Here is a 230,686-nt window from a genome sequence, read left to right as displayed (position 1 = left end):
TAATATTTTTCAAACTTATCTGCCAGTAACTGGGTAGGAGACTTTTTTTCCTGGGCTTCCTGTACCATAGTAATAAGCCTGCTTAAGGTAGAGTCCCGTGATTCTTTAATCACTTTAACCTCAATACCGGTATCTCCATTGATTGTTCCAGCATATACCCTGTTTTTCTCAGGAATTTCCTTATCGGAATCATAGTGTCTGTCAGGGTCATTTACCGGTTCCTTATCTACAGGTATACTTTCTCCCGTTATGGGCGCCTGGTTGATGCTTGACTTACCATGAAGTATAACCCCGTCCGCACTTACAGTACTATTGGGTTTGATCCTTATAACATCTCCCAGCTTCAATTCTTCAATATTTACTTCCACATAGTCTTCTCCTTCTTTCCTTAAGGCTATCTTGGGTGAGAGTTTGGTAAGTGATTCGATAGATTTTCTCGCCTTATCCATAGCCATATGCTCAAGCGCATGGCCCAGGCTAAAAAGGAATAAAAGCAAAGCACCTTCAGCCCATTTATCCAGAAAGGCTGCTCCTATTGCCGCGACCAGCATCAGAAAATCTATCTGAAACCGACCCTGGAAGGTCTCTTTTACAGCTTCCAGCAGGGTATAATAGCCACCAAAAAAATATGAGATAAGATAAGGAATGAGTATGTAGAGAGCCGGCAGCTCTCCAAAACTATCCATTAAAAATCCAATTAGGAGAAACAAACCGCTAAGAATGGCGAAGATCAGTTCGGTCTTTTCACCAAAGACCCCATCGTTATGAGGTTTACAGCATCCGTGGTTATGAGCGGCCATAGGTTTTATTTTTATGGTTATCAAGTATAGCTTTCAGGTCTGCCTCTATGGGCATAGATCGCAAGGGGGGTACATTTGCTCCTCCGGTATTTCCAACAGGGATGGTGCCCACAAAAGACTTCACTCCTCCAACCAGCAGGCGCGGTATCTGTCCCAGCACCTCCCGCAGACTCTTAATTCTGAAACCAAAGTTAAGCATTAACCAGTGAGAATAGGTATGCTCTACCGTAAAAGCCTGACCCAGCACATGGCTACGTTCAAGGGCGCGCCATGCACTCCGGTGATCATTATTTTCCAGATTACGGTAATAATTAGCAAGTTCTTCACGATAATGAACCTTCAGGGTTCGGGGCATTCTATAAGGCATCTTAATTTCATTTACTAATTAAGACAAAGTTAAGTGGAAAAAAATGCAACTTAAGTGCATTATTTGCGGCTGCATTTATCGCAGGTACCCTTAAGCACCAGGTTCACATCCTGAGTCACGAAACCTTCGGGAAGACTAATATGAGGGATCGTATGATCGGTAAGACATACCGTCTCATTACAGCTGGTACAATGAAAATGCAGATGGAGATTCTGTGTATTTCCCGCCCGGGCTGTTTGGGGTTCGTCCAGCGCGTATTTAGCGACACCGGTCCCGTCATCTATCTGGTGCACCAGGCCGTTCTTTTCAAAGGTCTTTATAGTACGGTATAAAGTGGTTCTGTCAGATTTATCGAAACCCGACTCTATATCATTAAGAGTGACAGCGACCTTTCTTTCCTGCAGAAATTTATACATAAGGAGACGAATCGCGGTTGGTCGTACCCTGTGCTGCCTGAGAACTTTTTCTATTTCATCCATACTTACAGGAAAGTTAAGCAAAGTTAGGAGGAAATAATGAATAAAATGAATGGATCGGGAACTGAAAACCTCTCAAAGAAGATTCAGGTAATTTATCGAAAGGCGCTTATTGAGTACAGCATTTGCAAAGTTTTATTCTGGAGATTTGAAATCTTTCCTTAGCCGAGGCCATGGCAAGATTTCCATTGGCGAATATGCCAATATAAATCCTTTCTAAAACTTCCGGCAGAGATTTGCAATTATCTGCATGAACCAGAATAACACCTTGGGAATTAGGGTTCTTACCAGAATAATAAAATTTCATGCCGCAATGTAAGCCCATCCACGCAGATCCGAATAATACATTTCATGATATTATTACTGTTTTTAATTATGAGATGTTAAAATCTGCCCCGGCTGAAAAAACAAGGATAAGATCTGACTGAAAACCACTTTAAGAGGTTTATGAACTATACTTAAGCACAAGATATACTGCAAGAAGAATACTACAAAGCAGCCAGATAAACTGAAATATTTTGGAATAACTTTTTACCATTTGGCCCAAACATTTACTAAATCTGTAAATTATCAAAGTCCAAATATATAACTATGTTATGCGACAAAAAACTAGGGTTAACCTGTATAAACAATTGTTAAAAAAAATCCCGGCTTAAAGACCGGGATTTTCAGATGATAAATGTATCAGGAAGAATTGATCTGTTAGCCACCCGCCCGGTTCAATTCTTCCAGACTGCCTGGACGGGATTTTTTGTGTGGCTGTTTGAAACCTACACTTATGACTGGAGACTGGCGGGGCTCACTTATGCATTTTTAAAAAAAATCCCGGCATTCACCGGGATTTGGCATCGCTTATTCAAATTTAAAAATTACTGTCCGCCGGCTCTGTTAAGTTCTTCAAGATCTGATGTTCGTGCCTTCGGCTGATTCTTCTCACCTATAAGGTTATACCTAATGTTAAGGTTTATACTACGGTTCCCCATATAATTGGCGATATACGTGGTATTCCCATTAAAATAAGAGTCACCGGTAACATCCATGGATTTAAAGATATCTGTAGCGTTTAAGGTCACATCAAGTCTTTCGTTCATAAAACTCTTCTTTACACCCAGGTCCATCCCAAACCGGTCATCTATACGGTAAAGCCCATACGCCACAGGCCCCTGGTACTGCGCATTAAGTTCCAGGCTTAGATCTGCCGGCAGGCTGATTCTGTGGGTAGACTGGGCCATAAAGTACAACTGGTCATTTTCAGCCTCCACGCCGTTAATATTAATATCGTACCTGTTATCTGCAAGCAGAACCGTGTTGGTGGTGTTCCATTCCGGAAGGATCTGGAAGGGAGCCACAAGGAGAGCACTAAAACTGGTATAATTCTCTATATTCCTTATTGCGAATGCTGTCTCACTGGTTTCGGGATCCTGGATAGGGATCTCACCAATAAAATCGTTCACCACATCATAACCCAGGATAAGGTTATATTTTCCAAAGAAGGTCTGGGTAAGCTTAAATGAATTTGTGAACTGTGGCTTAAGATCGGGATTACCTTCAATATAAGTATAAGGATCTATGTAGAAGATAAACGGATTAAGCCTGTCATAATCGGGACGCAGGATCCTTCGGTTATATGAATAGTTCAGTTTATAGTTCCTGCTAATCGTTTGTTCAAGGCTTATGCTTGGAAATAGTTCCAGATAATCCCTTTCATCTGTCTGATCCATAGTGGCCGAAATTCCCTTAGCTTTGGTCTGCTCCAGCCTAAGGCCGGCATTAAGGCTGAATTTATCGCTTAGTTTAGTATTAAAGCTTGCATAAGCCGCATAGATATTCTCTTCGTACCTGAACTCATTACTCCTTGTAGGATCGGGATTCAGGGCACCATCTTCCTCTATAAGGAAATCCAGGTTACTTTTGGAAACCACATCACTGGCCTTCAGCCCCAGTTCCAGTCCAGATCTTTCAGATAGCGATGTACTGAAATCGATCCTGGCTGAAAAGATCTCGTAATCTGAAATACTGTTACTGAATAATTGTTCACTCTGTTCGGTATTTGATTGATTGAATATATAGGTATTATTGAAACTGGATTGCGAATCTTTATTCAGGCTCACATAATCGAAATTGGCAGAAAGACTGGTTCCCGTAGTATCCAGTTTGGCATCGTAATGTACATTGAACCTCTGGTTGGTGAAATCTTCCTGGATATTATTAAGAGCGATGATATCGGTGGTTTTGTTCGTGATAAGATCATTAAGGACTCCATCAGAATTCCAGTTGTTCTCCATCTCTCTGTAAGTAAGATCGGCCATCACTCCCACCGTATGATTTTCATTGATACTATAATCTGTTCCCAATCTGATGTTAGGAGTAAGAAATGTTTTATTGTCCAGTGCATCCTGTGCCAGGAAGGCTGTTTGCTCGCCTTCGGCTTCGAATCCTCTTTCAAAATACTGGTCCCTTATCCTTCCAGATCTTCTCAGATCCAGATTCAGAAAAGAATTCCATTTACCTTTTTTATAATTGAGGTTCGCGCCTACATTGTAACCGTGGATCTCATTATACTTATAACCTCCGTAAATGCTTCCGTTAAGTCCGCTTAATGTATTCTTCTTCAATTTGATGTTCAATATCCCTGAGCTGCCTTCAGCATCGTATTTAGCTGACGGATTGGTGATCACTTCTATGCTTTCAATATTCTCTGCAGACATACCTTCCAGGAGAGCTTTAAGTTCCTGCTGAGATAGATAGGTTTCTCTTCCGTCTATAAGAACCGTCACCCCACTTTTCCCGTTAAGCTGAAAATTCCCATCCTGGTCTACCACCACCCCGGGAGCCCTTGATAAGACTTCAAACGCAGTGCTTCCCGCAGCAAGGGCAGTACCTTCCACTCTTACATTCAGGTTCCCGCCTTCCATCGTTATCTTGGGCCTCCAGGTTTCAATCATCACTTCATTGAGCATGGTGGACTCTTCTTTCATAAGAATAGCCCCAAAATCCCGGCTATAACCGGCATCCTCGACCTGAAACCTACTACTAAAAGTTGAGGAATAACCAATTGCGCTAAATCTAAGGAAGTAATCGCCGGGTTTGGGGGCTTTAAATTCAAAATTTCCATCTATATCGGTAGTAGAACCGGTAACTATAGTGGAATCTGGTGCTTTCATAACGGCTACGGTAGCAAAAGGAATCGTCACCTCTTCCTGATCTATAAGGCTTCCGCTAAGAGTGCCCTGCGAATAAGCCGAAAAGCTCATAAACACAAGGCATATCATTAATATTTTCTGATACATTTTCATCATTTTAAGATTTTAAGGTTAATAATTTTTTGGTTGCTAACAGGGCAAATATGGGCCACACGGAGGCCTGCGGAAAGGCAAAAAAGATGAAGTGGGATCTGAGCTGGTTCAAACGGGATATAGGCTAAATGAATTGGAAAGGGATTCCATGAAAAATCACAAAATTGCCTTCTATTAAGTTGCAACACATGAAGAGACCAGGAGTAGATAAAAAACATTTTATTTTTTACTTTTACCCGGTAAGAAAAATCCACACTATAAAAGAAAAGCTTTCAGATAAGGATTCTCCGGAAGGAAAAAAGTTAAGATCCAATTTCCGCACGATACTGGAAAAAGTTGGGATAGCGGCTATCACTACTTTTATCGTATATTTTTCGGTAGTTTACAATAATTTAGGCAGGCTTATATTTCCAAGCTGGTTAGAATGGATGGAGCTTGGATTAGAGTTTATTTTTCTCCTGATCCTTTTCTGGCTGCACCGGCAGTTCTCCAAACTAATCAATTCCCCTCGCCTGTCCCATCTAAATCATTTTCTAAAAATAGCGATAGAGATGATAATTGTGATCGTGAGCGCGATAATCTTACATTTCCTTATCAATATTTTACCACTCAGCTTCCTTTTTTCGTGGGATGAGTTTAATCCCGTACGTTTAAGAACTTCTTTTCTTGTACAGATAATTGTGGCGCTGTTCTTCTATTTTTTTGTGGAAAGGGAAAGAAGCAGAAGAAAGCTGGAGGCTGAAAAACTGAATTCGGCCCGTTTACAGAAAGAAAATTTTCAGGCCCAGCTGGAAAGCCTCAAACAACAGGTAAATCCTCACTTCCTCTTTAATAGTCTGAACGTTCTGGGATCACTGGTTTACAGTGACCAGGATAAAGCGGTTGATTTTATAAGAAAACTTTCAGACCTCTACCGGTCTTACCTGGACCATGGAGCAGAGATGCTTATAAGTCTTAAAAAGGAAATGGAAGTGTGCGGGGCTTACACCTATCTGCTGGAAACCCGTTTTGGAAAGGCGGTAAACTTCAGTTTTAATGTACCAGAAGATAAACTGAAGCTTCAAATCCCGCCGGGTTGTGTACAGATGCTTATTGAAAATGCGGTAAAACACAATGGTTCCACCCCTTCCAGACCTTTAAGAGTTGAAATTCTGGTTAAAGATGATAAGTTACTGGTGCGGAATGACCTGAATCCGAGAAAGGAAAGTATTACCTCCACCAAAACAGGCCTGCAGAACATCATTAACCGGTACCATTATTTAACCGATGAAGAGGTGAAAATTGAAAAATCTGAAAGCGAATTCGTAGTAAAACTTCCACTCCTAAAAGTTGAGGATTATGAGAATAGTGATCATTGAAGATGAGATCTTTGCGGCAGAAGCCCTGCAGAAAATCATTTTAGAGTTACGGCCTGAGACCAGGATAATGGCAAAACTCCCTTCCATAGAGGAGGCGGTAGACTGGTTTGGCAGTAATGAAATGCCCGAGCTTATATTTTGTGACATTCACCTATCAGACGGCAGCAGTTTTGAGATCTTCAAGCAAGTAGAAATTAAATGCCCGGTGATCTTTACTACTGCTTATAATGAATACGCCATAGAAGCCTTTAAAGTAAACAGTGTGGATTATTTGCTGAAACCTCTTAAAAAGGAAGAGATCCTGAAGGCAATAGAGAAATATGAAGAACTAAGGCAGGATACATTTAGCGAAGAACTCCAGAACCTGCAAAACCTTCTGCAAGCCCAAATGGGTGGCAACCTGAACAATACAAAGTCCCGTTTTATGGTAAAAAGCGGGCAAAGCATCAAAACCATCCCGAGCAAAGAGGTGGCCTATTTTCTGGCGGAAGATGGAATAGTGTTACTTGTAAATTTTAAAGGCAACAGGTTTGCAGTGAATTATACGCTGGACGAACTGGACCGGCAGCTGGATGATAAAATATTTTTCAGGGCTAACCGTCAGTTGATCGTAAATATAAGGGCTGTGAAAGAAGTGCATCCTTATTTTAAAGGAAGACTTCAGCTAAGACTGGAGCCTGCTTCAGAAAATGATCATATAATAAGCAACAACAAAGCTTCAGATTTTAAGCAATGGCTGGATCTTTAGAATAGGTATAAAAATCTAAAACTGTAGGAACCAATAACCCATTAAGAACAGGCAGGATAAGACCAGCCCTCCAAGCACAACCATTAAGCCCCTGTTCTCCGATCTAATTTCGGCCACTTCGCGGGTAAGAAGCTCCTTCTCAAGATCGTCCAGGCTCAGGTAATTAGAAAGGCCCATCCTCATGGCTATTTTTCCCTTCGTGGTGAGCCTTATGGTTCCCCTGCTTGTTATAAGTATAAGTTGATTCTCTCTGAGTTCATTTATGAACTTCACTGATGATCTTCTCCTTACCTCGGCTACCGGCACCCCATCCATGCAAGTCTGATAGATCTTATCTTCCACATTCATCATTAACATAATTTTAACTACCTAACAGGCTGGCAATTAACAAAATTTTAACCTATTGCCAAAATTTGTTTTTGATTTATTATGTTAAAAATTTTCGGGCTGAATAGGCTGTGGTTCCTGCGGCTATTCAGGCAGTATATTTAGCGTTATTTTAATCGCTTAAAGACATATCTGGTAATAAAAATTCCCCCGTCATCATCTTCTCCGCTGTAACTTTCCACCCCGCTGTTCACAAAGGCGAGTTCCCAGCCTTCCCCGGCCAGAGCATTGAGCTTAGAGGTCACTACCGCATCGTTGGCGGCGATGTTCTGAAAGCGGATCCCTCCCATATTGAAAAAGTTAAGCAGTTTGGTCTCCTCAAAATTCTTTAGTCTGATCTCCCCTCGATCAGACTTATTTCTCTGGTCGCTGTCTTCACTTCTCTCTGTAGTGAATTCTTTATAATCCCGGTTTTCTTCAGAACTTATCATTCTGGAACGGCCAAGCCCGTTTGGAACGATAGATTCCACTACGGTGATGGTCTTGTACTCAAATGACTGAGCATAAGAAAGGCTACCGGCAAATAGTATAAAACCGGCAATTAGAAGTGCTTTTTTCATTGGTTTTTATGGTTTAGAAAAACGCATCTAAATAAGCTAAAAATTAAATTCCCCGATTTTAATTGTGATGAAATTAACTAAAGAAACAGCCTCTTAAAAAGCTGTTTTCACATTTAACTTCTGTCTCATCTCAAATAATACCGATTTCCAGTTAACAGAAGGAGCGTTAAAGCTTATATTTTTTCCATCTTCTGTTCTTTGTTTCAGTACTTCCAGGCATAATCTGTTCCTGGAAAAATCTTCTATTACCAGTTTACACAACTCGCTGAATGCCGCAGTCTGCTCATTGATCTCATAAATGGTTTTGGCAGAATCGTTCTTCCATTTAGAAGAAGCATAATCTTCTATGGATTTATATACTTCAGGTTGATCTTTTTTCAGTTTCTCAGAATCCTCTGAAAGTTTCTGGCCAGTCAGGCTAAAAGACATTAACAAACACAACCCTAACAATACAGTTTTCATACTTACATTTTTTGGTTAGTCTTTTTAATATACTAATAAACAGTACGTTATAAAATAAATAAGGCTGATAAGGGGAAAAATCCCTGTATTTTTCCAGGGCCCAAATACTATACAAATCATCATTATGTAACCTAAGATGGAATCTCTATTATCTATGGTCCCAGCCATCGATTTCCAAAAATTGATTAAATTAAAGAGAGAACCAGGAAAAATTAAGGTCATGGCTGCGGTAATCTCATTACTCATCATCATTTCAATTTCCATGCTTATAACCAGAATTGGTACTATCGCCTTCGTACATACCGGGCTTTCCAAGGAAGTAGCCAAATTCCAGGCCCGTTCGGCCTATCTGGGAGTAGGCTTTACCACCAGGGAATCTGAACTCATGGTAAAGGACCCGGTTCGCAGAAAGATTCTCACCTTTCTCATCTTTACCGGAAATGCGGGGGTGATCACAACAATCTCCTCTGTAATCTTTAGCTTCCTTTCATTGCAGGAGACGGGTTTCATATCGGTTGAGATGCTGGTCCTGGCGGCAGGGATAGGACTTCTTATATTTCTTGCTTACAGCGATTTTGTAGACCGCAGGCTTTCAAGGTTAATAGAAAAACTGCTTAAGAGATACACCTACCTGGACGTAAAAGATTATTACAGCTTATTAAACCTGGAAGGGGATTACAGAGTTTCAGAATTGAAGGTAGAAGAAGGAGACTGGGTGAATCAAAAATCATTGAAAGAGCTTCAGCTGGATAAGGAAGGAGTGCTGGTATTGGGAATAAAAAGGGCCAACGGAGAGTATATAGGAGCTCCTTATGGAAAAACGAATATAAAGGTGGATGATATATTAATATTGTATGGTGAAAGTTCAGGTTTAAAAAACCTTGAAGATCGCAAAAAAGGAGCCAGTGGTGATGAACAGCATGACGATGCCGTTAGCGAACAAAATAAAAAGAAGGAAGACCAGGAAGACTAACAGAATGCAGAAATACTTTCAGATCTTCCCGGATTAGCCCTAATAACTATCAATTTTCAGGAGGCATCTGGGAAGCTATGGTCTGATATTTTATCTTTCCATCCTCAATCACAAATGTATCCACGGCAAAAGGCGTAACCTCTTTCCCTGTAGTCCCATCGCTTACTTTGTACACGAGAAAAACAATTCCCTCTTCGATCACTTCCTGTAACTTATGCATTTCGATATTTTCCGGGAAGAACTCTGCGAAGGCATAATCAAAAGTCTTACTGATCTCTTCCAAACCTTTATTAACCTTGCCGTCTGGAGTTACTATGATCGAATTCTCATCATAATCCTTCATAATTTCCGCCTTATTCTTATTGAGAAGTGCTTCTTCATGATGCCTGTATACCTCTAAAGTGGATCGGTTCTGTGCGAATACATTTAAACTTAAAAAAAACAGCAGTGAACAAACGATTAATTTCATATTTAAAGATTGTTGGTTATACAATTTAAATATCTAACTTTCAGATGATTAAAGCAACTAATATTTTAATAGCCAGAGCCTCCACTTTCCACTTACTTATATGGAATATCATGATAAACATCATTTTTTAACAGCAGTCCTCCCCTTAATTTTGCGCTGAAGCTGAAGGTCAATGCAGGGTTTTAATTCTTTTAAGCTATTTGATCATGAAAAACATCCTTATCGCCACCGATTTTTCAAAAGAGGCTTATTGCGCTCTTTATTACGCCACACAACTCTTCAAAGAGGATGATGCTCAATTCTATATCTGTAATTTCTACGGGGACGAGATACATACTTCGGTATACAGTATCGTTAATGAAGAGGAGTTTAAAAAGGCGCCCCGGCTGGGGGTTAGCTCCCGTGCGGGCTGTACGGAAACCTTTCACAGCATCATACGTGATTCTGAGTTACCCAAAGAGAGATTCGAGATCATCAGTTCTGACCAAAAGCTTATAAAAGGCATTGAGAACCTTATCCTTGAAAAGAATATAGACCTGGTGGTGATGGGCACCAGAAAACATAAGGGTACTTTTGAAAGTATCTACGGCACCCATACCACAAAACTTATAGAAAGAGCCATCTCCAAACCTATACTGGTGATCCCCAGGGAACTGGATTATAAAACTCCTCTTCATATCGCTTTCGCCAGTGATCTTAACCGGGAGTTCAAAAAAGGAAGTTTCAGGTTCCTTAAAGAACTGGCCCAAAGCCTGGGCTCAAGTATTACCGTGGTATATGATGGTGAAGAAGGAAGCCTTTCCAAAGAGCAATGGAAGAATTATAACGAATTTAAATCGATCTTTGAAGAAGTGCCGGTGCATCTGGTTTATTCTTTCACCCATATAGAAATATCAAAGACGCTGGCAGAATATGTAAAGAACAATGATATGGATATGCTGAGCATGATCTACTATAAACATGGTTTTACTGAAAGTATTTTCCGTGAACCTGTTGTGGAGAATATAGACAGGCATCTCTCATTTCCTTTCCTTATACTTCCGGAAAAATCCTGATAGGCCAAAAAACCGGAAGCAACAGATCATCCCGAAAACATATTTCGGGATGATTTTTTTTTGACCTGATGAATTGGAAGCCCCTGAAAACCCACACTCCAATAAAGGCCAAAAAAAACTGCCGGGAATTCCCGGCAGTTTTTTATCAGGTAATACTTATCACCTGTTTACTCATCTTTATTAAAAACATGAGTGGCATAATTCAATCCGAGTTCATCATAGGTGGCCCTTAAGGCTGAAAGTCGGTTCTTAAAGCCTTCCCAGTCCTTTTCGGTATTCTTGGTCCAGCCCACCTCGGCTAGGGCGGCAAGACGTGGCAAGAGCATATATTCCAGTTTTTCCATATCCGGGATATACTCGGTCCACAGATTTGCCTGTGTACCCAGGATATATTCATGCTGCTCTGAGGTTAATTCTTCGGGCAGGGGCTCATAGGAATAGACCTTTTCCACCGGCAGATATCCGCCAATGGCAAGCGGTTCCTCTTCCTTATCCTGAGCCTGGTAATAATCAAAATAACAATAATCTGTAGGGGTCATGATCACATCGTGCCCCTGCTTCGCTGCCTCGATACCGCCTTCTTCACCTCTCCACGACATCACGGTGGCGTTTGGTGCAAGACCACCTTCCAGGATCTCGTCCCAGCCAATGATCTTTTTACCTTTACTGTTGATGTATTTTTCCATTCGCTGAATAAAGTAGCTCTGCAGCTCATGTTCATCCTTCAATCCTTCCTGCGCCATTCGCTGCTGACATTCGGGGCAGCGTTCCCAGTTAGCTTTAGGACATTCATCGCCTCCAATGTGCACATATTCTGAAGGGAAAAGAGGAATCACCTCATCCAGCACATTCTGAAGAAAAGTAAAGGTAGAATCCTTTCCTGCACAGTACACATCGTCAAAGATTCCCCAGGTTTCCTGGACTATTTTGTTGCGTCCCTCAGCCTGCTGCTCTTTACTGGTCTCAGACATCATATCGTTTGGCACCTCGGTCTTCTCTTCCGGGAAACAGCTTAAATAAGGATAGGCCGCTATGGCTGCACTGCTGTGCCCCGGCAGTTCAATTTCAGGGATCACCGTAATATGCCTTTCCCCGGCATAGGCAACGATATCTTTTACCTGTTCCTGAGTATAGAATCCACCGGTACGCTCATTATCATTGGAAGTTCCGGGTTTATGTCCCACGATGGTTCCATTGCGATAAGCCCCAATCTCGGTAAGCTTAGGATATTGTTTGATCTCGATTCTCCAGCCCTGGTCTTCGGTTAGGTGCCAGTGAAAGGTATTTATCTTATGCAGGGCAAGGATATCAAGGTAACTCTTTACCTCATCCACCTCAAAGAAATGTCTCGCCACATCCAGATGGGTACCACGGTATGCAAAGCGGGGAGTATCTGATATCTCCACAGCAGGGACGATTAGGTCTCCGTCTTCCACAAGCATAAGCTGGCGAAGGCTTTGTACCGCGTAAAAGATGCCTTTGGCCGATCCACCTTCGATGTTTATTTCTTCCGGAGTCACTTTCAACTCATAAGCCTCTTCTCCAAGAGACGAATTCAGGGCGAAGCTGATCGCTTTTCCGTCTTCGAAATCCTTAATGTCCTTTTGAAAATCTGATTTGGCATAGTCTCTTAAGAAAGCGGCTTCTTTCTGGAAATCACCCGCCTGTATGGCAACATCATCCGAAAGAAGGAAGGCACCCGTACCGGGATTAAGCCTGGCAGGCTGCGGTACCACATAATAATCTTCATCCTTATTATCCCTGTCCGGATACTTAGGACTCGAACACGAGCTAAATACCAATCCCAGAAACAGGATAGGCCAGGCGATGTTCAGCAATTTAAATTTTAGAAAGCTTTTCATGTTTAATCGTTTGTTTTTTAATAAACTGGAGATCCGTAAATTACAATTTTTTTATAATTAATACGCACTTCTACAAAATTTTAGTAAATCTTCTGTATTAATTAAATATTTTATAAAAAGACTTTGCAGAGCGTAGGGCGAGAATTTGTCTGTAAAATCCGCAGCTATACAGCATAGCTTACCCAGGCTGCTTTAGACTTTCATACTCCGTTGAGTTGAGTGGGGTTTAAGTTCCTATCTAAGTGCAGATTTTTAGCCGGCTATCATTTCAACTAGGCCATTAAGGATGGGTTCGGGACTGCCTAACACTATGGCTATCAGGATACTCATCAGGATTACGATCATACCAAGGAGAATATTCTTTTGTTTTTTAAGGCTGGGAGCTGATCTGGCAAGTTCGGCTTCAAATTTTTCGGCCTGTATATATTTTTTAACACCGATCTTTAGGGCCTCCTCCCCTTTCCTGGTAACCACCCAGTCTCCTTTTGAATTCACTCTCACAAGATAATACCGCTGCAATTCACGCAACATTCTTTTATCATTATCAGATTGCAGTTCGGGAAAAAGGCTGTTCGCCCTGAACTGCATAAGCATTTGGGTAAGCTTGTGATCGTTCATGATCAAATTATTGGTTTGAAGTCCAAATATAATATTTTAAGAATTATTTAAGAAAACAGATTTTTTAAAGACTTAATCAAAACGATAGATTTTGCTGTTTATTCTTCTATTATTATTGTCCCATAGGCGTGAGTGCAGCGCCACCATCGGCGATATTTTCCATTTCTGAAACTGTCGCGTCCAGCTGTTCCTATTAAAGTCAAAGCAAATATCCGGATGAAGTTTTTATCTTAAATTTGGCGCTACTAAATACAGTATGAAAAGAACTTTAGTAAGATATAGAAATACTGCTTTTGGAAGGTTTGTTTATCGCAATCAGAAGTACGCTCCCATTCTTTTTTTTATGGGTGGTTTTATATTTGATACCCTGACCTTAGGGCGAATAGATCGTGTTTATGATACGGTGGTACTTTGCTCCCATATGACCTTATTATCTATAACGCTTTTTTTGTATAATACAGTGGATGAGGACAAGTGGGAGGGTACTTTTATAAGGCGTTATTCCGAATATTTTCCGCTAGCCATACAGTTCTTCTTTGGCGCACTTTCAAGTGCTTTTGTCATCTACTTTTTCAGAAGTGTATCCATGTCTAAAACTTTGTTTTTTTTCATACTGCTGGTTCTGCTCTTATTTGCAAACGAGTTTCTTAAAAGGAAAATATCCAATAAATACCTTCAGTTCAGTATTTATTTTTTTATAAGTTTTACCTTTTTTGCCTTTATGATTCCCACGCTGATCAAGGAAATGAATACCTTTATTTTTATCATTTCGGGGCTTATAAGTTTGGGGTGTACGCTGGCACTCATCACGTTTATTTTCAGATCAAGCCCAGGCACAAGAGCTGAGATAAGTCTGAAAAAACTGATCAGTCTTATCCTTTCTATCTATATAACGATCAATGTTTTTTACTATTTCAATCTTATTCCACCAGTGCCGCTGGCTATGGATGCCGGGTTGGTGGCTCATGATGTGCGAAAAATAAATAACGAATACATCGTTACTTACGAGAGGAATCCATGGTATATATTCTGGCGTAAACATCACGTCACTTTTCATCGTCAGGCAGGTCAAAGAGTTTATGTGTTCACTTCTGTTTTTGCACCTACAGATTTAAAAAAGTCCATTTTTCACAGGTGGAAACGCTACAATCCTGAAACCGGGAAATGGGAAGTTACTGATGACATTGATTTTGAAGTTGCCGGTGGGCGTGATCGTGGTTTCCGTGGATATACCTATAAAAATAACCTCAGGGAAGGCCAATGGAAAGTTGAAGTGATTACAGAAGAGGAACTAATACTTGGTATTGTGGATTTTGAGATTAAAAACACTTCTCAACCTCATAAAGGAGGAATGGTAAAGAGATCATTTTAACAACTGTCACCTCGATTTATCAGGGTTTTTACAGCGTTGAGTTAAAATACAGATCATTTCAATTCTATCTTATCCAGTAGCAGTTTGAAATTCTGTTCTTTTTTGTTGCCGATAAGAAATGTGATCTGGGTCATGGATTTTCCATCAAATTTTGGTTTGTCCAGGTTTCTGCCGCGGTAGGTGGGATACATATCCTCAAAATCGATCTCGACCTCTTCCCATTCTCCGGAGGTATCAAATTCGGCTGCATAAGAGTAATACTCATAAACATCGGCCTTTAACCTGAACTGGTATTTCTTACCATCTCCTTTAAGCCTTATCACCACTTTGGAATAATCGGAAGTCTGTATCTTCCTGAAGTTATAATCTACAGAGGAAAAGCCTCCGTTATTTGCCAGGGAAACCTCGCCTTCAAATACTGCATGTCCTTCCTCGTTTAAACTGAAATGCCCTGAGGAGCGGCCTCCCATCACCACATCGTCTACCACCCTCCAGTTGCTAAGATCTGAGTTCTTATCGAAGTCGAAGAGCATTAGGGATGAGCTGGCAGAAAACAACATGATCATGATTAAAAGATATTTCATTGTTTTATTTTTTTGAAAGCAGTCCTTATAAGTTAAGCAAATTAATCCCTGATCTAAATTAATCAAGGCTTAATTAATTATTAAGCGACATATTTTGTCGCATTCTCTTTTTTTATTTGCCTTGAACATTTAAATTAACAGGATGAATATTTTATATCTCCACGGACTGAATAGCAAACTTAGTCCTGAAAAAAGAAAAGTGCTGGAAAAATATGGTGAGGTTTATGCCCCGGATATCGATTATCAATCAGAGCATATCCAACCTGTTGAAATTTTAAAACAATATCCGGATACCCATTTTAATGTTATTATAGGAAGTAGTATGGGAGGTTTAAATGCCTTTATTATTTCAGAAAATATAGGTCGCCCGGCTTTGCTCTTTAACCCTCCTCTGGTAAACCATATGCCTCTAAAATTCCAGAATATCTATACAAAGGGTTTAGCTCAAAAAGCAATAATTCTGGGAAGACAGGATAAAATAGTTAATCCATCAGATACCCTTAAATTCCTGGGGAGATATTCAAAAGAAGCTGAAGTCTTAATCAAGTTATTTCCACATTTGGAACACCGTATCCCCCTGGAATTATTCAAGGATGAAGTAAAAGAATTCTTTAGTAAACTTTGTTATTAAGCCAAAATTATGTCTGTACGCCAAACCATAAAACGTCATTTTAAGATCATTTCCCTGCTTCAGAAAAAGCCTATGGGTTTTGAAGAGATTCAGGATGAGATCGCAATAGATCCGGATTCTGTAGAAGAAAAATTATTGACTTCCCAACGGACTTTTCAAAGGGATATTCTCGATATCGCTTCTATTTATGGAATTGAGATCGCCTCGGATAAAAGCAGGAATCTTTACTATATAAAAGATGATGTGGAAGATGAAAGCACTCAGAGATTACGTGAAAATTACGATCTGCTGAATGCTATTAGGCTTTCTAAGGGAATGGGGAACAGCCTTTTCTTTGAACAGAGAAAAGCCCTGGGGACAAAACATATGGCGGGTTTACTTTATGCCGTTCAGAATTTATGGGTAGTGGAATTTGAATACAAGAAGTTCTGGGATGGTTCCGTCAGTCAGAGACGGGTATATCCTATCTCACTTAAAGAGGCACGTAACAGGTGGTATCTTATCGCCAAGGATGAAAAAGATGACATTATTAAGAACTTTTCCCTGGACCGGATCGAGAATTTGAATTTGACTAAGGATCATTTTAAATCGATCGACTTCGATGTGGAAACGGAATTTGAAAATAGTTTCGGAATCATCAATGGCACAGAAGAAGAACCAGTGGAAGTGATCTTATCATTTTCTCCCAGGGAAGGCCGCTATGTTGGTTCTTTACCCTTACATAAGAGCCAGGAATTGATCGAACAAAATGATAAAGAGATTAGGTACCGATATTTTATCAGACCTACTTATGATTTCAAAATGGAGATCCTATCTTACGGAGACCAGGTGAAGGTGCTGGCTCCCAAAATTCTTCAGCAAAAGATCAAAGAACAATTAAAAAGATCTATCGCGCGATATTAAGCGACATCTTTCGGCGCTTTACCCGATTAGATTTGAAACCATATCAAAACCGCTGAGGGATATTAAGCTATTCTGATGTAGGGTAAGAATGCTATATCCAAAAACTCAGCTGTTTTCAATCCATTAAATATTTTAAATATGAAAAATTTAAAACCTGAACTCTCACTCCTGGATGAAGGTTATATTCTTTCAAGTCCTTTGCAAATTTATACCAGCTATTTTAAACAAATACCAAGTGAAATTGAATACGAAAATCTAGAAATAAAAAAATTAATAGTTGAGTTTCCGCTAGTTTTTAAAAAGCAAATTCTTAAATACCATTTCGCAATAAATAAATCTGATTCAAAGGAAGTTGGGAGGCATATATTCATTTTACAAAATGAAATTCTGGTTGAGATAGTTCCCCGGGCTTTACACATTTATTTTAATGAAGAATCAGCTCACACTCGCAAGATTGAAAAATTTATTACCAATTATAAAAAATCCAATCCAGAGTTGGCCCAAATCAATTTGATCACCATGCAACAGGGTGATTTCCAGAACAGGAAGATCGATTTCGAAAAACCAAAAATTGAATTAGATCAGTTATATAATAATGACTTCACTCCTTGTCACCACAAAATGCTGAATACCTTAAATGAGAAGAACACAAGCGGACTTCATTTACTTTATGGGATACCTGGAACAGGAAAGAGTACTTATATTCGTTACTTATGCAGCATCCTTAAAAAGAAAGTGATCTTTCTCCCAGGGCAACTGGCCCAGAATCTGGACAATGTATATATGACCCGCTACCTCATTTCAAATTCCAATTCTATTTTAGTCATTGAGGATGCCGAAGAACTCATTGTTTCTCGGGATCATAAGCGAAATTCCAACCTGGCTATGATCCTGAATATGACCGATGGAATTTTAGGAGAGTCTTTAGGAATTCAGATCATCGCCACCTTTAATACCGATTTTAGAAATATCGATCCGGCATTAAAGCGTAAAGGTCGTTTAAAGAGCAGCTACGAATTTAAAGCTTTAGAAGTGGAAAAAGCGAACCACCTACTGCAAAAAGAGGGCTTAGAAGAGACAACAGCCACTCCCCTAACCCTTGCCGAGATCTATAATTTTAAAGAAGAGCAGGAAATGAAAGACCCGGCAAGGAAAGCGGTAGGATTCAGATAAGTTTGATAAATCAAAAATTTAGCAAGACCAAGCGTTATGTTTAATTGAGCATTTTCTATACTTATGAACGTGCTTACTTCCTTACTAAAAAGAGGATTCTCATAATTAACCTAAACTAATCGATAAATTATTGAAACTTCAATATTTAACATAAGTCTTGAAAAAATTTATCTCTTCTTTAGTTTAATACCCCCAATCAATATGGGCAATTGGCAAACTATTTAATTCTTCTCTGTGAGATCTCCATTTGGGCATATATTCATCCATATAAGCCACAAATATGTCGTTGTGATTACGCTCTAATAGATGAACTAATTCATGGACGATAATATATTCGAGGCAAATCTTAGGCTTTTTAGCTAGTTCAAGGTTTAGCCAGATCCGCTTTGCTTCAATATTACAGGCTCCCCATTTGGTCTTCATTTGCTTAACTCGCCATTCTGATGATTTTACACCTATCTTCTTTTCCCAGTTACTCACCAACCTCGGTATAAGCTCTTTCAACTGATCCCGATACCATTCCTTAAGCAATTCCGCCCTCTTGGATTTAGCAGCATCAGGTTTGCAGTGAATTTCAATCTTTTTGGTTCCTTTAAGCTGAACAAATTGCTTCCCTTTAGATTCTATAACCTCAAGTAAATATCTTTTACCCTGAAAGTAATGACTTTCTCCCGAAACAAATTCTCTGGGAGTTTCTCTGGCCTGCTTTTCAAAACTCTTAACCTGCTTTTTGATCCAACCCAGTTTTGATATTGCAAACAATCGTAATACCTCTTTCTCTGTCCTGTCTGGAGCGGACAATCTAATTCTGCCATTTGGGGGGTAAACCGCCAAATGCATATTTTTTATATCCTTCCTCACAACATCTATTTTGATGTTCCCAATTTCTATAGTCTCCAATTAATATTCCTTTTGAGCTTTAATAATTTCCATCAATTCTTCAGTCTTATCTTCATCCTTAATCAGCTCATTGACCGCTAATTTCAGTTTACGTTCTCTGATACCTCCGTCCCTCCAAGCATCCAGCTTACTCGTTTTAATTACATTATCGAGTGCCAAGGCCAGGGTCTCGTTTTCATCCAGATTATCGTAAAGCGCCCTCTTTGCTGGAGAGGTCATTGTTCTTGGATAATTTTCTTTATTTGCAGATCCGGTTAGTTCATCTGCCAGCTTCTTTATTTGTTCCAAATAATCCTTATAGGATAATGTCTCATCCTTCCGCTGCTGAATAAGTTCATCGAGCAGTAAAGACATTTTATTATAGTATTTCGGATTGGTTTGAGATTCTTCAATTATTACCTTTCGAACATTATTTTCTATAGTTTCAGCAACTGCCTCCTTTTTTTTAGTTTGGTATTTTCCTTCTGGGTCACTCAACTTTACAATCAGTTCCACCAGTGATCTGTTTTCGAAATCTGACAGCTTTTTACTGCTATGGGCATCCAGGTACATATCCATTAGCTGGCGCATTCCTGGTTCAAATTTTTTAAAATCTACCTGCTCACCACTAGCCAGTTTGATGGTGTCCCGAACATCGGTATAATACTTTACTTCTTCTCTGATTTTCTTTGCGTCATCATCTGAATAACCTGCTTTATGCATTTCATTTGCCAGGTTTGCATATGCTCTGATCAAACTTACAGTAGCTTTGTAAAGACTTAATCGCTTCTGCTCTGTTTCTTTTAGATCATTCTTATTTTCAGGATTACCACAGAAGTAACGAATAAAGGAAGGCTCGTCCTTAGGATGGACCGGTTCACAAATAGCTCGTACTTTCTCTAGAGCAGTATCCAGCCTGTCCTTGCCTTCCTCATATCTATCCTTTAATAAGCCTTTTACATCCTCCTTATCATATTGATCAAAGGCACCTGAAGTATAATCTGAAATCGAATCCTGAAGGCTTTCAAAAAGATCTTTATAATCTATGATATATCCATATTCCTTATCCTCTGTATCCACTCTGTTAACCCTACAGATAGCCTGGAATAATCCGTGGTCCTGCATTTTCTTATCGATATAAAGGTAGGTAGCCGATGGAGCATCAAAACCTGTCAAAAGTTTATCAACTACAATAAGAAGTTTCATTTTAGCCGGTTCGTTCTTGAACTTAGTGGTTACTTCATCTTCAAAATCTTCTGTAGATTTTCCATTAAGCATTTTGGTGTAAACCTCATATTTTTCAAGGTTATCTGTCATTCCTTCACCGGTCTCTTCGCCTTTAATGTCGCTGTGATGTGGTTCATAGGAAGTTATGATCGCACACTCTTTAAATCCGGCCTGTTGGAACAATTCATAATATTTACAGGCTTGGTAAATACTTCCTGAAACCAGTATGGCATTTCCTTCACCACTGGATAAGCGGGGTTTAACTTTGAAATCCTTAATGATGTCAAATACGATTTTCTGGAGTCTGGACTTTGAGCCTAGGACTTTTTGCATGGTTCCCCAACGCTGTTTTAGCTGAGTTTTAGCTACATCGGTTAGGCCTTTGGTTTCTGCCTCAAACCAATCATCTATACTTCGTTGATCGGTAATGAATTGTTCTACATCACGGGCTTCATACAAAAGGTCCAATACTACACCATCTTCTACCGCCTCATCAAATTTATATGGATCTCCAATATAGGGTCCAAAAACTTCAATACTTTTTTGTTTATCCTTTTTCAATAGAGGTGTTCCCGTAAAACCAAAGAACAACGCGTCCGGAAGGATGGTTTTCATCGCCTCATGAAGTTTCCCGGACTGTGTTCTGTGACATTCATCTACAAAAACGTAGATATCACCCTTCGGACTAAAATCACTGCTGAGATTCTTTCTAACTTCTTCGATGTAGGAATCATAATCACCTTCTTCAGAATTTCTTCCAAATTTATGTACCAGGCTACAAACCAGCCATGGTGAATAGCTATTCAAGGTTGAAATAAGATCCTTTCCACTTTGGGTGCGATAGATATTCTCATCAACTCCGAAGAATAATTTTTCGATCTGGTCGTCCAGTTCCTCACGGTCTGTGATAATAAGTACACGGCTGTTCTCAATATTTTCCCTGATCCATTTGGTTAACCAGACCATGGTTAAACTTTTACCACTTCCCTGAGTATGCCAGAAAATTCCGCCTTCCCTTTTTGCGATTTTCTCCTGTCCAGCTTTAATACCAAAGAACTGATTAGGACGGCATAACTTTTTAACCCCTTTATCAAAGACTACAAAATCGTGAATGATTTCCAGAAAACGATCTTTTTGGAATAGCAGAAAAAGATCTCTGTCAATAGAATAATCAAATTCTCTCTCGCACTCTTCCTTCCATTTTAAATAATACTTCTCTGAAGTTTCAATGGTGCCATACCGAAGTCCCTGGGTGTCATTGCCCGCTAATACGAGCTGCATAGCCGTAAAAAATTTCGGGATAAATTCATTCTTTTGATTATCCAGGTTTTGTCTTATGCCAAATTCCAGACCTTTACGGCTACTTTTTAACTCCATCACGCCCAGAGCAATTCCATTCACGTAGATAACCACATCTGGTCGTTTATCATATTTACCTAATACGGCAACTTCCTCGGCAACCCCAAAGTCATTTTCTCCCGGTCTTTTCCAGTCTATTAACCAAACTGTTTCTTTAGGCTTCCCTAGTTCTTCACGAACCGGGACACCATAGCGAAGCAGTTTATAGACTTCTTTGTTCGCATCATATAATCCATGAGAAATATTTGAAGCTGCTATATGTAATTTAGAAATTGCTTTAGTAGCCAGATTTTCTGAATATCCCTTACTAATCAGGTAATTATGAAGAAGGCCTTCTTCTATTGGAAGGATTCTTTCTTCCTCCTGCCAGTTACCTAAATACTGATATTTGAGCTCATTTTGAAAAAGCTGGATGATACGGTTTTGGGATTCACGTTCAGGTTTTCCTATGGAGTTCATAATATCTAGATTAAATTGCAAATTTCTTTTTGAAAAGCTTGATTATTTGCTGAAAATAGTGACTGAAAAGTTTTGAAATTTTTCTCTTCTGGAACGATTACAAAAAAAACATAGAAGTCGATATTTTTATTCCCTATTGATAATTCTTCGTGATAATATGGTTTACCCTCTTTGAAATATCCTTCGTTACAATATCTATTATATTTATTCTGAGAAATAGGATAGACAAATCCAGTGCTCACAACCTTACCAGCATTCAGATACTGTCCAGCATATGTATGTATCTGAAATAGATCTTCCCTTTTTACACCATGGTAAAAATCAAAATTTTTATATTTTACATCAAAAATGGCGAACTTTCTTCCCTCTTCTATAACTATATCTGGTTGTAGTTCATGTTTTTTACCAAACCCCTTAGGAATTTTATGAGTATTTGAAGTCTTATCTAAAACATTTAATCCTGATCTCATAAATAATCGCTTTACGAAATACTCAAAGAGCATTGATACATCAAACAAGAATGCACTACTATTTTCTTTGTTTCCGAATTCAAGACTTTTCCGATTTAAAATGAGCTTGGAAAGTGAAAGTACATCATTATATGGCTGGTAATAAGGATTAGAAAATGGCTTAACCTTATTTACTTGTTGGGAGGAAATAAATTTTCCTTCGGAAGCTATATAAAATGCAGCTCTTAAATTTATTTCATTTTGCAAAAAAGTATTTTTCTCATTTTGTTTAAATACACTGGCAATTAAACTAGTCGCAGCATTTTCCGAACTCAAGCTCCTAAATTCACAAGTCAATTTTCCAGATTCAGGATTTTGATAATAATCTATTAAATCTGCATTACCTCTTAGATAATTCAATTTTTCACTCTTTTTCACATATGATTTAGGAACACCTAAACGAAAGGCTTTTCTTAATTTGGTGAGCCAGAGGTGATAAATCAGCCATTCATAAGATGACTTTTGATGAACACCTCCAGAGTCTTCAATTTCTAAAAATCCTTCAGAATCTGCTATTATATATCGCAAAAAATTATTCCCAAAACGGGAACTTATCTTTAGTTTATACCCATTAATTTTTATCTCACCAATTAAATTACCCGTGTCTAGTTTAAAGTTGTTACGGTCAAGACCAGTTAATTTAATCAAGGGATCATCAGTATTATGCTCATAGTTCTTTCTTCCAAAAAGAAATATATCTCCTTTACTTTCTTTTATTTTATTGTTGATACTACCAATATCGCTAATAAGAAAATCAAAAACTTTACGGTAAAATCCCGCGTTTTTTACTCCATATGGTTCTTTTAATTGGATCTCCCCCAAACGAAAATTGAACAGTTTACCTTTATTTGCATAATATTCTTGATTATCTAATATATCCCCAGATTCTAATATGTCAGTTAAATATTTAGACATTAAAGGATGACTTAAATTGAGATGAATCTGAACCAGTACCTCTTAGATATTCATCCAATAGGGGTGCGATTCTAGATTGCCAAACTTGCCTTTTTAATTCGGGTTTCGAAATATCATTTCGAAATGGAAGATTCATTAAATAAGCATGACCTATTTGATGGTCTTCACTTAATAAATCATGATCTTTTATTCTCTTATTTAATTCCTGAAGGTTATCAACCATTTCTTCCCAACCGTGTAGGCCCAATTGATGGTAGTGATATCTCAAAACCATATAATCAGGATTCCTGCGTTCCCAGTAAAATCTTCTTCTAAGAGCAAAGTCAAAACTTTCAACACTTCTATCAATAGTGTTCATAGTGCCGATTACATAAACATTAACAGGAACGAAAAACAAATGATTGTTTCCTGATTTAATTAAGGAATCTGAATCTTGATTTAAATGCGAATACTGTGTTTTTATAGCTCCTTTTACCCCTCGGTTTTCCAAACTAAACATCAGTTCTCCCAATACTCTAGAAAGCTCAGCTCTATTGATCTCATCAATTATAAAAAAATATGGAGGTAGTGCATTTGCCAGCAATTTTTTAGATGGTTCTATAATTTCAGTTAAAAACTTCCAATCTTCCTTCAATTCAATAGATTGGTCTTCTAGATCCTTAAGAAAATCTTCAATAGTATAGATTCTCCATTCGAAATCCTTTCCGTTCAGCATTTTTACTACATCGGCTTCCCATTTCGAAGCCTTTCTACAAAACTCCTTAAAAACACCATTAACCAATTTCAATTCAGTTCCATTGTCGGTTGGAACAGGTCTAAGTCCCTCTATGAAATCCTCATAACCAAAAGAAGGATGAAATTGGACTGTTTCTATATGGTCCTCTTTATTTCCAGCGTATTTAGGATTAAACTCAGCCTGCCAGATATCAAACTGTAGCCTAGAATCTTGACGGGCAGTATACGTTTTTCCCGTTCCTGGAGCACCGTAACGGATCACCTGTTTTTGTAAGACAAATGGTTTTGACAAGTAAACATATAATTCCCATACAAATATGCTTAGCCATACATCATCATCTTTTTTTGAGATTCCATCTTTATAATGAGATAATCCATTTTTTAATTCCTTTATGACATGAATATTTTTCTCATACCAATCAGTCTCATCACCGGATTTTGAAATTAATCCATTTTCTTTTAGATATTTATAAACCACGTCAAATTTATCTTCATTGACAGTAGAAGAAACGTCTAATGTACTAGCTGCAACTATTCTATTAATCAGAAGATGATTCATTTTTACATTATCACCTTTATCTTTTTGCTCCTTCCAAGCTGAAATTAAATTATGAAAGGCATCGTAATTTGGATTTTTTATTACTTCTTCCACAGCCGAAACAAAAATTGGATCATTTAAAAAAAGTCCTGCCTCATTTGTAAAATTATGTTTACTAACGATAGATTGACCATTTGAAGAAATACCATTACTGTCTTCAGTAATCAATTTACTCATGAAATTTTCAAATGCTTGTTCATCATTTTCCCAAGACGTATTTCTGAAGATTTCGTGGTGATGACTATTATCTGCAAATGATTTTCCTTGATTTAGGTTTTGGCGAATTACTTCAATCTGAGATGTAAGCCATTTATATTCAAAATGCCAATCATATCTTTCATGCTTACGATTAGTAATTATATAAGTATATAAGTTATCTAAACGATTTGGGGAAGTTTGACTTTCCTTAATCTCCTTAGATTTTTTAATGGTTTCGGTTATCATATTTAAGCTTGGTTAATTTTTATTTTATTAAATTATTTAAAATCCTTAAATCCCGATCTCTATTTCGCACAATCCTTCTTCTACCATCATACTCAAACTGTGTATATTCAATCTCGATTAGTTTGATGCCATATTCAGGTAGTAAATCTCTCCTTCGCTGATCATAGATCTTTCGTTGTTCTCCTCTATGCACTCCGCTTACCGTCATCTTATACGGTTTGTCAAAATGAGAAACGGCTTCGGAGTGGTGGCGCTCTCGGTACTCTATAACAAGATTTAATTTTTCGTAGAAGGCATCCACCGGCAGTCTTCTACCGGAATCACCTCTAAGAAAATCAAACTTGTGTTGGCGGGAAGATTTCTGATCAAGTATCTCATCACAGAGATCAATCACATAAGTTTCATCACTGTCTCGTCTGCTATTTGATCTGCAAATTTTTTTTACAGTTTTCTCAGGCTTAAAATACACCTGACTAATTAAACCTTTTCCTAAAGGAACAAAATACCAGTTAGTATTAGCGCTTTTTCTTTCAGGATAGGCAAATGGAATTGATTCAAGCTGATTCGCTTTATCCAGTTTCCTTAAGAGATTTCTTATAGGTAAACCGTTACGATGATCTTTTGGAAAAATCTGTTGTTTTATAAATTCCGGCATTAGGTCTTTGGCAGGAATCTTTTTGACCTCGGGGTTTGTTGTAAAATATTCCTGTAGTAGTTTATTTATTTCAAAAACCATTTGATCCAGTTTCATTATTCTGCTTTGAAAAGTTTATCCTCAGGACCCATATAGAAGGCAGTTTTCCCATATTTCTCGACTTCATCTTCCCAGGCTTCTCTTATAACATCAAAGGTATACCAGCTATCCATGCCTTTTTTCCAACTCGTCCAGATCCTTGGATTTATTCTACCTTTATTATACCAGTAAAACTCCTCTGCACATAAGTTGAAGTAATCATTAAGTTTATACCTTATCAAATCACTTTTTTCATGTTCCTGCAACTGCTTGAGATTTTCGAATTGAACAACCATTTCAAGCCACTCATTTAGCTTATCATAACGTTTGTTGAATTCAGTGAAAAGCTCTTTTTCCAATCTGTCATTCGAAAGACTTGTTTGTGTTTTATTATATTTTCTAGTGGAATACCACACAAGTAAACCCAGAGCTACAGGTGCAAGTATTTTAGAAACATCTATCCACAAACTTAGATTTTGATACCACATAATTAAACCAGCCTCGTTTTCCCGGTTAATAATTCCTGCATCATCCCCTGCTTGACCTGCTCATATTTTGTCTTTTTAGCCTCTAAGGCTTCAATTTCTATGTCCATATCATTTAAAATTCGGGAAATTGCTTCCTGCTCTTTTAAATCATTGACTACCCATACGGGCAAATTCATCAACGCGGATTTATTGAGTTTGGCTCTTGTACCTCCCGTTATATAATCCATAATATTTTTATGAACTAATTGATAAAATAAGAAGTTTTGACAATTCTCGGAATTTGCCTTTATAATATGAGCATGATTATTAACCCAGCATTTGCCGTTCATTCTATAAGCAATAGGACGAGTTTTATATTCATCAAAATAACCTCCATCTTCAGCCATTAATATTATATCGTCATCTACTGTATAATCATTTACATAATCAACTATGCCATTAGCTCCGCAGTATGGAATTGTTCCAGACATATCATTCCGTTGGGATTGATTTAATGGAATTCGGAGATTATCAAGACATATTGCAATTTCGCTTAATCTTTTCTCTTCCCACTCCTCACTAAACCCGGGCAAACGTTTTCCTCCTTTGGAAGGCGGAGTCAATAACCGCTGCATCGCACCTTGTTTGATAGCTTTCTTTTTGGCGATGAGCTTTTCCAGGCCGGCGATCAAATCATCGGTATTGCTTAACGTGGTGGCGATTGCATTCTGTTCTTCGAGAGTTGGCGGAAGAGGAATTTGCATATCAGAAATCATTTCTCTCCTGACTGAATCCACTGATGACTTGGCAGTCATTGACATTACTCTGTCGTAAAAATGATTTGAAAAATAGTAGTAGAAAAATTTACCACTGACATCATTCCTGAAATTATGAATATTGTAGACCCGTTGGTGATAGTCAAATTTTCCATTCAAATAATGAAAAATTTTTCCCACTCCAACACCATCTCCAGAGGTTAATACAGCTTCTCCTTCAAATGAAAATGAATTAATCCTCTCAACTTTCTGGGACCGAACATAAAATGGATACGAACCTTCCTCTAATCTATCTTGTGTGTCCTTATCACCCGTTTTTATTTTTGCAAATTCATCTATTCGCTCCAGTTTCCAATCCTTAGGAATTTCACCAATTTCTGTCCTTTTAAAAGCTGTTCTTTCTTGATCAATTAATTCCATATCAATCCCATTTTTTGAAGATGAGCGGAAACTTTCACTTCAAATTCCTCCACTTCGGAATCAAGTTCTCCTAAGGTATTTTCATAGCGATCGGCCAGTTCCTTAATCCTGCCCGTAAGGCTTTGAGAGATGGCGTCGATTTCGGTTTGTATGGTCTGTTGTAGACTAGCCAGCCATTTTTTATTCAGTACCAGGTCTAGCACCTCGGCTTCAGTCAATTTTGGATACTGCTTTAAAGCAAGCTCATCTAAAAGCTGGTCCTGGGCTTTTACTTCTTTTTTCAGGTGTTTAATGGCTTCTTCATTCTGCAGATAAGTCAGGATGATCTTTACTTCTGCTATATGCTCTTTCTCAGAATCATCAACTACTAGTTCTTCCACGGCTTCCTGGATTTCGACAGACTGCTTTTTAAGCTTTTTATTTGCTGCAGTAAGTGATTTATAGACCTCCTGCCACTGGCTTAGCAAACTATATTCGTTTCCATATTCAGGGAGTTGCTTCAATCGTTTGGAAACAGCAGTTTTGGTTATATTCCCTCTTGAATTCGCAAGGCTTTCCAGCTCTGCTTTCTCTTCCAGACCAATTTTTTCTTCGGTATATTTTTCGACTTCTTTTTCAGCTTCCTTTAAAGATTGGTAGGAATTCGGAAAATGAGCTTCTGCAGCCAGATTCAGGTATTCCTCCAAGGCTGTTTCGGCATCCTTTTTAGAACTCACCTCGTTTAAGGCAGCCTCTTCACCCGCATGTTCTTCTTCCAATGAAGCCTGTTCAGCTTCCACAGCTTCTAGTTGGCCTTCCAGCTCCTGCAGTTTCGCTTTTTCAGAAGCGAGATAATTTTCAACTATATACTGTTTTGGCAACAGGTCACAGATCCAGCCTTTATCTACTTCCTTTCCTTTTTTATTCGTTTCAATAATCCGCTTAACACGTGCCTGCCAGCCTTCCTCAATAATGATATACACATCATCCTTCATAGTTTCTTTCCAGTAATCCATCAAATGCTGGTAGATATCATAGGGGTCTATCAATGCCTTATCATAATAGGCATCGAGCAGTTTCTCAGAAATATGATGAATGAACTGCTTAGGCGCGGTTTCCTTATTGATATTCGTAAGCTCAGGATATACTTCCTCTTTCCAGCCCGTGAATACCTTATCTATTTTTTCTGAATAAGACCTGAATTCTTCATGTTCGAAAATACGGTCCTTTACTTCTGAAGCTTTCGGCTTCAGCTTTTGATATCCCTTCCGAAGTGGTTCAAATAGATCTTTCTGAAGACTGGGATATACCTCCCAGTATTTCTGAAGTCCGGCTATATCCCGGTTTGGAATTCCGCCATTCAAGTGCGCGTCTAGGTCCTGGATATCCTCTTCTTCCTGTGTATCTATATAACGCGGAATGTTAAGGTTGTATTCATTGCTTTCGATCTCATCCCACTTGACGAGCCTGGAAAACTTATCGAATGGCTTTTGGTGATTGAAAAAATCTACAATTTTATGAAGATCCTGTTCCCTGAGTCGGTTCTTGTTTCCGTCCTTGATAAAACCTTTACTAGCATCTATCATAAAGATGCCTTTTCGATCTTCGGTATTTTCCTTATCGATAACGATGATACAGGCAGGGATCCCGGTACCATAGAAAAGGTTGGCCGGCAGACCGATAATACCTTTAATGATCTTTCTCTCAATAAGGTTCTGCCTAATTTCTGCCTCGGCATTTCCACGGAAAAGGACGCCATGAGGAAGGATCACTGCTGCTTTTCCGTCACTTTTCAGCGAGGCGATAATATGAAGCAGGAATGCGTAATCCCCATTTTTATCAGGCGGGATTCCATATCCCAGGAATCTTCTGTAAGTATCATCAGAAGGAGAGATACCGTTACTCCAGTTCTTTATGGAAAAAGGCGGATTGGCCACCACCCGGTCGAATCTTTTCAAAGAACTCTCATCTCCTTTTTCCTTGAATTGAGGATCTGAGATCGTATTCTTCCCTTTTATCAAAGCATCGGGATAGGCATGCAGCCACATATTCATGATTGCCAGACCTTTGGTGGCGATGTCTTTTTCTTGTCCGTATAACGAAATATGCACCGGAGCCTCATCTGCTACTTTCAGCAATAAGGAACCCGAACCACAGGTCGGGTCGTAAGCTGTAAAAGAGGAGGAAGTGGCCTTATCAACCTGGATGATCTTTGCTAGGATCCTAGAAACTTCAGCCGGAGTATAGAACTGGCCTTTGCTTTTCCCTGATTCCGTAGCGAAATGTCGCATTAGGTATTCATAGGCATCTCCAAGAATATCATCATCTTCAGCCCGGTTATTCTTAAAGTTCAGGGATTCATTCTGAAAGATCTCGATAAGATTGGAAAGACGGTCCACCATTTCCTTACCGCTACCCAGCTTGTCCTCATCGTTAAAATCAACAAGTTCCATCGAACCTTCCAGTCCGTTAGCTGAAAACAATGGCTTAAGGATTTTCTTATTGATCTGGTCACCTATATCCGGTTTCCCTTTCAGTGCGACCATGTCTTCGAAAGTAGCCCCTTCGGGCACCTCGATGAGACTGTTTTTTTTGTGTCCGTATTTATCCGAAACATACTTAACGAAAAGCAAGGTGAGTACGTAATCCTTATATTGGGAAGCGTCCATCCCGCCTCGTAATTCATTACAACTCTTCCAAAGCGAGCTGTATAATTCAGATTTCTTTATTGCCATTTATAGCGTGTAATTTTAAATCAAGGATATATCCGCGAAGTAGGGTAAATGCGGAATGCTCGTAAATCTAAAGATTTTCTTAAAGAAGAAAAAGCGGAAAGCCGTTATAAAGTGAACTATTCTTCAAAATTATCTAATTCCTCCTGGGTGATATTATTAATATTAGCAAAATTGCTCATAGTATCTTCCAGCTGGTCATGAAGTTCCAATAGCAAATTCAGATTCTGGTCATTGGTTCCACGAAACATTTCTTTTTCAAACTGAAAAATATCGTTTTTCTCAAATACCTTATTTACATCTTCCATTTCTCCCGTCATCCCTACATTTATGATGCGAGTAAGTAACTCTTCGTGAAACGCGAGGAGTTCTTTATAAGTCATGATCAGCTTTTCTCTATATACCTCCATAATCTAAATTTTTAAGAATTTCCATTCTACTTCTCCCAGGTCTATGGTATTCATCATTTTCATTTCCAGAGTGGCCGGGAATACATCTGGACTAGCCACACGTAAACACAGTTCGAAGCCCCCAAAAGTCTCTTCTTCCAGATTGATTCTATTGCCGTAGTTACGCTCTGCAATGATATGTTTGAATTGTTCTTCGGTAAGGGTGATCTCGAGTTTTCTCATGTTGAAATTTCATTCAGTACAAGAATAAAGCAAGATTACGACAAGACATGTCGCAAATAAAAACAACCAGAAGTTAAACCATCCCCGTTCTACAATTCCAAAACGATCTCCCCATAAATCGGCTTGATAAAATGGCCATTTAAAAAGTCAGCGGTTTCGATCTCGCTTTGAAGGATCACCCCTTTGGCGGAGCTTTCGAGTAACAGCATGGCAGACTGCAGCAAGGGAGCCGCGGTGGTGGTTTGAATGGTGCGCAGCCTGTGATTACCTATCTTTTGTGGCAGGATCTTCTTGGACACCTCTAATTTGCGCCTGGCGCCTTTATCATCCTTCCCCTCTACCGAGGCATACAATATGATCTGGTCTTCTTCTATATGAGGGATCACATCCTCCATCTTTTGCTGTAGCTCATCTACTATATGCAGGCTGTGCCCTATGAGTGTAAGCTGTTCATCCACCCAGGCATAGTGCCCGGGAAACCTCAGCGTCTTATAGTCAAGCTTCCTCACTTTATGGCTCAGGCTCTGTGGCAGGTCGGCCGCGCCACCAGAGGTAAGGTCTTCTTCATAGGTCTTTCCGTCTATGATAATGCGATTTCTTTCAGAAAGCGAAGGCAAAGTCCGCTCCTTATAGTCACGGATCACCACAGCGTCTTTAAGATATTCGGTGGCTACCCCAACCGGGCTCCAGGTGAATCCGTAATAATACGGGGCCACGGCATGCCGGGTAAGCGCTCCTACTTTTAGCGCGATGGAATCTGCTTTCTCCACATTGAATCTTTTACAGAAGGTCTGGAAAAGGTGATTCCCCAGCACATCTATATAACCGGGCGCAAGGCCGGTCTGTAATAAGAAACCCGTACCGGTATCGGCAGCCAGGTTCTTTATAGTTTCGGTTTCGGAGACATACTCGGTGAGATTGGCATAATGCAAATTAAAGTCCTTTGCCAGCTGGGCCATCCCGGGAGCCTGACTTCCGGGAAGACAGTCAAGCAAAATATCTGCACTCTCCAGGGCCTCCCTAACTCTAACCGGGATCTCATCTTCGGGCAGCTCAAAACACTCCACCTGGATTCCCCGTGAAGATCCTTTTTGGAGCCAGTGGGCCATTTTTTGAGCATTTTCCAGGCTTCGGTTAAGGATAAAAAGATTGGGCACCACGCCGCTTAATTCCGCGAGCATGAGTCCGGCGGCCCGGGCGATCCCCCCGGCACCGGCGATGATAATAGTATACTGGCTGTTCATACTTAAAGTTAAGGAAATTTTGAGTTTCTCTTTAATGTTTGCTGGTCATTTCGACCGGAGGGAGAAATCTAGATTAAAATTACTACCAGAAAAGAAGGACCATGGAAATAGATCTCTCACATTCGTTCGAGATGACTTTCAAACAGCAATTCATTTTTAACAGATTTATAGCCTGTGGGTCCCGAAGTCGAAACTGAGGACTTTTATTTTACAACAATGTTGGTGAGCTCACCTTTCTAAAACTGAATAAAAGAAAATTCAATTTCCTTCTTAAAAACCCCGGCATACCGAAAATTTAAACCAGAATTTAAAGTGAAAGCAGCGTAAAATTTTAGGCTGTTTGAGTCCGCCCAAAGCGGACGAGTTCCTAAAATTTAGCTGCTGAGCGAAAAATTCATTTAAATTTTCGTAAGCCTAGACCTTTTTGTTTCTTTTTCCGGCGATGGGAAAAAGAAAAGGAATAGAACAGAGGAAGATCCCTCACATTCGTTCAAGATGACTATTAAAAAGCAATAAATATTTACTGTAGTTTTCGGTCATTTCGACCGAAGGGGAGAAATCTAGATTAAAATTATTGCCAGAAAAGAAGGACGATGGAAATAGATCTCTCACATTCGTTCGAGATGACTTTCAAACAGCAATTCATTTTTAACAGATTTATAGCCTGTGGGTCCCGAAGTCGAACCTGAGGACTTTTATTTTACAACAATGTTGGTAAGCTCACCTTTCTAAAACTGAATAATAGAAAATTCAATTTCCTTCTTAAAAACCGGCATACCGAAAATTTAAAGCAGAATTTAAAGTGAAAGCAGCGTAAAATTTTAGGCTGTTTGAGTCCGCCCAAAGCGGACGAGTTCCTAAAATTTAGCTGCTGAGCGAAAAATTCATTTAAATTTTCGTAAGGCTAGACCTTTTTGTTTCTTTTTCCGGCGATGGGAAAAAGAAAAGGAATGGAACAGAGATATACTCACCAGGTTTTGAATACACTCTATGGAGATAAAGAGGTTTTAGGATAGTTCATTTTTTTGCCTGTCCAAAAAAACGAACCAAAAAAAGGACACTTTTTTGTAGGTGTTTCCAATTTTGCCACCGCAAAATTAGAACCGTACTTCCCCGGCTAAATTTTTTCCAGGGCTTCAAAAATTCTTAACGCCGGAGAAGCACTACACTTGCAAAAAAGATAGGTTGATTAACCAGGTTTTGAAGTAAAATGACTTTTGAGCTGATCTTAATGGAACTGAAAAAATCAGAGCTTCACTTTCCTTTAAAATAGGGCATACCGAAAATTTAAACCAGAATTTAAAGTGAAAACAGCGTAAAATTTTAGGCTGTTTGAGTCCGCCCAAAGCGGACGAGTTCCTAAAATTTAGCTGCTGAGCGAAAAATTCATTTAAATTTTCGTAAGCCTAGACCTTTTTGTTTCTTTTTCCGGCGATGGGAAAAAGAAAAGGAATGGAACCCAGGAAGATCTCTCACATTCGTTCAAGATGACTATTAAAAAGCCATAAATATTTACTGTAGTTTCCGGTCATTTCGACCGAAGGGGAGAAATCTAGATTAAAATTATTGCCAGAAAAGAAGGACTATGGAAATAGATCTCTCACATTCGTTCGAGATGACTTTCAAACAGCAATTCATTTTTAACGGATTTTTCGCCAATGGGTCCCGAAGTCGAAACTGAGCACATTTTTTTCGGCTAAAAACCTATAAGCCGGGAAAAGACCTCAACACCTCTAAATAAAAGCCTAAAGTAGCTTCCCTCACCAAAATCTTAGTTTTTCTATAACACAAAAACCATATGAAAATACTTAGCTTGCTTTATAACGAGATCCCGCCGAAAATGAAGAAGTCGGGATCATATAAATCTAAAAATAAAAGCTATGAAAGTATTATTTGTACTTACGTCCCATGACAAACTGGGAGATACAGGAAACAAAACAGGATTCTGGGTAGAAGAATTCGCCAGTCCCTATTATAAATTACTGGATAAAGGTGTGGATATCACGGTGGCGAGTCCCAAGGGAGGGAAAGCTCCCATAGATCCCAACTCTGATACCGAAGATGCCCAGACCGAGGATACCAGGCGATTTCACAAGGATGAGGCGGCGCAAAAAGTGATCAACAACACTAAGGTATTGTCTGATATGAAGGCTGAAGATTTTGACGCTGTCTTCTATCCCGGTGGTCACGGTCCGCTTTGGGATCTTTCGCAGGACAGAGATTCCATCAGCCTGATTGAAAGTTTTAATGCTGCGAATAAACCTATTGGTTTTGTTTGCCATGCTCCGGCTGCCTTAAAGAATGTTAAGCGCAAAGATGGCGAACCCCTGGTAAAAGGCAAGAAAGTAACCGGCTTTACCAATAGCGAAGAAGAAGCTGTACAGTTAACCGACGTGGTGCCTTTCCTAGTTGAGGATATGCTAAAGGAAAACGGAGGTATCTACTCCAAAGCCGGTGACTGGGAAGAATATGTACTGGTAGACGGGAACCTGGTAACGGGACAGAACCCGGCATCTTCAGGCCCGGCAGCAGAAAAACTCTTAGGAATGCTTAATTAAAATGTTTTATCTCTTTCTTTTTCCGGCGATGGGAAAAAGAAAAGGAATGGAACCGAGGAAGATCTCTCACCTTAGTTCGAGATGACTTTTCAGAGAACAATTAAATATGAATTTAATTTTATAGTTTCTGGTCATTTCGACTCCGAGGATTCGGGGGAGAAATCTGGATGAGGATTATTCGTAGAAGGTTATAAAACAAAAAGATTTTATTCCTTTCTTTTTCCATTGATGAAAAAGAAACAAAAAATCTAGTCTTCAGTTTCTTGTTCACCCAATACGGCTCGAATCCTAAAAGAATTGAACTCGCCCGCTTTGGGGCGGGCTCAAACAGCAATTCTTTTTTAACGGATTTTTCGCCTGTGGGTCCCGAAGTCGAAACTGAGGACTTTTATTTTACAACAATCCTGGTGAGCTCACCATTTTAAAACTGAAAAATAGAAAATTCAATTTCCTTCTTAAAAACCCCGGCATACCGAAAATTTAAACCAGAATTTAAAGTGAAAGCAGCGTAAAATTTTAGGCTGTTTGAGTCTGCCCAAGGCAGACGAGTTCCTAAAATTTAGCTGCTGAACGAAAAATTCAGTTAGATTTTCGTAAGCCTAGACCTCTTTGTTTCTTTTTCCGGCGATGGGAAAAAGAAAAGGAATGGAACCGGGGAAGATCTCTCACATTCGTTCAAGATGACTATCAAAAAGCCATAAATATTTACTGTATTTTCCGGTCATTTCGACCGCAGGGAGAAATCTAGATTAAAATTATTGCCAGAAAAGAAGGACACTGAAAATAGATCTCTCACATTCGTTCGAGATGACTTTCAAACAGCTATTCATTTTTAAAAGATTTATAGCCTGTGGGTCCCGAAGTCGAAACTGAGGACTTTTATTTTACAACAATCTTGGTGAGCTCACCTTTCTAAAACTGAAAAATAGAAAATTCAATTTCCTTCTTAAAAACCCCGGCATACCGAAAATTTAAACCAGAATTTAAAGTGAAAGCAGCGTAAAATTTTAGGCTGTTTGAGTCCGCCCAAAGCGGACGAGTTCCTAAAATTTAGCTGCTGAGCGAAAAATTCATTTAAATTTTCGTAAGCCTAGACCTTTTTGTTTCTTTTTCCGGCGATGGGAAAAAGAAAAGGAATGGAACCGGGGAAGATCTCTCACATTCGTTCAAGATGACTATTAAAAAGCCATAAATATTTACTGTATTTTCCGGTCATTTCGACCGCAGGGAGAAATCTGATTTGAAGTCATTATCCCTAAGTTACAAAACAAAAAACCCTCAAAATCTAAAGATCAAGAGGGTCTTTGGTACTCAAAGCTGAATTGGAAAAAGAATCTATAGAAGATTTACTGAGAGGAATCCGAGGTTGAGTTATTTCATCCGGTCTACAAATTAATTTAAAAAGATGCTGGTCTCCTATGGTAATGAGTTAGAAATAATTGAGCAGAAAACCTAAAAAAAATAAAGACACAGCAGGATAAAGCCTTAAAAAACTACTAATAATTTAGAAGAAGTGTCGCGCTTTGGCATTGTCCCTTAACATCTGCGGAAAATCTGTCCCGGCTGAAACTCCTCCGGAATGTAGTTTAATAGTCAAAACACCGCATTGATTATTTATAAAAACAACCTCAACAAAACACTCCAACAATTGATTTGGTTAACCAGTGTCTTTTATATAGAACTTAATGAAGATCCAAGCCTGAAATAACTACAAATACTCAGAATATTGGTGCTCCTTCACATAAAAGAAATTTTCATTCCTTAAGAAACCATGCCCGGTAAAGATTAAATTCCTACATTAGTTCAGCAAAACTTTTTATGGAGCTCAACGCCCTCGTTTCAAAATTTCAGCAAAAAGACGGAAAGGCTTTCGAATCCCTGTACGATATGTACAGTGAAAGTATGCATGGCGTAATTTATAATATCGTCCGGGATCATGATATTGCCCAGGAAGTAATGCAGGATGTTTTCCTGAAGGCATGGCATAATGCAGATTCTTATTCTTCCAAAAAAGGCCGATTTTTTACCTGGTTGCTGAATATTGCAAGAAACGCGGCCATAGACAAGACCCGCTCCAAGGACTTTAAGAATGCTCGAAAAAACCTTGACAGCGAATTTTTCGTAGATATATTGGAGACCGAGGAGAATTATAGTAGAGCTACAGATGGAATTGGAATAAAATCTTTTGTAAATAAACTTGCTGCAAAATGCACTGAGATCATCGATCTACTTTATTTTAAAGGATTTACCCAAAAAGAAGCTTCCAAAACTCTCAAAATACCTATCGGGACGATCAAAACCAGGAACAGAAATTGTATAAATGAATTGCGACAAATGCTTGGAGTATAATCAATGGATATAAATGAGTACATAGCATCAGGAATTCTCGAACTCTACGTGGCAGGGGCCCTTTCTGAAAAGGAAAATGAAGAGGTGCACAATATGATGCTGCAATATCCTGAGGTACACGAAGAGGTATTGAAGATAGAATCTTCCATTGTCTCTTTGACTGCAGCCGCTTCGCCTTCAGATTCAAAACAATTCTTTCCTTCCATAAAATCTAAACTTCATTTACAGGACGAAACTTCTAAGGTGATTCCTATTAAGAGAAGTCGTTCTTCCTGGATAACCTACTCCGGCTGGGCAGCGGCCCTTATAGCAGGAATCGCTTTGATTTATACGGTGAATGAACTGGATAATCTGAAAGAGGAGATACAGGTGGTGGAAACCAACAATGATATACTGGAAGAGCAAATTGAAAAAGCTAATTCCGATCTTGCTGAAGTAAAAAACCTGGTTGCTATTCTTAGGGATAAAAATATTATCACTGTTCCCCTGCAAGGGCAGCAGATCAACCCAGAAGCCTATGCCAAGGTATACTGGAATAGAAAGGACGACAATATTTATCTGGATGCCCAGGGGTTGCCCGAACCTCCCCGAGGCAAGGTATATCAAGTCTGGTCACTAAAAATGTCTCCTTTAACTCCAACCAGTTTGGGAACCCTTGATGACTTCTCTACAGATGATAATAAGATCTTCCGTATTGCAAATCCAAACGATTCAGAAGCTTTCGGGATCACCCTGGAACCGGCTGGTGGAAGTGAAACGCCTACAATGGAGCAACTTTTCACAATTGGAGTGGTAGCAGCTGCATCCTAATTATCCATTACTCCTTTCAGTTTAAAAATAAGCGCCTGCCAAAGAATTGACAGACGCCTACCTAACCAACCAAAAAATATGATAACTAAAACCTGTAGCTTATTGCAGAACTTATCAAGAAATCTGCTTCATGTGCAAAAGTTACGGTCTCAATAACTGGTGAAGCTCTTTCCAGCGATCCTTCAATTGCAAAGCTGGGGCTGTTGGAATTGAGCAGGTTCTCTATAGACCAGCTTATGTTGAAGGGGCCTAATTTGTGATTTAATTGGAGATCGAAATATGCTACTTCAGAAAACACAGTATATCCCGCCTCACTACTCAATTCATCTTCCATTCTGAAGTTAACAGAAATATCAAAATTGTTCATTTCACCGGAAAGAACGCCTACCTGAAATAGATCTTCTGATGCTTCAAAGAATCGGAAGGATTTCTCATTTTCTGCATAGTACTCTACGACAACATGAACATTTTTTATTCGCTGCTGAGAAAAGCAAGTACTAATAGAGATAACAAAAAAGAAATATGTGAGATAACGCAATTTCATACATTCACTTTTTAATTATATCTGTCTTATCTCCCGCTCTGCAACGGGCCCCAGTTCGTATAAACTTTCCTGTAGTTCCTTTTTCAGTTTCTGTGCTTCTTCCATTTTCCCTGCGGCCTTATAGATCATAGCAAGATGGTAAAGGGCTTCAGGTTCAAAAGTTCTGTTTACAACATGTTCTTCTGCAATTTCCAGAGCTTTTTTATAGTCGCTCTGCTTATAATAGATCCATGCCAACAAGTCGTAGGATTGAGGAGTAGATCTCTGTTCGACTTCCAATTGCGCAAGGCTCATAGCCTTCGCAGTTTCTTCGAACTCTTCAGCATAAAGTATGGCACTGCTGGTGTTGTACATCACACCGTAGTTCTCATTTGACAACGTTGCAAAATAATCCTCCAGGTTTCGCTTTTTTAAAGATCCTTTATTCATGAATTCTGCTATCTCTGCTTTTAGGAGGTGGTAGTCCGGAGACTTGTATTGCGTGGTTATTGAGTTTAAAATGCGTAAAGCTTCCTGAGGATTGCGCTCATGGGAGTACACGATCCATGCAATCCCCTTTTTTGCATACGCGTCATTAGGATCCAATTCGAGTGCTTTTAAATAATGCTCATAGGATCTTTGAATTTCTCCATTGTGGCCATAGAAGTCCGCAAGATTGGTATAAGACCACTGCCTCAAACCTTTAAGGTTCATCAGCTCTGCTTTTTCGGTCGCTTTTTCCATATAGGTTATGGCTGTGCTTAGGTCACCTTTGTGATCACTCCATTTTGCGTAGCGCAAAAGGAAATCAAAATCACTCCTGTCTTCTATTCTTTTAAGATAAGTTTCTGCAGTTTCATAATTTCCGAGTTCCATGTGTACATCAAAAAGCATTTTGTAGGTCCCATTGATCTTTTCGCCAAGGGCTTCAGCCGACTTGAGTAGAGACAAAGCTTCACTGAAGCGGTGCTGCGCAATGTAATTCCTGGCCAGGCTTTTTAAATAGGAGACATTTCTATAGCCCGTCTTTTGGTTTGCGGCTGCCAGATTTCTTTCGGCCTGGATGAGATATTCTATCTCACCGGTCGCTCCGAATAAGTTGGTCTGCGCTGATGCCAGTTGCACCAAATAGGGAAACTGCGTGGAGTCTTTCATTAGCTTTTCTTCCCAAAAAGCATGATCTCTTTTGATCTTTTCGACCGTCATTGCAGTATCTTCCCGAAGATATTTATCATAATCCTCTTTTTGAGAAACCTGGTCTGGCACCTTATCACAGCTTACGAACACAAGTACCAAAAAGGAAAGACTTAAGTAATATTTATTGAACATAATGATAGTTTTTAAGTTTGATGGTTAAAAAGTATTAGAGCACACCAAAGGCAGCATGCCCTAATATAAGAGGGTCTAATGCGGTGATGCCAGGTAGGGGAAGGAAGATAAAAATTCCTTATCGTTGGAATCAACATGGTCATCAGAAAAATCCGGATTTTCAGAGAAATCGGGCCCTCCAAAGATCAGTAACAGCTCTACCGTGATCACGTCATCTGTGAGAGCACGTCCGGTTAAGACATTTGTGCCGTCATAGAAGGTAGTGGTTCCGTCAAGAGAAACATTTAACACATCGGTAGCCAGAGCACTGGTAAAGGTTGAAGCGTCCATACCTAAAGCATTGGTAGTATAACCCGGATTAAGAGCCAGTAAAGTGGACTCAAACATAGGCTGAAACGACTCGTTTTGCTCAGAAGGGATGGTTACATTAAATTCATCCTTACTACCCGAGGAAACGAAGACGGTATTCACTGCCGGTCTTCCCATTTGATCTTCCTGCACATAGGTGCCTGCTAAATTCGGGTTGTTATCTACTCCCATTCCTTCACCTGAAAGGTTTTCTGTTTCGCAGCTCATTAGAAGGCCAGCTACTAAGGTTAGTCCTAAAATCTTATTTGAAATCTTCATAATAGTCTTTGTTTTTGATGTGGATTATTGTTTTCTTTTTGATTCTACCCAGGTATTGATGGTTCCTGAACCACCGATCATGGATTTAGGTACTTCTATTACAACAGACATAACATTTGTACCGGCAAAAGTGTCGGTTCCCGGATTGTTAAATCCTGATGCTTCCCCTGCTATGATCGCGCTATACTGTGCGAAGTCCATAAAAAAAGGATCATCACGTGGCCCTGCAAAAGCAGATATCCCCTTATTAGATGAAACCTGTGCTTCTTCTCCATATGCCGTAATATTTACAGAGTTGACATCTTTTGCACTTTCAACAGTCAGCATACTGGAAAGGCCTGTTTGGACGGGTGCTACGGGTCCAAGGATATACATTTTCCCATTTCTTGGTACTGCCTGGATTACCAGATCTTCCACAAAATCCCCATTGTTGTCAATGTTGAACTCAATCATTACACTTTCATCAAAAGAGGCTTCTGCTGTTGCTGCCGGGCTTAACAGTCCCTGTACATTAGCAACAAACACCATATTATCTGTGTTTTCCCCCTGGAAGGCATAGAAATCTGTGATATCACTTGATCCACCCTGTACGGCCGGTGCATCAATGTGATCTGCGGAGATTAGAAACAAACTGGCTGCGAATAAGGCGCCAATCCCTAAAATGTGTTTAGCTTTTTTCATAATTCAAAAGTTTTAATTAATAAAGTTTGATTTCACTAATACTTACGAAGTAAACTTGGAGAGGGTTTTACTAAAATTTTGTTAAAGGAAAAAGTTAATGTCAAAAGCCAATCTGAAGAGGAGAGATGTTATTGAGGACAGACAGCGATGAAGGAGATCATATTTTAATAATTTCTCAAAGACTGAATTCTGTGAAGTACTTAAAAACCAGGCCAGAGAAACTATTACGGATGCTTACCTAGAATGCCATCTCTAAAATTGATAAAAGCACTGCCACGACGGTATTTTTTTTATTGCTCATCCTGAATTGAATGTGATCCATATCCCTTCCTTGCCCTGGAAAATCCCTCCACCCGACCTACACAGTTCTATAGCTTCATGTAGGAAGAATTGGATATTAATAGTTATTTTAGTCGTAACCGATGTGAAAGCCCACGTAAGGGCACATCAGTTTGCAATAGCTATCTGAAAACTCAGCCTCGATGAACCAAAAACTACTTTATATTCTTGTCTTTATTCTGTTCCTAACCGCCTTTCCATTAACTGCTCAGGAAGATCTCATCATTAACACACATAACAGGGATCATATTTCCCTAAATGGAGACTGGCATTATATCATAGACCCCTATGAGAACGGGTTTTACAATTACCGGTACAAAGAACGCAACGAAGCCGATCCCGAAGCCTACTGGAACCGGCCGGTAATAAAAGAGCCTTCAGATCGTATTGAACATGCATATAGCGACAATTACAGCCTTAAGGTTCCCGGCGACTGGAATTCACAGGATCCGGTTTTTAAATATTATGAAGGCAGTGTATGGTATCAAAGGGAATTCGATCTGACTGAAGCTCAGACCTCGGGAACAGCCTATATGTATTTTGGCGCTGCGAATTACGAGGCACATGTATACCTCAACGGCAAAAAACTAGGGATGCATAAGGGAGGCTTTACCCCTTTCAATTTTAAAATCCCCCCTGGCCTGCTGAAAGCCAAGGGAAATTTCCTGGTGGTAAAAGTGGATAATAAAAGAAGTCCCGAAGAGATCCCCACCGTAAATACTGACTGGTGGAATTTTGGAGGCATCACCCGGGATGTTAAGCTCCTCCTATTACCCGATAATTTTATTCAGCAATACTCCCTTCAGCTGGATCCGGAAAATTTTTCGGCAGACAGGAAGAACCAGATTCTTAAAGGACATTTTAAACTGAATAAACCCGCAGAGAATTCGGAAATCACCATTTTCATTCCGGAATTAAAGCTGAAAGAAAAACTAAGCATCAACGGGCAACATCTCGAATATAAATTACCCTTTAAAAAACCCGAACTCTGGTCCCCGGAAAACCCTAAATTATATGAGGTGGAATTCATATACGGGAAAGATACTTTAAGGGATAAAATAGGTTTCAGAGACATCAGGGTAGCGGGAAAGGACGTGATCTTAAACGGAAAAAAGATCTTTTTAAGAGGGATAAGTATTCATGAGGAGATCCCTCAGGAAGTTAGGCGCGCTCGCAATAAAAAAGACGCACAACAATTATTGGACTGGGCAAAAGAGCTGAACGCCAATATGGTGAGGCTTGCACATTATCCTCATAACGAATATATGACCCATACCGCTGATTCTCTGGGGATGCTGGTATGGTCTGAGATCCCGGTTTACTGGACCATAAATTTCAGAAGTGAGGAAGTGCTGGAAAAAGCAAAAAAACAGTTGGGAGAAATGATCATCCGTGACCGGAATAAGGCTTCGGTGATCATCTGGTCTGTAGGAAACGAAACACCGGTGAGCCCACACAGGACGGCATTTATGAAATCACTGGTTCAAACTGCCAGAGCTATGGATAACAGCAGACTGATCTCTGCCGCCCTTGAGGTTCATCGTGAAAATGGCAGGAATATTATAAACGATCCCCTGGGGGAAAGTATAGATATAGTTTCGGTCAATGAATACCTGGGCTGGTATGGCGGCTTACCCTCGGCCAAAGAGAATTCCACCTGGGAGGTAACCTATAACAAACCTTTATTTTTCAGTGAAACAGGGGCAGGAGCGAAAGCGGGCTATCATGGGGATAGGAACCAGCGTTGGACGGAAGAATTTCAGGCATGGTATTTTAAGGAAACCATTAAAATGATGAAAAGAATGCCTGAAAATTTTACGGGTATGTCTCCCTGGATCCTTACGGACTTCAGATCTCCCCGCAGGAATCATCCCAGATTTCAGGAGGGATGGAATCGCAAGGGGCTTATAGATAATAACGGAAATAAGAAAAAAGCATTTTACATACTCCAGGAATACTATAAAGAAATTGAGAATAGGAGCTAGCTGGGATATTTTTTGCCCTATCCTAACTATTATTTCTTTCGAATTTTAAGAAGTACGGCGCAACTCTATAACAAAAACCCTCAAAATCTAAAGATTAAGAGGGTCTTTGGTACTCGGAACGGGTCCCGACAGCTATCGGGATGAACCCGCAAATGCATTAAACAAAAAAAGCCCTGTTATTCAGGGCTTTTTTATGTACTCGGAGCGGGACTTGAACCCGCACGACCGTTGCTGGTCATTGGATTTTAAGTCCAACGTGTCTACCAATTCCACCATCCGAGCGAAAAACAAAACCCCGACAAACCGGGGTTCATTTTTAATATTTCAAGAGCGAAAAACGGGATTCGAACCCGCGACCTCCACCTTGGCAAGGTGGCGCTCTACCAACTGAGCTATTTTCGCATTATTTATAAGAACGTAGCTTTGTATGGCAGCGACCTCTATCCGCCTGAGGCGGATGGCGCTCTACCAACTGAGCTATTTTCGCGTTTTTTAAGAACTTCCGCTATGCTTATATAGCGATTATTGCGGACTTGCCTGCAGGCTACGCCTTACGGTAAGCAGGGGCAAATTTAATACAAATCTCATAATAGCAAAGAATTTTTTGGAGAAAAAATTGGCTTTTAGCCAATAGTTTTAAGCGCTAAGCGATAGGCTAAAGCTTTCTGTCTTGGAATGAAGATAATAGCTATAAGTATTAAGCTGTAAGCTGAAAGCTTTACGCTTATTTCTTCAGGCTTCCATGCTCAATAGAATATCTGCATATGTTCATTTTTTCCTTGATGAAAAAACGAACCAAAAAAATCAAGGCTTCCGAAATTTGCCCTGAATTTTTCGCTTGTCTTCTGAATTTCAGGAACTCGCCTTTCCGGCTTAAACAGCCTGAAATTTTTACGAAGCCTTCGCTTCAAATTCTGCGTTCAAATTTCGAGAGGCCGGTTCGTATTATCAGTAGAATCATAAACAATGTACGTTTATTGATTGGTAAAGGCTTATAGCTAGAAGTAGATATCCTTTTCTGTCCTAAAGACTACCATAAACTAAAAACTACTAACTACAGACTACCAACTAACAACAGACTGCTTCACTTCGTTCGCAGTGACTCTTAGAAAGAAAAGCTTAAAGCTTTACACTTAATGCTTAGAGCTTAGAAAAACCGCTAATTGCCTACTGCTTGCCGTTTCCCAGCATCCTCTTGATCTCATTCAGCTTCATTAAAGCTTCTACCGGTGTAAGCGTATCTATATCTATCCCAATAAGTTCCTGCTTCAGGTCTTCCAGCAATGGGTCGTCAAGATTAAAGAAGCTCAGCTGCATCTCGTCTTCGGCCGACTTTTTAAGGATCTCACCTGAGTCTTCCATGGAATGTGAGGCCTCCAGTTTCTGAAGTATCTTATTGGCGCGGTGTAATACCATTTGCGGCATTCCAGCCATCTTCGCCACATGTATCCCGAAACTATGCTCGCTGCCTCCCGGCACCAGCTTACGAAGGAAAAGGACATTATCCTTTAATTCTTTTACCGAAACATTGAAATTCTTGATTCGATCAAAAGTATCACACATCTCGTTGAGCTCGTGGTAATGTGTCGCGAAAAGAGTCTTTGGCCTCGCGGGATGTTCATGCAGGTATTCGCTAATGGCCCAGGCAATGGAGATCCCGTCATAAGTACTGGTACCCCGGCCTATCTCATCGAGCAGCACGAGACTGCGGTCTGAAATATTGTTAAGGATACTGGCCGTTTCGTTCATCTCTACCATAAAAGTAGATTCACCCATAGAGATATTATCGCTGGCTCCTACCCTGGTAAAGATCTTATCTACCAGTCCGATCTCGGCCGAATTTGCCGGAACAAAACTTCCCATCTGGGCCATAAGAACTATAAGCGCGGTTTGTCTCAAAATAGCTGACTTACCACTCATATTAGGCCCGGTGATCATAATGATCTGCTGTTCTTCCCTGTCCAGGTGAAGATTATTGGTCACATAGACCTCACCGGGAGGAAGTTGTTTTTCGATCACTGGGTGCCTGCCCTCTTCGATATCCAGGGCATGGGTATCTGTGATCTGAGGTCGGCAGTAATTTTCAGCCTGTGCCTGTTGCGCAAAGGAACACAGGCAATCAAGTCTTGCAATAAGTCTGGCGTTCTGCTGAACAGGATCTATATAATCTCCCATCCATGCGATAAGCTTTCCGAAGAGTTCCTGCTCCAGCTGAAGTATCTTCTCCTCTGCCCCCAGGATCTTGGATTCATATTCCTTAAGCTCTTCAGTGATATATCTTTCGGCATTTACCAGAGTCTGCTTACGCGTCCAGGCCTCCGGAACTTTATCTTTATGCGCATTCCTTACTTCAATATAATAACCATAAACATTGTTATTTCCGATCTTAAGCGAAGATATGCCTGTCGCTTCGGTCTCACGCTTTATCATCTCATCGAGATAATCCTTGCCTGAAAAAGCAATATCCCTGAGATCGTCCAGTTCCTTTGAAAAGCCCTTCGCGATCACATTTCCCTTCTGCACATTCACCGGGGCATCCTCACTGATGCTTTCCTCGATCTTTTTACGAAGCAGCTCACAGGAATGCAGGTTATCACCTATCACCTTCAATGCTTCGTTATCGCAATTTGAAGCGAGTTCCTTTACCGGGATAATTGCATTCAGCGAGTTCTTTAGCTGGTTCACTTCACGCGGACTTATTCTCTGGGTAGCGACCTTTGAAATAAGCCTCTCCAGGTCACTTATCTCCCTGATCTGATCCTGAATATCGCCATGGGTTTCGGGGTGTTTTATCAGGTAATCCACCACCTCAAGCCTTTTTTCTATAAGTTCAGCATTCTTGAGCGGCAGGGCCAGCCAGCGTTTTAACAAACGGCCTCCCATGGGAGAGATGGTCTTATCTATTACATCAAGCAGGGTCACCGCATTGGCAGCCGTTGAATGATAAAGTTCAAGGTTGCGGATGGTAAACCTGTCCATCCACACATATTCCTCTTCGGCTATACGGTTGATGGAAGTGATATGCTGAAGCCGATGATGACGGGTTTCCGCGAGATAGTAAAGCACGGCCCCGGAAGCGATGATCCCGTCTTCCAGGTGATCTATCCCGAAGCCCTTCAGAGATTTGGTCTGAAAATGACCGTTAAGCGTCTCTTCAGCATAATCACTTTTAAATACCCAATCGTCCAGGTAAAAGCAGTGAAGATCTTTCCCGAACTTTTCCGAAAAATCCTTTTTGTATTTCTTCTGAACCAGGATCTCGCTGGGACTGAAATTCTGAAGCAGCTTATCTATATATTCCCGGTTTCCCTGGGCGCATAAAAATTCACCCGTAGAAACATCGAGAAAGGAAACCCCGAGGTTCTTTTTTCCGAAATGCACCGAACAGAGAAAATTGTTGGATTTGCTGTGCAGTATATCATCGTTCATCGCCACTCCGGGAGTAACCAGCTCGGTCACACCACGTTTTACGATGGTCTTGGTCATTTTTGGATCTTCCAGCTGATCACAGATCGCCACTCTCTCCCCTGCTTTAACCAGCTTAGGAAGATAAGTATTCAAAGAGTGATGCGGGAATCCCGCCAGCTCGGTACGCTCGCTTCCATTATTCCTGTTGGTAAGCACGATATTCAGGATACGGGCAGCCTTCACCGCGTCTTCTCCAAAGGTCTCATAAAAGTCCCCAACCCTGAACAATAATAAGGCATCAGGATACTTCAGCTTGATGCTGTTATACTGCTTCATTAAGGGGGTTACCTTCGGTGATTTTTTCGCTGCCAATTTCCGGGAATTTTATTGATCGCTAAAGTAAGTAATCTCCCCTTTTTCCTGAAAAAGAATTGGCCGGAGTTTTAAAAGCTTTTTGAACAAGACTTTATATCAATACTCGAAAAATTTAAATTTCAGAATAAACCGTATTTATCGACCGGCTCACGGGTTTCACTTTTACATATTTCAGAATTAAAAATACTATAACAAGGGAGACCATCGCCAGGCCTATTCCGAATTCACCAATAAAATATCCGGTATAACCGGTATCTGAGGTAAGCCTGTCAAAGAAGGCTTGTATCACCCCGTTATGAGTAGCATGGAATACCACCGCCGGCCACAGGCTGCCAGACTGGATACGCAACCAGGCAAGCATGACCGACCCGGAAACCACCATAAGTATAAAACAGAAAACCTGATACCATAGGGGTGTCCCCTGTGCGGCATAATCTCCGGAAAGGATTCCCGGTAAATGCCAGCAGCTCCAGATGATCCCACTTACAATGACTGTATTGAGGAATGTAGTGGTTTTAATTAGTTGGGGTACCAGGAATCCTCTCCAGCCAAGTTCCTCACCCAGGGAGAGCAACATATTAGGAAGAAGATTGACCAGGCTGATAAAGAAGAATGCTGAAATGATGATCAAAAGATCATTTTCAGAAGACATGCCCATAGTGAACCTGGCCCTTTCCAGGAATGTTTCTTTAGGCACACCGCCAAGCCCGGTTAGCCAGATGATCCCGTAAGTGATTGCTCCATACGAAACCGGCAGCAGCCAGCCGATTGCCATCCATTTAAAGTTAAATCGCCACCCCACAGATCTTAGAGGTAATGCTGTGAACAGCATAGTTAAAAGAGCTGCCAGGCCGGGAATCCACATGACAAGAAACATGTTCCAGTTTCCTGGTAAAGAAATGATGCGCGATAGTAAAGTTAGTCCTGCAAGGATTCCCACAAAGATCGCAATACGAAGTTTTGATGATTTTTTCATGATGAATGAATGTTCGATTACTTCTAATTGACGAACACCCGGTTGACCAGGTTACAGAAAAGCCCCTGATTTTTTACTCCATAAAAAAGACTGGCTAAAAAACCTGAAAAACGTCATCCTGAACTTGTTTCAGCTTGACGAAATAAGGACTTTTTAGACAGCCTCTTTAGATTAACGAGTTTTTTAAGCTATTCAGGGTCCCTGCTCAGTTCTGTATTTAGTCTGTACATATAAGACCAGATCTGATCTACAGATTCACGGAACCTGTTACGCGTAGATTCTGTTTTGGCTTGCCCGTGTTTTTTCTCGTAAGCATCCCATGGCCCGTCCCGGGTCTCATCCATATCTGCAAATTTATTTAAAGGTACTGCCACCATGTAATGAGGGGCATCTGGTCCTCCTCCAACAAAATCATACCAGAAGCCACCAGCATCTGCTCTGGATGCCTGGTAAGTAGAGCTTACATCCTTTATCACAGATGTAAATTCGGGAGAATTGTTGACCTTAAAGTAAACTACATTTACAAGATTGGCCCTTCCTTCCAGCTGGCTACGACTTAACTGGGGCATGGTGGTCGCGATATGATGCTCCACTTTCTCCACATAGGGAAAAACATCTGTCTGGAATATGGAGCTACAGGCCTGCCCTGCCTCATCACTGTCTTCATCCATCTCTGCCCATTTATCCATATAGAGTGTTACAGCAACCACATTGCCTGTACCCTGAACACGATTCCATACGTTCCAGGAATCAACCCCTTCATTCTCCAGATAACAGTCTTTCCACTTTTTCATACCTTCCTGGAACTTCTGCCCCTGGTTGGCTTTGATCGTTAGTTCCCACATATGCAGGATACGGCTTTCCTCTTCCTGAGAGAATCCCAGGAATGGCATTATCAGTAATAAAATGATTAGTCTTTTCATAATTAGTTGGTTTTAGTTAATAATCAAATCATTAGTATTCACAATTGGTCGCCCGGGGCCGGCTGGAAATAGCAAAAGAGATTCATTAAGCAAAACCTTCTGACGGCTAGAGCTTATAATTCAAAAAGAGATTGGGAACTTCTGATGGGGACAGGTATCAGAAAGGTTTAATTTATTGAAAATGTAGGTCTTATGAAAATATTCAGGATAAACTACCTGAAAATCTGTTATAAAGAACACGGCCCTTTCTGCAAATACTTTAAGCTTTTTCTGCCTGGAGTGAAATCGAAATTCCAATTATAACCAGAAATCTCTAATCTTAGTTATAAAACAAGGACCTTTGCAACCTGTTTTCTCGAAGCAACCGCCGGTGAATTTTTCTGAAAAATTTGAACAGTATTATCTTATTCAGATATCTAAAGCAAAACCAATAGCCTTAAATAAAAATACGTTATATACTGAAAATCACTAACTTAGTGAAAATAACTATTATCCAACCAAATAATTAAAACTATGTTTAAGATCAAGAGACTGCCAATTTACTTTACGCTGCTTGCAATACTGTTTGCAGCTTCCTGTAAAGATTCTGAAAAGGAGAACAAAGAAGTAGAAGCCGAAACCGATTATGCGGCTAATGAATTACCAGTGAATACCGATTCTGAGGAGGCCTTAGAGGCCTTTGAAGAAGGAGTGGAATATATGGACAATGGTAATTCCAGAAAAGCCCGTGCAAAGTTTGAAGAGGCACTGCAACATGATCCCGATTTTGTTTCGGCTCAAATGTACAGAAGTTTTACCGCCAATTCGGCCAAAGACTGGGCAACCAATCGCGATAAGTTCATGGAGATGCGCGATAAGGCAAATGAGGCTGAAGTGATGATGATAGACATTACTGAAGCCGGCATGAAGAGTGATCTGGACCGGGAATTAGAGATCAGCAAGAAAATGGTGGAGAAATATCCAAAATCTGCCCGGGCCATGGATAACCTTGCTATTTATTATGATAATAACGAGCAGGAGGAAAAAGCCAGGGAACACTGGAAGAAAGCCCTTGAATTAAATCCCGAATATGTACCGGCTATGGCGAGTTTAGGAACTTCTTATTTATTCGATTCTCCGGAGGATAAGGGGCAGGCTAAAAAATATTTTGATATGCTCGTAAAAAAGGCTCCCAACAGTCCGCGTTCTCACATTTTAATGGGAGATTATTATCGCGATCAGGATCAACTGGACCAGGCCCTGGCAAGCTATGAAAAAGCCGCGTCTCTGGATTCGGAAAATGAAGCAGCTCTGGCCAAATCAGGGCATGCTAATTCAATTTTAGGTAATTACGAGGAAGCCCGTCAGAATTTTAAAGATGCAAGGGAAGTAAGTGAATTTGGAACAAACCTCAGTGCTGAAGCCAATACATATGTGTATGAAGGTAAATCGGGCGAAGCCCTGAAATTTCTCGATGAGGGAACAAAATCTTTAGACACATTAGATGTTCCCGAAAGCAATAGAAATATTGGAAAATTTCAGGCTGCTATTACCGCTGCTCATATAGCCATGCATGATGGAGACGCTAAACGCCTGGAGCAGATCATAAATAATTTGAAGCCAATTTCAAAGAAATTAACCAGTGATGCCAATAGTCCTACTGTAACAGCCAATCAAAATGCGTTTATGAACTATTGGGATACCATGTTATTAGTGACCAAGAAAAACTACAAGGAGGCCATGAATAAGGCCGAAACGATCAAAAAAGCTGTTGATTCCCTTAATAATCCTGATAAATTAAATCCTTATCACAGGGCCCTCGCGATTATCCATTATAATATGGGTAATACAGAAAAGGCAGTGGAACATATTGACCAAACCGATGAAGATTATATTCACGATAAATACTGGAAAGCCAAAATTTATGAGAAGGCTGGAAATACCGAGGAGGCTATGGCCTTATATGAAGAAATCGCAGAAGAAAGATTTAACTCTATTGAATTTGCTTTAATACGAGATGAAGTAAACCAGAAATTAGATAAAAATAAGGCCAGTTAAGACTGGAAATAAGCTTTAATTAATAAGCCTTCAACTCTCGTTGAAGGCTTTATTTTTTATGCTTTTTTATTCCAACTTAAATTTTGTCTATGGTATAAAAGATATACCTGGTGAATTTATTTTCACGAAGCAATCTTCGGCGGATATTTCTAAAGAGCTTTATCATTATTGTTTTCGATTAGTAGTCAATAAGAATATAGAGATTACTACGGACGTAGGTTTTCAATTCTCAACTAAATACTCCTCTATATTACTCATTAGTTTTTGGGCATTTATTGCATTTTTTTTCAAAGCATTATTGTGCTCAATAGTTTTATTTTTCATTACGAACAAATGTGAAAGTACATAAGGGTCTTTATAGACCGTAATTTCCTTAGCCGATCTTACATCAAAATCGAGTTTTGTCACAAACTTCATCATTTCTAAATTTATCATTTTTGGGGCTACATCGCGAAGAAAGTCCTGAGTTGTGATCTTTATTTGATCCTGAATACCATTGAAAGCTTCGCTGGAATAATAGTGACTTATTGTTTTACGCAATTCATCTGAAGACAAGAGATTAATATTGCCTGAAGAAACCATGTTGTCAAAAGCTACGTTAGTAGGAGTGAACATATCATAATTAGTAATTATGGGCAATAAATTTGAAAAATTCTTCCCATTTTCTATGGACAAATAATAAAATGCAGAATCTATTGTCTTAAGCTTTATAGCATTCCTGCTCTGGATGTTTTCAATAGTTTGCCTGTCTTCGTTAAGATTTTCCTTAATTTCAAGTAAAAATGCTCGTTCTTTCTTCTCATTTAACCTGGCCTCATTCCAGCCGTTAATCTGCAAGGCAATCAGTATCCCAAGCACCACCAGGATGATCTCTCCAATAGCATATATTAGATATCTCGAGATTCTGTTTTCACGCAACAGACGGTGACGGATATTTCTAAAGAATTTGATCATGAATAATGTGTCTCGTTATTTGTTCATAGGCAGGAATCCATTTTCTGGTTTCTATCATTCCAATTCGTGATTTGGCCATTCCTTTGCTAAATCATTCCAGCCCTGGTTTTCTTCTTCAATTAGGTTTATTTTCCAATGGCGTTACCATTTTTTCATATTTTTCTCTCTTTTGATAGCATCATTTACATTTTGAAATGTCTCGAGGTAGACCAGTCCATTAAGGCCATATCTTTTGGTAAAGCCTTCATTAACCTGATTTTCATGCTCGAACATCCTCCTTTCCAAATCATTGGTTATGCCCATATACAGAGTGCCATGATATTTATTGGAAAGTATATACAGGTAATATTGATGAACATTTTTATATAGCATATCGATTTTTTGTGGATTCCTGCCTTCGCAGGAATGACTAAACATCGTGTGGGAAAAGTCATAGGGCCGCACCTAACATATCAATCTATAAAGATTGACTCCTACTATTCAGCCTTTTCCCTGGTTGCCTGCCAGTTTACTACTTTCCATTCTCCATTTCGTTTAATAAAAGTACCACTGTTAAGATAGCTATTCTTCTCTCCCGAATCCATATCACCCACAAGCCTGAAAGCGACTACGGCCATATCTCCGTAAACCTTTACCCGGACATCTTCGGAAGACCAGGTAATGTCGGGCCCGGAATCATCTTCCGAATTGCTTAGACCATCCATCAACTCTTTTTTCCCGAATCTTTCTCCGGAAGAACTGGTATAGATCAAGTCTTCTGCCCAGAAGCGGTCATGCATCTCTGCATCGTTCTTTCCTGCACCTTCCAGGAAATCATTTAGCAATTGAGTCAGTTCTTTCTTAGCACTCTCATCCTGGGAGTGAGAAAACTGGGGCATTGCTACTAATAGCAGGATTACAATTATTCTTTTCATAGTTCCTAGTTATTACCTCTTATTGGATAAGGTGGTGTTTCCACCTCCTTAGGCGGATTTTCTTTAAGCTGCTCCATCACTACTTCTATCGCTTTTTGCAATTGCGGGTCGTTCCCTTTGATCACTTCTTTTGGAAGCTGTTCAACTTCAATATCCGGCGGTACGCCTTCATTTTCCACTCTGAAGCCTTCTTCGGTATAGAAAGCCACATTAGGTGCGGTAACAATTCCACCATCGATAAATTCAGGGTAACCAAGTACGCCTACGAGTCCGCCCCAGGTTCTTTTTCCTATGATAGTTCCCAGGTTGAATTTCCTGAACATCCATGGCAGATAATCTCCACCTGAGCCAGCGGTCTCATCTATAAGCATCACCTTAGGCCCCTGGATGGACGCACTTGGCGACTTAAGATCCTTTCCATACCTGAAATTCCAGTATGCCTGCTGTGGTTTCTTCAGCATATCTATATAGTAGTCTGCCAGCTGTCCGCCACCATTGAATCGTTCATCAATAATCACAGCTTTTTTATCGGCCTGCGGGAAGAAATACCTCTTGAAATATTCATGACCTGCATTAGCGGTATTCGGAACATACACATAGGCTACCTGACCGTCAGTAGCTTCATTTACCTTTTTGATATTTCCTTCTATCCAGTCACGGTTCCTGAGATCCCTTTCCGATTCTACTGGAATTACTTTTTCTTTTCTGGAATTGTTCATATTAGGGCTTGAGCTCACCGTAATGGTCACGATCTTATTCGCCGTATTCTCAAAGAACTTATAAAGATTGTCGCTTGCGGTAACTTCCTTCCCGTCTACCGCCAGGATATAATCCCCTTCACTCACATTCACCCCGGGTTCGGTAAGCGGTGAACGCATTTCAGGATTCCAGTTAAGCCCGCCGTATATTTTTTTAATTCTGTAGCGACCGTTATCTACTTCATAATCGGCGCCCAGCAGGCCTCCTTTAATACTTTCGGAAGTTTCAAACTCATCTCCCCTACTGTTAAAACGATGATGTCCCACTCCCAGCTCACTGAACATCCATTCCATCACCTCGTAGAGATCGCTGCGGGTGGTCACATGGGGTAAGAACTGACTGTATTTCTCTTTCATCTGGTCCCAGTCGGCTCCATGCATCCCCGGATCATAGAAATAATCCCTGTTCACCCGCCAGGCTTCGTTAAAGATATTCTTCCATTCGGCTTTTGGATCTATCTTAATTTCAACACTTCCCAGATTCAGGGCAGGTTTATCGGGCTTTTGTCCAAGAGTGGCAATTCCTGTTTTACCCTGAACTTCATATAATACCTTTTCACCGTTAGCCGATATTTCATAACCTGAAGCCGGCATAATAAGGGTATCCTTCTTTTCCTTAAGATCATATTTTCTTAGTTCGCCGGGCTCGTTCGCATGATGTGAAAATTTCAGATAATACAACTGACCTTCCTTAGGTGCTTCCAGCCCGCGATATACTCCTGCAGAAACCGGAATATCAACTATCCTGTACTCAAGATCCTCAAAATCTATTTTCAAAGGTGGTGTGTCGGGTTCTTTATCCTCTTCTTCGGCTTTCTTCTTCTTTTTTTCCTCCTCTTCCTCTTTCTGAATAACTTCCACATCGTTCTCTTTAAAGAATGGCGAAACAACATCTTTCTGAAGTGTCACCAGGTAAAGGGAACTGCTCATTTCCATATCCTGGTTAGACTGGTCGAACCAGTTAACCACAGGACCTGCATCTGTCGAAGCGAGCATATAAAGATATTTTCCGCTGGGATCAAATTCAGGATCCATCACGTTGGAATAGCCATCTGAAACCGGGTAGGATTTATTCTGATCCAATGAATAGACAAAGGCCTGCTCAAAATTGGTCCCCGTGATTATGGTATAAGTGATCCATTTGGAATCATGCGACCAGTCACCGAATAATTCCCTGAAGACTCCGGGTGTGTACAGCACATCTGAAGCCACCTTTGTGGTGTTATTCTTATTCAAGTCATAGATATAAAGGCTTCGGCTGTTATCTACAAATGCGATCTTCTTACTATCCGGCGACCAGTGAGGATGGGCATAAAAACCAGCCCCATCAAGTTCCACTTTCTTAACCGGTTTACTCTCATTCTGGTCATATAAATGAAGGGCATACTCTCCCGATTCATCAGAAAAATAAGCTATGGTCTTGCCATCCGGTGACCAGGCAGGATATTTTTCATGCACACCCGGAGTAGCTGTGATATTTTTGGGATCGCCTTTTTCTGCAGGAAAAGTGACAATATCACCCCTGTAATCCATTACCACCCTGGCAGCGGTGGGAGACAACCCATTATCTCTTACATACTGATCTCCTTTTACAAAGCGTGGCCTTAATTCCAGAAGATCGGTAGCTATGCCCACCTTAATCTTACTGGTATTTCCATTACCAGGATCGAGCGTATGCAGGTATCCGGACTGTGAAAAGATGATCCGGCCATCTCCTGTTGAAAGGTCGGTCACCGGGAAATCTTCAAAATCTGTATGTTTTGTCACCTGTTTGGAGTCAGGGTCATAGCTGTAGATATTAAACTCGCCGTCCCTATCACTTCTGAAGTAGACCTTTCCATTCAGCCACTGAGGTTTGGAATCGTTACTTCCTCCTTCGGGTTTGGGTATTTCATTGACCTCATAGGTGTCGGTATCATAGATCCAGATCCTGGTGGCCGTTCCACCCCGGTAATTTTTCCACTGGTTGAACCTGTCTCCCAGTGGTGTGTAGGCAATATAACTTCCATCATTGTTATAGGACGCCCAGTTGGCATGTGGAATCTCTAACGGCTCCACATTACCCTTCTCGATATCTACATTATAAAGTTTTGCATAGCGATTGGTAAAAACATCTCTTTGGGAAAGAAAAAGCACCTTCTTACCGTCTGGTGTAAAATCCCGAACAATATCGGGATATGGATGCCAGGTAAGACGTTTTGGGATACCTCCTTCTGCGGGAACCACAAAGACATCAGTATTTCCGTCATATTCCGCGCTAAACGCAATGGTTTTCCCATCAGGTGAAAATACAGGATCCCGTTCCACACCCTCATCTACGGTAAGCCTTTTAGGATTTGAACCATCCCGGTTGGCCACCCAGAGGTCTTCTGCATAAATAAAAGCGATTTTTGAATCGCTTATGGCAGGCTGGAAAAGTAATCTGGTATCTTCTTTATTGATTCCCTGGTCCTGGGCAAGAGTTGAAAAAAAGCATAAAAAAGTTGTTAATCCGAGGAGTGATAGTTTTTTCATTGGTTGAAATGTTAGTTTAGCTAATCCAGGTTTAATTTACTGTTTTTTAGTAAAATTCCGAATAGACAATCGTCCGGAAAATTTTGTCTTCTTCCGATTATAACAATAACGAACCTCTGAAACCTGTAAAATCAATAGATGATATTATCCAGTATTTTATCAAGGTTGCGTTCCATCATACTAAATTGTTTATCTGAAAAGAATATGCGGTGCATTTCTTTTTTAAAGTTTTCCAACTCCTTATGCGAAAAATCGTTCACCGCGATGGCATCCTGAATTTTTTCAAGTCTTTGCTCCTCGGTATCCCTGGTAAATTCGTTATAGATCCTGTCAAAACTTTGCTCATCTACTTTTGTACTGATGAGCCTGAGCTCTTCTGGAGTCTCTTTAGAATCGACATTGGCACAAAGAAGCAGAATATAAATTTCCAGTTCTGTTCTGCTCCAGCGTTCTTTTTGTGTTTTCATTATTATGAAATTGTTTATTAGACATTTTTAAAAGGCCTGGATATTTGTCCCGGCATTTATCAAAACAGGCCAGTATGGATGGTATTCTGACCATAAAGGTCCCCACTTCTTCCAGCCTTAGCATTGCATATAAGTATTTTAATTAGAATGGATTTACTGTATTGAAGAAAAACAAGCCGGCTATCTGCCGGCTCTTAATCAGCATTTCTAAATTAATCCTGCATTACTTCAGCAATCTGCTTGGTATCTGTGTACTGCTGAAAACCTGTGATCTTTCCATTCTTCAAAGTCCAGAGATGGAGCATTTGTGAGTTCAGCGGTTTGCCGTTCTTTTTATAGGTCGCGCTGTATCTGCCTGTCACAACCACCCTGTCTGAAGCAACCGGCTGAAAATCCAGATCATTCAGCGACCAGTTATCCCATTCACCACCTAACCTGGCGAATACACCCTGGACTATAGCATCACTACCTTTATACGGATTCCCATCAGCGTAAGGAAAGTTCTCAGCTTCATTCCACACAATTTCTTCATCCATAGCCGAAGTTACACCTTCGATATTTCCGACAGAAAAATCCTTGTAAACCTGTTTGATCACACTTAGATTATCAGGATTTGAACTTGCTTCATAAGCTTCATAATATGGAGTGAGATCATAGAATCCGTACTCTTCCGCGATCTTATCATTCTGGAATTGCAATGCAAGATGTACAGGAATCCTGACGGTACTGTTATTTCCCTTTAGAGTGCCCTGCCACATTCCCCAGAAATACACCCAGGTTTTACCTTCATCATCAATGATCTGCTCATAATAAACAGGCTCATCCAGGAACTCATAACTGGAAAGCGTTGAGAGCACCTCTTTTTGACCCTCTATAAAACTCTGTGTCGTGCCGGGATTATCCCAGTTATTATGATACATCTTTGTATCTGCAGAATACTTGGATTTCCAGGTATCCCAGTCCTGATTCTCATAAGCCTCAATGAGCTTCTTGGTGGTTTCAATCAAAGGAGACTCGGTAGTAAAGCGTTCTTTAGTCTCCTGGCTCCAGGTGTTGCCTCCCAGCATAGCGAGAAGGAACAAAACAAATAAGTTTTTCATAATCGGTTTTTAATTTGATTCCCTTTTTAACTTCACTCCTTCCGGGCTAATGAATTATTCCAGGCTTCTACATAGTTAAAGAATTCGTTCATCTTAGCCATTGCTTTGTCCTGACCTCCGGCCAGCTTTGCCATTTCGTTCATCCATTTCGCGTCATTGGGAGTCATTTCGTAGTTCAGGGTTTCTATACCTTCTTCCATTTCCCAAACTACGAGCATATCATAATCTCCAGTAACAAAATGATAAACCGTTGGTGCCTCTATCCCGGCATTTTTATCGGCCTGAGCAAAATACTCCTGTATGATACCCATTGCAGGATCCTTTTTCATTGGTTTGAATTTGATATAAACCATTTGCACCCAGTTTGGATTATCATATTTTTTGGCGGTCATTTCCTGCGCATTCATAAGATGCATTCCGGAAACAACAAAGATCAGAGCTAATAATGATTTTAAACTTCTCATAATTTTAAGGTATTAGTGGTTATTAATAATCTTGTGTAATACATTAAATAGCCTAAGCCTTTTTCCGAAAGGAAAGAAATAAGTCTTCTGGGAGTCGGGGGAAATTTACGAAGCTCTAATTTAACAAAATTAAAATTAATACGCTGATGTACAGTTGATTAAAATGATCTCCCAGAACTTCATATTTTTCTATTTTTGTGCCATGAACAGGAGGAAACTTAAAAACAGTGAACTCGACCGCAAAAGTGTGGAAGAATTCAAAGAGGCAGAAAAGAGTCCTATAATTGTTATTCTTGATAATGTGCGAAGCCTGAACAATATTGGCTCGGTGTTCCGGACGGCCGACGCTTTTCTGATCAAAAAGATCTACCTCTGCGGAATTACTGCTAAACCGCCACATAAAGACATTCAAAAAACCGCGCTTGGGGCTACAGAAACGGTTAACTGGGAGTATGTTGAAAATACCCTTGAACTTATTGAGAAATTAAAAAGTGAAGGAATAAAGGTGTATTCCATTGAGCAGGCTGAAGGAGCCATAATGCTTAACGATTTTTATCCCGAACCCGATGAAGTCTGTGCCGTGATCTTTGGGAATGAGGTCAAGGGTGTACAACAGAAAGTGGTCTCGGCCAGTGACGGAGTCATAGAAATACCTCAACTGGGAAGTAAACATTCACTGAATATTTCTGTAAGTACGGGAGTGGTACTCTGGGATCTTTTCTCCAAGATAACCGCAATTTCTAAAAGCTCCTGATTTTAAGAAACTAAGTATTCCTTCCGGATTCTTAAACTGAAGAGAAAATGGAATAGATATAACTTAAACTCCCCGCCATAAGCATGACCAGGCCAAGGCCTAAAAATCGAAGCGACCTGTTCACACTCCTGAATTTATAACCTGAGATCTTGGAAATAACGAATATTTGCTGCCCTAACTGGTCAAACAATTCTTCCTCATTCAAACTTATTTCATAAAAGGTGCGCGAAAACTCTTTTATCGTACCGAATTTAGAAACCACATCTCCGAAGAAAAATATGTTCTTATCATATTTTTCCTCGATCCTTGGCATAAAACATCGAATACTGAAATAGATTGAAATCACAGTACAAACTAACCATGAGGCCGCGAAGAAATTAAAAATAAGGCTATGGGAAGTTTCCGCAAGAACCGAATCAATATGCTGAAAAATAAAATTCAGGAGTATCCCGTAAAAGGATAAAATGAGTCCTGCTTTAAGTTCTGAGGCTTTGATAAGACTGAAAACATAATTTATACTTCCCCAATAATGATCAACAAAATCTTCGGTATGTGCGGCTTTGATATGTTCAGGTCTGGATTTAAAGGATTTTTCCATATTTCAAAATTTAAGTGGTTTCAAAATCTGTTTGAGAATATCCAGCCGAGTTATCACTTCTTATCCATGGCTACAACACCTTTCCAGTCATCTTCTATCTCCTGAGTGATAAGTTGAGCCGCCCTGTTAAGGAATAGTTTGGCGGTATAATCTTCTTTATGCTGCTTTAGAACCTCCTGAAAGGTGACAGCTGCCATGGCGAATTCCTTCTTAAAGAAAAGATCCATTCCGCGCTCAAAAACATTCATGCTAACGAGCTTATGCTCCAGCAGACTTTTCTCATCCCCATCTATACATTCATACAGATCTATGGTATGTTCCTTTCCCTTCACCTTTACCGGGCCCAAGTACCTGAAATTAAACTCGGAAGCATCTGTAAGATCATCGAGGCAGTTTTTGGTAAGCAGGATGGAAGTCCCGTAAAATTTCGAAAGACCTTCTATACGAGCGGCTGTATTAACGGTATCAGATATAATGGCAGCATCCATTCGCAATACATCACCGGTAATCCCCATAATAAGCTTCCCATTCTGCATTCCCACTCCCATCTTTACGGGAGTCCGGTTCTTCGATATCCTTTCACAATTATATTCTTTCAATGCTTCCTGCATCTGCACCGAAGCCCTGAGCGCATATTGGGCTCCTTTCGGAAACAGTGCCATGAATCCGTCTCCCAGATATTGCATAATCAACCCCTCGTTAGCACGAACAATGGGACCCATTCGCTTGTTAAAAGAATTGATAAAAAAGAAATTCTCTTTTGGAGCCATGCTTTCTGATAGCGTGGTGAATTCTCTGATATCAACAAACATGACCGTGACCTCCCGTTCTACCTGGTCACCCAATTCCACTTCAGTGATTCTTTCCTTACCCAGGGATTTTATGAATTCATGCGGAACGAATTTCTGACTGGCTTCATGGATGATCCTTATGGCTTCTTCCCTTTCCCTGGCTTCACGCAGTCCTTTTTGATACAGCTGGGCACTCTCTATAGCTCCTGCAGACTGGATGGCTATGGTAGTTAATAATTTTAGCTCGGCCGCCGTAAATTCCTTTTCATTTTCATGACCCAGGATCACCAGGCCCAGGCTTCGGTGTTTTACCTTTAAAGGAGCGAACATAACCGATTTAAGATGATTGAGTGCGGGATTAAGGGCCACCAGTTTGGAGGGCACTATGGCTGCTGTACCTCTTGAAATTAATCCTTTAAGAATATTCTGCTGTCCGGGTACAGACTGCTTGTTAGGATTCTCACCGAAAGAAGCAAGTTCTATCACCTCATCCTCTTCAGTATCCAAAAGAAAAAAGCTCCCGTGAGTAGTATCAATTATCTGGGAAGCTTCTTTAAGCGCAGTTTCGGCAATGGAGATATCATCAATTTTTTCTGATATCATCGCGCTGAAATTATAGATCATATTGATCTCACGATATAATCCTAAAACTTCAGATCCTATACGTTTTTTTTCAAATTCCTTTTTTACAAGACTTTTTATGAGATCTGCAACGATCTTTCCTTCTGAAGAATCACAAATGATCTTACCATACTCACAGGCATCCTCTTCCAGAATGAACTCAAAGTCACCATCTAATTCTTCCCCACAGATCAGCGATCCATTCGCACGAACCGAAAAACGGATATTAAGACCAGCAGTTATTGTTTCCAGCAAGTGTATGCTTGCTGAATCCCGGGTCACAAGACTTTTTAAAATCCTGGAAAGTATTAACTGATCTCCGTTCCTGGTCATTTCACTCCTATAAGAATTTCGGTCGCGACATCCAGCATTTCATCGGGATCAAAAGGTTTTGTCATATACCGGTCGGCTCCCATATCAAGACCATTCTGCCGGTCCACCTCCTGCCCTTTGGCAGTGAGGAGAATGATATACACCTCATGCAGCCCAAGCTCTTTTTTAACTTTCTGGCAGACTTCCATGCCATTTAGTTTAGGCATCATAACATCCAGAAATACAAGGTCTGGTTTCTCATTTTTGATCAGTTCCAGGGCATCCTGCCCGTTCTCCGCAAAGAACATCTCCACACCTTCATCTTCCAGCTCTTCCAGCGTTTGCTCAATTAGCATCCGGATGTGAGCCTCATCATCTACGATCAATAATTTTTTGTTCATGTTGGTCATTCTGTTATGGTTTTTATTCATAAATGAAAAACATCACGTTCTCCATGCCTTTTTGAAGTTTTATATCTTTTATGATCTTCTGGTCCCCATTGTACACTGAATTCAGCATAATAATATCGGGTTGGGCTTCAGTCGCCGATTCATATAAATTATCTCCATTGCTGTTCATCACCTTGTAGCCCCGGGCGGTGAGCACTTCAGATAATGAATTCACGGCCGAAGCATCTTCGTCCACCACCAGCACCTTCTTTTTAGAAACCCCCTGCTCCAGCAATACATCCACTTCGTGGAAAAGCTCTTCGGTATTTATCGGTTTTGTAAGATATCTGTCTACGCCGATCTTTAATCCTCTTTCCTTATCCTGAACTATAGACAGAATGATGATTGGGATATCCATGGTCGCAGGATCATTTTTAAGAACCGCGGCAACATCAAAGCCATTGATCTCTGGCATCATAACATCCAGGATTATCAGGTCTGGCTTGGAATTCCGCACCATATCAAGCGCTAATTTTCCATCAGCTGCTTCCTGGACCTGATATCCGGCCTCAGAGAGTTCCTGGCGTAACAGAGAGCGTATGGGAGTTGCGTCGTCTACTACAAGAATGGTCGGGGCTTTTTTGGGATCGCCATTCTGTGAGTGAGTGATCTGCTTTTTAAGACTGGTTATGATCCTATCCAGTTGTACGGGTTGGTTTTCAGCATTCTTACTGAGAACAGGAATGGAAAAATAGAATGTACTTCCCACACCAGGCTCACTGGTCATCCAGATTATCCCTCCATGGTGTTCAATGATCTCACGGCATATAGGAAGTCCCAGGCCTGTACCTTTTGGTTTATCGGTAAGCGTATCGCCTGCCTGCCTGAACTTTTCAAACACCTTATAATGATCTTCTTCAGCTATCCCAATCCCGGTATCCTGAACCTCCACGATGATCTGGTCTTTCTCCTGATAGGCTTTTATCTCCACTTTGCCATTATCGGTGAATTTTACCGCATTCGAGATCAAATTTATCACCACCTGGATAAGTTTATCCTCGTCGGCATTGACAAGTGGCAGGTTTGACGGGATCTTCTTTTTAAGTTTTAGGCCTTTCTGATCGAATAATGACTGAGTGCTCGCAATGGCTCTGCTTATGGCATCCTGGAGGAATATAGGTTTCATATTCCATTCCATTTTCCCGGATTCAATCTTGGCCAGGTCCAGCACATCGTTGATAAGCGTGGTTAAACGTTCTCCCTCTGAAACCACTACATTCAGGTTCTCACTTACCTGTTTCATCACGCGTTTGATCTTCTGATCTTCAATATTTACAGCAGGGAATATTTTATCTTCCAGGCGCTTTCTAATTATCTTGGCAAAGCCAAGCACCGAAGTAAGCGGGGTTCTCAATTCATGACTAACGGTAGAAAGAAAAGCGCTTTTCGCTTCATTGGCTTCCTCTGCTTTTAACTTGGCCAGTCTTGCCTCTTCATACAATTCGGCGTTATGCAGCGCTATTCCCACATTAATGGCAATGGTATTGAGTAAACGTTTGTCCTCCTCATTAAACCTGCTTTCCATTTCTGTGCTCTGCACACTTAGCACTCCTATTATCTTATCTTCGGAAGGGATTGGAACCCCCAGATAGGAGATCGCAGGCTTGCCGGATTGCTGCACACCCATTTTTTCGTATTCCGCATCAATGTCCTTGTCTTTATTAATCAATAAGGGTTCTCCGGTAGTGATGATCTTGGAAGTAAGTCCGTGTCCAAACTTCTGCGGGGATATGGTATCTCCATCCTGATAAGGGAAGTTGATGATATTATTCTCTTTGTCAACTAATGCCAGGTAGGTAATATCTGAATTGAAGAGCTTTTTCATTTCATCACCCACCCGCTGGATGAGTTCATTGAGTTTCAGCTTTTCGGTAAGGGCCTGGCTTACATGGTTAACAGTTGCCAGCTCATTCATTCTTTTTTGAACTTCTATGGTTCTCTCTTCTACGTTTTTTTCGAGGATCTTCTGGCGCTCTCTTAATATGCCTGTTCTTGTCCTTACTATCATATAAACCAGGGCAACAGCCAATAGAATATAGATGAGATAGGCCCACCAGCTAAGGTACCACGGGGTAAGTACCTGGAACGATGCTTCAGCTACTTCTGACTCCTGCCCTGTAATGCTTTTTGATTTTACTTTAAATGTATAATCACCCGGAGCAAGGTTCACATATTCCCTGCTGGTTTGTTTGGTCCAGTTCGACCATTTCTGATCATCCAGCCCTTCCAGTAAAGTGCTGTATTCAACATTCTCCTGACCATCAAAAACAGGAGCTGCATAATTAAAAGTAATGGTATTATTAGATGGTTCCAGCTTTAATTTTCCAGGCAGATTACCGGCACCTCCGTACAAGAGTGAATCTCCCGCGATACTTATTTTTCTAATTTGAGTACTAAACTCAGGAATTTCCGGATTTTTCATTTCTCCTTCATACCTAACCAAACCATCAAAACCTCCAAACCAAACTACCAGACTTCCATCTGGTTTCTTTTTTTCTATTATGGCACTGGTTAAGAGAGTACGATTAATCTCTTTAAAAATATCAGGATTGATTTTAGGCTTTCCGTTTTCTTCTTCCTCTAATACTATTGTGCCTTTTCCAAAATTAGCAATCCTAAGATTTTCTACCTCTACTGAAAAACTATAATCCTCCAACCTCTGAGGCTGGATCCAGTCTGTCCAAAACGTATTGGTTTCTACAAAACGCTCATTTCCCTCATCAAAAGCAAAAGATCTATTCTCTGTTAAAAAGAATACCGAATTTTCCTCATTGAATATCCAGATCCGATCATTAGGAAGGCCATGGGATGTGTTATAGGTTTTTATCTCCGAAGTCTTTAAATCTAGCCTTCCATCTATATAATTAGGAAATATTCTTTGAACCACCCCCAGTTCGAGACTTTCCATCCATATAAAATCTTTAAAGCTTTCCAGGCTTATAATATTATCAACAGGAATTAAAGATTCCTCCCTTAACTGGTCCTTTTCCTCATCAAAATAGAATGAGTAAAGCTCATTAGACATAGTTAAGGCAAACAGCCTATTAGGATCTGTAGTGTCAGTATAAATATTAAATACCCTAAAATTATAATTACGATTCTTTCTAATGTAATCGAAGCTTTCACCTTTTAACTCGATTATACCCATATCATTACTACTTGCATATAACCTACCCTTTATCTCAAGAAACTTAAAAACCTGCCCAGTAGTACCTTCCATGACATGGAATGTGCCAGATTTCAGATTTGAATAGACGATGCCCGCATTGGTTCCGAGATAAAGTATCCCATCCTTTTTTGCCATAGACAGTATCCCTGCTGTATTTATTTGGCTTACTGAATCAAAATAGGTATAGGGAGAAGAGAGGTCAACACTGGCAATACCACTATTTGTTGCCATCCATAAAAGATTTCTGGAATCCACATATACATATCGTATTGATTCGTTGAGAATACCATTATCACGGTTATAAACCTGGACTAAATTCCCTTTTTTATCAAGTAAGTATGCTCCTTGTGCCTGGGTATTGATCACAAATTTGTTTCCGGACACTACAGCTCCTGGCAGGTATAAGGAATTCTTTGCAAGCTCGTCGATTTCAGTTTTAAATGGTTCAAAAGTCTTCCCGTCATACAGATAAAAGCCTTCCTCCAGAACACCCAAAAGCAAGGTTTCATCATCATAAGGTAGTATTTGGTAAATACGCGTATTGGCAAAACGTTCCCCACCGGGCACCAGTTCAAATCTACCATCATTAAGAACACACAGACCCCGGCCCCAGATACGGCAATAGAATTTATCATTTACTATCGCGGTAACATGCATTTCCTCTTCTGTAGAGACCACCTCCATATCTGAGCCATCCCAGATAAATATTTCATGATCTGAAGTAAAGTAAATATTATTGTCTAACTGATATACCTCCCAGATCTCACGAAATTCTCTGTATTCTTCAGGAATTTCATTTTTCAGGGATTTTTTTTTATAATTACCTATAGGATCAGGTATCAGAACTCCCAAATCACCTCCTCCTCCCCAATAAATATTTCCGTTATAAACCTCTACAGTCCTGGGGGTTAAACCATTGTCAATTATTAAATTCCGCCAGTTTACACCATCGAATTCCAGGATTCCCGATTCATTAGCAAAATACATCAGGCCATTATCTCCCTCTGTAATCCACCAACTAGCCGGGTTGCCATTAAATTCCTGGTAGGTATAGTTAGTAATCCTTGGGCTGCCAGAATTTTCCTGGGAATAGTAAGGGCTAAGCAAGGGGAAAAACAACAGGAAGACAATAAGTAAAGAGTGCTTCCCGCAATTAGCCGGATAGTTGCGTACCATAGGAGATAAATTGAATTTATATTAACAGGCGAACCTGCATACTATTTAATTCTATACATTCAATCCATTGAAATCCCGGGGCTCAAAATTCAATGTTATTATTCTAAAAAAGTGTAACCAAAACTCTTTCACGGCTCATACCTAAGACATTGAAAGACTTCAATGCAAAAAGCATCTCAAAACACAAAAAGTTGAAAGAGTTCTGTAATTAGGTAGGGTTCAATCAATTACAATCTAAATGTAGGAAAATATTTTTAAACACAAAGTTTTTTAAGAAAATCACTTCAATACCATTAACTAAAAGGTTAAATAGCTGAAAGGAACACTTATCAATTTAGAATTGAATGGAGATTACAATAATTGAGGATGAACTAATCCTGTGTGGCCTTATCTATTTCTTCCAGAAGATAGAGATAATCCTTCCTGTTCGATACAAAGTCAAGTCCGGAAATATCTATCACCTGAACCTTCATATTGCTTTGTGATTTAATGAAGTTAAGATAGCTCTTATTGATCTCCACAAGATAGTCCGGCTGAATGTTCTGCTCGTATTCACGGCCTCTCTTCTTTATATTCTCGAGCAATCTCTCGGTATTCTGATACAGATAGATATATAATTCGGGTTTCACCAGTTCCTTGTACATCAGATGAAAAAGTTTATGGTAAAGTGAATATTCATCTTCATGAAGAGTGATGCGTGCAAAGATGAGCGACTTGAACACGTCATAATCTGAGATCACAAAATCTTTGAAAAGATCATACTGCGCCAGATCATCGGATAACTGCTGGTACCGATCGGCAAGGAAAGACATCTCGAGCGGAAAGGCGTAGCGATCCTTATTTTCATAGAATTTAGGAAGAAACGGATTATCCTTGAATCGTTCCAATACCAGTTTCGCATTGAAGTCTTGCGAGATCATCGTGGAGAAACTGGTCTTCCCGGCCCCGATATTACCTTCTACGGCAATGTAGTTGCACGCAGGAAACTGGTAGCTCTTTTGCGGTTTTTCCAGTTTAACTCCGGCTACCGAAATAGAAGTATCATCCGTCGTTTCCCTAAGTAACTGGGCAATTTTTTTATTAAGTACGGGATGTTTCTCTGAAGAAGCTATATCGTTCAAGGGTTTTAAAACAAACATCCTTTCAGGAATTCCGGGATGAGGGATCTTTAATCGGGAAGTTTCAATTACGCCATCTTCCAATAAAAGAATATCCAGATCTATGGTCCTGTCCTGATAACTTTTAGTATCAGATCGCTGTCTGCCCAGTTCAGTTTCTATCTGTAAGAGATGATCAAGTATCGCTTCGGGCTTAAGCCTGGTAGAGACCGAAACACAGGCATTCAAAAAGGCATTCCCATCAAATCCCCACGCAGGCGTTTCATAAACTTTTGAAATATCCTGGATCCAGCCTATATTTTCATGGATTTTCTCCAGGGCTTTTTGCATATATCCGGGACGGTCACCAAGGTTACTTCCCAGCGCTAATATTACTGTTCTAGGGGATTTCAAAGCGAATTAAGAAAATTTTAATAGGTAGATCCAAATAATTTCACAGCAAATTAAGCAAAACAAAAGCACATACCCTTAATTTTGTTAATAGACTTTAATAAAAAAATTTGGCCGAATTTTACCTGAAAGACAAACTAAGGGCTCAGAAAATTTACATGATCCTTGGTGCCTTATTTATCGCTTCCCTGGTTGCATCGAACCTGATCTTTCAAAAGTTTTTTTACTGGGATTTTTTCGGATTACACACTTTTGAGATTTCAGTGGGAATCTTACCATATCCGGTAACCTTCCTTATCACCGATATAATCAGCGAAGTGTACGGGAAGAAAAAAGCGAACCTGGTGGTAACCTCCGGCATCTTCGCATCGTTCTTTTCCTTACTGATTGTATATCTGGCTGATGCTGTTCCGGCAACGTCATGGTCGCCCATAGATAATTCCTTGTTCGAAAAGGTCTTTGGGGCTACGGCCATCGCGGTACTCGCCTCCATGATAGCCTATCTGCTGGCACAATATGTAGATATACAGCTCTTTCATTTCTGGAAGAGACTAACAAAGGGCAGGCATCTGTGGCTTAGGAATAACTTTTCTACCTTCCTGTCACAGTTCGTGGATACCTTTTCGGTCCTGTTTTTGCTTTGTTCTTTTGGAAAGATAGACTGGGAGCTGTTTGGCGGACTGCTTTTTAGCGGATTTTTGTTCAAAGTTCTGATCGCCGCAATGGATACCCCCTTTCTATATGCAGCGGTGTACGGATTAAGAAGACTATTTGATCTTAAACCTGCAGAAGAATTAACTTTTGAAAAAGTGTGAATGTAGCCTCGAGGCTATTATAAAATATTTGGCCGTATGTAAGCCAATCACATTTAAAGGATAAAGAATCAATCTTTTAAGCATTATGAAAAAAGCTTTAAAAATTATCGGATTTATATTGCTCACTATCGTCATCTTACTTTTAGTGACACCTTTTGTGTTTGAATCTCAGCTAAAAGACCTGGTCAAAAAGACCATGAATGACAACCTGAATGCGCAGGTAGATTTTGAAGATATAGACCTAAGCATGTTCCGGAGTTTTCCAAAGGCAACTTTGGTGATAGAGGATCTTAGCATTATAAACAATGAACCATTTAAGGGAGATACCCTGGCTGTGGCCGAAGAGGTAAGCCTTGAAATGTCTGTCTGGGAACTTTTTAAAAGCAGTGAAGAGCCGAAGCGTGTAGATGAACTGAAGATGGATAATGCCCTGGTCAATATCAAAGTGGATTCGCTGGGCAACAATAATTACGATATCGCAATAGAAGATACCACGACGACTTCATCAAATAGTCGGCCATTCAGCCTTGACCTCAAACATTACGAGATCTCTAATTCCAGGGTAAAATATCTGGACGAAAAAGGAAAGATCGCTTTGGATATTGAAAACCTGAACCATGAAGGCACAGGTGATTTCTCCCTGGAGGAATCGGAACTCGATACCTATTCTGAAGCCCTGGTGTCCCTGGATTATGACGGAGTGAATTACCTGAAACAGCATAACGTGAGTTTAGACGCTGTATTTCTGATGAATCTGGAAACCCTGAAGTATACATTTCGGGAAAATGAAGCCAGGATCAATCAGCTTCCGTTAACATTTGACGGCTATGTACAGGTAAATGAAGAAGATACCGAGATGGATCTGAGTTTTAAGACTCCATCTTCAGATTTCAAAAACTTCCTTGCCATTATTCCTCAAACCTACGCGAAGAATATCGAAAATGTGGAAACCAACGGGAATTTTGTGGTAAACGGAAGGATCTTCGGAAAAGCAGACGACACCTATATTCCGAAAATGGACATAAAGATCACCTCTTCTGACGCATCCTTTAAATATCCCGATCTTCCCAAAAGTGTTCAGGACATAAGCCTGGATATGGAAGTGATGAATGATAGCGGACTGGCAGAAGAAACTTACATCAATATAAATAACGCAACCTTCCGTATAGACCAGGACAGGTTCACCACCAAAGGAAAGCTCAGCAATATCACAGAGAATATGCTGGTAGATCTTGATGTAGACGGCACCGTTAACCTTGCAAATATAAGCAAGGCCTATCCGCTGGAACTTGAGCAGGACCTGAACGGAATCCTAACCGCCGATGTTCAGACTTCTTTCGATATGAATTCCATCGAAAAGGAACAGTATGAGAATGTAAAAAGCAGCGGAACTGCGTCTATCAGAAATTTCAGTTATGTATCGCCCGAAATTCCCAATGAAGTAAAGATCGCTAATGCCAATATGAGCTTCAACCAGGGGAATGTGCGTATTCCGGAATTAAAACTTACCACCGGTCAAAGCGATCTTACCGCTTCCGGATCTCTGGAAAATCTGATTGGTTTTCTGTTTACCGATCAGCAACTCAAAGGTAGTTTCAACGTAAGATCCAATACCTTTTCGGTTAATGATTTTAAAGTCGCCGAAACTGAAGAGTTAACCACAAAGAATGAAGACGGTACTGAAAAGACCGTAGCTAAAACTACAGGAAAAGAAGCGGTAAAGATCCCTTCATTCCTTGACGTAGAACTGAATTTCGATGCCAACACCGTTATTTATGACAATCTGGAACTGAAGAATGCCAGAGGTGTGCTCGTACTGAGAGATGAGACCGCCAGACTTGAAAATATCACGACCAATATCTTTAACGGAAGTATTGGCCTGGACGGAATGGTCTCTACCAAAAACCCTACTCCGATTTTCGAGATAAAACTGGACCTGAATTCACTGGATATAGCTTCTTCATTTAATGGTCTTGAACTTATGCAGAATCTTGCGCCACTTGCCCGGGCACTTGAGGGAAAACTTCAGTCTTCGCTCACCTTAAAAGGAAACTTGAATGAAGACCTTACCCCACAGCTGGCCAGTGTGGCCGGGGACGCCCTTGCACAAATACTTACTGCAGAGTTGAATCCGGAAAAGGCCGAACTACTTGCAAAGCTGGACGGTCAACTGGGCTTTCTTGATTTTAGCAAACTGGATCTAAGTAAACTCAAAACCCATCTTACCTTCAGAGACGGAATGGTGGAAATAGAACCTTTTGATTTTAACATAAAAGACATCAAGTTTCAGATTTCAGGAAGCCATGGTTTTGATATGTCTATGGATTATAATCTGGTACTGGATGTTCCTGCGCGTTACCTGGGATCGGAAGTTGGTGGTGCACTTGGTAAATTAAGTGGAGAGGATATTCAGAATATGACCGTAGCGCTACCTATAGGAATAACAGGTAATTTTCAGAATCCTGATGTAAAACTGAATATGCAACAGGCGGTGAACAATCTCACTCAAAAAGTGATGGAACAGCAAAAAAGAAACCTTGAAGACAAGGCCGTTGAGGCCATCAATGATATCCTGAAAGGAAAGAGAGATCCCAATGAACCTTTCGTTAAAGATTCCACTAAAACGGACACTAGCAAAACCAATATTCCAACTAAAAGAGATTCGGTAAGCAGATCTCAGCAGGAAGAGGTAAAGAAAGCGGCAAAGGATATTCTGGGTGGACTCCTGAAGACCACTCAAAAGAAAACGGATACCACAAAGAATAATTAGCAGAACACACTTAGACAGGCTGAGTGGTATTCTCTTTTACTCGAATACTTCAGCCTTGGTAAGGACAGGTTTTGTCGAGAAGTGAGAGCTATTGGTGTGGGATGCTGAAACAAGTTCAGCATGACGTATACCAAACTTCGACAGGCTCAGTGCGTCACCCTGAACTCCTTCCAGGGTCTACGTTGATGCTGGAATAAATTCAGCTTGACGAGCTAAACAATATAATTATCAAACTAAAATTTTCAACTCCACAACAAATCCCTCGTGACCCCTGACATTAAATACGGTTCCGTCTTCAAATAAAAGATACTGCCCCTTAATCCCAATCAGAACCCCTTCATAAAAAGGTGATTTTCCAAGGTTTAGTGTCTTTATCTTTTTTGGGAATTCCTTTACCGGGAATTTTATCTCGGTTTCCTTATTGCTTGCCAGATAGTACTCTTTAGCCTCTTCTGGGATATAATCCTTAAGGCCTTCCCTAACCTCGGCCAGGTCAAGATCCAGCACCTCATTGGTCAGCATTTTGCGCCAGTTGGTCTTATCAGAAACGTGATCCTTTAAAGCGACTTCGGTAATCCCGGCGAGATATCGGTTTGGAACTTCAACAATTTCGATTGCCTCATGAGCACCCTGGTCGATCCATCGGGTAGGGATCTGGTTTTTACGCGTCACTCCCACTTTTACATCGCTGGAATTTGCTAGATATACCACATGAGGCTGTAGTTGTGCCCTTTTTTCAAATTCCAGATCACGGTCTTCCTCCCCAAGATGTGCTTTACTCAGTTCGGGGTTTATCACCCAGTCACCGGCCTGGGGTATGGAGTTGAAACAGTCATAGCAATAACCCTGACGAAAGATCTTCTTCTCCATTCCACAGCTTAGACACTGGAATTTAAGGAAATTGATACTTAATTTTTTCCCAATTGCCTGGTTAAGATTTATAAAGTCATTTTCCCAAACAAGGTAATACTGAACAACATCTGTAATTTCAGTTCTCATTTTGGTTAGAACACCCTCGTATCTCATTTATTTTTTTATTTTAAGGCTAACTGATTTTTTTGCAGGCTTCGAAGTTTAGATTATTTTTAACCCAATAACCTACGCCTTCAGAATATAAGCGTTAAAGATAAGAAGAATAATGCCAATTCCGTTAGTCAACTCTATAGCATCCTGGTTCCTGAAGAAGCGCATTCATCAGATGGAATTATTTATCAAATACCCCCATGATGTTCAGAAAGAGCTGCTTAAGGATCTTCTTACGAAGGCGAAGAACACCGAATTCGGGAAACGTTTTAAATTTGAGGAAATAGATTCTTACGAAACTTTCCGGGAAAGAGTTCCTATTCAGAAATATGAAGATTATCAGGGCGTAATTGAACGTAGCCGAAGGGGAGAGACCAATATCTTCTGGCCCACCCCTATAAGATGGTTCGCTAAATCCAGTGGGACCACTAGTGCAAAAAGCAAATTTATACCCGTAAGCCAGGATTCACTGGAAGACTGCCATTATGCGGCGGGAAAAGACCTTTTGTGCATCTATTTAAATAACAATCCGCAATCCCAGTTATTTACAGGAAAAAGCCTGCGACTGGGAGGAAGCAAGGAGATCTACAGGGAGAACGGTACATCTTATGGCGATCTTTCTGCCATTCTAATAGACAATATGCCATTCTGGGCTGAATTCAGCAGTACGCCCAGCAATGAAGTTTCCCTTATGCATGACTGGGAATATAAAATGCAGGCAATTGTAGATGAAACCGTAAAGGAAAATGTAACCAGTTTGGCGGGAGTTCCCAGCTGGATGCTGGTATTACTGAACAACGTACTGGAAACGAAGGAAAAAGAAGAACTATTTGAGGTATGGCCGAATCTAGAGGTCTATTTTCATGGAGGCGTTAGCTTTCAGCCTTATGCTTCGCAATATCAGAAGATACTTCCTAAAGAAAATTTCAGGTATTATGAGATCTATAATGCGTCAGAAGGATTTTTTGCCTGTCAGGATCAAAACGATACCAAAGACATGCTATTGATGCTGGACTACGGAATTTTCTACGAGTTCATTCCTATGGAGGAATATGGTTCAGAAGAAGAAAAAGCTATTCCGCTTAGCGAAGTGGAAACAGGGAAAAATTATGCCGTGGTAATCACTACTAACGCCGGACTTTGGCGTTATAAGATCGGTGATACGGTAAGATTTACAGATACAAACCCATACAGAATAAGGGTTTCTGGCCGAACCAAGCATCACATAAATGTATTTGGTGAAGAGCTTATCATCGAGAATGCTGAAGCCGCATTAAAGAAAGTCTCCCTGGTGACCAACTGCGAGATAGTAGATTATACGGCTGCTCCTGTTTTTATGGAAGGAAAAGAAAAAGGGGCCCATGAATGGATGATAGAATTCAAGACCCCTCCCCGGGATTTTGATAATTTCAAATATCAGCTGGATCGTGCTCTTCAGGAAGTGAACAGCGATTATGAAGCCAAACGCTATAACAATATGACCTTAAGGATGCCTACCGTGCATATGGCCCGAAAGGATCTTTTCTATGAATGGCTGAAAAAACACAATAAGGTAGGTGGCCAGCACAAGGTTCCCCGACTTTCAAATTCAAGAAGCTATCTTCAGGAATTACTAGAAATGAATTCGCTCAGAGTATCTTAAATACTCTTGGATATACACAAAAAACCTCACAGGTTTTGGAAACCCGTGAGGTTTAGAAAATTTTTCCCATAAACAAAAACGCCCTTTCTTGAAGGGCGTTTTTTTCATTAATGAATTGCTTAGTTTTTTATAAAGAGCTTACCGAATTAGTTTGTGTATTCCTTCCGGAAGCATCCAGATTAAAGCTTAAGGAGAACTTTATCACCTTATCCTGACTACTCATGATACTACTGGCCACAGGCAGCTGATAGGCAAAATCGAACATAAAACGATCATATCTCAATCCCGCGCCGAGGCTCATATGGTTCTTAAATCCTTTCTCCCTGCTCTGAGTAATATAACCGGTACGGAACGTGAAGGTATCGTTGAAATTGATCTCCGATCCAAGCGAGAAGATCACCTCTTTCATCTCTTCCGAAAAACCATCGGGAGCATCCCCAAAAGATGAGAACCAACCTCCCGCAGCGCTATCGTCTGGAAGGTTACGCTGATCATCGGTAGCAGGTACCAGAAACTTCAGTGCCTCTCCGTAGAAAGATAACATATCATTCCTGCCCATCGCAATATGATATCCTCCTCCTACTTTCAGAGAAGTTGGAAGCGGATAATCAAAACCTTCCTCATCGGCATACTTAAGCTTGGAACCCAGGTTCTTTAAGTTAAAACCCATGGTCCATTTATTAATGTGCTGATCTAATGAAGCCGAGGTATAATACGCGGACACATCAGCCGCCACAGCATTGCCCGTTTGTAGCTGCACATCATCATTGCCCTGATTCGTTGCAATATCTGATCGGATATAACGACCCGTAACCGACATCCCGAAATTATCATTCAGCTTAAGGCTGTAAGAGAGGTCCAGCGCCATTTCATTTGGCCTGTAGCTTCCCTGGTTGATAATACTATTACCCATTTCTTCTTCCACCTGCACCTCTCCAAAGCTGAAGTAGGTCAGGGAGCCGCTTAAGGCCGAGCGTTCATTCAGCATTTGATAGTAAGCCGCATTGGCATGGAACATATCATTAGCATAACCTATAAACTGCGGAATATAAGATAAACCTATCCCCCTGGAGCTCTCTCCTGCATACAGGAATTTTGCAGGGTTATGGAACTGGGAGTAGGCATCGGGTAAGGTAGCTACTCCGCTCTCTCCCATCCCGCCTGCCCTGGCGTCCGGGACTATCTGCAGGAAGGGAGCCCCCGTGATCACGGGGCGCACCAGTTCCTGACTCGTTGCTATAAGGCCTGAAAATAAGGTGACCAGACCGAAAAATATATTCTTAGTTTTCATATTCGTTTTCATTACAATGCAATTAATTTTTTAAGATGTACCGTGCCGTCATCATCCATCACTCTCACTAGTAAGGTTCCTTTGAATGGCGCAATGTCAATCATCATTTCAAAGGACTCATTACCTTCAAACACCTTATACTTATTGGTCTCTGTCTCCAGTACTTCCACCTGCATGATCTTCGATCTGAAAGGTACTACTACCTTAGCCATGGAACTCTGTTTTAAGATCGTTGGTACTACATGTACGGCTTTGGCATCCACACCATCGATCTCCACGTTAACCGTCGCAGTAGCCTCACCGGTATTGCCAGCCTCATCGGTAGCACTTAAGGTAACTTCATAAGTACCCACTTCATCAAAATAGCTCTGGTCTAAACTTAAGATCAGTTCGCTACAGTTATCAAAGCTGCCATTATCTATATCTTCTGGAGCAATGCTCACATTGGTCTCAGGATCCAGGTACACCGTAATATCACGGGTGCTTACCTCTGGAGCGGTTACATCGCGAACGATCACATTCTGCTGCTGAGTGGTGATATTCCCATTCTCATCATCATAGGTCCAGGTGATAGTGTATTCCCCCTGATCCATATACGTAAGCGCATCTGAAGTGGTTCCCGTGATAGCTCCTCTGCAATTATCGGTGGCCGTTGGTGCAGGAATATCTGAAACCCCGCATTCTACCACAATGTCTTCCAGGGCTGCCACATCCGGCACCGGTGCCGTGGTATCTTCAATGATGATCTCCTGTTGCTGGTAAGTTACATTCCCGTTCCCATCGTCATACTTCCAGGTAATGATGGTAGACCCACTGCGGGTCACAGGGAAATAAAGATCGGCAACTCCTTCTATGGACTCATCACAATTATCCACTGCCAGGGGTTTTGCCACATCGGCCGCTTCAACAATACACTCGGCTCTAACCGGAGCCAGAGTTTCCATGACCGGTGTTGGCGCGATTTTGTCTTTAGCTGTCAATACTACGGTTGATTCAGCAATATTTCCTGCGGCATCGGTTGCTGTAACTACCACATCAACAGTTCCATTATGTTCTGAGGAAACTACGGTTCCTGCAACTGGTGACTGAGAAATACTTACCGTACAATTATCGGTGGCTGTTCCCATCATATCAGGAACAGTGATTGAACAAAACTCATCAAGATCCACATCCCGATCAGCTCCCGCTGTTAGTACAGGTGCTTCATTGTCTTTAGCAGTAAGCACTACGGTTGACTCATCTGTATTACCTGCAGCATCGGTGGCTTTAACCACTACAGCTACAGTTCCGTTATGTTCTGAAGAAACTACTGTACCTGCAGCTGGCGACTGCGTGATACTCACCGTACAGTTATCGGTGGCGGTTCCCATCACCTCAGGAACAGTAATTGAACAAAACTCATCTAGGTTTACATCCTGATCGGCTTCGGCAGTAAGTAATGGAGATTCGTTGTCTTTAGCAGTAAGCACTACGGTATATTCATCTGTATTACCTGCCGCATCGGTAGCCGTAACTACTACAGCTACAGTTCCGTTATGTTCTGAGGAAACTACAGTTCCAGCAGCAGGTGACTGCGTGATAGTTACCGTACAATTATCGGTAGCAACTGAGCCATCAACAAGATTTGGAACGCTGATACTACATTCGGTATCCAGCACCACTTCCTGATCGGCTTCCGCTGTAAGTACAGGAGCTTCATTGTCTATAGCTGTAAGCACTACGGTTGACTCATCTGTATTTCCTGCTGCATCGGTGGCCGTAACTACTACCTCTACAGTGCCGTTATGCTCTGAAGAAATTACTGTTCCTGCAGCAGGTGACTGCGTGATACTTACCGTACAATTATCCGTAGCCTCAGAACCATCCACAAGGTTAGGTACCGTGATGCTACATTCGACATCCAAAACCACTTCCTGATCCGCTTCCGCTGTAAGTACAGGAGCTTCATTGTCTATAGCTGTAAGCACTACGGTTGACTCATCTGTATTTCCTGCTGCATCGGTGGCCGTAACTACTACCTCTACAGTGCCGTTATGCTCTGAAGAAATTACTGTTCCTGCAGCAGGTGACTGCGTGATACTTACCGTACAATTATCCGTAGCCTCAGAACCATCCACAAGGTTAGGTACCGTGATGCTACATTCGACATCCAAAACCACTTCCTGATCCGCTTCCGCTGTAAGTACAGGAGCTTCATTGTCTATAGCTGTAAGCACTACGGTTGACTCATCTGTATTTCCTGCTGCATCGGTGGCCGTAACTACTACCTCTACAGTGCCGTTATGCTCTGAAGAAATTACTGTTCCTGCAGCAGGTGACTGCGTGATAGTTACCGTACAGTTATCGGTAGCCTCAGATCCATCTACAAGGTTTGGAACGGTGATACTACATTCGGTATCCAGCACCACTTCCTGATCGGCTTCAGCCGTTAGTACAGGAGCCTGGTCGTCTATTGCAGTTAGTACCACGGTGGACTCATCTTTATTCCCGGCAGTATCTGTAGCTGTAACCATTACATCTACAGTTCCATTATGCTCTGAAGAAACTACTGTTCCAGCAGCAGGTAACTGCGTGATACTTACCGTACAATTATCCGTAGCCTCAGAACCATCTACAAGGTTTGGTACAGTGATACCACAGTCAGCATCAAGAACTACTTCCTGATCCGCTTCCGCTGTAAGTAAAGGAGCTTCATTGTCTATAGCAGTGAGAACTACAGTTGACTTATCTTTATTGCCGGCAGCATCGGTAGCCGCAACTATTACTTCTACAGTTCCGTTATGTTCTGATGAAACTACAGTTCCCGCAGCTGGCGACTGCGTAATAGTTACCGTACAGTTATCGGTAGCAACTGAGCTATCTACAAGGTTTGGAATTGTGATACTACATTCGGTATCCAGCACCACTTCCTGATCGGCTTCTGCTGTAAGTACCGGTGATTCATCGTCTATAGCAGTAAGGATTACGGTTGACTTATCTTTATTTCCGGCGGCATCGGTGGCCGTAACTACTACCTCTACAGTTCCGTTATGTTCTGACGAAACTACAGTTCCCGCAACAGGTGACTGCGTGATACTTACCGTACAGTTATCGGTAGCAACTGAGCCATCAACAAGGTTTGGAACGGTGATACTACATTCGGTATCCAGCACCACTTCCTGATCGGCTTCCGCTGTAAGTACAGGAGCATCCCCATCTTCAACCGTAACTGTAGAGGTAGCTGAAGATGTATTTCCGTTTATATCAGTCACGTTAAGTGTTACCGTATTCGCTCCTAAATTATCACAGGTGAACTCTGATCTGTCAACCGAAATGGAAGCAATACTACAATTATCAGAAGAGCCATTCTCAACTCTCAATAATGAGGAAATAGGTGCATACTTAAAGCTCACCGTAGCAGAATAACCGGTAGATTGATTTACTGACATTCCAACAATCGCATGACCGGCCGGAGCAAACTGAGTCGTAGTATTCAGATTTGTGGTAGATGTCCCCGAACCGCTCAGCGCTGGCAACATTGTATTTTCAATGGTATTCAGCTCCCCGTTAGCTATCTGGTGCAGGCTTTTCCCTATTCCCTTAATGCTAACATGGGTTCGTGAAGATTGCTGAGATGAGTAATCCCCGTCCTGAATTTCAACACCTACTAAAACATCATTACCGGCCAAAATAATAGACCTGTTAACACTGGTGTTGGAACCACTAAAACATGTTTCTACAATCTCAGTACCTAGGCTGCCATCAGCCAGCACCTCTTTACAAACCAATCTGAAATCATCCAGGATCCAACCGGTAAATCCTTCGTAGCCAACAGCCACATAACCTTCAGGACAATCACAGTCTACCGGTGTAGAAGTGTCTGAACTGTTTTGAGCCCCAAGCTGTCCGGCTACGGCTCCTACAGAATAGTCACCTCTTATTGACGCCTGGCCGTTTTCATCCAAATACACTGTCACATCCTGCGTAAGTACAGTAGGGGGTGTATTATCTTCTACAGTTACTATTGCTGTGCAGGTATCTGTTTCTCCTTCACTATCCGTAACAATCAAAGTAACTTCGTTAGAAGTACCTACATCACTACAATCAAATTTATATTCCTTGTCAAAACTTAACGTCACATCTCCTTCGGCATCGCTGGAACCTCCGTCTACATCTGCAGGAGAAATAGTTACCGTGCCATCTGCTCCAAGTTGAGCAACAAAATTCTGGCAAACTGCGGTTGGAGGAGAATTTTTCTTTTCCCTTATTAACGCATAATTACCAGAACCTAATACCGGATCAAAGATGGTAGTATTCGCATCTACATTATATCGTACGTTTTCTTCTCCTATAAGAGTAATCAAATCTGCACTTTCCAAAATTGAGCCACTGTAAAGCTTTGCCTGCCCTCCTGAGCCAGTGCTGATTTCAGGTGTCCCACTAAGATGGATATTGCCGCCTAAAGGATCACCAGCATTTCTATCTTTATCTGCAAAGATCTGAATTGCATCTGCCGTAGCATTGGTGGTTGAAACATTTCCTGCAATAGTTAAATCCCCATTCTGGGCAGCAATCTCTATTGTTCCGTTGGTACTAACTTCTCCTAAGGTTAACTCATTTTCGTCTGTTACATGGAGATTAGCAGCTACAGTTACGACAATTGGACCAACAAAATCATTGGTAGTATGAGTCATTGTAATATTATCGGCAGCTTCAAGATGGGTGTTACCTCCAATATTTAAGGCACCCGCTGTCGCAGTTATCCTTCCGGTTGTGGTGGCAGAAAAATTTCCATTTGTTTGAATATAAGATCCTGTAGTAGAGACATGAAGACCATTCCTAATAGAACTGGATGGTTTACCATCCAAAGTAATATCACCTGTCTGCGCTCTTAACGTACCCACAGCATCTGGATTAAAATAACTATCTCCCAAAGCAATAGCGTCTGAAGCACCTCTTCCTATTCCTCTTACCGTTATGTTACCAGAACCTTCTGTTACGATTGGTCCTGCGATATTTACACCTCTTGTATGTGTAATATTACTGGATCCTTTACCATTAATAATAATATTACCCCCTGCGGCATTTACAGCGCCATTCATAGCCACACCGCGATATATAGCATTATTTTCTGCCGAAGTTGCTGAAGGATCTCCCATAGCATAACCTATATTAGGATCTGATCCGCCACCCATGGTTAAATTTCCTCCAGCGGTGTTAATTGATGATCCTTGCTGCATCCATATCGCACCAAAATTAGAATCATTGGCTTCGTTATTACCACTGGCCCGACTCCAAAGTGTAAGAGCATTGGCAGAAGTACTGCTTACCCCTGCATCTGGGGTAAAAACAATACTTCCATTTGTTTTTAGGGTAAGCGGATCATTGTAAACAAGGGTACCGTCTACTGTAATCTTCCCTGTTTTTTCATCACCTATTACAATTTCCGAAAAACCATCTTCAAAATTCGTAGTAAAATAACTTGCAGGAAGTTGAAGGGTGCCTAAAGCGCCACCAATACCTACTGCGGCAGAAGAAGTGACTGGTTTGATAAAAAGGGATCCTGAGGAGGAAAACCGGGAGCTATTTTTTAAAGAAGAAATAATATCGGCTTCCAGTGTGATTGCTCCTGAATATGGATCGGTGCCATCTTTGCCGACTCGAATATCACTATCCAGATTAAGTCCGATAGCATCCGGATTATCACTCTTGCCAAGCAAATGTATATTTCCTGATTGAGAATAAATCCTTGTACTCGCCGGTCCTCCACCCATTGCAATTATTGCTCCGAGGGACGCATTGATATTATTTTTGTTATGTCCATAAATATTAATGTCACCCGATACACTTCTGATTTCATTAATCCCTGAATTCCACTCAAAAATTCCTACCCCTCCACTAAAATTCCCATCATATGATTGACTAGACACTCCTTCGAGTTTTATTTCACCACTCTCTGACTGGATAATATTGGCTTCCCCGTCTCGATCTGAAGCCAGAAGGATTCCATAAAACCAACTTTCGGCAGCTCTATTGGCTTCTGTTGTTCCTGATATCTGAATGTTTCCAGAGGTAGTGGAAATTGTATTTCCCCGGTTGAAATACACGCCTATCTGTCCATATCCCATACTTTCAGCCTGGCTGATTCCGGAAACTTTCCCATTCAAACTCAAATCACCCTCACCTGTGGTAAGGGAAGTTTTATCCAAGGTAATACCATTTTGATAACTATAATTTTGATTATTGATCTGAAGTAACTCTGTTGGAGCTAATACCCGTTTGGCCTGAGCAAATCCATCTCCGACTGTCAGCCCATTCCAACTAGCCGTACCATCACCGCCTCCGATCCAGAGGTGCCCTCCGTTGGTTCTAATCAACGAAGATTCTCTCAACCAAATCATCCCGTCCTCATTTCCATCGGCATCTGACCAAAAAACAAGATTAAGCTTATTCCCTGAAGCAGTTATTTTAGTACCCGGATTAAGAATCACCTCTTTGCCGGCTTTTAACGTAAGTGTTCTTGCTGCCGAAAGAGCGGGTACAGCAGCAGCATCAAAAATTACATCAGTTTCCGCTTCAATAACAAGGTCACCTGAAGCCAGTGTATTAACAACTTCATTCACATTTACTTTAGCACCATCTACCAGGGGGATTAACCTACCGTCGCTTAATAACCAATCTGAAGCCGGATCACTTGAATCATTGGTAATTGTTATCGATCCTGTTGGTGCAGGTGCTTCCGTATCGCTTACAGTGATAACAAAACTCTGATCTACCACCTCGCTTCCATTGGAAGCCCTAATGGTGACGTTGTGATCTCCAACATCGGTAGCACCTGGCGTACCAGAAAGAACGCCTCCAGTTCCTATTCGGGCACAAGTTTGTTGCCTATATAAACCAAAGTTCAAAGACCCCATGGGTGATAAATTCATTCCCCAGATGGAATTATTATAGTCTTGGGGCACTATCCAATTACTGGTGCTAAAAGTTTCGTTATACTTCACAATTCCCCCCTGATAACTTGAAACGTATATATTTCCGGTGAGGTCAATTTTCACATCACTAGGATCTGAGAGACCAGTCACCTCAGTAGTCAATATTGAACCATCATAACTTGAGACAGTACCAGATACATAACTCGCTATATATAAGACCCCTGCGGAATTAAAGCCCAATCCAAAAGGTCCATATATTGAAACATACTCAGTTGATATACCTGTAGAAGGATCAATTTTTAAAACTTGATTACTTCCATAACTGGCGGAATAAATATATCCATCTTTAAAAACCAAAGACAACAACCTGTTTTGGAAACCTGTGTCATATACCATTGTTTGACCTCCTGCAGGATTTGTTAGATCTATTCTCTTGATGCAACTGGAACCCGTGATGCTATTATAATAATATGAGACGTACAAATAATCCCCCTCAATATTCATAGCATAAATATTTCCATAATCTACCGCTGCCCAACTAGTGTTGGCAGTCCCATCCGGATAAATTTTATAAATATAGCTACCTCCAAGTGATACAACATAGGTGTTACCTTCTGAATCACCAGCTATTCCAGCAGGAGAGGAAATACTAGGTCCAAAAGTTTCCATTGAAGTGGATCCGTTAGACGCAAAATTCAGCCAGTCAGGTTTGGTAAGACAACTTAGAACAGGATTTGTACTGGTCCCGTCTGATGCAAATGCAGAATAAGTATAAGGCACTCCCACGGTTGCATCCGTTACAGGGGTGGAGCTAAAGCTCAATTGCCCATAGGTTTGGAATGCCATACCCAGTAGGCAGACAAGCATCAAAATTTTCTTAAGGTAGTTTTGTTTCATTAAGGCATATTTAGGTTAATATTCGTTGCAATTTTCGGCGATTGTTAAGTATTGAACAATACCACAATTATGGTATTAACATTGTTAAAAATTAAAGATTAATATATTGAGTAGGGAGGCGCGAATTTATGTTTTTTTTAACTTATTATCCAACAAAAAAATCGACAAAAAGTAAAAAAAATAAATTTAAGTCATTGAAAGATAGGAACTCGAAAGACTTTACCTACAAAATTTAAATTATTAAAGAGGTCTACTGTTTCTTAAAAAAAATAAAATTTTATTTCTCTCGCTGCCGTCTAAAGAAAATCTACTTTCAACCTCTCGGTTTATCTTAAAATGTAGAAATAAAAAACCTCACAGGTTATATAACCTGTGAGGTTTAGATACTTTTCATGTATAAAGATTAAAGTGTTTTTGCAACTTTCCTCACCGCTTCAATCGTCTTATCAAGATCATCATAAGAAAGCGCCTCACTGATAAACCAGGTCTCAAATGCGCTGGGTGCTATATAGATCCCCTCTTCCAGAAGCCCATGGAAGAATTTATTGAATTTACCTGTAGAGGCTGACCTTGCAGATGAGTCAAAATCCGTTACCGGCTCACTTCCAAAATGAACTGAGATCATGGAACCCAAACGGTTAATAGTAAAATCGACACCGGCTTCCTTAAGAACCTTATCCATTCCTTTATGAAGATATTCGGTCTTCTTATCTATACTTTCAAAAATGTTACGATTTTCATGAAGTTCAGTTAGCATGGCTAAACCTGCGGCCATGGCCAGCGGATTTCCGCTAAGGGTTCCTGCCTGGTAAACCGGTCCAACAGGAGCCAGGTGATCCATGATCTCGTTTCTTGCGGCAAAAGCACCTACCGGAAGTCCACCTCCTATCACTTTCCCGAAACATACAATGTCAGCATTTACTCCCATCCTTTCCTGAACTCCCCCTGCGGCCAGCCTGAAGCCCGTCATTACCTCATCAAATACTAGCAGAATTCCGGTTTCATCACAGATCTTTCTTAGTCCTTCGAGAAAACCTTCCGCGGGAGGGATACATCCCATATTCCCGGCCACAGGTTCAAGAATGATACAGGCGATCTCATCTTTATTGGCTTCCACTAATTCCTTTACATTTTCAAGATCGTTATATGTGGCCAGCAAGGTATCCTTCGCCGTTCCCTGTGTAACCCCCGGACTGTTAGGGGTTCCAAAAGTAATTGCTCCACTCCCTGCCTGGATCAGGAACGAATCACTGTGCCCGTGATAACAACCGGCAAATTTGATGATCTTTTCCTTTCCGGTAAAACCACGTGCAAGACGTACCGCACTCATACAGGCTTCGGTTCCGGAATTCACCATTCTTATCTTATCGATATTAGGAACCATCTTTACCGCCAGTTCGGCGATCTTAGTTTCCAGTTGCGTGGGTGTTCCAAAGGAAGTTCCTTTTTTCGCTTTTTCGATCACCGCATCGATAACCGGTTTATGAGCATGTCCAAGAATAAGCGGCCCCCAGGAATTGATATAGTCTATCAGTTTATTTCCGTCTTCATCATATAAATAAGCTCCTTTAGCGCTTTCTATGAAAATTGGCTCACCACCAACAGCTTTAAAGGCTCTTACCGGCGAGTTAACTCCGCCGGGAATTACTTTTTTCGCTTCTGAAAATAACTGACTGCTTCTTTTATAAATCATAAATATCTTTTACTTTTTTCCGTCATCCTGAATTTAGTTCAGGGTCTTATTTTAAAGCCCTAACCTCTCGACTAAAGCCTGTGCTGAGCGAAGCCGAAGTACTCCAGGTGACAGCTCAGGATAACATTTATTTTATATTTAAAACCTGACCGATGGAAATGGTATTTCCCACCAGGTCATTATTTCTTTTCAACTCTTCTACCGTGGTATTATATCTCTTCGCTATAGAATACAGTGTATCCCCTTTTTGTACAACATAACTATCTGAATTCTGCCTCTCCACAGAGGTATAAACAGGTGAAGATCTCCCAAGGATCTCCGCATCATAACGATACAATTCATAACGTTCTATCAGGCTTATGAGCTTATCGGGGTACCTGCGATCGGTAGCATATCCGGCCGTTCTTAAGCCTTTGGCCCATCCCCTGTAATCATCAGGATCAAGATCAAAAAGTGAGGCATACCTTCCCCTGTTGGCCAGAAAGAGCGAATGATCCCGGTATGAATATTTAGCCTCTTTATACTTTCTGAAACACTCTCCACGAAGATCATCATCATGATAAACACGTTCTCCTTCCCAGTCATGACATTTTATTCCGAAGTGATTATTGGCTCTTCGGGTAAGATCTCCCCGGCCCGCTCCAGATTCAAGGATCCCCTGAGCCAGGGTAATACTCGCGGGAATACGATATAATTTCATTTCTTCCTGGGCAATAGGAGCGAACTCCGCAATATAACTTTCTACCGTATAATTATAGGCATTTCGTGCTGGCTCTACCCTTCTTTCCTCTTCAGAAGGGATTACCACCCGTTCTTCCCTGGATTCGATGCGAGATTCTTCCTTTTTAGTGGTAACAACCTTTTTTCGGCTTCCGCAGGAAGCAACAAAAATACTGATTAATAATAAGGATAAAATTCGGCTGAATCTCATATCAATAAATTATTTGAGGCAGATCTTTCTTCTTCAGAAAACTATTCATTCCTTCAATTCCCTGCAAACCTCCCGTGTGAATAGCCAGGATTTTAGAATTTTCAGAAAAATAACCTCTTTTCACGAGTTCAAAAATACCAAAAACTAATTTCCCTGTGTAGACGGGATCCAGTTTGATCTTATATTTTTTATGGAATTCATTCATAAACTCAATAAGCCCGGCACTTACCTTAGCATAACCCCCAAAATGATAGTTTAGTATAATTTCCCAATTGCTTTTAGTCACCAGTTCTTTAACCTCATCTTGCAGATGATCAGAATTCAAGGATGAAAAACCTAATACTCTTTGATGGGCTTCCGAAGAATTGATCAGGCCGGCCAAAGTGCCCCCGGTGCCTACAGAAGAACATATAAAATCAAATTCCTTATCACTTTCAGTAAGTATCTCTTCGCAGCCCTTGATCGCAAGATAGTTTGTCCCTCCCTCAGGTAATAAATAAAATTCACCAAACCTGTGCCTGAGTGCATTGATAAAACCGGTTGAATCTTTTTGCCGGTATTCCTCTCTGCTCACAAAATGAAATTTCATTCCGCAGGAACTTGCATATTTTAGAGTGGGACTCCATTTTTCCTGGTTTCCTTCTAGCTCGTTTCCACGTATAACTCCTATGGTTTTAAATCCAAACATTTTACCAGCAGCAGCTGCCGCTGCAATATGATTGGAATGGGCTCCTCCAAAAGTCAAAAGAGTACTATGCTTTTGTTCACTGGCAGCAATTAGGTTATATTTCAGTTTCCGGAATTTATTACCGGAAACTTCAGGATGCAACAGGTCCTCCCTTTTGATCCAAAGCTGTATTCCACCCGGGAACTCTGTAACGAATTCATTTGGGATATTTTCAGAAATATGATCATCAAAAAAGTCCTGCATGCTGCAAAACTACTTCAACTCATTCAGAATAAATAATGAAAATAAAAATCGTTATCCTTAACTGTAACCTCGAGTACTTCGGCTTCGCTCAGCACAGGCTTTAGTCGAGAGGTCAGGGTTTATTAGAAGCTGAAATCGAAGATTCAACGAAGTTAAACAAGTTCAGCTGGACGTATATAAGAGCACAGGATTCTAAAGATATTTTCTAAAAGCCCAAACAGCGCGGTATTTTAAATAATTGAGATCATTTTCGCGGCGATAGGCCTCTTTTTCAAAACTAATGTTCCGGTAAGCCAGCATACCATCACGACAGTCAAGATATCTCACAAAAAATTCAATGGCATACCATACATAGAAAAAGATAACCAGCAATTCCAACTGCTGTCTTAGGTGGATTCGTTCGTGATTCAAAAAGAACTTATCCTTTTTAAGCTGCCTGCTCTCAAGGATAACAAAGGGCCATACACTAAGCCCCTTGAATCTGCCCGAAAGCAGCCTTTTGTTCACGATTAAAATCATGCATTCAAGATAAGAAATTGTATTTTAGCCCCATGAGTTTTCAGAAGAAAAGAATACCGTTAGAGGAGGGCGATTATTACATCACCCCTGAAGGTTATCGTTGTTTTACTGAACAATATCATTTAAAAAGAGGTTATTGCTGTGAAAGCGGTTGCCGCCACTGCCCTTACGGATACAATAAAAAAACAAACCGACAAGAAACATAACCAATGAACTTTAAGGATCAGATACTGGAAGGAATTCCTGATAGATTGCCGGAACCAAAGGCTTATGACGAATCTTTAAATCATGCTCCCAAGCGCAAGGAAATCCTCGATGAGGATGAGAAAAAACTGGCACTTGAAAATGCATTGAGATATTTTGATAAAAAACATCATAAAACGCTGCTTCCTGAATTCAGAGAAGAGCTGGAAAAATACGGGCGTATCTATATGTACCGGTTTAAACCGGACTATGAATTTTACGCCAGGCCTATAGATGAGTACCCTGGTAAAAGTGTACAGGCAAAAGGCATCATGCTGATGATCCAGAACAACCTGGATCCTGAAGTCGCACAGCATCCTGAAGAGCTGATCACCTATGGTGGAAACGGGGCTGTATTTCAGAACTGGGCCCAGTACAGACTTACCATGAAATACCTGGCCGAGATGGACGATAATCAGACCCTGGTAATGTATTCGGGTCATCCCATGGGACTTTTCCCTTCACATCCAAATGCTCCGCGAGTGGTTGTTACTAACGGTATGATGATCCCGAATTATTCCAAACCTGATGACTGGGAAAAATTCAACGCACTTGGAGTTACCCAATATGGTCAAATGACTGCCGGAAGCTATATGTATATTGGCCCGCAGGGAATTGTTCATGGAACCACCATCACTGTTCTCAATGCAGGTAGAAAGATCGCTAAACAGGGTGAAGACCTTAGCGGAAAACTATTTGTCACTTCAGGACTTGGAGGAATGAGCGGAGCCCAACCTAAAGCAGGGAATATCGCGGGTTGCATCACCGTTTGTGCTGAAGTAAACCCGAAAGCCACTCAAACCCGCCACAAACAGGGGTGGGTAGACGAAGTTATTGAGGATGTTGAAAAACTTGCCGAAAGAGTTAAAAAAGCCAAGCTAAATAAAGAGGTGGTCTCCATCGCCTTCCAGGGGAATGTTGTGGAAGTATGGGAATACTTTGCCGAATATGATATTTATATAGACCTGGGAAGTGACCAGACCTCTCTTCATAATCCATGGGCCGGTGGTTACTACCCGGTTGATTTAAGCTTTGAAGAAGCCAACGAAATGATGGCCTCGAGGCCTGATCTGTTTAAAGAGAAAGTTCAGGAAAGTTTAAGAAGACAGGCGGCAGCTATCAATAAACATACTGCAAAAGGCACTTATTTCTTTGACTACGGAAATGCCTTTTTGCTGGAGGCTTCCAGGGCAGGTGCAGATATATTGAGTGAAGACGGAAAAGGTTTTAAATATCCAAGTTACGTTCAGGATATTATGGGCCCGATGTGCTTTGATTATGGTTTTGGTCCTTTCAGATGGGTTTGCGCTTCGGGAAAAGATGAAGACCTTCAAAAGACCGATGAGATCGCGACAAGGGTTCTTCATAAATTAAAAGAGAACTCTCCAACTGAAATTCAGCAGCAGATGCAGGATAATATTCAGTGGATCAAAGGAGCACAGGAGAACAGACTTGTAGTTGGCTCGAAGGCGAGAATCCTTTATGCTGACGCCGAGGGGAGGATAGAAATCGCTAAAGCCTTTAACGATGCTATTGGCCGTGGTGAGATTGGCCCAGTGGTATTAGGGCGCGATCACCATGATGTTTCCGGAACAGACTCCCCATACAGGGAAACTTCCAATATCTATGATGGTTCACGCTTTACAGCCGATATGGCTATACAGAATGTGATTGGAGACAGCTTTAGAGGAGCAACCTGGGTGAGCATTCATAATGGCGGTGGCGTTGGCTGGGGCGAGGTGATCAATGGAGGCTTCGGCATGATTCTTGAAGGTGATAAAGCATCTGAAGATCGTTTGAAATCCATGTTATTCTGGGATGTAAACAATGGAATTGCCCGCAGATCCTGGGCAAGGAATAAAGAAGCAGTTTTCACCGCCAAACGCGCAATGGAGATGAATCCGCAACTTAAACTTACTATTCCCAACATGGTTGATCCGACGCTTTTCGATTAAAGTTTGTACAAATTTAAAATCGAATCTATGAAATTTCTAAAATTTACACCTGTTCTGCTACTATTTGCAGTCCTGTTTACCTCCTGTGAAAGCGTGAGGGTCGCATCGGATTATGATCGCGAAGCTAATTTCAGTGAATATGGAACATATGCTTTTTTCAAACCAGGAATAGATAAAGCCGAAATATCAGACCTTGATAAGAAGCGGATATTAAGAGCTATAGAGACCGAAATGCAAAAGAAAGGTTTTACCAAGTCTGAAAATCCTGATTTGCTGGTAAGCATATTTACTAAGACCAATGAGAACATCAACATCTACCAGCACAACTACCCTTACTGGGGATACGGCTGGGGATGGCACCCATGGTACTGGGGAAGCGGCTTCAATACGGTTAACAGAACCAGCGAAGGGACCTTGTATATAGACCTTATCGATTCTGAAGACAAGGAACTGGTATGGCAGGGAATGGGAACTGCAGCCCTTGCCCGTGAGGTGAACAAGAAACAGGAACGCATCAATGAGATCGTGGCCAAAATAATGGAGAAATATCCTCCCGGGATGGAAAAATAAAGTTTAAAAAAGCAGCCCCTTTTAAAGGGGCTTTTTTATACCCCAGGGTTAAGTATCTTATTCGCTTTTCTATCAAATTTTGTACTTTTAACGCAAACGTTTTAGTAAACCTGAATCATGTTAGATAATATTCAATCGAATGAAATCCTGGACAGGCTTCCAGCCCATCTTACACAATATATCAAACCACAGAATTATGAGGATTACACTCCTATAAATCAGGCGGTATGGAGATATGTGATGCGTAAGAATGTGGATTACCTGAGCAAGGTGGCCCATGAATCCTATCTGGAAGGCCTCAAACAAACGGGAATTTCGATAGACAGTATCCCTAACATGTATGGGATGAACCGTATCCTGAAAGAGATAGGCTGGGCCGCGGTAGCGGTGGACGGATTTATACCTCCGGCCGCTTTTATGGAATTCCAGGCTTACAACGTACTTGTAATAGCCAGCGATATTCGTCAGCTTGAACATATCGAATACACTCCCGCGCCGGATATCATCCACGAAGGAGCAGGTCACGCTCCAATTATCGCCAATCCCGAGTACGCCGAATACCTGAGACGTTTTGGCGAAATTGGCTGTAAGGCTATTTCAAGTTCTCATGATTATGAAGTCTATGAAGCGATTCGAGAACTTTCTATCCTTAAAGAAGCCGAAGACACGCCGAAAGAAAAAATTGAAGAAGTTGAGAAAAAGGTAGATGAACTTCAGAATGCCGATGTGAAGCCCAGCGAAATGGCGCAGATAAGAAATCTTCACTGGTGGACCGTGGAGTACGGACTTATAGGAACACTGGAACAGCCTAAAATCTACGGTGCAGGACTCCTCTCCTCTATTGGGGAAAGCAAGTCATGCCTTACAGATGCAGTTAAAAAATTCCCATATACCATTGAAGCTGCAAAACAGGAATTTGATATTACGAAGCCTCAGCCACAACTTTTCGTCACGCCGGATTTCGCTCACCTGAGCCTGGTACTCGAAGAGTTCGCGAATAAAATGGCACTAAGAAAAGGCGGACTTGAAGGTGTTCAAAAACTCATCGATTCTAAAAATATAGGAAGCATTGAATTAAGTACCGGGATCCAGATCTCAGGTAATTTTGAGAATGTAATAGACCACGAAGGAAAACCTGTCTATATACAAACAAAAGGAAAGACAGCTCTTGCATACAGGGAAAAGGAACTGGTGGGACATGGAGTTTCCACCCATCCCGAAGGTTTTGGCTCTCCAATTGGGAAACTGAAAGGTATCAACCTTGCCATTGAAGACATGAGCCCGCGCGATCTTCGCGCTTACGCCATCTATGAGGGTGAGAATGTAGCCCTGGAATTTGAAGGAGGAGTGAAAGTAGAAGGTGAAATAATCACCGGCACCAGAAACCTTCAGGGAAAAATCATTCTTATAAGCTTTAAGAACTGTACAGTAACCTATAATGATGAAACTCTGTTCAAACCGGATTGGGGCAGGTATGACATGGCCGTAGGTAAAGACATTATCTCTGCCTTCGCGGGTCCTGCAGACCACGATTCGTTTGACCTTATCACACATACGCCTTCTACCACCACTATAAAGAGCAAGAAAACACCTGAAAGGGAAGAACTGGAATCACTTTATGAATCGGTTAGAAATATTAGAAATGGAGAGAACACCAAATTCTCACTTCAGGCCGCTTTTGACATCGTTAAAAAACATCATCCTAAAGACTGGTTATTATCTGTAGAGATTTATGAACTGGCGATGGAAGATGACCAGAAACTGGCCCGGGAAGTAAAGTCTTACCTGGAAGAATTAAAGAAATCCAGACCTGAAGTGGCTCATCTTATTGAAGATGGTATAGAAATGACAGAAAGCAACCTGGCTGCCACCTAAAGTTTTATAGTTTCAAGCGCTTCTGAATTCCCAATGGTTTGGTCCTGGTATTCTAAGGTCCAGCCCATACTATTCGTCAGGATATATATTTTCTGAAGTTCGCTCACAAGTCTGTTTTTCGCATTGGACTTAAGGGAAGAACTTTCGATCTTTTTTGCCAGAGATTCTTCTATGCGTTCTTTTATCTTGTTATAGTCTTCCGCCTCGAATTGGTTGAGATAATCCTGGGTAACATCATAATATTTGATATTTGGATTTATACTGATCTCTTCGCGGGGGATATCCTTGATTATCACCTTTTTTCTCTCTTCATCCACCTCTATATCAAGTTTGCTTAGATCATAAGCCACACTCACTTCCGCATTAACAACGATAAGGGCCTTTTTTCTGGCAGAAAGTATATCGAAATAGAAACTTTTAGAATTCTTATAAGTAAAGACCTGTGAAAAACTACCTTCCGTGACTACAAGCTTCCCTACATTTCTTATCTGTTCCTGTATGAGGGCTGTATCTGCCTCCAGTTTTTCTTCTTCATCGTTTCTTTCGTCGAGGTACATAAATCCCAGAATGACCACCACTATAAGAAGTACGGCCAGGAGAATATTTTTCATGTAGATAGATTTAGAAAAGGAAAAGTTAGGAAAAAAGAAACAGAAGAATGGAAAGTCTAATCCTAAAGAAAGTTAAAATCAGAGATTCTAAAAAAACTAAAGGACGGCCCCACCCGTCCTTTAGAATATTCTAAAATCTACCCCAACAAATTTTAGAAAACAAATTATCCGTAAACTGCTGATTATTTGAGGTGTACATCCTTGATAATCAAACCCAATTTACTTCGAATCTGCATGGTAAAAATACGAATATTTTAATATAAAGTATGAAAAATGTGTAGTCTTTATATTAAAAAATTAACAATCCCAGTAATAGCAAGGCCTAAGAAAAGGTGATTTCAGGGTGTTTTTTTTGAATTTCCTCGATTTTAGCTTGGATTTTCGTAAGAAATTTCTTATGATCTGCAGAATTTTCTGCGCGTGGGCGATGCGAAAGTGCCTTCTGAATCTTATCGATTTCTGTATTTAAAGCGAGTGATTTTTCTTCTATCCAGTTGTAGGAAAAAAGCTTCCAGATATAATTTACAGCGACTTTGCTTGGATGAAGCATGTCTTCGGTATAAAAACGGTAATCTCTCAATTCATCCATCATAATTTCATAGGAAGGAAAGTAGGATGCCAAATCATTATCCTTTAAAAATTCATGTAAGGCTGTAATAAGGTGCGCCTTGCTCTGCTGATTTTCAACAACACCGTCTCTTAAATGTCTAACAGGCGAAATGGTGAAAATGATCTTTGTATCTTGATTGATCTGTGAAACAGAATGGGCTATCACCTCCAGATCGTTAATGATCTCATCTACCGATGAAAGCTCCTTTTTGAATTTCTTTTGGGGGATCTTGTGACAATTGGCCGCAATATCAGTATTGTCTTTATAAATATATCCCCAGGCGGTTCCAAGGCTTATAATAATATGAGAGGCAGTTGAGAGGAATTCCCTGCTGTTTTTCAAGGATTCATTAAGATCTTCCAGACATCTTTCCCGGCTTTCTCTTCGCATATCTGAATGAGCCTCAAGAGACTGCCATCCCCCATTGAACTCGATCAGATCCTTTTCTCTATAATCTTCATTATTGGAAACTCGCTGAAAAAATCTTCGTATAGGTGAAGGATGAAAAATAATACCTGTGGGATTCTGCAGCGTCTGAAACCTGAACCATTCCAGCTTGGCTCCAATATTTTCAACAAAACAGGAGCCTATAAGAAACACAGCCTTCCCGTGTTCTAGTTTGGGAAACCCTTCCTGTACCGGAACTTTAGTTCTGAAATCCATATGCTTAAATTAAAAAATCCCGGTCATATAACCGGGATTTTCCTTTTATTTTATAAAACTTTCAGCTTTTTGAAGTGCTTCATTAAGACCACCAGGATTCTTCCCTCCTGCCGTAGCAAAGAATGGCTGACCTCCTCCACCTCCCTGGATGTATTTTCCAAGTTCTCTCACGATCTGTCCTGCGTTCAGGTCTTTTTCTTTCACCAGCTCCTTTGAAATATAACAGGACAGTAAAGCCTTTCCGTTTTGTTCGGTTCCAAATAAAAGAAACAGGTCATCCATCTCCTCTCCCATTTGAAAGGCAAGATCCTTAATCCCCCCGGCATCCAGATCAAGTTTTTTGGAAAGAAAATTCACACCGTTCACATTCTTTATTTCCTGTTGAAGTTCAGATTTAAGATTCTTCGCCTTATCCTTTAGCAAACTTTCTACCTGTTTCCTTAAAGCTGCATTTTCTTCCTGCAGAGCGTTAATGGCTTTTACCGGATCTTTAGGATTCTTCAATCCGTTTTTGATCTCACTCAGAATACTGGTTTGTTCTTCAAAATAATTCATGGCGGCTTCACCCGTAATCGCCTCTATTCTTCTTATTCCTGAAGCGACTGCAGATTCTCCTGTTATCTTGAAATACCAGATATCTGAAGTATTCTGTACATGCGTTCCTCCGCAAAGCTCCATGGATTCTCCAAAACGAATCGCTCTCACAGAATCTCCGTACTTCTCTCCGAATAAAGCAATGGCGCCATCATCTATGGCTTCCTGATAACTGATATTCCTCTTCTCATCAAGGCCTATCTGCTCCTTAATTCTTGCATTCACAAAATCTTCAACCTTTTGAAGCTCTTCAGAAGACACCTTACTGAAATGAGAAAAGTCAAATCTCAGGTAATCGCTTTGAACCATCGACCCCTTTTGCTCTACATGGGTTCCCAGAATACTTCTCAAAGCCTGATGAAGCAAATGAGTAGCCGTATGGTTACTGGCCGTATTGGACCTCTCGGTTTTATTTACGATGGCTTCAAAATTCACCTCCGGCTTCTGAGGAAGTTTTTTTACAAAATGAACTATCTGGTTATTTTCTCTTTTGGTATCCACTACATCTATCACCTCCCCTTCAGAAGACATCAGTATTCCTTTATCGCCTACCTGGCCTCCACCTTCCGGATAGAAAGGAGTTTGGTTAAGTACCACCTGGTACATCTCCCCTTGCTTCTTTGATTCCACCTTCCGGTATTTTGCTATTTTCACATCTGCTTCCAACTGATCGTACCCCACAAAGCTTTCCTCTTCGACCTCCGCAAGCTCCGTCCAGTCTCCTGCACTCACCTGAGTAGCTTTACGAGACCGATCCTTCTGTTTTTTCAGTTCCTCATCAAAACCTTTCTCGTCAAGTTCAAAACCGTTCTCACGTAAGATAAGAGCTGTAAGATCTATTGGGAATCCATAAGTATCATAAAGCTCAAAAGCCTTTTCTCCGGATATTCTCTTATCAGCAGAGTCTTTCATGAGATTCTCCAAAAGAACCAGACCCTGTTCCAGGGTTCTCAGGAAAGAGGCTTCCTCTTCACGAATAACATTTTCCATCAGGCTGGCCTGGGATTTCAACTCAGGGAAAGCACTTCCCATTTGGTTACTTAGAACGGGCACCAGTTTATAGATAAACGGCTCTTTAGTATTCAAAAAGGTGAATCCGTAGCGGATCGCCCTTCTTAAGATTCTTCTTATCACATATCCAGCACCTGTATTACTTGGAAGCTGACCATCGGCAATTGAAAATGCCACAGCCCTCACATGATCGGCGATAACTCTCATGGCGATATCTGTCTCTTCAGATCTGCCATATTTTGAGTCGGTTATCTTTTCAATTTCTGAAATAAGCGGAGTGAAGACATCTGTATCATAATTGGATTTCTTTCCCTGGAGCACCATACACAACCGCTCAAATCCCATCCCGGTATCTATATGTTTAGCAGGCAATTCTTCAAGATCACCATTAGCCTTCCGGTTGTATTGCATGAAAACCAGATTCCAGATCTCCACCACCTGCGGGTGATCCATATTCACCAGCTCTCTTCCCGGAGTTTTCTCTTTCTCCTCGTCTGATCTTATATCGATATGAATTTCAGAACATGGTCCGCAAGGCCCCTGATCACCCATTTCCCAGAAATTATCCTTTTTATTTCCGAAAATGATCCTCTCTTCAGGCACGATCTCCTTCCACAATTCAAGAGCTTCCGTATCAAGTCCGAAATTATCACGATCATCACTACCTTCAAATACAGAAACATAGAGATTTTCAGGATCTATCTTATATACTTCCGTCAGCAGTTCCCACGCCCAGTGAATAGCCTCTTTTTTGAAGTAATCTCCAAAACTCCAGTTACCAAGCATTTCGAACATGGTATGATGATAAGTATCGTGTCCTACTTCCTCAAGATCATTATGCTTTCCGCTAACTCTGAGACACTTTTGAGTATCGGTAACCCGACTGCTTTTAGAAACGGAATTCCCAAGGAAATACTCCTTGAACTGGTTCATTCCCGCATTTGTAAACATCAGCGTGGGATCATCTTTGATCACCATGGGTGCCGATGGGACAATGGTATGGGATTTCGATTTGAAAAACTCTAAAAACTCTTTGCGAATATCCTGTGACTTCATTCAGTTATTTTCTTGCAAAATTCATTAAATTATGAAGACGGCAAAACAATTACTATATTTGTTCGTTAACCGTACAAGATTGCACGGTTTTTGAGCCGTTTCGAGACGCAAAAATAGCATAAATTTAACTCATGTCGAAGGTTAAATATTATTACGATAGTGAGACCCTTTCCTATAAGAAGATCGAGCAAAAGAAAGGCCGTCGCTTAGGCATTATTTTACTTGGTATCACCGGCTCCTTTTTAGGCGGGTTCATTCTGCTAATGGTCTATCTGAATATTCCAGAAATTGAGACTCCAAAAGAAAAAGCACTAAAGCGTGAGCTTAAGAATATGGAATTGCAGTACGGCCTGCTCAACAAGAAAATGGACCAGATACAGGACGTGATGGCGAATATTGAAGATCGCGATAACAGTATCTACCGTCTGTATTTTGAGGCCAACCCGATTCCTGATGAGCAAAGAATGGCCGGATTTGGAGGGATTAACCGTTATAAAGACCTCGAAGGTTTTGACAACAGTAAGCTTATCATTGAGACCACCAAAAGGATGGACATCCTGACAAAACGTTTGGTAGTACAATCTAAATCTCTGGATGAAATCGCAGAACTGGCAAAGGAAAAGGGCAACTTACTCTCTGCAATACCAGCCATACAACCCGTCAATAATGAAGATCTTAGCAGGATCGCTTCTGGTTACGGCTGGCGAAACGATCCTTTTACCAAAGTAAAGAAATTCCATTACGGGATGGACTTTACCGCTCCAAGAGGAACTCCGGTTTATGCCACGGGAGATGGCAGGGTGGTAAGAGCAGATAGCCGTTCTACCGGGTATGGAAACCACATCAGGATAGATCATGGCTATGGCTACACAAGTCTTTATGCACATTTATATAAATATAATGTAAGAAGGGGACAGAGAGTGAAAAGAGGGGATGTGATAGGTTTTGTTGGAAGTACGGGACGTTCGGAAGCTCCTCACCTTCATTATGAAATATTCAAGGATGATAAAAGGATCAATCCTATAAACTTCTATTATGGCAACCTCTCCCCGGAAGAGTTTGGCAAAGTGCTCGAAAGAGCCCAACGAGAAAATCAATCGCTTGATTAATGCACATCAATCTACCAGACAAACGTTACTACAGCATTGGCGAAGTGGCTGATGCATTTGATGTGAATACGTCACTTATCAGATTCTGGGAGAAGGAATTCGATGTGATCAAGCCGAAGAAAAATGCCAAAGGCAATAGAAAATTCACTCCGGAAGACATTAAGAACCTTGAATTAATCTATCACCTGGTAAAAGAACGGGGCTTTACTCTGGAAGGAGCAAAGACCCATCTTAAAGAAGAAAAACATAAAACACTCAGCAACTTTGAAATTATTCGTAAGCTGGAAAGTGTAAAAGCAGAACTAATCAACCTTAAAAATCAACTGTAATATGAAAAAGTGGTTAATTCCTTTAATAATTATCGTTATTGGCGTGGTCGTGATCTGGAAGTTCACTGCAGGATTCAATAATACAGCAGTGGCAAAAGAAGAAAATGCCAAGCTGGCCTGGTCTAACGTGGAGTCTTCGTATCAAAGACGGAATGACCTTATTGGTAATCTTGTAAAAACCGTTGAAGGCGCTGCCGATTTTGAAAGGGGAACATTAACCGATGTGATAGAGGCAAGAGCAAAGGCGACCTCGGTAAATGTGGATGCCGATAATCTAAGCGCTGCCCAGATACAGCAATTCCAGGAGGCCCAGCAGGGAGTCACCTCTGCCCTTTCACGACTGCTTGTAACAGTTGAAAGATATCCAGATCTGAAGGCAAACCAGAATTTCCTTCAGCTACAGTCCCAGCTGGAGGGAACCGAAAACAGGATAAACGTGGCCCGTGACCGCTTTAATGAAGCAGTTACCGACTATAATACTTATATTAGAGTATTCCCGAATAATATTTTTGCCGGAATGTTCGGATTTGAAAGAATGGAGCGTTTCCAGGCCGATGCAGGAGCTGAAGACGCCCCTGATGTGGAATTCGATTTTTAAGCCATGGGACAGGATGCAGACAAAGGCTTTCTATCAAAAAAAGAAGAAGCCGAAATCGTAGACGCGATCAGGAAAGCCGAAATGAAGACATCGGGTGAGATTCGTGTTCACCTGGAGCGAAGTACAGAAAGCAAGGACATCTTTGAAAGAGCCATGGAAGTTTTCCATATGCTAAAAATGGACAACACCAAACAGGACAATGGAGTGCTTATCTATGTGGCCATTGAGGATCGTAATTTTGTGATCTATGGCGACAAGGGAATCAATGATGTAGTACCGGATGACTTCTGGGAAAGCACTAAAGATCTTATTGTCTCTCATTTCAAAAAAGGCCATTTTAAAGAAGGTCTTGTACAAGGTGTCTTAAAAGCAGGAGAACAGCTTCAGAAGCATTTCCCCTGGAATGAAGGGGATACCAACGAATTATCTGATCAAATCTCAAAAGCATAGGCTTATCAAACGAATTATTTTCTTACTGGCCCTTTTTACAGCGTTCAATACCATCGCGCAACGGGATATTCCAGAAAAACCTTCAGAGCAGACAAGTGTTTATGATGACGCAGGGATGCTATCTTCTACCGACGAGAAGAGACTGTCCCAAAAGCTTATCAACTACGCCGATACTACTTCAACGCAGATCGTTATAGTGACGATCCAATCCCTTGAAGGCGAATATGAAGGCACCTATGCAGCCCATTGGGCCCACGAATGGGGAATAGGCCAGAGTGAAAAGGATAATGGTCTACTGATCCTTGTTGCTGAAAAAGAAAGGAAAATCTGGATCACTACCGGTTACGGCCTGGAAGAGTATATGACCGATGCCAAAACCAAAGAGATCATCGAACTTATCATACTTCCCGAATTCAGAAACGGCGATATCTATGCCGGCCTGAATAAGGGAACAACAGCAATTTTTCAGGTTCTGAATGGAACCTTTCAAGGTGCCCCGGGCCGAAAATCGGGAAGCGGGGGACTTCCTATACGCTCGATCATCGTCTTTATAATCTTTATAGTTATCATCATCTCCATGTTCAATAAAAGAGGCGGTGGCCGCGGCGGAAGAGGTCGTGGACGCAGTGTACTTTGGGATGCCATTATTTTAAGCTCTCTGGGCCGCGGAAGTTTTGGCGGTGGTGGATTTGGCGGAAGTTCCGGTGGCGGATTCGGCGGTGGCGGAGGCTTTGGAGGAGGCTTCGGTGGTGGCGGATTTGGCGGTGGCGGTGCCGGAGGAAGCTGGTAGGCACGTTTTCCAGTGAGCAGTGAAGAGCATGGAGTTTAATTCCATGAGATCTGAAGTTCTTCTATCAGCCAAACCCATTCTTTCCAAATTATAATATTCTTATTTTCAGGGAAATTCCCCTGTCTTAATCATTGTTTAAGCATTAATTTTAAAATGCCGACAATATCTTATAGCGAATAATTTGCGCCGCTATAAAAAGCTTAATAATAAAAGATGAGAATAAATGTCATATTTTTCCTCCTATTTCTGGGAGTCAGCAGCGCCTGGGCGCAAGAACGAAAACCAATAGAGATTGGGTTCACTGAAACCATTCATTCTGAAATACTGGACGAAGACCGGGAATATTATGTTCATCTGCCGGATGAAGTGCTAAACAATTCCACTTCCAACCAAAATTATCCCGTCGCTTACGTATTGGATGGTGAAAGTTTTTTTATTCCGTTTGTCGGACATGTAAAAAGTTTGTCCTCCCCTGCACATATGCTCATTCCAAAAATGATCGTGATCGGGATCCCAAACACAAATCGCTGGATAGACCTCTCTCCTACAAAAACTCAACCAGACCTTCCATACTTGACCGAGGCAATGGCCAATGTGGGCGGCGGTGGAGATAAGTTTCTGGATTTTATCCAGAAAGAACTAATTCCACAGATCGAGAAAGAATACCCTGTCTTATCTCATCGTCTACTTGTAGGGCATTCCCTCGGTGGATTGCTTGCTCTACATACTTTTATAAATAGAACCAATTTATTTGATGATTACCTGGTGCTTGATCCTTCCGTTTGGTGGAATGACCAGTATCTCATAAAGCAATTTGAAGAGACCGCTATGGACAGCCGGTTCAATAATAAATCACTCTATGTAGCGAATGCTAATTACATAACTGGCTATGAAAGAAAAAAGGGAGGTGAGGCAGAGGATTATCCAGAAGGATCTATGGAAGCCAAGGAAAAATTAACAGGTATCCTTCGGAATCGATTTGCAAATCGGGTAGCTTTAAAAATTAAAGATTACCCTGATGAGAACCATATAACAGTGGTACATATTGGTCAATATGATGGAATGCGATTCTTATACGATTATTTTAACCTTCCCACTTTTAGTCCTAGCTCCCTGCAGGATTTCAGAAATGGTTTTCTTAAGGATTACACTGAGCAATTTGATAACCTATCCTTACACATGGCCAGCGAAATTAAGCCTTATGAGGATCAGATCATGGGAATGGGCTCCTTCCTTATGTCCATGAACTTATATAAGGACGCTAAGGCACTTTTTGAAATGAATACACGTAATTTCCCTAATAGCTACCAGGCCTGGGAGGCACTGGGAGATTGTTACGCCTCCCAAGGCAAAATAGAAAAAGCAAGAGAGACTTATAGACATGCTTTAACCTTGAATGGCAACTCACGTGCAGCTGAAAAACTCCGGGCATTAGATGGCAAATAAGGATTTGGAAAACAGTAGAATTCAACTACAGAGTCTAAAGATCTCAAATAAAAAAAGTCCTCAAAATTTTGAGGACTTTTTTATTGTTTCTGATGAACGTAGCTTAAAGCTTTTTTAAGACACCGCTTTCAGCTTACTCATCGTTGATTTGTTCAATTTATCTTCAGCATATTCCCGCGTAACGGTGAAATCATCTTCTTCACTTTCGGGAAGCTCGAACATGGCGTCTGTTAATATCGCTTCACATAACGAACGCAATCCACGTGCACCCAGTTTATATTCTACCGCTTTATCAACTATATAATCCAATGCCTCTTCACTGATATCGAATTCGATATCATCCATTTCAAACAGCTTCTTATATTGCTTTATAATCGCATTTTTTGGTTCGGTAAGAATAGCCCGCAAGGTAGACCTGTCCAGTGGGTTCATATAAGTAAGAGCCGGCAATCTACCGATGATCTCGGGTATTAGCCCAAATTCCTTAAGGTCTTTTGGGATGATATACTTTAACAGGTTAGTGCGTTCAATGGTTTCTTCGCTCTTTGAAGCACTGAAGCCAACAGCCTGCATATTAAGTCGCTTACTAATGATCCTTTCTATTCCGTCAAAAGCTCCTCCGGCAATAAAAAGGATATTTTCAGTATTCACCTCAATAAATTTCTGATCGGGATGTTTACGCCCTCCTTTTGGCGGTACATTTACCGTAGTCCCCTCAAGAAGTTTCAACAATGCCTGCTGAACTCCTTCACCTGAAACATCACGGGTAATGGACGGGTTATCACTTTTACGTGCGATCTTATCTATCTCATCGATAAACACTATTCCACGCTGAGCTTTTTCGGTATTATAGTCGGCTGCCTGAAGTAATCTGGTCAGAATACCTTCTACATCCTCTCCCACATATCCAGCTTCAGTAAGAACCGTCGCGTCAACTATAGCAAGAGGTACATTCAGCATCTTTGCAATGGTTCTTGCCATCAGGGTTTTCCCGGTTCCGGTCTCCCCTACCATCACAATATTACTTTTCTGGATCTCTACATCATCCTCGCTATCCGGCTGCAACAATCTCTTATAATGATTATAAACAGCAACAGACATCACTTTCTTAGTTTCTTCCTGACCTATGATATATTCATCCAGGAAAGCCTTAATAGTTTTGGGCTTACTAAGCATCAAATCTGATGAAAGCTCTCTTGCCTCACCCTGCCTGGATTCCTCCACTACAATACCATGAGCCTGCTCTATACATCTGTCACAGATATGAGCATCCAGTCCGGCAATGAGCAGATTGGTTTCAGGCTTCTTTCTTCCACAAAAGGAACATTCTAAATCTTCTTTCGCCATTGTCAATTTTTTCTCTAATTAGCCTTAATGTAAAAAAAGTAATTTACAATTTAACCTTCTCGCTTTAAAACTTCATCAATCATACCATATTCTTTGGCCTTTTCAGCTTTCATCCAGTAATCGCGATCACTGTCTTCGTGCACCCTCTCATAGGTCTGGCCTGTATGTTTGGCGATGATCTTATATAGTTCTTCTTTTAAAGTTATGATTTCTCTGGCAGTAATTTCAATATCACTGGCCTGTCCCTGGGCACCTCCCATTGGCTGATGTATCATCACCCTGCAGTGAGGAAGTCCGCTTCTTTTGCCTTTTTCACCGGCACAAAGCAAAACAGCTCCCATGGAAGCAGCCATACCCGTACATATAGTAGCCACATCAGGTTTTATGAACTGCATGGTATCATAGATCCCTAAACCTGCATAAACACTACCTCCCGGTGAGTTTATATAGATCTGGATATCCTTGGAAGCATCGGTACTTTCCAGAAACAGCAACTGTGCCTGAACAATATTCGCTACCTGATCGTTAATCCCTGTTCCGAGAAAAATGATCCTGTCCATCATCAATCTTGAGAACACATCCATTGCCACAGCATTCATCTGGCGTTCTTCAATGATATTCGGGGTCATGCCCATTGGCACCATGCTACTTATAATCTTATCGTAATAATTGCTGTTGATGTTATGATCTGAGACAGCATACTTTCGAAATTCCTTTCCGTAGTCCATCAATTTTTTAATATTTTTTTATTATAACCCTTGTCAAGCCAAAAAAGGCGTTATCCCAATCGAGTTAACGCCTTAAAGATAGATAATATATCGTAAAAAGGCTTACTTATAGATAGCTTTCACAAATTCTTCGTAAGTAACCTCTTTTTCTTCAAATTTCATATTCTCCTTATAGAAATCCAGAAGTTTTTCATTCATCAATTGCTCTGACAATCTCTTCACCTCGTCCTGGTTAGAAAGAATTCTCGCAGCAATATCGTCTAGTTCTTTTTGAGAAGGATCTGTCTGACCAAACTGAGCCATTTGCTGTTTGATCTTATCGGTAGTGAAGGCTTTAAGATCTTCAAAATCTACATTAAGGTCATTATCGTTAACCACTTTCCCTTCGATCAACTGATAACGAAGTCCTTTTTCGCTCTTCTCGTACTCTTCCTTAGCTTCCTCTTCGGTAAGGGGTTTTTCACCCACTGTCTGGATCCATTTCTGAAGAAATTCCTTCGGCAATTCAAATTTCGTGTTCTCGATAAGCGCTTCAGTAATATCGTTCATTAATTGCTGATCGCTCTGCTGCTGAAATTGCTTGGCAGCATCTTCCTTGATCTTTTCCTTAAGTTCTGTAACCGATTTCACTTTATCCTTTCCGAAAAGCTTATCGAACAATTCCTGATCCAGATCTGCAAGTTCTCTTTCGTTGATCTCTGAAATGGTGAACTCTACTTCGATATCAAGATCGTGAGCCTTATCGTGATCTATCTTAAGGTGATTGATCAAAGCATGATCATCTTCAAAAAGGTTTTTGGTCTTCAGAGTGATGGTATCACCAGGCTTGGCACCCACAAACTTGTTAAGGTTGCGTTTCCCCTTAATGTTCTCAAGTTCTATGGTAGATTCGTTCTCAATACCTTCCTCTTCATTCTTGAATGTACCGGTTACAGAATCACCTTCTTCAGCTACATCCTTACTCTTAAGTTTTCCATACTGCTTCTGGATATTCTCTACCTGATCGTTCACCATCTTCTCATCGGCCACGATGTTGTATTTGGTCACAGGCTTCTTAAGGTCCAGGTTCACTTCAAATTCCGGAGCAAGCCCCAATTCGAATTCGAAGCTGTAATTATCATTATCCCAGTCAAAATTCTCCTGCTCCTTTGGAATAGGGTTACCAAGAACATCTAGTTTTTCTTCGGTTAGATACTTGTTAAGGCTATCCTGAAGCAATTTGTTCACCTCATCTACGAGCACAGCCTTACCATATTGTTTCTTGACCATTCCCATAGGCACGTGACCTTTTCTGAAACCGGGAATATTGGCATTCTTACGGTAATCCTTTAAAATCTTCTCTACTTTACCGGCATAATCTTCTTTAGCGATATCAACTTTAACTACCGCATTTAATTCATCAATATTCTCTCTGGTAATATTCATTTTGATCTGTTATAAAAAATTGGAGTGCAAAATTACATTTTTTTCAAAAGCCTGCAAAGTTTCAAATTATTGAAATTCAGTTAAATCTAATCTGATTTAAGAATCGAGAAAAGTATTGACTGAATGATGGATAATAAAAGACTAAAAATTATGGCTATAAGCCAGCCATCCACATCAAAGCCGGAGACAAATCCGTCTGCTATAAAAATGATGATTGCATTTATAATCAGAAGAAAAAGCCCCAGGGTCAAAATAGTGACGGGGAGGGTAAGCAAAACCAGGATTGGCTTCACAATAAGGTTTAGAATAGCAAGAACTACGGCCACGATAATGGCGGTCCAGTAACTATCTACACTCACACCGGGTAATAATTTAGCCAGAATTACAACGGCAAGTGCGGTGAGCAGAAGTCGAAGTATAAAATTCATAATTTTTGGTATTGGTTATTAGTAAAGTTGCAAAAAAAAGACCGGGAAAAACCCGGCCTTTCTAAATTTTATATCAAATTTAATATTATTGAACGTTCTGATCCAGAGTCACAGTTCCATAATCCCCAATGTTTGCCTTAGGCAATTTAGCTCCATAAGTAGCATTTATTTCATCGATGATTGCGTTGGCAATTACTGCCGAACCACGTGGAGTTTGGTGAACTCCGTCAAGAGAATAAGCACCTCCTTGAACGAAAGTTGAAGTGAGTACACCCCCGTCAAAGGCTATACCTTCAGAATCAAGCTTTGCAACTAATGCGTTGGCATCAACAAAACCTAAGCCCAAAGCATCTGCAGTACTTTTGATAGCTTCATTATATGCAGCGGTAGCTGTTCTAATATTTTGAATTTCTTCAGAATCCAAAGCATCCTCATCGGCTATTCCACTAACAGCACCAAAAAGCGTTTGAACCTGCTCCGGAGTTGGCTGACCACCAGACTGTAAAACAGCAAGTACAGCTCCCACCTCCTGGGTGAGCACCACTGATCCATATCCCTGTCTTAAAGCCGCCTGGTCTATTGGCAATAATAGCAATTCCTCTTCTGTCATTTGCCTAAACCCAAGAGGATTTGTTGGGCTAGCCGGCACCTCGATTAAGAATCTGTTAGCCCCTTCACTGAATTGTATAGCATATTGCGATGCTAGAGCCTGGGCCTGTGCAGGAGTTACATTAGGATCCTGCATAAGAACCTGGGCAAACACCCCTGCTACTGCCTGAAAGAAACTTGTAAGATTTGCAGCCGTACTAGCATCAAGTGCCAGGGCGTTATTAGGAATGGTAGTGAAATAAGGAACAGAAGTAATATCAGGAATATTCAATAACACTCCATCTGCAGTTTCAGCCAAAGGCTCAACAATTTGCCTGTAGACCATGGAAAATGCAATAGGATTAGTTATATCATTTGGACCATATTCTGTAACATCAGTATTATCTATCTGATAAGTACCTACTCCACCTGATGTAGCATAACCAAGCACATCATTATTACCTATCCATAAGGTAAAGAAAGTAGGATCCTGAGCTAAGGCATCAGCAAGCACAGAAGTATTATCTGAAGTCGCAAATCTCGCAAAATAAGCATTCGAAGATGGAGGATCAGTTTGAAGTCCAGCAATGCTTCCATACCCCTCAGCTAATAAATGATAGGATTTCGCTCCAGGTACCGCCATATTATTGAACGGGCCTTGTAGTTTATTTGTCACTTCGGTAGTTGGTTCAGCATTAAGCCTTCCCGGAAGGGGACCAGTTGCACCTACAGAAAGAACATAACGTGGCTCTGCAATCTTAGTACCTCCCAGCAAAAGTCCTCCGATATTATCATTTGCCAAAGGCTGAGTAAAACCGTTTGTTTCCTGAGCAAGGGCAAATTTTTGTGCAAGGATATTAGGATAGGAGTTTTCCTGGCCAGTAATATAAAGAGCACCATCTGCATAACCTGCTGTAAGAGAGTTCCCCAGGGCTACGTAGTTAGAAAAATCGGCTTCTCCGCTTGTATAAACGTCTGCATCTTCGATTGAATTTTCCAATTCCGGCTCACAGGAAACAATTCCCAGTGCCAGAATCGCCATATATTTAAAATAGTTCTTCATCTCTCTAATTAAATTTTAATTGTTACACCAAGACCAGGAATAAATGCACTTGATTTATAGGTTCCTTCAAAAGGTACATTCTGTTCATTTTCCTGATAATAATCGTAAGACTCATTAATCTCCTCAAAACGGCTGTAAAGGAAGGAAGCGTCTATCGCAACCCTGTCGCTTACATTAACAGAAAGTCCTCCGGTAAAGTTATTGGAGTCGTTTCTAGGAGTCTCAGGAGCAAAATACCCTGACTGTACAGGCGACTCGTCAAAGTAGTAACCAGCTCTTAGCGTAAATGTTTCATTAGCCGTATACTGAAGTCCGAACCTGTAGATCGAAGCATCTTTATAATTCCTTGGATTATTTGAATCCGGGATATTAGGATTTCCAAAATCCACATCCAGCGATTCATATACATCCCAGAAAGTACGGTTATAATCAAAGGCGAATAGCCATTTCTCGTTCAACTGATAGGAAACACCTACCGTTAATTCTGCCGGCAATGGCAATTCAGCGTCAAAAGTAGTATCCTGGAAAGGAGTTAAAGGAGAATTAGGAACGTTCTCAAAATCGGCATCCCCGTCCTGCGCATCTACAATGATCTCGGAGCGGTAATTAACCCCTATTCGCAAACTGTCAACAGGGCTCCACATAGCTCCGGCAGACCATCCCCAGGCACTAACACCAGAGGCATCAAGTGTAACATTGGTTCTGTTTCCTTCCAGATCTGTAAGGGTTCTGTTAAGGTTTCTGTTAAAATTAACCGAACCACTTACGTAGATAGGACCACCTCCAATAGAGAGATTATCGGTAATCTTATAGGAACCAAGGGCCTGAACATAAATAGCCGCCAGCTCAATATCGTTCACCAGGTGAGATCCTGCCCAGTCTTTCTCCCAGGCAACAGAACTACCGTATGGAGTATAGGCTGCAAGTCCAACACTGAACTTCTCACTTAATTTATAAGAGAAATAAGCATAAAATGGGGTACCAACAGGGCTATCGGTTCGAGCCATCTGGCCGTATTCTTCGTTTTGCCAAACAACATCTGAGAATACCGCACTTACCCCCACAGCAGCGTTTATACGGTCTTCAAGGAAAACCAGTCCGGCAGGATTAAAGAAGGCCAGTTCAGCATTATTTACCACAGCAACTCCGGTGTGTCCCATAGCCAGGGATCGCTGCCCCTGCAAACTCACCCTGTAACCACCGGCGTAGGTAATGGCCGTAGCCAAAACAAAAAGGCCAAGTAGAAATAGTCTTTTCATAATTTAAATAGGATTATATTTTGTAAGTCATAAAATGTTAGCGCCAAAAATAGCATAAAATAGAGATTGCGCAACAAAATGAGCACATTTCTTATGCATACATAATAAATTTAGAAAGATTTTAAACAAATCGGAGGACACGGTCGTAAAACACCTTCATATTTTCAGCGTGCACCCAGTGACCGGCGTCTTTAATTTCAGCAATTTCAGCACGAGGGAATTGCCTTTTGATCGCAGCATGATCTTCAGCGGTAATGTAATCTGAATTTTCTCCTTTTATGAAAATAGTGTCACCTTCAAAACTCTTATCCTCAGGCAACGCCACTCCTACATTTTCAATGTTAACCTTAAGAGAATCGAGGTTAAGTTTTAATGCCAGCTGCTCTTTAGTTTTCCAGTAAAGATTCTTCAAAAGGAAAAGTCTTACTCCGGTTTCGGATATATATTCCTTCAGGAAATCCTCAGCCTCTCCGCGGGAAGTGAGCTTAGCTTCATCAAGTGCCGTAAGTCCCTCAAGTATCTTTTGATGATGAGGCGCGTAGTATTTAGGCGCGATATCCACTACTATCAGTTTTTCTACCAGGCCTTCATTATCGCATGCAGTAAGCATCGCAGTCTTTCCTCCCATGGAATGACCAAGTAAAATGATATCCTTTAAATTATGTGAATCACAATAATCTTTAACATCCTGTGCCATCAGCTCATAAGAGAACTCATCACTATGCGGACTCTTACCATGATTTCTCTGATCTATAAGATGGACCTGAAAACCATCTTTTGCAAATTGCTTTCCTAAAGTCTTCCAGTTATCGCTCATCCCCAGGAAGCCATGCAGTATTAGAAACGGCCTTCCTTCTCCAAGGATCACAGAGTGTAATTCCATATTTTATTTTAATAGTTTCAAATATTTTTCGATAGTTTTTTCCAGGCCAAGGTAAAGAGCTTCAGAGATGAGCGCATGTCCAATCGATACTTCCGCAAGATGAGGGACACTGGCACTGAAGTATTTTATATTTTTTAAAGACAGATCGTGACCGGCATTCACCTCCAGCCCCAGCACATGGGCAAGTTTCGAGCATTCAGTATAAGGTATAACGGCATCAAAGTCCCCTTTGGAATAACCTACCGCAAAACTTTCTGTATATAGTTCGATACGATCTGTACCGGTTTTTGCCGCACCTTCTATCATTTTTATATCCGGATCTACAAAAATGGAAGTACGAATACCATTTGATTTAAATTCAGAGATCACCTCTTCGAGATACTCCCTGTGCATCAAGGTATCCCATCCTGAATTGGAGGTAATGGCATCTTCGGCATCGGGAACAAGGGTCACCTGCGCAGGTTTCGCCTCCAGCACAAGATCTATAAATTGCTGTATCGGCTTACCTTCAATATTGAATTCGGTAGTAAGTACCGGTTTCAATTCCTTTACATCCTTATAACGAATATGCCTCTCATCTGGCCTTGGGTGCACCGTGATCCCCTGAGCTCCAAACGATTCAATGTTCTTTGCAGCTTCCACTACATTGGGCACATCTCCTCCACGCGCATTCCTAAGTGTGGCAATTTTGTTGATATTTACGCTTAATTTGGTCATTTTTACTTCATTTAATTAACAAAAATACAAAGAGCAGTCTGCTTCAATGAATATAATTTTGATTAATTTGCGGAAAAGGAGCTGAGTCATGAGTTTGAAAGAACATATACTGAACGATGTAGAGATATTGAAGCTTTCGGAAAAAGTTGGAGACATCCAGAAGCTTTTCAATCAGTTGACCTATACTCATCTTCCGGTGGAGGATAACGGAATCTATGTGGGCTGTGTGTCAGAGAATGATATCAGATGTTTTGAAAATGAGAAAACACTGGATGACTACCGTTATGCTCTTGAAGGCTTTTATGTAAGGGAGAACAATTACTGGCTGGACAGCCTGGAAGCCTTTGCGCAGAACAACTCGAACATTCTGCCTGTCCTGGATGATGAAAATAAATACCTGGGCTATGTTGAACTTAATGAGATGATCTCGCTGTTCAAGGAGACACCTTTTTTACACGAGCCCGGTAACATCCTTATAATAGAAAAGGCTTTTAAGGATTTTACCTTTGGAGAAATCAGTCAGATCGTGGAATCCCATAATGCGCACCTGTTAGGGTCGTTTGTCTCAAAGATCGAAGACGATATGGCAGAGATCACTCTAAAGATCACACCTTCCGGTATGAATGAGATCATTCAGTCCTTCAGAAGATATGGCTATATTATCATATCTGAACATCAGGAAGACACTTTCAACAAAAACCTTAAAGACCGCTCCAAATATCTGGACAAATATCTGAACATTTAATCTATGAAAATAGGCATCTACGGTCAATTCTATCATCCAAACGCCGCACAATATATAGGCCAGTTACTTGAACTGCTAAACGAAAGAAACGTAGAAGTACTTATAGAAAAGGATTTTCTGGAACTTATTCACAGTAATAAGACCATTGATAAGGATTATGAGCATTTTACGGCCTTTGAGGAACTGGACAACTCCTTTGAACTATTCTTTTGCATAGGTGGTGACGGCACCATTCTCAAATCGATAAATTATATAAGGAACCTGAATATCCCAATCGTAGGGATTAATACCGGAAGACTGGGCTTTCTGGCCACAATTCAGAAAGAACAGATCAAAAGTACGCTGGATGATATACTCGAAAAGAATTTTAGTATCTCCCCACGTTCTGTACTAACTCTAAAGACCAGTCCCAGGAATTTTGAGCCTGTTTTTTCCCATATTGCCCTGAATGAGATTGCCGTTAGCCGTAAGAACACCACATCTATGATCACGGTAGACACCTGGCTGGACGACCAGTACCTTACCTCTTACTGGGCAGACGGATTGATAATTTCCACCCCAACGGGTTCTACCGGCTACTCTCTTAGCTGTGGTGGACCAGTGATCACACCGGATGCCGACTCCCTTGTGATTACCCCAATAGCCCCGCATAATTTGAATGCAAGACCTCTGGTAATCAAAGACCACACTACCATTAAGTTAAAGGTTTCAGGTCGGGAAAAAGAACATCTGGTTTCTATGGACTCTCGTATCGCCACCCTGGAGAACGATACAGAAATCCTGATAAAAAAAGCACCCTACACCATAAATTTTGTAGAACTACGGGAAGATAGTTTTTTGAACACTCTTCGAAAAAAACTGCTATGGGGTGAAGACAAGCGCAACTAAGCAATAAAAGCTTCCAAAAAGTGTTTATACCTATGTACAAATCTGCTCAAATTATTGCAGAGCAAACAGAATTGTTATATTTGCAAACTTTTGAAAACCTATGAGGTACATAATCGCATTTGTAGTGATGGCATTTTTTACAACAAGCACATACTCACAACAGGTTGAGGTAGGGGCTTTCGCCGGAGGTGCAAATTTTATCGGGGATGTTGGGCGTACCAATTATATTTTACCAAATACCCCGGTAGGAGGCCTCATAGCCAAATGGAACCGAAGTACCAGGCACGCCTTAAGGCTTACACTGCTGTACGCCCAGATCTCTGCCGACGATACCAAGTCTCATGATACCAGAAGACAGCAACGCGGGTATTCTTTTGAGAATACCATTGCTGAAGCCTCATTAGGTATAGAATTCAATTTTTGGGAATATGACCTATCAGAGGCATTACCGCAAACTTCGCCTTACCTTTATACCGGCGTAACCTATTTTAGAGCTGATCATGTCTGGCTAAAGAACGGGAGAGGTGGTAACCTGGTAAACCAGGGAACCAACTGGTCTTTCGCGATCCCCATGATCATGGGATACAAGGAAGCCGTTACTGAAAATATTATCGCTGCATTTGAAATTGGAGCGAGATATACTTTTACCGATAACCTGGACGGAAGCTGGCCCGAAGAATATCTGGACAGAAGAGATCCCGACAGAGAATTCGGTAACCGAAATACTAACGACTGGTATATGTTTACCGGTTTAACTTTAACCTTTACCTTTGGGCGCAAGCCTTGTTATTGCTTTTAAATGAATTATAAAGACAATATAAATCCTGATAAACTCCCAGCCCATATAGCGATCATCATGGACGGGAACGGCCGTTGGGCTAAAAAGAAAGGTTTGCTCAGGGCTTCGGGACACGAAGAAGGCACCAAAGCTGTACGTGATGTGGTTGAGGGTAGTGCCGAACTTGGAGTGAAAAACCTTACCCTTTACGCGTTTTCTACCGAAAACTGGAACAGACCCAAATTAGAGGTAGACACACTTATGAGGTTACTGGTCTCCTCCTTGAAAAAGGAAATAAAGACCCTAATGGATAACGACATTAGACTTAACTCTATTGGAAATCTTTCTAACCTCCCAAAGAAAGCCCGAAGAGAGTTACTGGACGTTATAGACAGGACCTCAGGTAATTCCCGAATGGTTTTAACCCTTGCTCTTAGTTATGGCAGCAGGGAAGAAATTACAAATTGTGTAAGACAAATAACCGATAAAGTAAAAAGTGGAGAATTAAATCCTGATGCAGTTGATGAATCGGTTATAAATGAGCATCTTTACACCCGAAATTTGCCAGACGTGGATCTTTTGATCCGTACCAGTGGCGAACAGCGCATTAGCAATTTCCTTTTATGGCAAATTGCCTATGCCGAATTGTATTTTACAACAATTTTATGGCCGGATTTTAGAAGAAATGATCTTTTTGAAGCCATATACAACTATCAAAACAGAGAAAGAAGATTTGGAAAAACAAGTGAGCAACTCAGTTAGTGCATCCATGACAAGAAAGATATTTACACTCTTTGCGATTTGTTTCATATTCAGTATAGCTGCAAAAGCACAGGACCTACCCCTCGGAGATTCAAAAAAATATATCATTGGCGATATTAAGGTCACAGGCACCACAACCTATAACGAAAGCACTGTAATAGCCTATACAGGCCTCAAAGAAGGCGATGAAATATATATACCCGGTGACAGGCTAAGCTCTGTGATCAAAAAGTTATGGGAACTCGACCTTTTTAGTGATATCAATTTTTATATCACCAATGTGGAGGACAATGTAGCCGATCTTGAGCTGGAGATAAAAGAGGTCCCCGTCTTAAAGGAAGTGAGGTTCACAGGTTTAAAGAAAAAGGGACAGCGCGATGAGCTCATTGAGGAAAACAATCTGAAACCTGGGGTCAAGGTGACCGAAAACCTCATTACAACTACTAAAAATTATATAGAAAATAAATACCGGAAAGAAGGTTATTTCAACACAAAAGTAGCCGTCAGGACTTCTGAAGCTACCGATACTACAGGCACCGCTACCAACCAGGTAAATATGGTTGTGGACGTCAACAAAGGAGATCGTGTGAAGATCTCGGATATCGAATTTACCGGCAATGAGAAACTCTCTGACGCTAAGTTGAGACGGAACATGAAGAACACAAAACAGAAGAATCTGTTCAGGTTCTGGAAAAGGTCAAAATTCGTTAGAGCCGATTATCAGGAAGACAAGGAAGCCGTAATAGACAAGTATAAGGAAGAGGGATACAGGGATGCCAGGATCATTTCTGACAGTCTTGTTAAAAAAGATGAAGAAACAATTGCCCTGGAACTCAAAATTGAAGAAGGAAACCAATATTATATTGGCGATATAAATTTCCTTGGGAATTCTGCCTATAGCGATGAGATGTTAGACAGAGTGCTCGGACTCAAAAAAGGAGATGTCTATAATGGTGTTCTTATCGAAGAACGTGTACAGGGTAGAGAACCCAATAAAACATCGGTTGCCAACCTGTACCAGAACAATGGTTATCTCTTTTCAAACATAGATCTTGTTGAAACTAATGTTTATAATGACACTATAGATTTCGAGGTAAGGATCGTTGAAGGCAAAGAAGCATATTTTGATGAAATAAGAGTTACCGGAAACGAAAAAACAAAAGACCATGTGATATACCGGGAAATGAGAACAAAACCCGGCCAGAAATACAGTCAGGAAGCAGTAGTTGCTACAGTTCGTGAACTTGGACAGTTAGGTTTCTTTGATGCCGAACAGCTGGAACCAAAATTTGTTGAGCCCAACCCTCAAACTGGAACTCTTAGCCTCGAATATCCTGTGGTGGAGTCCGGTTCCAGCCAGATAGAACTTCAGGGAGGTTATGGTGGCGGAGGCTTTATAGGAACTCTGGGATTATCTTTTAACAACTTCTCGATCCAGGGACTTTTTGATAAGGAAGCCTATGACCCTATCCCAATGGGAGACGGCCAGACACTGTCCCTGAGAGCTCAGGCCAGCACCTTTTATCAAACTTACAGCCTCTCTTTCAGAGAGCCATGGCTTGGAGGGAAAAGACCAGTGAGCCTTTCTACATCATTTAGCTATACAAGACAATTCCTTTTTGACTATATAAACAGGGAGGCCGACAAAAGCCGAAGCTTTGACATACTTGGTGTGAGCATAGGTCTGGCAAAAAGACTTACTTCACCAGACCAGTTCGTTACTATCTCTAACGCCATAGGTTTTCAGCGTTATGACCTTAACAACTATAATACAGGTCTATTCACATTTGGTGACGGATTCTCTAACAACCTTTATTACCAGTTAGGGATTACCAGGGACAATACTTATATCAACCCGATATTCCCTACCGGAGGTTCAAAATTTGCATTTACAGCCAAGCTGACTCCGCCATATTCATTATGGAACGGTGTGGATTATGCGAATCTTGAAAACCAGGATGAATATCAGTTAAGGAACGATGACGGAAATCTGGTTGATTACGAGGGGAACCGGGTAAGTCCAGACAATTCAGTTCCGGACACACAGAAGGTAGACCAAAAGAAATATAACTGGCTGGAATTTTATAAGATCAAATTCGCCGGAACCTGGTATACCAATCTTGCCAGCTTTGGACCGAGCAGTAATCTTGTACTTAGAACGCATGCCGAATATGGTTTCCTTGGAGCCTACAACAGTGCACGGGGAGTACCTCCATTTGAGCGTTTCTATGTTGGTGGTGACGGACTTGGAGCATACAGCCTTGATGGAAGGGAAACTATTCAGCTAAGAGGTTATCCGAACCAATCGGTAGTACCTATTGACAGACCGGCAAATGCCCGGGACGATGGAGCGGTTATTTATAACAAATACTCGCTGGAATTAAGATTCCCTATCACTTTGAAGCCGGCCGCGTCTATCTATGCTCTTTCATTTTTGGAGGCAGGTGCGTCTTATGACAATTTCAGGGATTATAATCCATTCCAGTTGAGCAGGTCTGCCGGTGTAGGATTACGTATATTTATGCCTACCTTCGGATTACTTGGAATAGATTTCGGATACGGATTTGACCCTATAGTAGGGCAACCGGGTCCAAATGGATGGGAAACACATTTTATCATTGGCCAGCAATTTTAATTTGGCATGATATTTTCTATATTCGGATTAAAATGAAAAAAAGAATATTTTCCATAGTAGCTATTGTCGCCATCAGCCTCACTACAGTGATGGCTCAGAAAAGTATAAGACTTGGATATATAGATATGGAATATATTCTGCAGAATGTTCCCGAATATCAGGAAGCGAATCAGCAACTTGAAAACCGCGTACAGGAATGGAAGGCTGAAGCTGAAGCCAAACTGAGAAAAGTGGCAGAAATGAGAACCAGGCTGGATAATGAAAGACCGCTTCTTACCAAGGAATTGATTGAAGAAAGAGAAGAAGAGATTTCTTATATGGAACAGCAGGCACTCGAATATCAGCAAAACCGATTTGGTCCCAACGGTGATTACATGATCCAGAAAAAACAACTGGTAAGACCAATCCAGGACCAGGTATTCACCGCGGTTCAGCAAATTGCCGAAAACCGAAACCTTGATTTTGTTTTTGACCGCACATCAGATATTGGAATGATATATGCAGACAAGCAATATGATGTAAGCGAACTGGTTCTAAGAACCATCAAAAGAACGGCGAACAGGCAACAGCTTGAGACCAAGGAGGAGATAAGCGAAATGGAACAAGCCGAGGAGCGAACTCCTGAACAGGAAGACGCGATCGAGGAAAGAGAAAAGCTGGTAGAGGAAAAAAAGAATGAACGTGAGGCATATATAGAAGCCAAAAAGAGAGAAAGAGATTCAATAAGAGCTGCCAAGCAAAAAGAATTTGAAGAAAGAAGACAAAAGATTCTTGCCGAGAGAGAAAGGAAAAGGGATTCCATCCTGAAGGCGAGAGAAAAGAAGAACGATACAATAAACTAAATTTTTAAACCTTAAACTTAACGACGATTAAAATGAAACAATTCAGAACACTTTTTATAGCTTTAGCTTTAATGATTGGCGCTACTGCTTTCACTAATGCACAATCTAAAGTTGCGCATATCGCTACCCAGGAGCTGGTACAATCATTACCGGAGTATAAAGGCGCGATGGATCAGCTTCAGAAACTGGAAAAAACTTATGATGCCGAAATAAAAGATATGTTATCTGAAGCTCAGAACACCATGCAGCGTTACGAAGCCGAAGCGAATACAAAGTCTGAGGAAGAGAACCAAAAGAGAGCTATGGAACTTCAGGCAGCTCAGCGAAGAATTCAGGAGCACAGTGCCAAGGCAAGACAGGATCTTCAGAAGAAAGAAAATGACCTGCTAAGACCTATTCTTGAAAAAGTGCGTACTGCTATCCAAAAAGTAGCCAGAGATAAAGGATATGACTATGTGCTGGATTCTACTACTGGTACAGGAGTACTTTTAGCTGACGGTTATGATCTTATGCCAGATGTAAAGAAAGAGTTAGGGCTGTAATTACAGACCAACATAAATAAACTTAAAAAACTGCGTACACTTGTACGCAGTTTTTATTTTTGTACCTATATGAGCAATTCCAGACCTATTGGTATTTTTGATTCGGGGGTGGGCGGCACCTCCATCTGGAAGGAGATCCATCAATTGTTGCCTCATGAGCAAACGATCTATCTTTCTGACAGCAGGAACGCCCCTTATGGTATTAAGCCCCAGGAAGAGATTATCAGTCTCTCCGTAAAGAATACCGAGAAGTTACTGGAAATGGGCGCTAAGATTATAGTAGTGGCCTGTAATACGGCAACTACCAATGCGATAAAAATACTAAGAGCTTCTTATGATATTCCCTTTATAGGAATAGAACCCGCGATCAAACCTGCCGCGCTTAAAAGCTCTAATAAGGCTGTTGGTATTCTTGCTACCCGGGGAACGCTTACCAGTGAACTTTTCGCCCAGACCTCAGAATTGTACACTCAGGACATCAATGTAATAGAGGTGGAAGGAAATGGCCTGGTAGAACTTATTGAAAGCGGAAAGAAGGAAGCACCAGAAACCCAGCGGCTTCTGGAAAAGCTTCTGGAACCAATGCTGAAGGCAAGAATAGATTATCTGGTGTTAGGCTGTAGCCATTACCCCTATCTTATTCCCCTGCTTAAAAAAATACTGCCAGATGATGTAAGCATCATAGATTCTGGAGAAGCTGTGGCCAGACAAACCAGAGCAGTACTCGAACAATACAATTTGTTGAATTCAAATGAAAATGCTAAAGCCCCGAGATTCTATACCAATGTAGATCCAAAGGTACTTTCAGATATTATCCGGGCTGAATCCAACCATTATGAAGTTTCTTTCCTGGAATTCTAATTATTGATGGCCGGACACTTACAGTCGTAGCGTTCCCTACTTTCCCCGAAATTATATCCAAGTGTTATCTGATGAAAGCCGCTATTGCTTAACACAAGTGAGTTTAACTGATAACTGAAAGTATATCCAAATATAAATTTCTTGTAATCCATCCCTACAAAAGGAGTAATATATCGCAATTGCTGGTTCTTAACCTCCTCCCCGTCAATCGTATACTCAGCTCCTTCCAGACTGTTCCGGTAAGACAGGCCACCCCAAAGATCACCATACTCCAGTTCATAATAAGCCTTGAAATTCGCATCAACCGACATTTCGTTCGTAGCTTCTCTCACCTGGAACAAAACTGAAGGTTCAAAGCTCCAGGGATCATTCGGATTAAGCTCAAAAACATAACCGGCAGAAAAAAGATACTTCCGCATATTGCTCGGCACGGCATCAGAATAAAAGAGTTCACGGCTCACAGATAGTATGTTCTTGGCTGCCAGATGGAAATAAAGATCTCTTACGTAATAGGAAATTCCAAGATCCATATTCGCAAAGATATCGGCTGTATTATTTCCGAGTAGAGGATCGAATCTGGTAAATCCGCTTTCGTCAAGCCTGTGTTGAATAACTCCGGCACTGATCCCAAAAGACAACTGGTTAAGATCAGCAGTACTGCGGGAGAACATAAGATGATAAGCGAAGGTCCCATAAGCTCCCAGTTTAGAAAAATTCCCATTTTCATCCCGAAAAAGTATTCCCCCTACCCCTATCTTATCTCCTAATCTGGAATTGTAGGCCAGGGTCTGTAAGTTAGGAGCGTTCTCCACGTCGAACCACTGGCGTCTTGCCGTTAGTCTTAACTGGTCATAATTCGAGGCTCCCGCCATCGAAGGATGTATCAGGTAAAGATTGTCGGTGAGGTAATCTGAATAAGTAGGAATAACTTCCTGGGCTCTTATTGAACAAATATTCCAGAATATTACGAACAATAAAACCCCGACTGTTTTTTTTAAGTGTAAATGCCGCTGGCATTTAAATACGGACCTACTTTCCATAAAGCCAGTAAATATATGTAATAGCTTGTTTTTCTTTAGTATTTTTGCCAAAAATTTTGTGATGAAAGATTTTACTATAAATATAGTCCAAACAACAACGCCTACGATTGTAAAATTCGAGGCTAATAAATTTCTTACCCGCCACGAGAATTTTGAATTCAAGAACATAGATGAAGCAAAGGATTCTCCATTGGCTCAGCAACTTTTCTATCTCCCCTTTGTTAAAACGGTATACATCGCCCAGAATTTTATTGCGATAGAGAAATATGATATCGTGGAATGGCCAGATGTACAGGAGGAAGTGGCAGAGCAGATAGAATCCTATCTTAATAAAGGTGGTGTGGTTATCAAGAAAACCGAGAGTTCACAGGGAAAAGTTCCTGTAACTGTTTATGCCGAGAGTACTCCCAATCCGGCGGTGATGAAATTCGTTGCCAATAAAAAACTGGTTCTGAAATCGGCAGAGTTCAAGAACATAGACGAGGCTAAAGATGCACCGCTGGTGCAGAAGCTTTTCCATTTTCCTTTCGTTAAGGAGGTATTCATTGACCAAAATTATGTGTCTATTCAGAAGTACGATATGGCCAGCTGGGATGAGATCACTCTCGAATTAAGAGAATTCATCAGGGATTACCTCCAGCAAGGAAACGAGGTTTTAACGGAAGAAAGAATTCAGGCTGAAAATTCAGATAAGGCTGAGGCCGGAGAAAATAATCCAACAGATTTTGATAATCTGGATGATACTTCGAAACAGATAGTGGCCATACTGGATGAGTATATTAAACCTGCAGTTGCCAGCGATGGAGGAAATATCCTTTTTGACAGTTATAATGCAAACAACAAGACCGTTAAGGTTATATTACAGGGAGCCTGTAGCGGCTGTCCTTCGTCCACTATGACGTTGAAAAGCGGGATCGAGACCATGCTGCGAGATATGCTGAGAGATAAGGTTGAATATGTTGAGGCTATCAATGGCTAAAAATTTAAAATCCCTTAATTAAGGGATTTTTTTTTCAATATACCGGTGATCTCGCCTCATTATAGAATTCCTGAAACAGTTGTAACAGATTCATTGTAGAACCAATGAGATCTTTGGTTTCCAGCAAAATTCCAAAATAAAGTTTCGTGTTCCTTGGGCTTGATTCTGAAGTGCGAATGCGAGTGATCTGTTTTTGAATAAGGTCACTTACATAATCCATCAGCTCCTGCTTCTCATTCAAAAGATTATTAATATTTCCGAATTCGTGATTATCGAAAGTCGCGGTGATTTCATCAAAAAGAACCTGCATCCTGTCATCTACCTTCTTCAGGTCCCTGATCTGATTAAATTTAAGGTTCTTATGATTGTTATGTACATGATTATAGCTGTTCCTGGTAATGAATCCGATAGACTGAACCATATCCTGCAGGTAATCTATAGTGAGTATATAAAATTTACTCGCCTCAACAGAGTTTTCGTCTAAAGATTTAATGAAATAAAAGATATTATCCTTTAGTTCATCCACCTCAGCTTCCAGGTTTTCGATCTTTTTATAACTCTTTTTGAGTTTCCCGAGATCATAATATCCAAGATGATCCACCGTCTTTGAATACATCTTATTGATACCGCCAATCACATTGGATATATTTTCTGAAGTTTCCGAGGTGATCTCATTAATTGTAATAATATCGCTTTTCTTAAATCTTTTCTTTCTTTTTTCCTCGCGGCTCTTCCTGGAATGAATTATTCCGCTCCTCACCACAACGGTTAATGCTAGAATGATCAGGACTACAAGGGCTATTGTTCCTCCATAATAGATAATCGCACCAAAAACTGCCGCTGCAGTAAAAGCAACAATAGCAGTCACAAACCACCCACCTACCACGTTAAGCACCCCGGCTACCCTGTAAACAGCACTTTCCCGATCCCAGGCCCTGTCGGCCAGCGAAGTACCCATAGCCACCATAAACGTGACATAAGTAGTAGAAAGAGGCAATTTCATATTGGTACCTATGGAGATTAGAACACTTGCCATCACCAGATTAACAGAAGCCCGCACCATATCAAAGGCCGGAGTGTCTATACGCCTGTTTTTTAAATGAGTGGAAGGTTTGCTGAATTTATTTTCAATCTTCGTTTTAAAACTTTCCGGAAAGACTGTGGTTACGGCATTGCCGAATAATACAGAATACCTTACGATCCCCCGGGAAAGCCAGTTTGGTTCAAATCTTTCAACCCCATCTCCCTGCCGGGCTAAGTTAATACCTGTATCCACAACCGATCTTGCCTTACTGGAGAACCAGAGAGTAATAACCATTACTCCTCCAGCAGCGATCAGTAAAAGTTCAGGTGTAGGAACGCTTCCTGCCAGGCCGGTCATTACAAATTGAGAAGGCAGGGTTCCAGTTGCTTCGTAAGCCGTTTGCCATAAATCGAACGACTGCCATGCGGCGATAGGCACCCCGATAAAATTAACAAGATCATTTCCTGCAAATGCCAGTGCCAGAGCGAAGGTCCCGACAATAATTATCATTCTTAAGATATTGAATTTAAGAACGCTCATGATAAATTGAGAAATACCGGTAAAGATCACAAACCCAATCCCAACAATGATCAGAGTGTTTGAATTCACATACTCTATCATGGAATCTGATATATAGGGTACGCTCTTCATCCCCTTGATTAGAATGAAATAAAGGATCGCAGTGAGCGAAAAACCTCCGAATATCGCACCTACATATTTGATCTTTTTTTCATATTGAAAAGAGAATACCAGCCTTGAAATATACTGTACTACCGCTCCTACTATGAAGGCTATCACTACTGCCATAAGTATCCCAACGATGATCTCTGTCGCTTTGGCGGTATTGATATAACCCGTAAGGGCTGTAAGGTTCCCATCGGTTTGAGTATAAATCTTTATCGTGGCCATACACACGGCTGCCCCTAATAATTCAAACACAATTGAAACTGTGGTGGAAGTAGGCAGTCCCATGGAATTAAAAAAGTCCAGCAATAGCACATCGGTAAGCATCACGGCCATGAATATGATCATGATCTCGTCAAAGTAAAATTCCCCAGGCAGGAATATACCCTTCCGTGCTACTTCCATAAGTCCACTGGAAAAGATAGCACCCACGGCCACACCTAAACTTGCCACTATCATAATGGTTCGCATGGAAACGGCTTTGGACCCAATGGCAGAATTCAGAAAATTAATGGCGTCATTGCTCACTCCAACTACCAGATCGGTAACCGCCAGGGCAAAAAGAGCAACTAACATTACTATATAGATATCTTCCATCTAATGTTCAATTTAGAAGAGTCAAAGTATTGTTTGATTCAATATCAAAATCAGCAAGTTAAGTTATTAAAATATTAATATTACGAATTCCCTTTCATCTTCTATAATTAGTACTTTTAAAATAATTGTAAAAAATCCTGTTTTCTGGATAAAAACCTTACAAAAAGGCTAAAAATGACGAATGACCAACCAAAATACACCAATGAGCTTATTCACGAAAGCAGTCCATATCTGCTCCAGCATGCCCATAACCCCGTGAACTGGAAAGCCTGGAATGAAGAAAGTCTCCAATTGGCTGAAAAGGAAAACCGTCTCCTTCTAATAAGCGTAGGCTATTCTGCCTGTCACTGGTGTCATGTGATGGAACATGAAAGTTTTGAGGATAAGGAAGTCGCGGAAATAATGAATTCAAATTATGTCTGTATCAAGGTAGACCGGGAGGAAAGACCGGATATAGATCAGGTATACATGAATGCAGTTCAGGTAATGACGGGAATGGGAGGCTGGCCAATGAATGTTGTCGCGCTTCCGGACGGCCGACCGGTTTGGGGAGGCACCTATTTCAGGAAGAAACAGTGGATAGAGGCACTTAAACAGATCTCTCATCTGTATCAAACAAAACCGGAACAACTGGAGGAATATGCAACCAGGCTTGAATCTGGGCTTAAACAGATTCAAATTATTGAGCCTGCATCCCAAAAACAAGACTTTCACAGGGACTTCCTTACTCCTTTGCTGGATAAATGGAAACGCAGCCTTGATCTCAAGAATGGCGGGGGTAAAGGAGCCCCCAAGTTCATGATGCCCAGCAATTACGAATTCTTACTGAGATATTCCTATCAGAATTCCGATGATGATCTTATGGATCACTGTATACATACTTTAAACAGGATCTCCTGGGGAGGAGTCTTTGATCCGGTAGAGGGAGGATTTTCACGGTATTCGGTTGATGAAAGATGGCATGTTCCGCATTTTGAAAAAATGCTTTATGACAACGCTCAGCTTGTGCAACTGTATTCAAAGGCTTTTAAGATCACAAAAGATGAATGGTTCAGGGAAGTGGTTGAAAGAACACTTTATTTTATAGATGCTGAAATGACCGATCCTTCAGGTGCTTTTTATTCAGCTCTGGATGCAGATAGTGAAAGCAAGGCTGGGGAAAAGAAGGAAGGAGCCTACTACGTATGGACAAAAGAGGAACTGGAGAATCTGCTTAAAGCAGATTTCGAAATGTTTTCCGACGTATTTAATATTAATAAGACCGGTAAATGGGAAGCTGATAATTACGTGCTTATTAGAACGGCTACATTTAAGGAACTGGCTGAAAAGTTGGATATGCCGGAAGCGGAACTTAATAGGAAAAGACAGAGTTGGTTAAAAATATTAGGGGAAGCAAGAAAACAAAGACCGAAACCCAGCCTGGATGACAAATCCCTCACCTCATGGAATGCCTTGATGATAAGTGGTTATGCTGAAGCTTATAAAACATTTCGTAAGGAAAAATACCTTGAGGTTGCTAAACGCAACGCAGAATTTATTCAAAAAAATCAGTTGCAGGAAGACGGCAGATTGTTTCATACCTATAAAAAAGGGAAAAGTGCCATCAATGGTTATCTGGAAGATTACTCCTTTGCAATAGAAGCTTTTTTAAATCTTTATGAAACCACTTTTGAGACCAAATATCTGGCGGTCTGTGAAAATTTAATTGAAATCGTTTTTGAAGATTTTCCCGACGCACAATCCGGTTTGTTCTTCTTCACTTCCAAAAAAGACCGTCAATTGGTCACCAGAACACTTGAAATTAGTGACAATGTGATTCCATCATCTAATTCGGTAATGGCCAGGAATCTTTTTAAACTGGGTAAACTTACCGGAAGAACAGATCATATCAGGAAGGCTAAGGAGATGCTCCAAACAATAAAAGATAGGATCCCTGAACATCCTCAGTACTATTCCAACTGGTTGGATTTAATGATGAACTTTACACATCCCTTCCATGAAATTGCCATAACCGGCGAGGATTATTACAAATTCACCGAATATTTCCAGACCGAGTTCCTTCCAAATACGGTACTGGCTGCTACTAATAAACCCTCAGCACTGGCATTACTTAAAGATCGGTTTGTAGAAGGAAAACATCTGATATATGTTTGTCGGGAAGGCTCCTGCCAATTACCGGTAAGCTCGAAAACCGAGGCCAGGCAACTCATTTCAGAAGTTTAACAAAAATTAAACAGGAAATAAGCGCTATTTTTTTAGAATTAAAGCTTAAAATAAAAAACCAAGAAAAAAATTATGGAAAAGCTGAACAATTGGGGCGCTATCGCTAAAGAATACGCCGAAAAGTTCATTGATTATCTACCTACCCTCATTGGAGCCATTGTGCTCCTTGTTGTTGGATTATGGGTTATCAAACTCATCGTAAATTATCTTAAGCGTTTATTCGAAAGAAAGGATTACGATCCAACCCTGGAAAAATTCACTGTAAATGCATCAAGCTGGGGACTTAAAATTCTCCTTTTCGTGCTTGTGATCACCCAGTTGGGTGTGGAGAGCGCTTCTCTGGTAGCCGCTGTTGGTGCCGCCGGTCTGGCAATAGGCCTGGCATTACAGGGATCTCTGGCCAACCTGGCTGGTGGGGTATTAATAATTGTACTTAAACCATTCAAAGTTGGCGACTGGATAGAAGCTCAGGGAGTTTCGGGTAGTGTGATGGAAATTTCATTATTCTATACCAAACTGGACACCTTTGGAAACCAGCGCGTGGTGATACCCAATGGAGAGCTCAGTAATGATAATATTACCAATTACACCTTCAATAGTACTCGCCGAGAGAACCTTACTTTTGGCATCTCCTACGACGACGATATTAAGAAAGCCAAGGAAGTGCTTACCAATATGGTAAAGGAACAGGAAGATATTCTTGAAGATCCGGCACCACAGGTCATCGTTTCAGAACTTGGAGACAATTCGGTAAACTTTTCGGTAAGATATTTTGCCCCGGTAAGCAAATTCTGGGATCTGCACTGGTATATGATAGAAGAAGGTAAGATAAGGCTTGAGGAAGCCGGAATGACTATTCCATATCCGCAGAGGGACATTTATCTGTACGATCAGACCAAAATGAATGGAACGGTTGCAAAAACAGGAAAAGCGGAATAATTAACCCGCTATAAAATCCTTTAAATAATAAGGTTCAAAATAGGCGACATCTTCGGTGTCGCTTTTTTTGTATTTCATTTCCGCGATCTCTGCCATTTCTGACGCTGAAGGAAACTTCTGTGTATGAAAAACCGCATTAGGATGCTTACAGATATCTTCAAACTTAGCTACTCCGTTCCCGATAAAATGTACTTTTCCTTTTTCCAGATATTCCTGAAATGAGTTTTCTTCAAGCACCTCTGCCCTTGTATCTCGTATCTGCTTCCCGTGAGAATCATACACAGCGGAATACACTTCCATTCTTCGGGCATCCAGCATGGAAACAATGCTTCCTTCATTATTATTCAGCTGCTTAGCCAAAAGCTGAAGGGTAGGTACCGAGATTAACGGGATATCCTGTGAAAAACATAATCCTTTTGCTGCAGAAACACCAATCCTCAAACCTGTATAAGAACCCGGCCCCTTGCTTATGGCAACCGCATCAAGATCGTCTACACTAAGTCCTGTTTCTTCCAGAATTCCATTTATAAAAACATGCAATTTTTCGGAATGGGAATATCCTTTGGAATTATCTTCTTTTATAGCAAGTATTTCTCCATCCCTGGCAATAACTACCGAACAGTTGGTTGTTGCCGTCTCCAGACATAAAATTGTTGCCAAAATATCTTCTTTTAATCGGTTTCTTTCTCTTCTTCCTTTTTAACTTCAATATCGTCACCGGTATCCAGGCTCTTTGTTACGGTATTATAAGGACCGGTGATCACCACTTCTCCGGCTTCAAGACCTTTGGTGATCTCAATATGCGAGTCATCCTGAATACCCGTCTCAACGACACGCAATTTAGCTTTATCTCCGTCTTTTACAAACACACATTCAAATCTTTCTTCATCTTCATCGGCCGGTTTGGTAACAAAGGATTTTTTTCCTGCAGTGGTATCGGTCTTAATAACAATAGAGCTTATTGGCACTCCCAGGACGTCTTTGCGCTTATTGGTAATAATATCCACTGTAGCCGTCATTCCAGGCCTGAATGGGGAGTAATTATCCATTTTTCCTTCCATGAGGTCTGAATAGGAATCCTTAAGGATCCTTACCTTGACCTTGAAGTTGGTAACCTGATCTGTAGTTAACTGGTTATCGGCAGTATTGGAAATTTCAGTTACAATTCCCCTGAATTCCTTTCCTAAATACGCATCCACTTCAACGATCGTGGAATCTCCGACTGAAACTTTTACGATATCATTCTCGTTCACATCAACTTCCACCTCCATATTGTCCAGATTTGCCACTCGAAGGATTTCGGTTCCAGCCATTTGCTGGGTTCCCACTACTCTTTCCCCAAGTTCAACATCCAGCTTGGAAATGGTGCCACTCATAGGAGCATAGATAGTGGTCCTCCCTAGATTATCCTGAGCTTCTGTAACACTGGCCGCAGAGCTTTGCATACTGTAATAAGCTGACTCTTTAGTGGCCTGAGCGACTTCATAGTTTGAAACTACTGCATCCCATTCTGCCCTGGAAATGACCCCTTTTTCAAACAGGGTCTTATTTCGATTATAATCGGCTTCAGCCTGTTTCAAATTAGCCTGGGTCTGCGCATAATTAGCTTTTGTATTCTGGTAACCGGCTCTTGCCCGCTGAACACTGGATTGATAAATATCGGGGTTAATACGCACCAGAAGATCACCCTTCTCCACCTGCTGTCCCTCCACCACCGGAAGTTCTATGATCTCCCCTGACACTTCAGAAGAAAGTTTTACCTCAACTTCGGGCTGAATCTTTCCGGTAGCCGCAACCGTTTCGGTAATATCTATAGGTTCGATCTTAGCGATCTCCACTTCCTTGACATTGCCCGAATCGCCGAACCAACCGGCCTTTTTCCCAATAACCAGAATAACTACCAGGAGTACCACGATGGCTAGAATGATGTAAAGTTTCTTTTTGCTCATTAGTTAAAATTTTAATTCCCTCACCGGAATTCCAAAGTATAATTCTACTACTTTTAATTTGAAAATATAATCATATTTAGCCCTTAGAACCTCTCTCTGGGCATTCTCATACCTCACCTTGGCCTGGCTAAAATCGAAAGCATTGGTTAGCCCCACATCATATCTCTCCGTTGCATACTCAAAGGCCTTTGACTGCGCTTCTTCTGCAACAATGGCTGCTTCGTAAGCTTTAAAGGCTCCTTTGGCATCTGTGAAAGCCTGATAGATATTGGCTTCCAGATCCAGTTCTGCCTGCTCCAGATTATATTCTGCCCGCAATACTCCTACTTCATTTCTTCTCACCTGATTTCTGGTCGCAAAACCATTCAGGATTGGCACATTTAACTGTACACCGTAACTAAACCCGTCATTTCTGGACAGCTGGTCAAAAAACGGAAGAGGCGAACCCAGCACCGGAATGGTGTTAGGCGTTAATACCGCCTGATTAGTTCCTTCTACGAAACCAATCTGACGCGTTGGATTATCGGGATCGGGAATTATATCCACCACCTGGTCCTGACCTGTAGCACGAGTGTTATAATTAAAAAAGGCGTTCAGCGTTGGCAGGTAAGCCCCTTTGGCAAGTTCCACATCTTTTTCGGCAAGTTCCTTATTAGCTTCAGCGATCTTTATCTCAGATCTTTCCTCTTTAGCTCTTTCAATAATGTCATACACCGAATTCTCCAATATCTCACTTCCAAGAATATTATAATCCCTCTCTACAATATCAAAATTCTGATAATCCTTGATCCCAAGAGTCTGCGCCAGACCGATAAGGGAAATCTGGATCTGGTTCTCGGCCAGGATCATATTCTGTTGCTCGTCTGCCATAGTCGCTCTTATCTCCAAAAGGTCACCCTGCGGCAGCACCCCGGCATCTACAAGGTCCTGAGTTCTTTTCATCTGCTCCTGGGTTATTTCGTTTTGTGCGCGTAGCACCTCCAGATTCTGTTTGTTAAAAAGCACCTGTAAATAAGCATCGGCCACGAAAAGGGCGATATCATCCTTCATCTTATCCAAAGAATATTCGCTGGCCAGTCTCGAAATTCGAGCTCTTTGCATTGCTTTAAAGTTTCTTAGACCATCAAAAAGAGTTAAACCGGCAGACACCCCGGCTGAAAAATTTCGTACGGTCTGATTCTGAAGGATACCCGTTGTAACGTTCTGGGTTAAACCAGTGTTCCAGGAATTGGTAGCCTGGCCATTAAGACTTGGAATGAAATTACCAACAGCGTCTCTTTTCTCGATTTCTGAAAACTCTACATCCAGTTGAGCCTGCTTCACAGAAATATTATTTTCCAGGGCGTAATTCACGCACTCTTCAAGGGTCCACTCTTTATCCTGAGCACTGGCGATGCCGGAAAAAAGCAATAGTATGGCTAGTAAGCAAAAATTCTTCATAATGGTAGTTCTGTAAGATATGTATGTAAACTGTGCAGGTTGTTACACAAAGAATTCATTTTCTAATTCTGGGCTATGTTCATCGCTGGTTTTAACTGATTCCAGACCTTAATCTTATCTCCCTTCTTTACGCCGCTTAAAACTTCTACATTGATCCCATCGCTAACTCCCAGCTCTACATCCTTTCTTTGGAACTCCTGATCCCCGGTCATGATCTCTACATAAGGCTCTTTGGTTTCATCATCGAACTGGACCAGGGCCTCCTTAATAGCAAGAACATTTTCAGCTTTTGCCAGAATAATGGACGCATTGGCACTAAGACCGGCTCTGATAAAAGTAGTATCAGCCTTGTCCAGGGTTCCTTTTATTTCAAATTGTATGGCTCCGTTCTCCTCCACTCCTTTCGGCGCGATATAATCCAGTACGGCATCAAAGGATTTATTCTCGATAGCTCCAACGGTTACCTCTAACGGCAGGTTTTCTTTTATCTTCCCCACTTCACTTTCGTCAACCTTTCCTTCAAAGATCATCTCATTAACATCGGCAAGTGTCGCGATGGTAGTCCCATCATTGAAGTTGTTACTTTCAATCACCTGGTTCCCGGTTTTTACCGGCACATCCAGCACCATTCCATCCACAGTAGAACGAATAAGAGTATTCGCAGCGCTTCCAATGCCGCTGGTGGTCCCGGTACGCACGATCTCGTAATTCTGCTGGGCAGATTTATAGTTCTGCTCAGCCCTTTTAAAAGAGACTTCTGCGGCATCAAAATCATTCGCAGAGATCACTCCTTTGTCATAGAGCTCCTTTTGTCTTTCGAAAACCTTTTTCTCATTATCCAGGTTTATCTTTGCTGTAGCAACGGCATCTTTGGCGCTTTGCAAAGATGAAACATTAGGTATCACCCGTATTTTCGCGATAAGGTCACCGGTTTTTATCCTGTCTCCCGCTTCAATATAGATCTCATCGATAATTCCCGAAATATTGGGTTTGATAAGAACTTCTTCTTTGGGGACTATCTTCCCGGTAGCTACTGTTTTCTTAACGATTGTCTGCTCGGTAGGCTCCTCGGTTTCATAGACCACAGGATCTTCCTGATTCTTCTGATAGAGGTAGTACAGGGCACCGATAAATGTAACGGCGATTAGCACTAAAATTCCGATGGTTACAAATTTTTTCATTTTTTGATTGTATTATCTATTTCCATTTTTATTCAGTTCGCAAGGCATCCACGGGTTTTATCTTTATGGCATGCTGTGCTGGTATAAGACCGGCGAGTAAGCCGGAAACTATTAAAATCGCTAAAGAGACGATCACTACTCCGAGATTCACAGAAGGATTAGCGAACATCATTTCGGAAGTATCCATCTGGTCCAGTTGAAAATTCACCAGCCAGATAACCCCTGTCGCCAGAATGATTCCCGCCATCCCAGACACTATGGTTAAAAACACCGATTCCATCAGTATTTGTCCTCTGATGGCCCATGGGGTTGCGCCAAGGGCACGGCGTACGCCTATTTCATTTGTTCTTTCTTTTACTACAATTAGCATGATATTACTGATCCCAATGATCCCCGACAGCAATACCAGAACCCCAACAAAGTATGCCACAGCTTTAAGCGCTACAAAAAGTCCGTTCACCTTGCTGTATTGCTCGAACAGATTGAAGTTACCTACCGCCCTGTCGTCTTCAGGATGAATGGTATGGCGTGCCTTGATAACATCAATTATATCCTGTTTCAGGTTTGTAATGGGTATACCGTCTTTAGCCGTAATAGCCATCCAGCCAACCCTGTTTCCCATATTAAAAGCCTGAGAAAAAGCCGTAAATGGCACATAGATCTGTTTCTGTCCTTCTTCAACATCTCCTCCCTGACCTTTCTTTTTATAGGTTCCAATAACCATAAAATTCACCCCGTTGATCTTGATATATGTTCCAAGAGGATCTTCACCCTTATCATATAAAACGGCTTTTACCCCTTCCCCTATAATGGCAACTTTACGCTTATCCTGAATGTCTGAATAATTGATGAACCTGCCCGACGTGATATCCATGGGCTCCTGCTTTATGATCTCAGGGTAATCCCCATACACGTTAAATGCCCCCGTATTAAGTCCTCTCACCACATTATTTGCACCGCCAAAACCACCCAGCTGATTCCTGGGTGAAATAAATCGAAGGGCGGGAACCTGTTCCCTGATAGCTGCCACATCTTCAATTTCGAAATTATAACGTCTGCCTTTAGGTAAACCTTTATATGGTTTGGAAGCCACCTGGGTCCACATGAACATCGTATTGGTAGCTATCCCTCCAAAATCCTTCATCACACCATTCTCTAGCCCCTTCCCGGCCGCAAGGAGAATTACAAGGATAAAGATACCCCAAAGCACCCCAAAAGCTGTAAGTACGGTTCTAAACCAGTTTGCGGTAAGCGCCTCTATTATTTCACTCCATCGGTCTCTGCTAAACATATTATTCGTCTCTTAAAGCGATTATAGGTTTAATTCTCGCTGCTCTCCAGGCCGGGAAGAATCCCGCTAAAGCACCTGCCAGCACAAGAATAAAAACAGTATTAAGGGCAACAGTAAAATTTACCGTGGGATTATAGATGAACTGGGTCTCGATAGCCGGACCAATAAACTCCAGGAGTGTAAGGCTGAAGATTAGGCCAACAAATCCCGCGATGGCAGTTACAAAAATTGATTCGTGCAGTATCATGCCTACAATGGATAGTGGCTGAGCGCCAAGAGCCTTCCGTATCCCGATCTCGCGAGTTCTTTCTTTCACAATGATTAGCATGATATTACTAACACCTACCACGCCTGCTATTATGGTACATACTCCCACACCCCAAAAGAACAATCTTATCATATCCATAAGGCCATAAAACCGTTTGGCCTGTTCCAGACTATTATTGATATTGATCGCCCGGTTATCATCGGGAGCGATGGTATGCCTGTCTTTTAAATATCCTTCCAGCTCCTGGGAAAAAGCGATGGAAGCAGCCACAGCCGCGTCAAAATTTTCTTCAGGTTTAAGGGTAAGGTATAAGCGGCCGATATTATTTGAACCACCCAGCGCCTTTTGTGCCGTAGTGATAGGAATTACCACTCTGGCTTCTTCTCTTTCTCCACCAGGATCGGTGAAAACACCCACAACCTTAAAATTAATCCCTGCCAGTTCAACATATTTACCTATTGGATCTTCATCCTTAAAAAGATCTTTTTTGACCTGATAACCAATAACAACGGTTTTTTCAACATGCTGAATATCGTTGGTATTAATAAATCTTCCCGCAGTAAGACTCATATTCTCGAGGTACTGATAATCCGGAAATACACCATCCATCCGGTAGCTCCCGGACTCCTTTCCATAGGAGACCACGTTGCTCCATACCTGGTAAGTAGAAGAGGTCTTATCCAGCTTATCATTATGTTCCAGGAGGATACGGCTGTAATCTTCATTTTTTAACTGAATACGCCTTCCCGGGTTTAAACCTTTATGCTCTTTAGAAGTGACACCCGGCCATACAAAGATCAGGTTCGAGGCATCCTGTTCAAACTCCCGGGCTATCCCATTTCTCATTCCTTCTCCAATCCCAAGTAATATCACCAAAATGAAGATTCCCGAAGCTACCGAGAGCCCGGTTAGAAACGTGCGTAATTTATTTTTACGTATCGTTTCAAAAATCTCCTCCCACCTGTCAAGATCAAACATTTTCGAAAGCCCTTACCTGTGAAACCTTTGTATCTTCTATAATAACCCCATCTTTAAGATGCACAATTCTCTTGGTCATCTGCGCTATGTCATGTTCGTGGGTCACCACTAAAATGGTACGCCCCTCATCATTGATCTCCTGGATAAGATCCATTACCTCGTATGAGGTGGTGGTATCAAGAGCCCCTGTAGGTTCATCGGCCAGCAGCACTTTGGGATCACTCGCAAGGGCACGGGCGATAGCCACCCTCTGTTTCTGTCCTCCAGAAAGTTCATTAGGATGATGGTGCGCCCAGTCCGCAAGGCCCACCTTTTCGAGATAGTTCATAGCCCTGTCTATGCGCTCAGACCTGGAATGCCCCTGATAATAAAGCGGAAGAGCTACATTATCTAGAGCTGATTTATAGCCGATAAGGTTAAATGACTGAAAAATGAATCCCAGAAACTTATTCCTGTACTTTGCTGCCTGTTTTTCACTAAGGTTCTTTATAGGAACTCCATCTAACACATAAGAACCCTTGTCTGCTTCATCAAGCATTCCAAGAATATTCAGTAAAGTTGATTTCCCAGATCCGGAAGACCCCATAATGGCAACCAGCTCGCCATCTGCGACATTGAAATTGATTCCTTTTAGTACGTGCAACGAGTTTGCACCCATCTTATAGGACTTGTGAAGGTTAGATATTTCAATCATGATTGATGGTTATTATAGAGGAAAATGGTCTCCTATTTAATAAGACTAGAAAAGGAATAAAATGTTACAGTTTGGATGTAAAAACTAGTGAGAGAGAAAGTTAAATTATCGCCCTGAATTTAAAAAAAGGAAGATTCAGGAGGTCTTTTTCTTTTTACGCCTGGACCGGTAAATAAAATATCCCACCCCTCCTATTAGTAGATAAGGAAATATCATGAGGTAAAGGATTCCGTCATTTATGCCTTTGGCAGCACTTTGATCGGCTTCGCTTTCCAACACGGCCCTACACATGGAACACTGCGCTTCTGCCAGGCTGGGCATCAGCATAAGAATCACCAGGAGTACGCCTATATATTTCAGATTTCTCAACTTCATCATCGGGACTTGTTTCAAATTTACTAAATCATCAGTGGTAAAACTAATAATAGGGCATCATAAAAAGGAAAACCAGCACTCCCGTAACAGCAACATACAGCCAGATAGGAAAAGTCCATCTCGCGACTTTTGAATGCTTACTATACTGACCGCTTAATCCTCTATACATGGTAAATAATACCAGAGGAACAATAATTCCCGAAAGAATAATATGACTAATAAGAATAAAGAAATATATATACCTCAATAATCCTTCACCCCCATAAGGAACAGGCTCGTTACTTATTTTAGAAAGCACATAGCTCACCAGAAATATTACCGACAGTCCAAAAGCAGCGATCATGGTATTTCTGTGCAGCAGGTAATTTTCGGCACGCATAAAGAAGTAACCAACAATTAGAAGGATGGCCGTGGCAAAATTGAGTATGGCATGAAACAAGGGAAATGTAATGGTGTCAGCACCAAACATATTATAACGCTCCGGTAGCAACATAAGTACGAGAACGATTACCGGAACGGCTATGGAAAGGCCAATGATCACCGGCACGGCAATTTTATCTGAACTCTTTAATGTGGTTTTCACAGTAACTTCCTTATATCTTCAATTAAAATATCTATCTGAGGTTCCTCTTCTCCGGCAGCAACGCTTTTATTCCTTTCAACAGTGCCTCTATAATAGATCAAAGGATTACCAAAGCTATCCCTTCGCGATCTGATATAGCCTTCCTTATCGACTAGTGCGAACATTCCCTGATGTGCAAAGCCTCCGGCCGCCTCGGCATTCTCACCGGCATAGATACCGAATCCCTTATTTGCAAGTTCATAGATCTTTTCCCGCTCCCCAGTTAACAGATGCCAGTTAGCATGATCTATACCGTAATCTTCCGCATACTTAGCAAGCACTTCAGGTGTATCATGACCGGGGTCTATAGTAAACGAGGCTATTCCAAAATCTTCATTATCATCAAACTCATTCTGGATCTCCACCAGATTTTTATTCATAATAGGGCAAATTGTAGGACAGCTGGTGAAGAAAAATTCAACCAGGTATACCTTGCCAATATAATCTTCATTAGAAATAGTATCACCGGCCTGGTTTATAAACTTAAATTGCGGTGCTTTCTTTTTTTCACCGTCCAGTACAATATAAGCCAGTTCTTCTCCTGATTTTTTCTCAGAACCTTTTTTCTTCATATTCAAACGGTCACTGGAAACCACTTCATCTTCACTAATGCGATCTATGATCTTCGGAATAAATATGATCCCGAAAATGAGAATCACAAGTGAAATGCCTACATATGAATAATTCTTCATCTTATTTATCTTTATTCCTCTTCAGTGCAAGTCGGTATTCGGCCAGAATGATTTTCACATCATCATTCATCTTATTACTAAGCTCAGCCACATCCCTGGAATCATACCCATATAACTTACCTTCCTTCTCATCGTCCCTTCCTCTTAATTTCGCCTCTTTGTCGATGATAAAAACGTAAGGAGTATACGCATTCCCGTCAAGCTGATGCGGAGTATTCATACTCTCAAATACTTCCTGGATTCTATCCTTTGTTGAATAGGCAATCTTCCATTTAAAGGACTCGCTTATCTTGCCAAATTCCTCCACATAGTTTTCAGTATCATCACGGGCAGCTTCGGGAAGAATAAGCACAAACTGAAAATCATTAAAATCATAATATTTCTCGAGTATCTTCTGATCCAGATTAAAGGTATTCCCCTTGATCTTTTCTAGATCTGAACCAAAGAAAGCAACAACACTAATATTGTCCCTGAAAGAGATAACACTATCTGAATTAGTCTCAAAATCTTCAATATCCCTAACATTCTCGGTCAATACAGGGAGCCGGGCAAAATTGTTCTTTCCAGAAGCAAAAAACAGATATGCCGTAATAGGTAAAGCGAAGAGGATCCCAAGGACCAGAAACTTTTTCATAACAGAAAACCCGTTTTACAAAGGGCTACAAAAATAAAAAGACGGTTTCACAAAACCGCCTTTTCCTATTCTTTTAACTTTTGTTAGAAATCCCAGGCCATATGCCCGCCTTTATATACTTCGTAGATATAATTTCCTTCAGTAAGTAAAATAAAGATCAGGTATGAGATAAGGAATACCCCAGTCCATACAATTGCTCTTCTAAGTCCTTTGGTCTCATGCTCAAGATGCATGAAAGCCCAGGCTATATAATAAGCCTTATACAGTGTAAGGATTATGAATATCCAGTTTAGCAGCCTCATCGCAAGAAGATATGTCTGCGTAAGGAACTCTGGCTTAATGATTCCCAGTATAACTTCAATGATAGTTACTACTGAAAGTATTGCAAAAACTATCCAGATCCTTTTGGTTGCTGAACCGTGATCGTTATGTGTTGTATCGTGAGCCATAATTTTTTATTTCAGAATTAAACCAGGTAAAAGAATGTAAATACAAATACCCAAACAAGGTCTACAAAGTGCCAGTACAATCCAACTTTTTCCACCATTTCATAACTCCCGCGGCGCTCATAAGTACCAATGATCACATTGAAGAATATAATGATATTGATAAGCACTCCCGATAATACGTGGAAACCGTGGAAACCAGTTATAAAGAAAAAGAAATCTGCGAATAACGGGTGCCCATATTCATTCTCAACAAGATTTGCTCCTTCTACGATACCTATCCCATCATTATTCAGGGCAGCAATAGACTCTTCTCTGGAAAGAACTGTCTTTTCACCATTTTCTGTTAGTATCTGAGTTCTGATAAGAACATTCTCATTCTGCATGAACCCGGCCTTTACCTCTTCAAGACTATAGCTTGGAAGATCGCTACCGCTCTCAAACCAAACCCCGGTATTACTCTCATGTTCAACTCTTTCACCCTGAATTGGAATTGCCACATCAGAGAGGGCTACTCTTTCGCCCTCTGTATCAACAAACTGAAGGATATTACCTCCAGTAGTTTTTACCGCACCATAATCACCTTTAATGAATGTGTTCCACTCCCAGGCCTGTGAACCAAGGAAAACAAGACCTCCAAGGATAGTAAGGAACATATAAAAAGTCACTTTTCCTTTCTTCATATGGTGACCTGCGTCTACAGCCAATACCATAGTTACCGATGAAAAGATCAGGATAAAGGTCATCAGCGCCACATAATACATCGGAGCTTCTACGCCATGTAAAAATGGAAAGTGAGTAAAGACCTCATCGGCAATCGGCCATGAGTCAATAAATTTAAATCTTGAAAAACCATAAGCGGCAAGGAATCCTGAAAATGTTAAAGCATCAGAAAGAATGAAGAACCACATCATCATCTTTCCGTAGCTTGCTTTTAGTGGCTCATTACCACCACCCCAGGTTTTTCCTTCTGTGCCTGTTCTAACAACAGTAGCCTCCATAGAAGTGTTTTAATGTTAATTAAAGGATGTGCAAAAATAAGTAATTTTATTATCTAAAGAAATATAAAAAGAAAATCAGGTATAACCAGAGGATATCCACGAAGTGCCAGAAAGTCGCACCCAGCTCGAATCCAAGCATTTGCCCCTTATGGTATCGTTGTTTAAAATGGTTATAAATTAATACCAAAAGCACTATTATACCTATGGCAAGGTGGGCCAGGTGGACCAAAACCAGCACATAAATGAACGAAGTGGTGATGGTACTTTCGCTTCCCGTAAAGTAATAACCCTGCTGAATGATCTCTGAAAAACTGTAGTACTGAAATACCACGAACAGGATCGCCAGGATAAGCGTACCTATAAGAAAAGCGGTTGCATTTTTCCTGTTTCCTGCTTTAATACTCTGCTTGCTTAACAGCAGGGTACCACTGCTGGCGATGATAACAAGCGTACTCCACAAAAAGGATAGTGGTAACTGGAAATCTGTAAGCCAGTCGGGCCTGTTCTTACTTACTACATAAGCACTGGTAAGTCCCGCGAAGGTCATTGCCATACTTATAATCCCGAACCAGAGCATCATTTTTTTTGCTCTGCCATGTTTTTTTTCGTTAGATCCTTGAGTTAAATCCATTGTCTTATAAATTTATCCAGTACATATACTATTTGAAGCAGCGTGATATAAGAAACACTTGCGAACATTAATTGTTTAGCAGCTTCAGCTGTTCGTTGCTGAAATAATCTCACCGCATAATAAAGCATTCCCAGCCCCAGAATCAAAATGATCACCCCGGAGACAGGAGTTAAAAACAACTTTCCAGTGACCCCGAAAACAGGGATAAGTGACACCAGAATGGTCCAACACGTATAGAGTATGATCTGTATTGCCGTTCCGCGATCACGTTTTCCCGTAGGCAACATAAAGAAACCACCCTTTTTATAGTCCTCATACAACCACCAGCTAATAGCCCAGAAGTGAGGGAACTGCCAGAAGAACTGTATCATGAATAAGGTACCGGGTTCAATACTGAACTTACCTGTGGCCGCTACCCAACCCAGCATGAATGGGATGGCTCCCGGGAAAGCCCCTACAAAGACCGACAATGGCGTTTTTGTCTTAAGTGGCGTATAAATACTCACATATAAAAAGATACTTATCGCCCCAAACATTGCAGTCTTGGGATTTATCACATATAATACAATAAGTCCCACTACAGTAAAGACACTCGCAATGCTAAAGGCCACGGGCACCGACATTCTTCCCGCAGGAAGTGGACGGTTCCTGGTACGATCCATCAAGGCATCAAGATTACGCTCAATGATCTGATTATAGGCATTGGAAGCTCCAACCATAAGATAACCTCCTATAGCCAGCAAGGTCACTATCACAAAATCGATATTGTCGGCTCCCAGAAAGTAGCCTGCTACCGATGAAAAGACTACACTGATCGCGAGTCTCATCTTGGTTATTTCCTTAAAATCTGACAGGATTGAAGCGCCGGAACTATGTACGCGAGTGTTGCTCAAAAAGCTATTTTTTAACTGGCGCAAAGATACTCCTTAATTAGGTTTTAGCAAGAAAGGTAATATGTTAATTTTCAAGGCTCAAAAATCCTAATAATCAAAATACCAGTTAAAGATATCAGTGCGTAATCCAAAGTTCACCCATACGGTGGAATTTTCAAAATTAGCCGGGGTATTGACCTGAGGATTGAAATCCCTATAAATGAAGCTGGCAAACAACTTTAAATTGGTGGTTGGATTTACTATATAACCCGCTTCCAGCTCACTGTATAATGAATTGGTAGTATTCCCCTGCCCGATCTCTACACCTGTCTCCAGAGGCCGGTCCACTTCGGTTCGGTAAATATTCTGCCCGTAATTGGATTTAGATCCAAAATTGCTAAAATCGAAACCGCGTTTACCATAAATAAATTTGGCATTCCCGTACCATCGATCATATTTATATCTGGCGATCCCTATAAATTCCCTGAAATTAGCTCCCCAAAGATGAGCCATTGACTGGTTGTTGTGCCCGTAATTAAGAGTTATGGAGTTATGGGAATAAGTGTACGGCCTCACCTGATTATATTCCGCCTGCAAATAAAGGTTTTCCACATTGAAGGCATCAAAATATTTCAATCCCAGCTGAAACCCAAGTTTATTTTTCCAGCTACCTTCACCACCAAATACATCGGTTGAAGAGAATTCGTCAATAAGCCACTGGCCATAGGTATACATCTTATTGGAGAATTTATATTTTCCCGTAAGACCTATTATGGCATTACCACCGTCAGCCCCGGTTGCAAATTCTATAGCCCGATAAAAGATTACAGGATTCAGATAATTAATATCGAAACCACGATCATTATCATTTTCCCACATCACCGATTCGAAGAATCCAAGATTGAGACGCTTGGTAACATTCCAGCTCAAATAATGGTTTGCTATATATTTTGTCCTGAAAGAACCACTATTTACAACTGCCGGTCTAACGTCCCGCAATGACATCCAGGTATTGGTATATTTAATCTTCCAGAAACTGGTATTCAGCTTAAGATAAGGATAAGGTGTAGGATTATCACTCAAAAGCAATGACCTGTATCCATCACCAATGAAATTGTCTCCGTGTCCAAACTGGATATTCAGGAAATCGGCCGGTGTAAAAGAAAGATAACCTTCGGCCACGGGATAATCATAACCCTCATCCATAAATGTCTTTGCGATCCCCCGCCCAGGCACTATGGCAGGATCACCACCAGCAGGCCTTATGGATTCAGCATAACGATTATAATATTCGGCGAACCTGCCCTGACTCTCATATATTACCGAATAGAAATTGAACTTTTCACCGAGCCCTCCCTGCACTATGAATTCCCTTCCGTTATTATAAGTGAACTCATGATCCTGCTGTTCAAAATCTTTTCCGATCTGAAGATCAAAACCTGCATCTAAGGTAAACCAGTAATCCTCGGTCTGAAACCTTACCAGATGTTCATTCCATAATTTTCTTCCAGCCCAGGTAGTTCTGTCTTGCAACATCTCGTCACGATGAGACTTAAAGTCGTAATACGGATTTACTTCAGCAAACCTTAGTGGTTTTGAAGCTGAATGTGTATTGGTCCCTATCCTGTTAAATTCCGCATCGAACCTGCTATAGAATTCATGGGAAAGCGGGATGTTTATTTCACTGCTATAACGCGGACTCCTAAAATCATCAGATTGTATGCTATCATATTCATCAAGATAGCTTAGGCTTTCAACCTCCTCTTCTTCGGTTTTAAGCTCTATCTCATCAGCCTCATCTATCTCCTCAACTACTACATTTCTATTGAGTGGAATCCTTAATGGTAACTTGAATTGCATATGAATGGGTCTTCCATTATAGGTAGCAGGACTTATAACCGGGAGCAATTCAAATACACGTCTTATTTCGTCTTTTAACTCATCGTAAGCAGCATCAAGATAGATAAGCTGAAACTTACCTTCTTCGTCAACTTCAAAAATGATGGTTAACTGCCCTGTGTAATTTTCCTGACGGACTATTTCGGGCAATTCAAAATTAGCATTGATAAATGTGATAAGAGTACTATTGAAGCAATCTGCCTGACGACTGTACTCAACATCGCCGCAATCTTTAAATTCAGGATAGACTTCCGAAGATATATTGGCATCCTGGGCGGTTAACTGGAAACTTAAAAATAATAAAGGAAGAAGTAAACTATACTTCATACGCTTAGGGGGCCTATTGTTTGATGAATGTAATATACATTTTTTCCAGCAGGCAATTTACATAAAATAAAAAATCCCGGCCAATGCCGGGATTTGAAAATATCTTTATAAGAAATATTAATCCTGAACCTTAAAGGCGATAGGAAGAGAGTACATTACCCCAACCGGTTTACCACGCTGCTTACCTGGCTTCATCTTAGGCAGACTGTTGATAACCCTCGCAGCTTCCTGCTCAAGTCTTGGGTGCGGAGCACGTGCTCTCACCTGACCAATATTACCTTTTTCATCAATTCTGAACTGTACAATTACCCTGTTAATTCCTGTAAGACCAAGTTCAGCACCAAGATCGGTATCGAATTCCTTATTCACATACGCACTGATCTTTTCACTCATACATTTCTTACGCTCGTCGTTGTTTCTTTTGTTCTCACAACCAGGGAAGATTGGCACATCCTCAATAACCGCAAACGGAACGTCTTCTACCTCCTCTTCTACAGGAGCCTCAACAACCTCTTCCACCTCAACGATCTCGTCCAGATTGGTTTCGGTAGACTGAATTTCGTCCTCTTCTACTTCTTCTTCATCTTCCACTACCTCGATCACTTCTGGTGCCGGTGGTGGTGGCGGCGGTGGTGGCGGAGTGTTTTGCATTTCAGTAATTGGCACATCCTCTTCATCAAGAGCGTCCATGTTTACTTGTCCTATATCTATCTGCTCAGGATCATAAGTCTTCCACTCAATTGCCTGCCAGGTAAGAAACAGAACTACGATAAGACCAAGCTGCAAAAAGAGAACACTATTTCTCGTCAAGTCAGCTTTTGGGTTTTTCTTCGGTTCCATAATGCGTAATATTGTTAAGGGTTGCTAAAATAAAGATTTTTTCTAAAAAATTAAATTTATCTGCGATAATCAGTGATTAAAAGCTCAGTATTTTTATAAAGCGGTCATTCTCAGTCCTGAACTTTGAATCGAATTGGGATCACAAAAGAAACCGGCACCGGTTTTCCTCTTTGTTTCCCGGGTTGCATAACAGGCAATAATTTGATTACTCGCTCAGCTTCTTTTTCAAGCCCTGGGTGGGGAGCCCGGGTCCTGATCTGCTCCACTTCCCCCTTCATGTTCACCACGAACATAATAACCACAAGATTCGTACCACTAAGACCTAATTTTTCGCCTAACCCTGTATTGAATTCCTTCCTTACAAACTGGTTTATCCCAGAGCTCATACATTTTTTCCTGTCCTTATTATCAGAAAAACCTTCACAACCCGGAAAAACGGGCACATCTTCGATAAATTCAAAAGGAATATCCACCGGCTCCTCAATATCTTCCGGCTCCTCAATTTCTGAGGGTTTTACCAGATCGTTCAGATCGATCTCGGTAGGTGCGACATCATCTTCTTCTATCTTCTTATCATCCGGGACCTCCTTTATAATATGGACCACTGGTTTTGGAGGGGTTGGAATTTCCGGAAGCACCGTTACCGGAGGTGTTTCTTCTACAATATCATCATAAATAAAATCAGGATTGAGTATTTCCTGATTATCATAGGTCTTCCACTGGAAGGCCTGAAGGGTCAAAAAAAGTACTAGAATGAGTCCGATCTGGAGAAACAGGACCCATCGCCGACGAAGGTCGGCTTTCGGGTTTTTCTTGGGTTTCATCTGATGCGATGGTTTTAAATCTTACAGATGCAATTGCCGCAAATATTGACAGTATAATGAAATGCCAACAACGGCTCATTTCATAATAAGATTAGTTAATCAGGCTAATAATTTAGCTTGGAAACTTTCTGTTTTAATCTTTTCACTGTCGGCGCCATGACCATAAAAAGCAAAACAGCCAGTACTATACCAGTAGAATTGGCCAGAACATCCCACCAATCGGGCGTTCTGTAACTGGTTAGGGCTCCCTGCAAGACCTCAATTAACATACCAAATACAAAACAGGCGAATGCCACCCACAACAAATTAGATGTATACCTCTTAAAATCAGGTTTTTGTAACACCAGATAACTCTTCCACAAGAAGGCTAAAAACAAATATGCTCCGGCATGGAGCATTTTGTCTGTAGGATCAAAGCCGGCAACACTTACCTTAAAGTCCATTACAATAAGAGAAAAGTAGGTAATGGCACTAGTATAGAGCAGCGCGGCAAGAAGTAATATCTTAGCTACCAATTACTTCCTTATATTCATCTGCCGATAACAGGCCTTCAACTTCAGAAGCATCTGAAAGCTTCACCTTTATCATCCATCCTTCACCATAAGGATCGTTGTTCACTTTTTCGGGTTCATCTTCAAGGCTATCGTTAAAGTCGATGATCTCACCCGACACCGGCATGTAAAGATCAGACACTGTCTTTACCGCTTCAACGGTTCCGAATACTTCCTCTTTTTCAAGAGTTTCATCAAGTGTTTCTACCTCAACATATACGATATCCCCAAGCTCACCCTGGGCAAAATCTGTAACTCCTATGGTTGCGGTATCACCTTCAATCTTAACCCACTCGTGGTCTTTTGTGTACTTTAGTTCTTGTGGAATGTTCATAGTATAGTATTATAAGACCGCAAAGTTAGTTTTTTAGCGGAATTGTTCAAATAAGCCCCCGTTAATTTCCGAAATTATATATCAAAGTGATTCCCGACCTGATAGTGGTTTGAGGAAATGCCGTGGAAACCGCATATTCTGAAAAACTATGATCATAATAGAATCTCGCGGTAAGGTTTCGTGTCAGACCGTAATCTGCCGTAAAATTTATGGCCCAGATATCCTGACCCGAGATGGTCTGGTTATTCTGAAGATCCAGATAACGAACTATTGTACGGTTCTTCCGGTAGGAAACATCAGCCTTAAAATTAAGGTCGCTGCTCAGGATTCGGTTCCTGCCACCAAGACTGGTTGCGATCTTAAGATCTTTCAGCCTGTAACCTAGCCCCACAGTATATTCGTTCCCGCTATACTCAGTTAAGAGATTATTATCAAAGCTAAAAGCCAGTGATCGGTCTTTTTCCAGCTGGGCAAGCACCTGAATATTCCCTTTGGTTTCAAAATCTATACGCGCCAATGGGGTAAAGAGTTCGGTAAGTACCACATTCGAATAAAGAATGGGATTCTTAAAATCACCTGCCTGGTTCAGTTCTTCGGGATTTTCAGGATCATAATCCAGGTTGGTCTGGAACTGGTTGAGTGTATAATCTGATCTGTAACCATGATTTATCGAGAACCTTCTGAATTTATCCCTGAACCAGGCCAACCTCATCAGGCCGGTATATTTTACATTCCAGTTTGGCAACGGTGTGTCCCTGAAAGGACCTAATTTCACACTACCCGCATCTTTCCCGGAATAAGCCGAAATAAATGCCGGAAGCAGGACCGCCTGATTCGATCTACCGATCCCTCTTGGATAACCATCTTCACCAACATCATTAGGATCAAGGCCTCTTTCTGCAGCTAACCTTCTGGCGATCTCCAGCCTGTTCTCCCTGAAGGTCTGGAAGGTCTCTGAACTGGTTTCGGTTGACTGGTTGAAAGCTGTTTTTATGAGTATGGTGGAAATATTGAAATTCCCATAAGTGTAAGGTGTGAGAGGCTGATATTCCAGCGTCACAGGATCCACCTTATAATTTTCAGAATAATTTTCAGCATAGTTCTTTCTACCGATAAGCTCTATGGTTAGATCTGGCAGAAAATCCAGTGTAGCCTGGGCATCCAGCTGTTCGTTCTCTACAGAACTATATTGCTGGTTAAAGTTCTGATAAAGGGTAAGCCAGCCTCTTTCGGCAGCCATAAATCTTATCTCATCCTGAAACCCAAAAGTAAAGGCGGCGCTAGGCCTGAAAGTGCCCATAAAGCCTACACTCTGGGTATAACCCGGAAGGTATATTCCACGGCTGTTACGATAATTGACCTGTAAACTCTTGACTCCGGTAACAATATTTACAAAAGTATTATAGCCTTTATTTGCTTTTTGTCGGGGCTCACTTTCATCCTCCTGGTTATCCTCTTCAGATGGTGGACCAAGAGTTGGAACCCCACGACTTCTTTCTCGTATACTCTTACCTGTATTCTCCGACTTTTTCTCAACCAGCCCCACATAATTATAGAGGTCCTGCATGTTAAGATTAGCGTTGATCTGGTGGGTATTGGAATTCTGAACACTGTTACCCAGATCCGGGATCCCTTCCAACTGGTCAAAAATCTGTGAACCTCTTTGCCACTGGAAATCTCCGGTATAGGAATATGTCGCCTTAATGAAACGCACTACAGGAATCTTCTCGAAAGGAACCTGATAATTCACCTGCAGGGTCTGATAATGCTGATTAGGCTCGCCTATATTGAAGAAGTCGCTCCAAAGACCAATACTGTTATCGGCAAACCCCTCTTCATCTATATAATTTCTAATGATCCTGTTATTACTGGCATTGAAAGCAAAACTTAAGGATCTGGTGAGATTATAATTGATCCCATACTGCCAGTCGAATAAATAATTTCTCTGGTAAAGCGTTGGTATCCCAATATCATTATCACTTAATTCAAGCGACCTGAACTTTTGCTGATTATACTGCCTGAAGATATTGGAACTTGCATTTATATTGGAAGGCAGATAATTGAAATTGAAATCCCTCAACAGTGCGAAATAATCACTGCTATCCAGAACAGTGATCTTCTTAAGAGGTTCCACCGATTTTTCCGGGAAATTGAACTCGTAGGTTCCCCCCACCCGAATACTCTGGTCCAGACTTTCCTCCACTTCAAAATCGCGATGATTGATCTGGTTATAGGAAGTAGAAAAAGCAAAGTTCTCTATATCGTAAGGCATTGGTTTCTTATCTCCAACCCGCTCCTTTCGTAATCCTATTACATTCACACTTTCCCGCTTTGTGTATGACTGAGATTGTTTCTTAACCGCATCCCTTTCATCGGTATCAACTATATTTTCCAGTCTTGTATCAAGTTCAACATCCAAGAACTCCTGATCGTATTTAGGAGTTATAAGTTCTTCACCCCTGCTATAATTCACCGGGATCTTCACCCCCCATTTCTGCGGAAGCAGCTGTCCCATATTCACGTTGGTGACCACATCATATTGCTGAAGGTCTTCCCGGCTTCTCTGGTTTGGCCCCTGTTCTATACTTCCAAAGCCAACGGTACTTCTTCTACCAGTAGCCGAAATATTAGCAAAATCGGCAAGGTTACTATCCATGCTTACAACTCCGGCCCAGCCACCTTCATTCTTAAGATCGGAAAGTCTTAGTTCGTTGAACCATACCTCCCCGCAAAGGTCGGTTACTCCATCTACCCGGGTACCGTTTTTCACACCCAGCATTAAAAGCCTGATATTTCCAAAACTCGGATTTCCTTTTACCCCAAGCCTTAACTGGCCCATATCATAGGGAGCTTCAGCATCTATCTGTGCAAGCTCTTCAGTAAAGAAGTTCAGCTCTGTGGATATTAATGAAGGGTCTCCTAAAACAGCCGTTTTGATCTGCTGCAGAAGGTCCAGTTGCAGATTAAGGCGGTTCACCTCAGGCCAGATTTCTTCTGGTGTGGAAGATCCAAATAAGCTTGGAGATAACGGGATCTCGATCTGGTAGAAATTATCACTAAAATCGGTTCCCATCCTGATGAATGCCACTAACTGACCGTCCTTAAGCGGTTGACGGTTCACCAGCGATTCAGCATGCAGGAACATCTCCAGGTTTTCATACTGACGCATATCTATCTGGAAATTCTTATAAACAGCTCTTGCATCCTGAGGCTCAAGACCACAGGTTCTCAAGGAAAGGGACTGCTCATTCTGCCTGATATTGGTATTATTCTCGTAAAGCTCTTCCCGCACTACTCCCGGAGGCAACACATATGGAATGGGTTGTCGGTTCTCGTTCTCTTCAATATTAACCGCGTTCACCTCAAAAAGTGTGTTAGGGTTCTGCGGCCTGCCCTCATCCTCAAACAGACTTTGGGTATATCGCCTGTAATCCCCCCTCACAAGATCCATGGTTCCAAACCTCAACAAGGTCGGATCCTGAAAATCGGAAAGATACATCCTGATAAAACGTATAGACCTGAAATCGGCAATTCCACCAATAGCCTCGGTTGGTTCAAAAATAGGAACCTTGAACTGAATCCATCTCACAGGAAGTTGCTGCCCGTTTCTGAGCGTTGTGGTTATTTCTTTAACATCGGTTATATATTGGTTATTATCGATGTTCATCCCGGGAAAGAAAGGCACCTCATACTCAAAATAACTATTGATAGTATTCATGGTGTTATCCCGGTTAATATCTTCGGTAGTCGGCAGGGTGGTATTCCCCCTGTTGGTATCGGTCACCTGTGTTGGGGAGTTGCCCTGGGTACCGTTATAATTTCTGTATCGTTGAAGTATATTTCCTTCGGTATTCAGGAAATACTCATAGTTATCGGCAGACGGATCTGGCAGACCGGCAAAATCACTGAATCTTGCCGCTTCTTCAGCATCAAGAATACCGTCATACCCCGCATCCTGGCGTGTTCTTGCATCACCTTCAGTATCAAACGCATAAATCAGGGACTGATCGGCAGGCACATCACCAAAAGAAGTACTAATGATATTTGCCTCTCCTTCCCCTTCAGGAAGTCCGTTTTCATATTGCTTACGCCCATCTTTCAGGACATCCTCCGAAATATTACCCAGGTTAAAATTGATAGTTCCTCCCTGGCTACCGGAATTCTCAGGATAGATATAGGGGTCCATCACCCAGAACTGGATGTATTCCACGTTGGATTGCTCAAAATTCGTGGTATTGATCGAGCGCATGATACCTCCAAAGTTGTCCTTAGGGTTTGGCAGAGTATTGGTTCCTGCCGCCGCCGGGTTATAATTGAACGGCCCTCGCTCCTCCGGGTTGTATGCTACGTCCATGGTATATACAACCTGCGGCTGCCCCTGTACCACATCGGTATTCGGGAAGATCTCATTAAGGGCAACACGCCTTGCTGCATAGGTTGAAATATCCGAATCACTGATCCCGTCAGGTCGCCTGTTGCTATAAAAGATCGGGTCAATTGTATACCAGGCCATTTTTGCCCTCTTATACCCAACATTAAGATCGCCGTTAGGAAGCTCGCCGCCAAAGCCAATAGGCACACTGGAAAGTTCCCAGCTCAGCGGATTGTTGATATCTATCGAAGTTTGCGACCCCTCAAAATCATCTATATAGGTTGTCGCCTTCCCATCAAAGTCGTTCGTGCCAGGTGCCCCGGGAATGAGGTAAGCGAATTCACCCCTTACCGATACATTGGATTTTACATCGGTATCTATATTTGGCAATTTATTCACCAGTCTAGTTAGAAAAGGAACTTCAGTACTATAATTCAGATTAAGCCCCAGGATTGTATTGTTTATAGGCTCGTAACTGTAGTTCGCCTTTTGTGTTAGCGGGCGCTCCTTAAGATTGATAAAAGTACCACCAATAAGAAAGTTCTCATTGAACTGGTGTTCTACATTAATACCTGTGAAGCGCTTGGTCTGCTGACCGAACAGGGCATTGTTCTCTGTATTTACCTGAATGGGAATATCAGAAGCCAGAAGGGCCTCATCCAGGATCTGCACCCTTCCCAATTCATAGTTCACTACGTAATCTACGCCTTCCTGTAGTATCCTTCCTCCGGCAGTCACTGTGACCGAACCCGGTGGTAAATTGAATCCGATAGGAATTCCCTCCACTTCGGCCGATTTATAACGACCTTTTAACTGGAATTTGTTCTTATCTGCCTCTTCCTGCTCTGCCTGAGTTTTAGTAGTACGATACATCGCCCGGAACACATATTTCTGCTGATTCTCATTCCAGGTTTCGGGAATCGTATAATCTTCAGTGCCCGTATTTGGTGTTTCGTCAAGTTTATCAAAAAGGTGCCTTCCGAAAGGTTCAACGGTGGTAAAGATGATATTTCCGTTCTGGGGATCAATAGTGATCTGCGGCACATAATCAAAGAACCCGTCTCCGCCATTTATAGGATCGTTATTGGTATTTAGCTGGTCAAGCCTGAAAACTCTCAGAAGCGGCGTTTCCAATACATCTGCGGGCAGCGTGGTCCCTTCAGCAGGTTTTATATAGTTAAGTGGCTGCGGATCGGTATACAGGATATTCATCCTGAAATCTTCACGCTCCAGCTGATAGGCACCAAGGCTGTAGATATTTTTCATCATCAGGTCCCAGATAGGCTCACTTACATTGGTAATGGTACTCTTAAGCAACTTCACCACCAGGTTCTGATTGGCCCTGGGGTTAGAACCCGTATCTGGCGCCTGATCGGGATTACTGGTAGTTGAATTCACTCCATCATTCGCGAATTCACCCACCTGGTATACTTCTCCATTGATCGTATACTGAAACGCTACCGCAAGAACCTCATCATTACTTAGTCTCTGGTTAAGCGAAATATATCCTAACTGGGTATTTACGGTATATTCATTCGGCTTAAGTTGCCTGGCATTTTCGAGTTTCGCGTAATCTGTCCCTTCGGAAACAGTTACTCCTCCAAAGCCGCTTTCAACGGTCGCAATATCGCGAATGGCCGGTGTTAGTATCGATTCCTCTGGGCCGGTAATGCCAAAAGGATTAAAATCATTGTTACGGTTATCGGGAAAAGCTCCTGCCGGCTGATTGAAAAATCCTCCCGGAGGGTTATCCAGCCCTATGTTTCCCGGAACATTTGTTTCTCCAAGATCCTGGATCGCGACAATATTCCTGGTATCGGTAAGATTCTGAATATTATTAGTACGGTTAGTGATCCACACCTGGATCCTCTTAATCTGGATATTGGAATTTATAAAAGGATAATTCCTTAATGCCTCATCATAATTATCACGAAAGTAATGCGAAAGAAAAAAGTGCCTATCCTGATCATAATCCAGGGCGAATTTTTCAAATTCCTCTACCGTGGCTCCACCTTCCACATTCACCGTTCTTCTTTCTGATTTCTGTTCAGAAAAAACTCCGGTAATTCGGGTCTTACCAAACTGAAGTTCAGTCTTGAAGCCAAAAAGGCTCTGGGCACCCTGAATAAGCGCATTATTGAGAGGCATGTTCACATTACCTACCTCGATCTTCTGAACAATGTCATCTTCATTGGGAGTATATTCCAGTTTTAACTGATTTTGAAAATCGAAGGTAGACTCGGTATCATAATTTGCGGTCACCTGCAGGCGTTCTCCAATTTGTCCAAGCAGACTCAGACTTATACGCTGGTCAAAATCAAAGGAAAGGTTCCTTCTATTTCTTGGTGAAAATGCCGGATTATCCTGTTTGGTGAACAGCAATCCAAGATCCATTTCTACAGAACCCTGGGGTACTATATTAATTTCGGTGCCGCCAAAAATGGTCTCGAAGAAATTATTGTTTACATAGAAATCTGGGAGCAGATCTCGCTGAATGTCTTCCGAACCTTCTTTCCTGCCTGTAAGAGCGTCATTCTTGAGTTTGAAATAATTACGCATTTCCTCCGCCAGCACCAGGTCTTCAAATTCCTGGGGAGTAAGAACCAGTGGCAGGCCCAGATTTATATCTCCAAGGCTTTCCTTATAGAAGTAACGGTCTAGAATAGGGTCATATTCATATTTAGCCTGAATGCTCTCGGGATCGGGAAGACTTATATCTCCCAGGGCATAACCGGTCGCCGTGGTATCCTGCGGCGTTTCCTGAGCCACAGAATCCAGCGAAAATACCAGTAATATCAGGAAAGCAAGGCGTACCGGTACAGACAATTTAAGGTAGTTGTTCCTCAATTTACTTACAGCTTTTTAAGAGCCAGTTTTATAATAGATTCTACGGTAGATTCGGGATCTTCTTTGAGGATCTTATCCACAACCTTACCTGCCTGGCGCCGGTTATAACCTAAGATCTCTAAAGCTGATAACGCTTCTTCATTGTTAGTATTGTTTTGGGAGACGAAAACTTCGTCATCGCCAAGGACTTTTAGAACCTTGTCTTTCAGATCTAAAATCACCCTTTGGGCCGTCTTTGCACCAATTCCCTTCACGCTCTGAATGGTAGGCACATCACCGGTGGCAATAGCTTCAGCAACTTCCTTTGGATGAAGGGACGAAAGCATGGTACGGGCTGTGCTCGTACCCACTCCGGAAACTGAAATGAGTAATTTGAATATCTCTCTTTCAGACTTTTCAACAAAACCATACAGAGTATGAGAATCTTCCTTTACCTGCAGATAAGTATATAAACTTAGCGCTTCAGAATCCGGAATTAAAGAATAGGTGTGTAGTGAAATATTAACCAGGTATCCAACTCCATTGCAGTCTATAACAACATACGTTGGATTTTTTTCAACTAATTGCCCCTTTAAATGATGAATCATGGAAAAACTTGTGTTCTAACCCAAAAGTAGTAAAATAAAACCAAGGCGGAAATCCACCGCCCTACAATTGGTAGGGCGGCAGCTTATTTTTTAATCCTTTTTTCCTTTTCCTGAGCATCCACAACTGCTACCGCAGCCATATTCACCATTTCCTCCACACTGGCACCAAGTTGTAAAATATGCACGGGTTTATTCATTCCCATCATTATAGGCCCTATGGAATCTACATCATTGAGCTCCTTTATAAGTTTATAGGTGCTGTTTGCCGAATCCAGATCTGGATAAATTAGCGTGTTCACCTTTTTTCCAGCGAGTTTCGAGAAAGGAAACTTGCTCTGAAGCATCTCACGGTTCAAAGCAAAATCTGTTTGCAGTTCACCATCTACTTTCAGTTCCGGATGAAACCTGTGCAGATAGGATACGGCTTCTTTTACTTTCTTAGCCTTGGGGTCTTTTGAAGAACCAAAATTGGCATACGATATCATGGCGATGACCGGATCCATCCCGAACAACTGTACCACCCTGGCGGTCATCTGCGCAATCTTGGCAAGATCCTTGGCAGGCGGATCTATATTTATTGAAGTATCACTAATGAATAATGGGCCGCGAGAGGTATTCATCACATTGGTAGCAGCTACCCGGGTAACCCCTTTGGCCATACCAATGAGTTCCAGCATAGGCTTTACAACGGTTGGATAAGCCCTGGAATAACCGGAAAGAAGCGCGTCGGCATCCCCTGTGTTTACCATCATAGCCGCAAAGTAGTTGCGTTCACGCATTAATTTCTGAGCATCATATTTGGTAACTCCGTTTCTATGGCGTGTTTCCCAGTACTTTTGAGCATAAATCCTTCTGTGTTCTTCCTCTTCATCAGATTTTGAATCGATAATAGCCACATCATCCTCCTCAAAATCAATCTCGGCCATCAATTCTTTTATCACTTCCCTTCTACCAAGAAGTATAGGAATACCAATTCCTTCATCTCTTACTATCTGTGCCGCTTTAAGCACATCAAGATGGTCAGCTTCTGCAAAGACCACTCGTTTTGGATTAGTCTTGGCGCGGTTAATAAGCAGACGGGTGATCTTGTTATCGTTACCCATGCGCTCCAGAAGTTCCTCTTCATATTTCTCCCAGTCCTGAATATTCTGCCTGGCCACCCCGCTTTCCATAGCCGCTTTGGCTACAGCCGGAGGAACCTTGGCAATAAGCCGCGGATCAAAGGGCTTCGGAATAATATAGTCCGGACCGAAATTAAGTTTGGTTTCCCCGTATGCGATATTCACCTGTTCAGGAACCGCTTCCTTGGCAAGCTCGGCCAGAGCTTTTACCGCTGCCATCTTCATTTCTTCATTGATCTTGGTAGCGCGTACATCCAGCGCTCCGCGGAAAATGAACGGAAAACCGAGTACATTGTTCACCTGGTTTGGATGATCACTCCGACCTGTAGCCATGATAATATCCTTCCTGGTCTCCATGGCCAGTTCATAATCGATTTCCGGATTTGGATTCGCCATTGCAAAGACTATAGGTTTCTTAGCCATAGTCTTCAGCATTTCGGGAGATACGATATTCGCTATGGAAAGACCTACAAAAACATCGGCATTTTTCATTGCCTCCTCCAGTGTATCGATCTTTCTTGCCGTGGCGAATTCGGCCTTTTCTTCTGAAAGATTATCCCGGTCCTTTCTAATAACGCCTTTACTATCCAGCATGACGATATTTTCAGCCTTAGCTCCAAATGCCTTATACAGCTTGGTACAGGAAACAGCCGCGGCACCGGCACCACTCACAACGATCTTCACCTTTTCGATCTTCTTTTTTGCAAGTTCCAAGGCATTCAGAAGGGCGGCTGCAGAAATAATAGCCGTCCCGTGCTGGTCATCGTGCATAACAGGGATATCCAGTTCAGCCTTTAAGCGTTGTTCGATCTCAAAAGCTTCAGGGGCCTTGATATCTTCCAGGTTAATCCCTCCAAAAGTGGGAGCAATGTTTTTAACTGTTTCTATAAACTTGTCTACATCTTTGGTATCAACTTCAATATCGAAAACATCGATATCGGCAAATATCTTGAAGAGAAGACCTTTTCCTTCCATCACCGGCTTGGACGCTTCAGGGCCTATATCGCCGAGACCAAGAACTGCTGTTCCATTTGATATAACTGCTACCAGATTGCCCTTGGTAGTATACTTATAAGCATTCTCCTTATCCTTCTCTATTTCCAGACATGGTTCTGCCACGCCCGGTGAATAGGCCAGAGAAAGATCTCGTTGAGTTGCATATTTTTTGGTGGGTACTATCTGAATTTTTCCTGGTTTCGGTTTAGCATGATAAACCAAAGCCTCTCTTCGCTTTCTGGAAGTATTACTCATAATTCAATTATTTGGCTGACAAACAAAGGTAGTAAGCTTTAGCTTTTTCAGGTAAATAATTAGGAAATAGTTTCAAACCTAATTTTTCCCAATTTGAAGTTTCAACTTCTGCTGTTCCCAGCCAAATCTTCCATATCACTTATTATTCCCTTTAGACGGGTAAATAGACTAGAATACAAAATATGGGTGCTCAACCTATAGCTCAGTATTCCAAGACCAGACAGACTTATAGCCGCCAGTACCAGGATAAGTAATTGAACACTAACCTCAAATTCGAGAAAACTTATCCATATAGGAGTATCCTTAAAATACATCCAGCATGCTGGCAGGATTAATATTGGTAAACCAATCCCCAGTAACCATGTATAATATCGCTGCATATTCTTTAATTGAGAATAGTATCCAACTATATATTTATAAGTGTTTGAAGTAACCCGTAACTCATCGAGTTGCCTAAGCTTTCTTCTGTTCAGAAAGAATAGTAACATGAATATCATTCCAAAATAGATACCTAAGATAAATTGCCCCATAAGAATAAATCCTACGGCAAAAACTACCGCTATCGGAATCAGGCTAATATTATCTTTCTTTGAAGTGGATCTAATCCTTTCAATAAGCATTTTAGACTTGCGATCATATAAATTTCTCACTACGGGTACTTTAAAGCTTTTTTCTGAATCAAAGTCCTCTTTCCATATGTTTTCAATAGATCTTTCCATCGAGTAATTTTTTTAGTTTTTTCTTAATTCGAGCAATTCTAACGCCTATATTATTTGATGATAAGCCCATTATATGGGCAATTTCCTGATAAGATTTTTCTTCCAGATATAATAGTATAATAGCCCTGTCTGTTGCTGAAAGTTGTTTGATCGCCAGATATAGTAATTTCATGGATTCATTACTAAAGACACTTTCTTGCTGCTGCCCGGTTGATACGACATCAACCAACTCAACCTTATTTTTATTTATTTTTTTATCCTTCCTTAGCAAGGATAAACAGACATTCAAAGAAATTCGATATACCCAGGTAGACCACTTAGAATCCCCTTTGAAGTTTTTTCTACTTCTCCATAATTGCAGACAGATCTCCTGGTAATAATCCTGAAAGTCTTCTTCTGTATCGGTGTATGCTCTACATATTTTAATAATGATACCGGCATAGGGCAAAATGAACTGTTTATAGAAATCTTTACTCAAATCTTCTTTTATCTGGTTAGTGACAGAAAAGACCGTTTATTACACCGCTTTTGGAAAAACTATGAAAATCAGTGTTTCAGGAAAGCAATATTCCTCTTAAGCCCTTCATATTTAGTCCTTTTAACAGCAGATTTCCTAAAGATCTCATTGAAAGTTTCACGGGTGATCTCTTCCCAATCTGACTTTTCATATTCAAGCAGGGATGGATGTGGATTAAAAAGTGGCTCATTATGCGGTTTGGAAAAACGGTTCCATGGACACACGTCCTGACACACATCACATCCAAACATCCAGTCATCAAAACTGTTTTTATAGGAATCCGGCAATTCATCCTTTAGTTCGATTGTAAAATAAGAAATGCATTTGCTGCCATCTACCTTATAAGGCTCATAGATTGCGTTGGTTGGACAGGCATCGATACAGGCGGTACAGCTTCCGCAATGATCCGTTACCGGAGTGTCATATTCCAGCTCGAGATCCACTATAAGTTCGGCAATGAAATAAAAACTCCCGGTTTGCTTTGTAAGCAAATTCGAATTTTTTCCTATCCAGCCAAGTCCGCTTTTAGCTGCCCAGGCCTTATCCAGAACCGGGGCTGAATCTACAAAAGCACGACCATGAAATTCTCCAATTTCTTCCTGAAGGCCAGAAAGTAGCTGCTTCAACTTATCCTTGACCACAAAATGATAATCCCTCCCGTAAGCATATTTACTGATCTTATAGGAATCCTTATTCTGAAATTCGTGAGGATAATAATTGAACAAAAGAGAGATAACGCTTTTAGATCCGGGCACCAGTTTGGTAGGGTCCAGGCGCTTATCGAAATAATTTTCCATGTAGCGCATTTCGCCATGCCTGTTTTGCTCAAGCCATTTTTCGAGTCGGGGAGCTTCTTCTTCAAGGAATTCAGCTTTGGAAATGCCACAGGAAAGAAATCCAAGGCGTTTGGCTTCGCTTTTTATTAAGTCTGTATAGTGCCGTTTATTATCCACGGCTCAAATCTAATATTTTTTATCTGGATTAAGCGGAGCAAGAGGTTCATGCGTTATCTTCTAACTATAAAAGAAGTTAATATTGTTTTTATAATAAAAGGTTTACAGTTAGAATACCAGCTAGGCGATGGATACAATCAGGGAATATCGATAAGGGCGGAATTTTATGTGAACGTGATACCAGCACTACGCACAGAATGTAATAATCGATTAAAAGATAAATATAGGAAAGCACTCAATTTCCCAGGCAAGATAAATTCTCTACTCCCTTTCCTGAAACCTCAGCACTGCATTGTTTGGTTTTAAGGTAATTAGTGGTTTAAGCTCTATTTCTGAAGATACCGGCAGGATCTTATAACGAAGAATTAGCTCCTGCACCGCTATGATCATTTCGAACATCGCAAAATTATTCCCTATACATTTACGCGGGCCCGCTCCAAATGGGAAGTATTGTGAAGAATACTGCCTGCCGCCATCTTTAAATCGTTCTGGTTTAAATTCATCAGGAGCGTCCCAAAGCTCTGGGTGACGATGAATCTCATAGACCGAAAAAAGGAGGTTTGAGCCTGGCTCGAATTGCATTCCCTGGAATTCATCCTGCTCCAGGTTTACCCGATCAATAAAATAGGCCGGCGGATATAGCCGCATCCCTTCTTCAATTACTTGTTGTGCGATTGGCGAAGAAGTTACTATCTCCATCAATTCTTTAGCCTTATTCGAATTACATTCTCCCAGAATTCGTTGTTGCCATTCCGGATGATGGGCAAGCAACTGACTTATAAAACTCAGTGCATTTGATGTTGTTTCATGGCCGGCTACGAACAGGATCAGGATCTCGTCTATAAGCTGCTCGTCATCCATAAAACTACCATCGTCATATTTAGCCTCCAGCAGCATATCCAGAAGATCGCCATATCTTTTTGAGCTTGCTTTTCGTTCATTCACGATCCCTTTTAAAATTCGTCTAGATTCGGCAGTAAGTTCCAGGTATTTATCGATCTTCCCGCTGGCCCTGAACCACCATCTCAAGTAGGGCTGCCTGAGTTCCCTCACCAGCATTTTCTGGGCTGCTTCAGTTATATACTGTAACCTGTTGATGTCTTCCTGACTAGCTGCCGAACTGAAAAGCGACTTAACAACAACCTGGAATGCCAGGTCATTGAAAATGGGAAAAATATCGATGGCCTTTCCTGCCTCAATCTTCTCAAATTCAGCAAGAATGGCTGTTCGAATACTTCCAAGAAGATTTTGTAATTGCTTCTTATGAAATGCAGGTTGAATGAGTTTACGCTGCTTCTTCCAGTGTTCTCCTTCCGAAGTGAGCAATCCGTGCCCGACATATTTCGATAGATCCTTTGTTTGTATTTCGGTTTTTGTATAGTTGCGCTGATTCTTCTGAAGAACATATTCCAGTAAACCCGCATCTCTGGAAAAGATAACCGAATTGGCAAATCCTATATTCAACCTGAAGGTATCACCTTTGGTTTCAAAGTTCCTATGATGAAAAGGCAGCGGATTCTTAACAATATTAGTAGAATGCCTCAAAAACCGAATTAGTGAAACTTCCGGGATGTTTTTAGAGTCGCTCATAAATTAGGATTATTGATCAAAAAGTCCGCCCTGGCTATTCCCCTTTATACGCCCAAGATGCCTGTATGCATGTTCGGTCACTTCCCTTCCGCGTGGAGTACGGTAAATGAAGCCCTGCTGAATAAGAAATGGTTCGTAGACTTCTTCTATGGTTTCGGCACTTTCACTAACCGCAGTAGCCAGGGTTGTTATTCCAACAGGTCCACCCTTGAATTTATCGATAATGGTCTCGAGGATCTTATTATCCATTTCATCCAGGCCATGAGCATCAACATTCAATGCTTTCAATCCGAATCTGGCTATTTCAATATCTATTTTACCATTGCCTTTGATCTGTGCAAAATCCCTTACCCTTCTTAACAAAGCGTTGGCGATCCTTGGAGTTCCCCTACTCCTTCCGGCAATTTCAATAGCTGCTTCATTGGTAATTGGAACTTTCAGGATATCAGCACTTCGTTCAACGATACCGGAAAGCAGCTCTGTAGTGTAATATTGAAGTCGGCTGGAAATGCCGAATCTCGCTCTCATAGGAGAAGTAAGAAGTCCGGATCTGGTAGTAGCACCAATTAGTGTAAACGGATTGAGGTTAATCTGAACCGTACGGGCGTTGGGACCGGTTTCGATCATGATATCTATCCGGTAATCCTCCATTGCCGAATAAAGGTATTCTTCAACTATAGGACTAAGCCGATGGATCTCATCGATAAAAAGTATATCTCTTTCCTCAAGATTTGTAAGCAGGCCAGCAAGGTCTCCAGGTTTATCCAACACAGGACCTGAGGTCACCTTGATTCCCACATTTAACTCGTTAGCAAGAATATGAGCCAAAGTTGTTTTACCCAGGCCGGGCGGGCCATGAAAAAGAGTATGGTCCAGTGCATCCCCCCTTAGATTAGCTGCTTGGACGAAAACCTCAAGATTTTCCAGCACCTGCTCCTGTCCCGCAAAATCATCAAAGCTAAGGGGCCGTAAAGCTCTCTCAATGTCAAATTCTTCTGATGAAAAATTATCTCCAGTAGGATCAAGGTTTTCGTTCATCTGCCAATTAAATTATCCAGGTCAATATACTAAAAATCGATTCAATCTGAAGTCTGAACCGAACGCATCAAAGATAATTAAAAAAGCCTCTTCCAGTGTGGAAAAGGCTTCTTCGATATTTGTTATTTCAGGTCTTGCTTAATGATTAAGCTCTTCCTCTTTATCCTGCAAAGGGACTGTTTGAGGAACAAAGTCCTGACCTTTTATCACATATTCTCCATCCTCATTGGTCTTGGAGTAATCGTATGCCCAACGATAAACCGATGGAATCGCTCCAGGCCAGTTTCCGTGAATATGCTCCACCGGAGTAGTCCATTCAAGAGTATTAGACCTCCATGGGTTCTGAACCGCTTTCTTACCGTAGAAGATAGAAGCGAAGAAATTATAAAGGAATACCAGCTGAACTGCTGCAGTAATTATAGCTGCAACAGTGATAATTACGTTCACATCTGCATAATCATCAAAATATGGGAATTCGGTGTTTGTATAATAACGTCTTGGAAGTCCTGCTATCCCGATAAAGTGCATTGGAAAGAATATCCCATAGGCGCCTACTGCGGTAACCCAGAAATGAACATACCCCAGATTCTTATTCAACATCCTTCCAAACATCTTTGGGAACCAATGATAAACTCCAGCGAATAAACCGTACAATGCTGAGATACCCATTACAAGGTGGAAGTGAGCAACCACGAAGTAAGTATCATGCACGTTAATATCAAGAGTAGAATCTCCAAGAATGATACCCGTTAGACCTCCTGTGATAAAGGTAGAAACGAGTCCTATTGAAAATAACATGGCTGGGTTCATCTGGAGATTACCCTTCCATAATGTAGTGATATAGTTAAATGCTTTTACAGCCGATGGTATCGCGATCAATAATGTTGTAAATGTAAATACCGATCCAAGGAACGGGTTCATACCAGATACAAACATATGGTGTCCCCATACAATAGTAGAAAGGAAAGCGATCGCAAGTATCGAAGCAACCATCGCACGGTAACCGAAGATAGGTTTACGCGAATTCGTTGCAATGATCTCTGAAGTAATACCCAATGCGGGTAAAATCACGATATATACTTCAGGGTGACCAAGGAACCAGAAAAGGTGCTCGAACAATACAGGCGAACCTCCCTGATGACTTAAGACTTCTCCCTGGATAAAGATATCACTAAGGAAGAAAGAAGTTCCAAAACTACGGTCCATTATAAGAAGTAAGGCCGCAGAAAGTAGTACAGGGAAAGAAACAACCCCGATAATAGCAGTTACAAAAAATGCCCAGATAGTAAGAGGAAGCCTGGTCATAGACATTCCTTCTGTTCTAAGGTTTATTACAGTAACAATATAGTTAAGCGATCCAAGCAAAGACGAAGCGATAAAGATAGCCATTGATACCAGCCATAAGGTCATACCCATACCAGATCCTCCAATTGCCTGTGGCAATGCACTCAAAGGCGGATAGATTGTCCATCCGGCCGATGCGGGTCCTGCCTCTACAAAAAGTGAGCTAATCATTATAACACTGGAAAGGAAGAACAGCCAGTAAGAAACCATGTTCAGGAATCCGGAGGCCATATCCCGTGCACCGATCTGCAATGGAATAAGCAGGTTACTAAAAGTACCACTTAGCCCGGCAGTAAGTACAAAGAATACCATGATGGTACCGTGAATGGTAACCAGTGCCAGGTAGATACTTGGCGTCATTACTCCATCCGGAGCCCATTTCCCTAGAAGGGCTTCAAAGATCCAGAAAGACTGTTCAGGCCAGGCAAGCTGGATACGAAACAGGATCGACATTGCGATACCAATGATCCCCATTATAAGCCCGGTGATAAGATATTGCTTGGCAATCATCTTATGGTCCTGACTAAAAATATACTTCGTTATAAAAGTCTCTTTATGATGATGTCCGTGATCATCGTGATGATCGTGTGCCGGTGCATTTGCAATTGCTGACATACTCTAATTCTTTATCTTAATCTTAGTTATTGTTTTCTACTACAGCCACTGCATCACTCTCCTGTGACTGGTTGTTGGTATTATCCTCACCTTCCGCATCTTCTTCTGAAGCCGGATCTTCGCTTCCACTGCTATCTTCGGGACGATCGGCATCCTGACTCTGGTCTGCCATTACACTTCCAAAGGTAGGCTGCTCTTCAAGCCATGCGTTGAAATCTTCTTCAGACTCCACAACGATCTTCATCTGCATATTGTAGTGAGCCTGTCCGCAGATCTTATTACATAGAAGGAAATATTCGAACTCATAAGGATCAAGGGTTGGTTCTCCCTGAGCCTGTAAAACTTCGTTTCTTTCATTTCTCTCTTCGTTCACGCTCTTTACTTTCTCCACCATATATTCACTCTGTCTCATTTCTTCTGAAGTGATGGTTGGAGTGAACCCAAACTGAGTGATCATTCCGGGAACAACATTCATCTGAGCCCTGAAGAAGGGGAAATAAGCTGAATGCAGTACATCCTGCGAACGGAATTTGAATAAAACAGGTTTATTAACCGGTAAATGAAGCTCGGTAACGATCTTGTCATCCTTTCCGTAAGAATCGGATTCATCAACCCCAAGCTGATTCACACCTTCGATAAAACGAACATTGGCTTTACCAAGTGTATTATCTTCACCTGCATATCTCGCTCTCCATGCAAACTGGTACGCGTAAACCTCCACGATCATAGGATCTTCTTCGGTATTCACATTCATAATATCACTCCAGGTGAAAAGTCCGTAGATAATCAGTCCGGCAAGGGTGATTACAGGAATGATGGTCCAAATGAACTCCAGTTTATCATTATCGGCATAGAACAATGCCTTTTTAGTTTTTTCTCCTTTGTATTTGTAAGCGAAGAAATGAAGCAGTCCCTGTGTGATCACCTGTACGACCATAATGATCGCTATAGATACAAACATCAGGGTATCATATTCGCTTCCATGCTCAGATGCCGCTTCCGGAAGGTAGAATCTTCCATATTCCCAAAAACAGTAAATAGTGATTACATACAGGAATATAACAAAGGCAAGCATAAGAATACCATTCAAACGGTTATCCTTATCGTTCGCTATTTGTGAGGTATCAGCATCAGGTCTCTTTGATAAATCAAAGATCTTAGAGATCTGCCAGCCCGTAACGGCCAGAAGTGCTAGTACTATTATTACTAAAAATACGGTCATTTTATAAGTTCTTCTTTAAACAATCAATCTTTTTAATAATGGTAATGCTTACTCTCCTTGATAAACGGATTTCCTTTTACCAACAGAGGTGCCTTTGTAAGTGAGTTGAAAACCACGAAAAGGAAAAGGCCCGCAAATAACAATACCGCGCTAATTTCAGGTATTCCTATGAACCAGGACTCTCCAACTGTAGCCGGCATTACAAGAACGAAAACATTCAAATAGTGCCCGCAAAGTATCACAATTCCAGTCATGATTACAAACCAGTTCACACGCTTATAATCGCTGTTCATCAGTAAAAGAACAGGGAAAATAAAGTTGGTCACAAGCATGCCCCAGAAAAGTACAGGATAATCCTCCATTCTTGTGATGAAGTATACAACCTCTTCAGGAATATTGGAGTACCAGATAAGCATGAACTGTGAGAACCAAAGGTACGTCCAGAAAATACTGATCCCGAACATGAACTTTGCAAGGTCATGAATATGACTGTCATTTACAAATTCAAGATATCCCCTGGATTTTAGATATATACTAATAATGGCAATGGTAGTAATTCCAGATACAAAAAGACTGGCAAATACAAACCATCCAAACAGGGTACTAAACCAGTGTGGATCAAGACTCATGATCCAGTCCCATGACATCATAGATTCTGTAACTATAAAGAAAACAAGGAATCCTGCTGCCAGTTTAAAGTTCTTTTTAAAGTATGTATTGTCTGTCGCCTCATCCATCTTAAGTGAATTCTTTCTGAGCAGGTGTCTGAAAAGTATCCATCCACCAAGGTAAATAGCTGCTCTTATAAGGAAGAAAGGAACGTTAAGATAAGATGTTTTAGCCTGTATGATCTCGTCATGTGCCACTACTTCAGGATCCATCCATATAAAAAGATGGTTGATGTGGAAACCTGAAAGCATCAGGATAACAAAAACTATGATTCCTCCTGGTAAAAGATAGGCTGTGATAGCTTCCATTACACGGAAAAGTACCGGTGACCATCCTGCCTGTGCAGCATACTGAATCGCATAAAAGGCGAGTACACCTAGAGAGATCATAAAGAAAAAGAAAGCGGCTACATATAAAGCAGACCATGGTTTGTTCTGCAACTGATGCAGAACATGTTCATAATGTTCATCATCATGCCCGGCTTCTTCAGCATGCGATGCATCGCCAGCAGCATGAGTTTCTTCCTGAACATGCTCTTCAGCAATACCTTCACCCGGCAATTGTTCAACATTGATTTCTGAAGACTCTACTGCTCCATGTTCATCTCCATGATGCCCGGAAGCCATCATTTCCTTAACTTCCTCTACATTCTCCGGTGCAGCGATGAATCCATAAATGAGACCTATTGCGCCAACAATCATAAAAATGATTGCTGTTAATTTTAATTTACTGGATAGCGTATACATATCTATAGATCTAATCTTTATTCTTGTGTTTCGGTTTGGTTCTGGGTCTCAGGAGCTTCCTCTTCCTGGCCGTTAGCGTTTTCCTGATAGATATCGGCATCTGCCCTGGAAGGCAATAACCTTGACTTATTAGATGGTGCCGACTCTGCATCCTCGAATTCCCTGGCAGGCTTTCCTTCCAATTCATCCTTCAGGCTCATCACGTAATGAGTTATCTGCCAACGCTCCTCGATAGTAGTCTGGGCCGCGTACGATCCCATATTATTAAGACCGTAATACATCACATGATAGGTACTACCTTCTGTGATTGCACGCCCGGCATCATCGTATGAAGGAACCCCAAGAATCTTTTCACGTTCTACAAGTATTCCCTTTCCGGCACCTTTATCGCCGTGACAAACCGCACAATAAACAGTGTAAAGCTGTTTCCCTTCGTTCAGGTTATCCTCGGTATATGGCAGAGGGTTCTTCAGGTTAGCCTTTGCATCGACTGAGCTTTGAACATTATTCTGATATTCATATGGCATCCAGCCTCTGGGAACTGTTCCTTCTACCGGAAGTTTAGCCTCCTGTCCGTTCTCGAACACCCTGTACTCACCATAAGTCTCATAACTTACAGGCTCATACATATCTGGCATATACTGATAGTTAGGATCGTTCGTGTCCTGGCAGGACACCACTGCGAATCCCAGAAGAAACAATGCTATAGCTTTATGGAACAAACTTCTCATTATCACTATTTATTATCTATTAATTTAATTTCAGATGCACCTGTATCGTATAAAAACTTGGTAAGGTCATCTACATCATGATTCGTTGCATCCACTTCCATAAGGAATACATCATCTGTAGTCCTTACATCAGGGTTTTCAGCTTTTTTGAAAGGCCATAGCTTACTTCTCATATAGAAAGTAATTACCATTAGGTGAGCCGCAAAGAATACAGTCAATTCAAACATAATCGGAACGAAAGCCGGCATGTTCTGGAAGAAACTGAAACTTGGCTTACCACCAATATCCTGGGGCCAGTCATCAATCATAATAAAATTCATCATAGCAATCGATACGGCTAATCCAACCAATCCGTAAAGAAAGGATGTGATGGCAATTCTTGTTGGAGCAAGTCCCATTGCTTTATCCAGTCCGTGAACCGGGAACGGGCAATAGATCTCACCAATATGATAGCGTGCTTCACGAATCTGCTTCACTGCCTGTATAAGCAAATCGTCATCTCGGTAAATAGCGTGTAAAACTTTAGATGCCATCCTGATTATTTATTTTTTAGTTTGTTTGCCTGGGCAACCCATCCTTCCCTGTTCTCCTGGATAGGGAAGTTCTCGATCACTTCATCAAGCAATTCAAAATCCTCTTCTGTTAGTTTACTAACCTGATCGTAAAGATAAATTCCAACCTGGTGCAGATGCTGCTGAAGCAACGGCCCTACATTCTTAAGTTTAGTAAGATCATCTGCCTCCTGTGTCTTTGGATCATAAGTTCCAATTCTCGCAAGCATTTCATCGATACGATCTTTAGTGACTTCAGAGATCACAACCCCATCCACATTTACAGTTTGTTCATGATCGTCACCTTTCCCATCTGCATTGTCATCTCCAAGATCGTCAATCTTTGTATGAATACCTTCATCTACATTTCTAGCAGGATTTTTGCCATATGTCTCATGCTCATGATACACTACATCATCACCATGCTTTTCTCTAAGTTTCTTATACTTCTCTCCTGAGGCCTTAAGTATTGTCTTTACCTCGGCCTGAGCAATCACAGGGAATGAACGGGCATAAAGCAGGAATAATACAAAGAAGAATCCTATTGTTCCAATGAAGATACCTATATCCACAAAAGTTGGTGAGAACATGGTCCATGAAGACGGAAGGTAATCACGGTGAAGCGAGGTCACGATAATTACGAAACGTTCGAACCACATCCCGATATTTACAACGATCGAGATAAAGAAAGAGAACATGATACTTGTACGAAGTTTCTTGAACCACATGAACTGTGGAGAGAACACGTTACAGGTCATCATACTCCAGTATGCCCACCAGTAAGGACCTGTAGCCCTGTTAAGGAATGCATACTGTTCGTATTCAACCCCGGAATACCATGCGATAACAAGCTCGGTAATATAAGCAGTACCAACAATAGAACCGGTGATCATGATTACAATGTTCATCAGTTCGATATGCTGGATAGTGATATAATCTTCAAGGTTAGAAACCTTTCTCATAATGATAAGCAGGGTGTTTACCATTGCAAATCCAGAGAAGATTGCCCCCGCAACGAAGTAAGGAGGGAAAATGGTGGTGTGCCATCCCGGAATTACCGAAGTCGCGAAGTCAAACGATACGATGGTGTGTACTGAAAGTACCAGAGGAGTTGCCAAACCGGCAAGTACCAGAGACACTTCTTCAAAACGCTGCCAGTCTTTGGCACGTCCACTCCATCCAAAAGAAAGTATACTGTAAACCCTTTTAGTAAAAGGTGTGATAGCTCTGTCACGGATCATTGCAAAATCAGGTAACAAGCCTGTCCACCAGAATACAAGTGAAACAGATAGATACGTAGAGATCGCGAAAACGTCCCATAAAAGCGGTGAATTAAAGTTCACCCAAAGAGATCCGAACTGGTTTGGAATTGGCAATACCCAATATGCTAACCATGGACGCCCCATGTGAATTAAAGGGAACAGCCCCGCCTGCATTACCGAGAAGATTGTCATCGCCTCGGCAGAACGGTTAATCGCCATTCTCCATTTTTGACGGAACAGTAATAGTACCGCTGAAATAAGAGTACCCGCGTGACCAATACCTACCCACCAAACGAAGTTGGTGATATCCCAGGCCCAGCCTACTGTCTTGTTAAGTCCCCAGGTACCGATACCCGTGGAAATGGTATAAACTATACATCCTACACCCCATAGAAAGGCAACAAGGGAGATACCAAAGACTATCCACCATGATTTATTAGCCCTTCCTTCAACCGGCGCAGCTACATCCACAGTCACATCGTGATAGCTTTTGCTGCCGGTAACTAGAGGCTTTCGTATAGGTGCTTCGTAATGAGACATATCCTTATCTGATTGATTCTTAGTTATTCGTTTATTTAAGCTTCGGTTGTATTTCTAACTTTTGTCTGGTACATCACATTAGGTTTTGTTCCCAGGTATTCAAGCAGATGATACATCCTGTCATCATTTTTCTTTTCAAGAATTTTCGAGTCTTCGTTATTCACATCTCCAAAGACCATTGCTCCTTTATCACAAGCGGCAGAACATGCTGTCTGGAATTCTCCATCCTTGATTGTTCTTCCTTCACGCTTCGCATCAAGAATAGTCTTCTGAGTTTTCTGAATACACATAGAACATTTCTCCATAACCCCTCTTGCACGCACAGTAACATCAGGGTTCAATACCATTCTTCCAAGATCGTTGTTCATATGGTAATCGAACTCATCGTTCTTCGCGTATTCAAACCAGTTGAAACGACGCACTTTGTACGGACAGTTGTTAGCACAATATCTTGTACCCACACAACGGTTATAGATCATTTGATTCTGACCCTGTCTACCGTGAGAAGTTGCCGCCACCGGACATACTGTCTCACATGGAGCATGGTTACAGTGCTGACACATCACAGGCTGGAATACAACCTGAGGGTTATCTGCAGGCTGCTCAAGTTCACCAAATTCAGAAAGCGAACTTCCAAGACCACCAATGTTTTCCTTTTTCTCAAGATCGCTGGTAAAGGTATCTTCAGAAGAGAAATAACGGTCTATACGCATCCAGTGCATATCTCTCGATTTCCTTACCTCTTCCTTACCTACAACAGGAACGTTATTTTCAGAATGACATGCGATCACACAGGCACCACAGCCGGTACAGGCATTAAGGTCTATACTCAGGTTAAAGTGAGGTCCTGTGGTCCTGTCAAAACTCTCCCAGATATCAACTTCAGGGGAAGTTACAGGAGTTTCAATATGATTAAGAGATACTTCAGGAGTTGAATTCCACACATGAGCATCTTTTGTATTGAAGATCTCCAGAGTGGTCTCCTTAATAATATCTCCTCTACCCATTAGGGTATTATGCAACTGAACGCAGGCGAATTCATGCATTCCGGCAGCTTTCTCAATCTTAACCTTCTGTACTGAACTAAAGTTCTTATACAATGGATAAGCATTCACCCCGGTTTGCATTTCTTCCTGAATTCCTTCTTTTCTACCGTATCCTAGCGCAAGCCCAACAGAACCTTTTGCCTGACCTGGCATGATATACACAGGCACATTCTGTAAAATAGAATCACCTACGCTAATATTTACGTAACTACCATTAAGAGCTCCATCAGCAACATGCTCATTCACCAATCCAAGTTCCTCAGCATCAGCTTTTGAAACAGTAAGATAGTTGTCCCAACTCGCTCTCGTAAGAGGATCAGGCATTTCCTGCAACCATGGGTTATTGGCCTGTTGCCCGTCCCCAAGCGCAGTATTAGTATAAAGCGTTAATTCATAACCTTCACCCTCAATCTCATCCATGTTCAAGGACACAGAATTTGAGGCGCTGGCAGAACCGCTTTCAGCTACCGGAGAACTGGCTTCAAACACACCATCGTGAAGTACTTCACTCCAGTTTCTGTCGCCCAGCCCGGCAGACCAGGTTTCCTTTATATATTCGTAATAAGACTTGTTATTATCTGACCACTTCAGAAGAGTATCCTGAAATTGTCTTGTATCAAATAACGGTCTTATTGTTGGCTGCATTAAGCTGAAAGATCTTTCAGAAAACTGAATATCCCCCCAGCTCTCCAGATAATGTGGAGTAGCAGCAACATATTTACTTAATTTAGATGTCTCATCGGCACGGGTAGTAAAATCCACAACGGTTTCTACCTGCTTAAGACCCTCCACGAACTCAGCAGCATTCGGTAAAGTATGAACAGGGTTCAGCCCGGCGATCAAAAGAGCACCAACACTTCCATTATTCATATCCTCTACAAGCTGTGCAACCTCCGCGGAATTACCCTGACGAATAACCCTCGCATTTGAAGTATCCATCACCTGGCTACCAAGAGCTTCATTGATCTCCAGCGCCCAGGTCTGAGATTCATCATCCGGAATTCCACAGGCTACCACAGCACCACTACCAGCCTTTCTTAACTGATTTGCAGCTTTAACAACAGCATCATCAATATTTGAAGGCAGTTCGCTGGTAGAAGAACCTCCCATCACATAACCCCTAAGGGCCGCCATTACAGCCTTTAGCTGCGACGGTTTAAGTGGCACACGCTTATCTGCATTCGCTCCGGTTAGAGTCATATTGGACTCAAACTGAATATGACGGGACATTTGTCCGTTTTCAGGAATTCGTGTTTTTGCATAGGCAGAATCATAACCACCACCCTGCCAGTCAGCAAGGAAATCAGCCCCTACACCAACAACGGTCTTCGCTTTTGAAAAGTCGTAATTTGGCAATGCACGTCTTCCATATTTTGACTGAAATGCATTTAAAGCAGCATCTTCAGAAACAGTATCATAAACTACGTGACGAACATTCCCGTATTTGGACGAAAACTCCTGAATAAGTTTAGAGGTAGAAGGACTGGCGAAAGTCTGAGTCAACAGTACGATCTCTCCATTGGCATTCTCAAGAGCAGCTCCCACTTCACTATCAAATTCCTCCCAGGAAACATTCCTTCCTTCGATCATAGGGCGTTTCACCCTTTTTGTATCATATAAAGAAAGCACCGAAGCATGAACACGGGCATTAACCCCGCCTTTAAACTTCGACAGATCATTATTTTCAATTTTTATTGGTCGCCCTTCGCGTGTTTTAACCAAAACGCTTGCAAAGTCAAATCCATCGGCGATAGTAGACGCGTAGAAATTAGCAATCCCGGGCACAATCCTTTCAGGCTGAACCACGTAAGGGATCGACTTTGTCACAGGGCCTTCGCAGGCAGCCAGTGATGCCGCTGCTGTACTGAATCCAACATACTTAAGGAAGTCCCTTCTGGAAGTCTTAGAACTCTCCAGAGAAGATTTATCCCCAAGAAAATCCTCTACCGGGATCTCCTCGGCAAATTCCTTTTGTTGGAGCGTCTCAACAACAGAGCTGTCATTTTTTAGCTCTTCAACACTTTTCCAGTATTTCTTGTTTGATGACATATTATATCTAGATATTAGCTTCTTAAATTAAACCTGAAATTCCAGGATATTTTAGTAGTGACACTTACCGCATTCAATTCCACCCATCTGGGCAACAGTAAGCTCTTCTACACCATATTTTTTAGACAATTCCTCATGGATCTTTTCGTAATACTCATTACCCTCGATCCTGATATTGGTTTCGCGGTGACAGTTAATACACCAACCCATCGTTAGAGGCGCATTTTGATACACGATCTCCATCTCTTCAATAGGACCATGACATTCCTGACACTGTATTCCGGCAACACTTACGTGCTGGGAGTGATTGAAGTAAGCAAGATCGGGTAGATTATGAATACGAACCCACTTCACAGGTTTTTCTTCACCCGAGTAAGTTCTTGTAGCAGGATCCCAACCTACAGCATCATAGAGCTTAGCGATCTCCTTGTCATAAAATTCCTTAGAGTATTCTTCAGTAGCAGTTTCCGGAGCCACTTCTGAAATGGCCTTATGACAGTTCATACACACATTCAACGAAGGAATACCAGAATGCTTCGAAGTTCTTGCAGAAGAGTGGCAGTATTTACACTCAATCTGGTTATCACCAGCGTGTATCCTATGCGAATAATGAATAGGCTGAATAGGCTGATATCCCTGATCCACACCAACCTGCATCATCCATCCGTAGGCAAAATACCCAACCGCGAGCAACACGATGATAGAACTAACCAAAAGAAGGAACTGGTTTTCCACGAAAGATTTCCAGATCGGCTTTCTTTTTGGTTTTTCAGGAATAACGATCCCTGACGCATCAGCAAAGTTCCTAAGGGTTTTATTAACCAGGAATAACACAATCAGAAGAACAACCAGTACAAAAACCAGGATTCCCAGGATCACATTTACAGAGATCCCTCCACCTCCGGACTGACTAGCATCACCTCCGGCAGCACCAGAAGCCGCAGCTTTAGGCTCAGGCTTAGGCTGCTCTACATAGGCCAGAATATTATCGATATCTTCATTGCTAAGCTGCGGGAAAGCAGGCATAGCTGTTTGATTATACTCTTCATAAACCTGCACCGCTTCCTGATCACCAGACGCGATCATAGCCGCAGAATTCTTAATCCAGGACTGAAGCCACTCCATATCCCTTCTATCGGTAACACCATGCAAGGCAGGACCAATAGATTCTGAATAAGGTTTATGACATGCCGCACACAGGGAATTAAACAATTCCTTTCCGGCAGCCGGATCACCTAAACCCGTGCTTCCGGAATCCTGCCCGGCAGCAGCTTCAGTATCTGCTCCGGCAGCTGCGGTCGTATCCTGAGACGCACCCTCCTGAGCAAATCCAATTAAGGTAAATGAAAATAAAAATGCTACGCTAAAGAGTAGTTTTCGCGAAGTTGAATGGCGGTAAATCACCTTTTTCATATTATAAGTTCGATTAACGTCTAAACTTTGGTACGGTTTTTACACTCAGTGTTTTAGGGCTAAAAACCTAAAAAGGTACCTTTAAATTCGGTCACAAAAGTAATACTTCTGGTGGATTTTAGGAATGTTACATAAGTGTTAATCCATAATTTATATTAGTTCTAAATAATAAATTGATACCCGTTTAAGTTATTTAATTTTACATTTGTCAAAAAGCTGAAATATATGAAAAACTTCAAATTTTCACACATCATACTTCTTACGGCCATCGGCCTGTTTTTTACAGTGGATTCAACCGCTCAACAGGCTTCTGTGAACGTTCAACAAAATGAAAAAATAGAAAAGCTGATGGAGGTTAAAAAGGAACTTAACCGCAATAACAGAATAGGTGACCGGTATGTTATCCAGTTATTTTATGGAGACAACGGGGAAGCGAACGAGGTAATCCAGGAATATCGCGGATTATACTCCTACCCTTCACAAATTGTTTACGAAGCACCTAATTATAAGGTCTGGGTGGGAAATTTCAGAAACCGCCTGGAAGCAGACAGGGCGCTACTTAAACTAAAGAGCAGTTTTCCAGCAGCCTTTATTCCAAAACCTCAACGCAGATAATTACAACTTACAGATCTTATCAGTTTTAAAAATAGAGGAGATCAAATGGATAAATAAAAAAAGCGGCTGAATCAGCCGCTTTTTTTTATTGCTATATGTTAAACTCTATTACTTCAGAGTTTTCTTAACTTCTACTTCTCTAAAGGCCTCAATAACATCTCCTTCTCTTATGTCATTGTAATTCTTGATCTGCATACCGCAGTCATAACCTTTAGAAACTTCCTTCACATCATCCTTAAATCGTTTCAGAGATGCAAGCTCTCCGGTATAAATAACCACTCCATCACGTATCAAACGCACACCTGCACTTCTGTAGATCTTACCAGACGTTACCATACATCCTGCAATAGTACCGATCTTGGATATTTTGAAGGTCTCCCTGATCTCAGCAGTACCAGTGATTTCCTCTTTAAGCTCAGGAGAAAGCATTCCTTCCATCGCATCTTTAAGATCATTGATCGCATCGTAGATAATAGAGTAAGTTCTGATATCTATTTCTTCCTTATCGGCAACCATTCTGGCATTACCCGCCGGACGAACATTAAATCCGATGATAATCGCATCAGATGCCGAAGCAAGCAGCACATCACTTTCTGTGATCGCTCCTACTCCTTTATGGATGATATTCACCTGGATCTCTTCAGTAGATAATTTCTGGAAACTATCGGTAAGCGCTTCAACCGAACCATCCACATCACCTTTAAGAATGATGTTAAGCTCTTTGAATTCACCAAGTGCGATACGTCTTCCAATCTCATCAAGAGTAATATGACGCTGCGTTCTAACATTCTGCTCACGCTGCAACTGGGTGCGTCTTGCCGCTATCTCCTTGGCTTCACGCTCATCTTCCATCACCTTGAAGGTATCACCCGCCTGGGGTGCACCATCCAGCCCCAGAATGGAAACCGGTGTTGAAGGTCCAGCCTCTTTCACCTCATTTCCACGCTCATCGTGCATAGCTTTAACCTTACCGCTATGGCGGCCGGCAAGCACATAATCACCAATTCTTAAAGTTCCTGCCTGAACCAGGATAGTAGCTACATAACCACGCCCTTTATCCAGATAGGCCTCTACAACAGTACCTTTTGAAAGTTTTTCAGGATTCGCTTTAAGATCAAGAAGCTCGGCTTCAAGAAGTACTTTTTCAAGCAATTCTTTCACCCCTGTTCCTGTCTTCGCAGAAATATCGTGAGATTGTATCTTTCCTCCCCAGTCTTCCACCAGTAAATTCATAGCTGCCAGCTTTTCCTTGATCTTTTCCGGATTTGCTGTTGGAAGGTCAGATTTGTTGATCGCGAATACGATTGGAACTCCCGCTGCCTGAGCGTGCGAGATCGCCTCTTTGGTCTGAGGCATCACATCATCATCTGCCGCGATCACAATAATTGCTATATCTGTTACCTGGGCACCACGTGCACGCATCGCGGTAAAGGCCTCGTGACCCGGTGTATCCAGGAAGGTAATGCTTTGACCACCTTCAAGCTCAACCCCGTATGCTCCAATGTGCTGGGTGATCCCACCACTTTCTCCGGCGATCACGTTTTCCTGACGGATGTAATCAAGAAGAGAAGTCTTACCGTGGTCTACGTGACCCATTACGGTAACAATCGGAGCTCTTGGTTCAAGGTCTTCCGGATTCTCCTCTACCTCTTCAACAGTCTCTTCAACATCGGCGGTAGTGAATTCAACTTCATAACCAAACTCTTCAGCAACTATGCTTAAAGTCTCAGCATCAAGACGCTGATTCATGGTAACCATCATTCCAAGGGACATACATGCCGAAATAACTTTGGTTACCGGAACATCCATCATGGTCGCAACCTCACTTACGGTCACGAATTCGGTTACCTTCAATACCTTTTCATCAGATTCCTGCTGCGACAATTCCTGCTCAGAACGTTTTCTGTGCTCATCACGCTTCTCTCTACGGTATTTAGCAGCCTTACCTTTGCTGGATTTACCCTGAAGTTTTTCAAGGGTTTCCCGTACCTGCTTTTGTACTTCTTCTTCGGTAGGCTCTTCCTTAGTGATTGGCTTACCTCTTTTGCGTCCGCCTCTTTTACCTGGTCCCTGACCTGGCCCGCCTTTTACATCTTTACTGATGCGACGGCGACGTTTTTTACGCTTATCTTTTTTATCGTCTTCGGAAGAAGATTTCTTTTCATCCTTCTTCTTCGCTGGTTTTTTGAACTGAGAAAGATCTATCTTTTTACCCGTGAAGTTAGGCCCGCTAAGCTTGGTATACTTAGTCTCGATAGTACTCGATTCTTCCTTAACCTCTTCTTCTTTCGCCTCCGTCTTTTCTTCGTCCTCCTTCTTATCCTTCTTAGGCTCAGGCTTCTTCTCTTCTTTCGCTTCTTCTTTCGGTTCTTCTTTCGCTTCTTCTGCTTTCGCAGCTGGTTTTTCAGGCTCTTTTTCGGCTTCAGCTTCTTTGACAGGTTCTTCAGCTGGAGCTTTAGACTCCTCCTCTTTAGGGGCTTCTTCTTCCTTCGGCTTTGTACCCGGTTTTTTATCCAGATCTATTTTACCGACGGTTTTGGGACCTTCAAGTTTGGCCCGGCTGGAAATAGCTTCCTCTTCCTTCTCTTTTTTCTCCTCTTCAGCCTTGCGCTTTTCTTCAATTTCCTTGCGCAGCTCTTCCTTCTCTTTTTTCCTCTCTTCTCCAACTTCTTTGGAAGCTACCTTTTTACTCTTGTCGGTTTGGAACTCGTCAGAAAGCACCTCGTAGATCTCTCCCGAGATTTTGGTAGTTGGACGCGCGTCTATCTCGTAGCCTTTGGAATTAAGGTATTCCACAGCCCTGTCTAACGAGATATTGAACTCACGTAGAACTTTATTTAATCGCATTGTTTTCGCTTCTGCCATAAATTGCCCTCTAAATTACCTCTTTTAATGTATTCTTCGTTATAAAAAAATATTATTCTTCAAATTCAGACCTTAGAACAGCCATTACATCTTTAATGGTCTCCTCTTCCAGATCTGTACGACGAACAAGATCATCCACATCCTGTTCCAAAACTGCCTTTGCAGTATCCAGACCAATCTTCGAAAATTCGGCGATCACCCAATCTTCGATCTCATCTGTAAACTCCTTCAACTCAACATCTTCTTCAACTCCTTCACGATAAACATCGATCTCATAACCGGTTAACTGGCCGGCCAATCGTATGTTATGCCCACCACGACCAATTGCTTTGGAAACCTCTTCAGGCTTCAGCATTACCTGAGCCGTTTTATTCTCTTCATCCAGCTTAATAGAAGTTATTTTGGCCGGACTCAGCGCTCTGGTAATGAATAACTGGTCATTATTAGTGAAATTAATCACATCTATATTCTCATTTCCAAGTTCACGTACGATACTGTGAATCCTGGAACCTTTCATTCCCACACAGGCACCTACAGGATCTATCCTGTCATCATAAGAATCTACAGCGACCTTGGCTTTTTCGCCAGGTACACGCACAACTTTCTTAATAGTGATCAACCCGTCGAACACTTCCGGGATCTCCTGCTCAAATAGTTTTTCTAGAAATGCCGGAGCGGTTCTGGACATGATTATCGTAGGCTTATTTCCTTTAAGCTCTACACTTTCAATAATCCCTCTCACATTCTCTCCCTTACGGAAGAAATCTGAAGGAATCTGGCGGTCTTTTGGAAGCACTATTTCATTGCCTTCATCATCTAGAAGAATAATGGCTCTGTGCCTTATATGATGAACTTCTGCAGTATAAATCTCTCCTTCAAGATCTTTAAACTGCTTATAAATATTCGTGTTGTCATGCTCGTGGATCTTGGAGATAAGATTTTGACGCAGGGCCAGAATCGCTCTTCTTCCCAGGTCTGCAAGCTTTACTTCTTCAGAAACATCCTCACCAACTTCAAAATCTGGCTCGATCTTTCTGGCCTGAGTTAATGAGATCTCCCTGTTTGGATCTTCTACCTCACCATCGGCCACCACTACTCTGTTTCTCCAGATCTCAAGATCCCCTTTATCAGGGTTTACAATAATATCAAAATTATCGTCTTCTCCATACTTTTTCTTTAAAGCATTTCTAAAAACATCCTCCAGGATCGCCATCAGGGTGACACGATCTATGAGCTTATCATCTTTAAACTCTGAGAATGACTCAATCAACGCGATATTCTCCATATCAATTTGTGATTAAAATGTTATTTTAACTTTTGCTTCCACGATATCAGAATATGGTAATACCACTTCTTTCTGTACCGTAACCTTTCCTTTTCCAACAGGCTTTGGCTCTCTGGCTTTCCAGGAAAGTTTTATTTCGTTCTCATCAACCTCAACAAGCTCGCCTTCAAATTTATCATCGGAAGTCGTGACTTTCAACCTTCTGCCTATATTTTTTTTGTATTGCCTTGGTAACAAAAGGGGCTCTGAGACTCCCGCCGATGTAACCTCAAGGGAAAAATCTTCTTCATCCCTGTCAAGATTATGTTCTACAGCACGACTTACCTCTATGCAGTCGTTTACTGAAACTCCCTCATCGCCGTCTATCACCACTTTTATATGGTTGGCGGAGTTAACACCCAGGCTTATTAAAAATAAGGAATTATTTTCTTCAAGTGCCGTATGAACTAACTTTTCTACCTTCTCCTTCAGCATATGTTTATAAAAAGAGGGGACTTATGTCCCCTCGCTGTACTTTTAGTTTCAACGCTGCAAATATAAGAATTATTTTCAAGTATAAAAACGTGAGCTTAAATGAAATGAGTAATAAAAATATCAGATTCCCGGAGATTTACCTCGGGTCATAAAAAATCAAATAAATATTAGCAGATAAAATATTCTTTGTAATTTAGTTAGACATTCATTTACAAGCTATTACCATAATTCATGAAAAACATCCTTGTTCCAACCGACTTCAGCGACCAGGCCGAAAAGGCGTTAAAGGTGGCTGCCCAATTAGCAAGAAAGTTCAACGGAGAGATCTTTTTATTGCATATGCTTGAACTTCCGCTTCAGTTAATAGATCCGGTACAGGGAAGCAGTCACAATTTACCCGAAGCGATATTTTTCATGAAACTTGCGCACCAGCGTTTCTCGAACCTTATGAAAAAACCTTATCTGAAAGGCATCAAAGTTCATGAGACCGTTGAGTTCCACCGTGCTTTTGATGGTATCATGGAAATTAGCCGGGAAAAAAAATGTGACCTTATCGTAATGGGTTCGCATGGTACAAGTGGTTTCCAGGAAATGTTTATAGGCTCAAATACCGAAAAAGTGGTTAGACATTCTGAAATCCCGGTACTGGTTATCAAGAACGAGATCCCTGAATTTAAAGTGGACAATTTCATTTTTGCTACAGACGCTAATCCTGAACATAAGCACACCCTGAAAAAAGCGGTCAAATTCGCAGACACAATAGCTGCCAAACTTCACCTGTTGTTTGTGAACACTCCTAATAATTTCATGACCAGCACTGAAGCTCATGAAAGAATGGCGGAATATATAAATGACTCAAATCCCAATAACTACGAGATACATATATATAATGATATAAGCGTGGAAAAGGGAATCCTTCATTTTGCAGAAAAGATGGATGCAGGCCTTGTTGGGATCAGTACACATGGTCGAAAGGGGCTTGCTCATTTCTTCAACGGCAGTATTAGTGAAGATCTGGTTAACCACTCTAACCGTCCCGTGGTCACTTTCAAGATTTAAATAAAGGTCTTAAGGGCTCCTTTTCTTATCAGATTCCAGAAGTAATTCCAGAAAGACTTGGTCTTATCCCTGGTAAAACTGATATCCTTATATTCTGCCTCTTCATTAAGGGTCTTATCCTTTACAAAAAGATTTGCTATCGCAGAGACCACCTTATTCTTTCTCTGGCCATCTTTGCGAAGCACCTCAAGCTTAAAATCCTTATATTCCAGTTTCATATTTCCGCTAGCCTGGTTATTATTCCCGGAATAATTAAAATCCATTTGTTTTACCTCTCCTTCTGCCAGGATATTCATAGCCGGTTTTAGGAATTTATTCATTTCAGTTGCAGGCAGCCCGCCCATATCACCCGAGATCTGAAAAGCATCAGACCTGTCATTTATATAAAATTCCCAGTTTACATATAAAGGTGCTGTTCTCATAAAACGAGCCTGTGCCGTTACGACGGTCTTCGGAAAATCCTCATCTCCCATTCCGATATTGGTTATATTTCTAATTTTCCCGCTAAGCGCCGAAAATTCAACGATACCCGCATCTCTCCCCTCTTTAATAAACTCTTCGTATCTGATGAATGTACGGTTCAAATGCAGGCTGTCTATACTCAGTTTAATTGGCAGGCTCCTGATCATTTCACTGTATAAAGGCTTATAGGTAGTATCATCGGGTTGGGTACGGTCCCTGTATATATTGAAGTTTACCCCGGTGATTTCGGCGAATGAATTGCGGACGTTTACAGTATCGTTCTGAACAGACCATCTTAAATTATTCAGCGAAACCGAATCGATCACAAGATCGTACCTGTCGGCTTCTACTGAAATGGTCTTCTGATGACCGGCTTTGGAATATTTCGGAATAATTCTAAGATCCCTCACCAGCACCTTATCATTAGCAATACTGAAATCGGCCGCTGTCATTTCGTGCCGGGGGTCCAGGTTGTAAAAAATGCTATCGGCCTTAAAAAATAAAAGATCGTAATTAAAGGGCACCGCTTCTTTTAAACTTCCGGAATTTATGCGCACCTCCTGCATCCGTATCTGATTGATACTGGTATAAAGACGATGCCGGGAACTGTCTTTTTCAAATATCTGAAAACTCCCCCCATTTATAATCACTTTTTCAAGCAGGATATTCTTTTCGAATTGAGGATTCTTTTTTGGAGCAGCACTATCCTTCTCTTTCTTTTTGGGAAGATTATAAACCCTGATCACGGGATTGGAAATATTGAGATCCCCAGCGATAATATCCTTACTGGTAAGGTATTTCCAAAGTTTGATATTATCCAGACTAATAGTGTCGACTTCCAGGGTCTTGCCTCTTATGCTAAAAGTTGGCTGAATCACTTCAGCCTTTCTATCCAGCAGTTTCACATCAACCTCCTTATAACTGGCATTCACCCGATCCAGATTATTCTCCAGGGCGGTTTTTATATTCCCTTCCACATAACTATTCAGAAATAACAACGCGAGGGCCAGAAGGCCCATCCCAATAAGAATTCCAATAGCAATTTTTAAAGATCTCTTCAATTAACGGTACGATTTGTTAGAACCAATTTACAATTCCCCGCCACTTCCCTGCAGGGTTTAAGAATATTTAACTTAAAAGATTGTGAGACAGAGGTTACCTAAGTTAAATTTTCGTCAAACTTAAATCCCACCTTTCCCGGTACGGTAATTGAGTCCTATATTTGACCAAGTTCAAAAAAGAGATATGTTTTTTAAAGTGGGTATAAAAATTTTATTTGTTGCAATCGAGATCTTTCTCGGGTTTTACAGCCTGCTTATTAGTGACAGCCTGTTACTAAAATTTCTCTTTTTCGCGGTTACTGCCGGAATTATAGCTTTTGGAATGCTTAAATCCCTTAACAGGGTTCTGCCCAGAGACAAGGATTATTATATTCAGGCCGATAAAGAAGAAAAGGAATAAAACAGGAATGCATTATAGGTACCTTATCCGTTGACCCCGTCAACGGATTTTTTTATTTACATTGGCACATCATTATATATTTAAAATAATACCATGAGGCTAGTTTGCCTTGCCGACACCCATAACCAGCATCGAGATATTGCCATACCCGAAGGTGATATTCTTATTCATGCGGGCGATTGTACCGATGGTGGCACCAGAAATGAAACTTCCGATTTCCTTGCATGGTTTTCAGAACAACCTCATCAACACAAGATTCTTGTACCCGGCAACCACGATTTCTATTTCCAGAAAGCCGGGAATCTTATTGACATCCCTGAAAACATTCATTTATTAATAGATAATGGAAGAGAAATAGAAGGCCTTCAGTTTTGGGGCTCTCCCGTATGCCCGGGCAATGGAAACTGGGCTTTTATACGGGAAAGAGGAACTCACATAAAAAAACACTGGGACCTTATACCAGACACTACAGATATTCTTATCACTCACACACCGCCTTATGGTATACTCGATCAAATTGGAAGCGGCGCGCATATTGGCTGCGAAGAACTGGCAAAAACTTTAGAGCTTGTTCAGCCAAAATACCATTTCTTTGGACATATTCACCAGGCATCGGGAAGATTACAACGCTCCGGCACCTCATATTTTAATCTTTCAATTCTTGACGAACGCTTTAGGATCATGCACTCCCCGGCGGTACTGGATTTATAAAGTAAATTTCTTCTTAATTCTTTCCCACTCCAAGTTAAAAATTTATTAACGAGGAAAGTATTACATTTTTTTTAACAGCTTTTGTGCTCTCTAATAGTAATTTAGCCGTGATGAAAATGATGAATACGATACCTATGAGCACAATTATTACTCCTGAAATTATAGATGAAGTTAAAAATCTAATTTCGTACAGTATAATCAATAGAAATCTGGAGAAGTCTAATTTCCAGACGATGCATCGCGCCATCATCAAAAAGTACTTCGAGGCGAAACATGTGAATATCGATTACGAGAAACAAACGATCGATATGCAATTACCCGTAGGCAATAAAAGATACACCAGTATCACTTTTGAATGCCAGGATCTGGAAAGATTCCTGAAATCCTGCTTAAAGAAAGATGAAAAAAGTCTTTTCTTTTACCAAAGCCTGCTTACCCACTATAACGTGATTTCTGCAGCTTAAACCAGTATCAGGAAAGTTTAAAAGTTAAAGCTTCGGTCCCTACGCCGGGCTTTTTTTATTTCAGGTCCTCACCAATCTCCACTAATTGTTCTACCCGTAAAGGTTTGGAAAGGAAACCTGCCAGGCCCGGGAATTCTTCTTTCTTTTCCAAATCGGAATAAGCTATGGAAGAGGTCACTATATAGATCCTGCACTTTTTAAAGAGAGCCGAAAAAGAATTTTGAAGGAGCTCCAGAAACTGCCAGCCATCCATTTCGGGCATATTTATATCCAGCAGGATCACATCTGGTAACCGTGACTCGTTATTTTTTAGATCCTCCAGGGCATCCGCCGCGTTCATATAATAATATGCCCTTCCAAAAACACCTGCCCGGTCAACCAGTTTCCGAATGATCCTCTGGTAGATCTCATCATCGTCTATTATCCAGATCCCCTTTCTCATTTAAAAAAAACTTTAAATAATGATCCTATTTCCGGTTTACTTTCCACTTCTACTGTTCCGCCCATCGCATTAATCTGATTCTTGGTAATGAATAAGCCCACCCCCCGGGAGTCGCGTCTACCCGAAAAGGTCTTGTATAAACCAAAGACTTTTTCCCCATGTTTTTCCAGATTTATCCCGATACCGTTATCTTCAATTTCAAGAACCCAGCTTCCATTGTGAGAATAGCCCCTTATAGCGATTTCAGGAGTTCTAACGGGATGACTATATCTCAACGAATTAGTTAAAAAATTAAGCAGCACACTTTCCATATACGCTGGATTGAATAATACCATCATCTCTTCAGGTATCTCCTTATTTATCCGGGCTTCCTTGGATTTTATCTGTAGTCTGAGCAATTTCAGGGTCTTATCCACGTAATCAGCTACACTCACCTCTTCAATCGTTATATCAAGATTAGTATTAATAGATACTACTTCGTTCAGATCTTGCAGAGACTGGTTAAGATTATCTGAAACATTCTGGAGTAAATGAACATAATTCTGTCTTTCCTCCTCCGAATCTTCGGTTGCATAAAGTTCTAAAATAGATTCCAGGTTACTGGAATGAGAACGAAGGTTATGGGAGACGATATAAGCGAAATTAAGCAGGCGCTTATTCTGTTCCATAACAAGTTCATAAGATTTTACCAGGTTGAGTTCAGCCTCCTTCTTTTCGGTCACATCCCTTAAATTCACAACATAGCCCTCAATACTTTTATCATTTAAAAGATTTGTAAGTGTCGCATTCACCCAGATCCAATTGCAATTACTGGTCTTTATGCGCATAATGATATCTGAAGCAGACTTGCCGGAAGAGGTCCTCACAGTTTTCAGCTTCTTAAAGAAGAGCCTGCGGTCGTCACGGTGAATCAGACTAAAGATATCATTTCCAGAACACAGAAGCTCATCGTAGCCTGTGATCCTTTTTAACGAAGAGGAACAATAAACAGCTTCCCCTGTTTTGTTAATAATAAGGATCACTTCATTGGAATTATCTACCAGGGATCTGAATCGCTTTTCATTTTCTACCAGTTCCTGCTTTGCCTTAACCCGTGCCGAGATATCCTCTACTATAGCAACATGTGAAGTAGGTTCCTGGTCTTCTTTCCATAATGCCGATACATGGAGTCCAACCCAAATATATTCTCCCTTTTTTTGCTTCAGGCGTTTTTTCAAACTGTATTCCCTTATCTCATTATTTTTCAATTTTCTCATAAGTTTCAGGTTCTCCTCGATATCATCCTGATGAGAAATGTTTAAATAATGCATAAGCTTAAGTTCTTCTTCAGAATACCCAATCAATTCCTGAAACTTTTGATTGGTTTCCTGGAAGATTCCTGTTTTGGAATTTACCCTCACCATCCCAATAGCAGCCTGATTAAATATGGTTCTGAAACGCAATTCACTTTTTGCAAGCTCACCGGCCTGTTCCTTAACCCTGACCTGAAGCAACAATGGCTGCTTCATTGCATTGAAGATGATCCAGCCACAGGCTCCCGAAAGAATAAGGATCAGAAATGCAACCGGAACCAATGTGTACAGAGGTTGAGATGGATCTACAGGAATTATATAGATTTTCCAATTCCCGTCAGGAAGGGTAACCTGTTCGGAATATGATTCATTCAGACCTTCATCATACTCCATAAAGAATTCCTCCTCCCCTGTAACGGGATTTGTCTTTGAGATCTGAAAGTTATATTTCTCTCCGGCCAGTTCTTTAATACCCGACTGGTTTACGAGATTATCAAAATCGATTAGAACCGCCACAAAGCCCCAGAACTCCTCTTCAATAAAGACCGGCAGCCTCCCCACAACCGCAAAGCCCCCCTGCTTCAGTTCAAATGGTCCGGCAAAGAACATATTGCGTTTCTCTATGGCTCTAAAAGCCTCTGCATTGCGGGTACTATCCTGGAGGATATTATAATTAAGTGCTTCTTTATTCTCCGCATATGGATAAACTTTGGTTATAACCCCATCGGGTACAATTTGTATCCCGTCTATATTAGGGTTATTGTCAACCAACCTAGGAGCAACCTCATCAAAGTTCTCCATTCCTCCATCCTCATCTATCTGAAGTGCCAGAGAAACCGCTGCCGAATAACTATATTTAAGGGATTGCTCAATGTTTTGCTCCACCACCTCGATGATCCCCGACATCTCTTTCTGCCGTACCTCGAGAAGAATTCTGTAGCGCTGCCAGAGCATAACAAAACCGACAAGGAGAAGAAACAGGAATGCAAGTAAGCCTATAAGGAATGGCTTCCTTTTGGAGATGGTGTTAGGGTTTTTAATGGTTTGCGCCATTCAACAAGGTTAAAGGCTAGTTTAGGGCTTAAATTTCCAGGTGGCAAATATAGGTAATTAGCTGTAAATATGAAGATTAATTTAGAAAGGGGTAATTAGAAAGAAGCGGAGAGAAGATGTTGAATTGCTGCATAGCAGAGAAGAGAAAAGAGAAAAGAGAGAGGTGTTAGATTATTTTAAATTTTAAATGTTGAATCTGGAATTGTCCACGGAAAATTCCCAGAGTCTTTGCGAGGCTAAGTCATGGCAAACTTTTAGAATAGCTTAAAGCTTTAAGTAGTAAGTTTTAAGCCTTCCTTTTGGAATGTTGAATTATGATTTATGAATTATTCTAAAACAGAGAAGAGAAAAGAGAGATAAGATTTACTCCTGACTACAGACTAATCGCAGATTCCTTCACTTCGCCCGGAATGACTTAAACCCACAACACACAACTCCTAACTTCGAACGAAGAACTACCAACCAGCCACCAGATTTCTCCCTACGGTCGAAATGACCTAAGCCTACACAACATCTAACACAACTCACCCTAAAGACTACCGACTAAAGACTTCTGACTAACATCAGATTCCTTCACTTCGCCCGGAAAGACTTAAACTCACAACAGAGAACTCACAACTGACGACATGGCCTCCAAACTAATAACTATTGACTAGCCTACCGGCTACTCAAAACTGCTTTGAAAGACTAAGGCCGGCACCATATACAGGTTTGGAGACGTTGGAATACTCCGCTCCCAGCATTATTCGAAGCTTAAAAGGTTCGTTTAGAAGTCCCATTTCATAGCTTAGATAGATTTCATCCCGGTTGGGGGTGTATCTTTTATTGTACGCCCCATCTTTTCTTACATAAGTTGCAAGAAACTTATATGGATAGACTACAAAGTGGTTACTGAAATTTCCTTCTACTCCAATGTGATGCGCTAAAAATTTATTCCCGACTACCATATCTTTTTCTTCACTATAATCAAAAAAAGGAAGCCCTATGATCCTTTTCTGGTATGTCCATCCAGATTTAAACATAGTAAAGTTATTAAAGTAAGCGTCATGGCCATGAATTGTTCTTCCATCACTTTGATCTCTCGTATAATAAAACTCATAAAGAGCACTTTGAAATATTTTTTTTGTTGTGTTATTCTGAAAATGGATACCATATCTACCATCAGGAAAATTCACATATCTACTTCCAGTTCCATCCTCGAAAAAGTGATTATAAATGAACTTAAAATTGCCACTCGTTAATTCTTTAGTTATATATAACTCATATGTACCCAAGTGAGATCCAATGACATTTGCTCTATCCGTAGCCGGAGCATTCTCACCTCCTTCCCTACCTAAAACAATTTTAAAATAATCCTCAAGACCTCCTGGGAGATTACCTAAAGCTGGGGAATTACCTCCCCATTGTGCGAAGTGACGAATCCCCCCCTTTAATTGCCATTTTTTATCAAAATTATATATCAGGTATAAACTTTTAGCATGTAATCTTGCACCTTTCACAAAACGGTCGTTTCCCATTAAATATTCCTCCCAGGAAAATTCGAATCCAAATTTTTCGTTTTCATTAAAATACACCGGTCTTGAGGACTGAATCTGAATCCCGGGCATCGGTCTTGCATTTAAAGACCAGGCAAAGTTTTCATTTGTGGCACTAAGACCATTATACATTTCAGGCTCCTGCTTTCTCCCCCCAACAATCTGCAACCAGGAATATTTAAAATCAAAATACAGCTCATCGATAAAATCATCATTCAGGTGATCATCCTGGTATAAAACTCCTGCTCCTAACTCCACACTTGATTTTTGTGAAAGGTCATACTCCATCTTCCCTGACAGCAAACCTGCAAAATTGGTCTGTTCAGAGATCCTGCCTCTTTGATTGGCATAAAACCAGAAAGGTGATTTTTCTTTATTTGAGTAAAGACCTTTCAGGTTAAAATTTCCGGAAAATTCGACCTGTGAAAAAACCTGGAAACCTGAAATAAATGCCAGGAATAATAAACTTGTTTGTAGTTTCAATTGTTGGTGTTTATAAAAAAGAACATTGCTTAAAGTAATTTGACTTAAGCAATGTTCTTGTTACTCATTATTCGTCTGTAAAGGAGTTTAAAGATTTCTCCTCCGCTTTGCTTCATCGAAATGACAAGCCTGAAGGAAAAATTTATATGTGAAAGGGCACTTTGACGCCACAGCCCACAACCTTATCGGTTAATGATTATTGCTAATAGATAATTAAAAGGACTCAGCCTGTCGATGACTTACCAGAAAGCAGCCTTATTTCTTAATTTTTGCAAAAAGGACTTCTTTTCTTCGCCGTAAGCATATCCATACTTATTACCGTACCCAAAGTTTGCCCATTTCACATCATTTAGCACAAAGCTTACATCGTGCAGTTTTCCATCATTTTTAGCATCCCTCGCGAAGCTTATCAGCTTTTTCTCTGTATAGCCGGCACGTACCACATAAAGAGTAAGGTCAGCAAACTTATTGATAAGGAAGGTATCTGTAACCAACAGTGAAGGAGCCGTATCCACGATCACATAGTCAAACATCCTTTCCAGTTCCCTGAACATTTCTCCAGTTTTCTGTCGGCGCCATAATTCTGAAGGATTTGGCGGAATGGTTCCTGAAGGCAGTAATTGCAGATTGGAATGATCCAATTGGGTTTTCCTGATAAGGTCCTGCAACACCAGGTCATCATTTGCCAGGTAATCACTTACTCCTGTATGCTCCCTGGCATCCTTCTCGAAGCGCTGCAACTGTGGATTCCGCAGATCACCCCCCACCAGTAGTACCTTCTTTCCGGCATTTGCCAGGGTAGCCGCCAGGTTAAAGGAAACAAGGGTCTTACCTTCCCCTTTAACAGTGGAAGTGACGAAGAGCGTGTTCCCACGCTGTTCCTTTTCGGCTGTATTTACAATGAGATACTGAAGGTTTGTATGCAGGATCCTGAAAGCTTCGGCCATTACACTTCGATCATTTTTAAGGATCATCTCCCCATCTTTCTTATTTGCATGTGGGATCTCACCAACCACCGGTATTTCCTTAGCCTCTTTTTCCAGATCTTCCTTGGTCTTGACTTTATTATTAAGTAGATTCTTCAGGTAAATGACAAGAAACGGAATAAGCAATCCTAAGATTAAGGAGGCCAGCATCACTATCCTTGGCTTTGGAGAAACGGCTTCTACCGAACTATAGGCACGATCTACAATCTTTGCCTTTGGCGCGGTTACCGCAAGACTCAAACTGTTCTCTTCTCTTTTTTGCAAAAGGAATAAATAAAGTGATTCTTTGATGTTCTGCTGTCTTTCTATTCCGCGATATTTTCTTTCTTTTGAAGGAACAGCCGAGATCTTTGAGTTGATCACCGAGCCCTGTCTTTCAAGTTCCTGCTGAGCAACACTTAAGTTGGTCCTTAATCTTTCGAAGCTTGCCAGAACGTTACCGCGTATCTGATCTATCTGAGAGTTAAGCCTTCTTACCACAGGGTTCTTTTCAGTAGATCCGCTTAAAATCCTGTTCCTTTCCAGTACGAGATTGTTATATTCCTCAATGCTGGCATTCACGCTTTGTTCTTCAATTCCTAGATTCGCCGGAAGCAGGTCTGAGCCCGAATCATTCTTTAAGTAATCCAGCATGGTATTCGACAGCTCCAGCTGAGTGGCAATTTCCTGCTCTCTCTTATTATATTCGCTCACATTTTCGATGAACATCTCAGATTCGGCTTCAATATTGGTAAGCCTGTTCTCCTCTTTGAACTCTTCCTTTCCTGTTTCTACCGAATCCAGTTCGCGGTTAATGATCTCCAGTCTTTCATCTATAAAGGAAGCTGTATTTCTGGCTACAAGGTTCTTATCCTCTATGGCCTCCTGATTGTATTCAAATATCAACTGGTCCAAAATATCCTGTGCTTTTTCCTTGACAGGATCTTCCAGGCTTAACTCAATAAGGCTGGAATTCTTCTCGGTAAGATTAATATTAAGTATAGAACGGTATTTGGAAACTACAGGTTCTATATTGGAAAAACCTATAACCAGCAAAATCTCTTTATCTGTGGACTCAAAGTCGGTATTCTTGGTAATGATGATATCGGCAAAGGGAAGTTCCATGGGAACTCCTATTTCACCTTCAAAAATTTCATCTGTTTCCTTATTCAGTAATTCAAAATCGTTTCCATCTTTTACAAAACTGAATCTATTACCGGCTTTCTTTGAGTAATTCTTTAATTCCTTACTATCAAGTTTCAATATATTAATATAGAAAGGTGTATTTAGATATAACTCTGTGTTGTTGATGGTATTTTCATTATAGTAGGTCACATGAAGGTTTAGTGCCTTGATCACACTGGTCATCATTCTTTTGGACCTCAGGATCCCAATCTCATTTTCAATGGAATTGGTTCCCATTCCTCCTAAAAGGCCAAGATCGGCAAAGGCCGCCACTTCCGAGCCCGGAGATTTTCCCTTTTCATCCTTGATTATGATGCTGGCCTGGGTTCTATAGGTTGGGGTTGCATATCTCAAATAGGAAAACGCAATTATTAAACAAACCAGGACACCCAGCACAAACCAGGGCCAATGCTTAGTATACTTCTCTAGTTCTTCTCTAAGGTCGATCTCTTCTTCCTGTGGACGGGAGTTATGATTTTGCTGTGACATATTAATTAGTAATTAAAACTGCTAATGAAATTAGAACTGAGGCTATGGAAATATAAACCCCGGCATTACGATTATAACTTGCAGATTGTCTTTGAGCCCCATTAGGCTCCACATATACCACATCATTTTGCTGCAAGTAATAAAAAGGGGAATTTATAACTTCAGGCCTGGTAAGATCAAGGTAGGCATGGATCTTCTTACCATTCTGCTCTCTCATAACCAAAACATTATCCCGTCTTCCATAAATACTAAGATCCCCTGCCAGACCAAGGGCCTTTGGAAGGCTTAGATATTCATCTTTAACATCAAAGGTCCCAGGACGGTTGACCTCCCCTAATACACTTACCTGGAAATTTACAATACGCACATTTACAATAGGATCCTGAACATATTCACTGATCTGAGACTTTAATTTGGCTGCAAGTTGCTGGCGGTTTAGTCCGGTCACTTTGGTAGTTCCCAGAACCGGAAACTCAATATTACCTTCAGAATCCACCAGATAGGTTTGCATCTGCTGTCTGCCACCAACGGTAAGTTCACCCTGCATTCCTCCCTGTGGCACTCCAATTACCGGTAAATTAAAAGGAAGTGCTGCCTCCTGCTCGGGAGCTGAAACACTTATTGTTAAAAGATCATTTGGTTTGATTTCAAGGCTGGTATTTATATTTTCATCTAATACGTCACCTGCTTCTTCAAGTCCCTGGAAGTAAACTATTTCCTTTCGGGAAACACAGGAAGAAGTAAGTACAGTGATCAAAACTATAGTGATCACAGATCTAAAAAATTTGGGGGATTGCATTTTCATAAAAATTTTTGCGAATATAGAATTATTAACTCGTTAGAAGTTGTGAAACTTAATCAAGCAAACGAATTGACACGTTTCATCTGCCTGGCTCTTTTCCTGAGTAGCTGAAAGAATAAAGCTATAATGCCTCCTATTCCCAGCATTGCAAGAACCAGCATATCATGACCTAAATATTTGCTCAATAAAATAAAACTTAAAATGACCAGGATATTCAATATAGCCAGGCTAAAACTGGCCTTAAAATGGGAAAGCCCAAGATCCAGCAAAATATGGTGTATATGATTACGATCGGCCTCAAAAGGGCTTTTCCCGGACAGGAGCCTCAGGATCATTACCCTTAACGTATCAAACAAGGGTAAAAATAAAACTGCTGCAAGATAAACCAGCCTTGCATTATTCAGATAATGAACTTTTGAATCAAATGGTAATGCGAGGATCTTTAGTGTAAGGCATGCTATTACAAGGCCGATGATAAGAGAACCTGAATCTCCCATAAAGATCTTATTCCTGCCCCGGGAAAAATTGAATCGCAGGTATGCGAAAAGAATTCCGGCGACACATACGCTTACCAGTACAAAATATGGATTTCCAGAAGCATAAAATGCCGCAGCATAGGCCAGACTAATAACGATTCCCGCCATGGAAGCGAGCCCGTCAATTCCATCTATAAGGTTATAGGCGTTTATAACGGCTACTACTATAAAAGCACTTAAAAAGTATCCCATCGCCTCGTGAATTTCATAGATCCCGAGAAATCCATGTAAACTGTTAATCTTCAGTTCCGGGGAAAAGACCAGAAAGAAAGCCGCGCTTAACTGCCCAAATAATTTAACCCTTGCCGTAGATATAACAAGATCGTCCTTAAGTCCTACCATAAATAACAAGGTAGCCGCTACGATCAAATGATTCCCGGTATAGGTGGTCTTTACACTTTGGAGTATGGAAATGATCAATACCAAAACCATGAAAAAAGCTACTCCTCCAAAGTTAGGAACTAGTTTATCATGGGAACTCCGCTCATTGATGGTTTTCATCAGGTTCTTTTCTTTGGTAACCCACAATACCTTAGGTATAAAATAAAAGGTTGCAAAGAAAGAAATCCCGAAAACACATAAAATAAAGAACAGATAATTACTTCGAAATAATCCCAGGATCACCTCGTGGTCTAAAATATTCATATGTATTTTAAAAATTAGGTTAGTAAAAACCTATTGGTAGGGGCAATAGTGATATTAAACGTAAGCTTCGGATTTAGAATAAATATATAAAAGTCTTTCAACGATTCTTTCTGCTGTTTTCCCATCCCATAGAGGAATTACCTCACCTTTTTTCCATTCGCCGGCCATCAGTTTATCCAGGTAAGGCTTAAGATTTCCGGGCCTTGTCCCTACAAGTTCATTGGTGCCCATAGTAATAGTTTCCGGTCGTTCTGTATTATCTCTGAGAGTTAAACAGGGAACACCCATTACCGTGGTTTCTTCTGTAATTCCGCCTGAATCTGTAACAACCGCTTTGGCATTCCTAACCAGGTAATTGAATTCAAGATAGGAGAGAGGTTCTACATAATGTAATCTGTCATGATCAATACCAATATTTTTCAGGATCTTTGCCGTCCTGGGGTGTACGGGAAAGATCACTGGCAATTCACCGGTTCCATCAATGATCGCCTGCATCATTGCTTTTAATTTTTCTTCTTCATCTACATTGGCCGGGCGGTGCAGGGTAAGTACAAAATACTTACTATCTTCCAAAGGCTTTCCATCTATAAGGATTTCCGGATCTATCAGGTTCTCCATATTAGAAAGCAGGGTGTCAATCATAGTATTTCCTACGTAATGAATTCTACTTTCCTCAATTCCTGCCTTTCTTAAATTCTCGTTCGCTATTTCAGATGTGGTAAAGAAGTGATCGGTAATGGAATCGGTAACCATTCGGTTGATTTCTTCGGGCATAGTAAGGTCTCCTGAACGTATCCCGGCTTCCACGTGAACCACCTGGGTGTTTAATTTCTTAGCCACAATACTGCAGGCCATGGTCGAGGTAACGTCTCCTACTACTAAAATCACATCAGCAGGATTCTCCAGTAATTCCTTTTCGAACCTCACCATAATATTGGCCGTCTGTTCTGCCTGACTTCCTCCACCGGCTTCCAGGTTTGCATGAGGTTCAGGGATTCCAAGTTGTTCGAAGAAACTTCCTGACATTTTTTTGTCATAATGCTGACCTGTGTGAACCAGTCGAAAATCTATGTCTTCGCCTTCTATCCTGGCTATTTTAATTGCTTTAATGATAGGCGCGATCTTCATAAAGTTAGGCCGCGCTCCAGCGATGATGGTAATTTTTAGCATAGTATATGGTTTATTCTCGCGGGGAATGCAACGGAGATCGTCGCAGCCACTTAAGTAACAATTTTATTTGCTTTTAACTTCTTTCAGGCACTCCAAAATATTAGCTGCAATCTTACTTCTGTCGAAATCCTGTACCAACCTTTTTGATCCTTGCAGATTTTCCTGATACTTCTCCTTAGTCGTTATTGCTGTTATGGCCTCATAAAAGGAGTTTTGATCTTCCGGTCTGAAGCATACCCCGGCATTATAGGTTTCTATAATTCCTTTTGTCTCCCCTTCCAATCCCAGCAAAATTGGTTTCTCCATTGCGGCCGCTTCAAAAATCTTGGAAGGAATAACTGTTTTAAAGGTGTCGCTTTTCCGCAAATTCACCAGGGCCACATCCATCACACTCAGATAGTCCACAACTTCCTTTTTGGATACTGAATCTACAAATACGGCGTTTTTAAGATCAAGATCACTTGCCTGTTGTAGTAGATTTTTCTTCTCAGCTCCATCTCCAATGAACAGAAATGCCAGTTCCGGGTGGGTTTCTTCAAGAGGTTTGATAGAATCCAGGATAAAACTTAAGCCATGAGCCATCCCGTGAGTACCTATATAAGCAAATACCGTTTTATTCTCCAGTTTTAATTTCCTTTCTAGTTCCAGTTTTTTGCCCTGGGGTTTAAAAAGTTCCAGGTTAGCACCGTTCTTAAAAACAGAAATTTTTTCGGATTCTATTCCCCGTTCTGATATTTTCTTTTTAAAAGTATCGGTTACTACGATTATATGATCTGCAGACTTGTACAGTCTTTTTTCAAGCCACTCAAAAAAACGAATCGCTCTGTTCCTTTTCATGGCACCAACAGCAATTATAGATTCAGGCCACAGGTCCCTGACTTCAACGACCCATTTTTTTCTCTTAAAGAAAGAAAGCATATAACCGGAGACCGCAGTAAAAAACTGAGGCGAAGTTGCAATTATCAAATCGGTCCTCACAAAAAGCCCTGCAAAAAAGGCCATAATTGCGAAAGAAATATAGTCAAGTATTCGTTTTACAAATCCTTCATTGGCGGTGATGTAACTCCAGACCCGAATTACTTTGATCCCGTCAATAACCTCCTTCTGGTATAATTTGTTTTTGTAACCGGGATATACTTCTCCTTTGGGAAAATTTGGAGCACAGGTGATAACAGTGACATCAACCCCACTTTTCACCCATTCCTTACAATGTTCATAAGTACGGTTGGCGGGAGCGTTGACCTCAGGAGGGAAGTTATCGGTCAGGAATAATAATTTCATTTTGTTAATTCTTTTCATCCAAAGGTCGCATCAGTTTTGATGCGATCCGCGGCGCTTATCATTGTGTTCGCTACTTGACAGAGTAATTCGGCTTTATGAGTAAACCTGTAGATGATTTTTTTTGCCGGTTGCAGCTTATTAAAAGCCTCAGCAAATTGATATTCTTCCACTTGCAGATCATTAATTCCAGAAAATTCCAGTTTCAGATTTTCATTTATAAGGATAGTTTGCTTATTTATCTGAATATCCACATCAGGATGAAAATGCAAATGTCCTTCTGCCGGCAGGTTTTCAATATTGCCCAATAGCTGATCTTCTACCCGAAAAATACCGGAAGTATATTGAATAGATCTCTTATGTGTAACTCCAAGGTTCCTGTACCCGTTATGAGAAGCTACGAGTTCTGTTTCAGTACTTTTCCAAAGGGAAACCCTCGCCCGCTGCGCAATTCTAAAGCCTCCCCAGACATTAGAGGAATTTTGCTCTTTAATAGTAACTGTATTATGAGATATTGTGGATCTTTCTAATTGTCTGCGATCATTTTTTTCATAAGTAGATATCCCGGTATCAACAACTATCGGCTTATTCTTATAATTCATTACAAATTGAAGGCTATCTGCATGAGAATGCCCAGGCTGATATGAAGGAGCGATTTGCCCAACATCTGCAACTATCTCAAAATAATCATCGCCAAATTTTCTATAACCCGAATCGGACAATCCTTTCATTACAGGCTTCAAGCCAAGGTCTTCGGCATAGCTTAATAATTCTTTAGTTGTTGGAGCAATCTCGTTTGCGGCATCATTTAGTTTGGGAATTTCTCCATTCCGAAAGCTGATCTCATTCAGCCACCCCAGCATTAATTCGGCTTTTTCCTTCAACAGGGATAATAGCTCTCCCCTCTTCCAGGAATTATTCTTTACCAGATTATAGCAATCCAGTACCCGATGGAGAATGATCTGGTGGTACATTGGGCTCAACTCATAATGTGCACCATCTTCCAACACTTGTTCCTTCAATTCTTGAATAAGTATGCTTTTTGCCTTTTCATACAGGCCTATATCTTGGAAGTAATAAGCACCAAATAATAATGAAAATCCATTTTCTAATAAGTGGTTTGCCAATAAGTGGTATTCAAGATTATCTACTAATCTCTGATAATCACGATATAAAAAGACATCTATCTCATTTTTCTCAATCTTATTTTCTGATAAGAATTTGATCCAGTTAATCCCTCTAAGGGAAATCGGGTAAGGTTCCAGACCGTCTTTTAAATCTTCAGCGAATGAAATATAGTTTTGGATCAGCCTCAGGCCTTCCTTTACCGTTATATTTTCCTGGTGGAGAAATTCGAAGTAATTCAAATTATAGGTCCAAAGCTTACCATACTGATCAAAGTTCCAATCTATAGTCATAAACTGCTTTTCGAGATTTAGAAATGAAAAGCTGTTTTGCCCCAGAAACGAATTGGGATAGATTATTCCTTTTTGGAGTTTCAATGGAACCACCTGCTTCGGTGTTCCGGTGTAGGATTTATTTCTAAATCTGTTCTTCAAGCGATAATACACCTGATGGTAAAGCTGGGTTGGCTTTACTTGCTTAAGAGTATTATAGTATAAGGAAATTTTTTCTGAGAACATTTAACCTGTCAGGATTATCACAATAGCCTTTTAAGCCAATGCAGCTTCCTGCTCTTTTATTTTTTTAGATACTTTCATCTCCTCTACACTGATCCATCTACCTTGCTTCAAACTTTCAATAGCGGCAAAAGAGGCAAGGGTAGTGTTGTAGGTTTCTTCAAATGGCACAATGGCTTTTCCTCCTTTTTTAAGAGAATTTACTAATTGCTCGAATTGAGCCTTATGGCCTTTATCCTGCTTGGTTTTCATTTTTGAAAAACCTTTTACTCCATAAGCTTTCAAGCTTCTCCAGTTATCAAGAATGAGAGTTCTTTCCTGACTAAAGACCTCAATACGTTCCTTCGAGTAGGATTTACTACCGTTTGCAAAATAATTTATAACAGCATTAGTTCCATTCTCGTATTTTAAAAGAATAGAGGCATTATCCGTATTTTCTTCTGGAGCAGTTCCTAATGCATTCATACAAACCGAAACCACCTTGCTTCCTGCCAGATAAGTACAAAGATCAATATAATGACAGGCTTCTCCTATGATCCTTCCTCCGCCCACTTCCAGGTCATGTATCCAGACATCTGAAGGAATAAATCCAGCGTTCATGGTTGCAATTATATTTTTCGGGCCTTCACCCAGGAGAGATTTCATTTTCACTGCCAGGGGAGAGAATCTACGATTGAAGCCAACAATCACCATTTTTTTCTTTTCTTCGGAAATCTTAGCGATCTCTTCCAATTCTTCAGCATTGAGACATAATGGCTTTTCTACAAACACATTTTTTCCTGCCAAAAGGGCATCCTTAGCCATTGGAGCATGCAGGTTATGACGAGTAGTAATCATTACCATATCAACTTCATTATCCTCCAGGATCTCCTTATAATCTGAAGAGGCATAGGTTACTTCCCCTTTTTTCGCCAGAGTTTTTGCTGAAAGGCCTCCTGCACTGGCTATGTATTTAAGATTAGCATCCGCGGCTTTCATACCCGGAATGATAGTAGAAGATGTAAAGTTCCCGGATCCAATGATTCCGAATACTCCTTCGGAAGCTTCAAATTTCCTTTCGGATACTTTTACTTTGGAAATCTGTTTGGAATCTTCGGGGAATTCCAGGATAGAGGCGATTGATCCCTGCTTACGCATATCCCCATAGATCTCCACATAATTCTCCAGTTTCACCCTTTCGGTGATAAGAGGTTTTACGTCAAGTTGACCAGAAGCTATAGCTTGCAGGATGGCTTCGAAATTTCTCTTTTCTGTCCAGCGAACATAACCAATAGGATAATCGATCCCTTTTTGTTCGTAATCATCATCGTATCTACCGGGTCCATAGGAGCAGGACACCTGGAAACTTAATTCTTTTTCAAAGAAGTCTGCGCGTTGTATATCAAGACCGATAACTCCAACGAGGACTATACGTCCTTTTTTCCGACTCATCTCCGCAGCCTGGTGAATGATCTCATTGCTTTGTGAAGAAGCGGTGATAACAACGCCATCCGCTCCAATCCCGGAAGTATTTTCAAGGACATATTTTACAGGGTCCGTTCCCATTCCAGGGTTCATAGCGTTTATTCCTTTTTCTTTTGCAAGATCAACTTTTTGCTGGTCGAAATCCAGCCCGATCACTTTACATCCATTTGCTTTCAAAAGTTCTGCTGTAACCAGGCCGATAAGTCCCAACCCGATGACTACAATAGTTTCTCCAAAAGTTGGATTTATTAAACGAATCCCCTGTAAACCAATTGCTCCAATTACTGTAAATGCTGCTTCTTCGTCACTAACGTTTTCAGGTACCTTTGCAACTAAATTTTTAGGAACTGATACAAATTCTGCATGATTACCATTGGATGCAACACGATCTCCCACCTGGAATTCTGAAACTCCTTTTCCAACAGCTACCACAGTTCCAACATTGCAATATCCTAGAGGTAAGGGCTGGTTTAATTTGTTGAACACAGCCTCAAGAGTAGGCATTACCCCATCTGTCTTCATTTTATCCAGCACCTGCTTTACCTTATCAGGTTGCTGGCGGGCTTTGGCGATAAAATTTGCCTTGCCAAATTCCACCAGCATACGCTCAGTTCCTAAAGAAACGAGGGTCCGACTGGTTTTTATAAGTACCTGGCCGGTTTTCACCTGTGGTGCAGGAACCTCTTCTAATATAGTGTTACCTTGTTTAAGGTCTTGAATTATTTGTCTCATTATTTAAAATACGGTTTTCCTTCTATAAATTGTCTAAACCAGGACTCAATGGCTAAAATCACCCATATAGTATAAGATGCATCGATCTTACCTTTCTCATTATCATTTATTAGTGTCCACACCTTGTCTGAGTCAAATATCCCAATTTCTTGTAGCCGCTTATGATTAAGTCTTTGTTCTATCAACGGTTTTAAATCATCTGTTATCCATTTCCTTACAGGTGCACCAAATCCAGTTTTTGGTCGATAAATGACATCCAAAGGAAGATATCTTTCCGCTACTTTTTTTAATAAATATTTGGTTTCATTATTTTTAAGTTTCAAGTCTGGTGGAATTTTAGTAGAAAATTCGACTAACTCTAAATCTAAAAAAGGAACTCTAGCTTCGACACCAACGGCCATTGATAATTTGTCGGTATAATTAAGGTTATGGTCTACCAAAAAAGACTTCATTTCCCAATACAACATTTGATTCAAAGCAGAATTCTCCAAGGGTATTTCCTGATTTAAATCTTTTAAATAATCGGAAGGAATATAACCACTTAAACTTTTGCGATATTGGTCATTAAATAAAGAAATCATTGTATCATAAGAAGTCCAGTTAAAGTAACCAGCCATTCTTCCAAGGGAGTCTTCATCGAAATTAGAAGCTATTTTTTTAAATCTTCTTATACCTGGGGTGGTAGATCGCATTATTGAGCTTATGGATTTAACCGCCTTTCGTAAAGGTAATGGTACTTTCTCAAAATGCTTATTCAGCCTTAAAGCTTGATGTCTCCTATACCCGGAGAAAAGATCATCACCACCTGTACCCCCAATTAACACTTTAATATTCTTGTCCCGAGCCAATTTACAGATATTATAAACATTCAAAGGGGCTGCATCCGCCTGGGGTTCATCCAAAAACCAGATCATTTTATCGAAATTATCTGCAATATTTTGATCAACGTCCACAACATTTAAGGGCACATCTAAATGTCGCGCAACTTTTTTAGCATAGCTTAAGTCATCTGAAAATCCCTCTGCTCCAAAATTGGAACCCGTTTTAATTGTAAAACATTCAAACCTCTTATTAGCATGGAGCTTTTTGGCCATAGCAACTAATAAGCTAGAGTCCAAGCCACCTGATAAAAAGAAGCCTACAGGAACATCTGAAAGAAGCTGCCTATCTACCGCTTTTAATAATTTCTGCTCTAATTCATCAACTAATACATCTTCATTTTTTGATGAATATTCCCCTTTAAAGGGTATCTGATAATACTTTCTTTCAATAATCGTAACAGGGTCATTTAACGAAAGACTAATAAAACTTCCAGGCCCTAATTTTCTAATGTTTTTATATGGTGTAAAACCATTTGGTGACCACAAATAGGTAAGGTAATTGGCTAATGCTTTATCAGAAATCTCATTTTTCAGATTGAAAGACTGAATTCCCTTAATTTCTGAACAAAAGAAAAGAACTCCTTCTTGTTCGTAGATATATAATGGTTTTACACCTATAGGATCTCTTGCAATTAATAGTTTTTTTGTACTTCTATCATAAATAGCGAGTGCAAATATTCCGTTAAGCATTTGCAGAAAATCTTCACCATACTTAATGTATGCATTTAATACTGTTTCAGTATCACTAGACGAAAAAAAGGTAAAATCCTTTTCTAAGTCTTTTCTCAATTCCCAATGATTATATATTTCACCATTAAATATAATTACGAAATTTCCATCTTTGGAGTTCATTGGTTGGCTTCCATTCTCTGAAAGATCCTGAATGGAAAGCCTGGTATGACCTAAAAAAACATCTGACTCGTTTACAAATCCTTCGGAATCAGGACCCCGATGAGATATATATTTCAAAATATCTTTTCCAGGGTTATCATTGAGACCTATCGCTCCAATTATTCCGCACATTTCTTTTTCATTTCTAAATATTTAACGTCAATTAACAAAGGATACCATAAACCATGTAAAAAATGGAAGATTAAACCCGTTTTACCATCTAATAAACCAAGTCTAATAAAGTAACGATAAGAGAAATAAATAAAAGGCCGAACCAAAGGAGGCAAAAGCCTATTCCAAATTTTTTCTCGAATCCACCTTTTTCTTTGGGCTTGATTCCCGTTAAGTTTCCCAAAATTATCTGAGGTCTTAATCAATGAAGATGGCTTGGAGAACTTAATAAGTTCTTTTGCTTCATAAGTTGCATACTTATTATGTTTTATTATCCATTCAGAAATCCCCTTTTTATCTTCATGAATAAAATCATTTTTAAGTTTACCAACCTTTCCATCAACGAAAATATGTTCATTCATATCTCTGGAAACATCGGCCTTTGTTTTCTTAAATAAACGTAATATTTCAGTACCATAATAAGATCCATACTTTATCCATTTTCCAAGAAAATAGAATCGATATTTAATATAATAGCCATCATATTCTGGATCATTTAATTCCAACTTTATCTCACTTTTTAATTCTTCAGGCAAATACTCGTCAGCATCTAAAAAAAATATCCACTCATTCCTGTGTTGAATCTCCTTAATGGCATACCGCCTTTGGTTAGCATAATTATCAAATTCCCGATAACGAATTTTTACATCGTACTTATTACATAAATCTATTGTGCCATCCTGAGAGCCACTATCAAGAATAATCACTTCATCTGCCCATTTGACAACACTTTTTATGGCCGTCTCTATATTCTTTTCCTCGTTGTATGTGAGGATTATAACGGAAACATCAATTTTTTCTCCCAAATTTTTACAATAAAAAAGTTAATTCTTTAACTCTTGGTATAAGGAAAGCATTTTTTTCGATATTTCTTTCCATGAAAACTCCTCTTCCATCCAAATACGTCCCTTGCCTCCCATCTCTTTTAGCAATAGTTCATCAAGGGAAAGAGCTGCGAGCAAAGCTTTGGTCAATTCCTCTTCAGATGGTTCAATACACCAACCACAACCTTTCTTCTGAAGATCTTCCCATGGAGTTTTATTTGTGGTAATTACCGGGGTTGCATTAGAAAGAGATTCTACTACGGTCATTCCAAAGTTTTCTGAGTAGCTAGGTAAGACATAAATGCTAGCCTTTTGATAGACGACGTTTTTATCGCTTCCATAAACAGGATCGAGTATCTGAATGTTATCAATATTATATTTTTCAATAATATTAGCTAGGCTAGAAACGTATTTCTGGTCTCCTTTACCCACCAGTTTTAACTGCCATCCTTCAGTATGATCACCAAGATTTTTCCAAGATTTTAACAATATATCTAAACCTTTGATGGGGTGTATTCGACCTAAGAACAAAACCGTTTTTTCTTTGTTTAGTGACACTCCTTTTAGCGAGGGTAGATCAATTCCATTTGGTATAACCACTGATGGTGTTTTATTTTGATAATTTCTAACATCAGATTGTTCATGTTGCGCTGTAACATGAAAGCATTCAGTTGCATTTAAAGCAAATCGCTGGCCTAACTTCAATGCTAAAGATTTCTTCCAGGAAGACCTTTCTAATGCTTTACTCGACAATGTACCCCTGGGAGAATTGATCAATGGCTTATTTGCCTTTTTGGCAGCAAATCCCGCGAATATATTAGGTGCCATCCATAGGCTATGGTTATGAATTATATCCGCATCTTTTGCATCTTCTGATAAGCTTTTATACATTCTCCAAGAAAATCCAAAACTTGAAGTAGGAATTGAACTTCTTGAAAATGCCTCTACCCTAAAATCAAACTTTCTTTCGGGAAGTGGTGCAAGTGTGTATAAAACCACTTCGCAATTTAGTTTTGAGAGAGCACTACAAAGCGCAGGCACTGAATAGGCTGGGCCACTGGCTTCATCACCAATAAAAGGCACTATATGTATGACTTTTAATTTACCCATGGATTGATAGGCTTTTTATTAAGCATTGTGTCAATTACATATTTTGCAGCCATATCCCCGGATAAGCAATTAGCCCACTGAATAATTTGACTCTTTTGATTAGAATCCAATTTTCCTTTTTGTACTCTTGAGGCTATTGCTAGACTAAGACTTTCTTTAGAATTTGCTCTTACAATTTCTCCTCTATTAGAATTATTAAGAAGCATAGAGCTACCACATTTTTCTGTAACCACTGCAGGTATTCCTTGCATAAGAGATTCGGACACTACAGCTCCCCAGCCTTCCTTCCCAATACTAGGAAGCACTAGAAGATCGGAATTTCTAATTTTAATTAGCACTTTTTTATTATTCATGAAGTTTTCGAATTTCACTCTCTCCTTTAGTTTGGTATCTTTACATACGATAGCTTTCAAATTTGACTCTTCGGGACCATTCCCGATAATTGTAAGGTGCCAATTCCCTTCCACAAAACGCAGTGCCTTTAAAAGTTGTAACACCCCTTTTTGCTTAATTAGTCGACCTACAAATATTAATTGGAAATTACTCCCTACAAGCTTACTTCTAGATTTATCTATTTTCTTCGGAAAATTCATGAAATAACCAAATGGGAAAATTTTATTTTTATCAAATCCAATAAGGTTAAAATAATTGACTCCCAATGTTCCAATTGCAAAAACACCAGAAATTTGATCTTTCATTTTTCTTACTTTCCATTTGTCTAGTAGGACACGTAATTTTCCTTTTAGTCCGAAATAATCCGAAGCCTCAGATTGGACGTACACCTTCATCTTGAGTTTAATGCATAACTTTAGGGCGACTATTAATTCAGGGGAGGATTTGAAACCTCCAAATAAGTGATAGGATGAAGAATTTAAAGAATAGATAAACTTTGTCATGTCCTCTTTTCTTTCAAGCAGAAAATCAGGTTTAAGCCCATCGTCATTCCATCCCATTGCCTTTCTCTCTGTAGCCAAATTTTCTTCCTGGAAGATAAGATAAGTACTACTAATTTTCTTTAACCCTTTAACCAGATTCAACTGATGCATACTCGGCTTAAGTTGCCAAACATAAATTTCCATTCTTTGAATTCGGAAAATTTTATTTAACTAATAGATTTTTTTGTGGAATAATAACAATCCAAATACTTTTCGCTAATAATTCTTGGATTATATCTCAAACTATTTTCGTATCCCATTGTAACAATTTTTCTTGTTTCTGAAGGATTTTCAATAATATCGTAAATAGCTTTTCGGACTTCTTCTGAAGAATTAGGATCGACTAGTTTTGCATATCCTCCTGAAACTTCAATCATGGGACTTAAATGACTGGTAATAACAGGCCTGCCTTTTGCCTGTGCTTCAATTATTGGCAGACCAAAACCTTCCGAGAATGAAGCAAAAAATAAAATATCAATTTCTTCATATATTTGCTTCATCTCTTCATCAGTTATCCCGAATAAAATTTGAAAGTTTATACCTTTTTTTTTCATAAGAGAAATTTCCAAAATATCAGGTTTCCCGATAATAATTAGAGAGCAATTTACTCCTGATACAGCTTGTATTAGAGTCCTGAGGTTTTTATGAGATCCAGATCCGATTTGAAGAATTTTTGGATTCTGGCTAATCTTTTTTGGAGAAAACTCCATTTGAAAACTTAATGGATTATCAATTACCGTTATCTTTGAGGGAAAGACTTTAGTATATTTTATAATATCGTTTTTAGTTAATCTACTTACTACTGTTACTTTTCTTAAGTAATGAACTGGAAGAAAAAACCATATAATATAAAGAACCCATATCTTAAAGGTTTTGGAATTATTTTTAAAGGAACCAATATCGTGAATAGTTAGGACAGTCTTTTTTCTTGGAAGAAAAAATGACAAATAATGTATATCACCCGTGATATGAAAAATATCCGCATTTGTTTTTCGTATCGCAACTATTGTCTCTCTTAAAGATCCATTATGAAAAACATTCACCACTTGATGTCCTGCATCTTCTAATTCCGCAGCAATAGTTTGAAAGACCTTTTCAATACTATGTCGACTTTTTTCAGGTTGACGATATATGAGACAAATTTTCATTTTTACGGATATAAAATTTCAGTTTTCGGTTTCCTTATAAAAACTTTATACAAAAAAAAGATTGTTATTAGTAACTGAAATATGCCTGCAATTCTAAAGTAAATATCAGCTTCAACTTTTATCAAACCGGTAATAAGCGTGGTAAAAATGATTAAACCCAATAATGAGTCCATATTTATTTTAGATTCAATGATCGAAATTAAAAGACCAAAAAGTAGAAAAGAAATAAAAACAGGAATTAAACCACCTTCAAAATAAGCCCATCCATAGGTTGACGGGGTAACCGAATTGCTCTCGCTACCTGTAATTTTTTTATATAAAATAGCCCCTGTATTGGAAGTTGGTTTATCTGGAAGTAGAGTTCGAGGAATTATCCAAGCGAGGGGTAAAATTAGGTATCTGTCTAAATTTTTGTATTCTGTCCAATTTTTCTCTTCTTGTACACTATACATAACCCAAGGAAATAAAGAAAACCTTGAAGAATAACTCTGCCCTCCGGATATTAAATTATCAACGAAATCGTCACTCAGAACTTCTGTTGTAGCCAATCTAAAGGCACTAATTCTAGATATATCTTTATTATTCAGTATATTTCTATAAACAGTATTGACAGGATAAAGAATTAAAAGGGATAAAAACCCTAAAACAATAATTTTTTTGGGAATCTTATGATTATAGGTTAAATAAGGTACACTAATTAAGATGATTGGAACCAAAACACTCTCCTTCATACCGGAAATTAAACCAGTTGAAATTTGTACTATGAAGAAAAAATAAAACAGATAATTATATTTTCCAGGATAGCGTACGGGAGAAAACTTTATAAAAGCCAACACTATTAAAAAGAATGGAGTAATTAATTGAAAACCCTGAAATATGAAGGAAAAAGTCCCGTATAATATACTAGAGTCACTTCCATACCCAATTTTCCCTGTTAAAATCAAATAAAGATTAAAAAAGGCTATTAATAAGGTGGAGTAAAAGAATATTTTTTTATTCTTAAGATCAAATTGAATAGAAACAAAACCGCTCTGCTTTGGTTTGGAAAAGTAATCTGTTATTTTCATAGCCAACAGCCCAGTCAATATTGTAACAAGAACCATCATTGAATTCTCGCTTTTCAGAAATACTAAATTATTGACCCAAATCCCCCTATTTGTATTTAAAAAAAATATCAGTTGAAAATAATTCAGAATTATTGCAAGAAAGGTTGTTAATCGAAACCAATCCAAAAGTAAAGGTCTACCATATTTTCTCCAATGATTAATAAAGGTTATCAGTGTCAACTGAATCAAAATACCACATAGTAAAAGTTCGAAAAGAATATTAGGATTGTCAATGTAGCCAAATCCGACTAAAACAATTAAAAATATCGCATAAGTTATCCATATGACTCCTTTCAAATAAAAAGAGCATATAGATGTAAGCCTTAAAGTCATATGCTATCAAAAATTGTATTCACCATTTTTTCGTACGTGTGATTTTTTCGAAAATAGTCATTAAGAAGCTTTCTTAATTCCCATCTCTCCTCGGGGTTCACTAAATAATGATTGATAAGGCTTTCTGCTTCATCGATAGTTCTGAAACTTACCAGTTTGGGATCAATAGGTATTAAATCCTTTAAAATGGGTTTGTAATCACAAATCTGAAATGCCCCACAGCCGGTAACCTCATAAAATTTATTATTTACTGATTCAATTTCTGCATAATGAAAATTATTTAGAACGATCTTGGCCCCATTCAATATTTTTGCTTTTTCATCGCCATATATCCCGCGATTCTGATAATTTTCATCTAAGTAGGGATCAAAATACTTAGATGGATGTCCGAACAGTGTTATATTTATCCCTCTTCCTTTCAACAGTCGGAGCATCCTGTTCCTGTAGGGGTAAAGGTTACCAAAACAAAGGACATCAATATCCACCTCCTTTTCCAGTTCTTCGTAAGACACTTCGGAATTTTTGTGAACACGAGGATTGAAAGCCTCCTGGTATTGAAAAACATTTAAAGCTAACTTATCTCTCATAAAACTTACCATATAAGGGTCCTTTGTGAAATAGGCATCATAAGGCTCCGCAAATAACTGCTGGTTCTGTAGATTTGTTAGAGCATCTGGATTTATATGAATAATTTTTATCCCTTCTGCTTTTATTTCTTTTACAACTGATGGATGGATATGCCTATACACGCCAATTACCAATTCTGGTGAAAAATTCAGGATGCGAGAAAGCAGTTCTTTATTTTTCTTTTCTACAAAAGAAGCACTTATTTGAGAAATTCCGAAGTCGATCTTCTTTGGGAAAATTCTCTTAAAATCAAAAATCACAACTTCATGACCCTGGTTTTTTAGTTCATCTTCTAGATGGTATTCCAGGCTATCAAAATTAATTGCTCCAATAATGGCAATTTTCATATACGACTAAACTTATAATAGATAAAACCAAACCTAATTAAAACAGATGCCAGCATTGCGGCAACAGCCCCGTTTAATCCATAGGCAGGTATAAACATTAGATTAAATAAAATATTAGTGACCGCTCCCAGAATGTTGCCATAAAGAATGACCTTTGTAGAATGTCGGGCATAAAAAATAGTCTCATATAAAAAGGTTGCTGTCATAATCAAAAAACAAGCAGCTATCCAAAAAATAATATAGAATCCTTCGCTATAGTTTTCAGATAATAATAATTCACCTAAGAGATCTGTTGTAAAGTAGATTAATATCAAGAAGCTTAAACCTAAAATAAAGTACCAAAAGGCGTATTTTTTTATAGCTTCTTTCTTGAATTTCAATGAATTATTCTGATATACCAACGGGGTCAACAAAACAAGAAAAACAGGGTTCAGCATTGAAAAGAATTTTGAACCTAAGCTATAATTTGCATTATAAATACCCACTTCACCCAATCCGAGGTAGGCTTCAATAATATACCTGTCGAAATAGTTGTTGATCCATGACCAAATTGCTAAAAACATCAAAGGTGCCGTAAAAATCCATTGTTTTTTCAATAAATCTTTACTAGAAATAGAAGACTGGCTAGGAAATTTCTTCAGTTTAGAAATGAATAGAATCACCCCAAACAAACCTATTACCAGTTGCATTCCCCATAAAACTAAATAGCCTTCAGTAAACCTGGGCAACCAGAAGAAACATAGTATTAAAAAACCTATTCCAGAAATAGATTTCACTATACTTAAAGCGGAAAAAGATTTTATCTTATCCAGTACATTAAATTGATCTGCAAGAAAGGAAACCAAAATATTTACAGGGATTAAGAAAAAGAAAATAATGTATAGGGACCAATTGATAAATTCTCCCGATTTGTAAACCCTAAAAAAGATAAGCAAACTAATATATAAAACACCCGCGAGTAAACTTAAAACATAAAGAAACGGTTTAAGACCATAGTCCGGTATTAATTGGGAGTATGACGATTTTATGAAAGTTATTGTCGGCCCTACTAAAAGGGAAAAAAAGAAGGTGAAAGCAGCAAATTGTAAATTATAAAGTCCGAATTGTTCTGGTGCAATGAATTCAGCAATCAGCTTACCTGAGCCTAATGCAACCAATGCATTGATAACCTGGGTCAAAATCAATAGATTCCTTTTCCTGTTGGATATAACCGGCAGGGCTATTAACCTTAGAGCTTTCAACTGTTGAATAACTGCTAATCTCAATTTTATAAATAGGCTTCTTGAAGATTCAGGTAAATATCCTTTACTTTCTGAGATACATCTTTTGACAAAACAAGATTTGCATCTGATGTTGAGACTAATATGCAATTTTTCAAACCCACAAAAGAAGTAAATTTTTCTTCTCCAATTTGCATATTCCCGTTCTCATCTACCGGGTGGCCCAGCCCTTTTAAGTAATCATAGATCGCCTCAAAGCTTCCCATATCACTCCATTCGAAATCTGATCGTACCACCTTTATCTTTTTGCTGCGTTCCATAACCGCGTAATCAACACTGATAGAAGGAATCTTCATAGAATCTTCCAGATCCAACTTTCCTTCTTTATTGTTAAACCAGGCTTCCATAGAGCTGGCAAAAACCTCAGGCTCATATTTTTTTAATTCCTCAATGAAAACACCTGCTTTAAAGCAAAACATCCCACTGTTCCAAAGGAAATTACCTGCATTGAGGAATTTTTTTGCTGTTTCTAGCTCTGGCTTCTCCCTGAATGCGATAACATCTTCTTCTTTATGCTCTATATAACCATAGCCTGTTTCAGGCTTTTCCGGTTTAATACCGAAAGTTGCGATATAACCTTCACCAGCTAGTTCGATAGCTCGCTTTAAAGCTCCTGTATATTCCTCACCATCCTTGATGATATGATCTGCCGGGGTAACTAAAAGCACATCTTCCGGCTGTGCCGCAAAGGCAGCGAAGGCGATAGCCGGAGCGGTATTCCTTGGAGTAGCCTCTATGATATTCGAATAGTCTATCTTTCCAAGCTTACCAAGTGATCTTTTGGACAACTCATTGTTATCCTTATTCCCCACCACATTTAGCTTAGTAGTAAGCTCTTCATTACGCTTTACAGAAAGTTCAAATAATGAATAGCCCCCAAAAAGGTCAATATACTGCTTAGGCCTTGATTTTCTTGATAAAGGCCAAAGCCTGCTACCAACTCCACCGGTAAGTAGAACATGAATAATTTCAGACATAAAATTAAATTAAAAACATGGCTTCGCCGCCGTGAATCCCAGAAAGGAACTCCCGTAAAAATTTTATTAAGACCTGATTGGGAAAATCTTAGCCAGGCAAGACTAAGAGTTCATAAGTAGGGTTAAGATTCAGGCTGTATTTTTCAGATTGCAAATTTAATAGGAAGAGAATCCTACAGCAAGGAAGTAGTGTTAAAATTTTAACTTAAAATTAAGGAGTCCTGAATAAATAAGGTCTTATTCATTAAATGGTTGAGGAAAAAACAGATTTTAATATAAAATACTGGGAATCTTCAGTTAAATTTATACTAATAAAATCATATAATATCCTGAATATTAGCCGTTAACACCCAGCCAATTCCCGGAAGCACAAGTTTGAGCTTCTTATCACCCACTTCTTTGATGATCGCCTTCTTATTCGCGAATTTTCCGGTTTTGATCTCCACTTCATCCCCCGGACGAAGGTTTTCCACCTTAAAGTCATCAAGTTTATCATTGTTCATCCAGGCTTTAATAGCCTCTATCTCTTCAGGCCGGGCTATTGCCGGTTTTTTAAGCCAGTGCACAAAATTGATGACCCCCGGCGCCTCAAAGACACGGTTTCGACTACTAGTCTCCAGATTTACAAATAAATAAGATTTAAAAAGAGGAACCCTAAGCTTCTTTTTTCGGTCGCTCCACTGCCTGACCTCCGTAATAACCGGGCAATAAACTTCCACGCCAAGATCTTCAAGGATCCGGGATGATTTTACCTCATGTTGTGGCTTGGTGCGTACTACATACCAGGGCATACTGCGATCTATATATTAAAATGATAAACTTTCAATTTCTCGCAGTAGGGTACCTATATATTATAGTGGAGAAATTTGAATTGCAAAACTACATATTTTCAAAAGAAGAGAAAACCCCCTTGATAATTGACAATTATAAATCACAACTTAAAACTTAGAGCTTAGAGCTTAGAGCTTAGAGCTTAGAGCTTCTAACATATACACATAATTCAGATTTCAAAATTCCAGCTCAAAAATCCTCGCAAAATCTGATAATGGTCATTTTTAAACACACAATCGCAAAACTAGCCTAAAACCTGACTTCCGTCATATTTTAGCAGGTACTCCTGCCGCAACTTTGTACTGATTTAAAAACGCAATTATCATGAAAAGTTACGGCACAATTAAAGTTTTGATCATAGCCCTGATCGTAAGCGTAGGAATGAACATTAACCTTAATGCCCAGTCTTACACCCTTAACAACAAGGCGTCCAGCCTGTTAGTAGAAGGAACATCTAATATCCATGACTGGACAATGGAAGCGGAAAGTACCAGCGGAACGATTACGGCTGATCTTGACGAAGGAAAACTGGAAGAAATAGATGCTCTGCGATTCACTGTTGAAGCAGAAGGTTTAAAAAGTGGAAAGAGCGGAATGGACAAGAACGCATATAAAGCTCTTGATACCGATAAAAATAAAAAGATTACTTACCAGCTTAAAGAAGTAAAAGAGATCACCTCAGCTTCAAATGGCTATAAAGTAAAGACTACCGGAACCCTTGAAATAGCCGGTGTTAAAAAGAACATTAACCTTGATTTTAACCTCATACCAAACTCCGGAAAGATCGTACTTAAAGGAGAGTATACACTAAAAATGACAGACTATGGCGTAGAACCCCCAACTGCAATGTTCGGCACTATTAGTACCGGCGACACCGTAAAAATTAAATTTGAAACCCATTTTATTAAGTAAACTTCAATCTAAACATTTAACAAGATGAAAACTACTATCCAATATCTAAGTGTAGTGCTTATGGCACTAATAGCGATGCCAGGGATGGCACAAAACCAGAGAGATTTAGATAACTTCCGTTATCGTGATCAAAGAGGTATAAACATGTTCGAAGCTCCAAAAGACACAGCTTCTACTTTTGACGGAGTACATGTAAGAGTAGGTGGAGCTTCCACTATTCAATTACAAGGACTAAGACAGGAAAATTCTTCAGGGGAGGACGATCTTACCGAACTTGGAACTAATTTCAACCTTGCTACTGCCAACCTTGATCTTGATGTGGCATTAGCTCCAGGTATGAGAATGCACTTGAGAACCTATCTTTCTTCTCAACACCACACTGAAGCATACGTTAAAGGTGGATACATCCAGATCGATGGTCTTGAATGGATCAGCGAAGACCTTGCAGGGGTTATGGACAACTGGAGAGTTAAGATCGGACACATGGAGAACAACTATGGTGACGCCCACTTCAGAAGATCTGACAACGCGATGGCTCTTTACAACCCTTTCGTAGGTAACTACCTGATGGACGCCTTTACTACCGAAGTTGGTGCAGAAGTGTACTACATGAATGGACCATGGTTAGCAATGGTAGGATTTACTAACAGTACAATTAACCAAAGTTCCAAAAAAAGCGATAGAGATCCTTCTTACCTTGCCAAATTTGGTTATGACAAGCAAATAAGTGAAGATTTCCGATTCAGATTAACAGGATCTGTATTCCACTCAGGATTCAGACCAATTGGTTCAAGAGGAGCTACACAATACCTATACAGTGGTGACCGTGCAGGATCAAGATACTACAATGTAATAGAGGGTGATTTCAGAGCTGGTAGAATTAACCCTGCCCAAGGAGAAGAACTTACTTCTTTCATGATCAACCCATTCGTAAAAATAGGAGGACTTGAGTTCTTTGGAATCTATGAAAATGCATCAACTGAAGATGATGACTGGAATCAGTATGCAGGTGAGCTTCTATACAGATTTGGTGCAACTGAAGACTTTTACCTAGGTGCACGTTACAATACTGCAAGCAATGATAATGTTTCTGTTAACCGTTTCAACCTAGGTGCTGGTTGGTTCTTGACCAAAAACGTTCTTGCGAAAATTGAGTACGTAAACCAGCAGTATAATGACTATCCTGCCGGAACAGTCTATGACGATGCACAGTTCAATGGTTTCAACATTGAAGCAGTGATTAGCTTCTAATATTTAGAACCTTAATTTCGGGCAGAGTTTTTGAATAAGATCCCCCAAGCTTATTGAAAACTTTGCCCGAATTAATTTAAAGTAAAACCTAAATTCTCCTATCATGAAAAATCTTTTAACGTGCATATGTGGTTTGCTTTTCTGCGCCGGTCTTATGGCACAGAAAGATTTTGATAAGGAAACCCTGAGGATACTTCCGCAAAGCGAACTTGTTATCGTAGGAAGTACCAATGTAAACAAATTTGATTGTCGCTTTGACATAGATCATATCTCCAATAAAAGATCTGTGAAGTACTCCAGCGAAAATGACTGCCTGATATTTCCTGATCTTAAGCTTGAGCTTATCACCAATGGCTTCGACTGTGGAAACAGGAGAATGAACGAAGATTTTCAGGACCTTTTGAAATCTGACCAATATCCCGAGATTAAAATAAAAATAGACCAGGTGAAGCTTATGACAAGTGAATATGTAAAAGCTTTCATCACGGTTGAACTAGCCGGAAAAAAGAATCACTACAGTCTGCCTGTAAATATTGGAGAAGGCAGTTTTAAAGGAAAGTTCCGAATGAACATCCGGGATTTTGCACTTGAGCCCCCAACCAAAGCCTTCGGTCTTATAGAAGTAGATGAAGAGATAGAAGTACAGTTCAATCTTTTTATCGAAAGATAGCCGATAAGCCATCCCCCTAATTTTTTCTATCTTTTCCTAAGGTGTTATAATACCTTACCCGGATAATTTTTTAAAAAAACAGTATATGAAGACCTTAAAAGTAGTCTCTGCCCAGGAAGCGGTGAAGGAAGTGAAATCCCAACAGCGAATATTCTTACAGGGAGCAGCGATGACCCCTAATGTGCTTATAGACGCCCTCTGCCAGCGATATCAGGAGCTTAAGAAAGTTGAGCTCATCCAGATACATACCGAAGGAAATGCTTTATATACCCAGCCTCCTTACCATGAGTCTTTCATAACCAACAGCTGTTTTGTGAGCTCCAATGTGAGACAGGCCGTTAATTCCAACTATGGCGCCTATATTCCTATCTTCCTGAGTGAGATCCACCAGCTTTTCAGGCAGAATATACTGCCCCTTGATTTTGCATTTATCCAGGTCTCACCACCAGATAAACATGGGTACTGTTCGCTGGGCGTTTCTGTAGACGTGGCGCTGCCGGCCATTCAGAATGCCAAAAAAGTAATCGCACAGATCAATCCGAATGTACCAAGAACTCACGGGGACGGGATAATTCATATAGACCGGATCCACTCAGCCGTTGAGGTTGACCTGCCTATCCATTCGGCACATCTTACCGAACCCACCGAAGTTGAAACACAGATCGGGAAACATATTGCGGAACTTATTGAAGATGGTGCTACCCTGCAGATGGGAATCGGCGGAATACCGAATGTGGTTCTGAACAATCTTACCAATCATAAAAGACTCGGAGTTCATACCGAAATGTTTTCAGACGGAGTGCTTCCTCTTATAGAAAAAGGCGTAATCACCGGAGAAGAAAAAGAGATCAAAACGGGAAAGCTGGTTACCTGCTTTGCAGTTGGATCACCAAAGTTATACGATTTTATTGATGATAATCCGCTGGTCCACTTTAAAGAAGCGGCTTATACCAACGATACTGCGATCATCCGACAGAACCCCAAGGTGACAGCGATAAATTCGGCCATAGAGATAGACCTTACGGGACAGGTATGCGCCGACACTATTGGTAAAGTACAGTATTCGGGCGTAGGCGGTCAGATGGATTTTATCAGGGGTGCTGCCCTTTCGGAAGGTGGTAAGGCTATAATTGCCATGCCCTCTATTACCAGCAAGGGGATTTCCAAGATCGTTCCTTATCTTAAAGAAGGTGCCGGCGTTACCACAACCCGCGCTCATGTTCATTATGTCGCTACAGAATATGGAGTGGTAGACCTATTCGGAAAGAATTTGAAACAAAGAGCCAAAGCCCTTATTTCCATTGCGCATCCGGATCATCGGGAGGAACTTTCGAGACAGTCGTTTGAACGTCTGAACTCTTAATTTAAAGAATTCTGAAAACCGTCTGAAAGTTGAGATTCATCATATTTTAAGCCTTATCCCCTCCTTAATTTTACACTGTAATTAAGAGAGCTGTGATGATGAAATTATATACGAAACTCTATAAGGATTTTGAAGAAATGTATCTGGGGTATGCTGCCCTGGCCATTATCGCCTCAAGTTGCTGGGGATCTGTGGCTGCCATGTTCATCCTGATGAACGGACATGGACTATGGAACATGATCCAGTTATTCCTGGTAGTGGCTGTATGTATGGGATTCAATGCCGCAGTTTTAGCTCAGTTACGCACAAAATTTGTTTTTAATAGTTTGATAATTAGCCTCGCTGTAAGCACATTGATGATTATAGCAAATTCAATTTAGCCCCAATTAATTTTAATTAAGTTCAAAGCTGAATTTCCGATTGCCTCTTCAAATATCTTTGTTGGTGATATTTGTAGAGGCAATCTTTTTTTTGAAGGTTTAAAGTCTTAGGGCTAAGGCAAATTCTGAACCTCACCCTCTGAATCCATATTTTACTAATTGGTAAGCCCGAGCGGAGTCGAGGGCAATTTTTAATTTTAAATAGAGAGTAAAATTTACCTCTGACTTTAAACACAAAAAACCAAATTGCGAATTGCAAACCGAAGATCACCCGGATTCTCAGGGTAAACTTCCGGACCAGAATATCAGAAATAAAAAAAGCCTGAACTTTCGTTCAGGCTTTTTGCACTTTGTTGGCCCACTAGGGCTCGAACCTAGACTCTTCTGGACCAAAACCAGACGTGTTGCCAGTTACACCATGGGCCAATGCTTAAATGCGGATGCAAATTTAATACAAAGTTTAATCTACACAAACTTTTTCTGAAAATTTTGCCTGAAAATTATCGAGATTTCAGTGCTAAATCTGCTACCTATTCATTTTCAGATTTTTCCAAAAATATTCGGTTTTATCTTTCGTTTTAAAAGCATTCAGCATTTTATTATTAAATTCGCCACTTTAGTACAACTACACTACTATTTATGACAGATTTTAACTTTGGCAAGTGGAACAAAATTCTGGGCTGGCTGGTTTTTGTTATCGCTTTGACCACATATACGCTTACACTGGAACCCACGGCAAGTTTCTGGGATGCTGGTGAATATATAGCTACCTCTGCTAACCTTGAAGTGGGACACCCTCCCGGAGCTCCTTTCTACCAGATGATGGGTGCCTTCTTCGCTACTTTCGCTCCAGACAATGGCTCGGTGGCATTAATGATCAATTTCATGTCTGGTTTTGCCAGTGCCATTGCCATAATGTTCATGTTCTGGTCTATTACCATACTGGTCCTGAAAGTAGCCGGACCTGAGAATAAACTCACCCCTTCTAAAAAATTAGCCGTACTGGGAAGTTCCCTTGTGGGATCTCTCGCTTTCACCTTTACCGATAGCTTCTGGTTCAATGCAGTGGAAGCTGAAGTATATGCCATGGCCGCCTGCTTTATGTCGGTCATGTTCTACCTTGGTCTGTTATGGGAAAGAGATATGTTCACCCCCCGCGGGAACCGCTGGATCATTCTTATCTCCCTGGTGATAGGACTTTCATTTGGAGTTCACTTTATGGGACTTCTTACCCTGCCGGCAATAGGATTCCTTTATTTCTTCAAGAATTATAAAAAAGTTACAGTAAAGAACTTCATTGTTGCCAATATAGTAGTGGTGGCAGTACTTATGTTCATTTTTAAGCTTCTGCTACCCTATACTCTCACATTCTTCTCGGCATCAGAGCTTTTCTTTACAAACAGCCTTGGACTGCCTTTCAATACCGGAACTATTGTAGCCCTGCTGGTAATTATCGGGCTTTTCTATTTTGGAATAAACTATACCAGGAAAAACAATTTATATAAATACAATACCCTGCTTCTTTGCATTCTTTTTGTGCTTATCGGGTTTTCCAGCTGGATAATGCTCCCTATTAGAAGTAATGCTCCTACGGTGATCAATGAGAACAGCCCTGATAATGCGAGGGAGCTACTGGCATATTATAACCGTGAACAATACGGGGAGACCCACCTCTTCTACGGTCCGCAGTGGTCTGAGATGTACGCGGGACTCGATCCCGAAAATCCTTATGAAGACGCTAAACCTAAATATGAAAAGGATGAAGAGCTGGGCAAATATGTGATCGTTAATGATTACAAGAACGCAAAGCAAAACCTGGATGACGATCATAAAGCCATCCTACCCCGTATGTGGAGCACAGAGCATGCCGTGAACTATATGGCATTCACAGGGCCACTGGACTTTCAGGTAAAGCCTGAATACCAGGGTGAAGAAAGACTAATATCTGCTGTAAATGAATTTAAGACCCAGTTCTCCAGAGGAGAAAGAGACCTGGAAGATTACCATAATTTCCTGAGACAGTTTAGTGATTATCTGGATGTGGAAAAACCCGGTTTCGCTGAAAATATTGCTTACTTGCTGGAATATCAGATCGGCTACATGTACTGGCGTTACTTTATGTGGAACTTTACCGGCCGCCAGGACGATATTCAGGGAAAAGATAATGATCTACATGGTAATTGGCTAAGTGGTATAAAATTAATAGACGAATGGCATCTTGGCTCCCAGGAAGACTTACCCTCAGATGTCAAGAACAACAAGGCGAGAAACACCTATTTTTTCCTTCCGTTTATATTAGGACTAATCGGCCTGGTTTTTCACATGAAGCGTGACAAGAAGAATTTCTGGGTGCTAATGGTATTTTTCCTTTTTACGGGGATTGCCTTAAAAATATACCTTAACGAAAGGCCCTTTGAACCGCGGGAAAGAGACTATGCCCTTGTAGGATCATTTTATGTTTTTGCCATGTGGATAGGTTTCGGGGTTTATGCCTTATTTGACAAGCTTAAGAGATCCATCAGCCCGAAGGTCGTAGCTCCGGTGGTCATCGTGGGGAGTTTGCTGTGCGTTCCTGTTTTACTCGCTTCTGAAAACTGGGATGATCATGACCGCTCCGGCAGGGACACCGCGTTCATTATGGCCAAGATGTACCTGGATTCGGTAGATGAAAATGGAATATTGTTCACTATAGGAGATAATGACACCTTTGCGCTATGGTATGTTCAACAGGTGGAAAAATACAGGACCGATGTACGTATCGTAAATACCAGCCTGCTTGCTACAGACTGGTACATTGACCAAATGAAGCGAAAGGCCTTTGAAAGCGAGCCCGTCCCATCCCAGCTGGAAAATGAATTCTATAACGGGCAGAACGACGCTATATTCCTGAGAGAGGTAACTCAGGATACCATTCCTATCAAAACCTGGATGAATTATATTGAAAATGATGATCCACGCACCAAGGCCGAGCTTCAAAGCGGAACCATGATCAATACGTTCCCGTCAAGGTACGTAAGGATCCCTGTGGATAAACAAACCGTCCTTCAGAATGGAATCGTAGACGAATCTGAAGCCGATGAGATCGTTGATCATATCGATATAACTATAGGAGACCAGATACTCTACAAGAACAGACTTCTGATGCTCGATATTCTTGCCAATAACAACTGGGAGAGGCCTATCTATTTTACCGGAGGCAGCTTTGGAGATGACGATTACCTGTGGATGAAGGATTATCTGCAACTTGAAGGTGTCGCATATAAACTCGTTCCTATAAGAACGCCTCTTGACCCTCGCAATCCTTTTGATATGGGACGTGTGAATACTGAAAAGATGTATAACATTGTCAAGAACTGGGATTGGGGTAATATGGGATCGCCGGATATATACCATGATCCCGAGACCAGGAAGAATAGTATAACTTACAGAAGTAACCTGGCCAGGCTTACAGAAAATCTTCTCAATGAAGGGGATACCATCCGTGCCGAAGAAGTACTTGATCTGGCAATGAAGCATATGCCTGTGGAATATTATGAATATTACACACTGCTTGAACCATATATAAGTGGGTATTACGAAGTAAATGAACCGGAAAAAGCCCGCGAAATATGGGAGAAGGTTACTGAAAAATATCAGGAGAACCTCACCTTTTTCAGCAACTGGGACGTGGACAGGCAGTATATGTATGCAGATGAAATCATTACCGATATGGAACGTTATCGCGGACTGGTAGACCTTCTTTCAGTTTACGAAGACAGTGAGACCGTACGCGAGAAAGCTGAGGAATTTAATAGCTACCTGCGCCTGTTCAAACATTTCTACAGGCAGGATGAGGAGTTTGAAACCGGTACCCCCTCACCCCAGGAACAATTACTGGAAGGGATTGACGGTGCCGCTCCCGCTCCATCGGATATTGATTCCATGGCACTGGATTCGGTTGAAGAGTAAGCATGTTGATAAAATCATTGCAAGTGAAACAAAGCAGTCTTTAATTACTATTTAGGATTGCTTCGTTTGCTGATAATTCCAGCTGCTAACAGGAAGAACATGAAATTCTTTTGGCCTAAATACCCTGCATTACTAAAATGGCTGTATCCTAACAGGGTCTCCCGCATAAACAACCCTGACTCCATCTACCTTACGTTTGATGACGGACCCGTACCGGAAGTAACTCCATGGGTGCTGGACCTACTTAAAAAATTTAATGCCAGGGGCACTTTCTTTTGTATTGGGGATAACGTAGAAAAACATCCTGATATATTCCGAAGGATCATCGAAGAAGGCCACGCTGTGGGAAATCATACCCATAAGCATTTGAACGGATGGAAAACTTCCACGACAGATTACCTCAAAAATATAGAGATCGCAGAAAAGGCAATGCTGGTTCATGCGCATAGCAATACAAGTTTAGGAAAAGAAAAAAGTGAAATTCCACAAACTTCGGGGCCCGACCTAGCAACTCCCAACTTCCCCCTCTTCAGGCCTCCTTATGGTAAAATCAAAAATTCACAGGCGGGCAAACTCCGGCAATCAGGTTACAGGCTTGTTATGTGGGATGTTATAAGTGGTGATTATGACAAGGATTTCTCTCCGGAAAAATGTTACAGGAATGTCACCAGTAATGCAGTGGAAGGGAGCACCATAGTATTTCATGACAGCAAAAAGGCATTTGGAAACCTTCAGCTTATCCTGCCAAAAATACTAGAGCATTATAATAAGAAAGGATTTGAATTCCGAAGTCTTAAAGATATTCTTTAAGCAGACCTATAAGTGTATTGGCATCCTGCTCACCGCTATGTCTCCATTTCATCTCGCCCGATTTGTAGATCATCAGGGTGGGCAAACCTTTTACTCTAAGCGCTTCGGCCAGTTGTGAATTCTTGTCCACATCTATCTTGATCACTTTGGCCTTATCACCCATTGCAGCGGCAACATCTCTTAAAACCGGATGCATGGCCACGGAAGCCTCATTCCATTCAGTATAAAAATCCAACAAGACAGGGATCTTCAGATCTACTAATTCACCAAATTTTGACATAATTCAGGATTTAATTTCAGCCTGTGGCAGCCACAATAATGCCAGCTTAAATCAAATATAGCAAATTCTTCTAATTATGCGGGTTTAGGGCCTTTTTTCAGTTCAATTACACTTATCTCCGGCCAGATTCCCACACGTCCCGGATATGCCAGAAATCCGAAGCCACGATTCACATTTATATACCTTCCAGCCTCCTCGTAGATCCCCGCCCAGTGCTTATACCTATACTGAACAGGACTCCATTTGAACCATCCCGGGATCTCGATCCCAAATTGCATCCCGTGGGTATGCCCGCTAAGGGTTAAATGATAATGTTTATCATGTAACTTTACTTCCTGTTCCCAATGCGAAGGATCATGACTTAAAAGTATCTTGAAATCATTCTCGTCTACACCTTCACCTGCCTTTTTTAGGTCGCCGGCCTTCTTGAAACCCCCGGCTCCCCAGTTCTCCACCCCCACAAGGGCGATCCTTTCACCGTTCTTTTCAATGAAACGGTTCTCATTAAGCATAAGATCCCAGCCCATTTCGGCATGCGTTTGCTTAAGTTTTTCAAGATTCTGTTTCTTAGCTTCGGCACTTTCCCAGTTATGATAATCACCGTAATCGTGATTCCCAAGAACGGAATACACCCCATCCCGGGCATTTACCTGCGAGAATAATGATTTCCAGCTGTCCATTTCAGAAGCCAGGTTATTTACAAGGTCCCCTGTGAACACAACCATGTCGCTATCCTGTTTTTTCAGGAGTTCCACACCATAGGTTATCTTATTCCTGTCATCAAAGCTTCCACTATGAATATCACTTATCTGGCTTATCCTGTAACCATCAAAGGCAGCGGGCAGATCTTCAAAATACAGGGTATATCTTAACACCCTGAAGTTATATCTTCCCCTATACATTCCGTATAAAAGAGAAGCGAACGGAATTGCCGCCAGCCCCAGGGCAACCGTGCTTAAAAATCTTCTTCTTGAAGGAATCGAAAAAGACTCAGACTCTCCGAATAACTTCTGAATAGCTGCAACAGGCAGCCGCACGATATCTTCACCAAGCATAAATATAGCCAGGACGAGCTTTGATACAAAAAAAGCTAAAAAGACTCCTATCGCATAACCCCGTAAACCTGAAAATGTGCCGCCCTGTTCCGGCTGATTGAACTGAAATATAAGATTCCCAATTACCAAAGCTGAAATAACAAAGTATATAACCCCTACCCAGACATTCTTTGTAAAACTTCGTACTACCTGATATCCATAAATATCCACGGCAAAGTAAAGGGCCAGTAAAATGATCCAACGCATCAGCAATTCTTTTTTACGAAGATAAGTTTAATACATTCCTTTTTACTGGCTTCATGATAATTTAAACTGATGGTTTTGCAAACATTATCGATAGTCTGTAAGGAGTTGGACTTTAATTTTTCAAAATCCTATCTTTAAGAAATTTTTTAAAGAAAATGAAAAGAAGAAATTTCCTAAAAAACGCAGGAATGGTGGGAGTAGCCCTAGGCACGGCACCATCTGTATTTTCCCAGACGAATTTAAATAGTATCACCTCCAAAACCTCCCCTATCGCCGTGGCAACCTGGAATTTCCAGAATGCCACCAAAATGGCCGGAAGTATGCTTTATGATGGAGCCAGTGCACTGGATGCCGTTGAAAAAGGAGTGATGGTAGAAGAGGCTAACCTAAAAAACACTACTGTAGGAAATGGAGGCGCTCCAGATCGTGATGGAAATGTTACCCTGGATGCCTGTATCATGTCTCCGGATGGAAATGCCGGATCTGTGGTATATCTAAAGGAAATTGAACATCCTGTCTCGGTTGCCCGAAAGGTCATGGAAGAAACCCCTCATGTGATGCTTGCAGGAGAAGGGGCTCTCCAGTTTGCGATCCAGCAGGGCTTCAAAAGAAAAAATCTTCTCACTCCAGAATCTGAAACAGCCTGGAAAGAATGGTTGAAAAAGAAAGAATATAAACCCATTATCAACATCGAAAACCACGATACCATAGGCATGCTATGCCTGGACCGGAACGGCGATATCGCCGGAGCCTGCACTACCTCTGGACTGGCCTATAAAATGAACGGCCGGGTTGGCGATTCTCCCATAATAGGTGCGGGATTATACCTGGATAACGAAGTAGGAGGAGCGGTGGCCACAGGAATGGGCGAAGCTATCTTAAAAAGTGTGGGAAGTTTCCTTATCGTGGAACTTATGAGACAGGGCAAATCACCCCAGGAAGCCTGTGAAGAGGCGGTAATGAGAACGGTGAATAAAGACCCCGATTACAAAAATTTTCAGATCGCCTTTCTTGCCATGAATAAGGCCGGTGAAGTTGGCTCCTATTGTATCCATAAAGGGTTTACCTATGCTAAATACCACGAAGGAGAGAATACTAACAATCCAAGTTCCTCCTATTTGGAAGAATAATTATAGTCACCTTTAAAATATGACCGCTCAAAACTTATTTCCTAAGGAAGAGTGATTTTATCTTTGTAGTTTTGAACTATTCTCAAATCCATTTTTAAACAACATATATGGCCGAGCAAAAACGCCTTTTTTTACTTGACGCATACGCCCTTATTTTTCGCGGATATTACGCTTTTATAAAGAATCCCAGGATAAACTCCAAGGGCTTCAACACCTCTGCGATCATGGGATTCACAAATTCCTTGTTTGATGTGATAAGAAGGGAAAAACCAGACCATCTGGCCGTATGTTTTGATAAGGATGGCAGCGAGGCGAGAACTGAAATGTTCGAAGAATATAAAGCGCATAGGGATGAAACACCCGAGCCGATACGGGAAGCGATTCCAATTATTCAGGATATTTTAAGAGCTATGCATATCCCGGTTGTGGAATGCTCAGGGATGGAAGCCGATGATATTATAGGAACCCTGGCCAAACAGGCAGAAAAAGAGGGCTACAAGGTTTATATGGTAACCCCTGATAAGGATTTTGCCCAGTTGGTATCTGAAAATATCTTTATGTACCGACCCGCAAGAATGGGTAATGGGATCGAGATCTGGGGAATCCCCGAAGTGCAGAAAAAATTTGAGGTAGAAACCCCTGATCAGGTCGTGGATTTTCTTGGGATGATGGGTGACTCTGCAGATAATATCCCAGGGCTTCCGGGAGTTGGTGAAAAAACCGCCAAGAAATTCATAAAACAGTTTGGCAGCATGGAAGGCCTGCTGGAAAATACCGATAAGCTTAAGGGCAAGATGAAAGAAAAGGTGATCGAAAATGCTGAACTCGGTCGACTTTCAAAAAAGCTTGCCAGGATCTTTACCAATTGTGATGTTCAGTTTCATGCCGAAGATTATGAACTCTCCATGCCTGATGGTGAAAAGGTTCAGAAGATCTTTGACGAACTTGAATTCAGAAGACTAAAGGATCAGTTTATAAAACTTTTCAGCGGAGAGGAAGATACGCCTCAAACACAGGTAACCAATTCACCTTCTGCAAAAAAGAATGCCCAGGTTGCAGGCGCCGGCCAGTTCTCTCTATTTGGTGATGAAGGCGAAGCCATAGAACGAACATCCTCCCGTAAGACACTAAAAGATACTGCTCATATGTACCAGTCATTGAATACCTCAATGGCTCGAGGCATATTTATGGAAAAACTCCTGAAACAAAAAAGCGTATGTTTTGATACAGAAACCACAAGTTTAAATCCGCTTGAGGCAGAACTGGTAGGGATTGCCTTTTCATGGGAAGCGGGTAAAGGTTTCTATCTTCCATTTCCGGCGGAAAGGGAAGGTGCACAGAAACTTATCGAAGAGCTTCGTGAATTCTTTGAAAATGAAAATATTGAAAAGATAGGCCAGAACCTCAAATATGATATCGAGGTGCTACATAAATATAAGGTAGAGATCAAAGGTGCATTATTTGATACCATGATCGCGCATTATCTTATAAATCCGGATATGCGTCATAATATGGATGTGCTGGCCGAAACTTATCTTAACTATACGCCACAACCAATTTCAGAACTGATTGGTAAAAAAGGGAAGAACCAGGGCAGTATGCGCGATGTGCCTCTAGAAAAACAAACCGAATACGCGGCAGAAGATGCCGATATCACCTTTCAGTTAAAGAACTTCTTTGAAAAAGAACTGGAAGAGGCCAAGACCCGAAAGCTATTCGATGAAATTGAGATTCCCTTAGTTGAAGTCCTTGCCGATATGGAGATCGAAGGAATAAAACTGGATGAAGCATACCTTAAATCACTTTCTGACGCTCTTTCTTCAGACATCAAAGAACTTGAAACAAAGATATACGAAGCTGCAGGTGAAGAATTCCTTATTAGCTCTCCGAAACAGCTTGGAGTGATCCTGTTCGAGAAAATGGCGATCGCGAAAAAGCCTAAAAAGACCAAAACGGGCCAGTATTCAACCAGTGAAGATGTGCTGTCAGCCCATTTAAAGGATAATCCTATTATTCAGCACGTGCTTGATTACCGCGGACTGGTAAAACTTCAGAATACCTACGTAGACGCACTGCCAGGCCAGGTAGAAAAGACCACCGGAAGAGTTCATACAGACTATGTTCAGACCATTGCCGCAACCGGTAGGTTGAGCTCGAACAATCCAAACCTGCAAAATATTCCCATTAGAACGGAAAGAGGAAGACAGGTTAGAAAGGCGTTCGTTCCACGGGACGAAAACTATGTTCTGCTTGCAGCCGATTATTCGCAGATAGAACTCAGGATCATCGCTGCCCTCAGCAAGGAAGAAAATATGATCAGAGCCTTCCAGGAGGGAGAAGACATTCATGCCTCAACAGCTGCTAAAGTTTTCAATGTTCCAATTGAAGAAGTGACAAGAGAACAACGTAGCAATGCCAAAACGGTTAATTTTGGTATCATCTACGGGGTATCTGCATTCGGATTGAGTAACCAGACAAGTCTTTCCCGAAGCGAAGCAAAGGAACTTATCGACACTTATTACAGGACCTACCCGAAACTCAGCAATTTTATTGGCGATCAGATAGAATTTGCCAGGGAACACGGCTACGTTTCTACAGTTCTTGGACGAAGAAGATATCTAAAAGATATCAATTCAAGAAACGCTGTGGTAAGAGGAGCAGCTGAAAGGAACGCTGTTAATGCGCCTATCCAGGGAAGCGCTGCCGATATAATCAAACTGGCGATGATCAATATTCACAGAAAGCTCAAGGAGGAAAATTACAGAACCAAAATGCTGCTTCAGGTTCATGATGAACTTGTATTTGATGCGCACAGGGACGAACTGGAAAAGGTAAAAACCATGATCAAATCTGAAATGGAAAATGCCTATAAACTGGAAGTCCCCCTGGATGTTGATCTTGGTGTTGGGGAAAACTGGCTGGAAGCGCATTAAGATTAGAAATATGAAAATAGAAGTACGAAGTATGAACAATGACTTGTCTTACTTCGTACTTCTAAAACCTAATATCTAAAGTATAAACCTGTAGGTCGCTTTGATAAGAAATGTATTCTGTGGTTTTTGCCTTAACAACTGATTATCTACAATAGCGCTGAAACCATTATTTACATCACCCAGTCCGTTAACTCCCTGTGACCAGACCAGATAAATCTCACTCCCGGGAATATACTCCCAGCGGGCAACCAGGTTTGACCTGAACTGTACAAAAGCGAAATCGGGATTGTTTATACTATAGTCAGTTACATTATCCCTGTTCTCATCGATCAGATAGGCATCATTTTCAAAAGACACCTGATCTTCATCGTACCACGAGACTCTTTTATTCAGATCTTCAGCAGTGGCATCAACAACATAGTTCAGGTTTGAATAATCAGCCTTAAAAATAAATGGCTGACCGTAATACTGAATGGTAAGGTTAGGATTAATATTATAATTCAATCTAAAAGTAGCACTCAGGGTTTCCTGATCAATTTCACCCAAAATATATCTTTCAGTATTATTGAATGACCTTTGGGCCACGTACTGAGTCTTATTTGGATTCTGCTCATATTCCAGATTAAGAGACAGGCTCAGGGCATTTAATGGCTGGTAGCGCGTTCTGAATACATATCTTTTAAAACTGAAGGCATCCTGGGTAGCCTGTGAATTCACATACCCCAGATCAAAGCTCATTTTCTTCCGTCTGTCGGTACCCGAGAATACATAAAAATAATTTTCCTCGTTGAAGCGCCACCTGGGTCCTCCTCTTAGAAATGAGTTAATGAAGATCCTTGGTTTATGGGCGGCGCCAAACTCACTCCACCAGTTATTCTTATAATTTATAAAGCCTTTTGTTTCGTACTGAACCCTATTGTAATTTCCATCAAAATCGAAAGAGGTCATTTGTTCCAGGCCAATAGTAGCTCTCCTAAACCAGCTGGTAGGCTTGTTAAATAATCGGCGAACTTCCGCATATTGTCTTATGTCATCGGCCTGTCTCAAAAAACCTATATCATTGGTTTCGAGTTCTGGAGAAAGCCATTTTCCTCCTGCGCTGTACCGCCAGTTACCACCTCCGCCTTTACCTATTTCAATACGGCCTCCGGTGCCGGTGAGTGAGGTTCGAGTTGGATCTACATATACATGACCAGCATCTACACGTTGGAAAAGATGAGTTATGGAATTTTGAGTATTTTGAATGGCCTCGGCACTACCCCTTACATGACTCATAACCGCATTCCCTTCAACATAATACTTCCGGTCTTTCCAGTTATGTTTGAAATCCATTCCGCCTGAATAGGCCTGGGTATGAAGAAAGCTCAGATCATCTTCAATGTTCCGGTGTGTGGAAGTGAACATTCCTCCTATATAACTGTTACGGTCATTAAAATCTTTCTGGATACGCCCCACAAAATAATTGGTAAGAGGCTCTACCAGTTTTTCGGTCTCGCTGCCATCGTCATTCACCACTTCGGCGAACTCTCTCCCAGTGACTGACTCCAATACACCAATGGTCCATCCGTTCTGGGTCTTCCCGCTAAACTTGGCAGCACCGAGGATCGTAGTGTTATTAGGCTGGTCTACATAAGCTGTATTAGGTCCAACCGCAGATCCCTGCGGAGTTCTCCCTATTCTCCGGGAAAAGAAAAGATTGTCCTGTGTATTGGCGAAACTGTAATCAAATACACTTTTATTCTCCACAAAGAACGGCCTTCTTTCTTCAAAGAAAATTTCGAATCCATCAAGCGAAACCGCTCCCGGATCAGCTTCCACCTGTCCAAAATCAGGATTTATAGTAAGGTCTACTGTAAGATCGTTGGTCACTCCTATCTTGGCATCCAATCCGGCGGTAAGATCACCGTCCCGCCCATCTCTAAATGGGTTTCCGGACTCTGCTTCGTAAGAACTGTATTTTCCAACAGAGTATGGTTGTATCTCCAGCTGTTTCTGGGGTTTTAAGTTTTTCAATCCTCGAAGCTCTCCGAAAGAACTTACCCAGCCGGCAGGATTCGCGGGTACAGGCTGCCAGGTAGATCTTTCCTCATTATTGAAATAACGCCTGGTAGACTGGATTCCCCATACCTGATCTCCTTCAGCGCTAAACCTTAACTGACTAAGAGGAATTTTAATTTCTGCAGTCCAGCCTTCATCATCTATATTTGTCTTTAAATACCAGATTGGATTCCAGCTGGGATCAAAATTGCCATTATTAGACACGAATTCATCACCCTTAACTCCACTTGCAGACATGGTGAATGAAAAGGCTGTACGATCGTCGTTGTAACTATCAATATTAAGTTCCACCCAGTCACCCGGGAAATCGTCCCGGCGTCCCATTCGCTGAACTATCATTTCCGGATTTGGCTCATAGCATCGAAAAGCTGCGTAGAGGTTGTTATCGTCATATACGATTTTCATTTTGGTCTGATAGGTGGGGGGCGTGCTATTATCGGGCTCCCACTCTACATAATCTGAGGTCCATTCAACAGCATCCCATGCGGTATCGTCTATAATCCCATCTATTTGAATGGGTTCTTTTCCTGAAACCGAGGTTGTAGTATATGTTCTTTTAGCCAGGCTAAAATTTGGAGCTGTTTTTTCCGAATTTCCCTGAGCGTTAACATTCAGATAAGAAAATGTAAGAAGTAGGATAAAAAATCCAGGTTTGATGAAGTTCATTCTTTATTGATATTTGATTGATGGTTTGTTAAAAGACGGTCTCCGTTTGAAAATGTGACAAAATTTCAAGCCTTTTGATCTTTTTTTAACATTTAAGCCTGCAAAATTAATATAATTAATTAAAAAAACCTCACAGATAAGTACCTGTGAGGTTTTCCAACTAACACTAAAAACTACAATTAGGCCAGACTATTCAGCTTTAGTATACTCCAGCTCTAAAATTCTTATTTCTGAAGCCTGGGTATCTCCAGGATCATTTACGTACTGGTCTGATTCAATTTTGGTGACATCAAAAGTGAAGGTATTACTAGTCATATCAATAGCCTTGGTATGAGTATAAGTAGAACCATTGATATCCATCGTAAGGATAAGATTATCGTTTTCCACTTTCCAGGTACCTGTATCTATCCTGTCGGCTATACAGGCGAACTGGTCACCATTGCCGCCAGCCTCAAAGGTCATGGTGGCATTGTTAGTAGTAAACGTGGCATCACTGTAAAATGTTATACTCATATTGTTAAAACATGAGGTCTCATCCAGTAAATTGGTACTGTAATTTGCGTCCTGGTTTAAGTTCACCGCCGTGTCAGCTACCATTCGCGACAACTCCCAGTGACCAATAAGGTCATTGGAACTAATAGTGGCATTACTAACTTTAAGAAGTTCATCTTCCATATAGGCTTCTTCTTTGCTACAGCTCCATACAAGCAAAGAAACAAGTGCTAAAAAAGCTAACCTTTTAGTTTCTAATACATTTATCATCTTCATCTGGTTTAGAATTGGGATGCAAACTTAAAAAAGGATAACAGATTTTATGACTTTTTTAACACTTAAAATTGCCTTTAAACGATTTTTAACGCACTTTATCGAATATATAATCTATAGATGATCCGAAAAACCTTAAAAAGACATCGGTTTAGTAAGGTATTTTTTATATACCGGACATTGAAATTTAACACCTTCAGATTCTATTGAAAATCAGTCCGTTCAAGATTAACAAAATAATCTTTCCCCTATTTGCTATATGAATTTATAATTGTACATTTGCACCCCTGTTTTCCCGATTGAGATCCGGGCAAACGGGATTGGAATGTTTAATAATCAAGTAAAATCAATTGGTGTGGACACATTAAGTTACAAAACAGTATCGGCCAATAAGGCCACCAGAACCAAAGAATGGGTTGTGGTAGATGCTGAAGGACAATCATTGGGTCGTCTTGCCTCCAGAGTAGCATACCTGCTTCGAGGAAAGCATAAGCCTAATTTCACCCCACATGTTGACTGCGGAGACAATGTAATTGTACTTAACGCAGTAGGAGTTAACCTTACAGGAAAGAAATGGGACGCGAAAGAATACATCCGTCACACAGGTTACCCGGGTGGGCAGAGAAGCCTTACAGCTTCAGAATTATTCAACAAGCATCCAGAAAGACTTGTTGAGAAAGCCGTTAAAGGCATGCTTCCAAAGAACAAACTTGGAGCAGATTTATTCAGAAATCTAAAGGTTTATGCAGGATCTGAGCACGATCACGAAGCGCAAAAACCTAAAACTATTAACTTAAACGACATTAAGTAATGGAGGTAATTCACAAAATTGGCCGTAGAAAGACTGCTGTGGCCCGTGTATATGTTTCAGAAGGAAAAGGAAACATTACCGTAAACAAGAAAGACCTTAAAGATTACTTCACAACTGGTACACTTTTATATAAAGTAAATCAGCCATTGATGCTTACCGAAAACGAAGGGAACTTCGACGTTAATATTAACGTATACGGTGGTGGTATCACTGGACAGGCTGAAGCAATCCGTCTTGCACTTTCCAGAGCTATGGTAGAACTGGATGCAGAAAACCACGGTGCTCTTAAGCCGGAAGGTCTTCTTACTAGAGATCCACGTATGGTAGAACGTAAGAAATACGGTCAGAAGAAAGCCCGTAAGAAATTCCAGTTCTCTAAACGTTAATATTATTTCCCGGTTATTATACCGGAATGTTCTTAAAAAAATTAATCAATTTGTTGTTACTCTGTTCATGCCGAACAGGGGTTAGTTTAGCATCTAAACGCACAGGGCCATACTTACAAAGTAGCCACCTGTACGTTGCTATCTCAACAGAAAGTAAACTATTACAAAAATGGCAAACAAAGTAGAAGTAAAAGAATTACTTGATGCTGGTGTTCATTTTGGACACTTAACAAGAAGATGGAATCCAAACATGGCCCCATATATCTATATGGAGCGTAACGGTATCCACATCATCAACTTATATAAGAGTGCTGCAAAGATGCAGGAGGCTGGTGAAGCCCTTGCAAAAATCGCAGCCAGTGGCCGAAAGATCCTTTTCGTAGCCACTAAAAAACAGGCAAAAGAGATCGTTGCTGAGCAGGCAGAAAAGGCAAACATGCCTTATATCACTGAGCGTTGGCCTGGTGGTATGCTTACTAACTTCGTTACTATCCGTAAAGCCGTTAAGAAAATGGCTTCTATAGACAGAATGAAGAAAGACGGAACATTTAACTCTCTTTCCAAAAAAGAGCGTCTTCAGGTAGACCGTCTTAGAGCAAAGCTTGAAAAGAACCTTGGTTCTATTGCCGACATGTCAAGACTTCCAGGAGCATTATTCGTAGTGGATATCACACGCGAGCACATTGCTATCAAGGAAGCTCAAAAATTAAACATTCCAATTTTTGCGATGGTAGACACGAATTCAGACCCACGTGAGGTTGATTACGTGATCCCATCTAACGACGATGCTTCTAAATCTATTAGCAAAGTTGTTTCTTATGTTTCAGAATCTATCGTAGAAGGTCTTTCTGAAAGAAAATCAAGCAAGGAATCCAAGAAGAAAGAAGAAAAAGCTTCAAAAGAAGACAAGGCTGAAAAAGCTCCAAAAGTAAAAAAGGAGAAAGCTGAAGCCCCTTCTAAAGATGCCGAAGATAAAAAGGCAATGAAAGAAGCTAAGAAAGATGTGAAGCTTGAGTCTAAGAAAGAGACTTTAGATAAAGCTGATTCTAACGAAGAAGAATAAAATAAAGTTTTAATAAAATCTAAAAGTCGTTTGGTTTCTTTCTTTACAGTGAGTTTCTAAACGACTTTTTTAAATAAAAAACAATATTATGGCTAAGATAACCGCCGCTGAAGTAAATAAATTAAGAAAAGCCACAGGTGCCGGAATGATGGATTGCAAGAAAGCACTTGTTGAAGCTGATGGTGATTTTGATCAGGCAATAGAACTCCTTAGAAAGAAAGGACAGAAAGTTGCCGCTAAGAGAGCCGACAGAGAATCTTCTGAAGGTGCAGCGATCGCAAAAGTGAATGCTGATAATACAAAAGGAGCTGTGATCTCTCTTAACTGTGAGACCGACTTCGTTGCCAAGAATGAAGATTTTGTGAAGCTTGCTAACGATTTTGCAGAAATTGCCCTTAACTATAACAGCAAGGAAGATTTCCTTAAAGCAGATTACAACGGAATCTCTATAGAAGACAAACTAACAGAGCAAACCGGAGTAATTGGAGAGAAAATCGAGATTGGAGCATTCAAAACTCTGGAAGCTCCATTCGTAGGTTCTTACATTCACGCTGGTAACAAGATCGCTGTTCTTACAGGTCTTTCAAAGAATGTTGAAGGAGCAGAAGAAGCTGCCAAGAACGTTTCTATGCAGGCAGCTGCCATGAACCCTGTAGCTCTTAACGAAGAAGGTGTAGACCAGGCAACTATCGATAAAGAGATCGAGATCGCTAAGGATACTTTGAGAGAAGAAGGAAAGCCAGAGAATATGCTGGACAAGATCGCTCAGGGAAAACTTCAGCGTTTCTTCAAGGACAATACTTTGGTACACCAAGCGTATATCAAGGATAACAAGCAGAGCGTTGCTCAGTATGTTAAGTCTGTAGACAGCGACCTTGAAGTTGTAGGATTTGAAAGAGTAGCTTTAGGATAAGCTCATTTTATAAATTTCAGAAAAGAGGTCTTAAGTGTTTAGGACCTCTTTTTTTATATAGGTATTTTTCCATCGTCCAACTGAAGCATCACCTTGAGCACAGGCGAAAGGTCAGTTTCTTAAAAGATCCTGAATCAAGTTCAGAATGACGCGTTAAGTCATTTTGAAGAAGTCCCGAAGTTTCGGGACGATTGAGAAATCTTTGACCATTTCTGAACTCAATAAGAGATTTCTCACTACGTTGGAAATGACAAAATCAATAAATTTTCACTTTTACTAAATGTCCAGTCAGCCTTTTAAATTCAAGCAATTCACCATAGAACAGGACCGCTGCGCCATGAAAATAGGAACGGATGGAGTACTTCTTGGTGCCTGGTCTTCTTTAGATCATAATCCCGAATCCATTCTTGATATTGGCACAGGTACAGGCCTCATCTCTTTGATGCTGGCACAAAGATCTGAGGCGTTCCAGATTGATGCCCTGGAGATAGAAGATAATGCTTATGAACAGGCCGTTGAGAATTTCGAAAGAAGTGACTGGGGCGACCGATTGTTCTGTTATCATGCAGGTTTTGATGAATTTGTTGATGAGATGAAGGATGAAGAAAAATATGATCTCATTATCTCAAATCCTCCTTTTTATTCTGAGGATTATAAATCTGGCGAAACCAATCGCGATCAGGCTCGTTTTGCAGATGCCTTACCTCTTTCCGAATTAATTGAAGGAGCTTCCCTCCTGCTTTCTCAAAACGGGCATCTTGATATTGTTATTCCATTTCCTGAAGAAAACAAAGCCATCGAGTTGGCCAGATCTCAAAATTTATTTCCGGTGAAGATCACCCGGGTTAAAGGCACAGAAAAATCTCCGATTAAAAGAAGCTTGATCAGTTTCAGTTTTGATAAGGGAAAGACTGAAATTGATGAATTGATTCTGGAAATTTCAAGACATAATTATACGAATGAATTCAAGGAAATGGTTAAAGATTTCTATCTGAAATTATAATAATCCCCATCATGTTCCGTCACCCTGAACTTGTTTCTGGGTCTCTACAAATAAAGAAATACTGGTAAAGATGAGATGCTGAAACAAGTTCAGCATGAGGTTTACATCGAAGAGATAAAAAGATTGCTTCTCATAAAAGACTTGGTTACATTTGTTGGAAACACTACACAAATGAAACCAGATCAATTCCAGGCTCCTGATTATTATAATCTTGATGAGCTATTGACCGACGAACATAAAATGGTTCGGGACGCCACACGTGAATTTGTAAAACGTGAGGTTTCTCCAATAATAGAAGAAGCCGCTCAAAAGGCTGAATTTCCTAAACAAATTATTAATGGCCTTGCTGAAATTGGGGCCTTCGGACCTTATATCCCCGAAGAATATGGTGGAGCGGGTCTGGACCAGATCTCCTACGGACTAATTATGCAGGAGATCGAAAGAGGTGATAGCGGCGTTCGTTCTACTGCCTCGGTACAGTCATCCCTGGTTATGTATCCTATTTTTAAGTACGGCACTGAAGAGCAAAAGCAAAAATACCTTCCCAAACTTGCTACCGGCGAAATGATTGGTTGCTTCGGTTTGACCGAACCCGATTACGGTTCAAATCCAGGAGGAATGGTTAGTAATTTTAAAGATAAAGGGGATCACTACCTGCTCAACGGAGCGAAAATGTGGATCTCGAATGCTCCTTTTGCCGACATAGCCATTGTCTGGGCTAAAAATGAAGAAGGCAGGATACATGGACTTATCGTCGAACGGGGAATGGAAGGCTTCACCACTCCGGAAACCCACAATAAATGGTCGCTGAGAGCAAGTGCAACCGGCGAGCTTATTTTCGATAACGTTAAGGTTCCAAAGGAAAACCTTATGCCTAACAAATCAGGGTTGGGAGCTCCACTGGGATGTCTTGATTCTGCCCGCTACGGGATCGCCTGGGGAGCTATAGGAGCCGCAATGGATTGTTATGATACTGCACTCAGATATGCCAAGGAAAGAGTGCAATTTGACAAGCCTATTGCCGCTACCCAGCTTCAGCAAAAGAAACTGGCAGAGATGATCACAGAGATCACTAAAGCCCAGTTAATGGCCTGGAGGCTTGGAGTGCTCAGAAACGAAGGCAAAGCTACCTCAGCACAGATATCCATGGCCAAGAGGAATAATGTGGAAATGGCTATAAAGATTGCGAGAGAAGCAAGACAGATATTAGGCGGAATGGGAATCACGGGAGAATACAGCATCATGAGACATATGATGAACCTTGAAAGTGTGATCACATACGAGGGGACTCACGATATTCACTTACTCATCACCGGAATGGATATTACCGGGCATCCTGCTTTTTAGCCTGAGGCTCTGAGCTTAAGGAAGCCCATTTGTCAAAACAAGGACTTCGACAAGTTCAATCCGGTTGGAATTGTCATTATGATCACATAATAAGCAATCTATGAAGAGGATG

General features: G+C 40.8%; 183 protein-coding genes and 3 tRNA genes (1 of these 186 running past the window's edge). 58 read left to right on the top strand and 128 right to left on the bottom strand.

Annotated features, from left to right (window positions below):
• The 4 genes from EZJ28_RS02390 to EZJ28_RS02375 form a co-directional block, all read right to left on the bottom strand.
• On the bottom strand, positions 1–800 hold the 5' portion of the coding sequence (locus EZJ28_RS02390) for a heavy metal translocating P-type ATPase (protein WP_131394471.1). 1,189 nt of this gene lie to the left of the window's left edge; 800 of the gene's 1,989 nt are visible here — the first part of the coding sequence; its start codon is at positions 798–800; its stop codon lies off the left edge, out of view.
• Positions 787–1,167, bottom strand: coding sequence for a DUF3703 domain-containing protein (locus EZJ28_RS02385; protein WP_131394469.1), 381 nt, complete (start codon positions 1,165–1,167; stop codon positions 787–789). Before EZJ28_RS02385 ends, EZJ28_RS02390 begins: the two co-directional genes overlap by 14 nt.
• A gap of 59 nt (positions 1,168–1,226) precedes the next feature.
• Entirely contained in the window at positions 1,227–1,646 is a 420-nt protein-coding gene (locus tag EZJ28_RS02380) for a Fur family transcriptional regulator (RefSeq protein ID WP_131394467.1), read from the bottom strand.
• Between the two features lie 866 nt (positions 1,647–2,512).
• Positions 2,513–4,933 carry a TonB-dependent receptor domain-containing protein gene (locus tag EZJ28_RS02375; RefSeq protein ID WP_165499019.1) on the bottom strand — a complete coding sequence of 807 codons (2,421 nt, stop codon included), beginning with the start codon at positions 4,931–4,933 and terminating at the stop codon, positions 2,513–2,515.
• A 194-nt stretch (positions 4,934–5,127) separates the two neighbouring features.
• Between EZJ28_RS02375 and EZJ28_RS02370 the strand changes: the two genes are divergently transcribed.
• A complete protein-coding gene (locus EZJ28_RS02370; protein WP_131394461.1) occupies positions 5,128–6,297 on the top strand; it encodes a sensor histidine kinase in 1,170 nt (389 codons plus the stop codon).
• Entirely contained in the window at positions 6,278–7,045 is a 768-nt protein-coding gene (locus EZJ28_RS02365; RefSeq protein ID WP_131394458.1) for a LytTR family DNA-binding domain-containing protein, read from the top strand. Before EZJ28_RS02370 ends, EZJ28_RS02365 begins: the two co-directional genes overlap by 20 nt.
• A 15-nt stretch (positions 7,046–7,060) precedes the next feature.
• Here the strand turns inward: EZJ28_RS02365 and EZJ28_RS02360 are convergent, their stop codons facing one another.
• The 3 genes from EZJ28_RS02360 to EZJ28_RS02350 form a co-directional block, all read right to left on the bottom strand.
• Positions 7,061–7,396, bottom strand: coding sequence for a hypothetical protein (locus tag EZJ28_RS02360; RefSeq protein ID WP_131394456.1), 336 nt, complete (start codon positions 7,394–7,396; stop codon positions 7,061–7,063).
• Positions 7,397–7,539: 143 nt separating this feature from the next.
• Positions 7,540–7,992: a hypothetical protein gene (locus EZJ28_RS02355; RefSeq protein WP_131394453.1), complete on the bottom strand. Its 453-nt coding sequence runs from the start codon at positions 7,990–7,992 to the stop codon at positions 7,540–7,542.
• Positions 7,993–8,085: 93 nt separating this feature from the next.
• The gene (locus EZJ28_RS02350) at positions 8,086–8,454 is read right to left on the bottom strand and encodes a hypothetical protein (RefSeq protein ID WP_131394451.1); all 369 of its coding nucleotides are present in this window, start codon (positions 8,452–8,454) and stop codon (positions 8,086–8,088) included.
• 220 nt (positions 8,455–8,674) lie between these two features.
• Between EZJ28_RS02350 and EZJ28_RS02345 the strand changes: the two genes are divergently transcribed.
• Entirely contained in the window at positions 8,675–9,427 is a 753-nt protein-coding gene (locus tag EZJ28_RS02345) for a TrkA C-terminal domain-containing protein (protein ID WP_131394449.1), read from the top strand.
• 49 nt (positions 9,428–9,476) lie between these two features.
• On the opposite strand, the gene EZJ28_RS02340 is transcribed toward EZJ28_RS02345, so the two are convergent.
• Positions 9,477–9,896 carry a nuclear transport factor 2 family protein gene (locus tag EZJ28_RS02340; protein WP_131394448.1) on the bottom strand — a complete coding sequence of 140 codons (420 nt, stop codon included), beginning with the start codon at positions 9,894–9,896 and terminating at the stop codon, positions 9,477–9,479.
• 206 nt (positions 9,897–10,102) lie between these two features.
• Between EZJ28_RS02340 and EZJ28_RS02335 the strand changes: the two genes are divergently transcribed.
• Positions 10,103–10,951 (top strand): universal stress protein, encoded by an 849-nt coding sequence (locus EZJ28_RS02335; protein WP_131394446.1) that lies wholly within the window; start codon positions 10,103–10,105, stop codon positions 10,949–10,951.
• 167 nt (positions 10,952–11,118) lie between these two features.
• On the opposite strand, the gene EZJ28_RS02330 is transcribed toward EZJ28_RS02335, so the two are convergent.
• Together EZJ28_RS02330 and EZJ28_RS02325 are read right to left on the bottom strand one after the other, a co-directional pair.
• Positions 11,119–12,813 carry a beta-N-acetylhexosaminidase gene (locus tag EZJ28_RS02330; RefSeq protein WP_131394444.1) on the bottom strand — a complete coding sequence of 565 codons (1,695 nt, stop codon included), beginning with the start codon at positions 12,811–12,813 and terminating at the stop codon, positions 11,119–11,121.
• Between the two features lie 252 nt (positions 12,814–13,065).
• Positions 13,066–13,431, bottom strand: a complete 366-nt coding sequence (locus tag EZJ28_RS02325; protein WP_131394442.1) for a hypothetical protein — start codon at positions 13,429–13,431, stop codon at positions 13,066–13,068.
• Between the two features lie 256 nt (positions 13,432–13,687).
• Here EZJ28_RS02325 and EZJ28_RS02320 point away from each other — a divergent pair, with 256 nt between their 5' ends.
• The gene (locus tag EZJ28_RS02320) at positions 13,688–14,803 is read left to right on the top strand and encodes a DUF2914 domain-containing protein (protein ID WP_131394440.1); all 1,116 of its coding nucleotides are present in this window, start codon (positions 13,688–13,690) and stop codon (positions 14,801–14,803) included.
• A gap of 53 nt (positions 14,804–14,856) precedes the next feature.
• On the opposite strand, the gene EZJ28_RS02315 is transcribed toward EZJ28_RS02320, so the two are convergent.
• Positions 14,857–15,387 carry a CIA30 family protein gene (locus tag EZJ28_RS02315; RefSeq protein ID WP_131394438.1) on the bottom strand — a complete coding sequence of 177 codons (531 nt, stop codon included), beginning with the start codon at positions 15,385–15,387 and terminating at the stop codon, positions 14,857–14,859.
• Between the two features lie 142 nt (positions 15,388–15,529).
• On the opposite strand from EZJ28_RS02315, the gene EZJ28_RS02310 reads away from it, so the two are divergent.
• The 3 genes from EZJ28_RS02310 to EZJ28_RS02300 all read left to right on the top strand — a co-directional run bounded on the left by EZJ28_RS02310 (position 15,530) and on the right by EZJ28_RS02300 (position 18,094).
• A complete protein-coding gene (locus EZJ28_RS02310; RefSeq protein WP_131394436.1) occupies positions 15,530–16,018 on the top strand; it encodes a YqiA/YcfP family alpha/beta fold hydrolase in 489 nt (162 codons plus the stop codon).
• A gap of 9 nt (positions 16,019–16,027) precedes the next feature.
• Positions 16,028–16,921, top strand: a complete 894-nt coding sequence (locus tag EZJ28_RS02305; RefSeq protein WP_131394434.1) for a YafY family protein — start codon at positions 16,028–16,030, stop codon at positions 16,919–16,921.
• 138 nt (positions 16,922–17,059) lie between these two features.
• On the top strand, positions 17,060–18,094 hold the full coding sequence (locus EZJ28_RS02300) for an AAA family ATPase (protein WP_131394432.1): 1,035 nt from the start codon (positions 17,060–17,062) through the stop codon (positions 18,092–18,094).
• A gap of 183 nt (positions 18,095–18,277) precedes the next feature.
• Here the strand turns inward: EZJ28_RS02300 and EZJ28_RS02295 are convergent, their stop codons facing one another.
• The 11 genes from EZJ28_RS02295 to EZJ28_RS02245 all read right to left on the bottom strand — a co-directional run bounded on the left by EZJ28_RS02295 (position 18,278) and on the right by EZJ28_RS02245 (position 32,202).
• Positions 18,278–18,994 carry a M48 family metallopeptidase gene (locus EZJ28_RS02295; protein WP_242670052.1) on the bottom strand — a complete coding sequence of 239 codons (717 nt, stop codon included), beginning with the start codon at positions 18,992–18,994 and terminating at the stop codon, positions 18,278–18,280.
• The gene (locus EZJ28_RS02290; RefSeq protein WP_131394430.1) at positions 18,995–22,018 is read right to left on the bottom strand and encodes a type I restriction endonuclease subunit R; all 3,024 of its coding nucleotides are present in this window, start codon (positions 22,016–22,018) and stop codon (positions 18,995–18,997) included.
• Positions 22,019–22,023: 5 nt separating this feature from the next.
• Complete coding sequence (locus tag EZJ28_RS02285) at positions 22,024–23,442, bottom strand: restriction endonuclease (RefSeq protein WP_131394428.1); 1,419 nt, start codon at positions 23,440–23,442, stop codon at positions 22,024–22,026.
• Positions 23,435–25,219: an McrB family protein gene (locus tag EZJ28_RS02280; RefSeq protein WP_131394426.1), complete on the bottom strand. Its 1,785-nt coding sequence runs from the start codon at positions 25,217–25,219 to the stop codon at positions 23,435–23,437. The genes EZJ28_RS02285 and EZJ28_RS02280 overlap by 8 nt, the downstream gene beginning before the upstream one ends.
• A gap of 19 nt (positions 25,220–25,238) precedes the next feature.
• Positions 25,239–25,970, bottom strand: coding sequence for a hypothetical protein (locus tag EZJ28_RS16100; RefSeq protein ID WP_207388423.1), 732 nt, complete (start codon positions 25,968–25,970; stop codon positions 25,239–25,241).
• Complete coding sequence (locus EZJ28_RS02270; RefSeq protein ID WP_131394424.1) at positions 25,970–26,440, bottom strand: hypothetical protein; 471 nt, start codon at positions 26,438–26,440, stop codon at positions 25,970–25,972. The genes EZJ28_RS16100 and EZJ28_RS02270 overlap by 1 nt, the downstream gene beginning before the upstream one ends.
• Before the next feature lie 2 nt (positions 26,441–26,442).
• On the bottom strand, positions 26,443–27,615 hold the full coding sequence (locus EZJ28_RS15965; protein WP_165499018.1) for a restriction endonuclease subunit S: 1,173 nt from the start codon (positions 27,613–27,615) through the stop codon (positions 26,443–26,445).
• Positions 27,606–30,329 carry a type I restriction-modification system subunit M gene (locus tag EZJ28_RS02260; protein WP_131394422.1) on the bottom strand — a complete coding sequence of 908 codons (2,724 nt, stop codon included), beginning with the start codon at positions 30,327–30,329 and terminating at the stop codon, positions 27,606–27,608. The genes EZJ28_RS15965 and EZJ28_RS02260 overlap by 10 nt, the downstream gene beginning before the upstream one ends.
• Positions 30,330–30,445: 116 nt before the next feature.
• Positions 30,446–30,736, bottom strand: a complete 291-nt coding sequence (locus EZJ28_RS02255; RefSeq protein WP_131394420.1) for a hypothetical protein — start codon at positions 30,734–30,736, stop codon at positions 30,446–30,448.
• Between the two features lie 3 nt (positions 30,737–30,739).
• Positions 30,740–30,958: a hypothetical protein gene (locus tag EZJ28_RS02250; RefSeq protein ID WP_131394418.1), complete on the bottom strand. Its 219-nt coding sequence runs from the start codon at positions 30,956–30,958 to the stop codon at positions 30,740–30,742.
• Positions 30,959–31,047: 89 nt separating this feature from the next.
• Positions 31,048–32,202: a saccharopine dehydrogenase family protein gene (locus tag EZJ28_RS02245; protein WP_131394416.1), complete on the bottom strand. Its 1,155-nt coding sequence runs from the start codon at positions 32,200–32,202 to the stop codon at positions 31,048–31,050.
• A gap of 1,880 nt (positions 32,203–34,082) precedes the next feature.
• On the opposite strand from EZJ28_RS02245, the gene EZJ28_RS02240 reads away from it, so the two are divergent.
• From EZJ28_RS02240 to EZJ28_RS02230, 3 genes are all read left to right on the top strand, one after another.
• Positions 34,083–34,760 (top strand): type 1 glutamine amidotransferase domain-containing protein, encoded by a 678-nt coding sequence (locus EZJ28_RS02240; RefSeq protein ID WP_131394414.1) that lies wholly within the window; start codon positions 34,083–34,085, stop codon positions 34,758–34,760.
• Between the two features lie 1,818 nt (positions 34,761–36,578).
• On the top strand, positions 36,579–37,109 hold the full coding sequence (locus EZJ28_RS02235) for an RNA polymerase sigma factor (protein ID WP_131394412.1): 531 nt from the start codon (positions 36,579–36,581) through the stop codon (positions 37,107–37,109).
• Between the two features lie 3 nt (positions 37,110–37,112).
• A complete protein-coding gene (locus EZJ28_RS02230) occupies positions 37,113–37,919 on the top strand; it encodes an anti-sigma factor domain-containing protein (RefSeq protein ID WP_131394410.1) in 807 nt (268 codons plus the stop codon).
• 85 nt (positions 37,920–38,004) lie between these two features.
• Here the strand turns inward: EZJ28_RS02230 and EZJ28_RS02225 are convergent, their stop codons facing one another.
• The 4 genes from EZJ28_RS02225 to EZJ28_RS02210 all read right to left on the bottom strand — a co-directional run bounded on the left by EZJ28_RS02225 (position 38,005) and on the right by EZJ28_RS02210 (position 41,079).
• Positions 38,005–38,463, bottom strand: a complete 459-nt coding sequence (locus tag EZJ28_RS02225) for a hypothetical protein (protein WP_131394408.1) — start codon at positions 38,461–38,463, stop codon at positions 38,005–38,007.
• A 15-nt stretch (positions 38,464–38,478) separates the two neighbouring features.
• Positions 38,479–39,771 carry a tetratricopeptide repeat protein gene (locus EZJ28_RS02220; protein WP_131394406.1) on the bottom strand — a complete coding sequence of 431 codons (1,293 nt, stop codon included), beginning with the start codon at positions 39,769–39,771 and terminating at the stop codon, positions 38,479–38,481.
• A 75-nt stretch (positions 39,772–39,846) separates the two neighbouring features.
• Positions 39,847–40,398 carry a DUF4331 family protein gene (locus EZJ28_RS02215; RefSeq protein ID WP_131394405.1) on the bottom strand — a complete coding sequence of 184 codons (552 nt, stop codon included), beginning with the start codon at positions 40,396–40,398 and terminating at the stop codon, positions 39,847–39,849.
• Positions 40,399–40,422: 24 nt separating this feature from the next.
• Positions 40,423–41,079, bottom strand: a complete 657-nt coding sequence (locus EZJ28_RS02210; RefSeq protein WP_131394403.1) for a DUF4331 family protein — start codon at positions 41,077–41,079, stop codon at positions 40,423–40,425.
• 482 nt (positions 41,080–41,561) lie between these two features.
• On the opposite strand from EZJ28_RS02210, the gene EZJ28_RS02205 reads away from it, so the two are divergent.
• A complete protein-coding gene (locus EZJ28_RS02205; protein WP_131394401.1) occupies positions 41,562–43,403 on the top strand; it encodes a glycoside hydrolase family 2 protein in 1,842 nt (613 codons plus the stop codon).
• Between the two features lie 196 nt (positions 43,404–43,599).
• On the opposite strand, the gene EZJ28_RS02200 is transcribed toward EZJ28_RS02205, so the two are convergent.
• The 5 genes from EZJ28_RS02200 to EZJ28_RS02180 form a co-directional block, all read right to left on the bottom strand.
• Positions 43,600–43,685, bottom strand: a tRNA-Leu gene (locus tag EZJ28_RS02200).
• A 47-nt stretch (positions 43,686–43,732) separates the two neighbouring features.
• Positions 43,733–43,805: transfer RNA gene (locus tag EZJ28_RS02195), tRNA-Gly, on the bottom strand.
• Positions 43,806–44,570: 765 nt separating this feature from the next.
• The gene (gene mutS, locus EZJ28_RS02190; protein ID WP_242670051.1) at positions 44,571–47,147 is read right to left on the bottom strand and encodes a DNA mismatch repair protein MutS; all 2,577 of its coding nucleotides are present in this window, start codon (positions 47,145–47,147) and stop codon (positions 44,571–44,573) included.
• 151 nt (positions 47,148–47,298) lie between these two features.
• A complete protein-coding gene (locus tag EZJ28_RS02185) occupies positions 47,299–48,162 on the bottom strand; it encodes a CPBP family intramembrane glutamic endopeptidase (RefSeq protein WP_131394397.1) in 864 nt (287 codons plus the stop codon).
• Positions 48,163–48,350: 188 nt separating this feature from the next.
• Positions 48,351–49,085 (bottom strand): hypothetical protein, encoded by a 735-nt coding sequence (locus EZJ28_RS02180; protein WP_131394395.1) that lies wholly within the window; start codon positions 49,083–49,085, stop codon positions 48,351–48,353.
• Positions 49,086–49,598: 513 nt separating this feature from the next.
• Between EZJ28_RS02180 and EZJ28_RS02175 the strand changes: the two genes are divergently transcribed.
• Complete coding sequence (locus EZJ28_RS02175; protein ID WP_131394393.1) at positions 49,599–51,122, top strand: lipopolysaccharide assembly protein LapB; 1,524 nt, start codon at positions 49,599–49,601, stop codon at positions 51,120–51,122.
• A gap of 222 nt (positions 51,123–51,344) precedes the next feature.
• Here the strand turns inward: EZJ28_RS02175 and EZJ28_RS02170 are convergent, their stop codons facing one another.
• From EZJ28_RS02170 to EZJ28_RS02140, 7 genes are all read right to left on the bottom strand, one after another.
• Positions 51,345–52,076 (bottom strand): DUF6090 family protein, encoded by a 732-nt coding sequence (locus tag EZJ28_RS02170; protein WP_131394391.1) that lies wholly within the window; start codon positions 52,074–52,076, stop codon positions 51,345–51,347.
• 141 nt (positions 52,077–52,217) lie between these two features.
• Complete coding sequence (locus EZJ28_RS02165) at positions 52,218–52,448, bottom strand: GIY-YIG nuclease family protein (RefSeq protein WP_165499017.1); 231 nt, start codon at positions 52,446–52,448, stop codon at positions 52,218–52,220.
• Between the two features lie 104 nt (positions 52,449–52,552).
• Positions 52,553–52,990 (bottom strand): nuclear transport factor 2 family protein, encoded by a 438-nt coding sequence (locus EZJ28_RS02160; protein ID WP_131394389.1) that lies wholly within the window; start codon positions 52,988–52,990, stop codon positions 52,553–52,555.
• Positions 52,991–52,995: 5 nt separating this feature from the next.
• Positions 52,996–56,262: a S41 family peptidase gene (locus EZJ28_RS02155; protein WP_131394387.1), complete on the bottom strand. Its 3,267-nt coding sequence runs from the start codon at positions 56,260–56,262 to the stop codon at positions 52,996–52,998.
• Between the two features lie 131 nt (positions 56,263–56,393).
• A complete protein-coding gene (locus EZJ28_RS02150; RefSeq protein WP_131394385.1) occupies positions 56,394–56,729 on the bottom strand; it encodes a hypothetical protein in 336 nt (111 codons plus the stop codon).
• Between the two features lie 212 nt (positions 56,730–56,941).
• Positions 56,942–57,829: a nuclear transport factor 2 family protein gene (locus EZJ28_RS02145; protein WP_131394383.1), complete on the bottom strand. Its 888-nt coding sequence runs from the start codon at positions 57,827–57,829 to the stop codon at positions 56,942–56,944.
• Between the two features lie 32 nt (positions 57,830–57,861).
• A complete protein-coding gene (locus tag EZJ28_RS02140) occupies positions 57,862–58,293 on the bottom strand; it encodes a hypothetical protein (RefSeq protein WP_131394381.1) in 432 nt (143 codons plus the stop codon).
• A gap of 202 nt (positions 58,294–58,495) precedes the next feature.
• On the opposite strand from EZJ28_RS02140, the gene EZJ28_RS02135 reads away from it, so the two are divergent.
• On the top strand, positions 58,496–59,047 hold the full coding sequence (locus EZJ28_RS02135) for an RNA methyltransferase (protein ID WP_131394379.1): 552 nt from the start codon (positions 58,496–58,498) through the stop codon (positions 59,045–59,047).
• Between the two features lie 31 nt (positions 59,048–59,078).
• Here EZJ28_RS02135 and EZJ28_RS02130 read toward each other — a convergent pair whose 3' ends face one another.
• From EZJ28_RS02130 to folK, 5 genes are all read right to left on the bottom strand, one after another.
• Positions 59,079–59,645, bottom strand: coding sequence for a Pycsar system effector family protein (locus EZJ28_RS02130; RefSeq protein WP_131394377.1), 567 nt, complete (start codon positions 59,643–59,645; stop codon positions 59,079–59,081).
• Positions 59,646–59,698: 53 nt separating this feature from the next.
• On the bottom strand, positions 59,699–61,390 hold the full coding sequence (locus EZJ28_RS02125; RefSeq protein ID WP_131394375.1) for an adenylate/guanylate cyclase domain-containing protein: 1,692 nt from the start codon (positions 61,388–61,390) through the stop codon (positions 59,699–59,701).
• Positions 61,387–61,779, bottom strand: coding sequence for a response regulator transcription factor (locus tag EZJ28_RS02120; protein ID WP_242670050.1), 393 nt, complete (start codon positions 61,777–61,779; stop codon positions 61,387–61,389). The genes EZJ28_RS02125 and EZJ28_RS02120 overlap by 4 nt, the downstream gene beginning before the upstream one ends.
• Positions 61,780–61,792: 13 nt before the next feature.
• Complete coding sequence (locus EZJ28_RS02115) at positions 61,793–66,163, bottom strand: ATP-binding protein (protein WP_131394372.1); 4,371 nt, start codon at positions 66,161–66,163, stop codon at positions 61,793–61,795.
• Between the two features lie 371 nt (positions 66,164–66,534).
• A complete protein-coding gene (folK, locus tag EZJ28_RS02110) occupies positions 66,535–67,674 on the bottom strand; it encodes a 2-amino-4-hydroxy-6-hydroxymethyldihydropteridine diphosphokinase (RefSeq protein WP_131394370.1) in 1,140 nt (379 codons plus the stop codon).
• Between the two features lie 155 nt (positions 67,675–67,829).
• Here folK and EZJ28_RS02105 point away from each other — a divergent pair, with 155 nt between their 5' ends.
• A complete protein-coding gene (locus tag EZJ28_RS02105) occupies positions 67,830–68,486 on the top strand; it encodes a queuosine precursor transporter (RefSeq protein ID WP_131394849.1) in 657 nt (218 codons plus the stop codon).
• An 85-nt stretch (positions 68,487–68,571) separates the two neighbouring features.
• Entirely contained in the window at positions 68,572–71,256 is a 2,685-nt protein-coding gene (locus EZJ28_RS02100; protein ID WP_131394368.1) for an AsmA family protein, read from the top strand.
• A gap of 228 nt (positions 71,257–71,484) precedes the next feature.
• Here the strand turns inward: EZJ28_RS02100 and EZJ28_RS02095 are convergent, their stop codons facing one another.
• Positions 71,485–72,282 (bottom strand): DUF2797 domain-containing protein, encoded by a 798-nt coding sequence (locus tag EZJ28_RS02095; RefSeq protein WP_131394366.1) that lies wholly within the window; start codon positions 72,280–72,282, stop codon positions 71,485–71,487.
• A 112-nt stretch (positions 72,283–72,394) separates the two neighbouring features.
• Here EZJ28_RS02095 and EZJ28_RS02090 point away from each other — a divergent pair, with 112 nt between their 5' ends.
• Entirely contained in the window at positions 72,395–73,921 is a 1,527-nt protein-coding gene (locus EZJ28_RS02090; protein WP_131394364.1) for a GH3 auxin-responsive promoter family protein, read from the top strand.
• A gap of 127 nt (positions 73,922–74,048) precedes the next feature.
• On the opposite strand, the gene porV is transcribed toward EZJ28_RS02090, so the two are convergent.
• From porV to EZJ28_RS02060, 6 genes are all read right to left on the bottom strand, one after another.
• Positions 74,049–75,212 carry a type IX secretion system outer membrane channel protein PorV gene (gene porV / locus EZJ28_RS02085; RefSeq protein ID WP_165499016.1) on the bottom strand — a complete coding sequence of 388 codons (1,164 nt, stop codon included), beginning with the start codon at positions 75,210–75,212 and terminating at the stop codon, positions 74,049–74,051.
• 11 nt (positions 75,213–75,223) lie between these two features.
• Positions 75,224–83,023, bottom strand: coding sequence for a hypothetical protein (locus EZJ28_RS02080; RefSeq protein WP_131394360.1), 7,800 nt, complete (start codon positions 83,021–83,023; stop codon positions 75,224–75,226).
• 403 nt (positions 83,024–83,426) lie between these two features.
• Positions 83,427–84,716 carry a glutamate-1-semialdehyde 2,1-aminomutase gene (gene hemL, locus EZJ28_RS02075; RefSeq protein WP_131394358.1) on the bottom strand — a complete coding sequence of 430 codons (1,290 nt, stop codon included), beginning with the start codon at positions 84,714–84,716 and terminating at the stop codon, positions 83,427–83,429.
• 127 nt (positions 84,717–84,843) lie between these two features.
• Entirely contained in the window at positions 84,844–85,647 is an 804-nt protein-coding gene (locus EZJ28_RS02070; protein WP_131394356.1) for a glucosaminidase domain-containing protein, read from the bottom strand.
• A gap of 1 nt (position 85,648) precedes the next feature.
• Entirely contained in the window at positions 85,649–86,578 is a 930-nt protein-coding gene (locus EZJ28_RS02065; RefSeq protein WP_131394354.1) for a 1-aminocyclopropane-1-carboxylate deaminase/D-cysteine desulfhydrase, read from the bottom strand.
• Between the two features lie 192 nt (positions 86,579–86,770).
• Positions 86,771–87,097: a hypothetical protein gene (locus tag EZJ28_RS02060; protein ID WP_131394352.1), complete on the bottom strand. Its 327-nt coding sequence runs from the start codon at positions 87,095–87,097 to the stop codon at positions 86,771–86,773.
• A gap of 32 nt (positions 87,098–87,129) precedes the next feature.
• On the opposite strand from EZJ28_RS02060, the gene EZJ28_RS15960 reads away from it, so the two are divergent.
• The 4 genes from EZJ28_RS15960 to EZJ28_RS02045 all read left to right on the top strand — a co-directional run bounded on the left by EZJ28_RS15960 (position 87,130) and on the right by EZJ28_RS02045 (position 91,740).
• Positions 87,130–87,303 (top strand): DUF5522 domain-containing protein, encoded by a 174-nt coding sequence (locus EZJ28_RS15960; RefSeq protein ID WP_165499015.1) that lies wholly within the window; start codon positions 87,130–87,132, stop codon positions 87,301–87,303.
• 3 nt (positions 87,304–87,306) lie between these two features.
• The gene (locus EZJ28_RS02055) at positions 87,307–89,295 is read left to right on the top strand and encodes a urocanate hydratase (protein WP_131394350.1); all 1,989 of its coding nucleotides are present in this window, start codon (positions 87,307–87,309) and stop codon (positions 89,293–89,295) included.
• A 27-nt stretch (positions 89,296–89,322) separates the two neighbouring features.
• Complete coding sequence (locus EZJ28_RS02050) at positions 89,323–89,865, top strand: DUF4136 domain-containing protein (protein WP_131394348.1); 543 nt, start codon at positions 89,323–89,325, stop codon at positions 89,863–89,865.
• 117 nt (positions 89,866–89,982) lie between these two features.
• Positions 89,983–91,740, top strand: a complete 1,758-nt coding sequence (locus tag EZJ28_RS02045) for an aromatic amino acid hydroxylase (protein WP_131394346.1) — start codon at positions 89,983–89,985, stop codon at positions 91,738–91,740.
• Here EZJ28_RS02045 and EZJ28_RS02040 read toward each other — a convergent pair.
• The 3 genes from EZJ28_RS02040 to alaS form a co-directional block, all read right to left on the bottom strand.
• The gene (locus EZJ28_RS02040; RefSeq protein WP_131394344.1) at positions 91,737–92,351 is read right to left on the bottom strand and encodes a DUF4230 domain-containing protein; all 615 of its coding nucleotides are present in this window, start codon (positions 92,349–92,351) and stop codon (positions 91,737–91,739) included. The two genes, EZJ28_RS02045 and EZJ28_RS02040, sit on opposite strands and share 4 nt — an antisense overlap.
• Before the next feature lie 322 nt (positions 92,352–92,673).
• On the bottom strand, positions 92,674–93,624 hold the full coding sequence (locus EZJ28_RS02035) for a GSCFA domain-containing protein (RefSeq protein ID WP_131394342.1): 951 nt from the start codon (positions 93,622–93,624) through the stop codon (positions 92,674–92,676).
• Positions 93,625–93,669: 45 nt separating this feature from the next.
• Positions 93,670–96,285 carry an alanine--tRNA ligase gene (alaS, locus tag EZJ28_RS02030; protein WP_131394340.1) on the bottom strand — a complete coding sequence of 872 codons (2,616 nt, stop codon included), beginning with the start codon at positions 96,283–96,285 and terminating at the stop codon, positions 93,670–93,672.
• 131 nt (positions 96,286–96,416) lie between these two features.
• Between alaS and EZJ28_RS02025 the strand changes: the two genes are divergently transcribed.
• From EZJ28_RS02025 to EZJ28_RS02000, 6 genes are all read left to right on the top strand, one after another.
• Complete coding sequence (locus EZJ28_RS02025; protein WP_131394338.1) at positions 96,417–97,394, top strand: M23 family metallopeptidase; 978 nt, start codon at positions 96,417–96,419, stop codon at positions 97,392–97,394.
• On the top strand, positions 97,394–97,723 hold the full coding sequence (locus tag EZJ28_RS02020) for a MerR family transcriptional regulator (protein WP_131394336.1): 330 nt from the start codon (positions 97,394–97,396) through the stop codon (positions 97,721–97,723). Before EZJ28_RS02025 ends, EZJ28_RS02020 begins: the two co-directional genes overlap by 1 nt.
• Before the next feature lies 1 nt (position 97,724).
• Positions 97,725–98,321 (top strand): LemA family protein, encoded by a 597-nt coding sequence (locus tag EZJ28_RS02015; RefSeq protein ID WP_131394335.1) that lies wholly within the window; start codon positions 97,725–97,727, stop codon positions 98,319–98,321.
• 3 nt (positions 98,322–98,324) lie between these two features.
• Entirely contained in the window at positions 98,325–98,771 is a 447-nt protein-coding gene (locus tag EZJ28_RS02010) for a TPM domain-containing protein (RefSeq protein ID WP_131394333.1), read from the top strand.
• The gene (locus EZJ28_RS02005) at positions 98,725–99,561 is read left to right on the top strand and encodes a YgcG family protein (protein WP_131394331.1); all 837 of its coding nucleotides are present in this window, start codon (positions 98,725–98,727) and stop codon (positions 99,559–99,561) included. The genes EZJ28_RS02010 and EZJ28_RS02005 overlap by 47 nt, the downstream gene beginning before the upstream one ends.
• Before the next feature lie 213 nt (positions 99,562–99,774).
• On the top strand, positions 99,775–101,007 hold the full coding sequence (locus EZJ28_RS02000; protein WP_131394329.1) for an alpha/beta hydrolase-fold protein: 1,233 nt from the start codon (positions 99,775–99,777) through the stop codon (positions 101,005–101,007).
• 114 nt (positions 101,008–101,121) lie between these two features.
• On the opposite strand, the gene clpX is transcribed toward EZJ28_RS02000, so the two are convergent.
• From clpX to EZJ28_RS01960, 8 genes are all read right to left on the bottom strand, one after another.
• Positions 101,122–102,354, bottom strand: a complete 1,233-nt coding sequence (clpX, locus tag EZJ28_RS01995; RefSeq protein WP_131394327.1) for an ATP-dependent Clp protease ATP-binding subunit ClpX — start codon at positions 102,352–102,354, stop codon at positions 101,122–101,124.
• Between the two features lie 50 nt (positions 102,355–102,404).
• Entirely contained in the window at positions 102,405–103,082 is a 678-nt protein-coding gene (gene clpP, locus EZJ28_RS01990) for an ATP-dependent Clp endopeptidase proteolytic subunit ClpP (protein ID WP_131394325.1), read from the bottom strand.
• A gap of 102 nt (positions 103,083–103,184) precedes the next feature.
• Positions 103,185–104,507, bottom strand: a complete 1,323-nt coding sequence (gene tig, locus EZJ28_RS01985; protein WP_131394323.1) for a trigger factor — start codon at positions 104,505–104,507, stop codon at positions 103,185–103,187.
• 86 nt (positions 104,508–104,593) lie between these two features.
• Positions 104,594–104,935 (bottom strand): phage holin family protein, encoded by a 342-nt coding sequence (locus EZJ28_RS01980; RefSeq protein ID WP_131394321.1) that lies wholly within the window; start codon positions 104,933–104,935, stop codon positions 104,594–104,596.
• An 85-nt stretch (positions 104,936–105,020) separates the two neighbouring features.
• Entirely contained in the window at positions 105,021–106,586 is a 1,566-nt protein-coding gene (locus tag EZJ28_RS01975) for a G-D-S-L family lipolytic protein (RefSeq protein WP_131394319.1), read from the bottom strand.
• An 8-nt stretch (positions 106,587–106,594) separates the two neighbouring features.
• Entirely contained in the window at positions 106,595–107,845 is a 1,251-nt protein-coding gene (locus EZJ28_RS01970; protein WP_131394317.1) for an OmpP1/FadL family transporter, read from the bottom strand.
• Between the two features lie 121 nt (positions 107,846–107,966).
• Complete coding sequence (locus EZJ28_RS01965; RefSeq protein ID WP_131394315.1) at positions 107,967–108,728, bottom strand: alpha/beta fold hydrolase; 762 nt, start codon at positions 108,726–108,728, stop codon at positions 107,967–107,969.
• A gap of 3 nt (positions 108,729–108,731) precedes the next feature.
• Positions 108,732–109,445: a pyridoxine 5'-phosphate synthase gene (locus tag EZJ28_RS01960; RefSeq protein ID WP_131394313.1), complete on the bottom strand. Its 714-nt coding sequence runs from the start codon at positions 109,443–109,445 to the stop codon at positions 108,732–108,734.
• 88 nt (positions 109,446–109,533) lie between these two features.
• Between EZJ28_RS01960 and EZJ28_RS01955 the strand changes: the two genes are divergently transcribed.
• From EZJ28_RS01955 to murI, 8 genes are all read left to right on the top strand, one after another.
• Positions 109,534–110,190 carry a CBS domain-containing protein gene (locus tag EZJ28_RS01955; RefSeq protein ID WP_131394311.1) on the top strand — a complete coding sequence of 219 codons (657 nt, stop codon included), beginning with the start codon at positions 109,534–109,536 and terminating at the stop codon, positions 110,188–110,190.
• 3 nt (positions 110,191–110,193) lie between these two features.
• A complete protein-coding gene (locus EZJ28_RS01950; protein ID WP_131394309.1) occupies positions 110,194–111,078 on the top strand; it encodes an NAD kinase in 885 nt (294 codons plus the stop codon).
• A gap of 100 nt (positions 111,079–111,178) precedes the next feature.
• Positions 111,179–111,877: a DUF6089 family protein gene (locus tag EZJ28_RS01945; RefSeq protein ID WP_131394307.1), complete on the top strand. Its 699-nt coding sequence runs from the start codon at positions 111,179–111,181 to the stop codon at positions 111,875–111,877.
• Positions 111,878–112,618 (top strand): isoprenyl transferase, encoded by a 741-nt coding sequence (locus EZJ28_RS01940; protein WP_131394305.1) that lies wholly within the window; start codon positions 111,878–111,880, stop codon positions 112,616–112,618.
• A 7-nt stretch (positions 112,619–112,625) separates the two neighbouring features.
• Positions 112,626–115,253 carry an outer membrane protein assembly factor BamA gene (bamA, locus tag EZJ28_RS01935; RefSeq protein WP_242670048.1) on the top strand — a complete coding sequence of 876 codons (2,628 nt, stop codon included), beginning with the start codon at positions 112,626–112,628 and terminating at the stop codon, positions 115,251–115,253.
• Positions 115,254–115,285: 32 nt separating this feature from the next.
• Positions 115,286–116,095, top strand: a complete 810-nt coding sequence (locus EZJ28_RS01930) for an OmpH family outer membrane protein (protein WP_131394301.1) — start codon at positions 115,286–115,288, stop codon at positions 116,093–116,095.
• A gap of 32 nt (positions 116,096–116,127) precedes the next feature.
• Positions 116,128–116,637, top strand: coding sequence for an OmpH family outer membrane protein (locus EZJ28_RS01925; protein WP_131394299.1), 510 nt, complete (start codon positions 116,128–116,130; stop codon positions 116,635–116,637).
• A gap of 69 nt (positions 116,638–116,706) precedes the next feature.
• Positions 116,707–117,498, top strand: coding sequence for a glutamate racemase (gene murI / locus EZJ28_RS01920; protein ID WP_131394297.1), 792 nt, complete (start codon positions 116,707–116,709; stop codon positions 117,496–117,498).
• Here murI and EZJ28_RS01915 read toward each other — a convergent pair.
• Positions 117,495–118,538, bottom strand: coding sequence for a type IX secretion system membrane protein PorP/SprF (locus EZJ28_RS01915; RefSeq protein WP_131394295.1), 1,044 nt, complete (start codon positions 118,536–118,538; stop codon positions 117,495–117,497). The genes murI and EZJ28_RS01915 overlap by 4 nt on opposite strands.
• A 61-nt stretch (positions 118,539–118,599) precedes the next feature.
• On the opposite strand from EZJ28_RS01915, the gene EZJ28_RS01910 reads away from it, so the two are divergent.
• A complete protein-coding gene (locus EZJ28_RS01910) occupies positions 118,600–119,517 on the top strand; it encodes a NifU family protein (protein ID WP_131394293.1) in 918 nt (305 codons plus the stop codon).
• Between the two features lie 34 nt (positions 119,518–119,551).
• Here EZJ28_RS01910 and EZJ28_RS01905 read toward each other — a convergent pair whose 3' ends face one another.
• A complete protein-coding gene (locus tag EZJ28_RS01905; RefSeq protein ID WP_131394291.1) occupies positions 119,552–121,822 on the bottom strand; it encodes an inorganic phosphate transporter in 2,271 nt (756 codons plus the stop codon).
• Positions 121,823–121,996: 174 nt separating this feature from the next.
• Between EZJ28_RS01905 and EZJ28_RS01900 the strand changes: the two genes are divergently transcribed.
• Together EZJ28_RS01900 and EZJ28_RS01895 are read left to right on the top strand one after the other, a co-directional pair.
• Complete coding sequence (locus EZJ28_RS01900) at positions 121,997–124,045, top strand: thioredoxin domain-containing protein (protein ID WP_131394289.1); 2,049 nt, start codon at positions 121,997–121,999, stop codon at positions 124,043–124,045.
• A 72-nt stretch (positions 124,046–124,117) separates the two neighbouring features.
• Positions 124,118–124,984 carry a mechanosensitive ion channel family protein gene (locus EZJ28_RS01895; protein ID WP_131394287.1) on the top strand — a complete coding sequence of 289 codons (867 nt, stop codon included), beginning with the start codon at positions 124,118–124,120 and terminating at the stop codon, positions 124,982–124,984.
• Here the strand turns inward: EZJ28_RS01895 and tsaB are convergent, their stop codons facing one another.
• From tsaB to EZJ28_RS01715, 36 genes are all read right to left on the bottom strand, one after another.
• Positions 124,985–125,644, bottom strand: coding sequence for a tRNA (adenosine(37)-N6)-threonylcarbamoyltransferase complex dimerization subunit type 1 TsaB (gene tsaB / locus EZJ28_RS01890; RefSeq protein WP_131394285.1), 660 nt, complete (start codon positions 125,642–125,644; stop codon positions 124,985–124,987).
• An 11-nt stretch (positions 125,645–125,655) separates the two neighbouring features.
• Complete coding sequence (locus EZJ28_RS01885) at positions 125,656–126,933, bottom strand: efflux RND transporter periplasmic adaptor subunit (RefSeq protein ID WP_131394283.1); 1,278 nt, start codon at positions 126,931–126,933, stop codon at positions 125,656–125,658.
• Positions 126,934–126,936: 3 nt separating this feature from the next.
• Positions 126,937–128,373, bottom strand: coding sequence for a TolC family protein (locus EZJ28_RS01880; protein ID WP_131394280.1), 1,437 nt, complete (start codon positions 128,371–128,373; stop codon positions 126,937–126,939).
• Positions 128,374–128,435: 62 nt separating this feature from the next.
• A complete protein-coding gene (locus tag EZJ28_RS01875; protein WP_131394278.1) occupies positions 128,436–129,554 on the bottom strand; it encodes an efflux RND transporter periplasmic adaptor subunit in 1,119 nt (372 codons plus the stop codon).
• Between the two features lie 28 nt (positions 129,555–129,582).
• Complete coding sequence (locus EZJ28_RS01870) at positions 129,583–130,845, bottom strand: ABC transporter permease (protein WP_131394276.1); 1,263 nt, start codon at positions 130,843–130,845, stop codon at positions 129,583–129,585.
• A 1-nt stretch (position 130,846) separates the two neighbouring features.
• Positions 130,847–132,091: an ABC transporter permease gene (locus EZJ28_RS01865; RefSeq protein ID WP_131394274.1), complete on the bottom strand. Its 1,245-nt coding sequence runs from the start codon at positions 132,089–132,091 to the stop codon at positions 130,847–130,849.
• Positions 132,084–132,785 (bottom strand): ABC transporter ATP-binding protein, encoded by a 702-nt coding sequence (locus EZJ28_RS01860; protein WP_131394272.1) that lies wholly within the window; start codon positions 132,783–132,785, stop codon positions 132,084–132,086. The genes EZJ28_RS01865 and EZJ28_RS01860 overlap by 8 nt, the downstream gene beginning before the upstream one ends.
• A gap of 135 nt (positions 132,786–132,920) precedes the next feature.
• On the bottom strand, positions 132,921–133,160 hold the full coding sequence (locus EZJ28_RS01855; RefSeq protein WP_207388428.1) for a hypothetical protein: 240 nt from the start codon (positions 133,158–133,160) through the stop codon (positions 132,921–132,923).
• 43 nt (positions 133,161–133,203) lie between these two features.
• Positions 133,204–133,743, bottom strand: a complete 540-nt coding sequence (locus EZJ28_RS01850; RefSeq protein ID WP_131394270.1) for a DUF420 domain-containing protein — start codon at positions 133,741–133,743, stop codon at positions 133,204–133,206.
• Entirely contained in the window at positions 133,740–134,474 is a 735-nt protein-coding gene (locus EZJ28_RS01845) for an SCO family protein (protein WP_131394268.1), read from the bottom strand. The genes EZJ28_RS01850 and EZJ28_RS01845 overlap by 4 nt, the downstream gene beginning before the upstream one ends.
• Before the next feature lies 1 nt (position 134,475).
• Positions 134,476–135,108 (bottom strand): hypothetical protein, encoded by a 633-nt coding sequence (locus EZJ28_RS01840; protein WP_131394266.1) that lies wholly within the window; start codon positions 135,106–135,108, stop codon positions 134,476–134,478.
• 83 nt (positions 135,109–135,191) lie between these two features.
• On the bottom strand, positions 135,192–135,557 hold the full coding sequence (locus EZJ28_RS01835; protein ID WP_131394264.1) for a cytochrome C oxidase subunit IV family protein: 366 nt from the start codon (positions 135,555–135,557) through the stop codon (positions 135,192–135,194).
• Between the two features lie 17 nt (positions 135,558–135,574).
• Positions 135,575–136,555 carry a cytochrome c oxidase subunit 3 gene (locus EZJ28_RS01830; RefSeq protein WP_131394262.1) on the bottom strand — a complete coding sequence of 327 codons (981 nt, stop codon included), beginning with the start codon at positions 136,553–136,555 and terminating at the stop codon, positions 135,575–135,577.
• 49 nt (positions 136,556–136,604) lie between these two features.
• A complete protein-coding gene (locus EZJ28_RS01825; RefSeq protein ID WP_131394260.1) occupies positions 136,605–137,186 on the bottom strand; it encodes a cytochrome c oxidase subunit 3 in 582 nt (193 codons plus the stop codon).
• Entirely contained in the window at positions 137,177–138,079 is a 903-nt protein-coding gene (cyoE, locus tag EZJ28_RS01820) for a heme o synthase (RefSeq protein WP_131394258.1), read from the bottom strand. Before cyoE ends, EZJ28_RS01825 begins: the two co-directional genes overlap by 10 nt.
• A gap of 87 nt (positions 138,080–138,166) precedes the next feature.
• A complete protein-coding gene (locus EZJ28_RS01815) occupies positions 138,167–140,284 on the bottom strand; it encodes a gliding motility protein RemB (RefSeq protein ID WP_131394256.1) in 2,118 nt (705 codons plus the stop codon).
• A 117-nt stretch (positions 140,285–140,401) separates the two neighbouring features.
• The gene (locus tag EZJ28_RS01810; protein ID WP_131394254.1) at positions 140,402–141,124 is read right to left on the bottom strand and encodes an energy transducer TonB; all 723 of its coding nucleotides are present in this window, start codon (positions 141,122–141,124) and stop codon (positions 140,402–140,404) included.
• Between the two features lie 110 nt (positions 141,125–141,234).
• Positions 141,235–141,948 carry an energy transducer TonB gene (locus EZJ28_RS01805; protein WP_131394252.1) on the bottom strand — a complete coding sequence of 238 codons (714 nt, stop codon included), beginning with the start codon at positions 141,946–141,948 and terminating at the stop codon, positions 141,235–141,237.
• Positions 141,949–142,052: 104 nt separating this feature from the next.
• On the bottom strand, positions 142,053–142,463 hold the full coding sequence (locus EZJ28_RS01800) for a VanZ family protein (RefSeq protein ID WP_131394250.1): 411 nt from the start codon (positions 142,461–142,463) through the stop codon (positions 142,053–142,055).
• Entirely contained in the window at positions 142,453–142,833 is a 381-nt protein-coding gene (gene gcvH, locus EZJ28_RS01795) for a glycine cleavage system protein GcvH (protein ID WP_131394248.1), read from the bottom strand. The genes EZJ28_RS01800 and gcvH overlap by 11 nt, the downstream gene beginning before the upstream one ends.
• A gap of 61 nt (positions 142,834–142,894) precedes the next feature.
• The gene (gene sprA / locus EZJ28_RS01790; RefSeq protein WP_131394246.1) at positions 142,895–150,052 is read right to left on the bottom strand and encodes a cell surface protein SprA; all 7,158 of its coding nucleotides are present in this window, start codon (positions 150,050–150,052) and stop codon (positions 142,895–142,897) included.
• A 5-nt stretch (positions 150,053–150,057) separates the two neighbouring features.
• Positions 150,058–150,639, bottom strand: coding sequence for a Holliday junction branch migration protein RuvA (ruvA, locus tag EZJ28_RS01785; protein WP_131394244.1), 582 nt, complete (start codon positions 150,637–150,639; stop codon positions 150,058–150,060).
• 83 nt (positions 150,640–150,722) lie between these two features.
• Positions 150,723–153,011 carry an NADP-dependent malic enzyme gene (locus EZJ28_RS01780; protein ID WP_131394242.1) on the bottom strand — a complete coding sequence of 763 codons (2,289 nt, stop codon included), beginning with the start codon at positions 153,009–153,011 and terminating at the stop codon, positions 150,723–150,725.
• 101 nt (positions 153,012–153,112) lie between these two features.
• A complete protein-coding gene (locus EZJ28_RS01775) occupies positions 153,113–153,730 on the bottom strand; it encodes a hypothetical protein (RefSeq protein WP_131394240.1) in 618 nt (205 codons plus the stop codon).
• A complete protein-coding gene (locus tag EZJ28_RS01770) occupies positions 153,714–154,208 on the bottom strand; it encodes an RNA polymerase sigma factor (protein WP_131394238.1) in 495 nt (164 codons plus the stop codon). Before EZJ28_RS01770 ends, EZJ28_RS01775 begins: the two co-directional genes overlap by 17 nt.
• Before the next feature lie 68 nt (positions 154,209–154,276).
• Positions 154,277–155,200: a tRNA epoxyqueuosine(34) reductase QueG gene (gene queG, locus EZJ28_RS01765; RefSeq protein WP_131394236.1), complete on the bottom strand. Its 924-nt coding sequence runs from the start codon at positions 155,198–155,200 to the stop codon at positions 154,277–154,279.
• A 261-nt stretch (positions 155,201–155,461) separates the two neighbouring features.
• Entirely contained in the window at positions 155,462–156,790 is a 1,329-nt protein-coding gene (locus EZJ28_RS01760; protein ID WP_131394234.1) for a cytochrome P450, read from the bottom strand.
• A 9-nt stretch (positions 156,791–156,799) separates the two neighbouring features.
• On the bottom strand, positions 156,800–157,828 hold the full coding sequence (ruvB, locus tag EZJ28_RS01755; protein WP_131394232.1) for a Holliday junction branch migration DNA helicase RuvB: 1,029 nt from the start codon (positions 157,826–157,828) through the stop codon (positions 156,800–156,802).
• A gap of 138 nt (positions 157,829–157,966) precedes the next feature.
• Positions 157,967–159,787: a cbb3-type cytochrome c oxidase subunit I gene (locus tag EZJ28_RS01750; protein WP_131394230.1), complete on the bottom strand. Its 1,821-nt coding sequence runs from the start codon at positions 159,785–159,787 to the stop codon at positions 157,967–157,969.
• 22 nt (positions 159,788–159,809) lie between these two features.
• Positions 159,810–161,009 carry a cytochrome c oxidase subunit II gene (locus EZJ28_RS01745; RefSeq protein ID WP_131394228.1) on the bottom strand — a complete coding sequence of 400 codons (1,200 nt, stop codon included), beginning with the start codon at positions 161,007–161,009 and terminating at the stop codon, positions 159,810–159,812.
• 32 nt (positions 161,010–161,041) lie between these two features.
• Positions 161,042–162,424: a quinol:cytochrome C oxidoreductase gene (locus tag EZJ28_RS01740; protein WP_131394226.1), complete on the bottom strand. Its 1,383-nt coding sequence runs from the start codon at positions 162,422–162,424 to the stop codon at positions 161,042–161,044.
• A 17-nt stretch (positions 162,425–162,441) separates the two neighbouring features.
• Positions 162,442–163,155: a c-type cytochrome gene (locus EZJ28_RS01735; protein ID WP_131394224.1), complete on the bottom strand. Its 714-nt coding sequence runs from the start codon at positions 163,153–163,155 to the stop codon at positions 162,442–162,444.
• A 5-nt stretch (positions 163,156–163,160) separates the two neighbouring features.
• The gene (locus tag EZJ28_RS01730; protein ID WP_131394222.1) at positions 163,161–163,688 is read right to left on the bottom strand and encodes a DUF3341 domain-containing protein; all 528 of its coding nucleotides are present in this window, start codon (positions 163,686–163,688) and stop codon (positions 163,161–163,163) included.
• Positions 163,689–163,693: 5 nt separating this feature from the next.
• On the bottom strand, positions 163,694–165,508 hold the full coding sequence (nrfD, locus tag EZJ28_RS01725; RefSeq protein ID WP_131394220.1) for an NrfD/PsrC family molybdoenzyme membrane anchor subunit: 1,815 nt from the start codon (positions 165,506–165,508) through the stop codon (positions 163,694–163,696).
• 35 nt (positions 165,509–165,543) lie between these two features.
• Positions 165,544–168,603: a TAT-variant-translocated molybdopterin oxidoreductase gene (locus EZJ28_RS01720; protein ID WP_131394218.1), complete on the bottom strand. Its 3,060-nt coding sequence runs from the start codon at positions 168,601–168,603 to the stop codon at positions 165,544–165,546.
• A 51-nt stretch (positions 168,604–168,654) separates the two neighbouring features.
• Positions 168,655–170,016 carry a c-type cytochrome gene (locus EZJ28_RS01715; protein WP_131394216.1) on the bottom strand — a complete coding sequence of 454 codons (1,362 nt, stop codon included), beginning with the start codon at positions 170,014–170,016 and terminating at the stop codon, positions 168,655–168,657.
• A gap of 225 nt (positions 170,017–170,241) precedes the next feature.
• Between EZJ28_RS01715 and EZJ28_RS01710 the strand changes: the two genes are divergently transcribed.
• On the top strand, positions 170,242–170,631 hold the full coding sequence (locus EZJ28_RS01710) for an SPOR domain-containing protein (RefSeq protein WP_131394214.1): 390 nt from the start codon (positions 170,242–170,244) through the stop codon (positions 170,629–170,631).
• Between the two features lie 108 nt (positions 170,632–170,739).
• Here the strand turns inward: EZJ28_RS01710 and infB are convergent, their stop codons facing one another.
• Genes infB through rimP form a run of 3 tightly spaced genes read right to left on the bottom strand, consistent with a single transcriptional unit; the run spans position 170,740 to position 175,255 of the window.
• Positions 170,740–173,496 (bottom strand): translation initiation factor IF-2, encoded by a 2,757-nt coding sequence (infB, locus tag EZJ28_RS01705; protein WP_131394212.1) that lies wholly within the window; start codon positions 173,494–173,496, stop codon positions 170,740–170,742.
• A gap of 52 nt (positions 173,497–173,548) precedes the next feature.
• On the bottom strand, positions 173,549–174,781 hold the full coding sequence (nusA, locus tag EZJ28_RS01700) for a transcription termination factor NusA (RefSeq protein WP_131394211.1): 1,233 nt from the start codon (positions 174,779–174,781) through the stop codon (positions 173,549–173,551).
• A gap of 12 nt (positions 174,782–174,793) precedes the next feature.
• Positions 174,794–175,255, bottom strand: coding sequence for a ribosome assembly cofactor RimP (rimP, locus tag EZJ28_RS01695; protein ID WP_131394209.1), 462 nt, complete (start codon positions 175,253–175,255; stop codon positions 174,794–174,796).
• 231 nt (positions 175,256–175,486) lie between these two features.
• On the opposite strand from rimP, the gene EZJ28_RS01690 reads away from it, so the two are divergent.
• The gene (locus tag EZJ28_RS01690; RefSeq protein WP_131394207.1) at positions 175,487–176,314 is read left to right on the top strand and encodes a universal stress protein; all 828 of its coding nucleotides are present in this window, start codon (positions 175,487–175,489) and stop codon (positions 176,312–176,314) included.
• Here the strand turns inward: EZJ28_RS01690 and EZJ28_RS01685 are convergent.
• Positions 176,311–177,837 (bottom strand): hypothetical protein, encoded by a 1,527-nt coding sequence (locus EZJ28_RS01685; RefSeq protein WP_131394205.1) that lies wholly within the window; start codon positions 177,835–177,837, stop codon positions 176,311–176,313. The genes EZJ28_RS01690 and EZJ28_RS01685 overlap by 4 nt on opposite strands.
• A 184-nt stretch (positions 177,838–178,021) precedes the next feature.
• Here EZJ28_RS01685 and EZJ28_RS01680 point away from each other — a divergent pair, with 184 nt between their 5' ends.
• From EZJ28_RS01680 to EZJ28_RS01670, 3 genes are all read left to right on the top strand, one after another.
• The gene (locus tag EZJ28_RS01680; RefSeq protein WP_131394203.1) at positions 178,022–178,237 is read left to right on the top strand and encodes a hypothetical protein; all 216 of its coding nucleotides are present in this window, start codon (positions 178,022–178,024) and stop codon (positions 178,235–178,237) included.
• Positions 178,238–178,330: 93 nt separating this feature from the next.
• On the top strand, positions 178,331–178,948 hold the full coding sequence (locus EZJ28_RS01675) for a metallophosphatase domain-containing protein (protein WP_131394201.1): 618 nt from the start codon (positions 178,331–178,333) through the stop codon (positions 178,946–178,948).
• A 134-nt stretch (positions 178,949–179,082) separates the two neighbouring features.
• A complete protein-coding gene (locus EZJ28_RS01670) occupies positions 179,083–179,412 on the top strand; it encodes a hypothetical protein (protein ID WP_131394199.1) in 330 nt (109 codons plus the stop codon).
• A gap of 55 nt (positions 179,413–179,467) precedes the next feature.
• Here the strand turns inward: EZJ28_RS01670 and EZJ28_RS01665 are convergent, their stop codons facing one another.
• The 20 genes from EZJ28_RS01665 to EZJ28_RS01570 form a co-directional block, all read right to left on the bottom strand.
• Positions 179,468–179,854, bottom strand: coding sequence for a response regulator (locus EZJ28_RS01665; RefSeq protein WP_131394197.1), 387 nt, complete (start codon positions 179,852–179,854; stop codon positions 179,468–179,470).
• On the bottom strand, positions 179,851–182,199 hold the full coding sequence (locus tag EZJ28_RS01660; RefSeq protein WP_131394195.1) for a PAS domain S-box protein: 2,349 nt from the start codon (positions 182,197–182,199) through the stop codon (positions 179,851–179,853). The genes EZJ28_RS01665 and EZJ28_RS01660 overlap by 4 nt, the downstream gene beginning before the upstream one ends.
• Before the next feature lie 668 nt (positions 182,200–182,867).
• Positions 182,868–184,217, bottom strand: coding sequence for a hypothetical protein (locus EZJ28_RS01655; protein ID WP_131394193.1), 1,350 nt, complete (start codon positions 184,215–184,217; stop codon positions 182,868–182,870).
• Positions 184,218–184,456: 239 nt separating this feature from the next.
• A complete protein-coding gene (locus EZJ28_RS01650) occupies positions 184,457–186,856 on the bottom strand; it encodes a tyrosine-protein kinase family protein (RefSeq protein ID WP_131394191.1) in 2,400 nt (799 codons plus the stop codon).
• A gap of 1 nt (position 186,857) precedes the next feature.
• On the bottom strand, positions 186,858–187,655 hold the full coding sequence (locus EZJ28_RS01645) for a polysaccharide biosynthesis/export family protein (protein WP_131394189.1): 798 nt from the start codon (positions 187,653–187,655) through the stop codon (positions 186,858–186,860).
• Between the two features lie 59 nt (positions 187,656–187,714).
• Positions 187,715–188,839, bottom strand: coding sequence for a glycosyltransferase family 4 protein (locus tag EZJ28_RS01640; protein ID WP_131394187.1), 1,125 nt, complete (start codon positions 188,837–188,839; stop codon positions 187,715–187,717).
• Between the two features lie 54 nt (positions 188,840–188,893).
• Positions 188,894–190,009 (bottom strand): non-hydrolyzing UDP-N-acetylglucosamine 2-epimerase, encoded by a 1,116-nt coding sequence (wecB, locus tag EZJ28_RS01635; protein ID WP_131394185.1) that lies wholly within the window; start codon positions 190,007–190,009, stop codon positions 188,894–188,896.
• 63 nt (positions 190,010–190,072) lie between these two features.
• Entirely contained in the window at positions 190,073–191,290 is a 1,218-nt protein-coding gene (locus EZJ28_RS01630) for a glycosyltransferase family 4 protein (RefSeq protein ID WP_131394183.1), read from the bottom strand.
• Between the two features lie 14 nt (positions 191,291–191,304).
• On the bottom strand, positions 191,305–192,930 hold the full coding sequence (locus tag EZJ28_RS01625) for an alginate lyase family protein (RefSeq protein WP_131394181.1): 1,626 nt from the start codon (positions 192,928–192,930) through the stop codon (positions 191,305–191,307).
• A 30-nt stretch (positions 192,931–192,960) separates the two neighbouring features.
• Positions 192,961–195,123, bottom strand: a complete 2,163-nt coding sequence (locus EZJ28_RS01620) for a bi-domain-containing oxidoreductase (RefSeq protein ID WP_131394179.1) — start codon at positions 195,121–195,123, stop codon at positions 192,961–192,963.
• Positions 195,123–197,027, bottom strand: a complete 1,905-nt coding sequence (gene asnB, locus EZJ28_RS01615) for an asparagine synthase (glutamine-hydrolyzing) (RefSeq protein ID WP_131394177.1) — start codon at positions 197,025–197,027, stop codon at positions 195,123–195,125. The genes EZJ28_RS01620 and asnB overlap by 1 nt, the downstream gene beginning before the upstream one ends.
• Positions 197,015–197,872, bottom strand: coding sequence for a glycosyltransferase family 2 protein (locus EZJ28_RS01610; RefSeq protein WP_131394175.1), 858 nt, complete (start codon positions 197,870–197,872; stop codon positions 197,015–197,017). The genes asnB and EZJ28_RS01610 overlap by 13 nt, the downstream gene beginning before the upstream one ends.
• Before the next feature lie 18 nt (positions 197,873–197,890).
• Positions 197,891–199,000 (bottom strand): glycosyltransferase, encoded by a 1,110-nt coding sequence (locus EZJ28_RS01605; RefSeq protein ID WP_131394174.1) that lies wholly within the window; start codon positions 198,998–199,000, stop codon positions 197,891–197,893.
• Positions 198,988–200,079, bottom strand: coding sequence for a glycosyltransferase (locus EZJ28_RS01600; protein ID WP_131394172.1), 1,092 nt, complete (start codon positions 200,077–200,079; stop codon positions 198,988–198,990). Before EZJ28_RS01600 ends, EZJ28_RS01605 begins: the two co-directional genes overlap by 13 nt.
• 23 nt (positions 200,080–200,102) lie before the next feature.
• Entirely contained in the window at positions 200,103–201,083 is a 981-nt protein-coding gene (locus tag EZJ28_RS01595) for a glycosyltransferase (protein WP_131394170.1), read from the bottom strand.
• Positions 201,084–201,085: 2 nt separating this feature from the next.
• The gene (locus EZJ28_RS01590; protein WP_131394168.1) at positions 201,086–202,189 is read right to left on the bottom strand and encodes a hypothetical protein; all 1,104 of its coding nucleotides are present in this window, start codon (positions 202,187–202,189) and stop codon (positions 201,086–201,088) included.
• A gap of 329 nt (positions 202,190–202,518) precedes the next feature.
• Entirely contained in the window at positions 202,519–203,496 is a 978-nt protein-coding gene (locus EZJ28_RS01585) for a glycosyltransferase (protein WP_131394166.1), read from the bottom strand.
• Complete coding sequence (locus tag EZJ28_RS01580) at positions 203,493–204,761, bottom strand: oligosaccharide flippase family protein (protein WP_131394164.1); 1,269 nt, start codon at positions 204,759–204,761, stop codon at positions 203,493–203,495. The genes EZJ28_RS01585 and EZJ28_RS01580 overlap by 4 nt, the downstream gene beginning before the upstream one ends.
• Before the next feature lie 2 nt (positions 204,762–204,763).
• Positions 204,764–205,753 carry a mannose-1-phosphate guanylyltransferase gene (locus EZJ28_RS01575; RefSeq protein WP_131394163.1) on the bottom strand — a complete coding sequence of 330 codons (990 nt, stop codon included), beginning with the start codon at positions 205,751–205,753 and terminating at the stop codon, positions 204,764–204,766.
• A 317-nt stretch (positions 205,754–206,070) separates the two neighbouring features.
• Positions 206,071–206,544, bottom strand: coding sequence for a UpxY family transcription antiterminator (locus EZJ28_RS01570; protein WP_131394161.1), 474 nt, complete (start codon positions 206,542–206,544; stop codon positions 206,071–206,073).
• A 364-nt stretch (positions 206,545–206,908) separates the two neighbouring features.
• Between EZJ28_RS01570 and EZJ28_RS01565 the strand changes: the two genes are divergently transcribed.
• From EZJ28_RS01565 to EZJ28_RS01545, 5 genes are all read left to right on the top strand, one after another.
• Positions 206,909–207,496, top strand: coding sequence for a YceI family protein (locus tag EZJ28_RS01565; protein WP_131394159.1), 588 nt, complete (start codon positions 206,909–206,911; stop codon positions 207,494–207,496).
• A 24-nt stretch (positions 207,497–207,520) separates the two neighbouring features.
• Complete coding sequence (locus EZJ28_RS01560; protein WP_131394157.1) at positions 207,521–208,747, top strand: hypothetical protein; 1,227 nt, start codon at positions 207,521–207,523, stop codon at positions 208,745–208,747.
• A gap of 103 nt (positions 208,748–208,850) precedes the next feature.
• A complete protein-coding gene (locus EZJ28_RS01555; RefSeq protein WP_131394155.1) occupies positions 208,851–209,417 on the top strand; it encodes a YceI family protein in 567 nt (188 codons plus the stop codon).
• 85 nt (positions 209,418–209,502) lie between these two features.
• A complete protein-coding gene (locus EZJ28_RS01550; RefSeq protein WP_131394153.1) occupies positions 209,503–210,780 on the top strand; it encodes an acetyl-CoA hydrolase/transferase family protein in 1,278 nt (425 codons plus the stop codon).
• 95 nt (positions 210,781–210,875) lie between these two features.
• Positions 210,876–211,160, top strand: a complete 285-nt coding sequence (locus EZJ28_RS01545) for a hypothetical protein (protein WP_242670045.1) — start codon at positions 210,876–210,878, stop codon at positions 211,158–211,160.
• A 353-nt stretch (positions 211,161–211,513) separates the two neighbouring features.
• Here EZJ28_RS01545 and EZJ28_RS01540 read toward each other — a convergent pair.
• Positions 211,514–211,586, bottom strand: a tRNA-Gln gene (locus EZJ28_RS01540).
• A 213-nt stretch (positions 211,587–211,799) separates the two neighbouring features.
• Here EZJ28_RS01540 and EZJ28_RS01535 point away from each other — a divergent pair.
• Entirely contained in the window at positions 211,800–215,108 is a 3,309-nt protein-coding gene (locus EZJ28_RS01535; protein WP_131394151.1) for a protein O-mannosyl-transferase family, read from the top strand.
• 99 nt (positions 215,109–215,207) lie between these two features.
• Complete coding sequence (locus tag EZJ28_RS01530) at positions 215,208–215,918, top strand: polysaccharide deacetylase family protein (protein ID WP_131394149.1); 711 nt, start codon at positions 215,208–215,210, stop codon at positions 215,916–215,918.
• Here the strand turns inward: EZJ28_RS01530 and EZJ28_RS01525 are convergent.
• Together EZJ28_RS01525 and EZJ28_RS01520 are read right to left on the bottom strand one after the other, a co-directional pair.
• Positions 215,902–216,198: a co-chaperone YbbN gene (locus EZJ28_RS01525; RefSeq protein ID WP_131394147.1), complete on the bottom strand. Its 297-nt coding sequence runs from the start codon at positions 216,196–216,198 to the stop codon at positions 215,902–215,904. The genes EZJ28_RS01530 and EZJ28_RS01525 overlap by 17 nt on opposite strands.
• 74 nt (positions 216,199–216,272) lie before the next feature.
• A complete protein-coding gene (locus tag EZJ28_RS01520; protein ID WP_131394145.1) occupies positions 216,273–217,499 on the bottom strand; it encodes a metallophosphoesterase in 1,227 nt (408 codons plus the stop codon).
• A 155-nt stretch (positions 217,500–217,654) separates the two neighbouring features.
• Between EZJ28_RS01520 and EZJ28_RS01515 the strand changes: the two genes are divergently transcribed.
• Both EZJ28_RS01515 and polA read left to right on the top strand, forming a co-directional pair.
• Positions 217,655–218,629, top strand: coding sequence for an isoaspartyl peptidase/L-asparaginase family protein (locus tag EZJ28_RS01515; protein ID WP_131394144.1), 975 nt, complete (start codon positions 217,655–217,657; stop codon positions 218,627–218,629).
• 107 nt (positions 218,630–218,736) lie between these two features.
• Entirely contained in the window at positions 218,737–221,562 is a 2,826-nt protein-coding gene (gene polA, locus EZJ28_RS01510) for a DNA polymerase I (RefSeq protein WP_131394142.1), read from the top strand.
• A gap of 75 nt (positions 221,563–221,637) precedes the next feature.
• On the opposite strand, the gene EZJ28_RS01505 is transcribed toward polA, so the two are convergent.
• Both EZJ28_RS01505 and EZJ28_RS01500 read right to left on the bottom strand, forming a co-directional pair.
• Positions 221,638–224,286, bottom strand: a complete 2,649-nt coding sequence (locus EZJ28_RS01505; RefSeq protein WP_131394140.1) for a DUF5916 domain-containing protein — start codon at positions 224,284–224,286, stop codon at positions 221,638–221,640.
• Between the two features lie 189 nt (positions 224,287–224,475).
• Positions 224,476–225,048: a DUF5004 domain-containing protein gene (locus EZJ28_RS01500; RefSeq protein ID WP_165499014.1), complete on the bottom strand. Its 573-nt coding sequence runs from the start codon at positions 225,046–225,048 to the stop codon at positions 224,476–224,478.
• A 358-nt stretch (positions 225,049–225,406) separates the two neighbouring features.
• Between EZJ28_RS01500 and rplM the strand changes: the two genes are divergently transcribed.
• The 6 genes from rplM to EZJ28_RS01470 all read left to right on the top strand — a co-directional run bounded on the left by rplM (position 225,407) and on the right by EZJ28_RS01470 (position 230,574).
• A complete protein-coding gene (gene rplM, locus EZJ28_RS01495) occupies positions 225,407–225,862 on the top strand; it encodes a 50S ribosomal protein L13 (protein ID WP_131394843.1) in 456 nt (151 codons plus the stop codon).
• Positions 225,862–226,248 (top strand): 30S ribosomal protein S9, encoded by a 387-nt coding sequence (rpsI, locus tag EZJ28_RS01490; RefSeq protein ID WP_131394136.1) that lies wholly within the window; start codon positions 225,862–225,864, stop codon positions 226,246–226,248. Before rplM ends, rpsI begins: the two co-directional genes overlap by 1 nt.
• 169 nt (positions 226,249–226,417) lie before the next feature.
• A complete protein-coding gene (gene rpsB, locus EZJ28_RS01485; RefSeq protein ID WP_131394134.1) occupies positions 226,418–227,311 on the top strand; it encodes a 30S ribosomal protein S2 in 894 nt (297 codons plus the stop codon).
• An 88-nt stretch (positions 227,312–227,399) separates the two neighbouring features.
• Positions 227,400–228,224, top strand: coding sequence for a translation elongation factor Ts (gene tsf, locus EZJ28_RS01480; protein WP_131394132.1), 825 nt, complete (start codon positions 227,400–227,402; stop codon positions 228,222–228,224).
• A gap of 280 nt (positions 228,225–228,504) precedes the next feature.
• Positions 228,505–229,227: a tRNA1(Val) (adenine(37)-N6)-methyltransferase gene (locus EZJ28_RS01475; protein ID WP_131394130.1), complete on the top strand. Its 723-nt coding sequence runs from the start codon at positions 228,505–228,507 to the stop codon at positions 229,225–229,227.
• A 171-nt stretch (positions 229,228–229,398) separates the two neighbouring features.
• Positions 229,399–230,574, top strand: coding sequence for an acyl-CoA dehydrogenase family protein (locus EZJ28_RS01470; protein WP_131394842.1), 1,176 nt, complete (start codon positions 229,399–229,401; stop codon positions 230,572–230,574).
• The last annotated feature ends 112 nt before the right edge of the window (positions 230,575–230,686 follow it).

It is taken from the genome of Gramella sp. KN1008 (assembly GCF_004332155.1).
In the GTDB taxonomy this organism is placed as follows: domain Bacteria; phylum Bacteroidota; class Bacteroidia; order Flavobacteriales; family Flavobacteriaceae; genus Christiangramia.
Note: the sequence above shows the minus strand (reverse complement) of the source record. Positions and strands in the feature narration are given on the sequence as shown.

What these genes read in the sequence shown, in the direction of transcription:
- gcvH (WP_131394248.1), bottom strand. Translation starts at nt 142,833, where the DNA reads ATGAACATTCCACAAGAACTAAAGTACACAAAAGACCACGAGTGGGTT.
- EZJ28_RS01970 (WP_131394317.1), bottom strand. Translation starts at nt 107,845, where the DNA reads ATGAAAAGACTATTTCTACTTGGCCTTTTTGTTTTGGCTACGGCCATT.
- EZJ28_RS02385 (WP_131394469.1), bottom strand. Translation starts at nt 1,167, where the DNA reads ATGCCTTATAGAATGCCCCGAACCCTGAAGGTTCATTATCGTGAAGAA.
- infB (WP_131394212.1), bottom strand. Translation starts at nt 173,496, where the DNA reads ATGGCAGAAGCGAAAACAATGCGATTAAATAAAGTTCTACGTGAGTTC.
- EZJ28_RS02340 (WP_131394448.1), bottom strand. Translation starts at nt 9,896, where the DNA reads ATGAAATTAATCGTTTGTTCACTGCTGTTTTTTTTAAGTTTAAATGTA.
- EZJ28_RS01720 (WP_131394218.1), bottom strand. Translation starts at nt 168,603, where the DNA reads ATGTCATCAAACAAGAAATACTGGAAAAGTGTTGAAGAGCTAAAAAAT.
- EZJ28_RS15965 (WP_165499018.1), bottom strand. Translation starts at nt 27,615, where the DNA reads ATGGAATTAATTGATCAAGAAAGAACAGCTTTTAAAAGGACAGAAATT.
- EZJ28_RS02010 (WP_131394333.1), top strand. Translation starts at nt 98,325, where the DNA reads ATGGGACAGGATGCAGACAAAGGCTTTCTATCAAAAAAAGAAGAAGCC.
- EZJ28_RS01900 (WP_131394289.1), top strand. Translation starts at nt 121,997, where the DNA reads ATGACGAATGACCAACCAAAATACACCAATGAGCTTATTCACGAAAGC.
- EZJ28_RS01950 (WP_131394309.1), top strand. Translation starts at nt 110,194, where the DNA reads ATGAAAATAGGCATCTACGGTCAATTCTATCATCCAAACGCCGCACAA.
- EZJ28_RS01895 (WP_131394287.1), top strand. Translation starts at nt 124,118, where the DNA reads ATGGAAAAGCTGAACAATTGGGGCGCTATCGCTAAAGAATACGCCGAA.
- EZJ28_RS02330 (WP_131394444.1), bottom strand. Translation starts at nt 12,813, where the DNA reads ATGAAAAGCTTTCTAAAATTTAAATTGCTGAACATCGCCTGGCCTATC.
- EZJ28_RS01500 (WP_165499014.1), bottom strand. Translation starts at nt 225,048, where the DNA reads ATGATAAATGTATTAGAAACTAAAAGGTTAGCTTTTTTAGCACTTGTT.
- EZJ28_RS01930 (WP_131394301.1), top strand. Translation starts at nt 115,286, where the DNA reads ATGAAAAAAAGAATATTTTCCATAGTAGCTATTGTCGCCATCAGCCTC.
- EZJ28_RS01965 (WP_131394315.1), bottom strand. Translation starts at nt 108,728, where the DNA reads ATGGAATTACACTCTGTGATCCTTGGAGAAGGAAGGCCGTTTCTAATA.
- EZJ28_RS02255 (WP_131394420.1), bottom strand. Translation starts at nt 30,736, where the DNA reads ATGGAGGTATATAGAGAAAAGCTGATCATGACTTATAAAGAACTCCTC.
- EZJ28_RS01555 (WP_131394155.1), top strand. Translation starts at nt 208,851, where the DNA reads ATGAAAAATCTTTTAACGTGCATATGTGGTTTGCTTTTCTGCGCCGGT.
- EZJ28_RS01545 (WP_242670045.1), top strand. Translation starts at nt 210,876, where the DNA reads ATGATGAAATTATATACGAAACTCTATAAGGATTTTGAAGAAATGTAT.
- EZJ28_RS01865 (WP_131394274.1), bottom strand. Translation starts at nt 132,091, where the DNA reads ATGTTTGATCTTGACAGGTGGGAGGAGATTTTTGAAACGATACGTAAA.
- EZJ28_RS02350 (WP_131394451.1), bottom strand. Translation starts at nt 8,454, where the DNA reads ATGAAAACTGTATTGTTAGGGTTGTGTTTGTTAATGTCTTTTAGCCTG.
- EZJ28_RS01980 (WP_131394321.1), bottom strand. Translation starts at nt 104,935, where the DNA reads ATGAATTTTATACTTCGACTTCTGCTCACCGCACTTGCCGTTGTAATT.
- EZJ28_RS02365 (WP_131394458.1), top strand. Translation starts at nt 6,278, where the DNA reads ATGAGAATAGTGATCATTGAAGATGAGATCTTTGCGGCAGAAGCCCTG.
- wecB (WP_131394185.1), bottom strand. Translation starts at nt 190,009, where the DNA reads ATGCTAAAAATTACCATCATCGCTGGAGCGCGGCCTAACTTTATGAAG.
- EZJ28_RS01840 (WP_131394266.1), bottom strand. Translation starts at nt 135,108, where the DNA reads ATGAAAAAGTTTCTGGTCCTTGGGATCCTCTTCGCTTTACCTATTACG.
- EZJ28_RS02120 (WP_242670050.1), bottom strand. Translation starts at nt 61,779, where the DNA reads ATGACCAACATGAACAAAAAATTATTGATCGTAGATGATGAGGCTCAC.
- EZJ28_RS01825 (WP_131394260.1), bottom strand. Translation starts at nt 137,186, where the DNA reads ATGGATTTAACTCAAGGATCTAACGAAAAAAAACATGGCAGAGCAAAA.
- clpX (WP_131394327.1), bottom strand. Translation starts at nt 102,354, where the DNA reads ATGGCGAAAGAAGATTTAGAATGTTCCTTTTGTGGAAGAAAGAAGCCT.
- EZJ28_RS02080 (WP_131394360.1), bottom strand. Translation starts at nt 83,023, where the DNA reads ATGAAACAAAACTACCTTAAGAAAATTTTGATGCTTGTCTGCCTACTG.
- EZJ28_RS02000 (WP_131394329.1), top strand. Translation starts at nt 99,775, where the DNA reads ATGAGAATAAATGTCATATTTTTCCTCCTATTTCTGGGAGTCAGCAGC.
- EZJ28_RS02335 (WP_131394446.1), top strand. Translation starts at nt 10,103, where the DNA reads ATGAAAAACATCCTTATCGCCACCGATTTTTCAAAAGAGGCTTATTGC.
- EZJ28_RS01910 (WP_131394293.1), top strand. Translation starts at nt 118,600, where the DNA reads ATGAAAGATTTTACTATAAATATAGTCCAAACAACAACGCCTACGATT.
- EZJ28_RS01810 (WP_131394254.1), bottom strand. Translation starts at nt 141,124, where the DNA reads ATGGAACCGAAGAAAAACCCAAAAGCTGACTTGACGAGAAATAGTGTT.
- EZJ28_RS02230 (WP_131394410.1), top strand. Translation starts at nt 37,113, where the DNA reads ATGGATATAAATGAGTACATAGCATCAGGAATTCTCGAACTCTACGTG.
- EZJ28_RS02020 (WP_131394336.1), top strand. Translation starts at nt 97,394, where the DNA reads ATGCACATCAATCTACCAGACAAACGTTACTACAGCATTGGCGAAGTG.
- EZJ28_RS01515 (WP_131394144.1), top strand. Translation starts at nt 217,655, where the DNA reads ATGAAAAGAAGAAATTTCCTAAAAAACGCAGGAATGGTGGGAGTAGCC.
- EZJ28_RS02210 (WP_131394403.1), bottom strand. Translation starts at nt 41,079, where the DNA reads ATGAAAAAAGCTAAACACATTTTAGGGATTGGCGCCTTATTCGCAGCC.
- EZJ28_RS01525 (WP_131394147.1), bottom strand. Translation starts at nt 216,198, where the DNA reads ATGTCAAAATTTGGTGAATTAGTAGATCTGAAGATCCCTGTCTTGTTG.
- EZJ28_RS01905 (WP_131394291.1), bottom strand. Translation starts at nt 121,822, where the DNA reads ATGGAAGATATCTATATAGTAATGTTAGTTGCTCTTTTTGCCCTGGCG.
- EZJ28_RS02160 (WP_131394389.1), bottom strand. Translation starts at nt 52,990, where the DNA reads ATGAAAAGAATAATTGTAATCCTGCTATTAGTAGCAATGCCCCAGTTT.
- EZJ28_RS01830 (WP_131394262.1), bottom strand. Translation starts at nt 136,555, where the DNA reads ATGGAGGCTACTGTTGTTAGAACAGGCACAGAAGGAAAAACCTGGGGT.
- EZJ28_RS01880 (WP_131394280.1), bottom strand. Translation starts at nt 128,373, where the DNA reads ATGAAGAATTTTTGCTTACTAGCCATACTATTGCTTTTTTCCGGCATC.
- EZJ28_RS01885 (WP_131394283.1), bottom strand. Translation starts at nt 126,933, where the DNA reads ATGAGCAAAAAGAAACTTTACATCATTCTAGCCATCGTGGTACTCCTG.
- EZJ28_RS01620 (WP_131394179.1), bottom strand. Translation starts at nt 195,123, where the DNA reads ATGAGACAAATAATTCAAGACCTTAAACAAGGTAACACTATATTAGAA.
- EZJ28_RS02315 (WP_131394438.1), bottom strand. Translation starts at nt 15,387, where the DNA reads ATGAAATATCTTTTAATCATGATCATGTTGTTTTCTGCCAGCTCATCC.
- EZJ28_RS02140 (WP_131394381.1), bottom strand. Translation starts at nt 58,293, where the DNA reads ATGAGAAGTTTAAAATCATTATTAGCTCTGATCTTTGTTGTTTCCGGA.
- EZJ28_RS01650 (WP_131394191.1), bottom strand. Translation starts at nt 186,856, where the DNA reads ATGTCACAGCAAAATCATAACTCCCGTCCACAGGAAGAAGAGATCGAC.
- EZJ28_RS01775 (WP_131394240.1), bottom strand. Translation starts at nt 153,730, where the DNA reads ATGGAAAGATCTATTGAAAACATATGGAAAGAGGACTTTGATTCAGAA.
- EZJ28_RS01715 (WP_131394216.1), bottom strand. Translation starts at nt 170,016, where the DNA reads ATGAAAAAGGTGATTTACCGCCATTCAACTTCGCGAAAACTACTCTTT.
- EZJ28_RS02035 (WP_131394342.1), bottom strand. Translation starts at nt 93,624, where the DNA reads ATGGATTTCAGAACTAAAGTTCCGGTACAGGAAGGGTTTCCCAAACTA.
- EZJ28_RS01595 (WP_131394170.1), bottom strand. Translation starts at nt 201,083, where the DNA reads ATGAAAATTTGTCTCATATATCGTCAACCTGAAAAAAGTCGACATAGT.
- EZJ28_RS02320 (WP_131394440.1), top strand. Translation starts at nt 13,688, where the DNA reads ATGAAAAGAACTTTAGTAAGATATAGAAATACTGCTTTTGGAAGGTTT.
- ruvB (WP_131394232.1), bottom strand. Translation starts at nt 157,828, where the DNA reads ATGAACGAAAACCTTGATCCTACTGGAGATAATTTTTCATCAGAAGAA.
- tsf (WP_131394132.1), top strand. Translation starts at nt 227,400, where the DNA reads ATGGCTAAGATAACCGCCGCTGAAGTAAATAAATTAAGAAAAGCCACA.
- EZJ28_RS01945 (WP_131394307.1), top strand. Translation starts at nt 111,179, where the DNA reads ATGAGGTACATAATCGCATTTGTAGTGATGGCATTTTTTACAACAAGC.
- porV (WP_165499016.1), bottom strand. Translation starts at nt 75,212, where the DNA reads ATGAAAACTAAGAATATATTTTTCGGTCTGGTCACCTTATTTTCAGGC.
- rpsB (WP_131394134.1), top strand. Translation starts at nt 226,418, where the DNA reads ATGGCAAACAAAGTAGAAGTAAAAGAATTACTTGATGCTGGTGTTCAT.
- asnB (WP_131394177.1), bottom strand. Translation starts at nt 197,027, where the DNA reads ATGTGCGGAATAATTGGAGCGATAGGTCTCAATGATAACCCTGGAAAA.
- hemL (WP_131394358.1), bottom strand. Translation starts at nt 84,716, where the DNA reads ATGATTTATAAAAGAAGCAGTCAGTTATTTTCAGAAGCGAAAAAAGTA.
- EZJ28_RS01860 (WP_131394272.1), bottom strand. Translation starts at nt 132,785, where the DNA reads ATGATTGAAATATCTAACCTTCACAAGTCCTATAAGATGGGTGCAAAC.
- EZJ28_RS02005 (WP_131394331.1), top strand. Translation starts at nt 98,725, where the DNA reads ATGAAGGGGATACCAACGAATTATCTGATCAAATCTCAAAAGCATAGG.
- EZJ28_RS01835 (WP_131394264.1), bottom strand. Translation starts at nt 135,557, where the DNA reads ATGGCTCACGATACAACACATAACGATCACGGTTCAGCAACCAAAAGG.
- EZJ28_RS01600 (WP_131394172.1), bottom strand. Translation starts at nt 200,079, where the DNA reads ATGGAAATTTATGTTTGGCAACTTAAGCCGAGTATGCATCAGTTGAAT.
- EZJ28_RS01745 (WP_131394228.1), bottom strand. Translation starts at nt 161,009, where the DNA reads ATGACCGTATTTTTAGTAATAATAGTACTAGCACTTCTGGCCGTTACG.
- clpP (WP_131394325.1), bottom strand. Translation starts at nt 103,082, where the DNA reads ATGGACTACGGAAAGGAATTTCGAAAGTATGCTGTCTCAGATCATAAC.
- EZJ28_RS01475 (WP_131394130.1), top strand. Translation starts at nt 228,505, where the DNA reads ATGTCCAGTCAGCCTTTTAAATTCAAGCAATTCACCATAGAACAGGAC.
- EZJ28_RS02180 (WP_131394395.1), bottom strand. Translation starts at nt 49,085, where the DNA reads ATGAAAAGACTAATCATTTTATTACTGATAATGCCATTCCTGGGATTC.
- ruvA (WP_131394244.1), bottom strand. Translation starts at nt 150,639, where the DNA reads ATGATTCATCATTTAAAGGGGCAATTAGTTGAAAAAAATCCAACGTAT.
- EZJ28_RS02370 (WP_131394461.1), top strand. Translation starts at nt 5,128, where the DNA reads ATGAAGAGACCAGGAGTAGATAAAAAACATTTTATTTTTTACTTTTAC.
- EZJ28_RS01675 (WP_131394201.1), top strand. Translation starts at nt 178,331, where the DNA reads ATGAGGCTAGTTTGCCTTGCCGACACCCATAACCAGCATCGAGATATT.
- EZJ28_RS01550 (WP_131394153.1), top strand. Translation starts at nt 209,503, where the DNA reads ATGAAGACCTTAAAAGTAGTCTCTGCCCAGGAAGCGGTGAAGGAAGTG.
- EZJ28_RS02170 (WP_131394391.1), bottom strand. Translation starts at nt 52,076, where the DNA reads ATGATCAAATTCTTTAGAAATATCCGTCACCGTCTGTTGCGTGAAAAC.
- EZJ28_RS02100 (WP_131394368.1), top strand. Translation starts at nt 68,572, where the DNA reads ATGAAAAAAGCTTTAAAAATTATCGGATTTATATTGCTCACTATCGTC.
- tig (WP_131394323.1), bottom strand. Translation starts at nt 104,507, where the DNA reads ATGAATATTACCAGAGAGAATATTGATGAATTAAATGCGGTAGTTAAA.
- EZJ28_RS02260 (WP_131394422.1), bottom strand. Translation starts at nt 30,329, where the DNA reads ATGGCAATAAAGAAATCTGAATTATACAGCTCGCTTTGGAAGAGTTGT.
- EZJ28_RS01960 (WP_131394313.1), bottom strand. Translation starts at nt 109,445, where the DNA reads ATGACCAAATTAAGCGTAAATATCAACAAAATTGCCACACTTAGGAAT.
- EZJ28_RS02060 (WP_131394352.1), bottom strand. Translation starts at nt 87,097, where the DNA reads ATGATTTTAATCGTGAACAAAAGGCTGCTTTCGGGCAGATTCAAGGGG.
- EZJ28_RS02050 (WP_131394348.1), top strand. Translation starts at nt 89,323, where the DNA reads ATGAAATTTCTAAAATTTACACCTGTTCTGCTACTATTTGCAGTCCTG.
- EZJ28_RS01590 (WP_131394168.1), bottom strand. Translation starts at nt 202,189, where the DNA reads ATGATGGTTCTTGTTACAATATTGACTGGGCTGTTGGCTATGAAAATA.
- EZJ28_RS02125 (WP_131394375.1), bottom strand. Translation starts at nt 61,390, where the DNA reads ATGACCAGGAACGGAGATCAGTTAATACTTTCCAGGATTTTAAAAAGT.
- EZJ28_RS02105 (WP_131394849.1), top strand. Translation starts at nt 67,830, where the DNA reads ATGATCCTTGGTGCCTTATTTATCGCTTCCCTGGTTGCATCGAACCTG.
- EZJ28_RS01805 (WP_131394252.1), bottom strand. Translation starts at nt 141,948, where the DNA reads ATGAAACCCAAGAAAAACCCGAAAGCCGACCTTCGTCGGCGATGGGTC.
- EZJ28_RS02305 (WP_131394434.1), top strand. Translation starts at nt 16,028, where the DNA reads ATGTCTGTACGCCAAACCATAAAACGTCATTTTAAGATCATTTCCCTG.
- EZJ28_RS02225 (WP_131394408.1), bottom strand. Translation starts at nt 38,463, where the DNA reads ATGAAATTGCGTTATCTCACATATTTCTTTTTTGTTATCTCTATTAGT.
- EZJ28_RS01845 (WP_131394268.1), bottom strand. Translation starts at nt 134,474, where the DNA reads ATGAAGAATTATTCATATGTAGGCATTTCACTTGTGATTCTCATTTTC.
- EZJ28_RS15960 (WP_165499015.1), top strand. Translation starts at nt 87,130, where the DNA reads ATGAGTTTTCAGAAGAAAAGAATACCGTTAGAGGAGGGCGATTATTAC.
- EZJ28_RS01740 (WP_131394226.1), bottom strand. Translation starts at nt 162,424, where the DNA reads ATGTATACGCTATCCAGTAAATTAAAATTAACAGCAATCATTTTTATG.
- EZJ28_RS02135 (WP_131394379.1), top strand. Translation starts at nt 58,496, where the DNA reads ATGAACAGGAGGAAACTTAAAAACAGTGAACTCGACCGCAAAAGTGTG.
- EZJ28_RS02155 (WP_131394387.1), bottom strand. Translation starts at nt 56,262, where the DNA reads ATGAAAAAACTATCACTCCTCGGATTAACAACTTTTTTATGCTTTTTT.
- EZJ28_RS01645 (WP_131394189.1), bottom strand. Translation starts at nt 187,655, where the DNA reads ATGCAATCCCCCAAATTTTTTAGATCTGTGATCACTATAGTTTTGATC.
- EZJ28_RS01535 (WP_131394151.1), top strand. Translation starts at nt 211,800, where the DNA reads ATGACAGATTTTAACTTTGGCAAGTGGAACAAAATTCTGGGCTGGCTG.
- EZJ28_RS02045 (WP_131394346.1), top strand. Translation starts at nt 89,983, where the DNA reads ATGTTAGATAATATTCAATCGAATGAAATCCTGGACAGGCTTCCAGCC.
- EZJ28_RS01750 (WP_131394230.1), bottom strand. Translation starts at nt 159,787, where the DNA reads ATGTCAGCAATTGCAAATGCACCGGCACACGATCATCACGATGATCAC.
- polA (WP_131394142.1), top strand. Translation starts at nt 218,737, where the DNA reads ATGGCCGAGCAAAAACGCCTTTTTTTACTTGACGCATACGCCCTTATT.
- EZJ28_RS01570 (WP_131394161.1), bottom strand. Translation starts at nt 206,544, where the DNA reads ATGCCCTGGTATGTAGTACGCACCAAGCCACAACATGAGGTAAAATCA.
- EZJ28_RS02345 (WP_131394449.1), top strand. Translation starts at nt 8,675, where the DNA reads ATGGCTGCGGTAATCTCATTACTCATCATCATTTCAATTTCCATGCTT.
- EZJ28_RS16100 (WP_207388423.1), bottom strand. Translation starts at nt 25,970, where the DNA reads ATGAAACTGGATCAAATGGTTTTTGAAATAAATAAACTACTACAGGAA.
- EZJ28_RS02285 (WP_131394428.1), bottom strand. Translation starts at nt 23,442, where the DNA reads ATGTCTAAATATTTAACTGACATATTAGAATCTGGGGATATATTAGAT.
- EZJ28_RS01710 (WP_131394214.1), top strand. Translation starts at nt 170,242, where the DNA reads ATGAAAAACTTCAAATTTTCACACATCATACTTCTTACGGCCATCGGC.
- EZJ28_RS02375 (WP_165499019.1), bottom strand. Translation starts at nt 4,933, where the DNA reads ATGTATCAGAAAATATTAATGATATGCCTTGTGTTTATGAGCTTTTCG.
- EZJ28_RS02325 (WP_131394442.1), bottom strand. Translation starts at nt 13,431, where the DNA reads ATGAACGATCACAAGCTTACCCAAATGCTTATGCAGTTCAGGGCGAAC.
- EZJ28_RS01855 (WP_207388428.1), bottom strand. Translation starts at nt 133,160, where the DNA reads ATGAAGTTGAGAAATCTGAAATATATAGGCGTACTCCTGGTGATTCTT.
- EZJ28_RS01530 (WP_131394149.1), top strand. Translation starts at nt 215,208, where the DNA reads ATGAAATTCTTTTGGCCTAAATACCCTGCATTACTAAAATGGCTGTAT.
- EZJ28_RS01925 (WP_131394299.1), top strand. Translation starts at nt 116,128, where the DNA reads ATGAAACAATTCAGAACACTTTTTATAGCTTTAGCTTTAATGATTGGC.
- EZJ28_RS02040 (WP_131394344.1), bottom strand. Translation starts at nt 92,351, where the DNA reads ATGAAAAATATTCTCCTGGCCGTACTTCTTATAGTGGTGGTCATTCTG.
- EZJ28_RS01640 (WP_131394187.1), bottom strand. Translation starts at nt 188,839, where the DNA reads ATGAATATTTTAGACCACGAGGTGATCCTGGGATTATTTCGAAGTAAT.
- EZJ28_RS02235 (WP_131394412.1), top strand. Translation starts at nt 36,579, where the DNA reads ATGGAGCTCAACGCCCTCGTTTCAAAATTTCAGCAAAAAGACGGAAAG.
- EZJ28_RS02280 (WP_131394426.1), bottom strand. Translation starts at nt 25,219, where the DNA reads ATGATAACCGAAACCATTAAAAAATCTAAGGAGATTAAGGAAAGTCAA.
- EZJ28_RS02095 (WP_131394366.1), bottom strand. Translation starts at nt 72,282, where the DNA reads ATGAGATACGAGGGTGTTCTAACCAAAATGAGAACTGAAATTACAGAT.
- EZJ28_RS01690 (WP_131394207.1), top strand. Translation starts at nt 175,487, where the DNA reads ATGAAAAACATCCTTGTTCCAACCGACTTCAGCGACCAGGCCGAAAAG.
- EZJ28_RS02220 (WP_131394406.1), bottom strand. Translation starts at nt 39,771, where the DNA reads ATGTTCAATAAATATTACTTAAGTCTTTCCTTTTTGGTACTTGTGTTC.
- nrfD (WP_131394220.1), bottom strand. Translation starts at nt 165,508, where the DNA reads ATGTCTCATTACGAAGCACCTATACGAAAGCCTCTAGTTACCGGCAGC.
- EZJ28_RS01605 (WP_131394174.1), bottom strand. Translation starts at nt 199,000, where the DNA reads ATGGGTAAATTAAAAGTCATACATATAGTGCCTTTTATTGGTGATGAA.
- EZJ28_RS01575 (WP_131394163.1), bottom strand. Translation starts at nt 205,753, where the DNA reads ATGTCTGAAATTATTCATGTTCTACTTACCGGTGGAGTTGGTAGCAGG.
- mutS (WP_242670051.1), bottom strand. Translation starts at nt 47,147, where the DNA reads ATGAAGCAGTATAACAGCATCAAGCTGAAGTATCCTGATGCCTTATTA.
- EZJ28_RS01730 (WP_131394222.1), bottom strand. Translation starts at nt 163,688, where the DNA reads ATGGCATCTAAAGTTTTACACGCTATTTACCGAGATGACGATTTGCTT.
- EZJ28_RS01760 (WP_131394234.1), bottom strand. Translation starts at nt 156,790, where the DNA reads ATGAGCGACTCTAAAAACATCCCGGAAGTTTCACTAATTCGGTTTTTG.
- EZJ28_RS01875 (WP_131394278.1), bottom strand. Translation starts at nt 129,554, where the DNA reads ATGAAAAAATTTGTAACCATCGGAATTTTAGTGCTAATCGCCGTTACA.
- bamA (WP_242670048.1), top strand. Translation starts at nt 112,626, where the DNA reads ATGACAAGAAAGATATTTACACTCTTTGCGATTTGTTTCATATTCAGT.
- EZJ28_RS02300 (WP_131394432.1), top strand. Translation starts at nt 17,060, where the DNA reads ATGAAAAATTTAAAACCTGAACTCTCACTCCTGGATGAAGGTTATATT.
- EZJ28_RS02290 (WP_131394430.1), bottom strand. Translation starts at nt 22,018, where the DNA reads ATGAACTCCATAGGAAAACCTGAACGTGAATCCCAAAACCGTATCATC.
- EZJ28_RS01625 (WP_131394181.1), bottom strand. Translation starts at nt 192,930, where the DNA reads ATGTTCTCAGAAAAAATTTCCTTATACTATAATACTCTTAAGCAAGTA.
- EZJ28_RS02175 (WP_131394393.1), top strand. Translation starts at nt 49,599, where the DNA reads ATGTTTAAGATCAAGAGACTGCCAATTTACTTTACGCTGCTTGCAATA.
- EZJ28_RS01520 (WP_131394145.1), bottom strand. Translation starts at nt 217,499, where the DNA reads ATGCGTTGGATCATTTTACTGGCCCTTTACTTTGCCGTGGATATTTAT.
- EZJ28_RS02015 (WP_131394335.1), top strand. Translation starts at nt 97,725, where the DNA reads ATGAAAAAGTGGTTAATTCCTTTAATAATTATCGTTATTGGCGTGGTC.
- EZJ28_RS02055 (WP_131394350.1), top strand. Translation starts at nt 87,307, where the DNA reads ATGAACTTTAAGGATCAGATACTGGAAGGAATTCCTGATAGATTGCCG.
- EZJ28_RS02310 (WP_131394436.1), top strand. Translation starts at nt 15,530, where the DNA reads ATGAATATTTTATATCTCCACGGACTGAATAGCAAACTTAGTCCTGAA.
- EZJ28_RS02205 (WP_131394401.1), top strand. Translation starts at nt 41,562, where the DNA reads ATGAACCAAAAACTACTTTATATTCTTGTCTTTATTCTGTTCCTAACC.
- EZJ28_RS01955 (WP_131394311.1), top strand. Translation starts at nt 109,534, where the DNA reads ATGAGTTTGAAAGAACATATACTGAACGATGTAGAGATATTGAAGCTT.
- EZJ28_RS02130 (WP_131394377.1), bottom strand. Translation starts at nt 59,645, where the DNA reads ATGGAAAAATCCTTTAAATCCAGACCTGAACATATCAAAGCCGCACAT.
- nusA (WP_131394211.1), bottom strand. Translation starts at nt 174,781, where the DNA reads ATGGAGAATATCGCGTTGATTGAGTCATTCTCAGAGTTTAAAGATGAT.
- EZJ28_RS01630 (WP_131394183.1), bottom strand. Translation starts at nt 191,290, where the DNA reads ATGAAATTATTATTCCTGACCGATAACTTCCCTCCTGAGGTCAACGCT.
- EZJ28_RS02070 (WP_131394356.1), bottom strand. Translation starts at nt 85,647, where the DNA reads ATGAGATTCAGCCGAATTTTATCCTTATTATTAATCAGTATTTTTGTT.
- EZJ28_RS02240 (WP_131394414.1), top strand. Translation starts at nt 34,083, where the DNA reads ATGAAAGTATTATTTGTACTTACGTCCCATGACAAACTGGGAGATACA.
- EZJ28_RS01940 (WP_131394305.1), top strand. Translation starts at nt 111,878, where the DNA reads ATGAATTATAAAGACAATATAAATCCTGATAAACTCCCAGCCCATATA.
- EZJ28_RS02360 (WP_131394456.1), bottom strand. Translation starts at nt 7,396, where the DNA reads ATGATGAATGTGGAAGATAAGATCTATCAGACTTGCATGGATGGGGTG.
- EZJ28_RS01780 (WP_131394242.1), bottom strand. Translation starts at nt 153,011, where the DNA reads ATGAGTAATACTTCCAGAAAGCGAAGAGAGGCTTTGGTTTATCATGCT.
- EZJ28_RS01505 (WP_131394140.1), bottom strand. Translation starts at nt 224,286, where the DNA reads ATGAACTTCATCAAACCTGGATTTTTTATCCTACTTCTTACATTTTCT.
- EZJ28_RS02090 (WP_131394364.1), top strand. Translation starts at nt 72,395, where the DNA reads ATGCCAATTCCGTTAGTCAACTCTATAGCATCCTGGTTCCTGAAGAAG.
- EZJ28_RS01870 (WP_131394276.1), bottom strand. Translation starts at nt 130,845, where the DNA reads ATGTTTAGCAGAGACCGATGGAGTGAAATAATAGAGGCGCTTACCGCA.
- EZJ28_RS02355 (WP_131394453.1), bottom strand. Translation starts at nt 7,992, where the DNA reads ATGAAAAAAGCACTTCTAATTGCCGGTTTTATACTATTTGCCGGTAGC.
- EZJ28_RS02150 (WP_131394385.1), bottom strand. Translation starts at nt 56,729, where the DNA reads ATGAAAACACAAAAAGAACGCTGGAGCAGAACAGAACTGGAAATTTAT.
- EZJ28_RS01560 (WP_131394157.1), top strand. Translation starts at nt 207,521, where the DNA reads ATGAAAACTACTATCCAATATCTAAGTGTAGTGCTTATGGCACTAATA.
- EZJ28_RS01665 (WP_131394197.1), bottom strand. Translation starts at nt 179,854, where the DNA reads ATGAGAAAGGGGATCTGGATAATAGACGATGATGAGATCTACCAGAGG.
- EZJ28_RS01660 (WP_131394195.1), bottom strand. Translation starts at nt 182,199, where the DNA reads ATGGCGCAAACCATTAAAAACCCTAACACCATCTCCAAAAGGAAGCCA.
- EZJ28_RS02065 (WP_131394354.1), bottom strand. Translation starts at nt 86,578, where the DNA reads ATGCAGGACTTTTTTGATGATCATATTTCTGAAAATATCCCAAATGAA.
- EZJ28_RS02025 (WP_131394338.1), top strand. Translation starts at nt 96,417, where the DNA reads ATGTCGAAGGTTAAATATTATTACGATAGTGAGACCCTTTCCTATAAG.
- EZJ28_RS01670 (WP_131394199.1), top strand. Translation starts at nt 179,083, where the DNA reads ATGAGCACAATTATTACTCCTGAAATTATAGATGAAGTTAAAAATCTA.
- EZJ28_RS02380 (WP_131394467.1), bottom strand. Translation starts at nt 1,646, where the DNA reads ATGGATGAAATAGAAAAAGTTCTCAGGCAGCACAGGGTACGACCAACC.
- alaS (WP_131394340.1), bottom strand. Translation starts at nt 96,285, where the DNA reads ATGAAGTCACAGGATATTCGCAAAGAGTTTTTAGAGTTTTTCAAATCG.
- EZJ28_RS01470 (WP_131394842.1), top strand. Translation starts at nt 229,399, where the DNA reads ATGAAACCAGATCAATTCCAGGCTCCTGATTATTATAATCTTGATGAG.
- EZJ28_RS01815 (WP_131394256.1), bottom strand. Translation starts at nt 140,284, where the DNA reads ATGAAGTATAGTTTACTTCTTCCTTTATTATTTTTAAGTTTCCAGTTA.
- EZJ28_RS02215 (WP_131394405.1), bottom strand. Translation starts at nt 40,398, where the DNA reads ATGAAGATTTCAAATAAGATTTTAGGACTAACCTTAGTAGCTGGCCTT.
- EZJ28_RS02270 (WP_131394424.1), bottom strand. Translation starts at nt 26,440, where the DNA reads ATGTGGTATCAAAATCTAAGTTTGTGGATAGATGTTTCTAAAATACTT.
- EZJ28_RS02115 (WP_131394372.1), bottom strand. Translation starts at nt 66,163, where the DNA reads ATGGTACGCAACTATCCGGCTAATTGCGGGAAGCACTCTTTACTTATT.
- EZJ28_RS01975 (WP_131394319.1), bottom strand. Translation starts at nt 106,586, where the DNA reads ATGAAGAACTATTTTAAATATATGGCGATTCTGGCACTGGGAATTGTT.
- EZJ28_RS02145 (WP_131394383.1), bottom strand. Translation starts at nt 57,829, where the DNA reads ATGAAAAACTTATTTGTTTTGTTCCTTCTCGCTATGCTGGGAGGCAAC.
- EZJ28_RS01565 (WP_131394159.1), top strand. Translation starts at nt 206,909, where the DNA reads ATGAAAAGTTACGGCACAATTAAAGTTTTGATCATAGCCCTGATCGTA.
- rimP (WP_131394209.1), bottom strand. Translation starts at nt 175,255, where the DNA reads ATGCTGAAGGAGAAGGTAGAAAAGTTAGTTCATACGGCACTTGAAGAA.
- murI (WP_131394297.1), top strand. Translation starts at nt 116,707, where the DNA reads ATGAGCAATTCCAGACCTATTGGTATTTTTGATTCGGGGGTGGGCGGC.
- EZJ28_RS02250 (WP_131394418.1), bottom strand. Translation starts at nt 30,958, where the DNA reads ATGAGAAAACTCGAGATCACCCTTACCGAAGAACAATTCAAACATATC.
- EZJ28_RS02165 (WP_165499017.1), bottom strand. Translation starts at nt 52,448, where the DNA reads ATGCTATATAAAAATGTTCATCAATATTACCTGTATATACTTTCCAAT.
- EZJ28_RS01585 (WP_131394166.1), bottom strand. Translation starts at nt 203,496, where the DNA reads ATGAAAATTGCCATTATTGGAGCAATTAATTTTGATAGCCTGGAATAC.
- EZJ28_RS01680 (WP_131394203.1), top strand. Translation starts at nt 178,022, where the DNA reads ATGTTTTTTAAAGTGGGTATAAAAATTTTATTTGTTGCAATCGAGATC.
- EZJ28_RS01915 (WP_131394295.1), bottom strand. Translation starts at nt 118,538, where the DNA reads ATGGAAAGTAGGTCCGTATTTAAATGCCAGCGGCATTTACACTTAAAA.
- EZJ28_RS02245 (WP_131394416.1), bottom strand. Translation starts at nt 32,202, where the DNA reads ATGAACAGCCAGTATACTATTATCATCGCCGGTGCCGGGGGGATCGCC.
- rpsI (WP_131394136.1), top strand. Translation starts at nt 225,862, where the DNA reads ATGGAGGTAATTCACAAAATTGGCCGTAGAAAGACTGCTGTGGCCCGT.
- EZJ28_RS01735 (WP_131394224.1), bottom strand. Translation starts at nt 163,155, where the DNA reads ATGAGAAGTTTGTTCCATAAAGCTATAGCATTGTTTCTTCTGGGATTC.
- EZJ28_RS02185 (WP_131394397.1), bottom strand. Translation starts at nt 48,162, where the DNA reads ATGAAAAAATCATCAAAACTTCGTATTGCGATCTTTGTGGGAATCCTT.